This is a genomic window from Streptomyces sp. NPDC050759 (assembly GCF_044456945.1).
Classification (GTDB): Bacteria; Actinomycetota; Actinomycetes; order Streptomycetales; family Streptomycetaceae; genus Streptomyces.
Genome location: NZ_JBITGI010000010.1, coordinates 1 through 224993 on the forward strand (window position 1 = coordinate 1; position 224993 = coordinate 224993).

The window sequence follows — 224993 nt, forward strand, 5'->3', positions numbered from 1 at the left end:
GCCGGGTGTAGCGCACCATCAGGACCTTGAAGGCCGCGAGCAGCACCATGTAGAGCGTCGCCCGCTCCTCCCGCGCCAGCCGCTTCAGGCCGTCGACGACCTCACGCCGCACCGTGAAGAACCGCGTCCCGCCCTGATAGCTCGGCACCGCCGGACGTACCCGGTCCGCGGGCAGCTCCAGCACCGGCGGCATCCCGCTCAGCTGCTCGCGCCAGTACGCCGTGTGCTCGTCGTGCTCGTCCCTGGAGGTGACCCGGTGAGCATCGTGCACGGAAGTCAATGCTCCCCCCGTTCCTGTCCACCGCCGCCGGCATAGAGCGCACGGCATGAATGACTGCTACTCCGGAATAGCCGTCAACGTACCCACGAATACCGCCTCTCACCAGCCCCTACCTCACCCCTCAACCCCCCTATACCGCACCACCATTGGATTCCTTCACCCCCTCCCTTTTAGAAACCTCAAGTTGAGGAACATATGTGGGGTTGACCGCGAACAGAACAGCTTCGAACCTGATTGAAAATACCTTGGGTAGTTCATGAACAGCGATGGGCCGACCATTCAGAACCCCATGGAGGGATCAGGGAATGACAGCTTCGCTCTTGCACCGAATACGTCGCGTCGTGGTTGTCGCCTCGAGTCCGCGGGGCGGTTCATCGCTGCTCGCCGAGCTCCTTCGCACCTGCTCTGAACTGGTCCATTTGCCTGGTGAGACGCCTCCCCTGCTCACCCTCGCCGGCCTGGACCCGGTGCGGCGGAACGGCAGCGAAGCGCTCACCCCGGCAGACGCCGCGGCGTTCCGCGAGCCTTTGGAGGAACAGCTGGCGCAGGAGCTCGGGAATCCCTCCGACAATTGGGACAGGGAAAACCTGGCGAGGTGGCTGCTGCGCCGGCTGTCCATGCAGTGGCCGGACGAGATGTTCGACCTTGACCAGGTTCGCCGATGTCTGGACGCGGCCGCCGAAATCAAGCCGCCGCCCAACCGGTCCAGCGAATTCTCGGCGCTCGAGGACTTCCATCTCGAATTCATCGCCAAGGTGCGCGGCAAGCACCCGTCCATCAACCCTTATTACTACGACATCGCACCCACTACGGTCGCCGGCCGCTTCCCCGGGCTGCCCGTACCACAGGGGCCCCCCGGAGCACGGCTGGTGGAGGTCCCGCCGTTTCTCATCGCCCGCCCGTGGCAGCCGGCCGGGCCGGACGCCGAAGCCCGCACACTGATCATCAAGGCGCCGGGCTGCTCGTACCAGATCCCGTTCTTCGAGGCCCTGTTCCCCAACGCCCGGGTACGCGTGGTGCATCTGACCCGGGCGCCCGGCCCCGCGATCAACGGGCTGATCTCGGCCTGGCATCACCGCGGGTTCTTCTCCCGCCGCGTCAGCACGGAGCTGTCGATCAGCGGCTACAGCGATGTCCACCCGGACTGGGGCACCCACTGGTGGAACTTCGACTGCCCGCCGGGGTGGACGGACATGGTCAAGGAGCCGCTTGCCGCAGTCTGCGCCTTCCAGTGGCACTCCGCCCATCGCGCGGTCATCGACGAGACCGGGTCGTCCGGTCACGACGTGCTCCGGCTGCGGCACGAGGACTTCGTCGGCACACCGGAACAGCGCCGCGCGGCGACCCGGACGCTCGGCGAATGGCTCGGCCTGTCCGGGGGTGCGATCGACTCGCTCACCCGCCAGACCGTGGGTCCCGTCTCGGTGGTGACGAAGCCGGACGAGAACCGCTGGCTGAACAACCGGGACACGATCGGCCCGATGCTGACCGTGCCCGCGGTGCGCGAGGTCTCAACCGCCCTGGGATACGACGGCCAGGCCCTCGCCCCCGCCCACTGATCCACAGCCGCGGTCACCCGCGACAGCACGGCTCACCACCACACCATCCCTGATACGCCGAGGAGTCACCCGATGGCAGAGACCCCGGAGCGCATGCTCAAGCTGGGCACGTCGACCCTGTACGAGGCCGGCCGGCCACTGGATGCCGTACGGGCCATGAGCCCGACACTGCGCCCGGTCTGGTCCGGCGCCACGCTGTGCGGCCCCGCCGTGCCGGTGACGTGCGGCAGCGGGGACAACCTGGCGGTCCACCGGGCCATCGAGCGCAGCCCGGCCGGGAGCGTGCTGGCCGTCAACGGCGGCGGCGCCCTGGTGGGGTACTGGGGTGAGGTGCTGACCGCCGCCGCGCAGTACCAGGGGATCACCGGCGTGATCATCGATGGCGGCGCGCGTGATGTGGACGCCTTGCGCGAGCGGGGATTTCCGGTGTTCTCCCGCGGCGTCGGAATGCCCGGGGCGTACAAGCGGGAGTCGGGATCGGTGGGACTGACGACGGACGTCGGCGGGGTGCCGGTCTCCCCGGGCGACTTCGTGGTGGCCGACGCGGACGGGGTGCTCGTCATCGCGCGGGAACATGTCGAGCAGGTGCTGCTGGATGCCGAGGAGCGGGCGGCCCACGAGACGGAGCTGATGACCAGGATCCAGAACGGGGAGCGGACCATCGACCTCTTCGGGCTGCGCTGCCCCACGGTTCCCTGACGGACGCGGTGGGGCAGCGCGGTTCCTCAGTTGCCGCGGCGGAGCAGCAGCTTGCCCATGGTGCGCTGTGACTCCAGGGCCTCATGTGCGGCGCGGGCGTCCCGCAGCGGGAAGGTGCCGCCCACATGCACCCGCAGCGTCCCTCGCAGCACCTGGTCGAAGAGGACGGTGGCCGCCTGCGTCAGTTCCTCCGGCGTGTGAATGTAGTCCGGGAGCATGGGCACATGGACGCTGAGCGAACCGCGGTATCCGAGCTCGTGCAGGTCCTGCTCCGGCACCGTGCCACTGGACTTGCCGTAGAGCACCAGGTGACCGCGCCGCCCGAGCGCCGCCAGACTGCCCTCGAAGGTGGCACGGCCGATCGAGTCGTACACCACGTCCGCGCCGCGTCCGTCCGTCATGCGGAGGGTTTCCTTGTCGAACTCCGCGTCGGCACGGCAGATCACCTCCTGGGCGCCCATGCTGCGGATCAGAGGGATCTTGTCGGGGTTGGACGCGGTGGCGATGACCTTGCCTCCTCTGTTGCGCACCATCTGGGTGAGCAGCAGCCCGGTGCCGCCGGCCGCGGCGTGCACAACGGCGACATCGCCCGGCTGGACCGGATAGGTGAGCCGGCAGAGGTAGTCGGCGGTCAGCCCCTGCAGCAGGACCGCGGCGGCGGTCTCGAGTGATATCCCGGCGGGTACGGGCACCACGCGCTCGGCCGGGACGGCCACCCGCTCCGCGTAGCCACCGGGGCTCGGGACGTCCGCCGTGGCCACGGGGTCGCCGACCGCGAATCCGGTCACTGCCGCGCCGACCGCGGCGACGGTGCCGGCCAGTTCGCGGCCGGGCACGAAGGGGACCTCGTAGTCGTAGACGCCGGCGCGGTTGTAGATGTCGTGGTAGTTGACGCCGACGGCGCTCACGTCGATGAGCAGGTCGTGATCACCCGGAACGGGTTCCGGGTGATCACGGTACTCCAGCGTCTCCGGACCGCCCTGCCGGGGCACGATGACAGCTTTCATCACAGGATCTTCTCTCGGGTCTAGATCTGGCCCAGGGCATCGACCAGTTCGGGCAGTCGCTCGCCGGAACGCACCCGCGTCAGGGTGGCCGCTTCTCGCTCTTCGATCCCGGCCGCGGCGGTCAGCGTCTCGCCCAGGAGGTCGTGCGGCACCACGGCGGTGCCGTTGCCATCGGTGAAGATCCAGTCCCCGTTCACGATGACCGTGCTGCCCACGAGGCACCGGTCACCGGCGCTCACCACGCGATAGGCGCCCTGCGTGTCCGTGGGGATGAAGTTGCTCGCGACGACGGGAGCCGGGACCTGGGCGACCAGGTCCTGGTCCCGTATGGCCCCGCCCAGCACCATGCCTTCGAAGCCGAGCGTCTCGATGAGATAGGTCGTCGACATGCCTCCGGCCAGCGCCGCCTCGGTCACCAGCGGGCCGGCGCCGGCGACGTAGAAGCGGCCGGAGCCGTCGGTGACCTCCGGCACCAGGAAGTCCCGGACTTCCGACCAGGTGCTGGGCCCGGGGCGAACGATGCTGCTGCCCTTACGGACCGGCGCCCAGCTCACCGGAAACGCGGCGCCGAAGCTCATGGTGCCGCCCTGCGACAGGCACTTGAGGCCGCTGTCGAGCACCGCGTTCGCAACCCCCAGCCCGTCGAGCGCGTCGGCGACGGCGCAGGTGGACACGCCGGTTTCCTTCAGGAACGCGGCCACCTTGGCGTGTGCGGCGATCTCGTCGTCCGCGGGTTCCAGTGCGAACTCGGCGCTCATACCGCCAGGACCTCGGTCTCGTACGGCACATGGATGGAGAAGCCCATGGAAACGGGGCCGAAGTCCTCGATGACCACCAGACCATGGGCCTCGGCGGCCGGCCGGGTCGTGATGCAGGCGTCGCTCTGCCCCTGCGCGCATCCGGCGGCCGCGGCGGCGTTGCTGCTCGCCAGCTCGATGCTGACGTCACGGCCGTCCAGGAGATTGACCGGCGCCGGGTGGGTGAGCACGGTCCTGATCTCGGCCCGCTGTTGCGGGGCGGCGAGGATCATGGGGTGGGTGGGCATCATGAAGCACTCGCGGAGCGCCATGGAGCGGAGATTCTGGAATACGATTTCGTGGAGCTTCGGATACACCACACAGCCGAGAAGAATGCTCCGGGTCGGCTCTTTGAGAACGGCCGGAACTGCCTGTTCCAGAGTGGGGTGCAGAATCACCCGGCCCTTGCCCGAGTGCTGCTCCTTCAGCCAGTACTTGGCCGCGGCCTCGCAATTGGTTCCGCTCGGCCCCAGCGTGTGGACGGCGACTTCGCCCTGCGTCATTTGGCCCCCTCCGTGAGCTTCTTGTAGTCCTCACGTACGGGAATGAACACGTCGATGCCACGGGCGGCCTCGTCGGCGCGCGCCTCGTGCTCGACGCCGCCGGGGATCACCGCGGTCTCCCCGGCGCGTAGGACGATCTCCTCGCCCGGCACGTCCAGGACCAGCGAACCTGCCACACAGTGGGTGATCTGCTCGTGCGGATGGCTGTGGCTCGGCACCCGGGTGCCGGCCTCGAACGACCAGGAGGCGAAGGTCATCTTCTCGGAGTGGATGAACTGGATGGCGCCGCCGGGGAAGAGATCCCGCAGCACGGATTCCTCGGCGGAGCATTTCCTTACTTTTGCGTCAACTACCTCGGCCATGCCGAACCATCCCATTCTCATCGACTTTGCCGGACGGAACGTGACGCAGCCTAGGCTTGGACGACCCCCGATCAACAACCCCTCAGAATGGGCGGGGTAACCCCTACCCACCCGCCGGTGCCCATGGGTCAGCTGGCATCGACGAGACCCAGTTCCACCTTCTCGGACAGCGCTTCCCGCGACTTCACCTTGAGTTTCCGGTATATCCGCGTGAGGTGCTGCTCGACGGTGCTGACGGTGATGTGCAGGTTCCTTGCGATCTCACGGTTGGTGTGCCCCCGCGCAGCCAGCCGTGCGACCCGCTCCTCCGCGTCGCTCAGCGGCGAGTCGGAGTCCTTCCCCTGCCGGAGCTCGACCTCGATCACGTTGCTCTTCGTCTTGCCACGCCCGGAGTTCGGGGTGAGGCTCCGCCGCAGGGGCTCCGCCGCACACTCCTCGGCCAGCAGATACGCGCGCCGGCCGATGACGCGCGCTCTGGTGGTCTCGCCCATCATCTGGTGGGCGTGGCCGAGATCGGCGAGCGCCCGCGCGAGCTCCAGCCGGTCCCCGGACTGCTGCAGGAGGACGACGGACTCGCGCAGCAGCCGGGTCTGGGTGCGCGGATCGCCGGTCGCCCCGAGAATCCGCAGGTAGTGACCCTTCGCCGCATGCTCCTGCGGCCCCAGGCAAGCCAGCTGTTCCTCGATGATCCGCCGTGCCACCAGCGGCTTGCCGAGGGCGAGGTGCGCCTGCGCCACGTCCGCGGGCCAGCAGACCAGGGACGGCAGGTCCAGGCCCCAAGCCGTCATCAGCTCGCCGCACATCTGGAAGTCGGCGAGCGCCGTCTGCGGCTGTCCCGTCGCCAGATGGTGGTGCCCGCGGGCATGCAGGTAGCGAAGGCCCATAGGGGTCCGGAGCGCCGCCGGCGGCAGCGGCCGGCGCAGCACGTCCGCGGCTTCTTCGTATTTTCCCTGGTGGGTGAGCGCCAGGACGAGCGCGGCGATGGGGCCGCCGGCGGCCACCCCCCAGCCGGCCAGGGGCAGCGTCTCCAGGGCGCGCCGCGCGAACCGCTCCGCGTCGTTGAGGTTTCCCAGCCGCACCGCGGCCTCGGCGCGGACGCCGAGGAGAATAGCCCGCCACGTACGCTCGTGCCGCAGCCGCGCCTCCGCGAGCAGCGCGTCGCACTTGGCGGCCGCCTCGACGGGCTTGCCGACGTACAGCATCGCCCGTAGCGCGATCGACTTCGGGCCTACGGAGGTTTCGCCGACGTCATGCCGCTGCAGTATGCGGTCGGCGTTCACCTGCTTCGCGCCCGCCGTGCGCCGCAGCACGGCGGCCAGCAGGCGTGAGGCCTGCAGCCGCAGACTGTCGTCTGCGGAAGCGTCCGGTGCCGCTCCCGCCTCCTGTCCTCCCGGCGCGGGGAACTCCGGGTACCAGCTGGGCAGCCAGATGCGCGCCGCCTGTGCCTCGGCGGCGTACTCGGCTCCTTGTGGGTCCGCGTCGAGCAGTCGGGTGATGCCCGCCATGGCCTCTTCCGGGCGGCCGTGCCACATCAGCAGGTCGATCGGCAGGACCGCCTGACGGCCCTTGAGGAGTCCGCGTTCGGAGAGCTCCAGCAGGTCGGGGAGGTAGCGCAGGGTCGTGGCGGGGTTGGTCCGCCACTTAGCTTCGGTCAGTCGGGCGAGGATCGCCGCCCGGTCCGCCGGGTCGGCGCTCAGCTTGTGTGCGCGCTTGAGATATTCCGTCGCGGCAGCCGGCTCCCCGTCGCCGAGGGCCTGTTCGCCGGCCTCGCGCAGGATGTCGACGCTCCAGGATTCGGCGGTCTGCCCGTCCAGCAGACACCTGGCCACCATCCGCGCCGGCGCCCCCTGTTCGTAGAGGACCTTCGCCGCCTGACCGTAGAACTTGGCGGGATCGGCCACGATGATGTTGTCCCGTATGGCACGGCGGGCCTGGTCGTGCCGCAGCCGGCCGTCCGCGAGGATTCCGGCGTCGGTCAGGGCCGCCGTGATCCGGTTGACCACGTGCATCTCGTGGCCGGAGAGCTGGCTGACCGTCGCGGGTGTGGCCCAGTCGTCGAGCAGGGCGATGGCGAGGGCTACCGCGGGGGTTTTCGGTTCGTGCCGGTACAGGCAGCTGACCACGGCCTCGCCGTAGGAGCTGCCCACGACCGTTCTGAGTTCGTCCTCGGAATGGCCCGCGGAATGCTGGTCGTCCAGCAGTGCCCGTACCAGCATGGGGTTGCCACCGCTGATCCGGTGCACCTCGGAGGTGAGCTGCCGCGCCGCGGGGAGGCCGATGGACTGGGTGAGGACCTGGCGGACGCCGCGCTTGGTGAGCGGGGCCAGGGGGATGGGCTGGCAGTTGGGCTGGCGCAGCATCTCGGCCCGGAACGCCGCATGGGTGGGCTGCACACTGGACAGCTCGTTGAGCACCATCGTGATCCGCGAGGACCGCACCCTGCGCGCGAGGTAGAGCAGCCACTGCATGGACGGCACGTCCACATCCTGCACATCATCGATGCCGATCAGCACGGGCCGCTCGGTGGAGATCTTCAGCAGGCCGATACAGGACTCGTGCACCACACGGGCGGCAGAGATCCCCATGCCGTCCGAGCTGATGTCGATCTCCTGGGAGAAGGGTGCCATTTCGGCTATCTGTGCATTTGCCCACTCGCTGCAACCGGGAATCAGGGCCGCATTTTGAACCAGTTGCCTGAGTACTCCGAGCGGGAGGTTTCGCTCGGCTCGTGAACCGGCCGCCCCCATGAAGACGGCACCTTCTGAGACACATGCTTCGGCGAAAGAGTAGAGGAGTGAGGTCTTTCCACTTGCGGCCGCCCCCGTAATTATTGCAATTGACCCGGATCCGCCTTCGGCTCGTTTTCTCAGCTCCTGCAGTAAGTTGAGTTCGCTCTCACGCCCAACTAGCAGCATGTACCATACCTCCACCGTACCGGCTGTGCCCGATCACCCCGTCACGAGAAGCGGAACGCTCGCCATACTGCCACCGCTGCAAGTCGTGTGCAACAAGAATTCGTGCCGATGCAGTTCGGCCGAAGATCTCCTATCGAACGACCTAATTCAGCCAAGATCAACGGTGATTTTCCGCTCATTCCGCGTACTCCGTCCGCTGCTCGCAGGCGGCGGGCGCGCTCGGCCGGCCAGGGTCGGCGGAGTGCGCCCGCCGGCGGTTGTCGACCAGATACTCATCGGCCAACTCTTGTACGTGTCGCTGCAGTTCACCTGCTACCAGATCCGCCAGGGTGACCTGCTCCAGCACCCTGCGCAGGCTCGCCCGCACCGCGCGCCAGACGTCGACCAGCGGGGCGGCCGGGCCCTCGTAGGTGACTGCCGTGAGCCGCAGGTCGCGTACGTTCGCCAGCGCCCCGTCCACTGACCGAATAATATCGGCCAGGGAAATAGATGCGGCCGGGCGGGCCAACCCATAGCCCCCATCACGCCCCCTGCCGCTCACCACCAACCGATGCTGCTTCAGCTCTCCAAGGATTGTGAGAAGAAAACGGAGGGGTATGTCCTGCCGCACCGCAACGTCTTCCGCCCTAACCTTCTCCCGCCCTTCACCCGTCAGTTCGGCAAGCTCCGCCATGGCCCGAACCGCGTATTCCGCTTTCGCCGACACCCGCACAACATCCCCCTTAGGTCACCGCTCCGCGCTTGCCCTTGCACCCCTACCGCATCGCAGTTGCTGGGGTTGACCCACCCAGCCTAAATACACATTCTTCACCGATGTGGTGGAGTTTTATTCGCCGAATCTCACAGGGTGGACGGTCGCGTCACGACCGTCCACCTGTCCACCGCCTCCTTGTCAGTCCCTGGCCCGCAGAAATGGGCTGAGCTTCTCGCCCAGGTGCGGCACGCCCAGCCGCCGCTGCAGCAGCGCGCTGTGCTCCTGGGTGAGTTGCCGCCGCATGAGCTTGAGCATGTCCCGCGGCGTGCCGCCTGCCGCCTTGTGGGCGCGCATGGCCTCGCAGAACGCGTCCCGGTCCCAGGGAGTGTCCGGCTCCACGGCCACGGTGTCGGCGATGTGCTCGATCTCGGCGTCGGTCAGCGGCCGGGCGATCCCGAGCCTGCCGTTGTACCGGTCGGCGATCAAGACCCCGGCCATGTAGCTGAGCGCCGCGGACGGCTCCCGGGCGGGCCGGGGATCCCGGCCGGCCACCCACGCGGCGACGATCTCCGCGACCAGCCGGGCGGCGAGATGGCTCGGACGGTCCGAGGTGCCCTGGTCACCCAGGTCCCACTGGTTGGTCGAGATGACCAGGGCCACCCGGGGGCCCGGCCAGCCACGCGTGAGCTGGTTCCAGCCCCAGAAGTACTCGCCGCCGTGGCCGACGTATCCCAGCGGCTCGCCGTGCTTGAAGACGTTCCAGGTCAGCCCCACCGACGGGTCCTCACCCGGAATCGCCCCGTCGCCCTGCGGCGTGAGCATGGCCCGGGCGCTCGCCGGAGTCAGGATGCGGCGCGTGCCGAGCGCACCGTCGTTCAGCAGCGCGAGGACGAAGCGCGCGTGATCGGACGGCGTGGTCAGGGCCGATCCCGCCGGGAAGTCCCCGATCTGCACCTGGGGCAGCTCGAACCGGTAGCCGCCCAGCGTCGCGTAGCCGGTCGAGCGCCGCTCCAGCAGGTCCGCCCGCGCGCACTCGGCGTCGTGGGCCGCCGGGAAGCAGGTGGATTCCATGCCCAGGGGCTCGAATACGCGCCTCTCGACCCACTCCGAGAAGTCGACGCCTTCCGGGTTGAGTTTCTGGACCAGCAGCCCCACCAGGGCGATTCCCGTGTTGCTGTACTGGTAGCGCTTGCCGACCGGGCTGGTCCACAAGGGCATGACGGCTCCGCCGTACAAGTCGCTGCGGCCCTCGGCGAAGATCTGCCGCAGATGCTCGTCGAGCGGCTGCGGACGCTCGAGGCCGCAGTAGCCGAGCGTCGGCCCCATCCCGCTGCGGTGCGTCAGGAGATCGCGCAGTGTGATCTCCCGGGCGCCGAGCGGGTTTATCACCTTCCATCCGTCGAGGTGATCGTTCACCGGGTCGTCCAGTCCCAGGAGGCCGGCTTCCACCAGCTGCATGGCGGCGGCCGCCGTGTACGTCTTGGCGTCGGAGCCGGTCGGCCCCACGGTGTCCGCGGTCATCTCCCGCCCCGCCGCCACGTCCGCATATCCGTAGGCCTTGGTCAGAACGACCTCGTCGCCCCGGCCCACGGCGATCGACATCCCCGGCGTCTTGCACAGACGCAGGATCTCGGGGACCAGCTCGTCGAGAGCCTCGGCACACACTGAAACATTCATAGGAAAGGTATCCCTTGCGCAGCGCCACCTTGTCAAGCTGGTCCTTGACATGTCATAGTGCGAGCATGCCACCCCTTCCCGATCTCAATGAACTCTTCGACAACATCGACGGCATAGACGGCCTGGAGACCAGCCTCGACCGGCTCCTGGCGGCCGAAGGTGTCGCGTCGTACCTCAACTGGCTCAGCGACCGGCTCGTCGGCTGCCTGGTCGAGGAGGTCCGCGCCGAGGGATACTCCTGGGCCGACATCGGGGAGCAGCTCGGGATCAGCCGGCAGGGTGCGCAGCAGCGCTATGCGCCGCGGCAGGAGAGCGTGACGCTGCAGGACCTCTTCCATATCGGGGCGCTGAAGCGGCTGACGGTGCGGGCCCGCGAGTCCCTTGACGGCGCCGAGGCCTATGCCGTGCGCTCCGGCGCGGCGGCCGTCACTCCGCAGCATCTGCTCCTGGCCCTGCTGGACGACGAGGACTCCCTCGCGACCCGCGCGCTGCACTCCTGCGAGTTCTCCCTGGCCGCGATACGCCGGGAGCTGGAGGAGGAGCCGGCGTCCGACCGGCCCGCGCCGTCCCGTCCGCCCACGGTGAGCGGGGCGCTGCGGAAATGCTTCGACGCCTCGTTCGCCCAGGCCATGTCCTTGGGCCACAACTACGTCGGCACGGAGCACCTGTTGCTCGGCATTACCCACGAGCGGCGCAATCCGGCGGCCCAGGCGCTGGCATCCGCGGGAGTGACCCCGCAGTCCGCCCGGGACGCCGTCGTATCGGCCATCAGCGACTATCTGCAGTCCCGGCAGAACAGCTGAGCCTCCACCGATGATCGACCGGCAGAGGCTCATCAGCCGTGGGCATGACGGAGCCGGGGGAACTCCGGATCAGTCCGACCGCTGCCCATGCAGCTTCCCGGAGTGCCGTGCTCCACTGAAGCCCCTAATCACCCCTAATAGCCGCGGCCAGTGGCAGCTTGGGGCGTATGCGGAGAATAGGGGTTTTCCCGCACCGGCCCAGTCCCTACCGTTCCCGTTGGCCGAGCAACGTCTACGGTAGGGATTGTCTGTGCAAGAGGTCATCCAGGCTGTTGCATCCGGTGGGCTGACTGCCGAGGATTTCGGGCATCTTCCCGTCCCGGACGAGTATCGAGCCGTAGTCCTCCGCGAGGAGGAAACGGACATCTTCGAGGGCATGGAGTCCGCCGCCAAGGACCCGCGGAAGACCCTCCACCTCGAGCACGTGCCGACCCCCCAACCCGGCCCGGGCGAAGCCCTGGTGGCCGTGATGGCCAGCTCGGTCAACTACAACACCGTATGGTCGGCGATCTTCGAGCCCGTCCCCACCTTCCATTTCCTGCGCCGCTACGGCCGCCTGTCCGAGCTCGCCAAGCGTCATGACCTGCCGTATCACGTCATCGGCTCCGACCTCGCCGGCGTGGTCCTGCGCACCGGGCCGGGCGTGAATGCCTGGAAGCCCGGCGACGAGGTCGTCGCACACTGCCTGTCCGTCGAACTCGAATCGGCCGACGGCCACAACGACACCATGCTCGACCCGGAGCAGCGCATCTGGGGCTTCGAGACCAACTTCGGCGGCCTCGCCGAGATCGCCCTGGTGAAGTCCAACCAGCTGATGCCCAAGCCCAACCACCTCTCCTGGGAGGAGGCCGCGGCCCCCGGCCTGGTCAACTCCACCGCCTACCGGCAGCTGGTCTCCCGGAACGGCGCCGGCATGAAACAGGGCGACAACGTCCTGATCTGGGGCGCCAGCGGCGGACTCGGCTCCTACGCCACCCAGTTCGCCCTCGCCGGCGGCGCCAACCCCATCTGCGTCGTCTCCAGCGAGAAAAAGGCCGACATCTGCCGCGCCATGGGCGCCGACGCCATCATCGACCGCACCGCCGAGGACTACCGGTTCTGGAAGGACGAACACAACCAGGACCCCAAGGAGTGGAAGCGCTTCGGCAAGCGCATCCGCGAACTCACCGGCGGCGAGGACGTCGACATCGTCTTCGAACACCCCGGCCGCGAAACCTTCGGCGCCTCCGTCTACGTCACCCGCAAGGGCGGCACCATCGTCACCTGCGCCTCCACCTCCGGCTACAAGCACGAATACGACAACCGCTACCTGTGGATGTCCCTGAAGCGGATCATCGGCTCGCACTTCGCCAACTACCGCGAGGCCTGGGAGGCCAACCGGCTCATCGCGAAGGGCAAGATCCACCCGACGCTGTCGAAGGTCTACTCCCTGGAGGAGACCGGCCAGGCGGCCTACGACGTGCACCGCAACCTCCACCAGGGCAAGGTCGGCGTCCTCTGCCTCGCCCCCGAAGAAGGCCTGGGCGTCCGCGACGAGGAAAAGCGCGCCACCCACCTCGACGCCATCAACCGCTTCCGCTCACTCGATCACGCCTCGTAACCACAGGGGAAACCACTGTCATGACGGGACAAGACCCGACCGTAGCCGTCCTCGGCCTGGGCAATGTGGGTGAGCCGATGCTGCACGCGGTCGCCGCAGCCGGCATCCCGGCCCTGGGCATCGACCACGATCCCGACGCACTCGCCAGAGCGGAGCGCCGGTACGCCGCCGTGGCCGACGGCTGCGTCCGCCCCGAAGTGACCGGCGACCTGTCCGCGCTCGCCCGTGCCGACGTGGTGATCGAGGCGTTGCCGGATGACTTCTCGACCAAGTCGTCGGTCCTCGACGCCGTGCAGGAAACCGCCCGGCCGAACGCGGTGCTGGCCACCACATCCGTCCGGTCGTCGATCCCCCGCCTGGCCGTGGCCTCCCGGCGCCCGCAGTCGACCCTCGGCCTGCGCCTGCTCACCCCGCCCGCCAAGGGATCCGCCGTCGAGATCGTACGCACCTCGATGACCGACCGCGGCAGCGCCGAAGTCCTCGCTTCGGTCATGGAGCGTGCGGGGCTGAAGCAGGCCCCCATGGGTGCGACCGCGTCCCGCTATGCGACGCGGCTCGTCTTCGCCTATGTGAACCGGGCTGTGGATCTCCTCGCCCAAGGGGATATCCCGCGCGACGCGATCGACACGGCGATGCGGCTGGGCTGCGGGCTGCCGATGGGACCGCTGCAGCTCCTGGACACCGTCGGCATCGATGCCGCCCACACCGCTCTGCGCGCCCTGCTGGACGAGACCGGCCACCCTTCCTTCCAGCCTTCCCCCGTTCTCACCGGCATGCTCGCCGAGGGCCGGCTCGGCCGGAAGAGCAGGCGCGGTTTCTACGACTACGACGAGTCGGGCTGTCCCCTCGTGAACGACCCTCCGCTGCCGGCCGATTCACCCGGCCACGCCATAGCCCGGGTCGGCGTGGTGGGCTCGGGCATCATGGCCCGGGGCATTGCGGAGGTGACCGCCCTGGCCGGCTTCCCCACGGTGCTGATCGCCCGCAGCGACGGGAAGGCGGCTGACGCCAGGGCGGGCATCGAGGGCTCGCTGACCCGGGGAGTGCGCCGGGGACGTATCGCCCCCGACGAGCGGACATCCGCTCTGGCGCGGCTCGAGACCGGTACCGATCCCGAGCTGCTGGCCGACTGCGATCTGGTCGTCGAGGCCGTCGTCGAGGACCTGGACATCAAGCGGGAGCTGTTCACCCGGCTCGGAAAGGTCTGCAAGCCCTCCGCGATACTGGCCACCACCACCTCCAGCCTGCCGTTGTCGGTGTGCGCCCAGGCATCCGCACGGGCCGAGAGGGTGGTGGGCATGCACTTCTTCAATCCGGCTCCCACGATGAAGCTCATGGAGCTGGCGTCCACGGAGACGACGGGCCGGGAGACGGCGGCGGCCGCGGAGGCCTTCTGCCGGGCGCTCGGGAAGCAGGCCGTACGCAGTCCGGACCGCGCCGGCTACATCGTGAACTTTCTCCTGTTCCCGTATCTGGCCGACGCCATCCGCCTGCTGGAGCACCCGGACGCGGACATCGATGCCGTCGATGACGCGATCCGCTCCGGGTACGGCTACCCCATGGGCCCGTTTGCCCTGCTGGACACCATCGGCCTGGACGTATCGCTGGCGATCCTCCAGCAGCTGCACAAGGAATTCTCGCTGCCCGATCTCACCCCGCCCGAGCCGCTCGTGCAGCTCGTGGAACTCGGGGGTGCTCTCGGCCGAAAGGACCGCCGGGGATTTCATCTCTGGCCCTCGCGCTGATCAGAATCGCGCTCATCAAAGCTCATCAAAAATCCGGTGTGCCCCTGGGGCGCCAGGGGCACACCGGACGGACCGACGCGTCAATGCGGTCGCTCAGTCCACGACCCAGCCGCGCTTGCGCACCAGGTCGATGACGCAGGACCGCACTTCCTTGAGCTGATTGACCGTGAGGCTGCCGTCGCTGTTCAGCAGCGCTTCGGTGAGATCGATGCGGAACTCCTCGACGGAGTGCAACTCGACATGCTCGTCCGTGTCATCCGCCGCGTACTGCGTGGGCAGAGACGGAGCGGAGGCGGGAGCGGCGGCCGCGGTTCCGCGTTCGACCGGCTGGCTCGACGAAGATTTCCGGATAAGGCGAATCTCGGATGCCTTCAGCCCTTTATCGCCTTGCTCCATTGAGAACTCGACGTCGCTTCCCGCCTGGTACAGGAACTTCTCATCAAGCAGGTCATTGGCGTGCATGAACACGTCCTCGCCCCCTTCTCTGGGGCGGATGAAACCGTAACCGCGAATCTCGTCGAACCGTACGACCCTTCCCACCATCAACACACCGCACCTCCACGCAACAGCAATCCAGCAATCCAGCAATCCAGGGCAACTCTCATCGAATACCCGGCCGAGATCCTACCCAGCCCCCCTCGTGCGTACGAGACCGTGCCGGCAAAGCTGCGGGCGATCACCGGATTTCAGGGGTGGCACCCCCTCCTGAGCAGGGTAGGTCAGCGTACTGAGTAGGGGGTCACGGACGCACCACTCACGGGGCGGAGCCCTGCCCGCGAGCAGTCGGCGCAAGAACAGCGTGCGGTACTGCTGCGGCGGCCGGCCAGCGCGGACACCGCGAAGCCGTTGCCCAGCGCCTTGCCGAAGGTGGAGAGGTCCGGGACGACGCCGTAAAGGCCCTGCGCGCCCGCCGCCGACCAGCGCAGGCCCGTATCGAGGCCGATGGCCACCCGCGGGCGCCCGGTAACGGCGCGGGCCAGGCGCACCGCGGCAGTGGTGACGTCGGAGCCGTTCTTCGCGAACTTCACCATCCCCGCGGCCGGCACCATGGCCAGGAAGCGCTCCGCGGCCTCGACCTCCAGGATCGACGGCCGGACGAATTTGCTGCCGCGGTCCAACTCCCGGCGCGGCCTCTGGGCAGTGCCCGACATTGAAGGACCGCGGGTTGGCGACACAGCCCCTCAAGCCGGACACTGACTGTGCGGTGCCGGTGTCCCTTGAGGTAGTCCGTGCCGGATAGCGGCTGTTCAGTGCGCGGCACGAGGGCGGGCTTCACTGTCAGGATGAATCGGCCTCTACGCCAGGTTCTGCCCTGTTCAGCCGAGGTGCTGGCTGTCAGACGCCCCAGACTGCAGCTGCACAGCGCACGGATACCGATGCCCCAACCAGAGGGCGCTTCGGTCCCCGGGGAGCCGGACGACGGGCCGGCGTCGTCGGAGCCCTCGGAGCCGCCCCACTCCCCTGCCGGCCGTCGTCAAGGATGTACACCTTGGCGAGGAGAGCCCGTCATCCATGATCACGCGCGGCGCCAAGGTCACCACTCAGTGCTCGCACGTATCCCAGCGCGAGCTCCGGCAGTTGCTCGCAGTACGGCCCCGTCCAGGTGCTGCATCCACGCAATGAGCATCGCGCGCCACGGTGGCCGGTGAGCGTCGGCTGCGGTTGCTGCCCGCGCGAGTGGTGGTGTACTTCACGCTCGCGCTGGTGATGTTCGACCGCGTCTCGTACATGGGAGTGTGGGAGAAGCTCACCGTCGGCCTGGGCAAGGTGGGCACGGCGTGTCCGTGCGCGTCCTCGCTCTCACGTGCCCGTCGCCGGCTGGGCACCGCACCGCTGCGCCGGCTGTTTCAGGTCCTGGCCGGTCCGGTCGCGGCCCCGGCCCAGGGGACTCGTTCTACCGCGGCAGGCGCCTGGTCGCGCTGGACGGCACCACCCAGTGCGTGCCGGACGATCCCCCGGTGACCTGGTACTTCTCCAAGCAAGTCAGCGAGGTGAAGGAGTTCGGCTACCCGCCAATGCGGCTGGTAGCCCTGGTGGAATGCGGCACGCGCGCCCTCATCGACGCCGCCGCGGTTGACTTTCTGAACACGGTGACCGGTCGAGCCGGTGTGGGACCCGGCGGGCGGCGGATACACGGAGGTGACGACCGGGTCGAGCTACATCCAGGCGGTGGGCTGGGACGGCGGCCGCTGCCCGGTGGCCCGCACCCTGCTGACGTACTCCCAGTCCTCGAACCCGAACTCGCCGCACTTCAGCGACCAGACGCGGCTGTTCTCGGCGGAGAGGTGGGTGACGTCCCGGTTCTGCGAGAAGGACATCCTGTCGTCGCCGGCGCTGCGGGTCGTCCGGGTCCGTTCCTGAGGCTCACACCGGTCGCGAGCGTCCCTCCCAGTACGGATCCCTCAGGCGTCGCTTGTACAGCTTGCCGTTGGGATCGCGGGGCATCTCGGTGATGAAGTCGACGCTCTTCGGGCGCTTGTAACCGGCGAGTTGTGCGGCGCAGTGGGCGAGGAGGTCGGCGGCCAGGTCCGGCCCTGGCGTCTGGCCCGGGGCCGGTTCGACCACGGCCTTGACCTCCTCGCCCCAGTCGTCGTGCGGGATGCCGAAGGCGGCGGCGTCGGCGACGGCGGGGTGTTGCAGAAGGACGGACTCGATCTCGGCGGGGTAGATGTTGACCCCTCCGGAGATGATCATGTCGATCTTGCGATCGCGGAGGAAGAGGTAGCCGTCCTCGTCGAGGAGACCCAGGTCGCCGACGGTGAAGAAGTCTCCGATGCGGTTCTTCTTCGTCTTGGCCTCGTCCTTGTGGTAGGCGAAGCCGCCCGTGTTCATCTTCAGGTAAACGGTGCCGAGTTCGCCGGGCGGCAGCCGGTTGCCGTCGTCGTCGAAGATCGCGAGTTCGCTGATGGGCCAGGCCTTGCCGACCGTGCCGGGCTTCTTCAGCCAGTCCTCGGCGGTCGCGAAGGCTCCGCCGCCCTCGCTGGCCGCGTAATACTCCTCCACACAGGGCCCCCACCAGTCGAGCATCGCCCGCTTCACATGGTCCGGGCAGGGGGCGGCCCCGTGGATGGCGTGCCGCATGGACGAGACGTCGTAGCGCGCCCGGACGTCCTCGGGGAGGGCCAGCAGGCGGTGGAACTGGGTGGGGACCATATGGGTGTGGGTGCACCTGTGTGTGTCGATGAGCCGCAGCATCTCCTCGGGGGTCCACTTGTCCATCAGGACCAGCCGGTGTCCGATGTGCAGGGACGCGGCCGCGAACTGGAGGACGGCCGTGTGGTACAGCGGCGAGCAGACCAGGTGGACGTTGTCGCCGAAGGGCCGGATGCCGAAGATGCCGAGGAAGCCGCCGAGGTACGCCTCCTCCGGCCGCTTGCCGGGCAGGGGCCGGCGGATACCGCGCGGGCGGCCCGTCGTGCCCGAGGTGTAGTTCATGACCCAGCCGAGCTCACGGTCCGCGGGCGCCGACTCCGGTTGTCCGTCCAGGAGTTCGGCGTACGGCCGGAAGCCGTCGATCTCGCCGACGGCGTATCGGTGGCTCGCCGCGAGGCCCGCCTCGTCGGCCGCCTGCCGTACCGCCGCGGCGAAGCGTTCGTCGGCGATGAGCACCTTGGCGCCGGAGTCGGCGACGATCCAGGCGATCTCCGGGGCGACGAAGTGGTGGTTGATCGGGACCAGGTAGAAGCCGGCCTGGCTGGCGGCGAGGTGCGCGGTGAAGAACTCCGCGCTGTTGGGCAGGACGACGGCGAAGGCGTCACCGCGTTCGAGTCCCGCGGCGCGCAGGCCGTGGACGAGCCGGTTGGCGGCGGCGTGCAGGCGGCCCGCGGTCCAGGGCGAGCCGTCCGGGGCGATGAGCACCGTACGCGAAGGGTCTTGGGTGGCCTGGGCCCAGAAGCCCGCGGGGGGTGTGCTCGTCACTGGCCGCTCCTTCCGGCGATGCGGTTGATGCGATCGACGGCTTTCTCGAAGCCGCGGGTGAGGTCGTCGAAGACGGCCTGGACGCTGCGTTCGCTGGTCATCCGTCCGACGATCTGGCCGACCGGCGTGCCCAGCAGTGGCTCCACCTCGTACTTCTGGATGCGGGACACCGCATCGGCGACCAGCAGTCCCTGCAGGGGCATCGGCAGGGTGCCGGGTCCGTCGGCGGAGTCCCAGGCGTCGGTCCATTCCGTACGGAGCTGGCGCGCGGGTTTCCCGGTCAGCGCGCGGGAGCGGACGGTGTCGCCGGAGCCGGCCGCGAGCAGCTTCTCGATCAGCTTGGGTGAAGGCAGTTCGGCCTCAGTGGTGGTCAGCCATATGGAGCCCAGCCACACACCCTGAGCGCCGAGTGCCAGCGCGGCCGCCACCTGCTGTCCGCTGCCGATGCCGCCCGCCGCCAGTACGGGCAGCGGGTCCACGGCGTCGACGACCTCGGGCGTGAGGACCATGGAGGCGATGTCCCCGGTGTGGCCGCCGGCCTCGTAGCCCTGGGCGACCACGATGTCGATGCCGCCCTCCTTGTGCTTGACGGCGTGCCGGGCGCTGCCCGCGAGAGCGGCGACGAGGACGTCCTGATCGTGTGCGCGGGCCACCACGTCGGCGGGCGGGGAGCCGAGGGCATTGGCGAGCAGCCGGATCGGATAGTCGAAGGCGACGTCCAGCTGGTTGCGGGCGACCTGCTCCATCCAGCCCGTGATGCGCCACCCCGACACCTCGCCCTCCGCGAGTTCGGGCACGCCGTACTTGGCGAGGGTGTCCTTGACGAACTGCCGGTGCCCCTCGGGGATCATCGCCTCGACATCCGCCTCGGTCACCCCCTCGACCTTCTTGGCCGGCATGACGACGTCCAGGCCGTACGGCTTGCCGTCGACGTGCGCCTCGATCCAGTCGAGGTCGCGTTTGAGTTCGTCGGGGGCCGTGTAGCGGACCGCGCCGAGCACTCCGAAGCCGCCGGCCCGGCTGATGGCCGCGGCGACGGCGGGGAACGGCGTGAAGCCGAAGACGGCGTGCTCGACTCCCAGTTTCTTGCTCAGCTCCGTCTGCATGGCCGCAGGATGCCGCAGACCACCGGACGACGGAAGAGGTTTTCTGATGCTCCGTCAGATTCAGGTCGCCGGATCGGGGCGGACGGGTGAGTGCGTCCTGTTCGACGCGTCACGTCCGGGGACCGGCGGCTCAGCCGGGGACGTCCAGCCGCTGGGTGCCGACGACCGACAGCAGTCGTAGCGCCTCTTCGGACGGGGAACCGGGGGTGGCCGTGTAGATCACGACGTGCTGGTCGCGGTCGGCGATGTCCAGGACGTCGCAGTTGACGGCGACCGGGCCGACGACCGGGTGGTCGAAGGTCTTGCACAGGGTGGGGCGGGACTCGACGTCGTGGGCGGCCCACAGCCGGGCGAACTCCTCGCTTCCGTCGAGGAGTTCCGCCACCAGGCCGGTCAGCTCGCGATCGTCGGGATACCGGGCGGAGGCGGCGCGCAGCTGCTGTACCGAGGACAGCGCGAACTCCTCTCCGTCCGACACCCCGTACAGTCGCCGTCCCTCCGGGTGCGGGCCGAGGAAGGCGCGCCGGACGAGGTTGCGGTCGCGGCGGGAGAGGGCGGAGAAGTCCTCCATGAGCGCCGCGGCCAGGTCGTTCCAGGCGATGACCTCGTAGGTGGCCGAGATGACGATCGCGGCGGCCTGCGGCAGCCGGTGCAGCAGGTCGACGATGCTCTGGCGCACCTCGCGGGAGGGGCCCGGCGGCGGGCCCGGCGGGGTGCCGGCGAGATGGTGGAGGTGGTCGCGTTCGGCGTCCGACAGACGCAGGGCGCGGGCGACCTGGGCCAGGACCTCGAGGGAGGGGCGGGGTGCGCGCGCCTGCTCCAGCCGGGTGTAGTACTCGGTGGAGATGTACGCCAGCTGCGCCACCTCCTCGCGGCGCAGGCCCGGAGTGCGGCGGCGCGGTCCGGCGGGCAGGCCCACGTCGGCGGGGGTGATGCGCTCGCGTCGGCTGCGCAGGAAGTCGGCCAGTTCTTGTCGGTCCACGTTCCCAGTGTGCGGGGGTTCCCGCCCGCCCAGCCAGGTACCACCGGTGCCTGGATAGGGATCGCGGCCGGAGGAAGGCTGGTCGGCATGACCAACACCACGATCACCCCCCTGCTCGCCGACAAGGTCGCTTTCATCACCGGTGCCGGACGTGGCATCGGCGCGGCAGCCGCACGGCTGTTCGCCCGGGAGGGCGCCCGCGTTCTGCTCGCCGCCCGCACCGAGGCCCAGCTCAAGGCCGTGACCGAGGAGATCCGGGCGGCCGGCGGCACCGCCGACTACGTCCTGTGCGACCTGGCCGACCCGATGAGCGTCCAGGCCGCCGTGGACCGGGCCGTCGAGCTGTACGGCAGGCTGGACATCGCCTTCAACAACGGTGCGACGATCCAGCAGCCCGGCCCGATGGACCAGCTGTCCGAGGCCGACTTCGACCACGTCGTCTCCGTCAACCTCAAGGGCCCCTGGCTGGCGATGAACGCCGAGATCGCCGCGATCCGGGCCACCGCGGGCACCGGCGCGATCGTCAACAACTCCAGTGTCGGCAGCCTGATGGCCAACCCCTGGCTGCCCGCGTACGGCGCCGCGAAGCGTGCGGTCAACAGCCTGACCGCGTCGGCCGCCGCCACCTACGGTCCGGAAGGCATCCGCGTCAACGCCATCGCCCCGGGCACCACGCTGACCGAGATGATCGACGAATGGGAGGCGAACTCCCCCGGCATCGTCGAGCAGCTCGTCGCCCAGACACCGCTGGGCCGCGGCGCCGACCCGACCGAGATCGCCGAGGCCGCGGCCTGGCTCCTGAGCGACCGGGCCTCGTACGTCACCGGAGTGGTCCTCCGGGTCGACGGCGGCAGCCAGGCGTGAGGGGTGGGGGCCGCGAGCGGGACACGGCAGCCGGACTGAAGACAGCCGGACGCGAGCGGGACACGGCAGCCGGGCCTGAGGACAAGCGCCCGCGAACGGCCCACAGCAGCCGGGCCTGACGACAAGCACCCGCGAACGGCCCACAGCAGCCGGGCCTGACGACAAGCACCCGCGAACGGCCCACAGCAGCCGGGCCTGAAGACAGCCGCACAGGAGCCGGACTCGGCATCCGGGCCTGAAGGGCCTGAAGGGCCGGAAGGCGGGCCGCGCGGCAGTGCGCGTCAGTCGCCGAGTTCCTCCAGCACGGCCATCGCCGCGTTGTGCCCCGGCACGCCGCTCACCCCGCCGCCGCGCACGGCGCCCGCCCCGCACAGCAGCACGTTCGCGTGGCGGGTCTCCACGCCCCAGCGGCCGGTGCCCTCCTGGGCGTACGGCCAGGACAGTTCCCGGTGGAAGATGTTGCCGCCGGGCAGCCGCAGGTCCCGCTCCAGGTCGAGGGGGGTCTTGGCCTCGATGCAGGGCCGGCCGTCCGCGTCCGTGGCCAGGCAGTCGGCCAGCGGCTCGGCGAGGTGGGCGTCGAGCTGGGCGAGGGTCGACTTGAGGAGTTCCTCGCACACGGCGTCGTTGTCCCGGTCGAAGAGCCGGGCCGGGGTGTGCAGGCCGAACAGGGTGAGGGTCTGGTAGCCCTGCTCGACGAGGTCCGGGCCGAGGATCGTCGGGTCGGTGAGGGAGTGGCAGTAGATCTCGGAGGGCGGGGCGGTGGGGAGCCGGCCGGCGGCGGCCTGGGCGTGGGCGGTGGCCAGCTGCTGGTAGCCCTCGGCGATGTGGAAGGTGCCGGAGAACGCCTCGCGCGGGTCGACCTCGCTGTCGCGCAGCCGCGGCAGGCGCTTGAGCAGCATGTTGACCTTGAGCTGGGCGCCCTCGGCGGGGCTGGGCGGCTGGTCGCCGGTGAGCACGGCGAGTTGCTGCGGGGAGGCGTTGACGAGGACGTGCCGGGCCGCGACGGCACCCTCGCCGTCGGCCGTGCGATAGGTGATCTCCGCCGCGCTGCCGTCCGTGTCGATCCGTACGGCCTCGTGCCCGGTGGCGAGCACCGCGCCCGCGTCCCGAGCCGCCGCGGCCAGGGCGTCGGTGAGGGCGCCCATGCCGCCGACGGGGACGTCCCAGGCGCCGGTCCCGCCGCCGATCACGTGGTAGAGGAAGCAGCGGTTCTGCTTGAGGGAGGGGTCGTGGGCGTCGGCGAAGGTGCCGATGAGCGCGTCCGTCAGGACGACACCCCGGACCAGGTCATCGGCGAAGCGCTCCTCCACGGCCGCACCGATCGGTTCCTCGAACAGGACCCGCCACGCCTCCGCGTCGTCCACCCGCAGGCGCAGTTCGTCCCGGGTCGGCAGGGGCTCGGTGAGGGTGGGGAAGATCCGCTGCGCGACGCGTCCCGTCATGTCGTAGAACCGCTGCCAGGCCTGGTACTCGCGTTCGCCGCCGGTGAGCCGGGCGAAGGCCTCCCTGGTGCGGCGCTCGCCGCCGCCGACGAGCAGACCGGTCGGCCTGCCGTCGCGTTCCACGGGGGTGTACGACGAGACATTGCGCGTACGGACGCGGAAGTCCAGGCCGAGGTCGCGGACAATCTTCCTGGGCAACAGGCTGACCAGGTACGAGTACCGCGACAGCCGGGCGTCCACCCCCGCGAATGGCCGCGTGGAAACCGCCGCGCCCCCGGTGTTCCCGAGCCGCTCGAGCACCAGTACGGATCGTCCGGCCCGGGCCAGATAGGCGGCGGCGACCAGTCCGTTGTGGCCCCCGCCGACGATGACGGCGTCGTAGCTGCGGTGGTGTCCCTCGTGTGCAGGCATGGTTCTTCGTAACACGTGGTGATCTAGGTCTGCCAGAGGGAGGAGGCACCCGGCGGGGGATGGTCACGCGCCCGAGGCCCGCTGCTGCCGCAGCACCGCCACCCGGCGGTACAGCTCCACCGCCTCCGCGCCCCGCCCCAGCTGCTCCAGGCAGTGGGCCTCGTCGTTGCGGCTGGCGAGGGTGTCGGGGTGATCGGCGCCCAGGACGCGTTCGCGGGCGGTGGCCACCTTGCGGTACTCGGTGAGGGCGTCCGCCCAGCGGCCCAGCCAGCCCAGGCCCACGGCGACCTCGCGGCGGCTGACCAGGGTGTCCGGGTGCTCGGCGCCGAGGACACGTTCGCGGATCGCGCACACGTCACGGGACTCGGCGAGTGCTTCCTCCCAGCGGCCGAGGCGGCCGAGGTTGACGCCGAGGCCGTGCCGGGCGCGCAGGGTCTCGGGGTGGGTGGGGCCGTGGATGCGGGTGCGGTCCTCGATCAGGTCGCGGTAGAGCTGGAGTGCGTCGGCGCTGCGGCCGAGGCGCCCGAGGCTGATGCCGACCTCGTAGCGGGCGGCGAGGGTGTCGGGGTGGTCGGGGCCGAGGGCCCGGGCGCGGGCTTCGGCGACCTCGTGGTAGGTCTGCAGGGCCTCCGCCCAGCGCCCCAACTGGCCGAGCGCGTAGGCGACTTCGTAGCGAGTGACCAGCGTGTCGGGGTGCTGGGGGCCCAGTACCCGGGTGCGGGCGGCGGCCACCTCGCAGGCCATGCGGTACGAGTCCTCCAGACGGCCGAGCCTGCTGAGGTTGAAGGCGAGGTTGTGGCGGCAGCGGAGGGTGTCGGGGTGGTCGGGGCCCATAACGCGTTCCCGCGCGGTGAGCACCGAGTTGTAGACCTGGTGGGCGTCGAAGTGGCGGCCCAACTGGCCGAGGACGTACGCCATCTCCTGGCGGGCGGCGAGGGTGTCGGGGTGATCGGCACCCAGGGCGCGGGTCCTGCTCGCGGCCACGTGCTTGTACTCGCGCAGCGCGTCGGCGGCGCGGCCGGTGCGGCTGAGGGTGAAGGCGACCTCGTAGCGGCTGGCGAGGGTGTCGGGGTGGTCGGGGCCGAGCAGGTGCTCGCGCTCGGCGGCGACCGCGCGGTGCACCTCGCCGGCCTCGGCCCAGCGGCCCAGGCGCCCGAGGCTGAGTCCCGCGTTGTGCCGTCCTGCGAGTGCCGCGAGTGCCTGCGCGGAGGGCACGGGCGGCTGGTCCGGCACGGGTTCGTCGGTGCGGCCGCCGGCGGGGCGGGCGATCCACTCGCCGGTGAGCCCGGCCCCGGCGTCCGGGGGTGTGGTGACGAGGCCGGCGCCGGTGGCCTTGTGGCCGGTGGTCATGCCACGGGTCCAGGACGGCAGCCGGGTCTCGCGGGGGCGGGCGGGCTCGGCGGGCTCCTGGGGCCGGAAGTCGGGCCGCGGGGTCACCACGGTGGGCACGTACGCCGGGGTGGTGCGGCCCAGGGTGATCCGGCGGCCCAGCTCACGTGCGTCGCGCGGGCGTTGTTCGGGCTGTTTGGCCAGCAGGTCGAGGATGACCTTCTCGAGGTACTCCGGGAGTTCGGCGCGGTGACTGCGCGGCGGCCGGGGTGGGGTGTCACGGTGGCCGACGAGGATCGCCCACGCGTCCTCCAGGTCGAACGGCGGTGCCCCCGTGGCGATCTCGTACAGCACACACCCCAGGGAGTACAGGTCGCTGCGCTGGTCGACCTCGGAACCCCCTATCTGCTCCGGCGACATGTAGTGCGGGGTGCCCATCGCGATGCCGGTGCCGGTCAGCCGGGAGGTGAAGTCGACGTCGTGGCCGAGGCGGGCGATGCCGAAGTCGCAGATCTTCACCGTGCCGTCGGTGAGCCGGACGATGTTCGCGGGCTTCAGGTCCCGGTGCACGATGCCCTGCTGGTGGGTGTAGGCGAGGGCGGCGGCGACCTGGTCGGCGATCTCGACGACATCGGCGACGGGCAGCGGGTGCTGTTTGTTGTCCTCCAGGAGCTGGCTGAGGTTGCGGCCGTCCAGGAGCTCCATCACCAGATAGAGGACGCCGTCGGACTCGCCGAAGTCATGGACGACCGTGATGCCGCGGTGGCTGAGGGCGGCGGCCACGCGCGCCTCGCGCCGGAACCGCTCCCTCAGGACCCGGGTGAACGTCTGGTCGTGCCCCCCGCCCAGCGGCTTGAGACACTTCACGGCGACATGACGGCCCAGCGACTCGTCGCGCGCCCGCCACACCTCGCCCATGCCCCCGCGCCCGATCAGATCGAGCAGCCGGTACCGCCCCTGGATGAGCCTGCTGTCCCCCATCTCCTGCGACCGCCCCCGTAAAGTTCGCCCCGCCCTCCCCTGGCTCGTCCAGTATGGCGACCTATCGTCCGAGTTTGTACGGGGCAGGGCGGGAGCCCGGCCCGAGGCGGGCCATGGCGCGGAGGATGTGTTTGGGCGGGAGTTGCCAGCGCAGACGTGCGGGAACGCAGCGCAGCAGGGCGCCGGTGGCACGCAACTGGCGGGTGACGGTGGTGGGTTCGGGCGCTTTCCTGCCGTACAGCTCGTGGGCGTACGGCGGCAGGGCGGCGTACGCCAACTGCGCCACGCGCCGCCACAGCACCTCACGCGCCGGGACGAGGAGGGGGTGCGTCGGCGGGCGGAGCAGGAAGTCGTCCACTTCGCGGGCCTCGGGCGTGGCGGCGAGTTCGGGGAGCATCTTCTCGAAGTAGGCGGCCATCTCCGACCGGCTCGCCGGTACGGCGTCGGGATCCAGGCCCACCAGGCGGGCGCTGACCCGGTGTTCGGATATGTAGCGGTCCGCCTGTTCGTCGGTGAGGCGGAAGCCGGAGCGGCGGGCGACCTGGAGGTAGGAGTCGATCTCGGCGCAGTGCACCCACAGCAGGAGCTCGGGTTCGTCGACGCCGTAGCGTTCGCCGGTGTCGGGGTCGGTCGCCCCCAGCATGCTGTGGATCTTCCGCACCCGGGCGCCGGCCTTCTCCGCGGCCTCGGTGGTGCCGTAGGTCGTGGTGCCGACGAAGTTGGCGGTGCGCATCAGCCGGCCCCAGGCTTCGCGCCGGAAGTCGGAGTTCTGCATGACCCCGCGCAGCGCGCGCGGATGCAGGGCCTGGAGGTAGAGCGCGCGGATGCCGGCGACCCACATCATCGGGTCGCCGTGCATCTGCCAGGTCACCGAGTCCGGGGTGAACAGCCCGGGATCGCCGGCCTGGAAGCCCGCTGTGCCTGCCGTACGCCCAGGTGCGACCACAGCCTCCACCTGTCTCCAGAGCATCACGCCGATCCCGAACACGAGGTCACTCCGGATGGTTCCCAGAACGCCGCTGGGTCATTCCCGCCGGGAGGGGTGCGCCCCGCTACATGTTGATCATGTGGCCGGCGAGGCCGTGGACGGCGTCCTGGAGCGCCTCGCCCAGCGTCGGGTGGGCGTGGACGTTGCGGGCGACCTCGTGGACGGTGAGGTCCCACCGCTGGGCCAGGGTCAGCTCGGGGAGCAGTTCGGTGACGTCCGGGCCGATCAGGTGACCGCCGAGGAGCTCGCCGTACTTGCCGTCGCTGATCAGCTTCACGAAGCCGGTCGCGTCGCCCAGACCGTGCGCCTTGGCGTTCGCGGTGAACGGGAACTTGGCGACCTGGACGTCGAAGCCCTTCTCCCGCGCCTGCGCCTCGGTGTAGCCGAAGCTGGCGATCTGCGGCTGGCAGAACGTGGACCGCGGGATCATCACGTAGTCCAGCTCCATGGTCTCCGCGTCCGCGATCGTCTCGGCGGCGACCACGCCCATCGCCTCGGCGGCGTGCGCGAGCATCAGCTTCGCGGTCACGTCGCCGATGGCGTAGATGTGCGGGACGGAGGTGCGGCACCGGCCGTCGACGTCGATCGCGCCGCGCTCGGTGACGCGCACGCCGGTGTTCTCCAGGCCGTAGCCGGTGACGTTCGGGGCGAAGCCGATCGCCTGCAGGACCTTGTCCGTCTCCAGGATCTGCTGGGCGCCGTCCTTGCCGGTGACCGTGACACGGACCTGCGGGCCGGACTCGTCGATCGACTCGACGCGGGTGGACGTGAGGACGTCGATGCCCAACTTCCGGTACTGCTTGGCCAGTTCGGCGGAGACTTCGGCGTCCTCCAACGGGGCGACCCGGTCCAGGAACTCGACGATCGTCACCTTCACGCCGTAGTTGTGCAGCACGTACGCGAACTCGACACCGATCGCGCCGGCACCCGCGATCACGATGGACTGCGGCAGGTCCTCGGCCAGGATCTGCTCCTCGAACGTCACCACGCGCGACGTACGGCGCGTGCCGGGCAGCAGCTTGGGGCTCGCCCCGGCCGCGATGATGCAGTGATCGAAGCCGATGGTCCGGGTGTTGCCGTCGTAGTCGGCCACCTGGAGCGTGTGCGGGTCGAGGAACGTGCCGCGACCGCTGATCTCCGTGATCTTGTTCTTCTTCATCAGGTAGTGGACGCCCTTGACCCGGCCGTCCGCGACCTTCCGGCTGCGGCGGAAGGCCTCCCCGTAGTCGAAGGAGACCTCACCGTCCACCTTGATGCCGAAGGTCTTCGCCTCGCGCGTGAAGAGGTGCGCGAGCTCGGCATTGCGCAGCAGGGCCTTGGTGGGGATACAGCCCACGTTCAGACAGATGCCGCCCCAGTACTTCTCCTCGACGACCGCGACGCGCTTGCCCAGTTGGGCGGCCCGGATGGCGGCTACGTATCCGCCGGGGCCCGCGCCGAGTACGACGACGTCGAAGCGCTCACCCTGCTCGTCCATGGACGGCTTCCTTCCGATCGAACAACCTGGTCATCAACTCGGCAGCGGTGGCATCCGCCACCGCCCGCCGCCGGGGAACCGGTGTACGACGACTGAGGCGACCACATGGCGCACCACCTCGGCAGCGGTTCCCCGGACGTCCGCTTCAGCGCCCCGGCGCCGTGATCCATGCCCGCTCCGCCATCATCGACGGCGGACCCTCGCCCCGTCGACTTCGTGTACTCCTGCCTCGGCGGCATCGAGCCTGAGCGCGTCGGGGCCGAAGGCGGCGACGGGGCCGTGCGCACCGGGCTCGAGGGCGGCATCGGGCCGTGCCGCGCGGGCGGCGCCCGACGCCAGGAGGGGCCCCGTCATCTCGTACGGCCAAGACCGCGCCCGGCGAGGAACATTTCCGTCCGGCATGTTTCACCTCGCCGAGGTGGGACGTACGCACCCCCCTGACGTGCGCCTCCCGTGATGAGGGTCTGCGCGTCGCGCAGAGTGCTCCGGCGGGGCAGCTCGCCCTCGCGACCGGACGCGCCACCTCGGTTCGCCATGGCCTCCCACCACCGACCCGCCTCGGTCGCCATGGCCCGTCGCTACCGAGCCGCCTCGGTCGCCATGGCCCGTCTACCGAGCCGCCTCGTCCTCGATGTCGCGGACCAGGTCGATGGCCCGGCCCAGGGTGACGAGGCGGGCGTCAAGGGTCTCGCCGGCGGGATAGAAACGAACGGTGTCGACACCCGCCTCGCGCCACACGCGCAGCCGCTCGCGCACCATGTCCTCGGTTCCGATCAGTGTGGTCGCCAGCACCATCTCGTCGGTGACCAGGCCGGCCGCGCCGTCCCGGTCTCCGGCCTGCCAGCGGGTCCGGACCTCGGCCGCCACCTCGGCCCAACCCTGGCGGCTGTAGGCGTTGTTGTAGAAGTTCGTGGTCGTGGAGCCCATGCCGCCGAGGCTGAAGGCCAACTCCTTCTTGCGCCCGGCCACCATCCCGCGCAGCACCTCCTCGTCGTCCGCGAAGGCGACCTCGGCACCCTGACAGATGTCGAGGTCGGAGCGGGTGCGACCAGCGGCGGCCAAGCCCTGGTCCAGGTGGTCGAAGTACGCCTCCTTGGCGCCTTCTGGTACGAAACTGGTGCCCAGCCAGCCGTCGGCGATCTCGCCGGTCAGGTGCAGCATCTTCGGCGAGAGGGTGGCCAGGTAGACGGGGAGGTCGTACTCGGCGCGCATGGACAGGCGCATGGGCCTGCCGTCCCCGCCCGGCAGCGGGATCTGGAACTCCCGCCCGTCGTACGAGAGTTTTTCTCCGGCTGCGGCCTGTCGGACGATCTCGACGGTCTCCCGCATGCGCGACAGGGGCCGGGCGAAGGGCACGCCGTGCAGCCCTTCGATCACCTGCGGTCCGGAGGGGCCGAGCCCCAGGAGGAAACGCCCCTGGGAAAGCTGCGACAACGTGATCGCGGCGCGGGCGATGGCCATCGGAGTGCGGGTACCGAGCTGGATGATCCCCGATCCGAGAAGCATGCGCTCGGTCTTCGCGGCGAGGTAGCCCAACGGCGAGGGCGCCTCGGAACCCCATGCCTCCGCGACCCAGCAGATGTCCAGACCGAGTTTCTCCCCCTCGGTGACGTAGTCGACGATCTCCCGCCAGTCGCCCCCGGAGGCCTCGATCGTGGTGGAGGTACGCATCAGAGACCCGCCTCGCCGGACGTCGCGGTTCCCTCGGTGCCCTCGGCACCCTCGGCCAGTTTCTTGATCTTTTCGAGAGTGACGGTCATGTTGGCCTCGAACTCCCGCATCCGTACGAAGACGATCTTCTGCTCCTTCTCCGGCATACGATCAATGGCGAAGGAGAGGCCCGAGCGGCCCGGCCCCATCTGCATCCACTCCCTGAGGAGAGTGCCGCCGTCCTGGGGCGCCAACGAGAACCGCCAGATCGCCGACGGATGCTGCGGATCCTCGACCGCCCAGGCGAGCGTGCTCGACGGCTCGTACTCGACGATGTAGGACGTCGTGGCCCATTCCCCGAACGCCTCATGCTTGCTCCGGCCGATGAACCGGGCTCCCGGCGCAGGGCCGCTCCGGCCGTCCAGCCACTCGACCGACTGGAGCTCGGAGCTCAGTCGCGGCATCAACTCGATGTCGGCGACCAGCCTCCACACCCGCGCCGGCGGAGCGGCGATCCAGGTGTGGACCTCGACCGTCGGCTTGTCCGCATAGCGCGCGCCTGTCCACTCCATACTCCTGCGGCCCTGCCTCTGCCTAGAATCCTCTTCGAGTACCTGACCAGTAAAGTTGCGTAAACGGACTTACTTGTCAAGGCTGAGTACAGGCACCACGGAGCCGGCGACTCAGCCCGCGAACCGCTCCCGTACGTCCGGCCGTTCGGCCACATGGGGTGGATAGCCGGGACCCATCCGCGCGCGGGTGTTGTCCGCGGTCAGGGGCTCGCCGCAGGCGGCGCACACCACCTCGGCATGGGTCTCCCGCCCGCACACATCGTGCAGCATCGTCACCGGCGGACCCGCCTCCCCGGCCAGCCAGCGGTCTCCCCACCGGTTCATCGCCAGCAGTACGCCGTAGAAGTCGCGCCCCTTCTCGGTGAGCACGTAGTCGTACCGAACCGGCTCCGTCTGGTACGGCCGCTTCTCCAGCAGCCCCTCCTCCACCAGTCGGCGCAGCCGGTCCGTCAGCGTGTTGCGGGCGATCCCGAGCGACTCCTGGAACGCGTCGAACCGCCGGATCCCGTAGAACGCCTCACGCAGCACCAACGGCGTCCACCAGTCGCCGAGCAGGTCCATGGTCCGTGCGATCGAGCAGGGCCACTGCGCAAAGGATGTCCGTCTCATGACAGCCAGCATAGGTTCGTCCAGTCGTGAGACCCAGCAGGTGAACCGAGCGGTGACCGGTGCGCAGCCCCTTGTGTTCCGTAAATAACGAAGTTATGTTGCCGCCATGAAACGTGACTTGCTGGGCAGAAGGCTGGTTGTCACCGGAGCGGCACGCGGCATCGGCGAGAAGGTGGCACGCCTCGCCGCCGCCCGAGGTGCTCGTGTGACCGTGATCGGGCTGGAGCCCGACCGCTTGCGCGACCTCGCCGTCGACCTGGGCCCGGCCGCTTCGTGGCGTGAGGCCGATGTGCGCGACGGCGCCGCTCTACGGTCGGCGATCGACGAGGCCGCCGAGGTCATGGGCGGCATCGATCTCGTCGTCGCCAATGCCGGCGTGGTGGCGTACGGGACGGTGCGGCAGACGGACGAGGCGTCGTTCGAGCGGGTGATGGACATCAACCTGAACGGCGTGTTCCGCACCCTCAAGTACGCGACGCCCCATCTGGAGCGCAGCCGGGGCCACGTGCTGGTCGTGGCCTCCGCGCTGTCGTTCATGCCGCTGGCCGCGATGGCCTCCTACGGCGCGAGCAAGGCGGCGGCCGAGCTGCTCGCCCTGACCTACCGCCAGGAGGTGGCACACCTCGGGGTCACGGTCGGCCTGGTGCATCCCTCCTGGATCGACACGGACCTCGTCCGAGGCGCCGAAGCGGACCTCCCGTCCTTCCAGGGACTGCGCAACCGGCTGCCCTACCCGGGCAACGTCACCACGAGCGCCGACCGGGCGGCCGCCGCGATCGTCGACGGGCTCGTGCGGAGACGCAGCCGCGTGTATGTGCCTCGCGCGGTCCTGGTGGCCAACTGGGCGAAGGGAGCGCTGAATTCACCGCTGGCCTGGCCCTGGGCCAGGCGCTTCGCGGCCCGGGCGGTGCCGTCCCTCGAACGGGAGGTGGCAGCGTTGGGGAGGCACGACCAAGTCACGCCGGGCACCGGAGTCCCCGCCGCTGAGACCAGGTCGCCGTAGTCACGCACCGTCGCAACGCCCAACCCTCCGGCGCCTCAGCGGACTTGGACGATCGAGTCGTACAGGCGCGCGCCGGCCTCGTGCGAGGCCTCGGCACGTTCCCGCTCGTCACCCAGCCCGACCGAGAAGTTCACGCCCATCGGCAGGAGCACCTGCGCCACGGCGTCGTCGAACTCGACGAAGTGCTCAGCCAGTTCGAGGGTGATGTAACCGTGCACGAAACTCCACAACTGGGCGGCGATGACCTCGGGTTCCTGCCGCTCGACCCTGCCGGTCCGCACCAGCCGTTCGCACGCCGCGATCACCTGAGCGTGGGCTTCCCGAAAGGCCGGGGAATGCCCGCTCAGGCGAAGGTCCGCATCCGACAGGGGCCGGTACGTCGCCCGAGTCGACAGTCCGAACATCAGGTCGTAGAGGTGAGGGTTCTCGCGGGCCAGCCGACGGCAGGTCAGGGCCATGGCGAAGAGATCCGCGATCGGGTCCTCCGTCACCGGTACCCGGGCGAACGCTCTGCCGAGTTCCCTGAACCCATGGTCGGCAACAGCGCTCATCAGCTCGGGGATGCCACCGAAGTGGCTGTAGACCACCATCGTCGACAGTCCGCTCGCGGAAGCCACCGTGCGCGCTTTCACGGCCGATGGCCCCTGCTCGGCCAGCAGGCCGACGGCCGCCCGCACGAGTCGCTCCGGTGCGTCATCAAGCCTCGCCCGCCCTGCCATGTCCCGCACGCCTCCACCGTTGACACACATGAAATAACTTGGTTATGTAATTTGTCACGGCAATAGTACACATCGCACGTGCCGTGCCGTGCCGTCTCGGATACGGCGTCCGTCCTCGGGCACCTCTTACGCGCTGGTCCAGTCTCCTGCCACCGGTGCGAACCCGATCCTCTCGCTGCGACACGCGGCCACTCCGCGCCTGTCGCCGCACACCTTCCCTCTGAACTCAGCACGGGAGCACATTCATGCCGTACAAAGACAAGGGCCATCTGGAGATCGAAGACCGCGGGGCCGTCCTGGTCGTCCGGGTCGACGGCGGCCCGCATCAGGAGTTCGGCCTCGACATCGCCCAGCAGCTCGACAAGCTGGTGGCCCGGGCCGACCGCGATCCGGGCATCCGTGCCGTCGTCTTCACCGGGGCGCATCCCGAGCGGTTCGTCAGCCATGCCGCGGTGCGGTGGCTGCAGGAAGAGGGCGCCGCGAGCCCTACGGTCGGACGACGCGCTGCCGCCGCCGTCGTACGCGTGGCGAAGCACATGGACCGGTCCCGTGTCCTCGGGGCCGTGATGCGCAGGACCCCGATGCGCGGGGCCCTCCAACTGGAGCGTCTGCACACGACCTTCCTCCGGATGAACGCCAGCGGTGTCCTCTACGTCGCCGCCCTCAACGGTTCGGCTTTGGGCCTCGGCGCCGAGTTCGCCTGGGCGTGCGATCTGCGGGTCATGGCCGACGGCGACTACTTCATCGGCCAGCCGGAAATCCTCCTCGGCATCATCCCGGGCGGAGGAGGCACCCAGCGGCTCACTCGCCTGATCGGCACCCACCGGTCCCTGGCCGCGATCCTCGAGGGCAAGCCGTTCACGCCCGCCGAGGCTCTCGCCAACGGGGCCGTCGACCAGGTCGTTCCGCAGCACAAGGTGCTCGCGCAGGCGGTCGAGCTCGCGGAACGCTTCGGCAAGCGGCCGAAGGGTTCGGTGGCGGCTGCCAAGAGGTCGGTGTACCTCGGCGGTTCGATGCCGCTGGAGGACGGCCTGCACGTCGAACGCGCCGAGTTCTTCACCAGAGTCATGTCGAAGGAGGGGCAGGAACTGATGCTCGACTACATGGAGACGACGGACGCCACCGGGGAGCTCCCCCTCTACCGGCCGGACACCTACGCGCAGGCGCTCGCCTCGGGCAGTGTGCCCGCGCGCCGCTCGCCGAAGACGACGCGGCGGTGATCCGAGGATGACCACCGCGCACTCCTTCACCCGTCACGACATCACGTTCCCCTCCGGCGACAGCACCTGCGCCGGATGGCTCTACCTCCCCACGGGCGTCACCTCCCCGCCCGTCGTCGTCCTCGGGCACGGCCTGGGCGCCACCCGCGAGATGCGCCTGGACGCCTTCGCCGAGCGTTTCGCGCAGGCCGGCATCGCCGCCGTGGCCTTCACCTACCGGCATTTCGGCGACAGCGGCGGCCACCCGCGCCAGCTCCTGTCGATCAAGCGTCAACTCGCCGACTGGGATGCCGCGCTCGCCCACGTCTCATCCCGCCCGGACGTCGACCGCTCCCGTGTCGCGGTGTGGGGCAGTTCCTTCGGCGGCGGCCACGCCATCACCGTCGCCTCCCGCCATCCCGAACTGCGTGCGGCCGTGGCCCAGTGCCCGTTCACCGACGGACTCGCCTCCGCGCTCGCGCTGGGCCCGCTCGCCTCACTCAGGATGACCCCCGTGCTCGCCCGGGATCTGGTGACGAGGGTCCGCGGCAGAGCGCCCGCGATGGTTCCCATCGCCGCCGCCCCCGGTTCACCGGCCCTCATGAACGCCCCTGACGCCCTGCCCGGCTACCAGGCGCTCCAGCCGCCCGGCACGACGTTCCGCAACGAGGTGGCGGCACGGGTGATCCCGACCATCGCCGCCTACCGGCCCGGACGTGCGGCGAAGAAGGTCACCATGCCGATCCTCTTCTGCGTCAGCAACACCGACTCGGTCACGCCGCCCGCCCAGACCCTCCGGTACGCGGGCACCGCGCCCCGGGGAGAGATCAAGAGGTACGACGCCGGCCACTTCGAGTTCTACACCGGCGAGACATTCGAGCAACTGGTCCGCGACCAGACCGAGTTCCTCGCCCGCCGGCTGAACCCGGCACCCGCCGCGCAGACTCCCTGACCGGACCGCATCACACCGAGACAGGTACGCCCGTGATGAACTTCGCTTCCCTGCCCGACCGTCGCGCCGAGCTCGACCCCCATGGGGCCGCGGTCTCCGACGGGCATCAGTCCCTCACCAACACGCAACTGCTGAACCGGGTCCGCATGGCGGCGCGTCAGCTCCAGGACCTCGGCATCGGTCCCGGTGACGTCGTCGCCCTCCAGCTGACGAACCGCGTCGAGTTCGTCGTCCTGCTGTTCGCCGCCTGGCGGCTCGGCGCCACCGTCACACCGGTGAACCCGAGCATGACCGAGGTCGAATTGGTCCGGCAGCTCCAGGACTCCGGTGCGCACCTGCTGGTGGACGAGGACGGCACGGCCGTCATGGCGCACGATGTCGCCGTACTCGCGGTCGGCGAACTGTACGAAGGAACAACAGAGCCGGACCAAGCACCGCTTCTGGACCCGGCGACACTGGCCCTGCTCATCTACACCAGCGGTACGACCGGGGCGCCCAAGGGCGTGATGCTCGACCACGCCAACCTCGACGCCATGGTGGAGATGGGGCGCCGGGCGCTGGAGGTCGGGCCGGCCGACCGGTGCCTGCTGATCCTGCCGCTCTTCCATGTCAACGGCATCGTGGTCAGCGTCCTTCTGCCGCTGCTCGTGGGCGCGAGCGTCGTCATCGCGGGCCGGTTCGATCCCGGTACCTTCTTCGATCTCGTCGAGCAGGAGCGCCCCACCTTCTTCAGCGCGGTGCCGACGATCTACGGCATGCTCGCGGCGCTCCCGGACGACGTCCGGCCCGACACCTCGTCGCTGCGGTTCGGAGTCTGCGGCGCCGCACCGGCCTCCGCCGAGCTGCTGACCCGGTTCGAGGGCCGGTACGGGTTTCCGCTCGTCGAGGGGTACGGCCTGTCCGAAGGGACCTGCGGCTCCACCATCAATCCCGTCGCCGGCCCTCGACGCGCCGGAACCGTGGGGCTCCCCTTCCCCGGCCAGGAGATCCGGATCGTCGACGCCGACGGCAACGAGGTGGCGTCGGGCACGGACGGTGAAGTCGTCGTGCGGGGCCCCAACGTCATGCGTGGGTATCTCGGCCGGCCGGAGGAAACGGCCCGCGTCATCGTCGACGGCCGGCTGCACACGGGCGACGTGGGCCACCTCGACGCCGAGGGCTATCTGACCCTGGTCGGACGCTCGAAAGACATGATCATCCGTGGCGGGGAGAACATCTACCCCAAGGAGATCGAGGACGTGCTCGCAAGCGATCCGGCCGTGCTCGAGGCCGCCGTGATCGGCGTACCCGATGAAAAGTGGGGAGAGGTGGTCGTCGCCTACGTCCAGCCGCGACCGGGGTCGACCGTCGATCCGTCGGCTCTGAAAGCCCTCTGCGCGCGCAGCCTTACCGGCTACAAGCGCCCGACCGCGTTCTTCGTGGTGGAAGCCATCGTGAAGAACGCGGTCGGCAAGATCGACAAGTCCTCGTTGCGTGCCGGCCACGCCGCGCTCTCTGTCCGGTCCTGATCAACCTGGTTCCAGAACGGTCCACAGCGTCCCGAACTTCACCGGTCAGGAGCGAGTTGGCCGCTGACGCTCTCGTCGAAGACCCTGTGGAACCTCTCGGTCACGGGTGCGGACATCCAGCCGGTCGCCGACCTCGCGGACGGAGTCCGGCTGGAGGTCCAGCTCTCCGCTGAACACGAACGCCAGGAACCGTCGGAAAGATGATCGTCAAGCTCTGAGTGCGCCTTTGACCGACCGTGAAGGGGCCTGCCCGCGTAGGGCGGGCCCCTTTTCGCGTCGAGTGCGGGCCGGTCGCGCGCGTGGGGCGAGGCGCGTCCTCTCCGCGCAGAGCGCTTGCGATCACCACCCCTCTCCATTTAGCTTATGATCGTAATTCAATAATCCACTGCACCAGGGACACTCCATGGACCTCTCCACCCACACCGCCCTTGTCACCGGAGCCAACCGGGGATTCGGCCGCGCACTCGCCGCCGAACTGCTCAGCCGCGGCGCCACCGTCTACGCCGGCGCCCGCAACCCCGACCAGGTCGACCTGCCCGGCGCCAAGCCGATCGCGCTCGACATCACCGACCCCGCCTCGGTCGCGGCGGCCGCCGAGGCCACCGGCGATGTCACGGTCCTGGTCAACAACGCGGGTTCGTCCACCGGCGCCGACCTGCTGACCGCCGACCTCGACGCCGTCCGCCTGGAGATGGACACCCACTACCTCGGCACCCTCTCGATGGTCCGCGCCTTCGCGCCCCAGATAGCGGCGGGCGGCGGCGGGGCGATCCTGAACGTCTTGTCCGGCCTGTCCTGGGTCAGCTTCCCGGAGTTCGGCGCCTACTGTGCCGCCAAGTCCGCGGAGTGGTCGCTCACCAACGCCCTGCGCCTCCAGCTCGCCGACCAGCACATCCGCGTGGCCGGCCTGCACGTCGGCTACATGGACACCGACATGGTCCGCACCGTGGACGCGGCCAAGTCCGACCCGGCCGACATCGCGCGGATCGCCGTCGACGGCATCGCCGCCGGCGCCTACGAGATCCTCGCGGACGACATCTCCCGCCAGGCGCAGGCCGCACTGGCCGGAGGCGTCTCCGCGCTCTACCCGCAGCTCCCCTAAAAGGCAGCCGCCCAGCGATCCGTCCCAAACCGGCTCGATGCCGGTGCTCGCTGTCGCTGCCCCGTGCCGTCGCCCGCCGGCCTTCACGTCATCGAAGGGGTGGCCCCGCCGGGTTTCGGCGGGCCGCCCCTCAGCAGCCTGTCCTGCTCCCCAGGCTCGTTCCCCGCGCGGGGGCATCACACCGTGGCCGAGGCCGGACAGTGCGCCCCTCGGGTCGGCACTCGACCGGGCAGAGACACCGCCTCCCTCACCGTGGGACCGAGGGGTGGCTCAGCCGGTTCCGGCGGGACCGCCCCTCGGCCTGTCGTCCGCCCAGGCATGCCCGGTCATTCGGGCACCCGAGGCACCGGGCCACCGGGCCACCGGGCCACCGGGCCACCGGGGCACCGGGGCACCGGGGCATGCTCACCGGCTCGCCTCACCGGCCAGGAAAGGCCGCAGACGCACCAGCAGGGCCTCCGGCCGCTCCTCCGGGAGGAAGTGGCCGCACTCCGGGATCTCGGCACCGGTGACGTCGTCCGCGTAGTCACGCCAGATCTCCAGTGTCGGCAGGCGGGCAGGCAGCCCCGTAGAACCCCACAGCGCCAGCACCGGCATGGTCAGGCGGCGCCCTTCGGCGGCGTCGATGTCGTCGAGAGCGGTGTCCTCCTCCATGGCGCGGTAGTCGTCGAGGCTCGCGCGCAGGGCGCCCGGACGGGAGAACGCACGGACGTAGCCGTCGACCGCGTCCGCCGTGAGTCCGTGCCGGTTGTAGGTCCACCGCTCGAAGAAGTACTCGAGGTACCCGCGGATGTCGCGTCCCACGAGGCGCTCGGGCAGATCGGGCTGCAGGTGGAACAGCCAGTGCCAGTACCCGGAGGCGAGTGAGGCGTCCAGGCGGCGGAACATCTCCCGGGTGGGAACGATGTCGAGCACGGCCAGCCGCTCCACCTGGTCCGGGCGGTCCAGCGCCCAGCGGTGCCCCACGCGAGCGCCGCGGTCGTGGCCCACGACCATGGCCCGCTCGAAGCCGAGTGCCTCGACGAGGCCTGCCATGTCGGCTGCCATCCGCCGCTTGTCGTATCCCGTGGTGGGCTTGTCGCTCAGGCCGTATCCACGCAGGTCCGCTGCAACGACGGTGTAGTCGGCGGCGAGTTCATCCAGTACCGGCCGCCAGCAGTCGGAGGTCTGCGGCCAGCCGTGGAGCAGGACGAGCAGAGGTCCGGCCCCGGCCCGGACGTAGTGCAGGCGGACCCCGTCCACCTGCGTCACTCCGGTCGTGACTGTCGGCTGTCCCATGGGTGCGCCTTCCTGACTGAGCTGTGAACCAACACGAGCTAACCGTCTTAGGCGGTTAAGCTAGCGTGCAGAATGAAGGCGTGGCAACGGACGACATGTGGATCTGGGACGGCGGACGGGTTTGTCTGGACTTCGTCAACACCCTCCGAAGCCGGTGGAGAACCACTCCGGTGGAAACCCTCCGGGAACCGGACGACCTGACGGGCTGGCTCCGGGAAGCCCGTCTGCTCGCACCGGGGACCACCGAGCCCGCCACGGCGGCCGTTCTCATGTCCGCCCGGCGGCTGCGCGAGAGCATCGACCGGGCCGTACTGGCGGTCGCCGACGGCCGACTGCCCACGTCCGGCGACGTGACGCTGCTCAACCGGTCGGCAGCGGCGGCCCCCAGACCCGCCCTGCAACTCGTCATCACCGACGACCGCCTGGAACCCGCCGGCCCCATGGCCCTCGCCGCGGACCCCGCACGCGCCCTGGCGCTCATCGCCCAGGACGCCGTCGACCTGCTCCTGTCCGCCGAGATCCGGCGCATACGCGTCTGTGGAGCCGACCACTGCACTCTGCGTTTCCTGGACCGCTCCCCGGCCCGCAACCGCCGATGGTGCTCCATGTCCCGTTGCGGAAACCGCACCAAGGTCCGCCTCCATCAGGCGCGTTCACGACAGAGCGGCCCGGTGGCGGAAGACTGACCGAGGTGTCCTCAGCTCACTCGGGCGACCTCAGCCGAAAGGCCGGGCCGGGGACGCTCTCGATGTCCTTCGCCTGCACCGGATGGCCGTGTTCGCAGCGGATCTGGACGTCGACGTGCGCACCGCACTCGCGATGCCGTGCCAGGACCGCCGGCCCCTCCGGGTCGGCACGGTAGCGGTCGCCCCACTGCAGCAGCCCCATCACGGCCGGCACCAGGTCCATGCCCTTGGATGTGATCACATACTTCGGGCGGCTCCGCGAGCCCGGCTCCTTGTAGGTCTCGGTGGCCAGGATCCCCTCCTCCACCAGCATCCGAAGCCGTGCCGCGAGCAGGTTACGAGGACAGCCGAGGACCCGCTCGAACTCACTGAAGCGGGACGAGCCGTACCAGACCTCACGCAAAATCAAGATCGTCCACTTTTCCCCGACGACCTCAAGGGTCCGTGCGATCGAGCAGTTCGACGTGTCCCGGTCGAGCCGGGGATCCATGCCGGTGTCTTGGAGAACTTCGGTCCGCGCATCCATGAGAACGATTCTAGCCGTTTGAGTTTACTTTCAGAGACTCAGCCGCCCGGGCATGGGCACCACCTTGGAGCGCAGACGGCATCGACGGCCCGGGCATCTCCACACCGATGGCGGACGCCGGGCTCACCAATGGAGCGTTCTACGCCCGCTTCGCCTCCAAGAACGACCTCGTCGCCAACGTCGTCGCCCTCTTGCAGCCCGTCGACCAGCCGCTTAGAATGATGACCGTAATTCAATCTGTCGGAGCCTGGTGTCGATCACACGGGCATCCACGACGCGCGGTAAGGCCGCCCGACGGTTCCTACCAGCGAGGCCGGCGTCGGACATCGCACCCGGCGCGCCTTGCGCGCGCCCATCACCTGGATTACCGGCTCGCTGTCGCCGGCCATACCGCTCAGAGCATTTTCCGGCGCGGGGAAGCCCGGGACGAACAGCACCCTCGTCCACTTGCTCCACCTACATGAAAGGCCTGGCCATGAGCGCACCGCGAAATTCTCCGTCCCCTTCACGATCGTCGTACAAGAACGCGCCGACCCGCTCCGTGTCCGTCGACGGGGTGGCCTTCGCCTACCGCGAACTCGGCCCCGAGGACGGCGTGCCGCTGGTCCTCCTCATCCACCTGGCCGGAAACCTGGACAACTGGGACCCGGGCATCGTCGACGGACTCGCCACACGGCGTCGGGTGATCACCTTCGGGAACCGCGGGGTGGGCGGGTCGGCATCGGCCGGCCGACGATCACCACGCGGCCCGGCTCGTCCTCGAAGGGCGGGCCGAGAAACTCACGGCACACCAGGTGCGCTATGGCATGAGAGCCCTGCTGGGCGGAATCGCCGACCTCAAGGTCCTGGACGGGGTACTGGACATCAGCCGGCACACCGACCAGATACATCGCCTCGGGAAACGGCCGGTCCCCGACCCGGATCGCGGCAGCCTGGCCACCACCATCGCCATGGTGCGGCGAAACGGGCGCACCTCGTTCCGCGCCAAGCGAGGCGGGTCATGAGCGCAACCAGGCAGACGGACCCGACCAGTGATCACCGTGGCCGCGCGGGACGCGGACCGACGCGGGCCTCCCAGGGGTCGTAGCGCGACCGCAACGACCCGGTGGCCGTCCCTCAGCTGCGGGAACTGCTCCAAGTGCGCGCCCAGTGCGGCCTTCCCCCGCGCACTGAGGACCACCGCGCGACTCCCGCTCCGCCGACGCGGCGATGAGGTCCCCTCACTTGTCCGCCACGATGCGTTCCAAGGTTCGTCGACCCGTCCGGCTCATGACCGGGTTGCTTTTGACGTAGTACCAGACCAACCCCATCGCTTGAACGAAAGCCCACGCCTTGCCTCGGTCCCATTCAAGGTCGTCGCTGCCCAGGTGATCACGGAGCTCCTGCCGCGGCCCGGCCTCGAGCAGATGCCACGCACTCACAAGATCCAGCGAAGGGTCAGCCGGCCCGAAGCCGCCGACGTCGAGAATCCCCGCAAGCCGGCCGGCGGACACGAGCACGTTCCCAGGAATCAGATCGCAATGGGCCATGGCGTCCTCCGCCGCACCTCGCGGCAGATCACGCAGAGTTGCCCAGATACGGCGCAGTCGAGGGACATCGAGGAGTTGCTCACTGTGCCTGAAACAGGTCTCCATCCACGCGTCATGGGACCGCAGGTCGCCTCCTCGACCTGTGCCGGCGAACGTGCGGCCACGCGGGTCGATCGCGCGCAGTTCGCCGATGAGATCGGCCAAGTCACGGGCGAACGCAGACGACTCGCCCGGGTCCTCGTCGGCGGCCACGACGCCGGGCAGCCACGTCTGCACCGACCACGGAAGCGGGTAGCCTGCCCCGGGTTCACCCAGCGCCACTGGCTCGGGCGTGGGGAAACGCGTGCGACCTGCCAGCTCGCGAGCCGCTTCCGCTTCGGACTGCAGCCAGCGCCGCGTCGACTCGACGTCCGCGGACTCAAGAGGGAATCGGGCTGCCAACCGGTCGCCAATGCGGAAGACGGCGTTGACCGTGCCCTGCGCCGCGATGCGCCTGACCGGCAGGCTCCGCCACTCAGGAAACTGCTGCTCCACCACCATGCGCACTGTCTCAGGTGACACGGTCAGCTGGTTGGCGTGCATCTTCATGGGGGAAAGCATTCGCGTGCACGATCTTCAGCTGCAACCCATTTCTGTCGCTCTACGTCGCCGACTGCCTTGCCCGGAGCGGATCAGGGCGCGGGGAGCGGAAAGAGCATGCAGCTGCTGGTGGCGTGGGCGAGCAAGCGGTCCGCCTCGTCGACCAAATCGGCCTGGGCGAGAGCGGTTTGGCGTCCTCTGTTGACGACCGTACCGATGGCGCGGACCTTGCCGGTGTCCGCGGTGATCCGCCGGAGGAACTTCACGGTCAGATCAAGCGAGGTGTAAGCGGTGCCCTGCGGGAGGGTCGACTGGACCGCCCCGCCGGCCGCCGAGTCGAGCAGCGTGGCGTACACCCCTCCGTGCACACTGCCGAGGGAGTTGTAGTGCTCCTCGCCCGGTATCAGCGAGAAGACCACACGGCCCTCCTCCACCTCCTCGAGGGCGAAGTCCAGAGCGGCTACGAGAGGCGGTGGGGGCAGGCGCCCCTCGAGCAGGTCGCGCAGCACCTCCACACCCGAGACGCGTCCTGCGGTTGCTCCCACAATCGCGGGATCCTGCCACTCATACGTACGCGTCCGTCCCACGCCCCTGCCTCTCCACCTGGGTCCGAGAAATGAACCTAGCCCTGGCGTACCTGACTGTCAATGATGAAGCCAGGGTGCCCCGGGCGGAGTGCGTCAGCCAGGCTGCCCGGCGTCCAGCAGGGCGAGGGCGTTGTTCACCCCCTGATCGAGGAGCTCGTTGGCGAGTTGAGTGTCGGTCAGGGCGCGGGAAAGCTGCAGTGTCCCGGCCATCAGGCCGAGGAGGCTGAGCGCCTTCACACGTGCGGAGGACGGGTCCTCGGGTGCCATGCGTTCGGCGATGCCCTCGATGAGGATCAGCACACCGTCGGTGTACGCCTGCCGGGTCGTGTCGTTGCAGCGCCCGATCTCGTCGAGCAGGGCGGCGTTGGGGCAGCCGTCGCCCAGCCGTTCGCGATGCTGGGGCGACAGGTACCCCCGCACGATCTGCTCGAGTCCGGCACGGCCGGGCTCGGCCCGCGCGACGACGTTCTCGGCCTGCGCCTTCAACTGGTCGGCGATCGCCGTGGTGACGAGGTCGTCCTTGGAGGCGAAGTGGGCGTAGAAGGCACCGTTGGTCAGCCCCGCGTCCTTCATGAGGGTCGCGACCCCGGAACCGTCGATACCGTCCTGCTTGAACCGGCGGCCCGCCGTCTCGATGATCCGCCGCCTGGTCTCCGACTTGTGCTCTTTGCCGTACCGCACCACGCCACACGCTCCTTCGCCGGCCGGAAGGACCGGTTGCCCTTCACCGACTCCACCATTCTATGGTATTGCAAACGTAATCCAAAGAGTCAGCAGAGGCGACGCGAGCGAGCGTGTGGGCTTCTCCTTTGGTTGCGCTGTCAGGCGTCTACCAGTGCGAGGGCGTTGTGGATGCCCTGTTCGAGGAGATGGTCGGCGAGTTGCCGGTCGGTCAGGGCGCGGGAGAGTTGCAGGGTGCCGGCCATCATGACCGCGAGCAGGCCGAGGAGGCTGAGTGCCGTCAGGCGTGCCGAGGGCGGGTCGTGGGGGGGGCAGGAGCGGGCGACGAAGCCGTCGATGAGGGTCAGCGCGCCGTCGGTGTAGGCCTGCCGGGTGGTGTCCGTGGAGCGTGCGATCTCGTCGAGGAGGGCGGCGTTGGGGCAGCCGTCCTCGACGGTGTCGCGCTGCTCGGGGGAGAAGTATTTCTGTCGTCCCGGCTGTTCCTCGCCCGCGGACCGAGGGCCCTGCCTCGGCGTCACACCCGAGGGGCGGGTACCGGGAAGAGCAGGCAGCTGCTGGTGGCGTGGGCGAGGAGACGGTCCTTCGCGTCGACCAACTGGGCCTGCGCGAGGGCGGTTTGGCGGCCCTTGTTGACGACCGTGCCGATGGCGCGCACCGGGCCGGTGTCCACGGTGACCCGCCGCAGGAACTTCACCGTCAGGTCGAGCGAGGTGTACGCCATCCCATGCGGGAGAAGCGACTGGACGGCGCAGCCCGCCGCCGAGTCGAGCAGCGTGGCGAAGACGCCGCCGTGCATGCTGCCGATCGGGTTGTAGTGCTCCTCCCCCGGCGTCAGCGAGAAGACCGCTCTGCCGGGCTCCACCTCGTCCAGGGTGAAGTCGACGGTGTGACCGATCGGCGCCGCCGGAAGCCGGCCCCCCTGCACCTCGCGCAGGAAGTCGATGCCGGCCATGCGTCCGGCTGCCTCCGCCGAGATCGCGGGATCGTCCCATTGATACGTACGCGTTCGCCCCACGGTCCAGCGCCCTTCCCTCTGACTGTCAGCTGACTTTCCCAAGCGAAGCTAGACTTTTCCCCACCTGACTGTCAATGGAGAAGCCAGGTCGTCTACGATGGCGGGATGGAGTGGCTTGAGGCGAGCACCGAGAACTGCCCCGTCCAGCGCACGCTCGATGTGATCGGGGAGAAATGGACGCTGCTGATCCTGCGTGACGCCGTCAACGGCGTCCGCCGCTTCGACGACTTCCACCGCCACATCGGCCTCTCGGAAGCCGTGCTCAGCGACCGCCTTCGGAAGCTGACCTCGGCCGGCATCCTGAAGACCGTCCCCTACCGGGAGCCCGGCAGCCGCCCCCGCAACGAATACCGCCTGACCCGCAAGGGCTGGGACCTGTGGCCCGTTCTGATGGCGCTGACCCAGTGGGGCGAGGCATACGCCCTCGGTCCGGAGGGGCCTGTCCTGGACGTCCGTCACACCGACTGCGACGCCCCGGTCCGCGTCGTCGTCGAATGCTCCGCGGACCACTCCGCCCTCACCCCTCGTGACGTCACCGCCCGGCTGGGGAAGGGCGCCCGTCTCCGGACCTGAGCCATCGACCTCGCGGTCGCGGGCCGGACAGCGGTCAGACCGCGCGGGCCCAACATGATCCGGGCTGGGCGGCCGAAGCGTTCGGCCGCCCAGCCGCGAAGCGGCCGACCTGCTCGGGTGCGGCACGTCGGGGCAGGACAGCGCGACCTTGTCCCCCGGCGACCGGTTCGCACCGGATTCCCGCAACGCCACCCGCGTGCACCTGCCGATAGGTGACGCCTTCCGGCTCCCGGGCCCTGAGATGGACGCCCTACGACACGATGCGCATCGCATCCAACTGGGACTCGGGAATCGCCAGCCCGGCCATGAAGTCGCGAACTCGATCGCTTCCGGGCTCAGTTCACCAGCAGTCTGCTCAGACACGTGGGGCCGTTGAGCCATACCGGCCCGCCAGGACCGGTATGGCGGGGTTGGTCAGGCGGTGTGGGTGGGGTAGTCGGTGTAGCCGGCCTCGCCGCCGCCGTAGAAGGTGGCGGGGTCGGGGGTGTTGAGCGGCGCGCCGGTGCGTACGCGCTCGACCAGGTCGGGGTTGGCGAGGGCCATCACACCGACGGTGACGATGTCGGCGAGGCCGTCTTCGATGTCCTTGGCGCGGGTGGCGATGTCGGTGCCGGCCCGGTTGAGGACAAGGGTGTGCGGCCACAGCTTGCGGAGGGTGTGCAGGAGTTCGTCGTCGCCGCCGTGGCCGATGTGCAGGTAGGCGAGGTCGAGCGGGGCGAGGGCGCGCACGAGTGCCGGGTACAGCTCGTGGGTGTCGCTCTCCGCGATGTCGTTGAACGGGTTGCCCGGAGAGATCCGGAAGCCGGTGCGGCCGGCGCCGATCTCCTCGGCCACGGCGGTGGCGACCTCGACGGCGAAGCGGATGCGGTTGTCGATGGAGCCGCCGTACCGGTCGGTGCGCTGGTTGGTGTTGTCGGCGAGGAACTGGTGCACGAGGTAGCCGTTGGCGCCGTGGATCTCCACGCCGTCGGCGCCTGCCGCGACGGCGGCCGCGGCGGCACGGCGGAAGTCGTCGACCGTCGCGGCGACCTCCTCGGTGGACAGCTCGCGCGGTACCGGCATCTCCTGGAGCCCGGACGCGGTGAACATGGTGCCCGCCGGCTGGACCGGGGAGGGGGCGACCGGCTGCCGGTGGTGGAGGGTGTTGTCGGGGTGGGACATACGTCCGGCGTGCATGAGCTGGATGACGATGCGTCCCTCGACGCCGTGCACGGCGTCGGTGACCTTGCGCCACCCGGCGATGTGCTCCTGGGAGTAGATGCCCGGGGTGAGCGGGTAGCCCTGGCCGTCGGCGTTGGGCTGGGTCCCCTCGGTGATGATGAGTGCGTGCGAGGCGCGCTGGGCGTAGTACTCGGCGTTCAGCTCGGTCGGTACGCCTTCCGGGGTGGACCGGTCCCGCGTCATGGGTGCCATCGCCAGTCGGTGCGGCAGGGAGAACTCCCCGGCGACGATCGGGTTCCACAGGGCGTTCAACATGGATGTTTCCTCAGATGGGGGTGGGAGAGCTGCGGGGTGGCGGGCCGCCTGCCTCGCGGGAATCGGTGCGTGTGCGGTGACCGGCTGGATCGCGTGGAGGAGCAGTCGACGCTGCGAGCGGGTGTGCCGCACACCTGACCGCCGCCATGGCGCATCGGTCGTACGCAGGAGCGGCCGTGCCGTAGTCACAAAGGGACTCCCGCAGGGGAGTGGGAGCGGAGGTCAGCCGCGGTAGCGAGCGGCCGGGACCTTCCGGGACAGGTTCGGGACGAGTGCCTGACGTGCCTTCTCGAACGACTCCCAGTCGCTGATCTCCGGCAGGGACGGGATCGTGACGGGCTCCCCGGCGTCGAGGCCGGCGAGCGCCGCGTCCACGGCGTCCTCCACGCTCATGATCCACTCGTCGGGGAAGGTATCGAGGTCGACGCCGGAGCCGTCCCACAGCTCCGTGCGGACAGCACCCGGCAGCACGGCCTGCACGGTGACGGGGCTCTCGGCGAGTTCCTGCTGCAGGGCCTGGGTGAACGTCAGCACGTAGCTCTTGGTGCCGCTGTAGACGGCGCTGACGGGCAGGATGTTGAGAGCCATGGCAGAGGAGATGTTCACGACCGTGCCGTGCCCGCGTGCCGTCAGCCCCGGCAGGACCGCGATGGTCAGCCTGGTCAGCGCTGTCACATTGAGGTTGATCAGCGCCTCGTAGGCCGCCGCGTCGGAGGCAGTCAGCGGCGTGAGCAGCGCACCGCCGGCATTGTTGATCAGTACCTCGATGCTCTCGTCGCTCCGCAGACGCTCCTCGACCACGGAGATCTGCGCCGCGTCGGTGAGGTCGGCGGTGACGACGTCCACCGCGCGGCCCGTGCGGCTGCGGATGTCCGACGCCAGCGTCTCCAGCCGCGCGGTGTTCCGGGCCACCAGGATCAGGTCGTAGCCCCGGTCGGCAAGCCGCTGCGCGTAGGCGGTGCCCAGGCCGGCGGATGCGCCGGTGACGACAGCGGTCTTGTTCTGCGTGGTCATGGGATGGATCTCATTTCTGGGCCGGGGGATGAGTGGGGACCGAGGCGTCGGCCCCGACCCACTTTAGATTACGATAGGTATCTAACCAGATCCCGTCAACGGCCCCGATGTCGTCGGTCACCGCCGACGGCCGGAGAGGGCGCGACACGCATACGGGGCTCCAAGGCGGCCGCCGACCAGGTCCGGATGGAGACTCGTCGGGCGCATGAACGGGAGTCGCGTCAGAGGAAGGGCTCGACGTCGCGGCCGACGGCCCGACGCTGCGCATACGATAGATGCACTTTAGTATCTAACGTGGCAGGTGAGTGATGAGTCGCGTCTCGCAGGCACAAGCGCTCGAGAACCGTCGGCGCGCGGTCGCCGCGGCCTCCCAGCTCTTCCGGGAGCGCGGCGTGAACGGCATCAGCGTCGCCGATCTGATGAAGTCCATCGGGCTGACCACGGGCGGCTTCTACAAGCAGTTCCCCTCCAAGGAGGCCCTGATCGCCGAGGCGGCCCAATCCGCGTTCGGGGACCTCGACGTGCTCCTGGAGTCGTTCGACACGGCCCAGGGCGACCACGGCACCGCGCGCGGCGCCCTCATCGACTACTACCTGTCCCCCGAGCACCGCGACCAGCCCGGCACCGGTTGCCCCACCGCGGGATTCGCAGGGGACACGGCCCGCGAGCCCACAGCCGGGGAGGTGCGCGAAACGTACGCGGCCGGCGTCGAGAAATTCGCCGCGTGGATGTCCACCGAAGCCGACGACGGCCTTGCCGCGGTGGCCACCCTGGTCGGCGCGATCCTGCTCGCCCGTGCCACGGCAGGCACGGAACTGTCGGAGAAGATCCTGGAATCCACCCACGAAGCCCTGACCGCACCACCCGGCGCTTGACCCGGAACCCGGACGCGGGCCATGCGTCCGGGGCCAACACCCCCTGATCAAGCGGTCGTCGGGCCGCGGAAGCCCGACCGTGCACATGCTGCGGATCCGGATGTCCATGTGCGCACCGCACTCGCGGTGCCGAGGCAGGGCCGCCGGCCCCCTCCAGGTCGGCACGGCAACAGTCGCTCCAACGCAGCAGCCCCATCACAGCCGGCACCAACTCCATGCCCTTGGGCGCATCCATGGCGGTGATCCCAGCCTCACCTGAGTTTACTTTTCCATACTCAGGAAGTAGCGTCGCGGTCGGCACACCAACCCGACCGCACGCGAACGGGCGCGCAGGGCGACTTGCGCGAAGAATCACATCGAAACCTGGAAAACCCCCACAGAGAGGCGGCCGGCATGAAGGCATTCGTCGTCGAGAAGTACGGCAAGGACGGCGTACGCGTCGCAGACGTGCCCGAGCCCACGGTCGGGGACCGCGACGTCCTGGTCCGAGTGAGCGCCGCCAGCATCAATCCGCTGGACAAAATGGTCCGCAACGGGGAGTTCAAGCAGCTCCTGAAGTACAAGCCCCCGTTCGTGCTCGGCCACGACGTGGCCGGCGTCGTGACGCGGGTCGGCTCCGCCGTACGCGGCCTCGAAGTCGGCGACGAGGTCTACGCCCGCCCGCGCGACCTGCGGATCGGCGGCTTCGCGGAGTTCATCGCGATCGACATGGACGATGTCGCCCCCAAGCCGGCCTCCCTCACCCTCCAGGAGGCGGCCGCCGTGCCGCTGGTGGCCCTGGCCGCCTGGCAGATCCTCGTCGACCGGGCCCACGTGCAGTCGGGGCAGAAGGTGCTCATCCACGCAGGTGCCGGTGGCCTCGGCTCGACGGCCATCCAGCTCGCCAAGCACCTCGGCGCCACGGTCGCCACCACCACGAGCACCGCCACGGAGAAGCTGGTCAGCAGCCTCGGCGCCGACATCGTCGTCGACTACACCAAGGAAGACTTCTCGAAGATGCTGTCCGGCTACGACCTGGTGCTGGACTCCGTAGGGGGAGCGAACCTCGAGAAGTCGCTGACCGTGCTCAAGCCCGGCGGTCTGGCCATCAGTGTCGTCGGCCCGCCGGACCCCGGCTTCGCCAAGCAGCTGGGCGCCCCCTCCTTCATGGGCCTGGTGATGAGCATGCTCAGCCGCAAGGTCCGCAAGCAGGCGAAGGCGCTGGGCGTGCGCTACCAGTTCTTCTTCATGCAGGCCAACGGCTCCCAGCTGCGCGAGCTCGGCGCCCTCTACGACAGCGGGAAGCTCCAGCCGGTCATCGACAGCACCTTCCCGTTCGACCAGACGCTCGAGGCGATGGCGTACGTCGAGCAGGGCCGCACCAAGGCGGGCAAGGTCGTGGTCTCGATGGTGCCCGACAACGACTGAGACCGTGCCGGCCCCAGACCCTGTGTCCGGCATGGTCCCCGCAACCCGCCCCTCCTGCCCGGCCGGCCCCGGGCGCGAGGCCATGCCCTCCTCATCGTGGGCATGATCAGGATGGCGATGTCCGTCCGCCGAGCGCCACACGCTGCCAGTCGGGGGCACGGTCCTTGTCGACCAGGGCCGCACGGACCCCCTCCAGGAAGTCCGGCGTGCGGATGGTCGTACGCGCGAGGGCGAGTTCAGCGGCGAGGCACTCGCGCAACGTGCGTTGCCTGCCCCGGGACAGCAGGGCGTGAGTGATCTCCAGGCTCTGCGGCGAGGCGGACTCCAAGGCGACCAGTGTGTCTGTCGCCCAGGGGCTGTCGAGGTGACGCAGGCGTTTCTCGATCTCGCCCAGGGTCGCCGCGCCGAACGCCCAGTCCACCTCCCCGCGTACCTCCGCCAGCCTGCTCTCCGCCACCGGGGAACGGCTGCCGAGACGGTTCAGGACCACGTCCACCGGGTCGCCGGGGTTGTCGGCCAGCGCGTCGCCGACCGCCTCGAGCCCGTCCGCGGGGACGAAGTGCGTGGCCAGACCTGTGTACAGGGTGTCGGCCGCGTCGAGCCGGTGCCCCGTCAGTCCCAGGTACATGCCGATCGCGCCGGGCAGCCGCGGCAGAAAGTAGCTGGCCCCGACGTCCGGGAAGAACCCGATCCCGGTCTCGGGCATCGCCAGCACCGCGCGCTCGGTGACGACACGGAAGCCGCCGTGGACGGACAGACCGAGGCCGCCGCCCATGCAGACTCCATCGATGAGCGACACGACCGGCACGGGATATTCGGCGATCCGGGCGTTGAGCCGGTACTCGGAGGCGAAGAACCGCTCACTTGCCTCGGCGTCACCGGCGAGGCTGTGCTCGCGAATGGTGCGGATGTCTCCGCCGGCGCAGAACGCCTTCGTGCTGGTGCTCGCGAGCACCACGGCGGACAGCGGGGTGTCCGCCCACTCGGCGAGCGCGCGGTCGATGGCGGCGACCATGTCCGTGGTCAGGGCGTTGAGCGCCTTGGGCCGGTTCAGCAGGATGCGGCCGACGCCCCGGTGGACGTCGGCGAGAATCTCCGCGGCAGCGGTGTCGGTCATGGTCAGCACCTCGTGGTCCGCGCGGACCTGGCTGTCGTGGCCATCATGTTCCTCTTCCTCGTTCGCCGGGTGTCAGGCGTAGATCTGCGCGTAGAGATCCTGGATCTCGTCCACGGTGGGTACGACGGGGTTGTTGGCGGGCGACCCGGACGCGAGCGCCTGCTCGGCCATGAGGGGCGACAGGCGGAACCACTCGTCCTTGTCGATGCCGTGGGCTCGAGGGGTGGGCACGTCGAGATCCTGACACAGTGATCGCAGTGCCTCTACGAGCTTGTCGGCGGCCAAGGCGTCACTGTCGCCGTCGGCGGCGGCTCCGAGGGCGCGGGCGCAGTCGGCGTACCGGTTCTCGGCGGCCGGCGCGGAGAACGCGGTCACCGCGGGGAAGAGCATCGCGTTCGACAGGCCGTGGGCGACGTGGAAGTGCGCGCCGATCGGGCGGCTCATGCCGTGCACGAGCGCCACGCTGGAGTTGGAGAAGGCGATGCCGGCCTGGGTCGCGGCGAGCATCATCGCCTCGCGAGCCTCGAGGTCCCGCCCGTCCGCGTAGACGCGGCGGAGGTGGCGGCCGATGGTCCGGATCGCGTTCAGGGCGAGGCCGTCGGAGAACGGATTGGCCTTGCGGCTCACATACGCCTCGACGGCATGGGTGAGTGCGTCGACGCCGGTGTCGGCGGTCAGCCGGGCCGGCATCGACAGAGTCAGTTCGAAGTCGACGACGGCGGCGACCGACAGGAACGCGGGGCCCGGACAGAGCATCTTCTCGTCTGTGGCACTGTCGGTGATGATGGTGAACTGAGTGGCCTCCGAGCCACTGCCCGCGGTCGTCGGGACCGCGATCACCGGCAGCGCCGGACCGAGGTTGGTGTGCGGGGCCCGGTAGTCGCGCATCTGCCCTCCCTGGACGCCCAGCAGACCGAGTGCCTTGGCGGTGTCCATCGGGCTGCCGCCACCAAATCCGATCACCGAGTCCGCCCCGTGCTCCCGCAGCACCGTCAGGCCCGCGTCGAGCGAGTCGGTCGTCGGATCCGGGACGGTGCCGGCGAACAGGCGCGGCCGCAGTCCGGCATCCCTGAGCGTCGCCATCAGTCGTTCCGCCGCACCGGTGCCGACGAGGAACGCGTCCGTCACCAGCAGTGGGCGGCGCAGGCCCAGCTCTGCGACGACGTCACCCAGCTCCCCTACGGCACCGCCGCCGACGCGCAGGATCCTCGGCAGGGAAAGGCTGGCGATCATGGCGGCCCTTTCGGCAGGAACGGCGGGGCAGGTGACGCCCACTGCCCTGACTGTGTGGCCCCGCCCCGAGTGCGAACAACGGCCAATAGCGCACAGCCGCTGTGCAGAAATGCAGATACGGTCAGGGCGTGCGCCCCCACTCCCCGGACGACGACCCCGCTCCGCGGCAGGTCGGCTCTCGCTCCGTCGATCCGCGCAAACTCCGCGCGGACGATCTGCGCTACCTGCTCGCGGTGTCCCGGACCGGCCGTCTGGTGACAGCCGCCGACGCACTCGGCGTGGATCACACCACCGTGTCCCGCCGTATCGCCGCACTGGAGAAGAGCCTTGGCCTGCGCCTCATCAAGCGGGGCACGGAGGGATGGACGCTGACGGACATCGGACGCGCCGTCTCGGAGAACGCGCGCGTGATCGAGGAGGCCGTCGACCGCGTCGTCGACACCGTGGCGGGCCAGGACTCACCGTCCCTGCACGGCACGGTACGCGTCAGCGCCCCCGACGGCTTCGGCACCGTCTTCGCCACGCCCGCCCTCGTACGGGTTCGCCGCAGGCACCCCCGGCTCCAGGTCGAACTCATCACCGCGACACGGCAGCTCGCTCTGCGCCCGTCCGGCTTCGATCTCGCTCTCGTCATCGGCGTCCCGGCCAGCAGCCACCTGGTGACCGAGCACCTCACCGACTACACGCTGGGGCTCTACGCCAGTGACGACTACCTCACCCGGTACGGCCGCCCCGAGACGGTGCCCGAGCTGCGCGAGCACCCGCTGATCTTCTACATCGAGTCGATGCTGCAGGTCGGCGACCTCGACATCGAACGCCACCTTCCCGGCATGACCCCGGCGTTCTCCTCGACGAACGTCTTCGCCCAGCTCGAAGCCACCGAGCAGGGGGCCGGCATCGGCGTCCTGCCGGCGTTCCTGGCCCAACGGACGGGACTGCGCCGACTGCTCGCCGACGAGATCGACATCCGGCTCCCCATCACCCTGGCCGTCCGCCGCGAAGCGGTGACGCACCCTGCCGTACGCGTCCTGTGGACTGCCCTACGGCATGAGGTCGCCGAACGGGCCGCTGAACTGCTTCCGGAGTGAACGCCAAGTGGTTCGGGGCCGTGCTTCAGCGAGGCAGCAGGACCTCGATCTGCCTCCGGATGTCCTGCACGAGCTCCTCGACGCTCAAGGCGATGTTCACGCTCGTCGCCAGGCTGAGGAACATCACGGCGGACACGATGTGTGCCAGCGTCGCGGCGTCGCCCGCTGTGACCCGCTCGTCTCGGCGCAGTGCGGCGGCGATGGCCTCCTCGGCCTGCGCGACGATGGCGAGTGCTGCGCTGTGCCGGGGCTCCTCGGGGTCGCCGAAGACCATCTCTCGCAGGTAGGTGCGTCCGTTGTCGATCTGGGTGCGGTTGCACACAACGATCGGCCGGACAATCGCCAGCACAGCGTCCAGCACGCCTGGGATGGTCTCGGCGTCCGCCAGGCCCTCCTCGAGCGCTTCGGTGTACTTGGCGTTCTGCACCAGCAGGAGGAGTTCGCCCTTGGTCTTGGCATAGAGGAACAGGGTCCCGGTGCCGATGTCGGCCTTGTCCGCGATCTGCTGGGTCGTGACCTCGTCCACGCCGCGTTCGGCGAACAGCTCAGTGGCGGCAGCGACAATGCGGTCGAGCTTGTCCTGCTTGTTCCGCTCGCGCCGTCCGACCGACTGCGGGGCGACAGACATGGCGGTGTCCTCCAGGAGTGGGTCCTGACTGCCGTCAATTATGACGTCAGTCACTACCGGGTGGGCTCGAATGTGGTTCCGCTCATTCTCCCACGGCCGGGCGAGGAGTCGAACGAGCTTGTCCCACTTTGCCGCGGTAGTCGAGGAGAGTTGGCCTGGCGGCGTCGAGTCCGCTGCTATGGAGCCAGTCGTCGGGCCAGGTCGGGGATGTCGGTAGCGGTGAGGTCGACCCAGTCCGGCGCCGGTCGGGCCGGATGGCCGGGGCCCCATTCCAGCGGGCGTGGAATGTATGCGGTGCGCAGTCCGGCGTCGGCGGCGGCCCGCAGGTCTTCGAGATGGCAGGCCGTCATCAGCAGCCGCGGCGGTGGGACTTCGAGTAGGTCCGCGGCCATCAGGTACACCTTCGGGTCGGGCTTGTAGCTGTGGATCAGTTCGGCGGACAGGATGGCGTTGAACAGCAGTCCGCCGGCGCGGGCAAGGTGGATGAGCAGCGCGGTGCTGCCGTTGGACAGGGTGGCGGTGATATGGGTCTCGCGCAGCCTGGACAGACCGTCGCGGCTGTCGGGCCATGGGCTCAGCCGGTGCCAGGCGCTGACGAGTTCGGCCCGGTCGGTGTCGGTGAACCCGGTCAGGCCGTGCTCGGTGAGCACGTCGTCGAGCATCATCCGGTGCAGTTCGTCCAGCGACCGCCAAGGCATTTCACCCGACACCACCCGCATCAGTGTCGGCGGGTACCGGCTGCGCCAGGCGGTGGTGAGTTCCAGCCAGTCGGCCTGCACCGCCGCGCGGGTGCCGACGTGCTCGAATTCCCTCGCGACGCCGGTGCGCCAGTCCACCACCGTGCCGAAGACGTCGAACACCACCGCGTCCACAGCAGCGCCGATCCATCGGCCGTTTCCGGTAGTCACGGAGTTTCTCGCCATTGGCCTTCTCCTGATCGGCTCCTGATCGGCTCCAGGTCGGCATGGAGGCGACGACGAACCAGGTGGCCACCCCAGGACAAACGAGCACCGCCGCAACGTCTGCCGCGTCGGTGTTCGTTTCATGATGGGCTGTCAGAGCTGCTGGTTGGCGATGCCGATGTACTGCCCCAGGCGGTACTCGAAGTCGATGCCGGCCTCCTCGACGACGGCCTGTGCGCCGGCGGCGCGGACCAGGAACCCGGGCAGGGTGAGGGAGTGGGCGAACTCGCCGTAGGCGGCGACCAGATCCGCGTCCGGGGGCAGGGATGCCCGGTTGATCTGGGCTTTGGCCGAGGCGAGTGAGGTGCGGTCGAAGGAGGCGAGCCGGCCGACGATCGTGTCGACGAAGGCGTCGAGTTCGCTGTCGGGGAGGGCACGGGTGATCCAGCCCCAGCGTTCCGCGGTGTCGGCGTCGTAGTCGTCGCTGGTGAGGATGGCTTCCAGGGCGCGATCGCGTCCGATGGCGCGGGGGAGGCGTTCGGTGCCGCCACCGCCGGGGAGCAGTCCGCTGCCGACCTCCGGCTGCCCGAAGACCGCCTTCTCCCGGCTGGCATACCGCAGATCGAGGGCGAGGGCGAGTTCGTTCCCGCCGCCGCGGGTACGTCCGCGGATGGCCGCGATGGTGATGTAGGGCGCTTTGGAGAGTGCCAGGACCAGGTTCGTCCAGACGGGCACTTCATTCTCGTCCTCGGGGGCGGGGAAGTCGGCGGCGGCGGCCAGGTCGAAGTGGTTGTAGAAGAAGTCGGGGGTGGCGCTGTCGAAGACCACGACCTGGATGTCCGGGTCGGTGGCCAGTTTCTCGACGATCTCGGTGAGGCGCAGGACGGTCTCGCCGACGATGAGGTTGACGGGCGGGTTGGCGAAGGTGATCTTCGCGATCCGGGGTGAGGTGCGCTCGTAGTGGATGGTGCTCTGCTCGCTCATGGTCTGGCTCCAGATGGTGTGACGTATGCAGGTCGGCGACGGGGCGTCAGTGGGCGGGACGCCTGGGAGATGGACTGCCGAGCAGGCCCGGGCCGGCCGGCGCGCACCCGCAACGGGATCGAGGAGGTCTCAACGGGCCAGGAACTCGACCGCGACCGGGGCGAACTCCTCGTAGTACTGGAAGATCCCGCCGTGACCGGAGTCGGGGTAGATGATCAGCTCACTGCCCTTGATGCGCCGGTGCAGGTCCTCGGAGAGGACCGAGGGAACCATGCGGTCGTTGTCGCCATTGGCGATCAGCGTGGGATGAGTGATCTTCGCCAGGTCGTCGGGAGTGGAGCGCCCCCACTTCTGGATCGCCTTCAGCTGCGTCTGGAACGCCTTGACCTTGATCTTCGCGTCGCGGTCGACGGTGCGCTCCTTGAGCCGGTTGACGAAGGCACGCGCGGCGGCCTTGCCGGTGGAGTTGCGGTTGAAGAACAGGAACTCCTTGGGGTCCGAACGGGTCAGGGTGGCGCGCAGGATGTCCCAGTAGGTGGTGCCGACGACCTTGTCGATGTCCTTGCCGCCCTTGGGCCCGGTGCCGGTGAGGACGAGCTTGCGGATGAGCTCGGGGTGCTTCACCACCAGGGCCTGGGCGACCATGCCGCCGAGGGAGAAGGAAAAGACGTCGATCTTGTCGTACCCGAGCGCCTTGATGAAGGTGTAGGCGTCGTCGGCCATCGCCTCGACGCTGTCCGGCACCTGGCCTGTGGACGCCCCGACACCGCGGTTGTCGAAGGCGATGACGTGACGGCCCTTCGCGACGGGGTCGATGATGCGGGGGTCCCAGTTGTCCAGGGTCGCGGCGAGGTGGACGAAGAAGACGACGGGGATGCCGCCCTTCGGTCCCAGCTCGCGGTAGGCGTAGGTGACGCCACCGGCGCTCACGGTGCGGGCCGGGGCCTTCGCGTAGGCGGTGATGACGGTCTCGTTCGGGGTGCTGCTCATGACGGATTCTCCTCGTGTGTTGTGTGTCGCCCGTCGCGGTTGCGGCGAGTCAGCTGTTGCTGATGACGGCCTTGCCGCGGATGCCACCCCGGGACAGGGACTCCAGCGCCTGCGGGGTCTCGTCGAAGCCGACCACCTTGCCCACGACCGGGCGCACCACGCCCTGGTCGATGAGGGTGGTGATCTGGCGGAGCTGGTCGCCGCTGGAGCGCATGAGCAGGAACTCATACGTCACCCCGAGCTTCTTCGCCTGCTTGCGGATCCTGCGGCTCAGGCCTGCGACCGCCAGGCGCAACAGCGGGTTCAGACCGGCCTCGCGGGCGAACGCGGGTTCCGGGGGACCGGCGATCCCGATGGCTTTGCCGCCCGGCCTGAGCACCCGCAGGGACTTCTCGAGATTCTCACCACCGAGGCTGTCCAACACCAGGTCGTAGCCGGTCAGGAGCTGCTCGAAGTCCTGGCTGCGGTAATCGATCACCGTGTCCGCGCCAAGCGCGCGCACGAAGTGCGTGTTCGAACCGCCGGCGGTCGCGGCGACGCTCGCGCCGAGGTGCGCGGCGAGCTGGATCGCGATCGAACCGACCCCGCCGGCGCCGGCGTGGATGAGAACCTTCTGCCCGGGCCGCACCCTCCCGCGCTCCACCAGCGCCTGCCACGCCGTGAGCGCCACCAGCGGCAGCGAGCCCGCCGCTTCCATGCTGATCGAAGCGGGCTTGAGTGCCAGGTCGCCCTCCGCGACGGCAATGCGCTCGGCGAACGTGCCGATGCGGTCCGGGTCGGGCCGGGCGTAGACCTCATCTCCGGGCTTGAAGCCGCGAACTGCCGACCCGACGTCGATGACGGTGCCCGCGACGTCGTTGCCCAGGATCAGCGGCAGCTTGTAGGGCAGGATCCGCTTGAACTCACCGGCGCGGATCTTCTCGTCCAGCGGGTTCAGGCCGGCGGCCTCCACCCGGACGAGTACGTCGTGCTCCCCCACGGTGGGCTCGGGGACGTCCGCCTCCTGCAGCGGCTCCTTGTACTTGGCGACGACGAACGCTCTCATGGGGCGCCACTCCTTCTCTTCGTCCTATTTATCCAGGTCTGATGCCAGATTGGCTAATTCGGCGTCGACATCTTGATGTCATCCCGCTCCATCAACCCGAGTACACTCAATCATGAGTCCACTCAGAATCATTGTCAAGGGAGGTCACCATGGGACGCGGTCACATGCCGATCGGGCGCCGAGAGCGGGCCAAACAGGCCAAGCGCGAGCGCATCATGACCGCAGCCCGTGAGCTGTTCCTCGAACACGGCGTCAGCGGAGTCACGACACAGCAGATCGCCCACCGGGCCGACGTCGCGATCGGCACCCTCTACCTGTACGCGTCGACGAAGGCCGAGTTGCTGATCATGGTGCAGAACGAGAACTTCGCCGCCGCCATCGACGTCGGCCTCGCCGCCGCGAACGCCGCCGCCGGGCAGGGGGCACTGGAACAAGTCGTCGCTCTCATCCACCCCGTGGTGGAGTGCGTGAGGGAGCACATCGAGAACGGCCGCACATACCTGCAGGAACTGGCCTTCGGGGACCCGGGCGAGCCCTACCGGCAAGCGGGTCTGGCCCTGGCCGCCCGTCTCGAGGACGGCATCACCGGCCTGCTCACCCGCGACGAGCACATCGGTGCCGCCGACGCGGCAACGCTGGCGCGGGTGATCACCGCGATCATCCACATCAGCACCACCGCCAGCGTGCACATGCACCGCAGCGACGAAGTCGTCCTCGCCGACATCCGCGACCAGATCCACGCCACCCTGGCGCCTCACCAGCGCGCAGCATGACCCCATCTAAGTTTACTTTCTTATACTCAGCCAGTAGCGTCATGACCACCGCACCGACCCGGCTGAGAAGGAGCACCACCATGGGAGTAAGCCCCGAGGCCCACGAGTTCGCGGAGTTCCTGGCGAGCGTGAGCGCGAAGTCGGCCACACCCGGCCTGGACCTGGCCGTCATCCGCGACATCGTCGACTCGAACCACAAGGCGTCGACCGAGCCGGAAGGCGTCACCTACGCCGAGGTGGACGCGGGCGGCGTCCCTGCCCTGTGGGCCATCCCGGAAGGCGCCGCCCCCGACCGGGCCCTGCTCCACTTCCACTTCGGCGGATCCGTCACCGCGTCGATGCACTCGGACCGCAAGGCCGCAGGCCATATCGCGAAGGCTGCCGGAGCCCGTTCCCTCGTCGTGGACTTCCGCCTGGCGCCCGAACACCCCTACCCCGCCCAGCTCGACGATGCCGAGACGGCCTACCGGTGGCTGCTCTCGCAGGGCTACGAGCCGCGGAACATCGGCAGCACCGGTCACTCGATCGGCGGCACCCTCGCGGTGATGCTGCCGCTGCGTCTGCTCGCGAAGGGCGAGGCGACGCCCGGCGCGATCGTCAGCGTCTCGCCGTGGACCGACCTCACCCTCCAGAACGCGTCGGTGGACGAGAACGAGGACAACGACAAGATGCTCAGCCGGGGCACGCTGGAACTCTTCCGCGGGGCCTGGCTCCAGGACCCCGCCGTGGACTTCACCTCACCCGAGATCAGCATCGCGAACGCCGACCTCACCGGCCTGCCGCCTACGACCGTCCACTACGGCGAGTACGAGACCCTCGCCGACGACGGCGCCGAGCTCGGCCGCCGGCTCGCGGACTTCAAGGTCACCTCCGAGGTCCACCCGATGCCCGAGGGACAGCACTCGTTCGTCCTGGGCGCGGGCCGGGTACCCGAGGTGGACCAGGCCATCCAGCAGATGGGCCAGTGGCTGCGTGAGCACCTCGGCGCGTGAGCAGCAGCCGCACTGACCGGCCTCCGGCGGGCTGCTCGACCGTACCGGCCGGCATGCGGTACTTGTGTCCGACACCGTTTCGCACGCGGTCCCACCACCGTCCCTCGATGCCACAAAGGAGTGCGCGATGGGAACGTACGAGGATGTCTTCCGCGCCAGTACCGAGGACCCGGAGAGCTTCTGGCTGAAGGCGGCCGAGGGCATCGACTGGGATGTCGCTCCGCAGCGCGCCCTGGATTCCTCGGGCGCACCGTTCTACCGCTGGTTTCCCGACGGGCGGCTCAACGTCTGTTTCAACGCGCTCGACCGGCACGTCGAAGCCGGCCGTGGCGAACAACCCGCACTCATCTACGACTCCCCCGTCACCGACACCCGCCGCACCTACAGCTACGCGCAGTTGAGGGACGAGGTGGCGGCCTTCGCGGGAGGGCTCGCGCAGCTCGGTGTGGGGCACGGCGACCGCGTGGTGATCTACATGCCGATGGTTCCCGAGGCCGCCGTCGCGATGCTGGCCTGCGCGCGTATCGGCGCGGTCCACTCGGTCGTCTTCGGCGGGTTCGCCCCGCGCGAACTCGCCCTCCGTATCGACGACGCGGCCCCCAAGGTGGTCGTCTCCGCCTCCTGCGGCATCGAGGGCAAGCGGGTCATCGCGTACAAGCCCCTGCTCGACCGCGCGATCGAACTCGCGGCCCACAAGCCGGAGAAGAGCGTGATCCTGCAACGCCCGCAGGAACGAGCCGAGTTGGGGTCCGACGATCTCGACTGGGCCGACCTGGTCGCCGCCGCGCCGCCTGCCGACTGCGTTCCCGTCGCCGCGACTGATCCCCTGTACATCCTTTACACGTCCGGAACGACCGGTAAGCCCAAGGGAGTCGTGCGTGACTGCGGCGGCTACGCGGTCGCGCTGCACTGGTCGATGGGCGCCGTCTACGACGTGGGCCCGGGCGAGACGATGTTCACCGGCTCCGACGTCGGCTGGGTCGTCGGCCACTCCTACATCGTCTACGGACCCCTGCTGGCCGGCGCGACAACGGTCCTGTACGAGGGCAAGCCGGTCGGCACCCCGGACGCGGGCCAGTTCTGGCGGGTGGCCGCCGAGTACCGGGTCAAGACCATGTTCACCGCGCCCACCGCATTCCGGGCGATCAGAAAGGAGGACCCGAAGGGGGCGCTCACATCCGACTACGACCTCTCCCGCCTGCGCTATCTCTTCCTCGCCGGCGAGCGTCTCGACCCCGAGACCTATTACTGGGCGAGCGCGCTCCTGGGCGTCCCGGTGATCGACCACTGGTGGCAGACCGAGACCGGCTGGCCCATCGTCGCCAACCCGGTCGGCATCGAAGCCGCCCCCGTCAAGCCCGGCTCCCCCAGCCGCCCCCTGCCCGGCTGGGACGTCCGCGTCCTCGACCCCGCGGGCGAGCCGGTGCCCCCGGGCGTCGACGGCGCGATCGTCGTCAAGCTCCCCCTGCCGCCCGGCGCACTCCCCACCCTCTGGAACGACGACAACCGCTACATCGGCTCCTACCTCTCCGCCTACGACGGCTACTACCTCACCGGCGACAGCGGCCACCTCGACGACGACGGCTACGTCTTCGTCATGGGCCGCACCGACGACGTCATCAACGTCGCCGGACACCGGCTGTCCACCGGCAGCATGGAAGAGGCCCTGGCCGCCCACCCCGACGTCGCCGAATGCGCCGTCATCGGCGTCGCCGACGAACTCAAGGGACAGGTACCGCGCGGCTTCGTCGTCCTCAAGGCAGGCACCGGCCGCGAACCGGGCGAGGTCGAGGCCGAACTCGTCCAGCTCGTGCGCGAGCGCATCGGAGCCGTTGCCTCCCTCAAGGACGTCACGGTCGTGGCCGCACTGCCCAAGACCCGCTCGGGAAAGATCCTGCGCAAGACCATGCGCGGCATCGCCGACGGTCGCGACGAACCCATCCCGTCCACGGTGGACGACCCCGGCGTCATCGAGACCCTGCGCCCGGTCCTCCGCCGGGCCCCGGAGTGACTCGAGGAGACCTGCGAGAACGAGACCGGCCTGACCTGCGGGTCCCTCACCCACGCAAGCCTGGACCTCCCGCAGACCCCTCCGTCCGCTCCATGGCCATCGCCGAGCTCCACCAGCACAGTGTCGACGGCCACCCGGTGTGGAAACGCCGAGCCCTCGGCCAAGGCTGGGCAGCTGGGCTCGACGGCCTCGCTCGCGCCTATGGGGCCAACGTCGAACAACTGCGCAGCGGGTGAGCGTGGCGAAGACGTCCAGTAGCGGCAGCTCCAGCTTCATGTCCGGCGTCGGGACCCCCACCGGCACGACGGTCCCGGCCAGGTCACGGGCGTGGAAGGCCTGCCGGTACGTCTCCGGACGGCCGACGGCATCGATCACCACGTCCGCTCCGTGCCCGCCGGTGAGCTCGCGGATCGCCGTCACCGAGTCGGCGGCGCGGGAGTTTGACGGTGTGTGTGGCGCCGAAGGTCTCGGCCGGGGCCAGCTTCCGGTCGTCGATGTCCACCGCGATGATCCTGGCCGCTCCGCGAGGCGGGCACCGGCGATCGCCGCGTCGCCCACGCCGCCGCAGCCGATCACCGCGACGCTCTCTCGCCTGGTTGCCGGTGCGGTGTTGAGCGCGGCTCCCAGCCCGGCCATGAGTCCGCAGCCGAGGAGGCCGGCCGCTTCGGGCCGGACCTGCGGGACCTTCGTGCACGGGCCGGCGGCCACGAGGGTCTTCTCCGCGAAGGCCCCGATACCGCGGGCGGGCGCCGACTCCGTGCCGTCCTTCAGCGTCATCTTCTGCCGTGCGTTGTCCGTGTCGAAGCGGTACCTGGGCCGGCCGCGCCGACAGGCACGGCACCGCCCGCACACCGCCCGCCAGTTGAGGATGACGAAATCACCGGGGACGACGTCGGTGACGCCCTCACCGACCGCCTCGACGACTCCCGCGGCCTCGTGGCCGAGCAGGGGGTCGGTGACTGGGGCGCCTTTGCTGCGGGCGCTGGAACGTTGAGTGGTGACGCGTCGGCAGGGCTACCGGACGCTCCAGGCGCTGCGGAGATCCCGCCGCAGCCGCCCGAACTCCCTTGGGCTGTCGACCGCGAGCACGTCGTCGACGCCAGGTCGGCCGGCGACTGGAGGTGGCCGCCGTACCAGCAACGATCCGGCTGCGATGAACCGCATGTCCCGCGCGTTGGTCCAGTGCTCGATGCGCAGCCGCCCTCCTGACCGCCCTTGGCATCACGCGATCAAACCTTAGTTTTGAACGCGTTCAACTATGGTCTAGGCTCACCCGTGACGAAGGAGGGGCAGCCGATGAAGATCGTGATTCCTGGGGGCACCGGACAGGTCGGCGCGGTCCTGAAGCGCGCACTCGACGCCGCAGGCCACGAGGTCGTGATGCTCACCAGACGCCCCAGGCGCGAGGGCGAGGTCCAATGGGACGGTCAGACCCTGGGGCCATGGACGGCGGCGGTGGACGGCAGCGATATCGTCATCAATCTGGCCGGACGCACTGTGAGTTGCCGATACACCGCGGCCAATCTGCAGGAAATGATGGACTCCCGGGTCGACTCCACCCGGGTCGTGGGCGCCGCGATCGCGGGCGCCGCCCGACCGCCCCGGGTCTGGCTGCAGATGAGCACCGCCACGGTGTACGCGCACCGCGTCGACGCCCCCAACGACGAGGCCACCGGTGTGATCGGCGGTGCTGAACCGGGCGTGCCGGACTACTGGGCGTACAGCGTCGAGATCGCCAAGGCCTGGGAGCAGGCTCAGCAGCAGGCCGAAACGCCGGCCACGCGCAAGGTCGCTCTGCGCTCGGCCATGGTGATGAGCCCGGACCCCGGCGGGGTCTTCGCCGTCCTGCTGGGCCTGGCCCGCCTGGGTCTCGGCGGCCCGGTCGCCGGTGGGGAACAGTACGTGTCGTGGATCCACGAACACGACTTCGTGCGCGCGGTGGAGTTCCTGATCGACAAGGAAGACATCGCAGGGCCGGTGAACCTGGCGGCTCCCCATCCCCTGCCGCAGCGCGCATTCATGCGTACCCTGCGCTCCGCGTGGGGTGTACCGGTGGGTCTCCCTGCGACCAGGTGGATGGCCGAGGTCGGCGCGTTCGCTCTGCGTTCCGACACCGAACTGCTGCTGAAGAGCCGCCGTGTCGTCCCGGGCCGACTGACCCAGGCAGGCTTCGACTTTCAGTACGCACAGTGGCCACAGGCCGCGAATGAGCTGGTGCGCCGGGTGCGCGAACGAGTCAAAGGCGGTTCCGCGGCACGCCAGTGAGCGGATCCGCGACGGCGGCCGATCTGACCGCCCCGTCGCCCCTGGCCGGCCTCACTAGGCACCCTCGTCACAGCCGGCTACCGCCGTACCCGCGGCATCCCCAGACCGATCCACGAGATGATCTCCCGCTGGATCTCGTTGTTGCCCCCGCCGAAGGTGAAGATCACCGCTGAGCGGTAGCCCCGTTCGAGCTCGCCGTGGAGGACTGCACCCGCCGAGCCCTCCTTCAGTGCGCCGGCCGCCGCGACGATCTCCATGAGCCACGCGTAGGCGTCCCGGCGGGCCTCGGAGCCGTAGACCTTGACCGCGGAGGCGTCCTGCGGGGTGAGGGTGCCGTCCTCCACGGCGCCCACCATCCGCCAGTTCAGGAGCTTGAGCGCGTCGAGGCGGGTGTGGGTCTGGGCGAGGCGGCGGCGCACCCACGGCAGGTCGATCACGCGGCGGCCGTCGGCGAGCTTGGTCTCCATGGCCCAGCGCTGCACGTCCTGCAGGGCGCGGATCGCCATGGTGCCATGGGCGGCGAGGGTGACCCGCTCGTGGTTGAGCTGGTTGGTGATCAGCCGCCAGCCCTGGTTCTCCTCGCCGACCCGGTGCGAGACGGGGACGCGGACGTTCTCGTAGTAGCTGGCCGTGGTGTCGTGCGAGGCGAGGGTGTTGATGACGGTGTACGAGTAGCCGGGGTCGGTGGTCGGCATCAGGAGCATGGTGATGCCCTTGTGCGGCGGGGCCTCCGGGTCGGTGCGCACGGCGAGCCAGACCCAGTCGGCGGTGTCGCCGTTGGTGGTCCAGATCTTGTGCCCGTTGACGACGTACTCGTCACCGTCCCGCACCGCGCGCGTCTTCAGGGAGGCCAGGTCGGTGCCCGCGCCGGGCTCGCTGTAGCCGATCGCGAAGTCGATCTCCCCGGACAGGATGCGCGGCAGGAACCAGGACTTCTGCTCCTCGGTGCCGTACCGCATGATCGTCGGCCCGACGGTGTTGAGGGCCATCAGCGGCAGCGGTACGCCGGCCTGGGCGGCCTCGTCGAAGAAGATGAACTGTTCCATGGCGGTCAGGCCGCGGCCGCCGTACTCCTTGGGCCAGCCGACGCCGAGCCAGCCGTCCGTGCCGAGGCGCCGGATGGTGTCCCGGTAGAAGCGTTTCTGGGCGTCGCGGTCGGTGAAGCGGGCGTGCGCGTTGTCCGGGACGAGCTCGGCGAAGTAGGTGCGCACTTCGGTGCGCAGCCGCTGCTGCTCGGGTGTGTGGTCGAGATGCACGGCGCCTCCAGGCTCCCCTGAACCGGTCCTGACGGCGCACACCGTAGAACGTGTTCCAGAAATTGGGAACGGCCAGGAGGGGTCCGTCGGGCGCGGGGAGGGCCGGGAGAGGGCGCGGGGCGAGCGTCCCGGGCGTGGAAGAGGCTCTTTCCAGGCGAGTTTCAGACAGGCGAGTTTCAGACGAGGGTCGCCATGAAGTCCGTGCACGCCTGGGCGCACTCGCGGCACGCCTTGGCGGCGTCCTCCGCGCCGACATGCCGGTCGAGGACCTGCGCGCACTCCAGGCAGACCGACCGGCACCATTCCAGCTGGACACGGATGCCGGCCTCGTCGAGATGGTTGTCCTCGGACAGCACGCGGCAGGTGGCGTCGCACACCTCGGCGCACATGATGCCCTTGCGTCGTAGTAGCTCCTGCTCCTCGGTCCCGTCCGGATCGACCAGGCTCGCACGCAGCGCACAGGCCCGCGCGCACTCGGTGCACGCCTGGGCGCACGCGAAGCGGTCCTCCAGGAACCGGAAGAGCTCCTGCTGGGAAGTCGAAGTCGTCACACCGGGCGGGTAGCCGCGGTCCGAGCCGCCAAACCCGGTGTTCCCGGGGTTTCCTCCGTCCGCGGGACGAGTCGGTTCGCCCGGGGTGCCAGGGGTACTCGCGGGGCATGAACCAAGCCCTGAACACCGAATGGATGGACATGGCCGCGGGCCGGGGCGCCCTTGCGGCCGGAGTGATCGCGGCGGGTGTGGTGGTCGTGGCGGTGCTGATCGGTGCCTTCTGGCTGGGCGTCCGCGTCAAGCGCCGCGAGTCGCCCCCGCCCGCCCCCGAGGAACAGCCGAGGATGCCGGAGGGCGGGCCGGTCCGTGAGGTCAGGGAGAACCGGGAGCCCGACGAGGTGCCCAGGAGCGACACCCGGCTGACCCCGCACGAGCTTCCGGGCCACGGCAACAGTCCGACCCGGACGGGCCCGGCGCGAGAACGGCCTCGTTGGAACGAGGGCAGCAGCGGCTCGTTCGGCAGTGGCGGGCCGGGGGGCGGCTGACGTCCGCCACGGCCAGGGCGCCCGGCTGACATCTCGCTGACATCTCCACGGCCGTGTCGCGACGGCCGTGTCGCGGGCCGTGTCGCGCGGTCGGCCTCGCGGTCGTCGTCCGGCACAGGTCCGCAACAGCTGGAGGCGGCTGCCCGGCTCACTCACTCACCGAGCCGGGCAGCCGTCTCCAGCAGCACCGCGTGGACGAAGGCCTGCGGGAGGTTGCCGCGCAGCTGGCGCTGGGCGATGTCGAACTCCTCGGCGTAGAGGCCGGACGCCCCGCAGGCGCCGCGGTTGCGTTCGAACCAGCGGAACGCCTCGACGGTCCGGCCCTGCTGGTGTTCAGCGAGCGCCATGACGAACCCGCACAGCAGGAAGGCGCCCTCGGCCTCGTCCAGAGGGCGCTCGTCGTGGCGGAAGCGGTAGAGGAAGTGGTCGTCGGCCAGTTCACGACGGCACGCGGCGACGGTGGCCCGGGTGCGCGGGTCCGCGGCGGGCAGGGCGCCGCGCACGCCGGGCAGCAGCAGGGCGGCGTCCACCGACGGGTCGTCGGGGGTGCGTTGCCAGTGGCCGTCGGGGTGGAGGCAGGTCCGGTCGGCAGCGGCGAGGAGGGTGTCGGCCAGGGCGGTGCAGGTGTCGGCGAGTGGATGGCGGGACGCTGCGGCGGCCACGGCCCGCAGACCGGCGACGCAGATGAGCCTGCTGTGGGTCCAGTGCCGGTCGCTCAACTCCCAGATGCCCGCGTCCGGTTGGCGCCAGCGGTCGGCGATGGCCCGCACGGCGATCTCGACGGCCTTCCAGTGGTCCTCGTCGAGACGCCCGTGGCGTTCGGCGGCCGCGAGCAACAGCAGGGCCTCGCCGAAGCAGTCGAGCTGGAACTGCTCACCGACCTGGTTGCCGACACGGTCGAAGCCGCCTGGGTAACCGGGCAGGTCGAGTTCGCGCTGGGCGGGGACCGGGTTGCCGTGCACGGTGTAGGCGGGCACCAGGCGGGGGCCGTCCGCGTGCAGGCGTGCGGTGACGAAGCCGACGGCGGCGTCGAGGAGGTCGTGGGCTCCTACGGCGGCAGCGGCCTGTCCGGCGTAGCTCTGGTCACGGATCCACACGTACCGGTAGTCGTAGTTGCGACCCTCCTCGGCGCGCTCCGGCAGGCTGGTCGTGGCCGCCGCGACCATGCCGCCGCCCCGCGTGGTGAGGCCGCGCAGGACGGCGTACGCCCGCCGCGCGTCACGGGGTGCGACGGTGTCGTCGAGCGCGGGGACCGTCTCGTGCCAGGCCGCTTCGGTCGCCTCCCAGGCCTGCTCCGGCTTCGGAAGGCCGGCCGGCAGTGGGGATACGGCACACTCCAGGACCAGTTCATGCCGCTCGCCGGGCTTCAGCTCGATGTCGGCGGTGAGGCCCCGCTCCCCGGCGACGGCCTGTGGGGCGCCCTGCCAGCGCAGTCGATGGCTCCCGGTGCGCAGCTCCCACACTCCGTCGTCGTTACGGCGGACGGACTCGACCGGTGCGGTGCCGTACTCGCTGTGCGGATCGAGGACCACGGACAGGCGGGCGGGCCCGGCGACCGCGCGCAGCTGCCGGAGCAGGACCAGCCGGTCCGGGTCGCCGGGGAAGGCCAGCGCCTCACGGCACTCGACGATTCCGTCGTCGGTGACCCAGCGGCTGCGCCAGATGAGCGTGCCCTCTTCGTAGTAGCCGCCGAAGACGTGCCTGCCGGTGGGAGTGACGGCGTATGCGCCCCGCCCCCCGACCAGGTCGCTGAAGACAGCCTCGTCGTGCCAGGTGGGCGCACACAGCCACCCGATGGCGCCATCGGGCCCGATGAGCGCCCCGCGCTCTCCGTCGGCCAGCAGCGCGTAGTCGTGCAGCGCATGGGGCGGGAAGGGGGTGCTCATGGCGTACGGGTACCCAGGGGTGGGGCGGTCAACGGGGGCGGTCAACGATGGTGGGGCGGTCAACGAGGGTGGCGGAAGGTGGGGTGCGCGGGCGCGGGGCCGCGGGGCCGGCGTGCGGGGGGGGGCGGGGCCGCGGGGCCGGCGTGCGGGGGGGCGGGGCCGCGGAGCCGGCGAGCGGGGGGGGCGGGGCCGCAGGGCCGGCTTGCGGGCAGGAGGCCGCAGGCGCGGGGCCGCAGGGCCGGCGTCCAAGCACGGCGCCACACGGCCCGCATGCAGGCACGGCGCCGTCGAGCGGGCACGGGCTTGCGAGTCAGCGGTCGGGGGTGGTCCGGGCCGCGGACCTGAGGCCCCCGGCGCTTCAGACCTCTCCGCGCCCCTGCCTCCCGTCGCTCCCCGACACCGCCGCAGCCACCTCGACGGACGCCACGCCCCCCGCCCCACCCGACGCGGCGACCTGCGTGTGTCCCGCCCCCGTGCTCCGGGGCCGGCGCAGCAGAACGACGGCCATCAGCGCGGCCAGCAGCGTGAGCGACCCCGCGACCGTCAGGCACAGCCGGAGCCCGTCCAGGAAGGCCTCCCCCAGGGCGCCCATGACGCGCCCCGTGTCCGCCCCGAGGTCGAGCCCGGCGACCGCGCCCAGTCCCCCTTGGTCAGCGGCCGTCGCGATCCGCTCCCCCGCCGCCCCGGTCACCCCGGCGTCGGCGAGGTGGGCCGGGAAGCTGTTCAGTGCCCGGGTGGTCAGCAGCGCCCCCAGGATCGCGGGACCGAGTGCACCGCCGAGCTGGCGGAAGGCGTTGTTGCCCGCCGCGGCCATGCCGGCCAGGTGGTGCGGCACGGAGGCCACGGCCGTCGCGGTCATCGGCGTCATGACGGCCCCCATTCCCAGCCCCAGCGGCGCCAGCCGCCAGGCCAGGGAGACGAAAGAGGTGTCCGCGCCGACACCGGTCAGCGAGAAGAGCGAGGCGGAGACGACGACCAGACCGCCCGTGATCAGCACACGTGCGGAGACCCGGTGCATGAGGCGCCCGACGGGCCCGCCGACCAGGATGGCGCAGGCGGTCACCACCAGAATCCGCCAGCCCGCCTGCAGGGTGTCGAGTTGCTGCACCATCCCGAAGTACAGGCTGAGCAGGAAGAAGAAGCCGATCAGCGCGAGAAAGGCGATCATCGCGACGAGCGTGGTCGCGGTGAAGGCCGGGCTGCGGAACAGTGCGAGGTCGAGCATCGGACTGTCGCTGCGCCGCTCCGCGAGCACGAAGGCGACACCGGCCCCGACGGCCACCGCGAGGGCCGTCAGCACCTTCGGGGCGGTGAAGGAGTCGGCGCCGCCCTCGATGACGCCGTAGACCAGGGCGGTGACCGCCAGCGTCGCGGTGATCTGGCCGGGCCAGTCCAGGCGCCGTTCGTAGGGCGCGCGCGAGTCGGTCAGCAGCCGTGCCGCGAAGACGGTCGCGACCAGCGAGACGGGGATCGCCAGCAGGTAGATCCAGCGCCAGGCGAAGTGGTCGAGGATCACCCCGGCGACGATCGGTCCGACGGCCAGCGCCGCCATGAGCGAGGTGGCCCACAGGCCGATGAACTTTCCGCGTTCCCGATGGTCGGGCACCGCGTGGCTGATCAGCGCCAGCGTGGTGGGCAGCAGCGTGGCCGCGCCGAGTCCGGCGAGCGCCTGCCCGATCCACAGCACCTGCACCGACTGCGCGCTGAGCGCGACGGCGGCACCGGCCGCGGAGAACACCAGCCCGGCCTGGAACACCTTCTTGCGCCCGTGAACGTCGCCGACGACACCCGCGGTCAGGATGAACGCGGCCATGGGCAGGACGAACGCGTCCTGGACCCACGACAGTTGGGCGGTCGTCGCGCCGAGCGCCGACTGGATGGCGGGCAGGCTCACGGCGACCGTGGTGACCGGCAGATAGGCGACGAAGACGCCGAGGCAGGCCATGACGAGCGTGGCCGCCCGCCGGTGCGCCGACCCGCTTGCCGGAGTCGTGACATTCACGGGGAACTCTCCTCTACGGCGACGCGCACCGCGTTCGTTCAGTGATTTTCTGGCGCCAGCATTGGTGACAGCGAGCCGGATCCCCAACGTCGCAGCCACAAGTGACCACAAACATCCACCTATGCTCCTCTGGGTGCCAGACTTCCCTCATGCCTGACGAGATCGACAGAAAAATCCTCCGCGCCCTGCACTACTCACCCCGTGCCTCCTTCCGGCTCATCGGCGAGGTCGCCGGGGTCTCGGAGCAGACCGCCGCACGCCGCTACCAGGCCCTGCGGCGCGAGGGCGTGATGCGGGTGGTCGGCCTGATCAACCCGGAGGCGCACGGCCAGGCCCGCTGGATCACCCGCATCCGCTGCCGTCCCGACCGTGTCGCCCCGCTCGCGGACGCCCTCACCCGCCGGCCGGACATCGCCTACGTCGGTCTCGCCTCCGGTGGCTCCGAGATCATCTGCATGATCCACTCACCGGTCGACGCTCCTCGTGACGACATCCTGCTCCGGCAGTTGCCCAAGGCGGCCTCCGTGCTGGACGTCAGCATCGATCTGCTGATCCACCCGTTCGGCACGGTCGGCACCTCCGAATGGTCCGGATACGGCGGCCGTCTCGGCCCCGACCAGGTGGCCCGGCTCACCGCCGACCGGCCGCCCGCGCCCACCGGCGCCCTCCAGCCACCCACCGCCGAGGACTCCCCGCTCCTCGAAGCCCTCTCCGAGGACGGCCGTACCACCCACACCCGGCTCGCCGAACTCACCGGCTGGTCGAAAGTGCGCGTCGCCCGCCGGCTCGACGCCCTGGAGTCCTCGGGTGCCCTCTCCTACGCCGTCGACCTGCTCCCCGAGCGTCTGGGTCACCGCCTCAACGCCACCCTCTGGTTGCGGGTGGCCCCGGCTCATCTCCACCGTGTCGGCGAGGAGTTGGCCGTACACGACGAGGTGGCCTTCGCCGGCGCCATGAGCGGCGACCACAACATCATGGTCGTCGCCAACTGCCGTGACGCGGAGGACTTCTACCGCTACCTCACGACACGCGTGGCGGCCGTCCCCGGCATCGACGCCTACAGCGTCAGCATCCGCGTCCGCCGCCTCAAACAGGCCGCGTCCCTCATCGCCCACGGCAGGCTGGTCCCTGCCGGCCCGGGATGAAGGCACGCCGGAGGTCAGCACCGGCCCGCATCCGACTCTGGCGAGAGGTACGCCGACCCGATCCGGTACACACCCGCCGCTGTGACCGTCAGCCGCGTGAACCCACCCTCCTCGCGCAGGCATCCGCCGTCGACGCGCAGCGATGGCGAATACGCGACCCGCACGGTCGCCGAGCCGGCCGCAGGCATCAGTACGTCGAGTTCCGCGCCCGACGTACGCATCACGCGCCCGGGTGCCGACACCAGCGGTACCGCGTCCCGCACCCGGTACACCCGCCAGTGCGCGTCGCTCCACACCGGCTGCGGCCACGCGGGCCGGCTCTCCACTCGGGCTCGGTGTCCGGAAGGGCCACGAAGCCGACGGCCCAACGGTCCAGGCGTGGTCGCCGCCGCCGTTCGCACGGAAGAAGGCCCACACCAGGTACAGCGGCAGCATGGCCGCGGTGGCGAGAAGCGGGACCCGACGGCGGCGCAGGAACGCCCGCAGTCGCCCTGTCGGCCCCGTCCGGCGCGGTGCGGTCCGCTCCGCCGGGGCGGGGGCCGGCGCGACGGCAGCTGTCATGGGGGCGTCTCCGTTCAGCGATCCGGCGCCCCGCACGGTCGGATGGCGCCACCTGCTGATCGATTCTTGATCGCGTCCCCTCGCGCGGCATCGGCCGTTCGGCCAGGAACCGCCGCCGATGACACGGCGGCCTCTCGGCCGAATGACCGAGGCCGCCCTCGCCGCCGGCTGAGCCCCCTCGCGTGATCACCGCTTCGTCCGAGCGCCAACTGCTGTTCGTACCACAGGCGTTGACCCGTCCCTGGAGCAACAGCAGAATGATCCCGCAACTGTGAGAGCGCTCTCACGGCTCGCTCGCACCTCCCGAGGAGACCCATGACCGGCCGCCCCCGCCCGCCCCTCAGCCGCCGTACGCTCATCGGGACAGGCCTCGGTGTCGCGGTCCTCACCGCGACCGGCACCGGCACGGCCCGCGCCGCGCAGCACACCACCGAGGCCTCCGCACCCCGCCGCGCACAGGCGTTCCTCGCCGCCGCCATGGACGCCTACCCGGACCACGGCACGATCCGGCTCACCCAGAGCTACACGGACCAGGCGGGACTGTTCAGCACGGCGTTCACGTACGACAACGCCCTCGCGATCCTGGCCCATCTCGCCTGCTCCGCCGGGGAGTCGCGGGCCGTGGCCCTCGGTGACGCGCTGCTGTACGCCCAGGCCCACGACCCCGTGCACGACGACGGCCGACTGCGGCAGGCCTACAACGTCGGGCCGTACACCTTCTACGACGGCTCGCCGCAGCCGGACGGGTTCGTCAAGGCGGACGGCACGGCCAACGTCGGTACGCAGTTCGGCTTCACCGGGACCGCCGTGGGCGACATGGCATGGGCCGGTATCGCGCTTAGCGCGCTCGCCGGGCGCACCGGTGAGCGGCGCTTCCTCACCGGTGCGGTGCGGATCGGCGAGTGGATCGAGCGGGTCGGTCGCACCGACGAGCCGCTGGGCGGCTACAAGTTCGGCGTCGACGGGGCGAACCAGAAACTGCCGTTCACCTCGACCGAGCACAACACCGACCTGGTCGGCCTGTTCGGACAGCTCGCCCGGCTGACCGGGGACAAGGTCTGGCGGGAGCGCCGTGCGCGGGCCAGAGCGTTCGTCGAGAAGATGTGGGAACCGTCGGGCGGGTTCTTCTACACCGGCACCAACGACGGCGTGACGATCAACAGGTCCCCGATCCCGGAGGACACCCAGACCTGGACCCACCTCGCCCTCGCCTCCCCGTCCCACTCCCGCTCCCTCGACTGGGCCGCGACCGAGCTGGCCGTGCTGGACACGGCCGACCGCCCCAACAGCACAGTCCCCTCCGGTCAGTCCTACGAGGGCGTCACCTTCAGCTCGGCGAGCCTGCTGGCCGACGAGGGTGCCCCCATCGCCGACGGCCAGCCCAGGCCGGACCGCAACGGTGTCTGGTTCGAGGGCACCGCCCACCTCGCCCTCGCCCTGCGCCACCGGGGGCACAGCGGCGACGAGAAGCGAGCCCGTCGCCTGCTCGGCTCGATCGAGCGCGCCCAGGACCTCCTCGGTGACGCCCAGACCGTCGGTGGCACGGCCCTCCCGGCCCGCTCCGGCGTCGTCTCGGCGAGCAGCCCGCTCGACACCGGTTTCGGGTTCGGCTACTACCCCTACCGGCACACCGGCGCCACCGCCTGGTACCTCCTGGCCGCGGCCCGCGCCAATCCACTGCGGGCCTGACTCCCCGCCCGGTCACCCCAGACAGGATCAACCGGCGGCGGCGCGTCCCTGAGTTCGGCGTCGCGCCGCTTGCCGTCCCCACGGAGTTCGCCGCGACTACGGCATCGTCGCCGACGCGCGGGGTGCCGCGGCCGCCGGCTCCGCCGCGCGCCGGGCGGCATGAAACGGCGGCACAGACCAGCGGTCCTGTGCCGACGGCTGCCGCCGGCTGATCGATCGCTGTGCCCAGCTCTGCCCTGCCGGGGTCAGCGTGGCGGCACCCGCGTCGGTGATCGTGGTCGTCATCGGGCGGCGGTGGTCGCCCAGCCCGAGCCGCGCCCGGCATCCCGATGACGGCGATCTTTGCTGCCCCATTGCGCGGACATGACCGGATAACTGCTGATCCATGACCGGACAGCGGCAGACCCGCACGCATGATGGTCGGCGTAGGTAAGGCGTGCCTTCGCTAACCAGCGACGACGGCGGCCGAGGACAACTGTCAGGAAGGGTCGCCGCAGCCATGTGGGACGACGCGTTTCCGAGCTTTCTCATCGGCCTGAGGGAGGGACTCGAGGCCGGGCTCATCGTCTCCGTACTCATCGCCACGTTGGTGCGCTCCGGTGCCCGGTCGCGGCTGCCGCAGGTGTGGACGGGCGTCCTGGCCGCGATCTCCCTCGCGCTGAGTTTCGGTGCGGTGCTGACCTTCACCGCCGCGTCCCTGTCCGCGACCGCCCAGGAGGCGTTCGGGGGCGCGCTGAGCGTGGTGGCCGTCGGGTTCGTCACCGCGATGGTGTTCTGGATGCGCCGCTCGGCGCGCACCTTCTCCAGTGAGATCCGGGAGAAGGTCACCGGGGCGCTGGGCATGGGCGCGGGCATGCTGATCGTCACCTCGTTCCTGGCGGTGGGCCGCGAGGGGCTGGAGACCGCGCTGTTCCTGTGGACCACGGCCCGCGCGGCCGGCGAGTCCGCGGGCCCGCTGACCGGCGCCGGGATCGGCCTGGTCCTCGCGGCGGCCCTGTGCTGGGGGCTGTACCGCCGCGTCCTGCACATCAACCTGACGAGGTTCTTCACCGCCACCGGTGCCGTCCTCATCGTGATCGCGGCCGGCGTGCTCGGGTACGGGCTGCGCGACCTCCAGGAGGGCAAGGTACTGCCCGGCGGGACGTCGTACGCCGTCGATCTGGGCGGCAGTGTGGACGCGGGGGCCTGGTACAGCACCCTCGTGCAGGGTGTGTTCAACCTGACGCCGACCATGACCTGGCTGCAGGTGGCCGGGTACGCCGGCTATCTCGCGGTCGTGATGACGCTCTTCCTGCGGGGTCCGTCGACCCGGCCCACGGACCCCGCCCCGAAGGCACCGCAGACGAAGTCCGCCGGTTCGGCACCCGCCCGCCGTCGCCCTCCCTGGGTGGCCCCCGTCGCGGTCGTCGCCGCACCCGCCGTACTGGCGGGAGCAGCCGTCGCCCTCGGTGGCTCCCGGCCCGCCGGTGCCCAGACCGTGGCCGTGTCGGCGACGGACTGCGGCAAGGGTTTCACCGCGCCGAAGACCGGGCGGCGGGCCTTCCGGATGCGCAACACCGGTGACAAGACGTCCGAGGTGTACCTCATCGACCCGGGCACGGGCGCGGTCTACGGCGAGGTCGAGGGCCTCGCTCCCGGCACCACCCGTGACCTGGTGGCGACCGTCGCGGGCGGCACGTACGCCTGGCGCTGTGTGCCCAGCAGCGGCAAGGCGGTCACCTCCCGCGCGGTCCGGGTCACGGGTGGCGGTGGGACCACCGCGGTCATGCCCGTCTCCGCCCACGACCTCGCCGCGCCGCTCAAGTCGTACAAGGCATACGTCGACCGCGGTCTGGCCACCCTCGTCACCCAGGCCGACCGGCTCAGCGACGACGTCACGGCCGGCCATCTCGGTGCGGCCCGCACCGACTGGCTGACCGCGCAGCGCACCTACGCCTCCCTCGGTGCCGCCTATGGCACGTTCCAGGACTACGACCAGAAGATCGACGGAAGGCCCGACGGGCTTCCCGGCGGCGTGCACGACAAGGACTTCACCGGCTTCCACCGGATCGAGTACGGCCTGTGGCACGGCCAGACCGCCAGCGAACTGACCGCGCCCGCACGGCAACTCGCCGCCGACGCCGCCGGGCTGCGCAAAGCCTTCCCCACCCAGGACTTCGACCCCGGCGACCTGCCCCTGCGCGCCCACGAGATCCTGGAGAACACCCTCCAGTTCGAACTCACCGGCGACGCCGACCAGGGCAGCGGCACCGAACTCGCCACCGCCGACGCCAACCTCGTCGGCACCCGCGAACTCCTCACCGTGCTGCGGCCGTTGCTGACCACCCGTGCCCCGCACCTGCTCCCCACCGTCGACGCGGATCTCGCCCGGCTGCAGAAGCTGCTGGACTCCGCGCACCACGGCGGGAGGTGGACCCCGGTCGACCGTCTCGAGGCGACCGGCCGGGCGCGGCTGAACGGGGCCACAGGGCAGCTCCTGGAGGACCTCTCGCCGGTGCCGGACCTGCTGGAGATCAGGAAGTCCGCGTGAAGACCCACGATCACGAACGCCCCGAAGGGAACCACCCCATGCCGTCGACCGAAGCATCAGGCTGTCCCGCGGGTGCCGGCCGCCGCTCCTTCGTCAGGACGGCCCTCGGTGCCTCGGCCGCGGGCGCCGCACTGGCCGGCGGCTCCTTCGCGCTGAGCGCGAGCGGCGGCACGGCCGAGGCGCAGGCGGCGGACACCCCCGACACCGCGAACGTGCCCTTCCACGGCGCCCACCAGGCGGGCATCCTCACCCCGGCACCGGCCGCGGCCACCTTCGTCTCCTTCGACGTGATCACCGACGACCGCGCACAACTGGCCGACCTGCTACGGACGTTGACGACGCGCGCCCGCTTCCTCACCTCCGGCGGCACCCCCGCCGACCTCGGCGTCGGCGCCCCGCCCTCCGACAACGGCATCCTCGGCCCGGACGTCCCCGCCGACGCCCTCACCGTCACCGTGGGTGTCGGAGCCTCGCTCTTCGACGACCGCTACGGCCTCGCGAAGGCGAAGCCGCGCCGGCTCACCCCGATGCGGACCTTCCCCAACGACAACCTGGACCCGGCCGCCTGCCACGGCGACCTGTCCCTGCAACTCTGCGCCGCCCGCCAGGACACGGTGCTGCACGCACTGCGCGACATCGCCAAGCACACCCGCGGCGCGATGCAGATCAAGTGGCGCGTCGACGGCTTCCAGAACGTCCCCCGCCCCAGCGGCGCCCAGCGCAACCTCCTCGGCTTCAAGGACGGCATCGCCAACCCGGAGGTGACATCGGCCCGTGAGATGAACCGGCTCGTGTGGGTCGGGGCCGGGCAGGGCGAGCCGGTCTGGGCGACCGGCGGCTCCTACCAGGTCATCCGCGTCATCCGGATGCTCGTCGAGTTCTGGGACCGGGTCTCTCTGACCGAACAGGAGCTGATGTTCGGCCGCCGCAAGGACACCGGCGCCCCGCTCGACGGCGCCAAGGAGACCGACGTGCCGCGCTACGCCAAGGATCCGCACGGCACCGCGATACCCCTCGACGCGCACATCCGCCTCGCCAACCCGCGCACCAGCAGGACGGACAACTCCCGCATCCTGCGCCGGGGTTACAACTACGACCGCGGGATCGACGACGTCGGCAACCTGGACATGGGCCTGGTGTTCTGCTGCTACCAACAGGACGTACAGCGACAGTTCGAGGCCACCCAGACCCGTCTGATCGACGAACCCCTCGTCGACTACATCTCCCCGACCGGCGGCGGCTACTTCTTCGCCCTGCCCGGCGTCCGCGACTCCGCCGACTGGCTGGGCCGGGAACTGCTCATGGTGTGAGGTGCCGCTCGGCCGGGGGTAGGGCTGGGCGGGGGCTACTGGTCACACTGGTTCTGAACTGTTAGAACGCAGACCACGAGCCCATCTGCCATCCTGACCCGGAGGAACCCATGAAGATGCTGATCAACGTCCCGGAAACCGTGGTCGCGGACGCCCTGCGCGGTATGGCGGCCGCCCATCCCGAGTTGACCGTGGATGTCGAGAACCGTGTGATCGTACGGCGGGACGCCCCCGTAGCCGGGCAGGTCGCGCTGATCTCCGGTGGCGGCTCGGGCCACGAGCCGCTGCACGGTGGTTTTGTCGGACCCGGCATGCTGTCCGCGGCCTGCCCGGGCGAGGTGTTCACGTCGCCGGTCCCGGACCAGATGGTGCGGGCGGCGGCCGCCGTGGACAGCGGGGCCGGCGTGCTGTTCATCGTGAAGAACTACACGGGCGACGTGCTGAACTTCGACATGGCGGCGGAACTCGCCGAGGACGAGGGCATTCAGGTGGCGAAAGTCCTGGTCAACGATGACGTGGCGGTGACCGACAGCCTCTACACGGCCGGTCGGCGGGGCACCGGCGCCACACTGTTCGTGGAGAAGATCGCGGGCGCCGCGGCGGCGGAGGGGCAGCCGCTGGAGCGGGTGGAGGCGATCGCCCGGCAGGTCAACGAGAACTCCCGGAGTTTCGGCGTCGCGCTGAGTGCCTGCACCACGCCCGCGAAGGGCAGCCCCACCTTCGATCTGCCGCCCGGCGAGCTGGAACTGGGGGTCGGCATCCACGGCGAGCCCGGCCGGGAGCGGCGGGCGATGATGACCTCGCGGGAGATCGCCGATTTCTCGGTGCACGCGATCCTGGACGACATGAGCCCGCGCAATCCCGTCCTCGTCCTGGTCAACGGCATGGGAGCCACCCCGCTCCTGGAGCTGTATGGCTTCAACGCCGAGGTGCAGCGGGTGCTCACCGACCGCGGGGTCCCCGTCGCCCGCACCCTGGTCGGCAACTACGTCACCTCGCTCGACATGGCCGGTGCCTCGGTCACCCTGTGCCAGGTGGACGAGGAGCTGCTGCGGCTGTGGGACGCGCCGGTGAGGACACCGGGGCTGCGCTGGGGAGTGTGAGCAAGCGATCCACGTACCGACCACGCAAGGAGATCCAGTGCTCGACGCCGACTTCTTCCGCCGTTGGATGACGGCGACCGCCGCCTCAGTCGACCGCGAGGCGGAACGGCTCACCGCTCTCGACTCCCCCATCGGGGACGCCGACCACGGCAGCAACCTTCAGCGCGGGTTCACCGCGGTGGCCGCCACCCTGGAGAAGGAGGCCCCGGACACCCCGGGGGCGGTTCTCACCCTCGCCGGACGGCAGCTCATCTCGACGGTCGGCGGCGCTTCGGGGCCCCTGTACGGGACCCTGCTGCGCCGGACCGGCAAGGCACTCGGCGACGCCGGCGAGGTCAGTGAGGAACAGCTCGCCGAGGCGCTGCGGGCGGGGGTGGAGGCGGTCATGACGCTGGGCGGGGCCGCCCCGGGCGACAAGACCATGATCGACACGCTGGTGCCGGCCGTGGACGCGCTCGGTACCGGCTTCGCCGCGGCCCGGACGGCCGCCGAGCAGGGGGCCCTGGCCACCACGCCGCTGCAGGCCCGCAAGGGCAGGGCGAGCTATCTCGGCGAGCGCAGCATCGGGCACCAGGACCCGGGCGCGACCTCGGCCGCCCTGCTGATCGCCGCGCTCGCGGAGGCCGCAGGTGAGTGACGGAAAGCTGGTCGGAATCGTGCTGGTGTCGCACAGCGCGGAGGTCGCCGCGTCCGTCGCGGAGCTGGCAAAGGGGCTCGCGGGCGGTGGCGTGGAGGTGCCCGTCGCGGCGGCCGGGGGCACCGAGGGCGGCGGACTCGGTACGAGTGCGGAGCTGATCGCCGGCGCCGCCGCGGCCGTGGACCGGGGGGCCGGGATCGCCGTGCTGGCCGACCTCGGCAGCGCGGTGCTCACGGTCAAGGCGCTGCTGGCGGAGGGTGACGAACTCCCGGACGGCACCCGCCTGGTGGACGCCCCGTTCGTCGAGGGGGCGGTGGCCGCGGTCGTCACGGCGGCCACCGGAGCGGACCTCGCGGCGGTGGAGGCGGCCGCCGCGGAGGCGTACAGCTACCGGAAGGTCTGACGGCCCCCGCCAAAGGCCCTGCCCGACCCATAGCCCCTGGCCGCCCCCCCCAGCCACTATCCGACCCCTCCCGCCGCGACGGCGAGGGCCGAGCGCAGGGTCTCCATCAGCTCGGTCTCCGCCGTCGCACGATCGGTGCCCGTGCCGGCGGTGCGCCATGCGTGGTGCTCGACCGCCGCACGCAGAGCCGCGTTGAACATGGCCGCCTGGATCGTCGGTCCGAGTCCGTCGGCGGGGAGCCGGGCGCGCTCGGCCAGGGCGCGGGCGAACGCCGGCTCCGCCTCGTCGTACGTCTGGAGCCAGACGGCGCGCAGGCCCGGCTCGGTGCGGGTCAGGCGCACCAGGTCGCGGACGGTGGCCCGGTCGAGACCGCCGATGACACCGATCCCGGGCGCCGGGGTCCGGTCGAAGAGCCGCTCCAGGGGCTCGTCCGGCGCCCACTCCCGCAGCAGGGCCGCGATCAGCTCGATGCCCTCCGAGAACAGCGGGCTCACGCAGCTCTCCTTGCTGGGGAAGTAACGCCACACGGTCCGTGCGGAGACGCCGACCGCCTGTCCGATCTGTTCACCGGTGGTGGCAGCCACTCCCTGGGTGACGAACAGCTCCACGGCGGCCCGGGCGATCTCCAGCCGTATCTCGGCCCTGCGCTCCTCGGTGAGGGGCGGTCGTCCCGTGCGTCCGCGCGCTGCGGTCATCAGTTCCTCCGGCTCCGGTGATCACGGTGATCGCGTGTCCGTGCTGCCGGAAATTCTCCCCCACGACTTTATGTCACTCACCGACATTAAGTCGTATGGTGGCGACAGCGGTGGGCGCGACGCCCGCGCGGGACCAGGCACTGACCGACGGGAGCACCCCATGGCGGGAGAATTCGAGGGACGCAGCGTCGTCGTCACGGGAGCGGGTGCGGGCATCGGGCGCGCGACAGCCCTGGCCTTCGCCGCCCGGGGCGCCCGAGTCCTGGTCGCGGACCTCAACGCCGTGGCCGCGGAGACCGTCGTCAAGGAGATCGACGAGGCGGGCGGCACCGCGGTCGCCGTCACGGGCGACCTCAGCGAGCAGACCGTGGTGGACCAGGTGACGCGAACCGCCGTGGAGCGCTTCGGCGGCGTGGACGTCCTGGTGAACAACGCCGGGATCATGGACCGGATGTCGGCGCTCGCGGACGTGAGCGACGCGGAGTGGGAGCGGGTCCTACGGGTCAACCTGACCGCGCCCTTCCTGCTCACCCGGGCCGTGCTCCCGCACATGCTGGCGGCGGGCAAGGGCGCGATCGTGAACACCGCCTCGGAGGCGGGCCTGCGCGGCAGCACGGCGGGTGCCGCCTACACGGCCTCCAAGCACGGCGTGGTGGGTTTGACGAAGAACCTCGCGGTGATGTACCGCAAGCAGGGGATCCGCGCGAACGCCATCGCCCCGGGCGGTACCGCCACCTCCATCGTCGTGGACGCCGACCAGGAGGCCCACGGCCCGGCGGCGCTCGGCCCGCACTTCGTCAATGCCGGCCGCTTGGCCGAGCCCGAGGAGCAGGCCGCCGCGATCGTGTTCCTCGCCTCGGACGCGGCGAGCAACATCAACGGCGTGGTCCTGCCCGTGGACGACGGCTGGTCGGCGGTCTGACGGATTCGCCCCGCGTCACTTCGCCCCGACGAACAGTCTCGCCAGCCGCTCCCCCGTCGCGACGGCGGCGGCATGGTCCTCGATCGGCTTCACCTGCGCGTCCTTGAAGACGATGTAGGTGACGCCGGAGGGCGCTCCGCCGCCGCGCGGATCGGGACGGATCCCGAGGGCCTTCGCGGTGGCGTAGGACGCCTCGCCGATGATGGGGCCCGGGCCCACGTCCCCGACGACGGCGTACTGCACCCGGTCCCGGTACACGACGGCCGCGACCGCGCCGCCGCGCACCCCGTGCTCGCGGTAGTCCCAGATCCCGCTCGCGGCCGGCACCACGATGTACGGCAGCCTTTCGGCGCTCAGGTAGCGGCCGTCGGACTGCTGGTAGGCGGTGGCGTCGGAGAACAGCGGGTCAGCGCGGCGGTTGCAGTGGCTGCCGGGCCGGCCGTCGCAGTCGATGTCCAGGTCTGCCTTCCAGAAGACCGCCTGACGGGTGCCGCAGACCGGGATGGTCGCGGCCGTGCCGTCGTCACTGCGGTAGCGGCCGCGTGAGACGGGAGCGCACTCCCGCACCCTGGCCAGAAGGTCGGCGGCCTCGACATCGCCCTCGCGCCGCACCGCCGGCTCCGTCCGGGCGGCGGCGAGCTCCGTGGCGGGGGACGTCGTCGGGGCGAGCAGAGCGGCACTTGCCGCGGCCAGCGTCAGCGACTGGACACGCACGATAGGGGACCCTCTCCTGGGAGGCATCGACGAGCCCAATCTGATCCGGCCTCAGCCATGCGGCCACCGCAGGGCGTCCGGACGGGGCAGGGACCGGGGGCCCGAGCCCTCGACGAACCCGGGCCTCCCGGCCACCCGTACGGCGCGGGAACAGCGACGACAGCGGCCCGCGCCACCAGCACGAACACCCTTTTCCTCAGGGAGAGTTCGGCCGTGAAGACCCTCAGCATACGTAACCCTCCGAGCTCGACCCACACGGTCCGCCCTCTTGATGCGAACACACAGCGGCGCCATATTGGTCCGGACCATTGCAGTGATGCCCTCACCGGGGAGGCAGCGACGTGCCCGTTCCCCTCCGACGTTCCGCGCCGCTCTGCGCACTGCTCGCGCTGCTCACCTCCTGCGCGTGGGGTGGGGCCGACGACGGCGAGAGCGGCCGGCTGCCCGACGCGCCCGTGAGTGTCACCGCCGCCGCGGGCAGCGCGACCAGCGTGCACGTGATGTGGAACGCCGTGTCCTCCGCCGTGGGCATCCATGGCTACGAGATATATCGCGGCACCACGAAAGTCGAGGATGTGCCGGGTTCTCAGCACATGGTGGATGTCACCAGGCTCAGGCCCGCCACCCCGTATGTCTTCAGCGTGCGGGCCCGCGACACGGAGGGACGCCTCGGCCCACCCAGCCGGGAGGTGCGGGCGACGACTCCGGTGGCCACGGCGGCGGACCGTTCCGCCCCGACACGCCCCGCGAGCTGCGGGGCCGGACGGCGGGCAGCCGGGCCGTCCAGCTGATGTGGGCCGCCTCGGCGGACGACCGGGACGTGGTGTCGTACGACATCTATCAGGGCGACACGAAGATCCACAGTGTCGGCGGCAATCAGACGGCGGCCGTGCTCACCGGGCTGCGTCCTGGCACCCGCTACTCCTTCACCGTCCGGGCCCGGGACGCGGCCGACAACCTCTCGCAGGGGGACAGCGTCCGTCTGACCACGCCGGGCAGCGACGACGGCCGCGGCACCGCGCCGAAGGACTTCCGCGCGACCACGCGGCGGGGAGCCGACGGTGCGTACTACCTCGACCTGGTCTGGGAGCCGCCCGAGACGGACGGTGTCGTCACGGAGTACCAGGTCCACCTCGACGGCAAGGCGGCCACCTCGCTCGTGTTCGGCGGGACGCCTCCGCGCGGGAGGGTGACGTACAGCTTCTACCTGGGGCGCGAGGCCGGCGAGAGCCACCGGGTGCGAATCCGGGCGCGGCTGCCCGACGGCACCTGGGGCGGACTGTCGGCCGAGAGGACGGTGACGACGGGCCCTGCCAGTGAGGGGTGAGGCTCCTCACGCGTGCGCCGGACGGGGGAACCCGTCACCTGCCCGGCGGCGCTCCGCATGCGGGCCGGCCCGTGTGCGCGTTGGCTCTCCCTGAGGCAGCACGGCCCTTCCCCCACCTCGGCGGCGCCACGGATGTACCGCCAACCGTGCCGCCGGAGGGCAGTCCATGCGCACTACTCAGCTTCTTCTCCGCTCCGGCCTGACCGTCGCGGCCGTCGCCGCGCTGCCGCTCGCCCTGACCGCCGGGCCGGCCGCAGCCGCGTCGGGCATCTCCGTGAGCACCTCCGGATCCACGGTGTCCGTCACGACCACGGCATGCTCACGCACCGCGCCCACTGGCGGCTGGGGCACCGCCTCGCTTCTCACCAGCAGCCAGGCGAACTTCAGCCAGGGCCGCCAGGTGGCCCTGTCGGGCACCACTTCGCTGCAGTCCGCGGCCTGGTCGAGCGTGAGTCCCGGGACGTACACCGTCATCGTGAGGTGCGCCTTCAACAACAGCACCGCGGGCACCCAGTCGATCATCGTCTCGGGGTCCGCGACGCCCACGGTCTCGGCGACGGCCACGGCCTCCCCGTCCCGCGGTGTCATGGGCGGCCTGGGCGGCGCCACCAAGGACTACGGCACCCTGACGCTGGCGGTCGGCGGCGGCCTGGTGACGGTCGGCGGGCTGGCGGCGGCCTGGTTCCTGCGCCGCCGGTCGCGGCCGTACCGCCTCTGAAGGCGTTCGGTCGCGGCCGTTCTGCAAGCCGTCAGCTGTCCGGGAGGCCGGCGAACTCCTCCAGGGCCTCGGTGAGCCACTGCGTCCAGAAGGTCTCCAGCTCGATGCCCGCGCGCAGGACCAGGTGCTGAAGCCTGGCCTGCGCGCTGTCGTTCCCGGGCGGGAAGTCGCGCTTCTCGATCTCCTCGTACTCGGCCAACTGCCGTCGGTGCAGGTCGAGATGGCGGCACAGGTCGGCTTCGAGGCCCTCCGTGCCGACGACGGCGGCCGCGCGTAGCCGCAGCAGCAGGGTGTCCCGGTGCGGCTTGGGGTCCTGCGCCGCGGCCGTCCAGCGTTCGAGTTCGGCGCGGCCCGCGGGCAGGACCTCGTAGCTCTTCTTCTGCCCGCGGGTCGGCTGGGCCGCGGGCAGGGCCCGGATAAGGCCCTCGGCCTCGAGTTTTCCCAGCTCGCGATAGATCTGCTGGTGCGAGGCCGACCAGAAGTAGCCGATCGACCTGTCGAACCGGCGGGTCAGGTCCAGCCCCGCCGACGGCCTTTCGAGCAGAGCGGTGAGGATCGCGTGCGGGAGTGACATGGGGTCATCCTAGGGACGGCGCCCGTAAGGGCCTCAGAGGGCGGCCGCGACCTCCGTGCCCTGCTTGATGGCCCGCTTGGCGTCCAGTTCCGCGGCCACGTCGGCTCCGCCGATCAGGTGCGCGCTGCGGCCCGCGGCGACGAGCTCCTCGTACAGGTCCCGGCGGGGATCCTGCCCGGTGCACAGCACGACGGTGTCGACCTCCAGGACCGTGCTCTCCTCGCCGACGGTGACATGCAGTCCCGCGTCGTCGATACGGTCGTAGCGCACACCCGGGACCATGGTGACGCCCCGGTGCTTGAGCTCGGTGCGGTGGATCCAGCCGGTGGTCTTGCCGAGCCCGGCGCCGACCTTGCTGGTCTTGCGCTGCAGGAGGTGCACGGAACGCGGCGGGGCGGGGCGTTCGGGGGCGGCGAGTCCGCCGGGTGCCGTGTAGTCCATGTCGACACCCCACTGGCGGAAGTACGTCTCGGGATTCTCGTGCGCCTTGTCGCCGCCGTCGGTGAGGAACTCGGCGACGTCGAAGCCGATGCCCCCGGCGCCCAGGATCGCCACCCGGTCGCCGACGGGGGCGCCGTCGCGCAGGACGTCGAGGTAGCCGACCACGCTGGGGTGGTCGACGCCCGGGATGTCGGGGGTGCGCGGGGTGACGCCGGTGGCGACGACGACCTCGTCGTAGGCGTCCAAGTCACCCGAGGACACGGGGGCGTTCAGCCGTACGTCCACGCCGTGGGCGTCGAGCTGGTGGCGGAAGTAGCGGATCGTCTCGTCGAACTCCTGCTTGCCGGGGACCTTGCGGGCGACGTTGAGCTGGCCGCCGATCTCGCTCGCGGCGTCGAAGAGCGTGACGTCATGGCCGCGTTCGGCGGCGGAGACCGCGCAGGCGAGTCCCGCCGGGCCGGCTCCGACGACCGCCACGCGCTTGCGCAGCCGCGTCGGGGCCAGCACCAGCTCGGTCTCGTGGCAGGCGCGCGGGTTGACCAGGCAGGAGGTGATCTTCCCGCTGAAGGTGTGGTCGAGACAGGCCTGGTTGCAGCCGATGCAGGTGTTGATGGCCTCGGGACGGCCCTCGGCCGCCTTGTTCACGAACTCCGGGTCGGCGAGCATCGGGCGGGCCATCGACACCATGTCCGCGTACCCGTCGGCGAGCAACTCCTCGGCCAGTTCGGGGGTGTTGATGCGGTTGGTGGTGACGAGCGGGATCGACACCTCGCCCATGAGGCGCTTCGTCACCCACGTGTAGGCGCCGCGCGGCACCGAGGTCGCGATGGTGGGGATGCGGGCCTCGTGCCAGCCGATGCCGGTGTTGATGATCGTGGCCCCGGCGGTCTCGACGGCCTTGGCGAGCGTGATCACCTCGTCCAGCGTCGAGCCGCCCGGGACGAGGTCCAGCATGGACAGCCGGTAGACGATGATGAAGTCCTCGCCGACGGCCTCGCGCACCCGCCGCACGATCTCCACGGGGAAGCGCACGCGGTTCTCGTACGAGCCGCCCCAGCGGTCGGTGCGGTGGTTGGTCTGCGCGGCGATGAACTCGTTGATGAGGTAGCCCTCGGAGCCCATGATCTCCACGCCGTCGTAGCCGGCCTGCCGGGCGAGGCGGGCCGCGCGGACGTAGTCGCCGATGGTCCGCTCGACCTCGGCGTCGGTGAGTTCGCGGGGCGGGAAGGGGCTGATCGGCGCCTGGAGGGGGCTGGGGGCGACGAGATCCTGGTGATAGGCGTACCTGCCGAAGTGCAGGATCTGCATCGCGATCCGGCCGCCCTCGCGGTGCACGGCCTGGGTGATGGCCCGGTGCTGCTCGGCCTCCGCGTCGGTGGTGAGCTTGGCGCCGCCCTCGTACGGCCGTCCCTCGTCGTTGGGCGCGATACCGCCGGTGACGATGAGGCCCACTCCCCCGCGCGCTCGCTCCGCGTAGAAGGCGGCCATGCGCTCGAAGCCGCGCTCGGCCTCTTCCAGGCCGACGTGCATGGAGCCCATCAGGACGCGGTTGGGCAGCGTGGTGAAGCCCAGGTCGAGCGGGTTCAGCAGGTGCGGGTAACGGCTCATGGGGCCCCTCCGTCGCGGTCTCGTGCCTCTCTGTTGTAGAGGACCGCGACATCTTTATGCAACTAGTTGCACAACCGGGGAGGGGTGATACGAACCACGTCGGTGATCGGAACCACGTCGGTGCCCTCAGGTGTACGTGTCCTTGTCGGCGGCCTCGTCGGAGTGGGCCGCGTCCGCGGCGAGACTCCCCAGCAGGGAGAGCGCCTGCTCGGACGGGCTGCCCGGATCGGCCTGGTAGACGACCAGTTGCTGGCCCGGGGCGCTGTTGACGGTCAACGACTCGTAGTCCAGGGTCAGTTCGCCGACCAGCGGATGCCGGAAGCGTTTGCTCTCGCGGGTCTTGCGGCGGATGTCGTGGCGGGCCCAGAGCCTGCGGAACTCCTCGCTGCGCAGCGACAGTTCGCCGACCGTGGCGAACAGCCGCGGGTCCTCGTCACCAGGTCCGGCGGCGGCCCGCAGCCCGGCCACGGTGTTCACCGCCACGGACTCCCAGTCCGGGTAGAACTCCCGGGCGTCCGGGTCGAGGAAGACCAGCCGCAGCAGGTCCCCGCTGTGGGTGTGCCCGGCGAACAGCGCGCCGCCGAGGACGTTGTGGGCCAGCACGGTCAGGCAATGATCCAGGACCACTGCCGGAGTGCGGTGCCAGCCCTCCATCATCCGCAGCAGGGCGGGGCTGACCGCCTGGGGGTGCGAACGCTCCTGGGTACGGCCAGCGACGGGGCGGGCCAGCCGGTGCAGGTGGTCCAGGGCGTCCTCCTCCAGGCCGAGGACGCGTGCCAGCGCCTCGATCACCTGCGCCGAGGGGTTCCGCTCACGTCCCTGCTCCAGGCGGACGTAGTAGTCGGTGCTGACCCCGGCCAGCACCGCGACCTCTTCCCGGCGCAGACCCGCCACCCGGCGCCGGCTCCCGGCCGGCAGCCCCGCGTCCTCGGGCCGGACGAGGGCACGGCGGGCGCGCAGGAAGAGGCCGAGCCGGTTGTCACTGTCCATACCTTCGACCCTAGGTCCGGTGACGGCCCCACGGGAGTCCGCAAGGTGGCCGCGGTACTCCTACGATCCGCTCCCCTCGGGGTGATACGGCTGGTCCCCGGCCAGGGCTCGTCCCACCGTTGACGGCATGACACACACCTGGAACCTCAACCACCGCGTCGCGGTCGTCACCGGTGCCACCAGCGGGATCGGCGCCGCCACCGCGAGGCGCCTCGCCGCAGGCGGAGCGAACATAGCGCTGCTGGGCCGCCGCGAGGACCGCCTCAAGGCACTCGCCGACGAGTTGCGCGCCACGGCCACCGGATCGGTCCTGCCCCTCGCCCTGGACCTGACCGACGCCGCGGCCGTCAGGGAGGCGGCCGGAGCCGTCACCGGAGCGCTCGGTGCCGTCGACCTGGTCGTCGCCAACGCCGGCGTCATGCTCGGCGCCCCCTTCGAGCGGGCCGACACCGACGAGTGGGATCGCATGATCGACGTCAACCTCCGCGGTCTGCTGCACACGTCCCGCGCCTTCACGGACGACCTCCTGGCAGCGGCCTCGCGCGGCGGCCCGGCGGACCTCGTCCACGTCGGCTCCGTGGGCGGACATCTCCTCTTCCCCGACTGGTCCGTCTACTGCGCCACCAAGGCGGCCGTCGCCCACCTCACGCGCAATCTGCGCGCCGAACTCGGGCCGCGTGGTGTCCGCGTGAAGAACATCGAGCCCGGAGTCACCACCACCGAACTGGGCGCGGACATGCGGGACGCCGAGACACGCGCGTCCTTGTCCCGCATGCGCACCGACCTCGATCCCCTGACCGCGCCGGACATCGCCGAGGCCATCGCCTTCTCGGTCGCGGCCCCGCCGAACGTCAACGTCGCCGAGATGGCGGTGGTGCCGGTGCGGCAGGGCTGATGACAGGGTGGCCGGTCGCGCCCGCGGGGCGTGCGGAGGGCGCGACCGGCCACCGGGTGCCGTGGAAAACCAACAACCCGTCAACGACTCTCGAGCCGCACATGCAGCTCCCGCTCCTGATCCCCCGACGCGGACGCGAGGTCCCGCACCGTGAACATCGAGTCCAACGTCGTCCGAAGCCTCTCGATGGCCCAGTAACCTCCCTGCGCATCGGCCTCGACCGAGGACGACAACGGCGCCGGCGGCGGACATGAACGCGCTTCCGTCACTTCGAACGTCCCCAGCCACACCATCGGCCGCGACTCATGAAGCTGCTGCGGCACCTCGTCGGCTCCCCGGTCGGACTCGAAGCACGCCGCCAGCGTGTCGAAGACGATCCGGGCGTCCTCTTTGCTGCAACCGCTGATCTCCAGGGAGACGGACTCCTCGTGCGCTCGCTCACGATCCATCGTGATCGCTCCTCTCGTGGCGATGACCGGACCGCCGGGTTCCCCGCGAACCGCGCCACACCCTCAGAAAAGCACCACCTTTCGCGGAGCACTACCGGCGACGGGTCAGCGAGGCGGGCGATCGCGGTGCGGGTCGAACAAGGGGACGGCGATACCGGCGAGCACCAGGCCCGCGGCCACGAGAATGCCCTCGGGCAGAGCCATCCCCGCGACGAGAAGACTCACGGCGACGCCGAGGCTCCCCCAGGCGCGGGTGCGCCGGTACTCGCGGGGCCGGGCGGGGCGGCCCGACCCCAGGGCGCGGGCGAACCGTGGGTCGTCACGCTCCAGCCGTGCCGCGAGATCGACCAGGTGTTCGTCGTCGGGTTGGCGCATGACTCCCCCTTCGCACGGGCCCTACCGTTCGGCGTCAGCCCCCACCGCGACCGGGACCGGCTCCGGTGTGACGTCGTCCCCCTGTTCCCGGGCACGACGTGACCCCAGCATCCGGGCCAGCAGATGGGCCCGCCCCGCGGCCACCGGGCCGAGAACGGCCAGGACAAGGACATACCCGGCGATGAACGGCGCCAGACGTGCGTCGAGTCCCGCGCTGGCCGCCATCGCGCCGAGGATCAGGGCGAACTCGCCCCGGGCCACGAGGGTGGTGGCGACGTCGGCGGCGGGGTGGGCGCCGTAGCCGTAGAGACGGGCGACGAGCAGGCCGGCGACGACGTTCATCACGACGGTCACGGCCGCCGCGGCGGCGACGGGTCCGGCGACGGACGTGACGACTGAGGGGTCGATGGACAGCCCGAAGGCGAAGAAGAAGATCGCGGCGAAGGCGTCGCGCAGCGGGTGCACCAGCCGGCGGATGCGGGGTCCGGAGGGCGTGCCGGCCAGGATCAGGCCCACCATGAAGGCGCCGATGGCGTCGGCGACGCCGAGGACTTCGGACACTCCGGCGACGAGGACCGCGGCGCCGAGGAAGCTGATGACCAGGAGTTCGTTGTCCCGGACGTGGATCAGCCGGCCGATCCAGCGCGTCCCGTACCGGGCGGCGACGGCCAGCACCAGCAGGAAACCGAAGGCCTTGCCCGCCTGCAGGAGCACCTCCAGCGGCCCACGTGCGCCGCTGACGACCGGCTGGAGCGCGGCGAGGTAGAGCGCGAGGAAGATGTCCTCGACCACGATCACGCCGAGGATCAGCCGGGTCTCGGGGCGGCCGATCCGTCCCAGGTCGATGAGGACCTTGGTGACGATCGCGGACGAGGAGATTCCGAGGACCCCGGCGAGCACCAGCGCCTCCCGGGTCCCCCAGCCCAGGGCGAATCCGAAGCCGAGACCGGCGCCGACGTTCGCCAGGAGGTAGATGCCGCCCGCGGCGAGCAGGCGTCTGCCGCCGGTGCGCAGGTCGTCGACGTGGAACTCCAGGCCCAGGTAGAACAGCAGCAGCACCAGGCCGAGCGCGGAGAGCATCTCGAAGTCGTGCGCGTCCTCGACGAGGACGAGGCCAGGGGTGTGCGGGCCGAGCAGGATGCCGGCGAGCATGAACAGCGGGATGGTCGGCAGTCCGATCCGGCCGCCGAGGCGGGCGAGGAACGCGGCGGCCAGGAAGGCGCCGCCCATGGCGAGCAGGGTGTCAGCGTGTCCCATGGTTCACCTCCCGCGAGGGCGCGGAAGGGCGTGCGGGCCGTGCTTCACGGGGGTGGATGCGGGATCTCCCTCTGTCGGTCGGGGGTGTTCCTGTCATCCACCGTCACATCCGGCCGCAGGGCCCCGCCATCGGTGCCGACCCTCATTTCCGCGAGGGCCGGCACCGCCCGTGAAGGGCTCAACTCCTGGTGAAGCGGTACGTCTTGCTGTCCGTCAGCACACAGAAGCCCGGCGAGACGACGATCACACGCAGGGTTCCGGTACGGCGGTCGTAGTCGATGCCCTCCGCCTCGAACTCGCCCGAGCAGGAGCTCCTGAGGGGCAGTTGGAGAAGTGCCGTGACATGGCCGGTGACGTTCGCCGAGCCGGTCGGGGCGGCGGACAGGTCGATCTGGAGGAGCGGCTTGGTGTAACCGAAGAGCGCGCCCGCCGGGTCGTCGGAGGAGCACAGCAGCTGGGTGGCGCTCAGGAAGTCGCAGCCCTGTACGTCGCGGACGGCGTGGTCGAGGGTGACGGTGGCCGCCTGCGGAAGGTTCGCCGAGGGCGAGGTGCTCGCGTTGACGCCGGGCGTGGGGAACACCAGGAAGCGGGTCATGGTGCCCCACTCACCGGAGAGCATCCACTGTCCGTCAGGTGAGACCGCGACCCAGGAGTTGTTGAGCGCCTCGCCGGAGCTGAGCGTGTGGACGTACTCGGCCCAGGTCCCGTCCGGCGCCTGCACGCGGTACATCTTCGCGGTGCCGGAGTCGGCCTGGTAGGGCTCGATGTAGTGGCCGTCGTAGGAGGCGTCCGGGTCGCCCACGTGATTCCAGCCGCGGCTGGAGACGCCGATGGGGATGGTGCCGATACCGGTGTACCGGTTGGCGGATCCGGCGGGGACCTCGACCGATGCCAGGCCCTGGCTCTCGGTGAGCGGGTTGGCCCGGTCGGAACCGGCCTCCGTCCAGGTGTCGGCGGCGGAGGCCGGCGGGGCGGCGGCCAGGAGGGCCGTCGCGGTGAGGGTGACAAGGCTGGCGAGGAGCGCGTGACAACGCTGTCCGGCGCGCAGGGGCATGGAGGACTCCTGAGGCTCCTGGAGCGGGGGTGGGATGGGTCGGCGGACAGTCTGGCGCCCCCACGGCAGTCATGTACAGGCCAATCGAATGAACAAGCGGCTTTCGTCACCCCGTCGGACTTCACCGGACGCGCGCCCCCGTGTTGAGGGATGGTGGAAGAACACGACCGCGTGGTCACGGAGACGGTTGAGCGCGGTAGAACAAGGGGAGTCGGCACGGGGGTACGGCGTGCCGCGAGGACGGTCTAAGGCGGTTCGTGCAATGGGTGCAGCCGGAATACCCGCGGCCGAGGGCGCAGAGCCCCCGCGCGGGGCGGTACGGCCGAGCGGGCTGCTCGACGAGTTGGGCATGGCCTCGGTGGTGCTGGACGCCGAGGGGCGCATCGTGCTGTGGAGCCCGCAGGCCGAGGAGCTCTTCGGCTACAGCGCGCGGGAGGCGCTGGGGCAGTACGCGGCCCATCTGATGATCCACGAGCAGCATGCCGACCTGGTCGTCAAGCTGTTCGCCGACGTCATGGAGACCGGGCAGAGCTGGGCAGGCGCCTTCCCCGTCCGGCACAAGGACGGCGGCACCAAGCTGGTCGAGTTCCGCAACATGCGGCTCCTGGACGACCACGGAGACGTCTACGCGCTGGGGCTGTGCGCCGACCAGCAGACCGTGCGCCGGCTGGAGCGGGACGTGGCGCTCTCGACACGCATGATCTCGCAGTCCCCGATCGGACTGGCCGTGCTGGACACCGAACTGCGGTACGTCTCGGTGAATCCGGCCCTGGAGCAGCTGAACGGTGTGCCGGCCGAGGAACACGTCGGGCGGAAGATCGGCGAGGTCCTGCCGCATCTCGACGTGGCCGCCTTCGAGGCCGCCGCCCTCGAGGTGCTGCGCACCGGCACACCGCTCGTCGACCAGCACACGGTCGGTTACACGCCCGCGGACCCGGACAGGGAGCACGCCTGGTCGGTCTCGCTGTACCGCCTCGAGGACGCGCTGGGGACCGTGCTGGGAGTGGCGGGCTCGGTGCTGGACGTCACCGAGCAGCACCTGGCGACCGTGGAGGCCGAGACGGCCCGGCGCCGCCTCGCGCTCGTCGCGGACGCCTCCGCCCGTATCGGCACCACCCTCGACCTGGACCGCACCGCCCGTGAGCTGGCCGACGTGGCCGTGCCGGAGCTCGCGGACGTGGCGGCCGTGGACCTGCTGGAGGCGGTGGTGCAGGGCAGACCCAGCACCCTCGGCCCCACCGAACCCGCCGTGATGCGTCCCCTGGCCGTCGACGCGGCCGGTGCCCCGGAGGTCCTGAGCGCGGCCGATCCGCCCGGACAGGTCGCCCGCTACGCCCCCGAGCGCCTGGTCACCGAGTGCGTCCGCACGGGACACCCGGTCCTGGTGGCGCAGGTCGGGCCCGACGACCTCGCCCGTATCGCCCGCTCACCGGAGGCGGCCGCGCTGCTGGCCAAGGCCGGCGTGCACTCCTACCTGGCCGTGCCGTTGATCGCGCGCGGCGAGGTGCTCGGCGCCCTCGACCTCAAGCGCATCCATCATCCGGAGCCGTTCGGCGAGGACGACCTGCTGCTCGCGCGGGAGCTGGCGGCCCGCGCGGCGGTGCAGATCGACAACGCCCGCTGGTACCAGGACGCCCGCAACACCGCTCTCACCCTGCAGCGCAGTCTGCTGCCCAGCCACCCCTCCGTGACCGGCGGTCTGGAGGTCGCCTCCCGCTACCAGCCCGCGGGCGCCACCGCCGAGGTCGGCGGCGACTGGTTCGACGTGATCCCGCTGGGCGAGGGCAAGACCGCCCTCGTCGTGGGTGACGTGATGGGCAGCGGCATCACCGCCGCCGCGACGATGGGCCGGCTGCGCACCGCGACGAACACCCTGGCCTCCCTCGACCTCGACCCGGCCAAGCTCCTCGAACACCTCGACCGGATCACCGAGGACCTGGACCACTCCATCGCCACCTGCGTCTACGCCGTGCACGACCCGCGGCTCGGCCAGTGCCGGATCGCCAACGCCGGGCACCTGCCTCCGGTACGGCTGCGCCCCGGCCGTCCGCCCGAGCTGCTCGAACTGCCCACGGGGGCGCCGCTGGGCGTGGGCGGTGTCGCCTTCTCCACGACCACCGTCGACCTCGCACCCGGTGACCGGCTCGTCCTGTACACGGACGGTCTCGTCGAGACACGGCAACATCCGCTCGACGAGCGCCTGGACGCACTCCTCGACCTGCTCGACAGCCCCGACGGTCCGCTGGAGGAGGTCTGCGACCTGCTGCTGCGCACACTGCACCAGCCGGACAACTCCGACGACGTGGCGCTGCTGATCGCCCGGGTGCAGACGCCTGTGACCTGACGGGTCTGCCGTCACCAGTACGGACAGGCGTCCTGACCGCCGGCGGCCAGGACGCCTGTCGCCGGGGCCTGCGACGGTACGACTCCGGCGGCGTCGTCCTCGTCCAAGTCACCGGACGGCAGGGGACCGCGGTTCAGCGGTCGCCGTCGAGGAGATCGACGCGACCGGGTCACCGTGAAGCGCGACACCAGGGTGGTCCGCGGCGGCACCTCCGGCGCGGGAGGGGCGACGCGCTCGAGAAGGGCTACACGGTGGGACCGGCAGGCCCACCGCGCTGACACCAGGACCGCCGCCCAGGTCTATGACCGGCAGCTGGGAGATCGCCCCGCCCCGGCGGGCCTCCGGGCCACGGCCAGGGAGGCCCGCGTCACGGCGACCCGGCGGAAGAGGGCAGGGCGTCCTTGCTCCCCTCGGGCACGGAGTCGGGCCGTCGGGGCAGCAGGAGCGGGCTGGCCAGCAGCAGCAGACCGGCCAGCGCAATCGCCTCACGGGTTCCGGTGAACGTGGCCAGCAGGCCCCACAGGGCGGTCAGGGCCGCGGTGGTCAGCTTGCCGGTGACCGACCAGGCGGAGAGGGTGCGGACCACCCGGTCCGTCGGCGTCATCTCCAGCCGGAAGGTGGAGAACACCGGATTGAAGACCGCGCAGGAGGTGATCACCCCGAGCTCGACGGCCATCACGAGCAGCAGCCCGGCGGTGCCGGGGCCGACGAAGGCCAGGCCGAGCGGCCAGCACGCGCGCAGGACGCCCGAGGTGAGCAGGACGCGGTGCCGTCCGAACCGGGCGACCAGGGGGCGCGCGATCCGTGAGCCGAGCAGGCCCCCGAGACAGGGCACCGAGAAGGCGAGGGCGTACTGCCAGGGGGCGAAGCCCAGCGGGCCGAGCATGAGGACCGTCAGCAGCGGCACCGGCACCATGATCAGGGCGTTGACCAGCACCGTGTTGAAGAACAGCGGGCGCAGGACGGGACTGGCCAGGATGTACCGCCAGCCCTCCAGCAGAGACCCTTTCGCCGCCCCGGTGGGCACGGGCCGTGGCTCGCCGCCGCCGATCGCCCGGATCCCCAGCGCCGAGAGCAGATAACTGACGGCGTCGGCCAGCAGGGTCGTCACAGGACCGAAGAGCCCGATGGCGGCACCGCCGAGGGGCGGCCCGATCACGATGGTCGTCCAGTTCGTGGCCTCGAACCGCCCGTTGGCGATCAACAGGTCGTCCCCGCCGACGAGGGACTTGAGGAAGGCTCCCGAGGCGGCGCTGAAGGTGATGTCGGCCGCCGCCACGACCACCGACACGGCCAGCAGCTGCACGAACCCGAGCACACCGAGCGCGTACGCCGCGGGCACGCTCAGCAGGGCCGCGAACCGGACGAGGTCCATCGCGACCATCACCGGTCTCTTGCGGCGGAACTCCACCCAGGGGCCGAGCGGCACCGCCACCGCGGCCCCGACCGCGAGCCCCACGGCCGCCAGCGCGGACACCGCGGCGGGGCCGGCGTGCAGCACCAGGACGGCGATCAGCGGGAAAGCGCCGAACGACAGCGAGGTGCCGAACGCACTGACCGCGTAGGCCGCCCACAGCCACCCGAACCGCCGCCCCAGCGACCGCCTCCCGCCCACGCCCGAACCCCCCTCGTCGACAACCTCACGTTGACCGACGCCATCCAACCGAGTGCCGGGCCCGCAGATCAAACAACCATGGCACCGACGACCCACAACCCAGGGTTGTGCCATTGCGCTCTAGGCTTCCGGCATGGATCTCGACGCCGTACGCACCTTCGTCGCCGTGGCGGACGCGGGGCGGTTCCAGGAGGCCGCCGACGGGCTGGCGGTCACCCAGCAGGCCGTGTCGAAGCGGGTCGCCGCACTGGAGAAGGACCTCGGGGCGCGGCTGTTCACCCGGACCCCGCGCGGTGCCCGGCTCACCATCGACGGACAGGCGTTCCTGCCCCACGCCCGCGAGCTGCTCCGGGCCGCGGAACGGGCGGCCGCTTCGGTGCGGCCGGGCAGCCGGGCCCTGCGCGTCGACGTGATCGGCCGCCGCCTCGCGCCGGCCGAACTGCTGCGCGCCTTCCACCGCACGCACCCGGACATCGAGCTCGACGTCGTCACCCTCTTCGACGCCGACGCGGCCGTCGCCGCACTCCGGGCCGGCACGATCGACGCCACCTTCCGCGCGGTCCCGCATTCCGCGGGGCAGTCGACCGACGGCATCGAGTCCGTACGGGTCTACGACGAGCCGGTCCAACTGCTCACCGGCCCCGACCACGCGCTCGCGGGAGCCCGCTCGGTGGAACTCCCCCGCCTGGCCGGGCGCCGCATCTGGATGCCCGGCCTGGTCACCGGAACCGAGTGGGGCACGTACTACGACGACCTCGCCGCCGCCTTCGGCCTCACCATCGAGGTCACCGGCCCCGACTTCGGCACCGACCCTCTTCTCGACACCATCGCCGACTCCCCGGCCCTGGCGACCCTCGTCGGCGAGCTGACCCGTCTGGTCTGGCCGTCCGACCAGGACCTGCGCCGCATCCCGGTGCGCGGGCCCACGCCGGTCTACCCCCACTCCCTGATCTGGCGGGCCGACAACCCCCACCCGGCACTCGCCGCCCTCCGGGCACATCTGCACGCCACCCGGCCCGAGCCGCCGGGCGTGGGCACGTGGGCGCCTGGCTGGGCTTAGTTGTTCGTGCCGATCACGACGTGGGCGTAGAGCTCCTCGGAGACCGCGAGGCGGGGTGTCAGGCCGCTGCGGGTGAAGGCGTCGACGGCGGCGGTGGCCTGGCGTTCGCTGGTCTCGACGAGGAGGCAGCCGCCGGGGGCGAGCCAGTGTGGGGCCTCGGTGGCGACGCGGCACAGGATGTCGAGGCCGTCCGCGCCGCCGTCGAGGGCGACCAGGGGCTCGTGGTCGCGGGCCTCGGTGGGGAGGAGGGCGACGTCGTCGGTGGGGACGTAGGGGACGTTGGCCGCGAGGATGTCCACACGGCCGCGCAGGGCGGCGGGGAGGGCGTCGAAGAGGTCGCCGGTGTGGACCCGGCCGCCCGCGTCGGCGGTGTTGCGGCGGGCGCACTCCACCGCCGCCGGGTCGATGTCGGCGGCGTGCAGCTCGACCGGGCCCAGCGCGGCGGCGAGCGCGGCGCCGACCGCACCCGAGCCACAGCACAGGTCCACGACGACCGAGGCGTCCGGCGCCTGGACGAGGGCCTGTTCGACGAGGAACTCGGTGCGACGGCGGGGCACGAAGACCCCGGGGCCCACGGTGATGCGCAGTCCGCGGAACTCCGCCCAGCCGACGACGAGTTCGAGGGGGTGGCCGGTGACGCGGCGGTCCACCATGCCGGCGAGTTCGTCGGGGGTGCGGGCGGCGGCGAGGATCAGCCGGGCCTCGTCCTCGGCGAAGACACAGCCCGCGGTGCGGAGTGCGGCGACGACGGAGTCGGCAGAGGTGAAGCGGGGAGAGAGTGAAGGCATGGAAGCCGAGAGCCTTTCGGGAGCCGAAGGGCGCTCCCGCGGTCACCTACAGGCGGTGATCCGCGCCGATTCGAGGAGAGAGCACCCGATCTGACACAACGTCGATGGGTCTCACCTCCTTCGTCCCGCACGGCTGGGACCGCCCTCAGCCGGAGCGCCACCCTACCCCAGAACGGCACGAGTTGTACTCTACAACCAGTACTGCGAGGGAGGTCAGATGGAAGCAGCAACGGCCGTGGAGACGATCCAGCGCGAGATGACGGTCTTCGCACGACGGGCCCGGGCCTCGGCGGGCCGTCTGCATCCCGAGCTGTCACTGGTGTCGTACACGCTCCTCGGGCATCTGGAGGAGCGCGACGGCTGCCGCGCCACCGACCTGGCCGCCCATTACGCCCTGGACAAGTCCACGGTGAGCCGCCAGGTCGCCGCCCTGGAGCGGGCCGGTCTGGTCGAGCGGCGCCAGGACCCGGAGGACCACCGTGTCCTGGTGCTGCATCTGACCGAGGCGGGCCGGCACATCCTGAGCCAGGTCACCGTCAGCCGCCGCGCGGCCGTCGGTGAGCGGCTCGCGGACTGGTCGCAGGAGGACCTGGAGCGGTTCGCCGGGTACCTGGTGCGGTACAACGCCTGGCCGCGGTCCGGCTGACGGTGACTAGGACACCGCCTCCGGCAACCGCTCGGGCACCCGTGCGGCGAGGAAGGCGGTGGTGCGCCGGAGCCGGAAGCCGAGGGACTCGTAGAGCCGGATGGCACCGGTGTTCCTGGCGCCGGTATGCAGGAACGGGGTCTCGCCGCGCTCGCGTATGCCGTGCGCCACGGCGAGGACCAGCCGGGTCGCGAGGCCCTGGCCGCGGACGGCGGGGTCGGTGCAGACCGCGCTGATCTCGGTCCAGCCCGGCGGGTGCAGCCGCTCCCCCGCCATCGCGACGAGGGCACCGCCCCGGCGTATGCCCAGGTAGGTGCCCATCTCTATGGTGCGGGGCAGAAAGGGTCCCGGCCGGGTCCGTTCGATCAGGTCGAGGATCTCGGGGACGTCGGCCGGGCCGAGGCGGGCCACCTCCGGGTCGGGAGCGGTGGTGAGGCCGTCGTCGACCAGCTGTACGCCCTCGACGTTGAACGTGATCTCCCAGCCCTCCGGGAGCTGGCCCGCGTAAGCCGTCAGTGGTACCTCGGCGCCGGGGCCCGCGAGTGCCGCGAGGTCGGCCCAGTCGCCGGCGTCGGGCGCGTCGGGCATGGCCAGCCACGGCGAGACGTCGACGGGGTAACGGAGGACCCGGCCGCGCTTCTCGGCGAAGTGGGCGTGCGGGCCGGTCAGGGAGGCGAGGGCGGGGTTGTCGAGGACGTGCGGGGCGCCGGCGGTCATCGGGCGACCTCGATGACCGTCCTGCGGCGGGCGTGGCCGGTCTCCGGTCCGCCGTACCGCGTGAAGACGTACGCCTTGGGCATCTGCTTTCCTCACTCTCCTCGCGCTGACACCGGGACACCGGCCCGGCACTCCAGCGCCAAGGAGCGGTGCGCGACGGCTATTCCCGGCCCCGCGCAGTGTTCATACGGCCGCAATGATCGGGGCACTGACCTGGGACGGAGCTCGCGCGGCGACAGCGTACGGTGTAAGGCATGAACGTCACCCGAGGCTTCACCGGACGCCCCCGCGTCCAGAACACCGGGCTCCCGCCGGGCCAGTACGACGCGGGCGACGACTGGCCCGTGCTCTCCGCCGAGGTCACGCCGGACCTCTCGCCCGCCGACTGGACGTTCCGGGTGGACGGACTGGTCGAAGAGCCGCGCACCTGGGACTGGGACGAGGCGCACACGCTGCCCGCGTCGGCCTACGACGGTGACATCCACTGCGTGACGAGCTGGTCGAAGTTCGGGGTGCGGTTCGCGGGTGTGTCGCTGGACGCGTTCCTGGCTGTGGCGCGGCCCCATGGGTCCGCCACCCATGCCGTCGCGTACTCACACACCGGGTACACCACGAACCTGCCGCTCGCGGACCTGACCGGCGGACGGGCCTGGATCGCGTGGGAGTACGACGGGAAGCCGCTGCCCGCCGAACACGGCGGGCCGGCACGGCTGCTGGTGCCGCACCTGTACTTCTGGAAGAGCGCCAAGTGGGTCGCGGGGCTGACGCTGCTGGATCACGACGAGCCGGGTTTCTGGGAGCAGAACGGCTATCACGCGCGGGGCAACCCGTGGGAGGAGCAGCGGTACTCCGGTGACTGAGACCTTCGCCCCCGTCACGCGGTTCGCCGTGCCAGGACGTATCGCCGTGAGCAGTCGCGCCGCCGCCGAGTGGCAGACCGCCACGCTCACCGAGGTCCGCCGCGAGACCCCGTACGCCGCCACGTTCCGTTTCGCGGTGCCCGCCTGGCAGGGGCATCTGCCCGGCCAGCATCTGATGCTGAGGCTGACCGCCGAGGACGGCTACACGGCCCAGCGCCACTACTCGATCGCGTCCCCGCCGGAGGACTCCGGGCACATCGAGCTGACCTTGGACCATGTGGAGGGCGGTGAGGTCTCGGGGTGGTTCCACACGGTCGCGAGGCACGGTGACGAGGTCGAGGTGCGCGGTCCGCTCAGCGGGTTCTTCGCCTGGCCCGGTGACCGGCCCGCGCTGCTGATCGGGGCCGGCTCCGGCGTCGTACCGCTGATGTCGATGGTGCGGCACCACCGGGCGCGCGGGCTGTCCGTGCCACTGCGGCTGCTGGTGTCGGCGCGCAGCCCCGAGGAGCTCATCTACGCGCGGGAGCTCGGCGCCGAGACGACCCCGGTGTTCACACGGAGCGCCCCCCAGGGCGTGCCGGTGGGACGTATGGCGGCCGCACATGTGGCGCCGCTCCTGGCTGCGCAGCCCGAAGGTGGGTGGGAGGCTTATGTGTGTGGATCCAACGCCTTCGCCGAGCATGCCTCGCGGCTGCTGGTGGAGGCCGGTCAGCCGGTGGACCGTATCCGTATCGAGCGCTTCGGCTGACCATGGGTGCCTATGTGCGCTCCCCCACAAGTGAACGACGCGGATGGAGGGGTACTACATCTGTGTGGCCACTCGCAGGTGGGCGTGGTGCGGAGGTCGACATGCGAACCCGGGTGCGCGGCTGGCGCTGGCGGCGTAATCCGCTCAGGCGCCGGTCGGACGTCGTCGAGGCGTGGACGGCGCTGGTCGTCGCCGCTCTGATGCTGCTGGGCGCCCCGCTGGTGGGCGCGGTGGTGGGCTGGTGGGCGCATGACGACGCCCGCGCGGTGGCGGCCGCGCAGCGCTCCGAACGCCACCGGGTCCGCGCGGAGGTCGTCGGCAGGGTCCCGGACTCGCTGCCCACGGTCCAGGGCGGCCGGGAGCGCTCCTACCGGGTGACCGTGCGCTGGACGGAAGCCGGCGGCGCCGCGAAGACGGCCACCGCCCGGGTCCCGTCGGGTACCGACCAGGGCGAGAAGGTCGACGTGTGGTTCGACTCCCGGGGCCGGAGCGTGGCCCCGCCGCCGGACGAGACCGCGATCTGGCAGCACACGGTGACGATGGGTGCCTGTGGCGCGGGCGCCACGATCGCCGTGATCCTTCTCGGCCACTCACTCGTCCGCGGTGCGGCGGCCCGCCACCGGCTCGCCGAGTGGGAACGGGACTGGGCTCTCACCGAACCGCAGTGGACCCGCCGCCGGGCCTGAGAGAGATGTCCCTGAGAGGGATGTCTCCACAGGCAGGTGCGCCTACGCCACCTGCTGCATCCGGCGCGCGATCGTCCTGTGCGTACGCAGTGCGTCCGTCAGCCCCGGCAGCACGGGTTCGCCCCGGTCCACGAGGATGCGCCCGCCGACCACCGTGGTCCAGGCGCGGGCCGGACCGCAGCGCAGCCACGCCTCCACCGGGTCGGTGAGGGCACCCGCGAGCGCCACCTCGTGCAGGTCCCAGACGACCAGGTCGGCGCAGGCCCCCGGGCGCAGATGACCGATCTCGTCCGCGCGGCCCAGACAGCGGGCCGAGCCCCTGGTCGCGAGATCGAGCGCGTCACGTGCGGTCATCGCGCCGGGTCCGCCCCGGTATCGGCCGAGCAGCAGCGCTCCCCTGGTCTCCATCCAGAGCGAGGCGTGGTCGGTGGAGGCCGAACCGTCGCAGCCGATGCCGACCGGCATCCCGAGCTCGCGCATCTCCGCCACCCGCGCGGTCCCCCCGCCGATGAGCATGTTGGAGCTCGGACAGTGGGCCACGCCGACGCCGGCGGCCGCGAGGCGGCGCAGTTCGGCGTCGTTGGGGTAGATGCAGTGCGCGACCCAGGTGCGGTCGCTCATCCAGCCGGTCTCCTCGAAGTACTCGACGGGCCGGCAGCCGTAGGTCTCGAGGCAGTAGGTGTCCTCGTCGCGGTCCTCGGCGAGGTGGGTGTGCAGCCGGACGTCGTGGCGCTCCGCGAGTTCGGCGGTCGCCGTCATCAGTTCCTTGGTGACGGAGAACGGGGAGCAGGGAGCGAGGGCGACCCTGACGAGCGCGCCCGGCGAGGCGTCGTGGTGCGCCTTGATGAGTCGCTCGCTGTCGGCGAGAACCTCCTCCTCGCTCTGGGTGACGCTCCGCGGCGGGAGTCCGCCGTCCTCCACCGAGCGGGTCATCGAACCCCGCGTCGCGTGGAAGCGGAAGCCGATGTCCCGGGCGGCGCGGATCTCCGCGTCGACGAGGCGGGGGCGCGGATGGACGTAGAGATGGTCCGAGGACGTCGTGCAGCCGCCCATGAGCAGCTCGGCCATGCCGACGTACGCCGAGACGTAGGCGGCCTCCTCGTCGAGAGCCGCCCACAGGGGGTAGAGGGTGGTCAGCCAGTCGAAGAGGGAGCCTCCCACGGCGGGGGCGTAGGAGCGGGTGAGGTTCTGGTAGATGTGGTGGTGCGTGTTGACCAGGCCCGGGGTGACGAGGCGGCCGGCCGCCGAGAGGGTTGTCCGGGCCTCGGGTTCGGTGCCCGCGGTACCGACGGCGGTGACCCGACCATTCGTGACGGCCAGCCAGCCGCCGGCGATCTCCCGCTCGCCGTCCACGACCAGCAGTCCGGCGTCCTTGACCAGCAGATCCACGGCTGTCGACATGGCGTCATGGTAGCCAGCCGGTAGCACAAAGGCCTGGCGAGTCGTCCGACCACGCACGTACGGTGTGATCATCCGGCACTGTCCCTTTCGCAAAGGCGGTCCTACATGGCCCTGTTCGACCTCCCCATCGACGAGCTGCGTGAGTACCGCAGCGAGTCCACCGAGCCCGAGGACTTCGACGCGTTCTGGTCCAAGACCCTTCAGGAGGCCCGCGAGTTCGACCTGAACGCCCGCTTCGACCTCGTCGACACGGGCCTGACCACGGTCAAGGTGTACGACGTGACGTTCGCCGGGTTCGGCGGCCACCCGGTCAAGGGCTGGTTCACGATCCCCGCCGAGGTCTCCGCCCCGGTGCCGGTGGTCGTGGAGTTCATCGGGTACGGCGGCGGGCGCGGACTGCCGCACGAGCATCTGCTGTGGGCGTCGACGGGCCGGGCGCACTTCGTGATGGACACCCGCGGTCAGGGCAGTGCCTGGGGCGGCGGTGGCGGCACCGCGGACCCGGTGGCCGGCGCGCCCGCGTACCCCGGGTTCATGACGCGGGGCATCGACGCGCCCGAGAACTACTACTACCGCCGGGTGTTCACGGACGCGGTGCGGGCGGTGGAGGCGGCCCGTTCGCACCCGCTGACCGACCCGGCGCGCACGGTCGTGCTCGGCGGCAGCCAGGGCGGCGGCATCTCGATCGCGGTCGGCGGCCTGGTCCCGGACCTGGCGGCGGTCGCCCCGGACGTGCCGTTCCTGTGCGACTTCCCGCGCGCGGCGACCGTGACGGACCGTCACCCGTACCGGGAGATCGGCCTCTACCTCAAGACGCACCGCGGCCGCTTCGAGGACGTCCTCGGCACCCTCGCCTACTTCGACGGCGTGCACTTCGCGAGCCGCGGCCGTACGCCGGCGCTCTTCTCGGCGGCCCTGGAGGACCAGACCTGCCCGCCCTCCACCGTCTTCGCGGCCTTCAACGCCTGGGGCCACGACGACAAGGCCATCGAGGTCTACGACTTCAACGACCACGAGGGCGGCGGCCCCTACCAGGAGGCGGCGAAGCTGGGCTGGCTGCGCTCGTACGCCTGAGTCCTGTCTGAAGTCCCGTGTGAGACCTTCCCTCCAGTCCGACCAGTCGGTATGTTCGGCAGACCCGGATCGCAGTGTCGCGGTCCGGGCTTCCGGCGATGACGGAGGGCCCATGTCCGAGCACCAGCCACCTGTCCACGGCCACTGCGACGAGCGCTTCACCGCGGTACGCACGGCGTTCGAGGAGAACTTCCGGGACCGTGCCGAGCTGGGCGCCGCGGTGAGCGTCATGGTCGGCGGTGAGACGGTCGTGGACCTGTGGGGCGGCTGGGCCGACGCGGCCCGCACCCGCGCCTGGGAGCGCGACACGCTGGTCAACGTGTGGTCGACGACGAAGGGCCCGACGGCCCTGTGCGCCCACATCCTCGCCGACCGGGGCCTGCTCGACTTCGACGCCCTGGTGGCCGCGTACTGGCCGGAGTTCGCCGCCGCGGGCAAGGAGAAGGTCCTGGTACGGCACCTGCTGTCGCACCGGGCCGGGCTGTCCGGGCTGCGCGAGCCCCACTCGCTCGCCGAGCTCTTCGACTGGGAGCTGACGACGGAGCGGCTCGCGGCGATGGAGCCCTGGTGGGAGCCGGGCACGGTGTCCGGGTACCACGCGTTCACGTACGGCTTTCTGGTCGGGGAGGTCGTCCGGCGGGTCTCGGGGCTGCTGCCGGGCGCTTTCCTGGAGCGGGAGGTGACGGGGCCGCTCGGCATCGACTTCACCATCGGGCTGCCGGAGAAGGAGGCCGGACGGGCCGCCGAGCTGGTGCATCCGCCGGCCGCGTCGGCAAGCGAACAGGCCGCGATCTTCGCCCAGTTGGCGCCCGCGGCGATCGCCGCCCTGGCCAACCCCATGGCGGGGGCCGGTGAGGCGAACACACCTGAGTGGCGAGCCGCGGAGATCCCCGCCGCGAACGGCCACGGCACCGCCCGGGCCGTCACCGCGCTCTACGGGATCTTCGCGGGCCGCGGTGCCCACGACGGCCACCGGGTCCTGTCCTCCGAGGCCGCCGAGCGGGTCCGCGAGAGCCAGGGCAGGTGCCGCGACCTGGTGCTGGGCGCGGGACTCGACAGCGAGACGGAGCTCGGGCTCGGCCTGTGGCTCAGCGGGCCGAACGGCTCGTACGGGCCGAATCCGCGGGCCTTCGGACACGACGGCTTCGGCGGATCGTGCGGCCTGGCCGATCCGGAGGCGGCGGTCTCACTGGGTTACGTGATGAACCGGATGGGTCCTCATATCGCTGACGATCCCCGGAAGATGGCGCTGATCGACGCCTTGTACAGCGTGCTGTGACGGCGGGACATCCGCGAGGGGTCACGACGGCCCGGACAGGAGGGCCGTCCGGGCCGCCCGGACCGGACGCCTGGCCGCGACCATCCGGACCCGTGGGCTGCCGTCCCGGCGCACGCCGAACTCGGGCAGGGCGTACAGCTCCACCCGAAGGCCGACCCCTTCCAGTTCCCGTCGTACGTCCGCGAGCCGGAAGGCCCGGTAGTACATGACGAACGGCGGCCGCCAGAGGGCGTTGCGCACCCGCATAGCGGCGTCGAAACCGAGGAGCATCCAGTAGGCGGGGGACGAGGGGCGGGGTGGGGCGACGACCGGGAAGGCGAACGTGCCGCCCGGCCGGAGCACCTCGCGGGTCTGGGCGAACAGGCCGGGCAGTTCGGCCGGCAGGAAGTGGCCGAAGGCCCCGAAGCTCACGACGAGGTCGAAGGAGGCGGGGGCGAACGGCAGGGCGCGCGCGTCACCCCGTACCCAGGACACGCGCGGTCCCCCGGACCGCGTCCGCTTCCGGGCCACGTCGAGCATCCCGGCGCTGAAGTCGACCCCGGTCACGCTCTCCCGGCAGACCGGCGTCAGCACCCGGGCTCCGGCGCCGGTACCGCAGCACAGGTCGAGCCCGGCGTCGAAGGGGCCCATGCGGCGGAGCGCGGACGCGACCGCGTCCAGCACCGGATCCGGCGTACGGAAGGGGGTGTGGTCGAACTTGGGGGCGAGCAGGTCGTAGCCGCGCTCGACGGACGACAGCGCCTGCACGGCGAGTTCACGGAGACTGGGGCCTTCTGGGCTGAACATCCGCGTCAGCTTAGGGGAGCGCGGCGTTTCAGAATGGCAAGAGCGCGCTCGCACCAGCGGATGACGTCCGTTTCGAGGGTGATTCCGCCCAGGAGCGTGACGTAGGGGCCGATCCGCTCGGCCTCCGCGAGATAGCGCTCTTCGGTGCGGCCGTCCAGGAGCCTCTCCTGCAGGCGCTCGTAGCGGGCGAGTTTTCCGCTCGCCCAGGAGATGCGCTCCTCGATCAGCGCCCGGGTGGCCTCGGGGTCGACGCCGTCCATGGCCTGGATCTTGATCAGGAACTCGTCACGGAGAGCGGCCGGTTTGCGGGGCGGTTCGGCGGCGAACGCGCTCAGCTGGCGTCGGCCGGTCTCGGTGAGAGTGAACAGCCGCTTGTTGGGCCTGCGTTCCTGCTGCACCACGCGGGCCTCGATCAGCCCGTCCTGCGCCAGTCTTTCCAGCTCGCGGTAGAGCTGCTGCGGTGTCGCGGGCCAGAAGTTGGCCAGCGAGACGTCGAAGGACTTCGACAGTTCGTAGCCCGAGGCCTCGCCCTCCAGCAGGGCCGCCAGCACGGCGTACTTGAGCGACATGTGGACAGGCTAGCAGCAGGTGATTAATCTACTCTGCACCTACTCAACAAATTGGTTATGGAGGCCTGGATGCGAGCGTTCCGAGAAGCGGTGGAAGCGGGTGACCTCGACGCCGTGGAGGCCCTGCTGGCCGAGGACGTGGTCTTCACGAGTCCGGTGGTGTTCAAGCCGTACGAGGGCAAGGCCATCACGGCGGCGATCCTGGGCACCGTCGTCAAGGTCTTCGAGGACTTCCGCTATGTGAGCGAGCTGAGCAGCGAGGACGGCCGCGAGCACGCGCTGGTGTTCGCGACCCGGGTCGGCGAACGGGCGCTCGACGGTTGCGACTTCATCCACCTCGACGAGAACGGCCTGATCGACCGGCTGATGGTGATGGTCCGTCCGCTGTCGGGCGCGCAGGCCCTGGCGGCGGCCATGGGGGCGCGGTTCGAGCAGATCGCGAAGGAGGCGGAGGCGCGGGCCGCGTCCGCCACCTGAGCTCAGGGCTCCTGCGCTCCCGCGACGGTCAGGGTGAGGGCACCCGTGCGGGTGGTGTCGGCGGTGAGGGGGTCTCGACCCCGTCGACCGTCAGCGCCTCGACTACCGGGCCACGCTCGTGAGCGAGTTGGACGTCGTGCACGGCCTCGTCAGCAACGTCCACCCCGGTTGCATCGAGACCCCGCTGATGGCCTCCGCGAACCCGGTCCTCGTGCGGGCGCACCTAGCGATGAAACCGTCGACGAGGTGGCGCCTCACGAACGCACTCGACGGCGCGTGACCACGGCCTTCGGCAGGGGCTCCGCAGTCCGGCCCTTCGGCGCGCGCAGCAGCACCAGCGCGCAGCCGATGCCGGCCACCGCGAGCGCGACACACGCGGTGAACGCCGCCTGATATCCCGCCGTCAGGGCCGTGAGCCGCTCGGTGCCGACGGTGTGCGACACGCTCGCGGAGGTGACGACAGCCACCCCGAAGGCCCCGCCGATCTGGAACGCGGCCGTCTGGATGCCGGAAGCGACTCCCGAGTCCCGCTCGCCGACGCCGGTCAGAGCGGCGATGGACCCCGCGACCGCGCAGGCCCCGACGCCCGGTCCGAAGAGCAGCAGCGCGGGGAGCAGGTCGCGCAGGAAGCCGCCGTCCACCGGCACCCCGGCCAGCAGCAGGGCGGCGAGTGCGGACAGCGTCAGTCCGCCCACGGCGACCGGGCGGGCGCCGAGCCGGGTGACCAGGGCCTGTCCGGCGTACGACCCGGCGACCGCGCCCAGCGGCATCACGACGTTGGCGAGGCCGAAGCGCAGCGGCGACCAGCCGAGGACGCCCTGGCCGTACTGGGACAGGGTGTACGACATCCCGAAGGCGGTGGCGCCGAGCAGGAACACGACCAGGTTGGCGCCGCTCACCGTCCGGGAACGCAGCAGGCGCAGGGGGACGAGCGGGGCCGCGGTCCTGGACTCGGTGCGCAGGAAGACGAGGGCGAGGACGACGGCGAGGGCCAGCAGGCCGGTCGTCCGCGGCGACAGCCATCCGGCGCGGGGTGCCTCGACGACGGCGTACACACAGGCGACCAGGGCTCCGGTGGCGGTGAGGGCGCCGATCGGGTCGAAGGAGCGGGTGCGCGCCTCGGTGCGGCTCTCGCGCAGCAGCAGCGGGCTCAGGACCAGCAGGGCCAGGGCGACGGGTACGTTGAGGAAGAAGACCCACTGCCAGCCCAGTACGTCGGTGAGGGGGCCGCCGATCAGCAGGGCGGCGGTGGCGCCGAAGCCTCCGCTGCCGGACCACAGGGCGAGGGCCTTGTTGCGCTCGGGGCCCTCCTCGAAGGTGTTCAGCAGGATCGACAGGGCGGTGGGCGCCATGACAGCGGCCGAGACGCCCTGCACGGCACGCGCGGCGACCAGCACGGCCGCCGTACCGGCGAACCCGCACAGCAGCGAGGAGAGCCCGAACAGCAGCGTGCCGGTCATGAAGACCCGGCGGCTGCCCACCAGGTCCGCGACGCGGCCGCCGAGCAGCAGCAGTCCCCCGAAGCTGAGCAGGTAGGCGCTCATCACCCATTGAGCGCCGCTCGCGGAGAGGCCGAGGCCGTCGGCGATCGACGGCAGGGCCAGGACGACGATCTGCGCGTCCAGGATCACCATGAAACCGGCGACACAGAGCAGACAAAGGGCGTACCAGCGGCGGGAGTCGGTGGCGGTCATGGAGACCTCCGTGTCTCGGGGTTGCCTTCACCCCACCGACGAACGGCCGCTAAGCGGATCGACACTCCCCGAGACGTTTTTCGAGGAAGCGCCGTTCGGCGTCGTTCTCCACCAGCTCCAGGGCCCGCTCGTACGCCCGCGCCGCCTCGGTGGTACGGCCGCTGCGGCGCAGCAGGTCGGCGCGCGTGGCCGGAAGCAGGTGGTAGCCGCTCAGCTCGCCCTCCTGCTCCAGTTCCGTGACCAGCGCCAGTCCCGCGTCCGTGCCCTGCGCCATGCCGACGGCCACCGCACGGTTGAGGCGGACCACGGCCGAGGGCACGAAGCGGACCAGCTCGCCGTAGAGAGCGGCGATGTCGGCCCAGTCGGTGTCCTTCGCCGTGGCGGCGGTGGTGTGACAGGCGGCGATGGCGGCCTGGATCTGGTACGGCCCGGGGCGGCCGCGGCGCAGCGCGGTCTCCAGCAGGGCGGCGCCCTCGTCGACCTCGGCGTGGTCCCACGCGGTGCGGTCCTGGTCCTCCAGGGTGACCAGTTCGCCGTCCGCGTCCACCCGGGTCTCGCGGCGGGCGTCGTGCAGGAGCAGCAGCGCGAGCAGACCGAGGGCCTCGGGTTCGTCGGGCATCAACCGGGCCAGCACGCGGGCCAGCCGGATCGCCTCCGCGCACAGGTTCCGGCGTACGAGATCGGCTCCCGAGGTGGCCGCGTACCCCTCGTTGAACAGCAGATAGATCACGCCGAGCACGCCGGTCGTGCGCTCGGGCAGGAGGTGGGCGGGCGGCACGCGGTAGGGGATGCCGGCGTTGCGGATCTTCTTCTTGGCGCGCACCAGGCGCTGTGCCATCGTCGCCTCGGGGACGAGGAAGGCGCGGGCGATCTCCGGTGTGGTCAGGCCCGCGAGGGTGCGCAGGGTCAGGGCGACCCGGGCCTCGTTGTGCAGCGCGGGGTGGCAGCAGGTGAAGATCAGCCGCAGCCGGTCGTCCTGGACACCGCTGTCGTCGTACGGCTCCTCGGGTGCCGTGAGCATCGCCGCCTCCCGTAGTTTCCGTGCCCCGACCGCCTCCCGGCGCAGGACGTCCATGGCCCGGTGCCGGGCGGTCGTGGTGAGCCAGGCGCCGGGGCGGCGCGGGACGCCGTCGCGCCGCCACCGGTCGAGGGCCTGGGCGAAGGCGTCCTGCGCGCACTCCTCGGCGAGGTCCCAGTCGCCGGTCACCCGGATCAGGGTGGCGACGACCTGGCCCCACTCCTCCTGGAAGGCGGCTGCGACCGCCTCTTCGGGTGTCACTCCCACACTGGCCGTACTTCCACCGAGCCACCTCCGAGCGCCGCCGGATGCCGGGACGCGAGGGAGATCGCCTCGTCCAGGTCGGCGACCTCGATGATGTCGATTCCGGCGATGTACTCCTTGGACTCGATGAACGGGCCGTCGGTGAGCAGGACCTCGTCGCCCTGGACGCGCACGGTGGTGGCGTCGGAGGCGGGGCGCAGACGGGCGCCGCCCTTGACGAGGTCGCGCCCGCGGACCTCCTCGATGTAGGAGGTGAAGCGGGGGTCCTCGGCGATCTCGGCGGGGCTGAGTTCCTCGCCCGCGACGGGGGTGCAGATCAGCAGGGCGTACTTCATGACAGGTCCTCCTCGATTCCGGCGTCGAACGCGACGGACGTGTGCTGGTGGGCGATCAGCCACCGGTCGGCGGGCAGCCGGTAGCCGGTGGTCACCCGCAGGGTGCTGTCCAGGCGTTCCCCCGTGGTCAGCGTGGCCCGCATCCGCACCAGCGCGTGGCTGAACGCGACGCTCTCGTCGACCCGGAGCCGGAACTCCAGCACCTCGCGGTCCACGGGCCCGGTGACGGTCGAGAACCACCACTCCTGGGCCTTGCGGAAGGCGTCGATCCCGCGCTGCTCAAGGCCGGTCATGGGATGGAACACCTCGACGTCCGGGGCGTAGCAGGCGAGCATCCCGGTGAGGTCGCGGTCCCGGACGGCCCGGGTGAGTTCCGCGTCGAGGCGGCGGATCTCCCCCTCGGCGTCCTCGTCCTCCCAGAACGGGCGCACCTCCATGGCACCGATCGTGGCCACGGGGTGCTTCGCGGCCGCCTCGATGGCCTCCTCCAGGGTGTCGCACTCCAGGATGTCGAAGCCGGCGACGTACTCCTTTGTTTCCGCGAACGGCCCGTCGGTGCGCAGCACTTCACCGCCGCGCACCCGCACGGTGACCGCGTCGGCGGGCAGCGCGAGCCGGTGCCCGTGCTGCCGTACGCCACGGTCGCCCAGGTCCTCGACCCAGGGCTCGACGGGGGCCATGCCCGAGGCGTCGTTGGTGTCGTCGCCGCAGACGAGCAGCATGTACTTCATGGATCCTCCCGGTCCTCATGAGCTTCCTACACCCGCCCGACGAACAGGACCGACCCGAATCGACACCCGACGCGCACGAAAAAACGAGGGGCCTGCGTACGGCTGGTTGGATGGTGGCATGACGTCCGACGAGCACGCGCGGCTGATGCGGGCCAACCAGGCCAACTGGGACGCCCGCACCCCCGTCCACCTCGCCAGCCGGTTCTACGGCCTCGACCAGGACCTCGATCCCGAACGCTGGTTCGCCGCCTTCGAGTGGGAGGACCTCGGCGACCTCACCGGCCGTGACGTGCTCCACCTCCAGTGCCATCTCGGCACGGAGACGCTCGCCCTGGCCCGCCGGGGCGCCCGCGCGGTGGGGCTCGACTTCTCGGAGGCGTCCGTGGCGGCCGCGGCCGGCATCGCGGCGCGGTCGGGTGTGGCCGTCGAGTACGTAAAGGCGAACGTCTACGACGCCGTCGAGGCGTTGGGCGGGCGGCGCTTCGACGTCGTCTACACCGGCAAGGGCGCCCTGTGTTACCTCCCCGACCTCGAGCGATGGGCCGACGTGATCGCCCAACTGCTGCGTCCGGGCGGCCTGTTGTACATCGTCGAGTTCCATCCGATGCTCAACTCGCTGGGCCCGAAGCCCGCACCGGGCGAGGGACCAGAGCTGCTGCTGCGCCACGACTACCTGGGTGGCGAGGGGCCCGTGCACCGGGACGCAACCCGCACCTACACCGACGGCCCGCCCGTCGAGGGGGCCACCGAGAGCTACGAGTGGATGCACGGAATAGGTGAGGTCCTGGGCGCGTTGACGGGGTCGGGACTGAGCGTCCGGCGACTCCGGGAGAGCGAGGAGCTGCCGTGGCCGCGCTGGCCGCACATGCACCGCACGCCGTCCGGCTGGTGGCGGCTCCCCGAGCCACGGATCCCGCTTCTCTACGGACTTCTGGCCCATCGCTGACCGTCGCGTGCTAGTCTGCCAACAGCACTTGTGTACGCCCTGTTGTGGGCGCCGGTGCCAGTTCCTCCTCAGTTCGCCGGTCGCTGTACCGGCTTCTCCTCACCACCTCGTGATCAGTGGCCGTGCCATATCCGAGGTGCTGTTTCCCGCCGCCGAAGGCGCTGTCCGCCTTCCCTCTCGCGGCTTCCCCCCTTCCTTCCGCATGTTCCATGCCTTCCGTCCTCGAAAGGACAGACCACCATGACCACCACTCTCGAACACCCTCCAGTCCAGCAGCAGCCCCCGGTCCGGGCCGTCACCGGCGTCCTCGACATCGACGCGAGCGGGAAGGGCCACCTGCGCGCCGCCGGCCTGCTGCCCTCGCCCACCGACCTCCAGGTCTCCCCCGCGCTGATCCGCAGGTTCGGCCTGCGCAAGGGGGACGTCGTCGACGGCGTGCGCGGCACCCAGCGCGCCCTCACCGAGGTCGCCCGGGTCAACGGGCGTACGCCCGACACCAACCGTCGTCACTTCCGTGACCTCACCCCGCTGCACCCCCGCGAGCGGATCCGTCTCGAACACCCGGCGTCCGGCCTGACCGGGCGGGTCGCCGACCTGATCGCACCCGTCGGCAAGGGCCAGCGGGGGCTGATCGTGGCCCCGCCCAAGACCGGAAAGACCGTACTGCTCCAGCAGGTCGCGGCCGCCGTCGCCGGCAACCACCCCGAGTGCCGCCTGATGGTGGTGCTGCTCGACGAACGCCCCGAGGAAGTCACCGACATGCGGCGCTCCGTGCGCGGCGAGGTGTACGCCTCGACGTTCGACCGCACGCCCAAGGAGCACATCGCGCTCGCCGAGCTGGTGATCGAACGGGCCAAGCGGCTCGTCGAGGCCGGCGAGGACGTTGTGATCCTGCTCGACTCCCTGACCCGGCTGTGCCGGGCCCACAACAACGCGGCCCCCGGCAACGGCCGCACCCTCAGCGGGGGCGTCGACGCCACCGCGCTGATCGGGCCGAAGAAGTTCTTCGGCGCCGCCCGGCTCGCCGAGGAGGGCGGCTCGCTGACCATCCTCGCCACCGCCCTGGTGGAGACCGGCTCGCGCGCCGACGACTTCTACTTCGAGGAGCTCAAGAGCACCGGCAACATGGAGCTCCGGCTGGACCGCGAGCTCGCCTCCCGGCGCGTCTTCCCGGCCGTCGCCATCAACCCCTCCGGCACTCGCCGCGAGGAACTCCTCCTCCCCCCGGCCGAGTTGGCGACCATGCACGGTCTGCGCCGGGCACTGCAGAGCCGGGACGGCCAGGCCAACCTGGAGACCCTCCTGGAGCGCATGCGCGAGACCCCGGACAACGCGACCTTCCTGCGCCGCATCCAGCCGACGCTGCCCGCGGGCTAGACCGCGCGCTCCGCGACACGCCGGACGGTGTGCGGCATCCGGGTGTTCGCGCCCGCCCCACGGCCCGGCCAGCGCGATGCAGGGGCGGTCCGTTCCTAGCTTTGCGGTATGACTATCGGATTTCCCTCCCGGTTTGCCGTCTCGGCCTGCGCACTGTGCATGACGGGACTTCTGGTGTGCGCCCCCGCGACGGCGGCCGCGCACACGGGCTCCGACCCCGCCGCGCCCGGCGGACCGCTGGCCGCGGCCGCTTCGCCCGACCTGCTGTACCACTCCGGCACCCAGGTCCGGCCGCACCGGGGCGCGCCCCGGGTCCCGGACGTGTCCGCGCTGTCGTGGGTGGTGGCCGACGCCCACAGCGGGGAGGTCCTCGCGGCGCACGACGCCCACCGCAGGCTGCCGCCGGCCAGCACGCTCAAGACCCTGTTCGCCCTGACCGTCCTGCCGGTGCTGCCCGGCGGCCTCCGGCACACGGTCGGCGCGGAGGACCTCGCGGGCATCGGCCCCGGCAGCAGTCTCGTCGGGGTCGCCCAGGGACGGACCTACCAGGTGGCCGACCTGTGGCGCGGGGTCTTCCTGAACTCCGGGAACGACGCCGTGCACGTCCTGGCCCGGCTCAGCGGCGGCTGGCGTACGACGGCCACCCGGATGCAGGCCAAGGCGCGCGCCCTGGGCGCCCGTGACACGCACGTCCGCTCCCCCGACGGCTACGACACCCCCGGCCAGGTCTCCTCCGCGTACGACCTCGCGGTCTTCGGCCGGGCGGGGCTGCGCAACGAGGACTTCGCGCGGTACTGCGGCACGGCCGAGGCGATGTTCCCCGGCCCGGGCGGATGGCCGTACGGGATCCGGAACACCAACCGGCTGCTGACCGGCGCCGACGGGGTGGAGCCCTACGACGGGCTGATCGGGATCAAGAACGGCTATACGAGTCATGCCGGCAACACGCTCGTCGCCGCCGCCCGGCGGGGCGGCCGGACGCTGGTCGTGACGGTGATGAACCCTCAGTCGGGCGGTGGCTTCGCGGTCTACGAGGAGGCGCGCCGGCTGCTCGACTGGGGGTTCGGCGCGGCCGGGCGGGTGGATCCGGTGGGCTCCCTGGACGCGCTGCGGGCGAGACCGCGGCCGGGGCCCGACGCCGTGCCGGTCGCCGCGGCGGCCGCACCGGACGACGACGGGCCGGACTGGCTGGAGACCTGGGCCATCCTGGGCGCCGCCGGACTCGGTGCGGGGTCGATGGCCCTGGCGCTGCGGTCCCGGCTCGGGCCTGCCGCTCGCGACTGACCCACAGGCAGCCACAGCAGCAGACCGAGGGTGATCCAGGTGTAGATGTTGCTGCCGAGGAAGCCGTCGATACCCGACGCGTCGTCGAACCACAGCCACACCACGCTGGTGCACAGGACGGCGTACAGGGCCCCCGCGATCCGTGGGTGCCCGCTACGCACGAGGACGGCGAAGGAGGGCAGCAGCCACACCAGGTGGTGCACCCAGGTGATCGGGCTCACCAGACACGCGGTCAGCCCGGTCAGCGCGAACGCGGCCGCCCAGTCGCCCGCCACCACGGCCCGCCGGCCCCGTACGGCCCAGACGCCGAGGGTCAGCGCCACGGCCACCGCCCAGACCGCCCGGTCCGGTTCGCCGAGCCGCGCCAGGATGCCCTGCAGCGACTGGTTGGAGACGTAGTCGAGGCGGCCCACCCTGGTCGTGTCCCACAGGGCGTCGGTCCAGTAGAAACGCGAGGCGTCCGGGGCCACGACGGCCGCGAACCCCGTCGCCGCCAGGGCCACGACCGTGGCGACCGCCGCCGCGCGCCAGCGCCGGGCGACCAGGAGCAGGCCGATGAAGAGGGCCGGCGTGAGCTTCACCGCGGCGGCCAGACCGATTCCGACACCGGCCCGGCGTTCCCGGCCCGTCGCGAGCAGCCACGCGTCGACCAGGACGAGCGCCAGCAGCAGGAGGTTGACCTGGCCGAAACTGAAGGTGTCGCGCAGCGGTTCGAACAGCGCGAGCGCGCAGGCGCCGAGAGCGCAGCCGTACCAGCCGTGCCGCCGCCAGGCCCGGCCGGTGAGGAGGCGCACGACCACGGCCAGTGCCGCCAGGTTGAGCAGCACGCCCACGGCGATCGCGGTGCGCAGGTCGAACAGGGCCATCGGGAGCATGGCGACGGCCGCGAACGGCGGGTAGGTGAAGCCGTACGTCGTCCCCGGCACCCGGTAGTCGTAGAGCCGTCCGCCGTGGTGGACCCAGGTGTCGACCGCTCCGTGGTAGACGCGCAGGTCGAACCAGTCGCGCAGGAGCGGCACGGTCGCCGTGAAGGCGGTGACGGCGGCGACGGCGGCGAGGACCAGCAGCAGCCGGCCGCGATCCGTGGTCGGCGCCTTCATGCCGTACGTCCTCATGCCGTATGTCCCGTCACCGGGGCCTGGGCCGTCTGGTGGGCCTGGACGAGCACGACCAGGGCGAGGACACCTCCGGAGACGGCGAGGACGAGTTGTCCGGCGTCGGCCGGGCCGCCGTTGGGCAGGGTGGCGAGCGCGAGCACGCCCGTCACGGCGGCCACCCGGTGCCGCACCGAGGCGCTCGGCGCGGCAGCCGCTATCAGGAACAGTCCCCACAGGGCGTACCAGGGACGGATCGCCGGGCCGAGGGCGGCGACGGTGGCGAGGCTCAGGCCCAGGGCGTAGACGGGGCGCGGGCGAAGGCGCAGCCATATGTGGCCGATGACAACGACGGCGGTCACGACACCGAGGGCGTGCCAGGCCGGGACGGCCAGCGGGGCCAGGTCGCTGCCGAGACGTTCCAGCAGGGCTCCGGTGGCGCGGCCGAGGAGGCTGGTGAGGGCCCAGTTCCCGGACGACACGGGGGTGTTGAGGGCGCCGATCCAGCCGTAGCCGGTGCCCGCGACGGCCGTGGCGGCGACCGTGGTCGCGGCTGCCGAGACGGCGGCTGTCAGGACGGCCCTCGCCGGGTGGTCACCGGACCGGATCCGCAGCACGACGATCGCCGCCAGCCCCAGGACGGCGGGCGCCTTCACCAGCGCGGCAAGCGTCACGAGGACCGCGCCCAGGACCGGCCACCGGCCCAGGGCGGCGACCAGCCCGAGGCCGAGCAGGCCGAGCATGACGGCGTCGTTGTGGGCACCCGCGACCAGGTGGAGCAGCACGAGCGGGTTGAGGGCGCCGAGCCAGAGCGCGGCGGCCGGATCCGCGCCGCTGTGGCGGGCCAGGCGCGGCAGGACGGCCGCCATGAGAGCCACGCCGAGCAGGGCGACGAGCCGCATCCCGAGCAGCCCGGCCGGGAGTTCGCCGTGGGACGCCTTGGCCAGCGCGGAGGCCACGCCCAGAAACACGGGGCCGTACGGGGCGGTCGTGTTGCGCCACATCGGGGCGACCTCGTCCGCGAGGGGACCGCCGAGCAGGGCGGGGCCATGGCTGTAGACGTCCATGTGGGCGTCGGCCATGGCGCCTTGGGCGAGGTAGCTGTAGACGTCCCGACTGAACAGGGGCGGGGCGAGCAGCAGCGGGAGGGACCAGATGACGAGGACGGCCATGAGCTCGCGCGTGCTGGGCCGCTGCTCGGGGCTGCGCACGAGGCGGCCGAGGAGGAGCCAGGCCGCGATCAGCAGGACGACGCCGAAGTAGGCACCGACCAGGCCGAGTGCCGCCTGGGGCGAGGCCGGGGTGAGGAGTTCGCGGACGGGCAGCGCTCCTGAGGTCTCACCACCCGCGGCGAGAAAGGCGGTGCCGACCAGACCGAGGATCTGGCAGCGACGGAGATCTACGGGAACCTTGGCCAACACATCGGCAGCGTGTCAGTTTCGGGTGGCTGGAAGGCGACGAGGTGACGACCGGGGTGTGACCGGTGCGTGGTCGGGCGCGGGACGCGCTCACCCCCTCTCAGAACACGGAGAGACCCGTCAGCGTCGTGAACCTGTCCAAGGCCGCCACCCCCGCCACCGAGTTGCCCCGCTCGTCCAGACCCGGGCTCCATACGCACAGGGTGCAGCGGCCCGGGACCACCGCGATGATGCCGCCGCCCACACCGCTCTTGCCGGGCAGGCCCACGCGGTAGGCGAAGTCACCCGCCGCGTCGTACGTGCCGCAGGTCAGCATGATGGCGTTGATCTGTTTGGCCTGGCTGAGGGTGAGGAGGCGGGTGCCGTCGGCGCGGATGCCGTGGCGGGCCAGGAAGGTGGTGGCCAGGGCGAGGTCGGCGCAGGACGCCCTGATCGAGCACTGGCGGAAGTACTGGTCGAGCAGGACCGGGATGTCGTTGTCGATGTTGTCGTACGCGGCCATGAAGTGGGCCAGGGCGGCGTTGCGGTCGCCATGCGCGGACTCGGAGGCGGCCACCTCCTCGTCGAAGTCCAGGGCGGGGTTGCCGCTCTCCGCGCGCAGGAACGACAACAACTCGCCCGCCGCGTCTCCGGTACGGCTGTGGAGGCGGTCGGTGACCACCAGCGCGCCCGCGTTGATGAACGGGTTGCGCGGGATGCCGTTCTCGTACTCCAGCTGCACCAGGGAGTTGAACGGGTTGCCGGAGGGCTCGCGGCCCACGTGCTCCCAGAGTTGGTCGCCCTCGCGGGCCAGGTCGAGCGCAAGGGTGAAGACCTTGGTGATGGACTGCGTCGAGAACGGCTCCCGCCAGTCGCCCACCCCGTACACCGTGCCGTCCAGCTCCGCGACGGCCATGCCGAAACTGCGCGGGTCGCAGGCGGCGAGCGCCGGGATGTAGTCGGCGGCGCGGCCCCGGCCCGGGGTCCGTTCGATCTCCTCGGCGATGCGTTCCAGGACCGGCTGGAAGGCGAGCGACGACGTCGTGGTCATGATCACTATTGTGCCTCCCGGCCGGTCCTGGTGCGTGTCACGGTAGGTCGGGTGCCGTCAGGCCCCTGGGGAGCCGCTGCCCGCGAGGACTTCCGGCCGCAGCAGGTCGGCGAGTGTCTCGGCGGGCAACAGGCCCTTTTCCAGGACGAGTTCGGCCACTCCCCGGCCGCTGACGAGGGCCTCCTTGGCGATGTCGGTGGCGGCCGTGTACCCGATGTGCGGGTTGAGGGCGGTGACCAGGCCGATGGAGTTCTCGACCGTCCGGCGCAGCTCCTCGGTGTTGGCGGTGATGCCCTCCACGCAGCGTTCGGCGAGGGTGAGGCAGGCGGCGCGCAGGTGGGTGATGGACTCCGACAGCGAGTGCAGGATGATGGGCTCGAACGCGTTGAGCTGGAGCTGTCCCGCCTCCGCGGCCATCGTGATGGTCACGTCGTTGCCGATCACCTCGAAGGCCACCTGGTTGACGACCTCGGGGATCACCGGGTTGACCTTCCCCGGCATGATCGACGAACCCGCCTGCACCGGCGGCAGGTTGATCTCACCCAGCCCCGCGCGCGGCCCGGAGGACAGCAGCCGCAGGTCGTTGCAGCTCTTGGACAGCTTGACCGCGACCCGCTTGAGCACGCCGGACATCTGCACGAACGCACCGCAGTCCTGCGTGGCCTCGACCAGATTGGCGGCGGTGACCAGCGGCAGGCCGGTGATCTCGGCGAGGTGGCGGCGGGCGGACTCGGCGTACCCTGCGGGCGCATTGAGCCCTGTGCCGATGGCCGTGGCGCCCAGGTTGATCTCATGGATCAACTGGACGGCCTCGTCAAGACGGTGGCGGTCCTCGTCCATCATGACGGCATAGGCCGAGAACTCTTGACCGAGCGTCATGGGCACCGCGTCCTGCAACTGTGTACGGCCCATCTTGAGCACGTCATGGAACTCGACGGCCTTACGGGCGAACGCGTCCTGCAGTACAGCCATCGCCTCGAGCAGTCCACGTACCGCGAAGACCGTCGCGATCTTGACGGCGGTCGGGTAGACGTCATTGGTCGACTGGCCCAGGTTGACGTCCTCGTTGGGGTGCAGGAAGGAGTACTGCCCCTTCTCGTGCCCCAACAGCTCCAACGCCCGGTTGGCGACGACCTCGTTGGCGTTCATGTTGGTCGAGGTGCCGGCCCCGCCCTGGATCACGTCGACCACGAACTGGTCGTGCAGCTTCCCGTCCCGGATCTCCCGGCAGGCCTCGACGATCGCGGCGGCCTTCCTGGGCTCCAGCAGCCCGAGCTCCTCATTGGCGAGCGCGGCGGCCTCCTTGACGGCGGCAAGCGCGTCGATGAGGTGCGGGTAGGCGGAGATCGGTGTCCCGGTGATGGGGAAGTTCTCGGTGGCCCGCAGGGTGTGGACACCCCAGTAGGCGTCGGCGGGGACGTCGCGGTCGCCGAGGAGGTCGTGCTCGCTGCGGATGACGACGGTCATGAGGGTACGGGTCCTTGTCTGAAGGGGGTCAGGTGAGTTTGTTCAGGGGCGCGGGGCTGTATCGATCTGCGGCTCCGCCGCGCGGGCGCGACCAGCCACAGCCGACCCGCAGCCGCACGACGACGTGTCGGACCGAGCCCTTAGGCGCACGCCGAGGCAACAACCGGCTCCAGCGAACGAACGGGCCGCACACACCCGACCTCAAGGCCACCTCCAAGAAGCGCCTCCCCCTGGAACTCGGTGAGCAGCGAGGGATCGACCCCGGCCCACGCCAACGCCGCCGCGGCAACCGGCACCCGCGCCCGACTCGCCCCGTCGGAGATCTTCACGGCGACAGCGCGCCCATCCGGAAGCGCGGCGACCTGAACGCCCTCGAAGCCGTCCTTCGCGAGCAGCCCGGGCACGGCCTTCATCAGCGCGGCCACGTCCCGTCCCGCCCCGGACGCCATCTCGGCATGCGCCCGCATCGCGTCGGCGACCCGGGCCTCAGGGGTACCGGGAGCCGCCGAGGTGATCCGTGCGGCGGCCCGGGCAAGGCCGTGCAGCGACACGGAGAACAAAGGCGCACCGCAGCCGTCGACGGTCACCCGTGCGATCCGCTGCCCGGTCAGGTCCTCGACGATCTCGGCGATCGCCTGCTGGAGCGGATGCGAGGGGTCGAGGTAGCCCTCGAGAGGCCAGTCGTTGAGCACGCACGTGTACAGCATCGCCGCGTGCTTGCCGGAGCAGTTCTGCGCGAGCCGCGAGGGCCCGCGGCCCTCCCGGATCCACTCGTCCCGGACGGCCGGGTCGAACGGCATGTCCGGGACGTTGCGCAGGTCGTCCTCGGACACACCCGCGAGCTCCAGGATCCGCCGGGTCCCGGCCAGGTGGCGTTCCTCGCCGGAGTGGCTGGCCGCGGTGAGCGAGAGGAGCTCGCCGTCGAGCGGCAGCCCGGCCCGGACCATGGCGACGGCCTGAACCGGCTTGAGCGCGGACCGCGGATAGAACGCGGCCTCGATGTCGCCGAGTTGGAAACGGACGTCCCCGTCGCCGTCGAGGACGACGACGGAACCGTAGTGGGTGCCCTCGATCAGCCCACCGCGGATGAGGTGGGCGACGGGAGCGTGGAGGGGTTCACGGACCAGGGGTGCGGCCGCGACGGGACTGCTGTGCATCACTTCCTGCTTCTCCGGGAACGTCACGCGGGTCACGCGTGCGTGCCGGTCGGTTCGGGCTCGGTAGGCGCGCGAGCGCTCACGCGCCGGTGGATTCGCTCTCGGTGGAGGTAAGGGAGGCCCTGCGCCGGACGGCGAACCAGCCGGCGACCAGTGCCGCGACGATCAGCGGGAGGCACAGCACGGTGGTGCGGCCGGCGCCGCCGTCGGCGTACATGAGGACCAGGACGGAGGCGAGGAAGGCCAGCGTCACGAGTTCGGTCCAGGGAGATCCCGGCAGTCGGTAGCCGGGGCGGGTGAGGTCGCCCTTCTCGGTCTTCTGCCAGAAGAGCAGGTGACAGACCATGATCATGCCCCAGGTGGCGAGGATGCCGATGGCGGCGAAGTTCAGCACGATCTCGAACGCGTCGGCGGGGACCACGTAGTTGAGGCCGACACCGAGGACGCAGATGCCGCTGGTGAGCAGGATGCCGCCGTAGGGGACCTGGCTGCGGCTCATCACGCCGGTGAACTTCGGGGCGGATCCGGACATCGCCATGGAGCGCAGGATGCGCCCGGTGCTGTACAGGCCGGAGTTGAGCGAGGACATGGCCGCGGTGAGGACGACGAGGTTCATCACGCCGCCGGCCGCCGGGATGCCGATGTTGGACAGGACGGTCACGAAGGGGCTCTCGGCCGCGCTGTACTTGTTCCAGGGCAGCAGCATCGAGAGCAGGAGGACCGAGCCGACGTAGAAGACGCCGACGCGCCACATGATCGAGTTGATCGCCTTGGGCATGATCTTCTCGGGGTTCTCGGTCTCGCCCGCGGCGACGCCGACCAGTTCGACCGAGGCGTAGGCGAAGACGACACCCTGGATGATCAGGAGCATGGGCAGCAGGCCGCTGGGGAAGACGCCGCCGTTGTCGGTGATCAGGGACGGGCCGGGGTGGTGGCCGTCGATCGGGTGCCGGGTGGCCAGCAGGAAGACGCCGATCAGCATGAACGCCACGAGCGCGCCCACCTTGATGATGGCGAACCAGAACTCCAGCTCGCCGAACATCCGCACCGAGATGAGGTTGACGGTGAGGACGACCGCGAGCGCGATGAGGGCGATCACCCACTGCGGGATGTCGGAGAACATGCCCCAGTAGTGGGTGTAGAGGGCGACGGCGGTGATGTCGGCGATGCCCGTGGTGGCCCAGTTCAGGAAGTACATCCAGCCGGCGACGTAGGCGCCCTTCTCGCCGAGGAACTCCCGGGCGTACGACACGAAGGCGCCGGAGGAGGGCCGGTACAGGACGAGTTCGCCGAGGGCGCGCACGACGAGGAAGGCGAAGACGCCGCAGACCGCGTAGGCGATGAACAGGGAGGGCCCGGCGTCGGCGAGGCGGCCGCCGGCGCCCAGGAAGAGGCCGGTGCCGATCGCGCCGCCGATGGCGATCATGTTGACGTGTCGTGACTTGAGGGACTTGCTGTATCCCTCGTCTCCGGCGTCGACATGGCCGGAACGTTTCTGCACGCCGTCGTGCAGGGACTGCTCGCTCACGCCTGGGACTCGCCTTCCGTGGGGGTGTTCGTACCCGTGTTCGGGGAACGCACGATGTCGGTGAGGGTGGTCTCGACGCGGTCGAGGTGGTGGGACATGGCCTCCACCGCGTCGTGCTCGGAACCGTCGATCAGCGCCTCGACGATCGCGCGGTGCTCGCGGTTGGACTGCTCCCGGCGGCCGCCCAGCTCGTTGAGGAACGCCGACTGACGCGCCAGTGCGTCCCGGATCTCCTCGATGACCCGGCGGAAGACCGGGTTCTGAGCGGCCTCGGCCACGGCCAGGTGGAAGAGGGTGTCCATCGCGACCCACGCCGTGGTGTCGGTCTCCCGTTCCATCCGGTCCAGCAGGTGTGCCAGGTGGTCCAGGTTCTCCGGAGTGCGGCGCCGGGCCGCGTACCCGGCGACCGGGATCTCGACATGGCGGCGCACCTCCAGGAGGTCGCTGGCCGCGTAGTCGCCGAAGGTGGGGTCCTCCACCGCGTTGGCCACGACGAAGGTGCCCTTGCCGGTCTTGGAGACGGTCAGGCCCATGGTCTGCAGGGCCCTGAGGGCCTCGCGCAGGACGGGCCGACTGATCTCCAGGGTGCGGCAGAGCTCCGCCTCGGAGGGGAGCTTGTCGCCGATGGCGTACTCCCCGCGCTCGATGGCGTCACGCAGATGCGCCAGCACCGCCTCCATGGCGCTGATGCGCCGCGGAGGCTGACTGGCTGTCCGGCTGTCTGACAGGTTCACGGGAGAGATACTCCGGGCGGCGAGAGGGTGCTGTCAAGGGGCCGGGCGCATGGGGTGCCAGGAGGGAGAGCCTGCCCGGGGTGCGAGAAGAGACACCGGGGTGCGAGAAGGGAGAGCCGCCTCACACCCCCGTGGCGGTCAGCTTCCGAGGGTCCCCGTGGCCAGCAGGCCGAAGAGCAGCAGGCCCACGACGATCCGGTAGACCACGAAGGCGTTGAAGGAGTGCTTGGCCACGAACTTCAGCAGCCAGGCGATGGAGCCGTAGGCGACGACGAAGGAGACCCCGGTCCCGACGGCGAGCGGAGCCGCCCCCACGCCCGCACCGAGGGCGTCCTTGAGCTCGTAGATGCCGGCGCCGGTGAGGGCGGGGATGCCGAGGAAGAACGACAGGCGGGTGGCGGCCACCCGGTTCAGGTCGAGCATCAGAGCCGTGGACATGGTCGCGCCGGAGCGGGAGAAGCCGGGGAAGAGCAGCGCGAGGATCTGCGAGCTGCCGACCAGCATCGCGTCCTTGAACGAGGTGTCGTCCTCACCGCGCTTGTGCCGCCCCATCTGGTCCGCCGCCCACATCACACCGCTGCCGACGATCAGGGAGCCCGCGACCACCCACAGGGACGCGAGCGCTCCCTCGATGAGCGGCTTGGCGGCCAGGCCGACGATGACGATCGGGATGGTCGCGGCGATCACCCACCAGGCGAACTTGTAGTCGTGGTGGTAGCGCTCCTCCTTGTGGACCAGCCCCCTCCCCCACGCGGACACGATCCGCACGATGTCCTTGAAGAAGTACACGAGCACGGCGGCGATCGCGCCGACCTGGATGACGGCCGAGAACCCGACGACGGCGTCGTCGTCGACGGGGATGTTCATCAAGCCCTCGACGATCTTCAGATGGCCGGTGGAGGAGACGGGCAGGAACTCGGTCACCCCCTCGACGGCTCCGAGGACGACGGCCTGACCGACGCTGATGACGCTCATGGGATCCAGTTCTTCTCAGGGGAAGCGGGTGCGGAGGGCACAGTTGGGGCGGGCACAGTCTTACTACACGCGGGCAAGCGTCGAGGTCTACGCCCAGACGGCCTGTGCCAGCGCCACCCCCGCGAAGGCCGCCCCGAGACCGGCCACCACGCTCGCGGCCACATTGGCCGCGGCGTACAAGCGTGCCCCGGTCTCGCTGAGCCGGAGCGTCTCGTAGGAGAAGGTCGAGTACGTCGTCAGGGCCCCGCACAGACCGGTGCCCAGGAGGAGCTGGACGTGGGATCCGGCGGCCCCCTCGGCCACGGCCCCGGTGAGCAGGCCGAGGACCAGACAGCCCGTGACATTGACGGCGAAGGTGCCCCAGGGGAAGAGCGAGTCGTGCCGGGACTGCACCGCGCGGTCGGTGAGATAGCGGAGCGGCGCACCGACCATGGCACCCGTGACGACCAGCAGCCAGTTCACAACGACTTCTTACCCTTCATGCCCGTTCTGCCCCGGCTTGCGTCCTCGGTCCCGTCGCGGCCGACGTACCGGATGACCTCGCAGTCGTCGAGGGTCACCAGGCCCTCGGTGATGAGTTCGTCGAGCTGCGGCAGGAACTCCCGTACGCGCGTCTCGGTGTCGACGATCACGACGGCCACCGGAAGGTCCTCGCTGAGGGACAGCAGCCGGGAGGTGTGGATCAGGGAGGAGGCACCGAAACCCTCGATGCCGCGGAAGACGCTGGCCCCGGCGAGCCCCGCCGCATGGGCGCGGTGCACGATCTCGGTGTAGAGGGGCTTGTGGTGCCAGGTGTCGTTCTCGCCGATGTAGACGGTCACGCGCAGGGCGCTGCCGGTCAGCCTCGTCATGGCTGCCTCCACGTCAGGAAGCGGCGGGCCGCTGTGGACGCGAGCCACACCGCGGTGAGGGCCGCGAGCAGCGTCGCGGCGAGATAGGCCAGGCCGGTGGCGGGCCGGCCGTGATCGACGAGTTTCTGGATGTCGACCGCGTAGGTCGAGAAGGTGGTGAAACCGCCGAGGACACCGGTGCCGAAAAAGGGGCGGACGAGGCGGTGGGCGGCCCACACGTCGGTGATGACGACCATGAACACGCCGATGACGGCACAGCCGACGACGTTGGTCCAGAAGGTCGCCCAGGGAAATCCGCCGGGCGGCGCGGGCCAGTGGAGCGAGAGGGCGTACCGGGCGGCGGCCCCGAGGGCGCCGCCCAGCGCGACCACCGCGACGACCGGCGCCTGACCGTCCCGGAGCGACGGGCGGCGCGCGGGTCCGGCAGGGGCGCGGAGGCTCTCCGGGGCTGTCATGGTCGTGTCTCTCCTACTCGCCGGGGCCCGGGCACACGGGCGCGCTCCATCGCAAGTAGGGACCGTTGGCGGCGCCTTCGCCGCGGTTCGGGTACGGCGGGCCCCACCGCCGCGCCGCGAGGGTGATCGCGACCGAGGACCAGGGTAACGCCGGGGCGCTGCCGGGGTCACTTCGCGGCGGGCGGCTCGCACAGCGCGATGCCGCGCTCCCAGAGGCTGCCGAGGACCAGGTGGCCGGAGGCCTCGCAGACGCTGGTGACCATGCGGAAGCGGGACCGGTTGCGGGCGAGGTGGTGGACGATCTCGCCGGTGTCGTCGACCGCCAGGACGCCGATGCCGCCGGTGGGGCGGTAGGGGGCCCGTACGGCGATCCGGGCGGCGGCTCGGCGGACCGGTGGGGCGGCGCGGTGCAGCAGGTCGAGCGGGGGGATGCGGGGCCCGGCGAGCGAGACCCAGATCGGGCCGTCGGGTCCACCGCGCCAGATGTTGTCGGGCATGCCGGGCAGGTTCTCGGCGAGGGGTTCGGCGCGTCCGGCCTGTGGTCCGTCGAGCCAGTAGCGGGTGAGTCGGCGGGCCCCGGTCTCGGCGACGACCAGGAAGGACTCGTCGCCGCTCGCGGCCAGGCCGTTGGCGAACTGCAGTCCCTCCAGCAGGACTTCGGGAGTGTCGTCGCCGGGCGCCAGGCGCAGGAGGCGGCCGGTACCCGTGTGCTCGACGATGTCGCCGATCCACTGCTCCAGGGGGTAACGGCGGCTGGAGACCGTGAAGTACACGCTGCCGTCGGACAGGGCGACCACGTTGCTGGCGAACCGCAGCCGCTCCCCCTCCACCTCGTCGGCGACGACGCGTACGGTGCCGTCGGCGAGGTCGACGCCCAGCAGTCCGCGTTCGGCGTCGCACACCAACAGGGCACCGTCCGGGAGGAGTTCGAGGCCGAGCGGCCTGCCGCCGGTCTCGGCGAGCACCTCGACGCGGGCGGCGAGCGGTTCCGTCAGTCCGTCGATGCGCAGGATCCGGCCGTCCGCCACTCCGGTGAGGACCCGGCCGCGGGCGTCGGCGACGACGTCCTCGGGACCGTGCCCGCCGATCGCGACGTAGTGGCGGGGAGTCAGTGCGGTGGAACGGTCCATCAGGTGCCTGCCCTTCCGGTGCGGGTCTTCCGGTGCGGTCGCTACCAGCCCTTCTCGAACATGCGCGCCACCTCGGCGATGCGCATCTCGTCGCGACGGTAGTACGTGCGCCACCGGATCCTCCTGGTGCGCAGCAGGCCGATGTCCACGAGCAGGCCGAGGTGGGTCTCGGCGATGGAACGGGACACGCCGAGCTTGCGTGCGATGGCGCCGGCGGTGACTCCGTCCCGGGCGGGGTCGCCGTGCCGCTGCGGCGGGAAGTGCGCGGCCGGGTCCTTCAGCCACTCCAGGATGTCCAGACGCCACTGGCCGGCCGGGATCCTCAGCATCTCGTCCCCTCCGCCCCTCCTTCTGGGTGCGTCCACTGTCCCGCAGCCGAAGCCGCCCTGTCCCGGAGTGAGCGAGCTTGTCCGAGATCGAACTCCTCTGGGGTGGAAGGGCTGTTGGGGCGCACGGCGTTCGAGGAGGGAAGGGCGGATGCGTCCGGAGGGCTGGGCCGGGACCCGGGGCTTGTCCGGGGTTTCGGGCTGGTCCGGGTTTGGGGCCGGTCCGGGGTTTGGGCTGCTGCTGGGTTTGGGGCTGGTGCGGGGGGTTTGGGGTTGGTATGAAGTTGGTCCGTGGTTTGGGGCTTGTTCCGGGACCCGGGGCCGGTCGGGCCGTGAGGCCAATCCGCGGGCTTACGGCCGACGCGGACCGCGAGGCCGAGCCGGGACACGGGGCCGAGCCGGGCTGCGGGCGGATGCAGGCCGCCGGCGGATTCGGGCCCCGAGACCGGTCCGCGGGCGTGCCCCCATGGGGTGATGCCCCTCCGGACCGCAAGGCAGATCTGTACCGCGAGCCGATCCGAGACCCGGGGCCGAGCCGGACCGCGAGGCCGAGCCGGGACCCGGGGCGGATTCAGTCCGCCGGCGGATTCCGGCCCCTGAGACCGGTCCGCGGGCGTGCCCCCATCGGGTGAGGCCGCTCCGGACCACAAGGCCGATCTGCATCGCGAGGCAGAGCCGGGCCGTGAGGCCAATCCGCGGGCTTATGGCCGATCCGGACCGCGAGACCGATCCGGGACCCGGGGCCGAGCCGGGCCATGAGGGCAATCCGGACCGCAGGCGGATCAGGGCCGTGGGCGGATTCGGGCCCGTGAGGCCGATCCGGACCGCGGGTGGGTTCGGGGTCTTGAGGCCGATCCGGACCGCGGGCGGATTCGGGCCCTTGAAGCCGATCCGCGAGCTTGCGCTCCTGGAAGTGAGGCCCCCTCCGCCCGCGGCTCGTGGTCTCGCGGGCGGAGGGGAGTCGGATCAGGCGTCGAAGCGGACGACGCGGACTGCGCCCGCCGGGACGGCGAGGCGGCCCGCGGCGCGTTCGCCGGTCAGCAGTTCGGTGCCCGCCCCGTCCAGGGGCACCTTGGCCTCCGACACGGTGTGGTTGATCACGAAGACGTAGGAACCGGTCTCTCCGTTCCGCCGTACCACCTCGACATCGTGGGGCAGGTCGGCGCGGGAGGGGAGTTGGGCGTCCTCGGCGGCCCAGCCGAGCAGCGCGTCCAGACCCTGGGCGGCCAGGCGCGTGGAGACGTACCAGGCCGTGCCCTCGCCGTGGCGGTGCCGGGTGACGGCGGGGTGACCGGCGGCCAGGCCGTCGGCGTACGTCCACACCGTCTCGGCGCCGCGCGGCACGACGAACTCGGTCCACACGTCGCCGGTGAGCTCGGAGCCGTCGGGTCCGGTGATCCGCACCAGCTGGTCCGGCAGGAGCGGCGAGAACTCCTCGACGGTCAGGCCCAGGACGTCCCGCAGCGCGCCCGGATGCGCACCCGCGTGGACGGCGTCGTGCTCGTCGACGATGCCGGAGAAGTACGACACGACGAGGGTGCCGCCGTTCTCGACGTACGCCTTGAGGTTGTTCCCGGCGGCCTCCGTCATCAGGTACAGGGCGGGGACGACGACAAGGGGATAAGCCGACAAGTCGGCTTCCGGGTGGGCGAAGTCGACTGTGAGGTGGCGGTCGTAGAGGGCCTCGTAGAAGGCGTCGGCACGCTCGCGCGCGTCGTGGTCCTCGCTGGGCCGCCAGTCGAGGTTCTGCGCCCACCAGGAGTGCCAGTCCCACAGGACGGCCACGTCCGCCCGGGTGCGGGTGCCGCGGATCGTGCTCAGCGAGTCCAGAGCGGCGCCCAGTTCGACGACCTCGCGCCACACGCGTGTGTCGGTGCCGCCGTGCGGGACCATCGCCGAGTGGAACTTCTCGGCGCCGCGCCGGGACTGACGCCACTGGAAGAACATGGCGCCCTCGGAGCCGCGGGCCACGTGGGCCAGGGAATTGCGGGCCATCTGGCCGGGGGCCTTGGCGGGATTCCGCGGCTGCCAGTTGACGCCCGAGGTGGAGTGCTCGAGCAGGATCCACGGAGCACCGCCCGCGACCGAGCGGGTGAGGTCGGCGGCCATGGCGAGGTTGACGTGGGTGCGGCGCCCGTCGGTCATGAGGTAGTGGTCGTTGGTGACGATGTCGACCTCGCGGCCCCAGGCCCAGTAGTCGACGGAGTCGCACTGGCTGAGCGCGGTCATGAAGTTGGTGGTGACGGGGACGCCCGGGGAGAGCCGGTGCAGGATGTCCCGCTCGGTCACGAAGTTCTCGCGCATGGTGGCGTCGGCGAACCGCTTGTAGTCCAGCGCCTGGCCGGGGTTGCCGACGGTGGCCGCGGTGCGCGGCGGGTCGATCTGCTCGACGCTGGTGTAGTGCTGGCCCCAGAAGGCGGTGCCCCAGGCCTTGTTGACGCCGTCGACGCCGCCGTACGTCGCTTGGAGCCAGCGGCGGAAGTGGGCGGCGCAGGAGTCGCAGTAACAGGCGGAGACGGGGACGCCGTACTCGTTGTGCACGTGCCACATCGCGAGGGCCGGGTGGTCGGCGTAGCGCTCGGCGAGCCGGGTGGTGATGTCCGCGGCGGCCGCGCGGTAGGCACGGTTGCTGTGGCAGATGGCGCCGCGCGAGCCGAACGCGAGGCGGGTGCCGTCGGCCGTGACCGGCAGCGCGTCGGGGTGGGCGCGGTAGAACCAGGCGGGCGGGACGACGGTGGGCGTGCCGAGGTCGACGCGGACGCCGTTCTCGTGCAGCAGGCCGAGGATCCGGTCCAACCAGCCGAAGTCGTACACGCCCGGTTCCGGCTCCAGGAGCGCCCAGGAGAAGATCCCTACGCTGACCATGGTGACCCCGGCCTCGCGCATCAGCCGGACGTCCTCGTCCCAGACGCTCTCGGGCCACTGCTCCGGGTTGTAGTCCCCGCCGAAGGCAAGCCTGGTGAGGCCCCTGGGGGTGGTCTCCGGCATGGTCTCTCCCGTTTCGAGTCGTTGGGAACGTGCACACACGGCTCCAGAAGTGTGCGGCCCAAGATAACCGTACAGGTGCAACCCTTGCCAAGTGCCTTACAGCACACTTTTCTGTGCACGATCCCAGTTCGGTCGCATCCGGCCCGTACCGTCCCGCCGCTCGAGCACCCTCGTGCCGCCCACCGGGGCTTAGAGTCTTGACCATGAACAATGCGGGGGGCCGGCGCAGACCACCGACGATCCACGACGTGGCCCGCGAGGCCGGGGTCTCACGGGGCACCGTCTCACGCGTCCTCAACGGCGGACACTACGTCAGCCCGCCCGCCCTGGAGGCCGTCAACGCCGCCATCCGCAAAACGGGTTACGTCGTCAACCGGCACGCCCGCTCGCTGATCACCGGCCGCTCCGACTCGGTCGGCTTCCTCCTCACGGAGCCCCAGGAGCGGTTCTTCGAGGACCCCAACTTCAACGTGCTGCTGCGCGGCTGCACCCAGGCGCTGGCCGCGCACGACATCCCCCTGCTGCTGATGCTGGCGGGCACCGAGGACGAGCGGCGCCGGATCAAGCGGTTCATCACCGCGGGCCACCTCGACGGGGTGCTGCTGGTGACCAGCCACTCCGCCGACCCGGTGGCCGAGGAGCTGCACAAGGCGGGCGTGCCCGTCGTCCAGTGCGGCAAGCCCATGCGGCCCGGCTCGAAGGTGAGCTACGTGGCCGCGGACGACCGCGACGGCGCCCGTGACATGGTGCGCCATCTGCTGTCCCTGGGCCGCCGCCGGATCGGCATCGTGACCGGCCCGCTGGACTCGCCGGGCGGTGTGGACCGTCTCGCCGGCTACAAGGAGGTGCTGACGGAGGCGGGCGTCGCGATCGACGAGCGGCTCATCACCTCCGGCGACTACAGCCGGGCCGCCGGGGAGGCGGGCACCGAACGGCTGCTGGCGCAGGCTCCGGACCTGGACGCCGTGTTCGTCGCCTCCGACCTCATGGCCCTGGGCGCCCTGACGGCACTGCGTCATGCGGGCCGCCGGGTCCCCGAGGACGTCTCGGTGGGCGGCTTCGACGACTCCATCGCCGCGACGGAGGCCACCCCTCCCCTCACCACGATCCGCCAGCCCTACGACCGCATCAGCGCCGAGATGGTGCGGGTGCTGCTGGCCCAGCTGGGTGGGGAGGATCCGGCAGCGGTGATCCTCCCCACGGAGCTGGTGCGGCGGGAGTCGGCCTGAGACAGGGGCTTCGGGACCGGCTTTGGGGCCGTCGCTCCGGCCCGGTCCGGACGCCCGCTACACCGGCCGGTGCTCAAGTCGTCCTGGAGGGGCGGCCGTCGCCTCCGCCAGGGCGCGGGTGTATTCGAGGTCCCAGACCAGGCTGAAGGCCGCCAGCGACGGCCGGTCGGCGCGCAGGGCGTGGAGCAGGCATCCTGTTCCGATCGCGCCGGTGACAGCGCACCGGTGAGCCGCAGGCACCCGGCCTGCCCGACGGGCCAGGCGGAGCAGCCGGTGCCGCCGACTCAGGTCCCCGCGCACCGAGGACAGCCGTTCCGAATCGGGCACGAGCTGATCGATGAGCACGTCGAAACGCGCGCTGAGGGCGGGGATGCGGGTCCAGGTCCGCAGGGTGCGGTCGCTGTCGTGCCAGACGACGGCGTCAGGATCGAACGCGAACCGGCAGCCCAGCCGGGAGAGCCGGAAGCCGAGTTCAATGTCCTCCTGTCTGGCCAGCCGCTCCTCGAACCCGCCGATGGCACGGAAGTCCGCGCGACGGACCGCGAGATTGCCGGTGTAGCAGTGGGTCCACACCGGGGCGCTCTCGCCACGGCCCAGCCGGGCGTATTCCCGTCCCAGACGATCGGCGTCCCAGTGCGTCCAGGGCGGCAGGCGCCGCCCCGGCGGGGCGAGGATCGGACCGAGGGACACCGCGGGTCCGGCGGCACCGCCCAGCGCGGCGTGGTGCCGGGCGACCAGCTCGGGATGGGAGATGCAGTCGTCGTCGATGAACAGCACGTACGGCGCGTCCGACAGGGCCACGCCCTTGTTCCGGCTCGCGGCGGGGCCGATCGACTCCTCGTTGCGGATGACCCGGACCGGGCGGGTGGGGCGGGAGGCACCGACGCGAGGCGCCACCGGGTCCCGGCCGCCGTCGTCGACCATGATCACACCGAAGTGCTCGAACGTCTGGTGCCGGAGCGCGTCGAGGCAGGCCGCCAGCTTGGGGGCCGGGCGGTCACGGGTCGCGATGACGACGTCCAGCTCGGTGTCTCGTCCTGATCCCTGTATGTCCGCCATCACGTCCACCTTCTCGGGGTGCGCGTGGTCAGCGGTCGTCCACGACCGCATCGCCGCGCCACCTGTCGTGCTCGGGGGGTATGTAGTGGGAGAACCAGACAGTGCGGTGCGCGTCTCCGGCGGCGAGCAGGTCCGACACAGTGATGTTGTGCAGCCCGCGCCGCGCCAGCCCGCCGATGAGAAGTTCCGCCATCCTGGCGCGGTCGAACGGAGGCTCGGTACCGCATCCCTCGTCGATGTCCGCCCCGCCGTCGTGCGCGAGGACGATGGCGCCCTCGTCGGCCCGGGTGACGACGCCGTCCGCGACGTCCTGCTCGTCTCCGCCGCACCAGTCGTAGGTGTCCAGGTCCCAGACGACACAGTCGAGGCCGACGTCCCGTACGCCGAGATAGCTCCGCACTGTTTGCGCTCCGAACGGGGGCCGGAACAGCTTGACGGGGGTTCCGGCGATCGCGGCGAGTTCCGACGCCGCCGATTCGAGGCGCGCCCGCACCGCCTGGCGTGACAGGTGGACGAGGCTTCGGTGATCGGCTCCGTGCAGTGCGACCTCGTGCCCCTCGGCGACCACACGGCGCACGAGTTCGGGGTTCGGCCGGGCGTTGTTCAGCAGCATGAAGAACGTCGCCTGACACGCCCGGTCGGCGAGGACGTCGAGCACCTGTGGGGTCCACACCGGGTCGGGTCCGTCGTCGAATGCCACGGCGACGTACGGGAGGTCCGTCCGTACGCGCCGGATCGATCCGAGCCAGGGGCCGGCGAGTGCATCGACGGCCTGCCGTGCCGTTCGGCTGCCCCGCGGTCCCATGATCCTGCGCATCGACTCGATCACACCCGTGCCGTCGCTCATCGTGTCCTGTCGCATGACGCACCTCCCCTGCAGCGCGCTGTCGGCGGACCCGCTTCGGGGGCGAGTCCGCGGCAGCGTTTCCTGACGTTCATGTCGAAATCTCCGAAAATGCGGATGGAGCCGCTGGAGTGACGCACGCTGCGCTCGCTCGCGCCGCCGAGGAGGTCCAGCAGCGGCGCACCACCCGCTCGGCGGCCTTCCCGCGCGGCGTGAAGTCGAGCGCGTCGTCGCGGCCGCCGCGTGGCGTCACGGTCCAGCCCCACCAGAACACTCCGGCCCACCAGGACTGGTCTTCGAAGCTCGCGAGCAGCGCCTGATAGCCGGCCGCCTGCTCCGCCTGGTCCGGCGTCGTGCTGATGGTCCAGGAGTACGGGGCGGTGGTGGCCCCACGCTGGCTGACATAGCCGGCTTCGGTGAACAGGATCCGGCGACCGCGTTCGGCGGCGAACGCCTCGAGGTTCTCCCGGATGGGCCGCCAGGTGCGTTCCAGTGCCCGCACATCGTGGGTGGGCCGTGTGCTCAGGGGCCAGTAGGCGTCGACGCCGATCAGGTCGACCGCGTCCCAGAAGGCGACCCGGGCGTATTCGTCGTAGTTGGCGGCGTACACCAACGGCCCCTGATAGCGGGCGCGTACGGCCCGGATGATGCCCAGCCACTCGCTCCTGTCCCCCGAGACCCCCTTCAGTTCGGTCCCGACGGCGAACTGGTCCGCTCCGGCCCGTGCGGCCAGACCCGCGTAGTGGGTGATGAAGGCGGTGTAGGAGGCGAACCACGTCGCGTGGTCGCGGGGCCGGATGTGGCCGCGGCTCTCGTTGCCCGGCAGGTCGACATGGGGTTTGAGCAGGACCTTCAATCCGCGCTCGTGGGCCAGGGCGACCACCCTGCGTACCCCGGCGTCGTCGGGCGTCTGCCAGGTCGCGCCGGCGGGCGCCCGGGTGATCTCGTCGGCATCCGGACTGTTCTGGAACCACGTGGGGGTGATCTGGACCCATTCCGCGCCGACGCCGGCGATCTGGCGGAGACAGCGTTCGAGCACCTCCGTATCGCCGTAGCTGTCACGGGAGTACGCGGCCAGGGCGAACCCGTGTTGCCGCTGCTGCCCCGGGCCGGGTTCGGGGTCGCCGGAGCATCCGGACATGGCGGTGGCGACCAGCACGCTGCTCAGCACGGCGCCGGCCAGGCACCGGGCGTGGTGTGTCCACGCACCGTGCGGGCCTGGGCCCTTGTCACGAGAACATCCGGTGGCCGGCATGAGGGCATCGTCTCCTCACCTCGGCCGCACACGCGGCCGGGCCTGTTCCGGCGTACCGCCGCGGGGTGGCAGCGGTCTCGCCGGGGCGAGGTCGTCATCGCCGGAGAAGCAGACGGCGACCAGCAGGCCCATCACCGCGGTGATGCCCAGAACGTCGAACACGGAGAAGGTCACATTGGCGAGGAGAAGGGCGAGCAGGGCCGCTCGGCTGCCGATCCGGAGGGTGTGGCGCCGCCACTCCTCCGCGGCCGTCCCCCGCCGCACGACCGCCGCCGCGACCACGAGCACGAGGAAGGCCGCCGCCGGTATCCCGATCTTCCACGCCAGCCAGAGGTACCCGTTGTGGGAGAAGGGCGTCGTCAGGGTCTGGAACGTGTCGTGCTTGCTCCAGGTGATCGTGGCGCCGAAGCCCGATCCGGTCAGAGGCCGCCCTTTGATCTGCTCCCCGACGATCCGCGATTCGAACACCCGGTACTCGTACGACTTGTCGACCTGGAGGTGAGTGACCGAGACCAGGCGTTCCACGGCCGTACGGACCTCGCCGGGGGCGAGCACGGCGAGAGACACGAACAGCGACACCACGCTGATCGGCGCCCACTTCGCCGCGATCCGGCGCGCATGGGCCCCCGACACCATCACCACGAAAGCGCAGGCCAGCACCGTGGCCACCCAGAAGCTCCGCTCGTACGTGAGCCAGAGGCAGATCACGTTCACACACACGATCGCCGCCAACAGCCACCGCAGCGGGATCGACCGCACGCGGCCGGACACCAGCGCGGCCGAGGCCAGCGCCACGGCGACCGGGTACGCGTACAGCCCGCCCTGAAGTGAACCGCGGCCCGAGGACGTGAGGTCCACACCGTGGCGTACGCCGACATCGGCGGAGCTGGTGTAGCCGATGGAGAACCCCCACTGGAGCAGCCCCCAAGCGCCCAAGGCCAGGCCGAGTGCGATGAGGGTCCGGTAGAGACGTCGTCGGGCCGCCTGGTCATGGACCAGCGGCCATGCCAGCACGAACGCACCCACCCCGAGCATCACCCGACGGGCTTCGTGGCCCGCCTCGCTCACGGCGGCTCCGTGTGCGATTCCCCAGGCCAGGGCGCCCGTGAGCAGCAGGGCGAGGGCCGCGGCGGCGAGAAGCGGCGCGTCGAACCTGATCCTGCGCGACAGGATCAGCCATGCGACCCGGCACAGCCCGAGGACGAGCAGGACGTCGACGAGCAGGAGCCCGGGGCGGCCCGATCCGCCGACGACGGAGAACTCGTCCTGTACCTCGAAGGGCACCAGCACGGTGACCGCGATCAGCACGGACAGGGCGGCGACCGGGGCCCCGAACGCCAGCGGGATCGCCAGGACGGCGGCGACGGCCATCATCGGGGAGCCGGGGAGGAGGAGGCCGAACACGAGCGCTGACAGCACGGCGGCACACGCCGTGCCCAGAGCGCGTCGGCCCGATGGGTACGTGAGCGGCGGTGATGGCGCCGCGTTGTGTCCGGCCACTGCCGAGGTCACTGTGATCGTCTCCCCACGAAGGGTCGGAGCAGCAAGAATGCCGAGACCGCCAGTCCGGCGGCGACCGCGGCGCAGACGGAGACGCCGCCGGACGTCCCCCCGGCCCTCAGGGCTGCGAGCGCGGCCACCGTCACCGCCACCTGGCATGCCACCGCGGCCACGACGGGGCGCAGAGCGTGCCAGAGCTCTCCGGGTGCGGCTCCGGCGAGCCGTGCGCCGAAGATGGCGTACACCGCCGCGTACGGCACGAAGACCGTGAGGTGCGCCAGCGCGGCCCCACGGATGCCGTCGATCGACACGAGGACCCACAGGGCGACGATGGTGGCGCCGCAGCGGACGGCCATGACCTTCGCGCGGAAGTCGATGTGTCCCGTCCCGGAGAGCGCCTCTCCTATGCAGTTGTCGATGGCGAAGCCGATGCCGGCGACCCACAGCACCTGGAAGGCGGCCACCATGCCCACCCATTCGGGCCCCAGGACCGCCGGAAGCAGCACCGGTGCCAGCAGGATGCCGACCGGCACCAACGGCAGCAGGAGCGTCGACATCAGGCGCACGGACTGCACCGTCCGCACCCCGCTGGTCTCGGGACTGGACGCGGCGGCGGCGAAGAGCACCTTTCCGACCTGCTCCGAGAACTGCGTCGAGGGCGCCATGGCGATCGTGAACGCCAGCGCGTACAGGCCGACGAGGCTGGCGTCGCTGGAGAGGCCGACCACCAGGTAGTCGATGTTCGCGGCCAGCATCATGGTCACGCCGAACAGGAAGAACCAGCGATCGCCGCTGTGCTCGTGTCCATGGACGCCGGAAGGGTTCGGCACCGCCGAGCGGTGGCGCAGTGTGGGGCGGCAGAGCACGGTGGTGAGCACGGCCAGCAGGGCGAACAGCGCCACCTGGCGCGCCACCAGCGACCAGACGCCCGCGCCGGCCAGGACCGCGACCACAGCCATCGACGCGGACCCGACGTTGGCGACGGCCGTCGCGCCGGCGAGCCGCCGGAACCGCATCGACTTGTGCAGCAGGGCGGTGGGGACGATGCCGATCGCGTGCAGCGGCAGGCAGACCGCGAGCAGGGCGACGGCGGGCGCGTCTCCGCCGTCCGCGAAGGTGCCCACCAGGGGCCCGGCGGACGCCGCCATCACCGCGCCGAGTACCACGCCGATGAGGAAGCAGCGCCAGAAGGCGCGTACGAGATAGGACCGGGTGGGACGCGGGTGCACCATGATGGCGCCGTACGTGCCGTGGTCCACCAGCAGGGTCGTGATGTAGACGACGGCCGTACCGACGGCCACGGTCCCGAAGCTGGCGGGCGGCAGGCGTCGCGCGAGGAAGATGAGCGATCCGTAGGCGAAGGCCTGGGCGATCAGATGGCTTCCGGTCATCCACGACGCGGAGGTGATCAGACCGCGCCCCGTCAGCTCGCGCGGCCTGGTGACCATCTCGCTGCCGACGCTCACGGCAGTGCCGCGCTGCCGGCCGACGTCGACTCGTCGCGCCGCCACCCCGCACGCAGGGCGTCGACGGCCAGGCGAGCTGCGGTGGGGATCCCGTGGAGCAAGTAGCGGCGCCAGAGCCAGGGCTGCCTCATGAGCCGCCAGGCCCACTCCAGGCAGAGCCGTTGCACGAATTCGGGGGGACGGGTGCGATCGCCGTTGATGAAGTCGAAGCTGGAGCCCACGCCCACGAACCAGGTGCCCGGCAGGGCGGCGCGCAGATCGGTCATGACCGACACCTGGCTCGCGAAGGGCAGACCGAGGAACACGATGTCCGGGGACGAGGCGATCAGTGTGCGCGAGAGGGCCGCCAGCTCCGCGGCCATGGTGTCGGGCCGGACGTAGCACGAGTGGGTTTCGGCGCGCAGCCCCGGGTTCACCCGCGTGAGGCGGTCGGCGGCCCGCTGTGCCTCGCCGGAACGCCCCCCGGCGAGCAGGATCGAGCGCCCGCGCGCGCCCGCTCCCGCGGCCAGTGCCCGGAGCATGTCCGTGCCCGTGATCTGCTGGGGCACCGGGGTCCGCCGGATTCGCAGCGCGACCACCAGCGGCATTCCGTCGGTGACGACGAGCTCGGTGTGTTCGAACACCCGCTGGAGCTCCGGCGAGCGCCGGTACTGCCGCACGATGTCGATGTTCGGCGTCAGCACGGTCCCACCCCGGCCGACCGCCAAGCTGTCGAACACCTGGGCGACAGCCTGGTCCAGCGTCACCGCGTGGATGGGCATGCCCAGGAGGCGTGGGGTCCGCCGGGGCGGCGCCGATACGGGAGCAGGGAACGGCATCGGACTCACTTCCCCAGGGTTGCCGGTGCGGACACCGGGGCCTCGTGTTCGGCGGCCACAGCGGCTTCGTACCGCGCGCGGCGCCTGTGGCGCTCGATCCCGATGGCCGGGAGAACACCCAGGAACATCCCTCCGACCGCCGCCATGCCGATCATCACCGCTTCGGGCATCTCCTTGACGCGCACCGGCGGGCTGATCGAGTCGATGCTCAGGGTGGGGTCGGCGCCGCTCTGGCGGACGTAGGTGAGGAGTTGCAGCCTTCGGGACTCGTCCCCGGCGTTCGGATCGGCGGGGGTGTTCTTGTCCGCGAAGGCGATACGGCGGTCCAGTTGGGCGGAGATCGTCCGCCACCGGTCCTTCAGAGCGGTCTGTGCGAACGTCGTTGCCACGCGGGCCGCCTGGCCCGGTTCGGCCGCTCGGGCCTTGATCTCGATCACGTTCGTCTCGCCGACCTTGACGTCGACGGCGGAGCGCACGGACGCGGTGGTCCAGTGACCTCCGAGGGACTGGGCAGTCTGGGCCGCGACGCGCTGGGAGTCCAGCAGTCGCGCCACCGTCGCGGAGGTGCGGTTGGCGTCGCCCGCATCACGGATGAGGCTGGTTCCGAGGAACGTCTCGTCCGACTGTGCGAGCGGCGTGACCGGCATTCTCGCGGTCGCACTGTAGGAGGGGGCCCGTTGCCCCAGGGCCACCAGGGTCGCCACGACGGCGGCGAGTGTGGTGAGCACCACGAGTGGCCACCAGCGCACGACGTCCTGGACCCGGACGGGGCCCGCACCCGTGTCACGGGCCTGTGGCGCGGTGGGCCGTGTGCCGTCCGATGCCGCGGAGGTCTTGAGGACATGCCGATCCAGATCCGTTGTCATGTCAAGCAACCCCGTACGCGAGTAGGTGTTCTCTGACCGCCAGGTTCTCGTCGAGAGCCGGGTCGGGTGCCACGGCGCAGGCCAGCTGCGCGTCGATGGCACGGTTGAGATCGTGCGCATCGCCCGCCTCGAACGTCTGCGAGGCCAGCTCCCGCAGGCCGCCGACGTTCGCCGCGACGGTCGGGGTGCCCAGCTGACGGGCGACCGCGAGCACCCCGCTCTGGCTCGCCTTGTCGTAGGGCAGGACGACGAGATCCGCCGCGGAGATCGCCGCCGCGAACCGGGCGAGCTCGATGAACTCCACGTGTGCGGCGACGTCGACGCCGTAGGTCTTCGCGAGTTCCGCGCAGTGGGGCCACCCACCGCGGTCCTCGCCGACGACGGCCAGGCGCCGATTCCGAGGCCAGTGGCGAGCAATCTCGACGAGCACGTCGAGCCGCTTCTCGGGTCGGATGCATCCGGCGAACAGGACGACGGACACGTCCGAACCGGCCCGCCACGCGTCGCGCCACTGGAGCCGCTCGTCGTCCGAGGGTTCGGGCACGAGTTGGACCAGCGGAGAACAGTACGCGTCGAGACCGCGGCGGCGAAGCACCTCGACGTCCGCACGGGAGTAGACCATGATCGCGTGCGGGACTCGAAGGGCGAGCCGCAGCAACGCGCCGTCCACGCGCCCCCGTCGCGAGAACGTGTCGTGCGGTGAGTAGATCACCTGGCGATCCCGGAGCCGCGCGACGCTCAGCGCGAGAAGTGTCAGCGCGCCCGCCGCGGCGATGCCCTCTACATGGAGGACCGCTCCGCGTGGCACCGCGGTGTGAAGGTGCGGCAGGGTACGGCTGACGAACCTGCGGGCGATGGCGCCGGAGTGGTGAGCGCCGTCACCGCGACGTGGCCACCAGGAGCACGGGCACAGCTCGACGCCCTCGATCCGCACGTCCTCGTGTTCGTGCCCGGTGTGGAGCACCACGCGCCGACCGGACCGGCCGAGGAGCTGACCGAGGCGGCATGCGTGCTGGAAGACTCCGGCGTATCCCGAGGGTTCGAACAGGTGGATCTCAGGGACGGCGGACGGTCGGCGAGCTCTCTCCGTCGCGTCTGGGGTCGTTTCGTCCAGTTTGGGGCGCATACCAGAAGTCTGTGGTGCCGCCCAGGTGGGTTCATCGGTGACCGGACCCAGTTTTTCGCGGCGGGATACCCAGATACGCCGAGCGACGACGTTGTTACGTGAGGCTGGTCGCCGACGTCCAGCGCCTTGGGGCCAGAAGGCGCTCGCGCCCGAAGATCCTTAGACTGGAAGGCGTACAGGTACACGTAGGACTGGAACACGTACGGGTATGCGTACGCTCCACGCTGGAGACAGCCGTGACCGATCTTCTCGAACGCGGCGCCGTACTGCGGGATCTCGCGGACTGCCTGGAACAGGCCGAACACGGCGACGGACAGCTGGTGCTGCTGCGCGGTGAGGGAGGTATCGGCAAGACCTCGGTCGTACGGCGCTTCGCGGAGCAGCTCAGCGGTACCGGGCGCGCCCGGGTGCTGCTCGGAGCCTGCGACCCCCTGTCCACGCCGCGCCCGCTGGGTCCCTTGATGGACATCGCCACGCTGCTCGGCCCGCCGGCCTCTCCGGCCCTGCGCGCGGGGCTGCGCAGGCGCACCGACCCGGGCGGAATCTTCAGCGGCGTACTCACCGCGCTCAGCAGCCGGGCCGGCGGGCAGCCGACACTGCTGGTGATCGAGGACCTGAACTGGGCCGATCAGGCCACCCTGGACCTGGTGCGTTTCCTGGCCCGCCGGATCGACCAACTCCCCCTGCTGCTCGTGGCCACCTACCGCGACGACGAGGTCGGGCCCGCGCACCCCCTGGCGGCACTGGTGGGCGACCTCGCCGCTCTCACCACGGTCCACCGCTGCACGCTGCCCCCGCTGAGCCGCCGAGCGGTCGCCGATCTGACGGCCGCGGCCGGGCACCCCGTGGACGCGGACGAGCTCTTCAGCAACACTCACGGAAACCCGTTCTACGTCACGGAAGTCCTGGCGGCCCGTACCCACGGTGTCCCCACCACCGTGCGCGAAGCGGTGCTGGGCCGCATGGCGCGGCTGCCTGAGCGGGCCAGGGAGGTGGCGCGGACGGTGGCCGTCATCGGGCCCCGTGCCACCGAACCGCTGATCACCGCCGTGACACCGGACGCCGCCCCGGGACTGGCGGACTGTCTGACCGCGGGGGTGCTGCGCCCGGACGGGCCGGTGCTGTACTTCCGCAACGAGCTGGCGCGCCGGGCCGTCTGGGAGTCCCTCCCCGTCTACCGACGCGCCCTGCTGCACGGCCGTGTCCTGGCGACCCTGCGCTCCGACCCGGTCGACCCGGCCGATCTCGCGCAGCTCGCCTTCCACGCCGAGCAGGCCGGCGACGAAGCGGCCCTGGCCGAGTACGCCCCGAGGGCCGCCGCCTACGCCGCGGCGCTCGGCTCGCACCGGGAGGCCGCCGACCTCTACCGGCGCGCCCTGCGCAACCCGGCCGCCACATCACCCGCACAGCGCGGCGACCTGCTGGAGGCCCAGGCCTACGAGAGCTACATGACCGGGAACCTTACGGAAGCGATCGACTCCTGGGACGCAGCGGCCCGGCTGCGCCACGAGCAGGGTGACCGGCTCCACGAGGCGACGGACCTGTGCCGGCTTTCCCAGATGCACTGGCTGACGGTGCACGTGCCGGACGCCTGGCGATCGGGCCTGGACGCCGTGCGCGTACTGGAAGGCGCGGGCCCGACCCGCGAACTCGCCTGGGCCTACGCCAACCTCGCCCAACTGGCCTGCCTCGGCCACGACCCCGCGACGACCGCCGACTACGCGCGCAAGGGCGCCGAGCTGGGACTGCGCCTGGACGAACCCGCGCTGACGCTCCGCTCCCGTCTCTACGAGGCCCTGGTCGACGTCGCCTGCCACGGGCGGGGCTGGCAGGACTTCGAGGACGCCTGGCAGGCGGCCATCGCCGAGGACGACGCCATGGCGGACGACGCCTGCAAGATCGGGGCGGTGGCCTGCTGGACCGCCGCACTCCACCACGACCTTCCGCGTCTCGATCGCCTCACCGACCGCACCTACGCGTACTGCCGCGAACACGACCTCCCGATGTTCCTCGTGCCCGCCCTGGGAGCGGCCGGACTCGGCATGCTGCACCGCGGCCAGTGGACACAGGCCGCCCAGACGGCGGGCGACATGCTCGACCGGAACCCCCAACCCCTGCACCGGCTACTCCCCTTGGTGACGTCGGCGCTGGTCAGGGCCCGCCGAGGCGAACCGGGGGCATGGCTGCTGTTGGACGAGGCACTCTCATACGTCGAAGAGGCCGACCTCTTCCTGGCGGGCCCGGTGTGGGCCGCCCGCGCCGAGGCCGCCTGGCTCGAAGGTGACGAGAACCTCGCCGTGGCGGAGGCCGAACACGGCCTGAAGGCGGTCACCATCGACAGCGACCCCTGGCTCGTCGGCGGAATGCTGCGCTGGTCCCGGCTGGCGGGCGGCGACCCCCCGCAGACGCGCGCGGCAGAGCCGTACGCCCTGGAACTGACCGGGCGGTGGAGCGAGGCGGTGCGCGTCTGGGAGGAACTCGACTGCCCGTACGACGCGGCGCTGGCCGGCCTCGGCGGTGACGTACCCGCCCTGCGGCAGGCCCTGGAGACCTTCCGCTCCCTGGGGGCCCGGCCCGCCGCGGACCGCGCCCGGGAACGTCTGCGGGCGGCGGGGGTACGGCGCACCCCGTACGGCAAGCGGGCCTCGACGTCCGCCAACCCGTACGGCCTGACCAAGCGGGAGCGGGAGGTCCAGCGCCTGCTGTGCGAAGAACTCACCAACAGCGAGATCGCGGCCCGGCTGTACATCACCCCCAAGACCGCGGAACACCATGTGGCCACCGTGCTCGCGAAACTCGGCGTCCACACACGTAAAGAGGCCGCGATACCGCTCGACGACGAGCGCACACGATGAGCCGGGGGACGGCGCCGAGCCTCTGAGTGCCGTCATGGCCGCCCGCGGTATCTGGGTATCCCACCGCGAAAATTTGGGTCCGATCACCGATGAACCAGTTCCGGCACCACCGCAGACTGGCTGCACCGCGAATCCGTCGACCACCGGTCGGCGGTAGCGCTGACGCCGATATCCCTGACCGGCTACGCCCGGAGGTTGTCATGGTCCAGTTTGTCCGGCCTGAGGAGGGGCTCGTCCCTCACGCGCGCGTGGCAGATACGGAGAACAGGCGATGACTACGACGTTCTCCACCACCGGCACCGGGTCGTCCACCGAGACAGCGGAGGCTGCCCGGCGCATCGAGCGATGGCTGCTGCGGAGCGGGGTCCAGATCGAGGAGGGCGCCCAGTGCGGAGCGGTCGCCGGGTGGCTGGACGGGAAAGGGCAACTGGAGTTCGTCTACCTCGAGATCACCGGCTACTACCTGAACGCGATGGCCTGGCTGGCGTCGGGCGCGGCGAGTTCTCCGCAAGGTGCCGCGGACGCACTCGAGCACGGCCGGCAGGCGTTGGACTGGATCACCCGCACTTCGTCGGAACGGGGAGTTCCGCCGACGCGGCTGTATCTGTCGACCGGTCGCTCCGACTGGCGGAACGCCGGCGTGTTCACGTTCGACCTGGCGATGGCGGCGCGGGGAGTCGCGTGTTTCGGGGACGTCGACCGGCATGATGCGGGGGATGCGTGGGAGAAGCCTGCCGTCGGCCTCTGCGACATGATCGAAAGCATGTCCTCGGGAGCCGCCGTCCTCCAGTCCCACGACAAGGTCGACGGCGCGCCGCTTCCCGACCGCTGGTCGACGCAACCGGGTCCGCACCATCTGAAAGCGGCCGCGGGCCTGCTCCGGATCCCTGACGGCGTCCTCGGAACACCTCTCAGGCGGATCTGTCACCGGACCTGCGAGCACTGGGAGGCAATGCTGCGGGAAGCGTGGCCGTGCCGCGAACTGCACCCGCTCCTCTACGGGATCGAGGGCCTGCTCATCGGGGCGTCCGCCACGGACGACGACGGAGCGCTGGAGGTCGTCGAGCGGCTCTACACCCGCCTCATGGGACTCCAGGCCGTTGACGGAACCCTTGCGGAGACCAGGGCAGGGGGGATCGTACGTTCCGACGTTCTCGCCCAGGCCTTGCGTATCGGACTTCTGCTGCGCGGCCATGGATACCTGCGGGGTGACGACTGGGCCGGACGTCTGGAGGGGCTGACGCGGGCGCTGCTCGGCTTCGTGCGAGCGGACGGAGGAGTGCTCTTCTCCGGCGATCAGGACATCGCGAACGTCTGGTGTGCGATGTTCGCCCATCAGGCGCTGGTTCTGCATTCCTGGGGTGGGGAAGAGGCTGATCTGACGGCGGCCGCCATGAAGTTGTTGGTGTGAGCGGCTCAGATCTCAGTAGGCGCCTCGGCGTTCGAGCACGGCCGGTACCGTCCGGGCCAGGAGCTTGACGTCCATGACGAGGTTCCAGTTGGCGATGTAGTCCAGATCCATCCGCACCTGTTCAGTGAACTCGATGTCGGAGCGGCCGCTGACTTGCCAGATGCAGGTGAGACCGGGCTTCACGAGCAATCGCTGCCGTTCGCGTGGGCCATAACGTTCGCACTCGTCCGGCAGCGGGGGGCGGGGGCCGACGAGGCTCATCTCGCCGTGTATGACGTTCAGCAGCTGTGGCAGCTCGTCGATACTCCACTTGCGAAGGACGCGTCCCACCGCGGTGACCCTCGGATCGTGACGAATCTTGAAATTGGGACCGGTGCATTCATTCAGGTCGCGATACGCCGACCGCTGACGCTCCGCGTCCATGCACATCGAACGGAACTTGAACATCCTGAAGGGCTTCGCGTCGCGGCCGACTCGCTCCTGTCGATAAAGGACCGGCCCCGCGGAAGACAACTTGATCGCGGCTGCCGTCACCAGAAGGACCGGCGACAGCAGGATCAGTGCCAGCAGGGCGAGAACAATGTCCATGACGCGCTTACCGAGCAGTTGGCGGCTGCTTGCGGCAAGAAGGCCGCGGTAGGGAATCCCGGCTCGCACAGCGCTTCTCTTCGGGACGGCGACATCACCGATCACAGCCGTGCGACTGGGCGGGCCATCTGGGGTGTTTTGACCTTGTTTGGGATGCACGCATGCAGTCTGTGTTGGCGTGCGAGAGGGGTTCATCGGTAAAGGGGCCCAAAGTTTTTGTCACGGGATACCCAGATACGCCGAGCTACGAGGCCGCTACTTGGAGCGTCGGCTGCTGGGCGGTGTTCCGGGGCCCACAGACAGCGCCTCGGCCACCGCCTCGCTTGGCTGTTCGGTCGTGGGCGTCGACGTGGGTGCCGAGGCCGGCGGCACCGGCCTGGTTGGGGGCCGCGTCATCTCCCCTGAGCAGGCGACGCGAGCACGTAGCCGGCCCCACGCTCTTGCGGCGCGGACCGCGGATTCGGATTGTCACCGTGGACCTCGTCACCTGCGTCGCGAGTGAACGCCGGCGTCTACGGTCGCAGCGCGACCTCGGCGACCTGGCGGTTGCGGGTGGTGACCAGGTCACCGGGCAGGAAGCCGTTCGTCACAAGCCACTCGCACTGATCGTCGAGTTCCGCCACCAGCGCGGTGATACTCCGGCCGGCCTGGCCGGCGCCAGGGCCATCGCCTTGACCTCGGCGTCGATGCGCGCCCGATCAGCGTCCGCCTTCAGGAACACCTCGCCGACGCGCAGGGTCGCGCGCTCGGAATGGGCGACGACGCAGCTTCGGGCACGACTCCCGCCGGAGCCCGCCGGGCGGTGACCGGTCAGGATCGGAGAAGCGGCCCGCCGCTCCCGGGCCTAGCGTGAAACCACTGACCAACCACTGACGACAACCGTCGCGGACATCTCACCGAGGAGTACGCCATGACTGCCGGCCTCAAGACGATCATCTACCCCGTCAAGGACCTGCCCGCGGCGAAGGCCCTGTTCAGCGCACTGCTGGGGGTGGAGCCGTATGCGGACGAGCCGTACTACGTCGGATTCAAGGACGCGGGACAGGACGTCGGCCTCGACCCGAACGGGCACGCCCGGGGCATGACCGGCCCGGTGCCGTACTGGCACGTCGACGACATCCGGGCGACGCTCGCGGCGCTGGTGGCGGCCGGGGCCGAGACGCTGCAGGACGTCCAGGACGTCGGCGGCGGCAAGCTGATCGCCTTCGTCAAGGACGCGGACGGCAACCTGGTCGGGATCACCCAGGATCCGCAGGCCTGACGCCTTTCCTTGCGCATGCACTAGTTGCACAGACAACAAACGGCCGCATCGGTGTTACCGTGCATGTATGGCGGTGAACACGGTCGCGACCGGCCTCGAGGAACGGTGGCGGGACATCCTGGCGGTGCACGCGCGCACGATGTGCGAGATCGACCGTGTGCTGCACCCGCACGGACTCGGAGCGAGCGATTTCGAGGTGCTCGACATCCTCGCCACCGAGTCGCCCCGGGAGGGCGACCAGTGCAGGGTGCAGAACCTCGTCGGGCGGGTGCATCTGAGCCAGAGCGCGCTGTCCCGGCTGATCGGCCGCCTGGAGAAGGACGGTCTGGTGGAGCGGTCCATGTGCGTGGAGGACCGGCGGGGCGTGTGGGTGTCCCTCACCCGCAAGGGCCGTGACCTGCACTCCGAGGTGCTGCCGCTGCAGCGCGCGGTGCTGGCGAAAATGCTCGACGGCTAGGGACGCCTGCGTGGTGATCGAGGACGCGGACCCCACGCGTGTGAGCGAGTCGGAGATCGTCGAGCACGAGGTGACGGCTCCCTGGGAAGGCGTCCTGCTGGAGCCGGCCGCGGGCAGCGACGCCGGGGTCCTGGTCCTGGCGGGGTCGAGCGGTCGTGTCGACCGGGGGCGCGCGCGACTTCTGGCTCAGCAGGGCCTTGTCGCCCTGGCCATTCGCTGGTTCGGCGGGCCCGGTCAGGCGGCCGGCATCTGCGAGATCCCGCTGGAGACATTCGTCGCGGGAGTGGCCCTGTTGCGGTCTCGCGGGGTGGAGCGCGTCGGCGTGCTCGGCGTGTCCAAGGGCGCCGAGGCCGCCCTGCTCACGGCGGTGCACGAGCCGCTCGTGGACGTGGTCGTCGGCGTGTCGCCGACCGCACTGGTCTGGTGCAACGTCGGACCCGGTGTTGACGGCCGCCGGCATCCGTATCGCTCCTCCTGGACCTGGCGGGGGCGGCCGTTGCCTTTCGTGCCCATGGACGACGCCTGGCGTCCGGCGGAGCGGGCCGACGGCCCGGTGGCCATCGGCGGGTGGTACGACCTCAGCGAGCGGACCTTCGCCACGCACGTGCCCGCCGCCGCGATTCCGGTGGAGCGGGCCCGCGCCGACGTGCTGATCATCGCCGGTGGTGACGACGCCATGTGGCCCTCCCTGCGGTATGCCGAACAGCTGGCCGCACGACGCCGCGCGGCGGGAGGCTCGGTTCGCCTGATCAGCCATGACGACGCAGGACACCGGCCGCGGTTCCCCGGCGAGGGCCCCGCCGAGTCCTCGAAGACATTCCGCTACGGCGGGACACCGCACGCCGACGCCTCACTCGGTGAGACCGCTTGGGCGCCCGTCATCGACGCGCTCCGCGCCCCGGGGACCGCTTCCGTCTCCGTCAGTGGCTGACCCGCCCTACGCCAACAGCTCCCGTACCGCGGCGAAGGCGGCCTCGACGGTTGCCGGGTCCGCGCCCGGGCGGGCGAGCGCGCTCATGGGGATCGGGGTGACCTCGGGCAGACCCTCGTAGGGAGTCAGTCCGTCGGGGGCGGGGCCGACCGCCGCCAGCAGCGCCACCCCCTGCCCCGTACGTGCGATGTCCAGGACGCCCGCCAGATAGCCGGCGTCCCCGACGACCGTGGCGGGCACTCCTCGCGCGGCCAGGGTCGCGATGGCCCGGCGGCGGATCGCGCACGGGTCCTCGATGGCCACCAGCGGCACCGGAGCGGGCGCCGGCGGCGGCTCCCAGCCGGGCACGGCGTGCCAGGTCAGCGGCAGGCCGCCGACGCGGGTGCCCTCGGTCGCGGCGGCCTCGGTGACGTACACCGCGACATCCACGCTCCCGCGCTCCACGGCCTCCACGAGCCGTGCGGAGCGGTCGATGCGGAAGCGGACCCGGCAGCCGGGCCGTACCGCCTCGACCGCGGCGGTCAGCCGGGGCAGGAACTGGTCGGCGGCGTGCTCGGTGGAACCGATCGTGACGGTGTCACCGTCGGCACCGAGGAGTGTGCGTACGGCCTCGTCGTGGACGGCGATGATCCGGCGGGCCTGTTCGAGCAGCAGGCGCCCCTCGGCGGTGAAGCGGGTGCCGCGCCCCTCGCGCTCCACGACGGGCCGCCCCAGGATCTTCTCCAGTTTGCGCACGTGCTGGCTGACGGCGGACTGGCTCAGGGTGAGAGCCAGGGCGGCACGGTGGAAGCCGCCGCAGTCGGCTATCGCGGTCAGGCTGCGCAGGGCCACGATGTCCAGGACGGGTTGGGGCATGCCGTGACCCTAGCCGCTCGGCGCGATCGATCGCGATCCCTGATCGGTTTCGATGCGGAATCGTCGTTGGACGCGGTGCGTCACGGCCGGTCATGATGAACGCATGTTGCACGCGACAGCTACCGCTGCCCTTCTGACGCAGCGCCGAGTCATCGACTTCGGCGTGGCGTGCAGCGCGCGCTGTCGCTGATCCTCCGCAACCTCTCCTCGCGGTCCGAGTCGACCGCGCTCTCTTCCCGCTGACACGTGACAGCCGTCTCCGGCTGCTCCTTTCCGTACGGATGCCCCCTGCCCTGAAACGGGAGCTGACCCCCTCATGCCCTCATCCTCCTCCTGGGACGAACCCGAAGGTCTCGCCGCGCGCGGCACCCTGATCGTGCTGGCCGGCCGTGGCGAACACGGCGGTGTCTACGAGCGTTTCGGCCGCCGGCTCGCCTTCGACGCCTACCGGGTACGCGCCCTCGGCGACGCGTCCGCCGATCCGGCCGTGCTCGACGAGGCCGCCAAGCTCCTCGCCGACGAGTCGCTGCCCGGCCCGAAGGTGCTGGTCGGCTCCGACACCGGCGCGCTGTACGCCGCCCGGCTGGCCGCCGAGCGGACGCCCGGCATCGACGCCCTGATCCTCGTCGGTCTACCCACCGTCCCCTGGGCATCGGGGAGTTGGGAGGCCGAGGTCGAGGCCCGTACCGGCTGCCCCACCCACCAGGGGCGCCTCGCGAACGACCCGCACTTCCGGCGGGGCGCGCTCGACACGGTCCCCGAACTGCCCGGACTCCACCTCGACCGCGTTCAGGTCCCCGTCCTGGCGCTGCACGGCAAGGACGACACGGTGAGCCCGGTCGACGAGGCGCTCGCCGCGTACGCGGGCGTCCGGACGGTCCTGTTCAACGGTGGTCGGCACGACGTCCTCAACGACGCCCTGCACCGCACCGCCGCCGCGACGGTCGTCCTCTTCCTGGAGCGGCTGCGCCTGTCCCCCGAGCTGCCGCTGATCGCCGAGGAGCGGGCATGACCGTCACGACCACCATCGCCGAGCTCCGCGAGCAGCTCGCCTCCGCCACTCCCCCGACCCTGCTGGACGTCCGCTGGGCGCTGGGCGATCCACACGGCCGCGAGCACTACGTGGAGGGACACATCCCGGGCGCGGTCTACGTCGACCTGGACACGGAACTCGCCTCCGCCCCGAGCCCCGAGGGCGGCCGGCATCCGCTGCCCGCGATCGGGGACCTTCAGGAGGCGGCGCGCGCCTGGGGCGTCCGCGAGGGCCGACCGGTCGTCGTCTACGACGACTTGGGCAACACGGCCGCCGCCCGGGCCTGGTGGCTCCTGCGGCACGCGGGGCTCGACCGGGTGACGCTGCTCGACGGCGCACTCAGTGCCTGGCGGGCCGCCGGACTGCCCCTGGAATCAGGGCTTCCGGCGGATCCGTCGCCGGGTGACGTCGTCCTGCGCGCGGACGCGCTCCCCGTTCTCGATGCGGAGGAGGCCGCCGAACTCCCCCTTTGGGGACTGCTCTTGGACGCACGGGCGGGCGAGCGGTACCGCGGTGAGGTGGAGCCGGTCGACCCACGCGCGGGTCACATCCCGGGCGCCGTGTCCGCACCGACCGGGGAGAACCTCGCCGCGGACGGCACCTTCCTGCCGGCCGGGGAGCTGCGGAAGCGGTTCGAGGAGCTGGGTGCCGCTACGGCCGACCGGATCGGCGTGTACTGCGGCTCGGGCGTCACCGCCGCCCACCAGATCGCGGCGCTGGAGATCGCCGGGTTCGAGGCGGCCCTCTTCCCCGGTTCCTGGTCCGCCTGGTCCGCCGACCCGGACCGCCCGGCCACGAAGGGAAGCCGGCCATGACGACGCATTCGCCGGCACTGCCGACCACCTTGGACAAGCCCGCCCGGATCACCATCCGCGGGACCACGAAGACGGGCGGCCGTGTCACGGTGCCCCGTTCCGTGCGCAGGGCCGCCGGCCCCGTGGGTCTCGTCCTGCTCTGGTTCCTCACCTCGGCCACCGGGGTACTCCCGGAGTCCGTCCTGGCCTCGCCGGTCGACGTGCTGAACCAGGCTGTGGAGCTGACCAGGAACGGCGAACTCCCCAGCGCCATAGCCGCGTCGGGCCGCCGCGCCGCGACCGGCTTCCTCATCGGTGCGACGATCGCGCTGAGCCTGTCCCTGCTCGCCGGGCTGTTCCGGCTCGGCGAGGACGTCATCGACTCCTCGATGGGCATGCTCCGGGCGATCCCCTGGGTGGGTCTGATCCCCCTGTTCATCGTCTGGTTCGGCATCGACGAGACCCCGAAGATCGCGCTCGTTTCGCTCGGCGTGACGTACCCGCTGTACTTCAACATCTACGGCGGCATCCGCTCCACCGACTCCCAACTCGTCGAGGCGGCACGGATGATGGGGCTCGGCCGACTCGGGCTGATCAAGTACGTGATCCTGCCGAGCGCGCTGCCCGGGGCACTCGTGGGCCTCCGGTACGCACTGTCGACCGCGTGGCTGGCGCTGGTCTTCGCCGAGCAGGTCAACGCGGACGCGGGGCTCGGCTATCTGATGAGCAACGCCCAGCAGTACTTCCGCACCGACGTCATCGTGCTGTGCCTCGTCGTGTACGCGCTGCTGGGACTCGCCTGCGACTTCGCCGTACGGATCCTTTCGCGCCGCCTGCTGACCTGGCGGGCCAACTTCGAGGGCGAGGCGTAGACATGGCCGACAGCGTGGAGATACGCGGGCTTTCGCGGGCCTTTGACGGCAACACCGTGCTGCACGCGCTCGATCTCGACATCCGCGAGGGCGAGTTCGTGGCCCTGCTCGGCCACAGCGGCTGCGGGAAGTCGACGCTGCTCAGGATCCTCGCCGGGCTCGACGAGGAGATCGGCGGCGAGGTCACCGTGCCCGCCCGCCGCAGTGCCGCCTTCCAGTCGCCGAGGCTGCTGCCGTGGCTGAAGGTGTGGCGCAACGTCGTCCTCGGGCTGCCCGGGCGTCCGGACCGTGCCCTGGCCGAACGGGCCCTCGCCGAGGTCGGCATCGCCGACCGCGCCTGTGTGTGGCCCAAGACGCTCTCCGGGGGCCAGGCCCAGCGCGTCTCCCTGGCCCGCGCTCTGGTCCGCGAGCCCGAACTGCTGCTCCTGGACGAGCCGTTCGGCGCCCTGGACGCCCTCACCCGGGGCCGGGTGCAGCAGCTGGTGGCCGAGCTGTGGCAGCGGCACGGCTGCGCGATCCTCCTGGTCACCCATGACGTGGAGGAGGCGCTGCTGCTCGCCGACCGGGTCTTGGTGATGGACGAGGGCCGTATCGCCCACGAGCTCACCGTCGACCTGCCCCGCCCCCGTGATCTGACCGCCCCCGAGTTCGTCTCCCTGCGCGCCCGCCTCCTGAACTGGCTCGGCGTGACCCGTACGTTGGAAGGAACCCCGTCGTGATCCGCAGAATCGCAGCCGCCGCCCTGAGCTTCTCCGCATTGCTGGCGCTGACCGGCTGCGGCGCGGACTCCTCGGCGGACGCCTCGTCGAAGGACGGCACCCTCGTCATCGGCGACCAGGCCAAGACCCTCCAGACCATCGTCGCCGCCTCCGGTGCCCTCAAGGGCGCCAAGTACAAGGTGAAGTGGGCCGAGTTCGAGGGCGCCGCCCCGCTCTACCAGGCCGTGCAGGCGGGCGCCGCCGACACGACGTACTCCGCGGATCTCCCCGCCCTCCAGGCCCTCAGCGGTGGGGTGAAGTTCAAGAACGTGGCCGCCCTGAAGAACGACGGCCGGCATGTCGGCATCGTCGTGGGCAAGGACTCCGGCATCGACAGCGTCAAGGACCTCAAGGGCCAGAAGGTCGTGGTGTCCTCCGCGAAGGGCAGCATCGCCGAGTACCTGCTGGCCAATGCGCTGAAGCAGAACGGGCTCAGCTACTCGGACGTGAAAGTGCAGTACCTGCTGCCGACCGACGCGCAGGCCGCCTTCGCCTCCGGGAAGATCAAGGCCTGGGCGACCTTCGGCGTCTACCAGGCCGTCGGCCTGGAGCAGGGCGGCAAGCTGCTGGTGGACGGCGCCGACGGCCGGGTCAGCGGTTACGGCTTCGTCGGCGCCTCCGACCAGGTCCTCGCCGACCCTTCGAAGAAGGCCGCGCTCGCCGACTTCCTCAGGCGGCTCGGTACAGCCCTGGAATGGACCAGCACCCACCAGGACGCCTACGCCAAGGCCATCGAGACCCGCAACGGCGCCGACGCCTCCGTCGCGACGACGCTGGCCTCGGCGGCGTACAGCAAGGTCCTGCCGATCACCGACGACGTGAACAAGACCGTCCAGGACGTGGCCGACCTCATGAACGGCATCGGGGTCCTGGAGCCGAACGTCGACGTGGCGAAGTCGGCCGACACGTCCCTTCTCCACTAGGAGCCCTCATGCCTGTCGAGTTCATCAGTGCCGTCCACACCGACTCCGGAGCCTCCGGTCCCGCCGCCGCGAGCCGCACCGGCTTCGACCGCGACCACCTGCGCAGGTACGCTCGCGCCCTGGACGACGGCGGCTTCGACCACACCCTGGTCGCCTATCACTCGGCGTCGCCGGACGCCTTCCAGGTCGCCCAGTTCGTCGCGACCCACACCGAACGCATCCGCCCGATCCTGGCCCACCGGCCGGGCGTCGTCTTCCCCACGCACGCGTCCCGTGCCCTCGCGACTCTGGACCGGATCAGCGACGGGCGGCTGAGCGTCCACATCATCTCCGGCGGCAGCGACGAGGAACAGCGCAGGGAGGGCGACTACCTCAACAAGGCCGAGCGGTACGAGCGTTCCGACGAGTACATCCAGATCCTGAGGAAGGTGTGGCAGTCCGACGGGCCGGTCTCGCACGAGGGCAAACACTTCCGGTTCGAGGGCTACTACTCGGACGTGAAGCCGGTGAACGGGCTGATTCCCATCTCCGTCGGCGGCTCCTCGCCGGACGCGTACCGGGTCGGCGGACAGCAGGGCGACATCTTCGGCCTGTGGGGCGAACCGCTGAAGGAGACCGGCGAACAGATCGCCGCCGTGAACGCGGTCGCCGATGCCGCGGGGCGCCCCCACCCCCGTATCTGGGTGTCGTTCCGCCCGATCATCGCGCCCACCGACGAACTGGCCTGGGAGAAGGCGCACCGCACGCTCGGTGTCCTCAAGGACCAGGCGCGCAACACCGAGTTGCTGCGGCACTACCGCACCGCCGGGCGCCCGGCCAACGTCGGCTCGCAGCGCCTCCTCGACATCGCCGAGCGGGGTGAGGTCCACGACCGCTGCCTGTGGACCGCCCCGGCGGTCGCCACCAACGCGGCCGGGGCGTCCACCGCCCTGGTCGGCTCTCCGGAGACCGTGGCGCAGGCCCTGCTCGACTACGTCGACATCGGCTGCGACCTGCTGTCGATCCGCGGCTACGACCCGCTCAACGACGCCATCGACTACGCCCGTCACGTCCTGCCGCTGGTGCGGCAGGAACTCGCCCACCGCGCCGCCACCGGCCAGGCCGCCTGATGGAGAGTAGGACTTCTCTTTGCTCGCGACCGGAACCAGGGCGCTGAACCCATGACGGCAACACAGGACACCACCGTGTCGGCCCGTTTCCTGGGGCTGCTGGCCCGCGATCTGCCGCCCGACAGGCTGAGCACGGACCCGGGCGTGCTCGCCGCCCACGCCACCGACCGCTCGGGCACCCGGCCCACCGGCGAGCCGCTGGCCGTGGTGCATGCCCGGCGCACCGAGGACGTGACCGTCACGCTGCGGCACGCCCACGAACTGCGCGTCCCGGTCGTCCCCCGGGGCGCGGGCACCGGCCTGTCGGGCGGGGCGACGGCGGACGAGGGCGCCCTGGTGCTGGATCTCTCCGGGATGAACCGCATCCTCGAACTCTCGGCCGACGACCAGCTCACCGTCGTCGAACCAGGCGTGATCACCGCCGAGTTGGACCGGGCCGCGGGCGCGCACGGACTGCGGTACGCGCCCGATCCGGCGAGTGCGGCCCTGTCCACGATCGGCGGGAACATCGCGACCAACGCGGGCGGCCTGCGGTGCGCGAAGTACGGGGTGACCCGGGACAGCGTGCTCGGTCTGGAGGCCGTCCTCGCCGACGGGACGGTGATCGGCACCGGCCGTCGTACGGTCAAGGGGGTCACCGGCTATGACCTCACCGCGCTGCTGACCGGCTCGGAGGGCACCCTCGCGGTGATCACCTCGGCGACGCTCCGGCTCAGGCCGGTTCCCGTGGCGACGGCCACGCTCGCCGCGTACTTCCCGTCCTTCGAGGCGGCGGCCGAGGCGTCGTACGCGATCGCGAGGGCAGGGGTCGAGCCCGCGCTGGCCGAGCTCGTCGACGGGCCCGTGCTGCACGCCATCGACCCGGCGCTGCGGGAGCGGGGGGCCGCGCTGCTGGTGGTGCAGTGCGACGGGGCGGGTGCGGCGGCCGAGACGGCAGCCGTCGCCCGGCTGCTCGGGCCCCTCGCCTCAACGGTGGAGACGACGGAGGATCCGGTCGAGGCCGAAGCGCTGCTGGCCGCCCGCCGACTCGCCCTGCCCGCTCTGGAGCGATTGGGCCGGCCGCTGATCGAGGACATCGCGGTGCCGCGCTCCCGGCTCGCCCGGGCCGTGCGGGAGATCCGGGCGATCTCGGCCCGGCACGACGTTCCCGTGTTCACCATCGCGCACGCGGCGGACGGCAACCTGCACCCGATCATCGTCGTCGACCCGGACCTGGACCGGCTGCCGGACGCCGCGTGGGAGGCGGCCGGAGAGATCTTCGCGCTGGCGCTCAGGCTCGGGGGCACACTGACCGGCGAACACGGGGTGGGGGTGCTCAAGCGGCAGTGGGTGGCCGAGGAACTCGGGCCCGCCGCACACGCGTTGCAGCGCCGCATCAAGGAGGTGTTCGATCCGCGGGGCATTCTCAATCCCGGTAAGGCGCTGTGAAACCCGCGTCCGCTCCTGCCCGGCATGACCGCCCGTCCGCGGGTCATGTTGAACAAGCAGACGCCGAGCGGGGAAGGGGGTGGACGCCTTGGCCGTGGGAGAGGACCGGGCGGCCGAGTTCCACAGCTACGCGACGAACTCCCTGGAGGAGGCGCACGACGCGATCGCGGCCCACTACTACGATCTGCGTCTCGAAGTCGTCGGCCGGGCAACGGAGTTCGAGACCAGGCTCAGTGTCGTCGACCTCGGCGCGCTCACGGTGGGCGACGTCCGCTTCGGCACCGAGATGCGGATGAGTTTCGGCGAGCCGGGCGTGTACCACGTCGCCGTGCCCTTCGGCGGCTGCTTCAGCATCCGGGAGGGGCACGGGGTCACGGATTACGCGACCGAGCGGCGGGCGCTGGTCTTCGATCCGGCGCGGGACATCCGCATCGACACCTGGTCCGCCGACTGCCAGGCTCTCACCGTCAAGATCGACAAGGCGGCCGTGCTCAGGCAGCTGGAGGTGCTCCTTGGCCGGCCGGTGCGGCACCCGCCGCGCTTCGGGCCGTACATGGACGTCTCACGGGGACCGGGCCTGAGCTGGATGCGCCTGGCGATGTGGAACCTGCTCGAGCGGAACGTCCCGCTCGGACTGCTGAGCCATCCGATGATCCGCGGCCGTCTCGAACAGACCCTCCTGGAGGGAATGCTGCTGGCCACCGACCACACCTTCCGCGACGCGCTGGAGGCCCCTCCCCCACCGATGCGCCCGGCGTCGGTGAAGCGGGTCATGGACGCCGTACAGGAACTGCCCGCCGAGCCGTACGACGCGAACCGGCTCGCGGCCATCGCCCAGGTCAGTCTGCGCACCCTGCAAGAAGCGTTCCGCAGCAATGTCGGCATGTCGCCCATGGCGTACGTCCACGAGGTACGGCTCCAGCGGGTCCACCAGCAGCTGCGGGCGGCGGCGCCGGGCACCACGACCGTGACGCAAGTGGCTCACGCGTGGGGGTTCGTCCATCTGGGCCGGTTCGCACGGCGGTACCGGGAGCGCTACGGCGAGTCACCCTCGCAGACACTGCGCGCCCCGTGAGCCGTCGCGCCCGCCGATCCGCCGCGCTTAGCGGACATGCGCCACGTATTCCGGAGCGACGGCCCGCCGGATCGGTCCTATGGTCGGGTCACGGCGATCGCACGGCGCACCGGGGATGAGCAGGGTCGGCGCCGCTCATCTCTGTTTCCGCAGGCGAGAACCGGGGTGCGGCGGCGGGAGCAGTCCGCACCCCTCTGCGGGCCCGGCCGCTCCCCCTCCGTCGCGTGTGGTGGCCGGGCCCCACCGTGCGACCAGCCCTACGGCCGGGCCAGCAGGGTGCGCACGCCCTCGGACGTCAGCGTCAGCGGATGCGAGGAACTGGCGTCGATCGAGAGCGACAGATCGCCGTCCGGCCACTGCGCGGCGAGCGCACCCAGCGGCACCAGACGGTAGCGGGACACGAACGGAAGCAGTTCGGCCATCTCCGTCTCCGAGGTGAACACGGGCACCACGGGAGCGCCGTCCTGCTGTTCCAGCACGGGCAGCGCCACGGTCGTGTCCTCGTCCGCGGCGTCGTCGGGCACCGGAATGAGCACGTCACTGGTGGCGAGCGTGTCCAGCGCCGTCGCGTCCTCGGTGTTCTGCGTCAGCGCGTCCAGCGCCCGCTGGGCCGGTGTGGCGGTGTTGTCGTTTGCGGGTGTGTCCATGGCAGATCCCCTGGTAGCGGCGGTCGTGCGGCCCCGCCCGGGGGCATGATCGCCCGGGGCGCGGTGCTGCTCGCGTACCCGAGCGTGCCGAGAGCATGCGTTCGGGACGTCAGGGAATCAGCGCGATGTGCTCCGAGGGCAGACCGAGGGTGTCGCATCCGACCCGCCGCACGAGAGGCTCGTACATGCTGGGTCCCACGTGGGTCCAGTACGTGGCCGCGTCCCGGAAGTAGCGCTGCATCCGTTCGCCGTCGCGCGCGTGGCGGGAGCCGGCCGTGCGGAACAGGATGCCCTGGAGGACGTCCCAGGCCATCCGCCCCGCGTTCAGGAACGTCAGGGCGAGCCGGTTGTCCTCGACCACGGTGAAGGGTGCCTCGCCGCTGACGTTGCGGCGGCAGGCCTCCATCCAGTCCTCGGCACTCTGCCTGAGGGCCGCCTCGGCCAGGTGGATCATGCCGAGGGCCTCGCCGAGGTGGCGCTGGTAGTCGTGCAGGTCGGCGCGGGTGCGGTCGGGCTCCAGGAGCAGGGGGCGGGCGGCGACGATCCGGGCGTACTCGTCGGCGGCGGCGTACGCGGTGCCGATCATGACGGCGGCCAGCTCGCCGTGGAAGAAGCTGGGCGCGCGTCCCGCGTACATCGGGTTGCCGTGCAGCTTGGAGCCGACGCTGCCGCCCTCCACCGGCAGGTCCAGCAGGCTCGTCTCGCACGTGAAGTGCGCGGGGACACGGGCCTGGTCCATGCGGATGCTGTTGGATCCGGTGCCGCGCAGACCGAGGGCGCCCCGCCAGTCGTCGAGGACCGTCCACACCGAGCGCGGGGCGACGAACAGCACGGGTGGGCCGGGTGGGCTGCCCGCGCGCAGGGTCTGGCCGAGGTAGTGCGTGGAGTAGGGGGCGCCCGAGGAGTAGGGCCAGGTGCCGTCGAGGATCACGTGGTCGGGGCCGTCGGGCTGGGCGACGCCCACCGGCGCGACGGTGGAGGCGGCCCGGAAGTCGCCGTCGGGGCCGAAGAGTTCGTCCTGGGCCTTCTCGTCGAAGACCGTGCAGGCCTGCAGGACATGGGCGGCGGTCAGGGACAGGGCCCAGCCGGTGGAGGGGCAGCCGCGGGCGATCTCGACGACCACCCGGTAGAACACGGGCAGGCCGAACTCGTGGCCGCCGTAGCGGCGCGGCTGCAGGATCCGGTAGAAGCCGGCCCTCAGGAAGTCGTCGTGGGTGGTCTCGGGGTAGTGCGTGAGCCGTTCGGTCTCCGCCTGGCGTGCGAGCAGCGCGGGCCTGAGGGCCACGGCCCGTTCGATGATCTCCCGCTCGGTGAGGCCGGTCTCGGGTGCGGCGGTCACGATGCCTCCTGGCGTGTGGGAGCCGTCCGTTCGTGATGCGCTACGAGCGATTCAACACGGCAGAGCGCTGCCCGGTACCGACCGGATATCGCCAAGTGCCGTCAGGCTCCGATCAGTTGATCCACGGTGACGACCCGGATCAGCGGCCCGTACAGCTCCATCACGTCCAGCGCCTTGGCGTGGGAGTCGTCGTCGACGCCGGCGCAGGCGTCGGACACCACGAGGGTCTCGACGCCCGCGTCGGCTGCGGCGAGGGCCGTGGACAGGACGCAGCAGTCGGTGCTGACACCGGCCAGGACCAGGCGGCCCTCGGGGCCCACCCGGGCGGCGAGTTCGGGGGTCCACTTGCCGAAGGTGGTCGCGTCCATGAGGTGCGGTGCCCGGTCGGCGAACTCGTCGGTGAGCCGCCACAGCGGGGCGTCCGGCGGCTGCAAGGCGAAGGGCCATCGCGCGTAGTACGCCCGCCAGGCGCCGGTGGGCTCGGCGGGCGCGACGAAGCGGGTGAACGTGACCCGTTCCGCGAAGGCCGGCAGCAGCCGCCGTACGCCTGCCGCCGCCTCGGCGAAACGAGGGGTGGCCCACGGACTGCCCGGCTCGGCGAAGACGCGCTGCATGTCGATGACGGCGAGCAACCCGGTCGTCATACGACGCCCTCCTGCGCGCGGACCCGCCCGCGGCCGAAGGCCAGCGTGCCGAGGAAGCCGAGCGCCAGGGCGGCCAGCACCCCGAGGTTGGCGTACGCCCAGGCGCCGGACGTGCCGCCGAGCCCGAAGGGGTCGAGGAGATAGCCCTGCCAGTCCAGCCAGCTCGCGGCCGAGTTGGTGACCAGGCCCCAGCCGAGGGCGGTGGCGAGAACCGTCAGGATCAGCGGGGTGGGCGGTACGTCGCCGTAGCGGCCGCTCGGGCGGTAGAGGTCGGCGTCGTCGTAGTCACGGCGGCGCAGCGAGAGGTCGGCGAGCATGATGCCGCACCAGGCGGCGATGGGGACGCCGAGGGTGGTGAGGAAGCCCATGAACTGGCCGAGGAAGTCGTCGGCGAAGAACACAATGTAGACGGCGCCCGCGATCATCAGGACGCCGTCGACCAGCGCCGCCAGCGGACGCGGGATCCTGAGGCCCGCCGAGAGCAGGGCGAGGCCCGAGGAGTAGATGTCGAGGACCGCGCCGCCGACCAGGCCGAGAACGGCGACCACGGCGAAGGGCACCAGGAACCAGGTGGGCAGGAGGGTGGTGAGCGCGCCGATCGGGTCGGCGGCGACGGCGTCGCTGAGCTTGGTGGACGATCCGGCCAGCAGCAGTCCGAAGACCAGCAGGAGCAGCGGGGCCACGGAGGCGCCGAAGGTGGTCCAGCCGACCACGCCCCGGCTCGACGAAGTGCGGGGCAGATAGCGGGAGTAGTCGGCGGCGGCGTTGACCCAGCCGAGACCGAAGCCGGTCATCATGAAGACCAGCGCGCCGATGAAGTCCTGGGCGGAGCCCGCCGGGAGGGCGCTGACGGTGCTCCAGTGGATGTGGTCGGCGACCAGCCCGACGTAGAGGACGGTCAGGACGCCCGTCACCACGGTGATCACGGTCTGGAGCCGCATGATCAGGTCGAAGCCCATCACCCCGCCGACGACGGTGAGCCCCGCGACGACGATCAGGGCGATCACCTGGGTCCCGGTGCCGCCGCCCCAGCCGAGCCGTCCGAAGACGGTCGCCGTGGCCAGGGTGGCGAGGGCGCACAGCACGGTCTCCCAGCCGACGGTGAGCACCCAGGAGACGACCGACGGCAGGCGGTTGCCACGCACCCCGTAGGCGGCACGACTGAGAACCATCGTCGGCGCGGAACCCCGCTTGCCGGCGACCGCGACGAAACCGCACAGCAGGAACGAGAAGACGATCCCGATCACGCCGGCCACCAGCGCCTGCCAGAAGGAGATCCCGAAGCCCAGCGCGAACGAGCCGTAACTCAGGCCGAGGATGGACACGTTGGCGCCGAACCACGGCCAGAACAGCGTCCGCGGGGTGCCCTTGCGTTCGGCGTCGCCGATCACGTCCAGCCCGTGGGTCTCCACCTGGAGCTGCCGGGCGGTGGATCTGTTGTCGGGGGATCCCGAGGAGTCTGTCATCGTCGACCTGCCTGTTCAGATGTGTGGGGGCGACGGTAGGCAGGGGGCGCGGGGGCGTCAATCACGCAACGCCCGCACGACCCGCCCCCTGACCACCAGCGGGCGGCCGTCGCGGGAGCGGCGACCGGAGCGGCCGGGGCCCGTACCGCGGTTCGTCCGCGCCCAGGACGATCCGCTGAAGGCCGACAGCCCCGGCGAGCTGCGCCGTGCCTGGCAGCGCCGGGCCGTGGGCTCGCTCCACGGGAAGCGACCGCCCTGCAACAGCGGTTCGCCGTGACCGAGGGGCGGTGCGCGCGGGCAGCGAGGGTGGGGGCGGGCAGGGTACCGGCGGGCCCACCAGGGCGGTCAGCCGCAGGAGTTCAGCGGTGCTTGACGCCGGACTGGGCGCCGGGGGCGAGGGTGGGTTCGGTGACGGGGACGTCGCCGAGGGCCTCGTCGACCGCGGTCAGCAGGTCGTCGGACACTTCCACGCCGGAAGCGGCGGCGTTGGCGTGGACCTGGTCGGGGCGGGAGGCACCGGTGATCGCGGAGGCGACCTCGCCACGGCGCAGGACCCACGCGAGCGCCAGGGTGGCCATGCTCATCCCGGCCTCCTCCGCGATCGGGACGAGACGCTGGACCGCTTCGAGGATGGCGTCGCTGTACACGAGGTCCTGGGAGACCGCCATGTCCGCGGAGGCGAACCGGCTTCCCTCGGGGACGGGTTGTCCGGGCTTGTACTTGCCGGTGAGTACCCCCTGGGCCAGCGGCGACCAGACGATCTGGGAGATGCCGTGGGCGGCGCACAGGCCGAACACCTCGGCCTCGGGTGCCTGCCAGAGCATGGAGTACTGCGGCTGGGAGGAGACGAACAGATCGGGTCCTGCGAGGTCGATCGCTGCCTGGATCTGCTCGGGAGTCCACTCGCTGAAGCCGATGTAGCGGGCCTTGCCCTGCTCGACCACCTTCTGGAACGCCTCGACGGTGTCCTCGATCGGCACGCCGGAGTCGAAGCGGTGCGCCTGGTACAGGTCGACGTGGTCGGTCCTGAGGCGGGTGAGGGAGGCGTCGATCTGCTGGGCGATGTGGGCGGGGGACAGTCCGCGGTCGGCCGGGTCGTCCGACATCGGGAAATAGACCTTGGTGGCCAGGATGTAGGAGTCACGGGGGTGGGCGGACAGGATCTCGCCCCAGGCCGTCTCCGCGGCTCCCCGCCCGTAGGCGTTGGCGGTGTCGAAGAAGTTGATGCCCGCGTCGAAGGCCGCCTCGGTGCAGGCGCGGGTCGCGTCCGCCTCGACGCCGCCGGAGTAGGTGAGCCAGGACCCGAGCGAGATCTCCGAGACGTTCAGGTCCGAGCTGCCGAGTGTGCGGTACCGCATGGTTGTCGCTCCTTGTGTCGGGTGGGCCGCCGGCTCCGGGGCAGGCTTACGAGGCTGCTGTCCACTGCACTGATGACCATGCCACGCTCTCGTCGGCACCGCCGTCAGCGGTCGGTGTCACTCGGCGTCGAGCTGGTGGTCGGCCCAGACGTAGCTCTCGGGCAGCAGGTCGGTGATGCGCACGCTCCGGATACGGGCCTCTTCGCCGACGATGACCTCGAGGTCGGGGAAGTAGTCGAGAAGGACCTGCCGGCACCGCCCGCACGGCGGAACGACCCCTCGGTCGCGGTCCCCCACGGCGACGATCGTCTCCAGTTCGTAGGCGCCCTGGGCGGCCGCCGCGCCGATGAGGACCAGCTCGGCGCAGGGTCCTCCCGTGAAGTGGTAGGCGTTCACGGCGGTGATGATCCGCCCGTCCCGGGCACGGGCCGCGGCCGCCATGGTGTGGTTGTCGCCTCGGCAACGCGTGCGAGCGACGTGCGCCGCGGCGTGGACGAGTTCGTGATCGACGGGGTGGGTCTGCGTGGTCAACTTCGCTGCCTTGGTCGATGGTTCAGGCGACGTCGACAGTATCGGCGATGGGTCGGCTCGGGGAGTCACGCGCGCTCGAAAAGGATCCTGCTCGTCCACTGCGACAGAAGTGATCGCCCCACCGGTTCACACACGATCACCGCCCCCTACGCTTCCTCTGTTCGAAACACCTACGAACACAGCGGCAAGGCGGGGGAAACTACATGACATACCGGCGCGCGGTGTTACCAGCCCTGGTCGGGGGCCTGCTGTTCACGCTGTTGCTGTGGTGGGCGGGGGCGAGCGCGCAGGCACTGCAACTGCGCGGCAGCACCAGTGTGTTCGACGTGGACTCCGTGAACGAACTCCGGCGATGGCTCATGCCCTGGTCGTACGACTCCTCGGTGGCCCTGCCGTCCGACGGATCCGTCGACGCAGCCACGGGCGGAGCCACCCGGTACGCCAATCTGTACAGCACCGCGATGCAGATCAGATTCGTGGCCGTCTTCGTTTTCTTCCTGGCCGGCACATTGCTCCTGCTCCGCAGGATCCCGCCGACGCGGGGCCGTACACCGGCCGCGCTGTTCGCGCTGTGGGCCTGGGGACCGGTGTCCGCGACCTTGGCCGTGACGGTCTCCGCGCCCTGGCTGATCGCGTCCCGGGGGCACGGCAGCTACCGGGTCCTGCCGCAACTGGCGGGGGTGATCGCGTCGAGCGGACCGGTCCCGGTGTTCGCGGGACTGTTGACCGCACTGCTCACGGTTCTCGTGGCCCGCGTCTCCGGCAAGGGCGCGGAACCACTGCCCCGGCGCGATGTGCCGGCGCGCCCCGCCCGCCTGGCGGCGAGCGCCGGAACCGCGGTGGTCGCGCTGTCCCTGGTGGTCCTGTCGTACCAGTCGGTGGCGGCCCGGATGCAGACCTCGTTCAGCGGCGCGGGCCTGCTGTCCGAGCCCGGTGACCTGCTGCGCCAGTGGCTGCTGCTCGGCGCCTGGACGGGTCCGTCGACCACGTCCCTCGGACACTGGCTGCTGTACCGGGCCGCCGACGTGCTCCTGTTGGCCGTGGTGTGGTGGTCACTGCGACTGCTGCCCGGCCTGCTCACCCGGACCACCGTGCCGGCGATGGCGGTGGGCGCGGTCTGCGCGACCGTACTGGGGCTGCTCGCGAGCCAGGTCCTGCACATGGCGATCGACGACACCGCCGCCGTATGGGGTCCCGTGCACATGTTCTCCGCTCTCGGCACAGGCGTCCCCGCCGCCCTCACCTTCGGCGTCACGGCGGGACTGGCCACCCTCGCGACGCTGCGGCTGGCCGGGGACCGTGACCCCCTGCCGTCATCTGTTGTCCCCGCTTGAATCCCTGGCATGCGGTTGAATCTTTGGCAGCATGCGGTGATGCGTATCAACACCTCCTACGAGGGGGCCCTCGCCGACTACTTCGCCGACAACGCGACCGACGGCCCCTACAACGCCCACACCGACCGGCCCGCCATGTTCGCCCTGGCCGGTGACGTCACCGGGCTGCGCGTCCTGGACATCGGCTGCGGCGCCGGGCACTACATAACGGAACTGCGGGCCCGAGGCGCGGCCGAGGTGGTCGGCGTCGAGGGCAGCGCGACGCTGCTGGGCCATGCCCGCGACCGTATAGGCGACGACGACGCCGTCACCCTGCACCACCACGACCTGGAGGAACCACTCGACTTCCTGCCGGACGACTCGTTCGACCTGGTGGTCGTGGCCCTGGTGCACCATCACCTGGAGGCGCGTCGGCAACTGCTGACCGAACTGCACCGCGTGCTGCGTCCCGGCGGAACCCTGCTGGTCTCCACGGTCCACCCGACCGCCGACTGGATCTGGCACGGCGGCTCCTACTTCGACGAGGACCGTGTCGAGACGCGTTTCGGCGACAGCGGCACGACGAACTCCCACCGCCGTATGACGATGCAGACCTTCCTGGGCGAACTCCTCGACGCCGGCTTCGCGTTGGAGCGGTTCGTGGAGCCGCGGGCCACGGAGGCCGCCCGCCAGGTCGACGAGGTCCGCTACCTCAAGACGCTTCGAACGCCGTTCTTCGTCGCCGTCCGCATGCGGAAGAACTAGTACCCCGGCGTTCACCCGTCGCGACGCCCGGCACGCTCCCCCAGAGGGGTGCCCCCACTCGCCGCACCGGACGCCGCTCCTTGACGGGCACACCTTCCCTGCCGGGGCACCAGACAGGCCCGGCAGGTCGTGATCGCCGACTCCGCGTCCGTGACCGGTCCGCGGCCGGGTCCGGTCGGCCTGACCGGTGACCCGGCGATATGGAGCCACGTCTTCAGCGTCGGCTCGGGCGCGCCGGCATCTTCCTGACCTGCTCAGCGGCGACCGCACCCTCCGATACGCCATCCCGGCGGGAAGCGGCGCATGACGCCGACCGCTCCGGGGCTCAGGCGGATCCACGGTGCCTGGGCCCCCGCAGGTCTTGACCCAGCTCCCCCGGCCCGTACAACATCTCCAGTAGAAAACGTTTACTCACTACGAGAGGCCGCGTCCCATGGGAACCACACAGGACCGGGAAGAGCCCGCGCGGGACAGAGCCGGCAGGGCGGGGGCGCTGTCCCGTCGGGGTGTCCTGAAGGGCACGGCCGTCACCGTCGGTCTGGCCGCGACGGGCGTGGGCACCGCGCAGCCGGGCTACGCGGCCGAAGGAGCGGCCGACACGGGGCAGTCGGACTGCGCGACCGCGCGCATGGGCGGCAACGCCATCACGATGTCGGTGGTGGACGGAGCGCTCCGGTGGTCCGTCCACCACCACGGCAGGACGGTCGTCGACACGTCCGTCCTGGGCCTCGAGCTGAGCGACGGAACCGTCCTCGGCAGCGACGTGACGGTGACCGGCAACCAGTACGGGACCGCCCGCACCACCTGGAACCCGGTGTACGGGCGCAACGCCACCGTCACCGACCACTACCAGGAGCAGCGGTGGAACCTGCGGGACACCGCCACGGGGGCCCGCTTCGGCGTCCAGATCCGCGCCTACAGGACCGGTGTCGCACTGCGCTACCTCCTGCTCGACGAAGGCACCGCCACCATCGCGGGCGAACTGACCACGTTCACCTTCCCCGACGACACCACCGTCTACAGCGCCCGCGACGAGAACGCCTACCTCCCGGTGGCGCCGGGCTCCATCCCGGTCACCGGCACCTCCACCACGGACAACGGCCCCCTCACCGACCTGCCGCTCACCGCCACTCTCGCGGATGGCCTCATCGCGTGCGTCTGCGAGTCGGCCCGGCTCGGCTTCCCGCGCCTGATGCTCGGTTCGACCGACGGACAGCCCGGCACCCTGTCCGCCTTCCTGATGGAACACACCGCCCGTGGCACCGGCCCGGTCGAGCCGACCAGCACGGTCACGACCCCGTTCGCCACACCGTGGCGCGCCGCAGTAATCGGTTCCACCCATGCCGAACTGGTCGACAACGCCGAGCTGATCCTCAACCTGGCCCCGCCCAACGCCCTGGCCGACACCTCGTGGATCAAGCCGGGCAAGGTCTTCCGCTGCGAGCTCAGCACCGCCGCGGGCCTGGCAGGCGTCGACTTCGCCGTGGCCCGCGGCCTTGAGTACGTCGAGTACGACGCCGGCTGGTACGGACCCGAGTTCACGACCACCGACGCGACCAAACCGATAACGGCCATCGATCTCCCGTCCGTCATCTCGTACGCCACGAGCAAGGGCATCGGCGTCTTCCTCTACGTCAACCGGCTCGCGCTGACCGACGCGGACTCCCTCTTCGGCCTCTACAAGGGCTGGGGCGTCGCGGGCATCAAGCTGGGCTTCATCAACGACGGTACGCGGACGATGACCGACCAGATCACCGACTGGGCGAGGACAGCCGCCACGTACCGGTTGCTGATCGACATGCACGACGACGTCCGGCCGTTCGGCTACGAACGCACTTACCCCAACTGGATCAGCCTGGAGGGCGTCCGGGGCAACGAGCAGTTCCCGACCGCCACGCACAACGTGACGCTGCCCTTCGCCCGCAACATCGGCGGCCCGATGGACTACACGATCTGCTACGGCCAGTCACGGGACAAGACGACCAACAGCCACCAGATGGCCATGGCCGCGGTGTACTACCAGCCCCTCAACTTCCTCTTCTGGTACGACAAGCCGTCCAAGTACGGCACCCCTGCGAACTGGCCGGGGCTGCCCTGGTTCACGGCCGTTCCCACGACCTGGGACGAGAGCCGGACCCTGGCCGGGTCGATCGGCGAGTACGTGGCGGTGGCCCGTCGGAGCGGCGACACCTGGTACCTCGGGGCCATGACCAACGAGACCTCCCGGGTCCTGGCGATCCCGTTGTCGTTCCTGGGCGGCGGCACCTACACGGCAACCGTCTACGCCGACGGAACCCCCGGGGCCGCCCCGTACCAGACCCCGGTCGTGGTCAGCACCCGCTCCGTCACCGCGCAGAGCACACTGAGCGTGGCCATGGCCCCGGCGGGCGGCCAGGCGGTCGTCCTGAAGCCGAGCTGAAGAGGAAACGTTTACTGGACACGCTGAGCCGGTGCAGTAACGTCGGAGCCGTGACGGATCAGGAAGAAGCGCTCTCCGGTGCCCAGGAGGCGAAGCGGGCGAAGCGGAAGCGGGTGCCCGCCGACAGGCCCAGCACGATCCGCGACGTCGCCGCGAAGGCAGGCGTTTCCGTAGCAACCGTTTCCCGGACGCTGGCGGGCAACTACCCGGTGTCCGCGGAGACCAGGGAGCGGGTCATGGCCGCCGTCGACTCCCTCCACTACGTCGTGAACGTCCACGCCAAGGCGCTGTCCGGCCGGGTCGCCGGGCCCGTCGCCCTCGTCCTGCGTGACATCACCGGCCCCTCCCTCGCCCACGTGGCGGCGGGGGTGGAGGAGGAGGCCGGCCGCCGGGGCCGCCTCAGTCTGGTCTGCTCGACCAAGGGCGACACCGAGCGCGAGGACGACCTGGTCCAGCTGATGCGGGAACAGCACGCGGCGGCGGTCCTCCTGGTGGGTGGCACCGTGACGGACGACGCCTATCACCGTCGTATGGCCGGCTATGCCAGGGCTCTGGACTCCGCGGGGTCCCGGCTGGTGCTGTGCGGCAGGCCGCCGCTGCCCGCGGGTGTGCCGGCCACGGTCGTGGACTACGACAACCGCGGCGGCGCCTTCCAGGCCACCGCGCACCTGCTGACGGCCGGCCACCGGCGCGTCCTCTTCCTCGGCGGCGCGCCGGGCTTCAGCAGCGCGGTGGAGCGCCGCCTCGGCTACCGGGACGCGCTGCGCGCCCATGGCGTGCCGTACGCCGATGAGTTGGACACGAGCGGCGACTACACCCGCGCCTCGGGTTACCTGCGCACCCGGGAAGCGCTGAGCGCGGGCGTCGCGTTCACGGCGGTGTTCGCGGGGTCCGACGTGGTCGCGCTGGGCGCGCTGGCCGCCCTGCGCGAGGCCGGTCTCAGCGTCCCGCGCGAGGTCTCCGTGGTCGGCTTCGACGACGTCCCGTTCGCCGCCGACCTGACCCCGGCCCTGACCACGGTCCGGGTCCCGTACGAGGAACTGGGCCGTACCGCCGTACGCCTCGCCCTGGACCGCGAGGTGGGGTTCGCCTCCGACAACCATGTCGTGCTGAGCACGCAGCTCGTGATCCGGGATTCGGTGCGTCCACCTGTCGGCTGAGAGAGCTGTAGAGCCGGGCCGCGGTTGCCGCGGCCACCGACAGGTGCCTCCTTCGAGGGTTCCGACCGGCGCCGGGCAGATTTCGCCGGCGCCGTCGACGAAGGCGTGTCAGTGGTGGTGACCGCGTCGGCCGAGGGTCTGCGCCGGGGTCGCGCCGGGGCGGGTCCACTGCGGTACGGGGCGGCCGGTCGGGCCCCAGGTGGGGTTGCCCTCCGCGTCCGCGCGCCAGGTCCAGCACGCACCGCGCCCCTTGGGCCAGCCCTCGGGGTTGTCCTCCCATGTCTCACCGCGGCCGTAGGGGGTCATGTCGAGCAGGCCGAGGGACCCGTTGACCCGCTCGTTGCCGCGGCCCGTCGTGGAGTAGGTGAGGAACGTGCGATCGCCGTCGCGCAGGAAGCAGGTGAGGTACCCCATGTCCCCGCCGGCCGGCCCGTCCACGCCCCGCACCGAGTACCAGGGCTGGGTGTAACCCATGAACTCGACGTACGGGGCCACCTCGTCCCACAGCCCCGTGGTCACGATGGCGAACGAGACCCCGCGCGCGTTGAGGTAGACGGCGTCCTTCAGATGCCAGGCGGTGGTGGTGCAGCCCTCGCACTGCCCCTGGTGCGGAGCGCCGTCGTACCACATGTGCTTGTAGACCACGAGCTCGTCACGCCCCTGGAACAGGTCCAGGAACGGCACCGGTCCGTCGGGGCCGACGACCTCGACCGTCCCGTCGAACTCCACCATGGGCAGCCGGCGGCGGGCCGCGGCGATGGCGTCGCCCTCGCGGGTGTGGGCCTTCTCGCGGACCAGAAGCTCGTCACGGGCGCTCTGCCACGTGGCCAGGTCGACGACGGGCGGGCGGCCGGGCAGCGCGGTGCTCGGATCGTCAGGGGTGATGGTCATGGGTCCTCCGTGAAGTGGCGTACGGCAGCGTCGTACGGCTTTCTACGACGCTCCCCGGAACAGACTCCCGACCCGGCCGGAACTCATCGCTGCGCACACAACTCCACCGAGCCCCTCGTCTCAGCACGGGGTTCATGGTGGCGCCGTAGTCGTGCGCGGCCGGCTTAGCCAGGCTGCCGGCGCCCAGGAAGTCGCCGTGGATGACGTAGTACCGGGCGTCCGGACGGGGTGCGCCGGCGTCGGCGGCGGCGCATTCGACGACCCGGCCGGACAGGGAGTCGAGGCCGTACGCCCGCTCCGCGACGCGCTCGAGACCCGCGTTGTCCGTCTCACCTGAACCAACCGAACCGGGCCCCCGAGCCGCTCGCCGAACCAGCCCCGCCTCCACGAGCGGACCCGTCCTGCCACGGGGTACTCACACGGCCCGGCCAGGCAACGGACGCCTTCGAGCCCGGGCCACCCCCGGACCGCACCCCTCCCCGACTTGAAGCCCTGCTCAACGGCTCACGCCGGATCCGTGGCCCCGGTATCAGCCGCCCTGCCGGGCCCCCTGGATGTGGAAGTTGAAGTCGCCGTGGCCGAGCGTGCCGTACAGGTGCAGCCAGATCGGCAGGAGCATCTCGGCGCCGCGGGCGGTGGTGATGTCACCCAGGTCGATGACGCTCGCTTCGGGCCAGCCGAAGGAGCCCAGCAGTGCCGTGACGGCCTTCTTCGCCCCGGTGTCATCACCGCTGACGAACACGTTGTGCTCCCCTGCCACGCGGGTCGGTTCCACCATGACGAAACAGTTCATGGTGTTGAGGGTCTTGACGACCTTCGCGTCGGGGAAGGCCCGCTGGATGCGCTCGCCGAGGCTGTCGGTGCTTGCCGGGTCAAACGTCGGCCTCCCGGCGGAGAAGTCCAGCGGGTTGGCGACATCGATGAGGACCTTGCCGCTCAGCTGGGGTGCGCCGGCCGCTTGCAGGGCATCGAGGCTCCGCTCGCCCGCGGTGGTGTTGAGGACCGTCTCGCCGAAGGCCGCCGCCTCCTCGAAGGTCTCCAGGCGCACCTGGCCGTGGTCGGCGTGCCACTGGGCGAACGGCGGGTTGCCCATGCCGTCGGGTTCGGTGCGGGCGAGAGTGGCCCCGGGATCGCGGGTGCCGATGACTACGTCGTGACCGAGGGAGACGAGCTTTCCGGCCAGCGTCCGGCCGACGATGCCGGTACCGAGGACTGCGTAACGCATTCGAGTGGGTCCTTCCGGGACTCGGGCGGTCGGCCGGGGGCCGCGCCCGTGAGAAACCAACCTGGTCGTTCGCTGTCGCGTGATGACGTTAGCTGTCGAGGCGGCGGCACGTTCCCCTCTATCGTGGAAAATCACATCATGATGGCTCGTGTCGAGGCAGGCTGCACATGAGGAAACCGCAGATCGATTACGCGGCGGTCTTCCGGGCTCTGCCCGGCATGGTGGCGTTGCTGACGCCCGAGCTGGTGTACGTCGACGTCAACGACGACTTCCTACGGCTGACCGGTCGCGCCCGCGAGCAGTTGCTGGGCCACTACATCTTCGACGTCTTCCCCGAGAACCCCAATGACTCGGCCGCGGCCGGGATGCGGGAGACGCGGGAGTCGATGCTGCGTGCGGTGGCCACCGGGGAGCGCGACACGATGGCGGTTCTCCGCTACGACATCGAGGATGCCCAGCGGCCCGGCCACTGGCAGCAACACTTCTGGAGCCCGGTCAACGCGCCCGTCCTCGGCACCGACGGGAAGGTGAAACTGCTCGTGCACCGGGTGGAGGAGGTCACCGAACTCATTCGCGCCCGCGGCGGACCGGGCGGTGACAGCCGGGCCCGCGTGCTGGAGGCCGAGCTGTACACCCGCGCCCGGGAACTCCAGGAGGTCAACGAACGCCTGCGCACGGCACACGCCCGCGAACGCGAGGTCGCCCTGGCTCTGCAGGAGGCCCTGCTGCCCGCCCCCGGCCCCCTCGGCCACCAACAGGCGGCCGTGCGCTACCGGCCCGCCGTCGGCTCCCTGAACGTGTGCGGTGACTGGTACGACCTCGTCGACCTGCCCGACGGCTGTCTCGCGGTGGCCGTCGGTGACGTCGTCGGCCACGGCCTGTCGGCCGCCTGCGTCATGGGCCAGCTGCGCAGCGCGCTGAGCGCCGCCACCCGCGTGGCCGACGGCCCTGCCCGGGCTCTGGAGGCGCTCGGGCTGTACGCCCGTTCCGTCGACGGAGCCGAGTCGACGACGGCGGCGACGGCGTTCATCGACTGGGGCGACCACACCCTCACGTACAGCAGCGCGGGCCACCTCCCGCCCGCCCTGCTCCGGCCCGATGGCACGGTCACCTTCCTGGACCGGGCCACCGACCCGCCGCTCGGTGCCAGCCTCGAACACACCATCCGTCCGGAGGCCGTCACGCCCTTCGACGAGGGCGCCACGCTGGTCCTCTACACCGACGGTCTGATCGAGCGCCGCACCGAGGACATCGACGCCGGCCTGGCGCGCCTCGCCGACGCGCTGACCCGCCACCGCGACGCCGCCCCCGAGGACCTGGCCGACGCGCTCCTGGCCGATCTACTCCCTCCGATCGGCAACGCCGACGACACCGCTCTCGTCGTCATCCGCCTGTGAGACGAGCCGGTAGCGGCGCATCAGCGCTGTACGAGCCCCCCATCCTCGGGGAAGGCGCTCAGCCCTCCGCGGGCATGACGCGGGTCACCTCGTTGCTCAGGCAGACAGCCATGCCGAGGGGGTGTCGAAGGGCCTCTTCCAGAAGCTTGGGCACCTTGTCCCAGTTGAAGCAGGCTCGTGGTCGTCGTGTCCTTCGACTGCTGGACGGCCGGTGAGACGGTCGACTCGGGGGCCGAGGTGGGCGAGGTCCCGGTCGGGCGGGCGGACCTCCTTGACCGCGACCATCTTGTGCAGCACCAGGTCCCTGGCCCGCCAGACCGTCGCGCAGGTCGGCCACGGCGGACTCGCTGCGCGCGCTCTACCCCCGCGCGTCGTCGGACCCGGCCGGGGAGGCCGTACGGGAGCTCAGTGGGCCGGGTTGCTCTCGGCCGTCCGAGGCGCCGCCGTGGTGTCGGCGGGCGCGGACTGACCGACCTGCGGGGCAGACTCGGCCGGGGCGGCGGAGGAGTGCGCGGTGCCGTCCTCCTTCATCGCCTTGGCCTCGCTCCTGAGGATGCGCATCGACTTGCCGAGCCCGCGGGCGGCCTCGGGCAGCTTCTTCGAGCCGAACAGCAAGATGATCATGATCGCCACGATCAGCAGGTGCCAGGGCTCCAGTCCGTTGCGCAGCATGCCCCACGTCCCTTCTCCACACTCATGGTTGCCAGCTTGCGCAACTGTACAACCGCAGGCCCCGTCCCCGCCTCACTCGTCGGAGTCCTTCTTGTGGGGCGCTGCCGCGTACGCCTGCTCCGGTGTCATCGCGACCCCGTTGAGGGAGACCGTCTTGTAGGGGCTGACCTTGGCGCAGGTCTTGGCCTCGTCGGCGGTCTGGGCGTGTGCGTTGGAGACCGCGGCCTTCGTGTCGGCGGGTGCCGGCGAGGACGAACCGCCCGGATACGTGGTGCCGCTCGTCCAGTCGCTGCCGATCACCAGGGTCAGACCGGTACCGGTGCCCTCCACGAGGTGCGAGGTGGACAGCCCGAGCGCCTTGGCGGCCGTCTGGGCCTCGGCCTTCCGACCGGTGCCGTAGGTGAGGGTGGTGGTGGTCGCCTGGCTCGGCGCGTTGGCGGTGGTCGTCGCGGAGCTGAAGCCCTGGCCGGTGAGCGCGTTCGCGATCGCGGAGGCGCGGCCGGTGATCTCGGTGCCGTTCTCGACGGTCACGGCGATCTGGGAGGCGGGTACCGCCGAGGCCGAGGCCGTCGCGGAGGCCGCCACGGACTTCTTGCCGGAGCCGGTGGTCAGGGGCTGGTCGTCGGCGATGCTGGAGAAGAGGGCCTTGGCACCCGCGCCCACCACGACCCGGTTGGTGTCGTTCGGATCGGCGGCGGTCTGCATCGTGGTAAAGGTCATCCGCTTGGTGGGGACCTTGTTCACGTCGGCCGCGAGCCCGATCAGCTTCTTGACGCTGCCGAGGCCGTCGTCCACGGTGAGCGCCTTGGTGGCGGCGTCGGCGAGGTCGTAGACCGCGGTGGGATCCGTGAGCGTGCCCGCGCTCTTGAACTTCCGGATCATCGCGCTGAGGAAGATGTGCTGGGAGACCGTGCGGCCGAGGTCGCTGCCGTCCCCGAAGCCGTGGCGGGAGCGAACGAACTCCAGGGCCGCCTCACCCTTGAGGGTGTGGCTGCCCTTGGACAGTTTCAGGTGCGAGTAGGTGTCGTACACATTGTGGTCGACGCACACGGAGACACCGCCGACCGCGTCGGACATCTTGACCACGCCGGAGAAGTCGAGCTTGACGAAGTGGTCGATGGGGATGCCGGTGAGTTCGTGGATGGTGGCCACCTGGCAGGCGGGACCGTACTGGAGGGCGCTGTTGATCTGGCCGTAGTAGCCGGACGTGGACTGGCCACTCTCACTGTCCTTGCAGGCGGGGACGTCGACCATGGTGTCGCGGGGGATGCTCATGACGGTGGCGTTGGAGCGGTCCGCGGATATGTGCACCACCATCTGTACGTCCGCGTTGCCGTTCCCGGTCTGCACGCCGGTCTGGGAGCAGCCGCCGCCCAGCTTGCAGTCCGCCTTGCTGGTCCGGCCGTCCGAGCCCATGACCAGGATGTTGATCGGGGTGCGGCCGAACGCGTCGGCCTTCTCCGCACCGCCCTTGCCGTCGAGCGAGACGCTGTTGATGTTGCCGTTGAGGTGCTGGTAGAACCACCATCCGGCACCGGCCGTGGCCAGGACGAGGAGCGCCAGACACATCCCGACGATCTTCAGCACCCGCCTGCCGCGCCGTACCGGACGGGCCCGGCGACGCGAGCGCTTGCCACCGTGCGAGCGGGCCGCAGCCCGCGCCGCGGCCCGGCCTCCGGGCCGATGCGCTCCGCCGGGCCCGTCCGTCCGCTGCTCCGGCACCCGGCCGGTGCGGCTGCGCGTGGCCTGACCGCCCGGGCCGTCCCACGGGTCGCTCATCTACCACTCCCAGGAAACGGTCGGGCCTCTCAGGCCGGGCCATGGGGTGGGCGGCCGGGCGAGCGCGGCGGTGTACAGGCAGGCCAAGCGGGAACTCGCCTGGGTTGCGTAGTTGCGCAATCTAACAAACCCCTGGCCCGGCCAGCACGGAGCCCGCCGCATTTCACAGGTGAGAGATCTCATGGAGGAACGCGGCAACCTGGCGGACACATTCGCCTTCGCCCAGGGCGCTTTCCGCGCCCACGACGGCACCTGGCGCAGGAGGCGGATCAATGCCTGCGTGAGACGGTACCGCGCGCCGCGGCCGGGGCTGTACGGGCCGTGAGCTGGCCGACCATGACGCGGACCACGGTCACGATGTCGGGGTCGTCGACGTAGTAGACCTGCCGGCGGCCCTCACGGCGGGAGCGGACGAGCCCGGCGAGTTTCAGTTTCGCCAGATGCTGGCTGACCGCGGGCAGCGCACCGCCGACCCGGTCGGCGAGGTGGGTGACATCGCTCTCGCCCTGGGACAGCGCCCACATGATGTGCAGCCGGGCGGCGGAGGCAAGGAGTCCGAACGCGGCGGCCGCCTCCGTCAGTACGTCGGCGGACGGGTCCTCCGAACCACCGGCGAGTGTCATCACGGTCCCCTCCCGTCCCGCCCCGTCCCGGTCACTGTCGACGCACGCGCGCTGTCTCAGTGTAAGGGCGGCGGGGCGCTGTCCACGAGGACGTCTCCAGTTCGTTGATTGCGCAATGTAATAAGTGTGTGAAAGAACATCGACGACTTGTCACCAGGCACGGCAGGGCCCGTTCGTCTCTCGTCTCAGTCCCTAGGATTGCGCAATCAAGCAATTCAAAGGGTCGGCGCCCGGTGGACTTTCCCCGGCCCCGACCCGACTGGAGGACTACAACGTGGGCATCATCGGCTGGATCGTCCTGGGTCTGCTCGCCGGAGCCATCGCCAAGATCCTGCTGCCGGGACGGGACCCGGGCGGCCTGATCGGCACCACCCTCATCGGGGTCGCCGGGGCGTTCGTCGGCGGCTGGCTCTCCTCTCGCTTCCTCGACCGTCCGGTGGAGGGTCACTTCTTCGACCTCTACACCTGGGGAGCGGCCATCGGGGGCTCCCTGGTGCTGCTGATCGGCTATCGCCTGCTGTTCGGGAACTCGCGGAACTGATCCGAGGGCGCGGCCCGCAGGTCGGGGATTCGGGCAGCCGACGGCGCAGGTACGGCAGCACGCCCCGCTTCAGGAGAGACACCGACGCCGAAGCCCGTGGTGAGGACCGCGGGAGCGGGGTCATCCAACCGGCGTTGGCCACCGCCGCTCCGAACTCCGCGGCCGGGGCGGCGAAGCGCCGTCCGTATCCGATGAGCAGGAGAAGGGCCGCCGCCGCAGCCGACATTCGCGGCGCGACTACGGTGCCGACGCCGGTGGGAATTCTCGTGTGCTGAGTCTGCCCCCGTTGCCGGGCAGACCGCCCGCCAGACCCGGGACTTCGGCGCCGCCCGCCTGATTCACCACGCGGATGAGCGCGTTGCGCACCCTGGCCGAAGCTCCGGTCAGCCCCGAAGCCTCTTTGCTCAGCGAGACGTTGCCAAAGCAATGGCCAAGGCTGTGGAGTGTGCGCCCTTTCGGCGGGCACTCGTGCGTCACCAACTACAGATGGGGTGACACCGCATGGAGATCTCAGGCGTGATCAGCGCGATTGTCATCGGCATCGTGATCGGTGTCCTCGGCCGGCTCGTGGTCCCCGGGCGCCAGCACATCGGCATGCTGTGGACGATCCTGATCGGCATCGTCGCCGCCTTCATCGGCACGGGCATCGCGGCAGGCCTCGATGTCGCCGACACCAAGGGCGTCGACTGGGTCGAGTGGCTGATCCAGATCGCCGTGGCCGCGCTCGGGGTGGCCGCGCTCAGCAAGGTGAAGGTGCGCCACTGACGGGCCGGTGCGTCCAGAAGGCGTGCAGATCAACTCGAGGTCGCCCGCCGGATCGAGCCGACCAGCCCGATCCGGCGGGCGACGACCACTGCCCGGGTGCGGTCGCACAGGCGGTCGGACCCAGCCCGTTCACCCCTCGAGCGCCGCATCGCCCTTGAGTTGACGCCTCTCTCGGAGCAGGACGGCGACCGGCACCCGGATGCCGTAGCCCACGGCGCGTCTCGTGACGGACGTACCGGTGCTCTCGACGCGGGCCAACTGGTGCTCGGCCAGTTCGAGCAGAGCACGCTGCAACGGCCGGAAGCCCGGCACGGTGGAGTCCAGGAGGGCTCGCGAGTCGGTCATCGACGTTCTGGTCCTACGGCAGGTCAGGGCCACCAACTCCCGTACCCCCGGGGTGTCCTGGCCCTGCTCGAGGTCGGCACGGGTGACACCCGAGCGGTCCAGGTCCTCCTGCGGAAGGTAGAGGCGTCCTTCGGCCAGGTCGTCGGTGAGATCGGTCAGGAAGTCCAGGCGTTGCAGACCTTCGGCGAACGACCGGCAACGGGACCGGAAGACCTCGTCGCCGCCGCCCTCGTACTGCAGGTCCTCGATCAGCATCAGGGCCGGCAGGGCGAGGTTGTCGACGTAGCGCTGGAAGTCGGCTTCGGTGGCGTGACCGGTGAAGTGCAGTTCCTCGGTGGTGGCCTTGAGGTAGGTGTGCACCCAGTGATGGGGCAGCCGCCGCGCGGCCACGGTGTGCAGAAAGGCCCGCAGGACCGGGTCGTCGGCGCCCCCGGACTCCATCCCACGGTGACCTGTTCGGCCCAGGCCCGCCAGCGAGGCAGACGTTCGTGCAGCGGCCCCTGGTCGGCGAGGTCGTCGGTACGGGCCAGGAAGGCGTAGGCGGCGACCACGTGCGGGTGCAGTGCCGGAGCCACCAGCGGACGTACGGCGGCGTAGTGGGCGAGGATTCTGCGGGCGAAGACCCGAGCAGCCGTCGAACAGTCCGCGCGCAGGCCACGGTCCTCCACACCGGCGGCCGTCAGCCTGCGATCCCAACTCGGCACGTCGTACCGCCCTCTCTTCTCCGACTCGGCCCGCCGGATCACAGAAAGAGCGGTCGTGGTGACCTTAGCCCCCTCCCAACTGCGGGCGTACACCGATGACTTCTCGGTGAGTGGAGAGTTCGACGAGGTGCCGGGCCGTGCCTGCGGGATCGACGATCTGGTGGAGGTGTGCGCCGGGCAAGTGGGCTACCCGCCAGCCGCGTCGGCACGCCTCGTCGGCAAGTCCGTCGTACGGCGGGCCGAACAGCAGGTAGGAGCAGGGGTGGTCGTCCCAGCCGTCGGGGACCCGGATGTGCTGCTCGTAGTAGGACAGGGGCAGAGCGGGCTGCTCCTCCACGACCTCCTGTCGCATCTGCGGATCGGAGAACATGGGGGCGACGTCCGCCTCGTCCCACCAGTCGGTCCAGCGCGGCAGCCTGCCGTTCACGGCCTTCGGGCGGAGGAACTCCAGCAACTCGGGCGGGGCGACAGGGGTGGGCCCGATCCGGGCCGGCAGTGCGGCGTCGACAAAGACCGACGCGATCACCGCATGATCGAGGCCCGAGCGGACCACCGGGAGAAACAGGCCGGCGTTGCTGTGGGCGACCAGCACGAGGGGACGACCGGCCGGGACCTCGCGGAGGTCGTCGCGGACGGCGTCGACCACGCGGGGCCAGAAGGGCGCAGGGCCGGCGCCCACGTGCAGAAGGGACGGCACCCGTGCCTGATGTCCCGCCGCCACCAGGTGTTCGGCGACGGGGTGCCAGGTCGAGGGACCTACGGACGGGCTGTGCACGAGAACGAAGACCGGCTGCATGGGACGATCCTGTCGCCCACGCTGTCGGAGCCGCGACCGGCTCGGCCGACAGCAGAACGCGCACATGTGGAGCTTCCGCATAGCCCACCCCAGAACTATGTTGCGCCGCCACATGTGCCCGTGAATTGCGCCTTCCTACGGTGTCATACCTACCCGTCCCCACCGCACACGAGGAAGTGGCGCACATGGCCTCCGCAGCATCCGCTCCCCCGACGCCGACCAACTTGAGGCGCATCGTCGCCGCCAGCCTCATCGGCACCACCATCGAGTGGTACGACTTCTTCCTCTACGGCTCCGCGGCCGCGCTGGTCTTCAACAAGCTGTTCTTCCCCGACTCCGACCCGCTCGTCGGCACGCTGCTGTCCTTCCTCACGTACGCCGTCGGATTCGCCGCCCGTCCGCTCGGTGCCCTGGTGTTCGGGCATTACGGCGACCGGCTCGGGCGCAAGAAGCTCCTGGTCCTGAGCCTGCTGCTGATGGGCGGGGCGACCTTCGCGATCGGGCTGCTGCCCACCCACGCGACCGTCGGCACGGCCGCTCCCGTGCTGCTGACCGTGCTGCGCCTGGTCCAGGGCTTCGCGCTCGGCGGAGAGTGGGGCGGAGCCGTACTCCTCGTGTCCGAGCACGGGGACGCTCGACGGCGCGGCTTCTGGGCCTCGTGGCCGCAGACCGGCGCGCCGGCCGGACAACTCCTCGCCACGGGTGTGCTGTCGCTGCTGACCGCCGTACTGTCGGACGCCGCGTTCGGCAGCTGGGGCTGGCGGATTCCCTTCCTGCTCTCCGGCGTTCTGGTGATCGTCGGCCTGTGGATCCGGCTGTCCGTCGACGAATCCCCCGTGTTCAAGCAGGCGTTGGCGCAGGCGGAGGCCCGCAAGGCGGCGCGGGACGGCGCGGCCGAGAAGCTGCCGATCGTCTCCGTGCTGCGACACCACTGGCGCGACGTGCTGGTCGCGATGGGCGCCCGCATGGCGGAGAACATCAGCTACTACGTCATCACCGCGTTCATCCTCGTCTACGCCACCACCTCGGCCGGAGTCTCCAAGCAGACCGCCCTCAACTCGGTGCTGATCGCCTCGGCCGTGCACTTCGCGGTGATCCCCGCCTGGGGAGCCCTGTCGGACCGCGTCGGCCGGCGCCCCGTGTACCTGCTCGGCGCGGTCGGCGTGGGGCTGTGGATGTTCCCCTTCTTCTGGCTCATCGACACCGGCGGCTTCGGCAACATGATCCTCGCAGTGACCGTGGGACTCGTCATGCACGGCGCCATGTACGCGCCCCAGGCGGCCTTCTTCTCGGAGATGTTCGCGACCCGGATGCGCTACTCCGGTGCCTCCATCGGCGCCCAGTTCGCCTCCGTCGCGGCAGGTGCCCCGGCACCGCTCATCGCCACCGCGCTCCTCTCCGACTACGGCAGCTCCACTCCGATCGCCCTGTATGTCATCGCCGCGGCCGTCCTGACGGTCGTCGCCGTGGGTGTCGCCAAGGAGACGCGCCACCGGGACCTGGCCGACGCCGAGCCGACCACCGAGCCGGAGCCCGCGGCCAAGTCCCCCGCCGCGGACGCCCGGACCGCCTGAATCTGGGCGGTGCCCGACCCCACCGGCCCCCGTACGCGGCGTGCGTGCGGGGGTCAGTGGCGCGTCGGCGCGGACAACCGGTGCAGCCTCAGCGCGAGTTGGATCTCCAACGCGCGGGCGGGGTTCTGCCAGTCCTCACCGAGCAGGCGGCCCACGCGCTCCAGGCGCTGGGCGACGGTGTTCACATGGACGTGCAGCTCGTCCTTGGTGCGGGCCGGGCTCATCCCGCACGCGAAGTAGGCGTCGAGGGTGCGCAGCAGATCGGTGCCCCGCCGGTCGTCGTACGCGACGACCTGACCGATGGTCCGGTCGACGAAGCCCGCGATGTCCCGGTCACCGGCGAGGAGCAGTCCGAGGAATCCGAAGTCCTCGGCGGCGGCGCCGTCCCCCGAGCGGCCCAGGAGGCGCAGCGCGTCGAGGCAGCGGCGGCCCTCCTCGTAGGCGGCGGCCACGGCGTCCGGGTGGACGGCGAGATCACTGACCGGGGCCGAGGCACCTACGGTCACCGCCTCGTGGACGGCTGTTCCGAGGTGTCCGGCGGTGCGGCGGGCCAGTTCGGTGGCCGTGTCCCCGGCGGTGAGGGGCAGCAGCAGGACGGTGCCGCCGTCGCGGGCGGCGGCCAGGCCGTGCCGGGTGGCAGCGAGGTGGGAGGCCGCGGACCACAGGCGTCTGCGGGCGGCCGCCTCCTGGTCGGCGTCGGCCGCGGCGCCGTCGAGACGGGCGGCCAGCACGATGTGGGTGGCGTCCAGGTCGGCGTCCAGCCGGGCGGCGCGCTCGCGCAGCAGACGGGGATCGCGGTCGCGCGCGTCCAGCAGGTCGTCCAGGAGCTCGCCGCGCACCCGCTGTTCGGCCTCGGCGGCGGAACGCCTGGCCAGCAGGAGCAGCGAGGTGACCATCGCGGCGCGCTCCAGGGTGCGCTGGTCGACGGGGTCGAGTCCGGGGTGGCCGCGCAGCACGAGGGCACCCAGGAGTTCTCCACCGGCGGCGACCGCGGCGATCCAGTCGTCCTTGTGCCGCACGGCGTGGGCTTCGGCCCGGGAGGCCTCCAACGCCTCGGTGGGCGCGGCCTCGGAGAACTCGACCGTGCCGTCGAGGATTTCGGAGACGGCCGCGGCCACGTCGTGCACGCCACCACCACGCAGCACCAGCTCGGCGAGCCGGTCGTGGACGTCGGAGGCGCGCTCGATGACGCCGCTGTGATCCCGGATGATCTCGTTGGCCCGCTCCAGCTCGGTCAGGGCCGAGCGGGTCTCGGTGAGCAGGTTCGCGGTGTCGATGGCGGCCGCGGCCAGCGCGGCGAAGGAGCCGAGGAGCGCGATCTGCTCCCGCTCGAAGACCCGGGCACGCCGGTCCGCCGCGAACAGCACGCCGATGACGTGGTGCCCCAGCGTCAGCGGCACGCCGAGGATGGCGACCAGGCCCTCGTCCCGTACGCCCGCGTCGATGGTGAGGGTGTGCTGGAAGCGGTCGTCCTTGAAGTAGTCGTCGGTGACATAGGGACGGGCGGTCTGGGCGACCAGTCCGCCGAGCCCCTCGCCCATCCCGAGCCGCAACTGCTGGAAGCGGGCCGCGACGGAGCCCTCGGTGACGCGCATGTAGGTGTCGCCCCGCGCCGGGTCGTTCAGGCTGAGGTAGGCCACGTCCGTGCCGAGCAGGGACCGGGCCCGCTGCACGATGGCCCGCAGCACGGCGTCCAGGTCTCTGAGCCCGGCCAGGTCGTGGGCGGTCTCGAACAGGGCGGACAGCTCGGCCTCCCGCCGGCGTCGGCCCTCCAGCTCGGAGCGCACCCGCAGGGCGACCGCCTTGGCCTCTTCGAGCGCGGCGATCCGCTCGGGCGGCCTTCCCTCGGCGCGGGCGATCAGCACCGGCTGCTCGTAGGCGTCGGCGGACGCGCCCCTGGCGAGCAGCTCGAGGAAGGGTGCCTCGGCACTGCCCACGGGGCGCTCGGCGGACTGCAGGTGATCGCTGGACATGCCCACAGGATTGCTCATCGCACGCTCACCCCGTCAGGCCTGTGGAAAACTCCGGGCGGGGTGACGTGCGGCCGGATGCCGGTCAGTGCGCGGTCCAGCCGCCGTCGAGGACGAGCGATGTTCCGGTGACGAAGGACGCCTGCGGACCGCACAGGTACGCCACGGCCTCGGCGACCTCCTCCGGCTCGATGAGCCGCTTGAGCGCGCTGTCCTGGAGCAGCACCTCGGACACCACCCGCTCCTCGGGGATGCCGTGCGCAAGGGCCTGGTCGGTGATCTGCCGCTCAACCAGTGGGGTGCGCACATAAGCGGGGTTCACACAGTTCGAGGTCACTCCGTGGGGGGCGCCTTCGAGGGCGGCCGTCTTGGACAGGCCCTCCAGACCGTGTTTGGCGGCCACATAGGCCGCCTTGTAGGCCGAGGCGCGCAGGCCGTGGACCGAGGACACGTTGACGATCCGCCCCCACCCCTGCCCGTACATGTGCGGCAGGGCACCGCGGATCAGGCGGAACGGCGCCTCCAGCATCACGGTGAGCACCGTGTGGAACACCTCGGGCGGGAACTCCTCGATGGGGCGTACCAGTTGGAGGCCGGCGTTGTTGACGAGGACATCGGTGCCCGCGGCGGCGTGCTCGGCGGCGTCCAGGTCGGTGAGGTCGAGGACCAGTGGGTCCACGGTGCCCGCCAGCCCGGCGGAGCGCTCGGCGAGCGCGTCCAGACCGGCCGCGTCCCGGTCGACCGCTCTCACCTTGGCCCCGGCCGCCGCGAGCCGCAGTGCACAGGCGCGGCCGATGCCGCCGGCGGCGCCCGTGACGAGGGCGGTGCGGCCGCCGAGGTCGAGCGTGGGGGCGTGGGTGCCCGGGAGGGCGCTGCTAGCGGTCATGCCCCGATCCTAGGGAGCGCCCGACCCCCGCCACATGTGGTCACACCCCATACCTCACTCGGAATTCGTAGAGTCGAACCATGTGGGTGCGTCGGTCAGTGCCTGCTTGATCCGCTGCAGCCCGAACTCGTTCAGTTCCGGGAGGGCGTCCACCGCGAACCACCCCACCTCCAGCGACTCGTCGTCGTTGACCCGCGCCTCGCCGCCGACGGCCCGGCAGCGGAACGCGATGTCCATGTACTGGCAGATGTCGCCGTTGACGTACGTCACGGGCTTGAGCGCCTGGACGACGATCACCCGTTCGACGACGCAGTGCACTCCCGTCTCCTCCTCGACTTCCCGCACGGCACAGGCCGCGGGCTGCTCCCCCGGTTCCGGGATGCCACCGATCAGCGACCACTTGCCGGTGTCCGAGCGGCGGTGGAGCAGCACTCTGCCGTCGTCGTCGAGGACGACGGCGCTGACGCCGGGGAGCCAGAGCAGGTCATGACCTATGGACCCGCGCAGGGTGCGGATGAAATCAGGAGTAGCCATGTCCTCGACCCTAACCGCGGCGCCCTCGCACTCCGGCGCCGATCGCCCAGCCGAGCCCGCCCGCGGCGACCAGCACCAGGGCCATTTCGGGCAGGATGCCCAGCCGGGTCGCCGGGGTCTGCGTCGACCGCAGCGGCACCTTCTGCACCAGGGAGTCGGCCACGAACATCCCGGTCCTCTGAGTGATCTTCCCGTCCGGCATGATGATCGCGCTGACGCCGCTGGTCACCGGCACGGTGACGGTCCGGCTGTGCTCCACGGCACGCACCCGGGACATGGCGAGCTGCTGGTAGGTCATCTCGCTGCGGTCGAAGGTCGCGTTGTTGCTCGGCACGGAGATCAGCTGCGCGCCGTCGGTGACCTCGGAGCGCACGGCCCAGTCGAACGCGGCCTCGTAGCAGGTGACCAGGCCGACCTTGGCGTTGGCCATCTGGAACACGCCCGGCTTGGTCCCCCGGCTGAAGTCCTGGTGGACCATGGAGGTCCAGTTCTTGTTGATCGCGCCGACGAGGGAGCGCAGCGGAAGGTACTCGCCGAACGGCTGGATCTGCCGCTTGTCGTAGGTGTCGGTGGGGCCCTTGACCGGGTCCCACAGGATCTGCTCGTTGTAGAGCTTGCCGTCCCGTTCGACCACGCCGCCGACGGAGATCGGCGCGTCGATGGCCTTGGCCGCCTGCTCGATGACCACGGCCGCGTCCGCGTCGGTGAAGGGGTCGACGTCGGAGGAGTTCTCCGGCCACAGCACGATGTCGGGCTTCTCGACCTTGCCGGCCTTCACCTCGGCGGCCAGCCGCTGGGTCTCCCGCGCGTGGTAGTCGAGCACGGCCCGCCGCTGGGCGTTGAACTCAAGGCCCGCGCGCGGCACGTTGCCCTGGATGGCCGCGACGGTCACGGTGCCGTCCTCGGCCTTGTCGCTCACCAGCGTCCGGGCCGCGAGCGCCCCGACCACCGGCACGGCCACGCTCAGCAGGGCCACGGCCGCGGCCGGACGTCGTACGGCACCGGTCCCCCGCCGCTCCACGACCAGCCGAACGATCTCGTACAGGCCGAACCCGCACAGCACGACGGCGAAGCCCAGGACGGGCGTGCCGCCCACCGCGGCGAGCGGCAGGAAGACGCCGTCCGCCTGTCCGAACGCGATCTTGCCCCAGGGAAAGCCATGGAACGGGGCACGCGCGCGTGCCGCTTCCGCGGCGATCCACACGGCGGCCGCCCACACCGGCGAGCCCGGCAGCTTCGACACCGCGGCGACGCCGACGCCGACCAGCGCGATGAAGATCGCCTCGATCGCCACCAGAGCGAGCCAGGGCCCGGGGCCGACCTCGACGCCGGTCCACACCAGCAACGGCAGCAGGAAGCCCAGGCCGAAGAGATAGCCGAGACCGAAGGCCGCCTTCCAGCCGCGGCCGCGCAGCACCCAGCCGAAGACGGCGAAGGCGGGCACGGCCAGCCACCACAGGGTGCGGGGCGGGAAACTGACGTACAGCAGCACTCCGGAGAGCGCCGCGGCGGCGGCCGGGACGAGACGGCGGAGCCGGGCGGCCCAGCGGGAGGCGGGCGCGGACTGCGGTTCCAGCTGGTCCGACTCGTCCACGGAAGTTGCGGTGACGGTCACTCCGGGAGTGTACGGCCGTTGACCTTGGCGTCGACAGCGCGGTCCGCCTGGTGACCGCGACCCGTGGCCGGGCACCTGAACCGTGATGCGGCCGGGCAACCCCGCGCAACTCGTCCACAAATCACCCATCAGCCGTTACGGTGTGCCGGAGTCCCTGTCGTACGGCCCTTGCGTGCGGGCGGCGAGGACCACAGGTCGGGGGACCGGGGTTTCGGGGGGCGGGGTGGGTTCCACGGGGATGACGTCTGTGGCCGGTTCTGCGGAGGACGGCGACAGACGAAACGTTTCCGACGCGGTGGGCGTGCTGGTACTCGGAGCCAGTGCCACCTGGTCGCTGATCACCGCCGCCGCACACGACGGCCGTCCGGAGGGCGTCCTGCTCGCCTTGCTGGCCGTGGCCGCGGGGTATGCCGCCGGCCGGATCTCGGGGGCGCTGCTGCCGGTCGCCGCCCCGTGCGCCGCCGCGCTGACCGGACTGGGCCTGGCGGTGGGGCTCCCCCACCTCGCACCGGGCCCCGAGATCGCCGCACCGCTCGGTCACGCGGGCGCCACGGCCGCCCTGCTCACGCTCGCCACCGGCGCCGCCTGCTGCGCCGCCTGGACCACCGGATCGCCCGCCCTGCGGCTCGTCCTGCGCCTGATGGCCGTCGGCATCGCGGTGGCCTCGGCCGCCCTGGGATCGGTCTCCGGGCTGGTCACCTGTACGGCGGTGCTGCTGTGCTCCCTCGCGGCGGGCCAGATGCGCCACCGCGGTCCGGGCATCGCGGGTCTCACCCTCGCCGCGACCGCGGTGACCGGCCTGACCTGGGCGGTGGCCGGGAACGCGGTACCGGAAGGACTCGCCGAGTCGCTGCGCGGCCGGCTCACCCCGCACCGCATCGGCCTGTGGCACGACGCCCTGGGCCTGGCCCGCGAGGACACCGCCCTCGGGGTGGGCCCGGGCCGCTTCGGTGAGCTCAGCACGACGGCGGCCCAGTCACTGCTGCCCGACGGGAAACCACACTCGGCACCGCTTCAGATGGCCGCCGAGCAGGGGCTGGTCGGGGCACTTCTGCTGGGGGCGGCCTTTTGCTGGCTGCTGTACGCGCTGTGGCGCTCTCCCCGCCCCACGCCCGTCGTCCTCACCGCGGGCGCGGCCCTGACGGCGCTGGCGGCGATCGCCGCGGTCGGCAACGCGCTGAGCTTCACGATGGTGTCGGTGGGAGCGGGGCTCCTGGCGGGTCTGGCGACGGCCCACCCGCTCACCGAGGAACCGGCCCCGAAGTGACCGATCGGCCCGGTCTCAGTGTCGCGGACCCGTGACGCCGGGCCGCAGCCGGTCGCGGATGACGCGTACGGCGGACTCCGCGTCGTCCACGGTGATCGTGAACGTATGCCCGTCCCACAGTTGGAGGACCACACCCTCACCACGGCGTACGACCACCGCGGTGCCCTTCTCGGGGCGCCACCGGTACCCCCAGCCGCCCCACTGGCGCGGGTTGACGTGGGGGGTGAACTCGGCACCGGCGACGTGCGCCAGCGGGATCCGCCGACGCGGTACGCCGATGTGGCCGCAGCGCACCTCCAGGCACTCCATGTCGACCTTGAGGGCGACATGGACGAAGCCGAGCGTGAGGAAGAGGACGAGCAGCCCGGCCGCGATGCAGCCGACCACGGACATGACCAGCGGGGCGACGCCCGAGGTCCACGCCGAGTCGACGGCGAGCTCTACGCCGAGCGCCACGATCGCGGCGCCGCAGAGCGCCAGCAGCCACTGGACCCGGTTGGAGGCCCGACCGGTCCAGACGTCGGTGTGGTGCGAGGTCTGCTCGCCGTGGGGGTGGTCCCTCATGCCTACGAGGTTACTCAGGTTTCGCCGTGCTGGTAGCTCGTCGCGGAGAGTGACTGCTCCGGGTGGGGCTCTCCGGCCACCCGCGGCGGTCAGCGCGCGGGGGTGGCCGTGCGCAGAAGCCGGCCTTCCGCGTAGGCCAGGGCGGGCGCGGGCAGGGCGCTTCCCTGGCGTCCGCTCAGCAACACCGTGAGGGTGCCGGTGGCCGCGGCCTCGCGCGCGGGCCTCTCGCCGATCCGGCGCAGCGCCTGGGCGGCGACCGCTCCGGCGGAGCCGTGCAGGACGAGTGGCGGACGGCCGGGACGCTGTACGGCCGCGCGGATGCGCTCGGCGACCAGTTCGTAGTGGGTGCAGCCCAGCACGACGGTGGTCACGTCCTCGGGGGTCAGGGCGGCGGCCGCGGTGACGGCGGCGTCGATGGCGGCCTCGTCGGCGTGCTCCACCGCCTCAGCCAGGCCGTGGCAGGGCACCTCGGTGGCCGGTACCCCGTCGGCGAACTCCTCGAGGAGACCGCGCTGGTAGGGGCTGCCGGTGGTGGCGGGCGTCGCCCAGATGGCGAAGGGGCCGCCGCCGGACGCCGCGGGCTTGATCGCGGGGACGGTGCCGATGACCGGCAGACCCGGTTCGAGGCGGGCGCGCAGGGCGGTCAGGGCGTGCACGGTGGCGGTGTTGCAGCCGATGATCAGGGCTTCGGGACCATGGGCGGCGGCGGCCTCGGCGAGGTTCAGAGCGCGCCCGATGATGTCGTCCGGAGTCCGGGGGCCCCACGGCATGCCGTCGGGGTCGAGGGAGAGCACGAGATCGGCGTCGGGGCGCAGTCGCCGTACCGCGGCGGTGGCCGCCAGCAGGCCGATTCCGGAGTCCAGGAGCGCGATCTTCACCCGGCCACGATAGACGATGTGCCCTTGAACGCCGGTCCGGTGGGGCAGACTGCGCGCGTGAGCGCCATCGCGTGGACCGCCGCCGTATCCCTCGCCGCCTGGCTGTGGCTGCTGCTCTGCCAGGGCTTCTTCTGGCGCACGGATGTGAGACTCCCGCCGGAGCGGGATCCGCGGGCCTGGCCCTCGGTGGGTGTGGTGGTGCCGGCTCGCGACGAGGCCGAGGTGCTGCCCGCGAGTCTTCCCTCTCTCCTGGCCCAGGACTATCCGGGCCGGGCGGAGGTCTTCCTCGTCGACGACGGCAGCACGGACGGCACCGGGGAGCTGGCCCGCGAGCTGGCGCGCCTGCGGGGCGGGCTGCCGTTGACCGTGTCCTCGCCGGGCGAGCCGCCGGCGGGGTGGACGGGCAAGCTCTGGGCGGTGCGCCACGGCATCGGCCTGGCACGCGCGCGTGGCCCCGAGTACCTGCTGCTGACGGACGCCGACATCGCCCACGAGCCGGACAGCCTGCGGCGGCTGGTGGCCGCCGCGCACGCCGGTGGCTTCGACGTCGTCTCGCAGATGGCCCGCTTGCGGGTGGAGAGCCTGTGGGAGCGGCTCGTGGTGCCGGCTTTCGTCTACTTCTTCGCGCAGCTGTATCCGTTCCGCCGGATCGGCAGGAAGGGGGCTCGTACGGCGGCCGCGGCCGGCGGCTGTGTCCTGCTGCGCGCCGAGACCGCCGAGCGGGCGCGGATCCCGGACGCCATCCGGCAGGCGGTCATCGACGACGTGGCCCTCGCGCGGGCGGTCAAGGGCGGTGGCGGCCACATCTGGCTGGGCCTCGCCGAGCGGGTGGACAGCGTGCGCCCCTATCCCCGGCTGCACGACCTGTGGCGGATGGTGTCGCGCAGCGCCTACGCCCAGCTCCGCCACAACCCCCTGGTACTGCTCGGCACGGTGGCCGGGCTCGCGCTGGTCTACCTGGTGCCGCCGGTCGCCGTCGTCACCGGCCTGGCCGCGGGGAGTACGGCGACCGTGGTGCCCGGTGCTCTCGCGTGGCTGGTCATGACGGGGACGTACGTCCCGATGCTCCGCTATTACCGGCAGCCGCTGTGGCTCGCGCCCCTGCTGCCGTGCACCGCGTTCCTCTATCTCCTGATGACGGTCGACTCGGCGGTGCAGCACTACCGGGGGCGTGGCGCGGCATGGAAGGGCCGCACCTACGCGCGCCCGGACGCCGTTGCCGGCGAGGAGGGGTGAGGCCTCACTTGCGGCCCGGTGTCCAGTTCATGCCCCAGCCGTAGACCTGGTCCACCGTCCGCTGCGGGCTCACTCCACGGTCGGGCACCAGATAGCGGGCCTCGCGCTGGACGACCAGGTCGTCGCCGGTGTTGGTGATCAGGGCCAGCGCGCACACCGTCGAGGGCACCGTGCACTCGTCGAGGGAGAAGTCGATCGCGGCGCCGTGCTGCGGCTGGAGGGTGACCGTGGCGTGCAGGTCGGCGAAGGACCGCGCCCCCTCGTAGATGGTCACGAAGACCAGGATGCGCCGGAAGTCCCGCTGGTGGTCGAGATTCACGGTGAGGTTCTCGCCGCTCGCGAGGGCACCGGTGCGGTCGTCGCCGTCGAGGTGGATGTACGGCGGCTGGTGCAGGGCTCCATAGGCGTTGCCCAGCGCCTGCACGACCCCCTTGCGGCCGTCGGCGAGCTCGTAGAGGGCGCACAGATCGAGGTCGAGGTCGGCGTGCATGGGCACCGCGCGACCGCGCTTGCTGCCCCAGCCCGAGAACTGTTTGCGTACCTGCCAGTTGAGGTTCACGCGCATCGCGCCCGAGGTGCCGCCCTGTTTGGCGAGGGAGACCGAAGGCGCCGACTTGGTCAGCGTGACCTTGGCGAGGCGGACCGGTTGCGCAGGTGGGGCGGGCGGCGGGGCCATGGGTGCTGTCTGCTGGGGTTCGTCGACGGTAATGCCGAAGTCCGTTGCGAGACCTTCCAGTCCGCTGTCGTAGCCCTGCCCGACGGCACGGAATTTCCAGGCGCCCTGACGACGATAGAACTCCCCGAGAACGAAAGCGGTTTCTACTGTCGCGCCCGTGCTGTCGAACCGTGCCGCCACGGTGCCCCGCCCGGCATCCCGTACTTCGATGTAGAGATCCGGGATCTGGGCGAAGGTCCCGCCGTCCGCGGAGGCCGCGAGTACGACGGTCTCCACCGACGGCTCCACGCGCGCGAGGTCGACGAGCAGGGTGTCGGTCACCCGGCCGCCGTCGGTCCGTTTGCCCTCGTGGCGCACGGCTCCGGAGGAGTGCTGCGGCTGGTTGTAGAAGACGAAGTCGGCGTCGGAACGGACCTTTCCGCCGACGAGCAGCAGGGCCGAGGCATCCGCGTCGGGGACTCCCGGTCCCGAGCGCCAGCCCAATTCGACACGCAGTGCCGTCGTGGGCACCGGAGCGTTCGACCCTTTCGGCATTGACATGTCCGCCCCCATCAGATGTCGGCAGTCCAGGACTCGCCCCGGCGGCCCTTCGAGTTCTACCCGCTCAACCTATTCCCCCGGCACAGCGAACTCCCATCCCGCGGACAGGAAGATCGCCGGTCAACCGTCGGTAACCCGCTGGGAACTCGGCCTTTACACGGATGGGACCTGGATTGGCGTCCCTTTTTGCCGAGTTCGCTCGGATTGGGGATCCCGCGTCACTGCCGACACGGAAAACAACCCTCTTATCGGTCTCCCCAACCAGCACATCGTGGGCTTAACTTATGTGCCATGACCTCCCCCCGCTCCACTTATGGCGGCGGCTACTACTCCGCCTCCTTCCCGGACACTCCGATCTACGACTCGCTCGTGGCCGAGCGGGGCACCCCGCAGATCGCCCCGATCCGGGTCCCTGCCGCGTACGACGTCCCGGCAAGCAACCTGCCCGCGCTTCCGTCCGGCCTGCCCGCTCTTCCCGCGGGTCCCTCCTACTCCTCCTACGGCTACCCGCAGGCGCAGCAGCCCTCTCCGCTGCAGCAGGCGCCCGGGGCGTACATCCCGCAGCAGGCGGCCGCGCCTCGCGGTTATCCCGGGCCGCAACAGCATCAGCAGCAGCCGCGTCCGGCCGGCCCCGGCATGGGCACGGGCTACGAGGCGATGCGCCCCGCGGCTCCCCGGCCCGCTCCGGCGGCTCCCTACCAGGACCCGTACAACAACCAGCAGTACCGCGGGTACTGATTCCCCTGCCGGGCTGTCGGTGCCGGCTGGCACGATGGCCTCATGGGGAATGCGCAGCTGCTGTCGATCCACGTCCATCCGGTCAAGGCGTTCCGGGGTCTGGCACCCCGGGAGGCCGAAGTGGAGCCCTGGGGGCTGGCCGGAGACCGGCGCTGGGCGCTGGTCGACGACGGGGGAAAGGTCGTCACACAACGCCAGCAGCCGCGCCTCGCGCCGGCCGCCGCCGAGCTGTTGCCAGGCGGCGGCGTCGTTCTGTCCGCGCCCGGCATGGATCCGCTGACCGTGCCGGTCCCCGAGCCGGCCGAGACCATCACGCTGGACATCTTCGGGGACAAGGTCGAAGGGGTACCCGCCGCCGACGCTGCCGCGCACGCGTGGTGCAGCGAGTACCTCGGCGCCCGGACCCGCCTCGTCCACATGGACGACCCCGCCACCCGCCGCCCGGTCGAACCCGAGTACGCGCGGCCGGGCGAGACCGTCACCTTCGCCGACGGATACCCGCTGCTGCTCGCCTCCGCGGCCTCCCTCGACGCCCTCAACTCCCTGATCTCCGAAGGCCGGCACGCGGCCGAGGGCCCCCTGCCCATGAACCGTTTCCGGCCGAACGTCGTGGTGGGCGGCACCGACCCCTGGGCCGAGGACGACTGGAAGCTCCTCGCGATCGGGGACGTGACCTTCCGGGTGGCCAAGATGTGCGGGCGATGCGTGGTGACCACCACCGACCAGGCCGCCGCCGTCCGCGGCAAGGAGCCCCTGCACACCCTGGGCCGGCACCGCCGCTTCGGCAGCAAGCTCGTCTTCGGACAGAATCTGGTGCCCCGGTCCCGCGGCACGATCCGGGTCGGTGACCCGGTGACGATTCTCGAATAGGGAAGCGAGCACGGGGTGGCGCGGCGGCCGGCTGACAAAGTTCCGCCAAAGATCCACCCGGGCCCGGACCACGGGAACACCGTTCGAGGGCCCGCCGTTGGGACTTTCATGAGGAGTTCATGAGAGGACCCGGCCGCAGGTGATTTTGCTCTCTCTTCGGCCGGTCCCGCACGTGAACGACTCCGCCGGGGTTATCACGGAGCGGGAAGGGGGTGCGGACGGTGCGAGCGATCAGCGGACTCTGGCGTTGGCGGGGCAACCCGCTGCGCCGCGGGACCGACCTGGCCGAGGCCTGGCTGGGTCTGTTGGCCCTGCTGCTGATCCTGGTCGTCGGACCGGTGATCGGGTCCGTCACCGGGGGTGTGGCCCAGGACGCGCTGCAGCGGTCGGTCCGTGAGCAGCAGGAATCCCGTCGGCTGGTCACAGCGACCGTGATCCGCAAACTGGACCGCTCGCCGCTGGAGGCCGACCCCGAGGCCGCCTCCGGGCGGGATGTGCGCAGCCGTGTGGTGGCCGACTGGACCGCACCGGACGGCACCACGCACAAGGGCACGGTGATGGCCGCCCTCCAGACCCCGCACCGCGGCGACCACTTCAGCATGTGGACCGACCTCCACGGACGCATAGCGGCCCGGCCGCTGGACTCCGCGACCGCCACCACCCATGCCGTCCTCGCGGGCACAGGAGCGGCACTGCTGACCGCGGGCCTGATCGAGGGCGGCAGGCGGCTCGCCGTCTGGCGCATGGTCCGTCGCCGGTACGCCCGTTGGGACCAGGCATGGGACCGCGCGGGCCCGGACTGGGGCCGGGCCGGCACCGGCAGCTGACGGCCTTACGGCTCTGGTCAAGCCACCACCCGCGCGCACGCTACGGTGGACCGGCCGAGGTTCTTCGGCAGCACAAACCCGCGTACGTCGAGGTGGGGGCACAGCAACGCCATGGCACAGGGCACGGTCCAGGTGACGCACACCGGTACATCGCGGTGGCGGCGCCGCACGGGTGAGTACGCGTCCCTCGCCGCTGCCCTGGAGGCCGCGGCCGACGGCGACGTGCTCACGGTCGCGCCCGGCACCTACCGGGAGAACCTCGTCGTGCAGCGGGCGGTGACCCTGCGCGGCCCCGAAGGCTCGCCCGGCTCCGTGCGCATCGCGCCCCTGGACGGGGTGCCGTTGACGGTGCGCGCCTCCGCCGTGGTGCAGGATCTGCACGTGGAGGGCCAGGACGCCGCAGCGCCCGCCCTGCTCGTCGAGGAGGGCACCCCGGAACTCGCCGACATCCGGGTCGTCACCCGGTCCGCGGCCGGCATCGAGGTCCGCGGCGGAGCCCGCCCGACCGTGCGGCGCTGCACCGTCGACAACCCGGCCGGCATCGGCATCGCCGTACTGGACGGCGCGGGCGGGGTCTTCGAGGAGTGCGAGATCGTGGCGGCCGGCCAGTCCGGCATCGCGGTGCGCGGCGGCGCCCACCCCCGCCTGGAGCGCTGCCGGGTCCATCACACCTCCGGCGCGGGACTGGCGGCCACCGGCGAGAACTCCGGGCTGGAGGCCGTGGGTTGCGAGGTCTACGAGGTCCGCGGCAGCGGCGTGCAGATCACCGGCCGGGCCACCGCCCACCTCACCGACTGCGATGTGCACCGCACCACCGCCGACGGCGTCACGCTCGACACCGACGCGGTGCTGACCCTCGCCGACTGCCGTATCCACGACATCCCGGAGAACGCGGTCGACCTGCGCTCTCGCTCGGTGCTCACCCTGACCCGCACGACGGTCCGTCAGTTCGGGCGCAACGGCCTGTCGGTGTGGGATCCGGGCACGCGCGTGGACGCCAACCAGTGCGAGATCTTCGACAGCACCGGCGACTACCCGGCCGTCTGGGTCAGCGACGGCGCCACCGCCGTACTGGACTCCTGCCGGGTGCGCGACGTGCCGGACGCCCTGTTCGTCCTCGACCGCGGCTCCCGCGCGGACGTCGTCGACAGCGACATCTCGCAGGTCCGCAACACGGCCGTGTCGGTGAGCGACGGCGCCACGGCGCAGCTCGACGACTGCCGGATCCGGGACGCGGCGACCGGCGCCTGGTTCCGCGACCACGGCAGCGGCGGCACCCTCAACAACTGCACCGTGGACGCCACCCAGACCGGCGTGATCGTCACCAAGGGCGCCGACCCGACGATCGAGCGCTGCACGGTCGACTCCCCCGCCGAGGCGGGCTTCTACGTGTCGGCGGGCGGCCGCGGCAGCTTCCTGAACTGCCGGGTGACGGGCAGCGGCGGGTACGGCTTCCACGTGATAGACGGCTGCCGTACCACGCTCAAGAAGTGCCGCACCGAGCGCTGCGCGCGCGGTGGTTACGAGTTCGCGGACGCCCCGGACGCTGCGGCCGGAGCGGGTCCCGTCGTCGAGGACTGCACCAGTGACGAGAGCGGGGGCCTGACCCCGCCCGCGGCCCGGGAGCCCGCCGTACAGACCGAGTCCCGCTCGACCGGTCTGCTGGGTGCGATCCCGGGGCAGCGGATCACCGAGCAGGAGCCGCTGGTCGTCCCCGCGGAGCCGGAGAAGCCCTCGCGCACCTCGAAGGCCGTTCTCGGCGAACTCGACGCGCTGGTGGGCCTGGACAGCGTCAAGCGCGAGGTACGGGCGCTCACCGACATGATCGAGGTGGGCCGGCGGCGCCGGCAGGCGGGCCTCAAGGCGGCGTCCGTCAAGCGCCACCTGGTCTTCACGGGCTCCCCCGGCACCGGCAAGACGACGGTCGCCCGGCTCTACGGCGAGATCCTCGCCTCCCTCGGTGTCCTGGAGAAGGGCCATCTCGTCGAGGTGTCCCGCGTCGACCTGGTCGGCGAGCACATTGGTTCCACCGCGATCCGCACCCAGGAGGCCTTCGACAAGGCGCGCGGCGGAGTGCTGTTCGTCGACGAGGCGTACGCGCTGTCGCCGGAGGACTCGGGCCGGGACTTCGGCAAGGAGGCCATCGACACGCTGGTGAAGCTGATGGAGGACCACCGGGACGCGGTCGTGGTGATCGTCGCGGGCTACACCGCCGAGATGGAGCGGTTCCTGTCGGTCAACCCGGGTGTGGCGTCCCGTTTCTCACGGACCATCACCTTCAGCGACTACAGCCCCGAGGAACTCCTCAGCATCGTGGAGCAGCAGGCCGAGGAGCACGAGTACCGGCTGGCACCGGGCGCCGCTCAGGCTCTGCTGAAGTACTTCACGGTGCTGCCCAAGGGTCCGGCCTTCGGCAACGGCCGTACCGCGCGCCAGACCTTCGAGGCGATGGTGGAGCGGCACGCGAGCCGGGTCGCCCAGGTGGACGACCCGACCACGGACGACCTGACCCTGCTCTACGCCGAGGATCTGCCCGAGTCGTCCTGAGACCGCGGACCCGGCACGTCCGGCTGCAGCCGGCCCAGGAGCTTCGCCCGCTCCTCGGCGAAGACGGGGTCGGCCTGGTAGTCGGAGTGGCCCAGGATCTGCGCGGGCAGCGGGTGCAGTTCGGTACGGCCGTAGGCGAGCGGGTCCTTCAGGGGTTCCCGGTCCACCTCGGGGCCGCAGTCGCCGGGGAGCCGGACCGGGCCGCCGATGGGGTCGGTGAGCCGGTAGAGGTTGCGCCAGCAGTCCACGTCGTGGTGCAGCGCGGTGAGCGCGGCCGGACCGAAGTGGGCCGGGAACCAGCGGCCGTAGAGGCGCTCCAGCGGGGAGCCGTAGGTCAGCAGGGCGACTCGCTTGCGGACCGCCGGCTCCAGCTGCCAGGCCGCGGCGGCCGCGAGTACGCTTCCCTGGGAGTGGCCTGAGATGACCAGTCGGCCGTGTGTGGCCCGGGTCCAGGTGGCGATCCGCCAGGTCAGGTCCGGTACGGCGCGTTCGGCGTAGCAGGGCGGGGCGAAGGGGTGGGCGGCGCGCGGCCAGAACGTGCCGACATCCCAGAGGATGCCGATGGTCCGGCGCGCGGAGGGGTCCTTGTAGGCGCGACGGCCCCAGGTGACGAACAGGATGAAGCCGAGGCCGATCAGCCAGGAGCCGAGGGCTTGGGCGGTCTCCGCGGCGCTCTCGACGAAGGCGTACGCCCCGTCGGCGGCCTTGCCGGGTGTCTTGTGGGAGGTCAGGGCGCCCACCAGCGCTCCGGCGCCGAGGAGCAGGGTGCTCGCCGACGTCACCCCGATCAGACGGGGCCCCCGGTCCGTCAGCGCCGCCATCGCGCGGGTGCGGGCGATACGGCGGGTCCGTGCCGCGTCCTTGGGCTCCGCGGGGTACTCACTCTCCACCGTGCCCAGTTGGTCCCGGCCGGAGCGCCAGGTGCGCCGGCCGAGCCAGGCGCAGTGCCCCAGCAGCACGAGAAGGACCAGCGGGATCACGGACGCCTGCCAGGTCAGCAGGACCGGCGGGCCGAGGATGGTGGTGCCGGTGCCGTCCAGCCAGTCCGCCATGCGCTGCGAGACGCCGCCGGACATCACACCGCCCAGGGCGCAGGCCAGCGTCGCCACGGCGGGTCCGGCCAGGCCGCGCATCGCGGCGCGCGGGTCGGGATGCGTGCGGTACAGCAGGTGGGCGACCACGGCCAGGGCGACCACCAGCAGTCCCTGCGCCGAGGCGATGCCGCCGAAGGTGGCGTCCCCCGCCAGCCGGCCCTGCGACTCCCATCCCGGCCGCTCCCACCCGGCGTACACGGCGGCCAGAGCGAGCAGGAGGAGTGCGGTGAGCGGCAGACGCCGTACGAGATGCTCGTCGAGCCGGCGGTCGAGATGCCTCTCGGTGCGGCCTCGGCGGCACACCACCCAGACGACGGCGATTCCGGCGCCGACGAGACCGGCCTCCAGGATCCGGCCGAGGGTGTCGAGCAGTGCGGGGCCGCCCGGCTCGCGGTCGAAGCGGGCCGCCGTCGAGCTGACCGCCGCGGCGATCGTCAGCAGGCCCGCGGCGGTGTGCGCGGCCCGCAGGCGGGCGACCAGGCGGCGGCCGTACCAGAACCCGGGCCGGCCGAGGGCGGTGCGGCCGTCGTCCTCCTCCGGATCGCCCTCGCGCGACATGGGCTGTTGGGACTCGTAGGCGCTCCAGGTGCGGTGGGACAGATACCAGAGGAGGGCGGTGAGCGCGGCCGGGACAAGGGCAGCGAGGGCGAGGCGGCGGCCCGGCCTGCTCCACCAGCCGCCGTCCGACAGGTCGGGCGAAAGGAAGCCCAGCCAGGAGTGCGACTCGGCACACGCGCGGGTGCCCGCGCACTGCCAGGCCACGAGGTCCAGGGCGACCTCGCAGGCGGCGGCGACCAGCAGAACGGTCAGGGTCAGACCGGCGAGTCGTACCAGGAGGCCGTAGAGGCGCACGGTCCTTTTGCGGCCGCGTGCGGTGGGGCGCATCCAATGGGCGAGGTTGACCACCATGAACGGCAGCAACAGCAGCCACAGGGCGCGGGTGCCGTTGCCGGAGGTGAGGTTGCACCAGACGTACGCCTCGGGCACCGGGCCGGTGCGGGCGTCGCGCTGTCCCTTCTCGGCGTCGACGTCGTCGGCGCGGCGGAAGACGGCCGCGATGTCGTCGCCGGTGATCCGGACCGTGCGCGGATCGTCGAGCATCTTCTCCGGCGTGGTGCCGCCCACTCCGTGGACCAGGAGCTCCAGGGCGGTTCCGGATTCTTCTGGCCGGGCGGCCGAGCCGTCCCCGCCCATGGTCGTGACACGTTCCACTGTTGTCGCACTTCCCCCGTGACGCGCTGTCGGCATCTGTCCGTGCGGGCACAAGGATCTCCGGTCTGCGCGGTGCGCACACCCCTCGTCACGGAATCTCCCCGATCCGGGTGACAGCCGGAACCCGGGTGTCATCCCGGTGACCGGAGCGCGACGGGGCGGTCGGTGGCACTCCCCGCCGGGGCCCGTGCGAGTATGGGACGTCCCGCGCACCAGGGTCGGGCAAAATGTGCTTGTGGGAGAGGGTGCGCAGGGCATGTCGGACGGCCCCAGGCGAAAGGACCGGAGCGTACGTGAGTGAGAATCAGAACCTCCTCGCGGAGCAGCGCCGCGCCCTGATCCTGGACGAGGTCCGGCGCCGCGGCGGGGTGCGCGTCAACGAGCTGACCCGCAAGCTCGGCGTGTCGGACATGACGGTGCGGCGCGATCTGGACGCGCTGGCCCGCCAGGGTGTGCTGGAGAAGGTGCACGGCGGCGCCGTCCCGTTGGTCGAGGCGAGCACGCACGAGCCGGGCTTCGAGGCGAAGTCGGGTCTGGAGCTGACCGCCAAGGAGGACATCGCGCGGTCGGCGGCGGAGCTGGTCGCTCCGGGCACCGCGATCGCGCTGTCGGGCGGTACGACGACGTACGCGCTGGCCCATCATCTGCTCGATGTGCCCGATCTGACCGTCGTCACGAACTCGGTGCGGGTCGCCGACGTGTTCCACGCGGCGCAGCGCACCACGGGCCCCCGTCAGGGGGCGGCCACCGTCGTGCTGACCGGCGGTGTGCGCACCCCGTCCGACTCTCTGGTGGGCCCGGTGGCCGACCAGGCGATCGGGGCGCTCCACTTCGACGTGCTCTTCCTCGGTGTGCACGGCATATCGGTCGAGGCCGGACTGTCGACGCCGAACCTCGCGGAGGCCGAGACCAACCGGCGTCTCGTGCAGTCGGCACGGCGGGTCGTGGTGGTCGCCGACCACACCAAGTGGGGCACGGTGGGCCTGAGTTCGTTCGCCTCCCTGGAGCAGGTCGACACGCTGGTGACGGACGCGGGGCTGCCGGCGTCGGCGCGCGCGGAGATCTCGGAGCATCTGCGGCGGCTGGTCGTGGCGGGCGAGTCCGTTGACGGTACAGACATCTGACTGGGCGTCAGCTAGGGTGACCCTTCCCGTTCATGACTGGGGGTTGTCCATGGCTCACCAACTGCGCGAGGTGGGGCTCGACTTCATCGCGACCGCACCCGTACGGCTGGTGTTCGTCCAGCAGATGTCGGCTCCGCCGGAGGCGGTCCACCGGGCGCTCGCCGAGGACGTACCGGGCTGGGAGGAATGGTTCTCCGCGGTGACGCTGGCCCGTTCGACCGGGGACGGCTCGACCCGGGAGATCCACCTCAAGGGCGGCGGGCGCTTCCAGGAGACGGTCCTCGCGGCGAAGGCCCCCGAGCTGTACGCCTACCGCGTCGACGTGGCCAACGCTCCCGGCGCCCGCGCCATCGCCGAGGAGTGGCGGCTCACTCCCGCCGGGGCGGGCACCCACGTGCGCTGGACGTTCGCCGTGGACGGCACGGCGGCCTTCCGCGTCGTCGCCAAGCTGGGACGCGCCGGGCTGGGGCGGGCCTTCCGGGACGCGGTCCGGACACTGGACCGGCGGCTTGCGGTGCGGGGGTCCTAGCCGGGGCACCCTGGGCGATCGGAGCGGGGGTGCCCCGTGAGGGCTCACCGCTCGTCCGGCCGCCTACCGGGCCCGACCGACAGATAGCAGTACGCCCAGGCCCCCTGGGCGATCGGAGCAGGCCCCCGTGAAGGCTCACCGCTCGTCCGGCCGCCTACCGGGCCCGACCGACAGAAGCAGTACGCCTAGGCCCCCTGGGCGATCGGAGCAGGGCCCCGTGAAGGCTCACCGCTCGTCCGGCCGCCTACCGAGCCCGACCGACAGAAGCAGTACGCCGATGGGCCCGTGTGGTCCGCTCGAGGCGGACGTATCCGCTAGTGGCTGCCCGGAAAGACCTGGCCGGGCCAGACCCCCGTCTCCAGCAGTGCGGCGATCGCCGCCGTGTACGGCTCGATGTCCAGGCCCTGCTCGGTCAGCCACGTGTCCGAGTAGTACTTGTCGAGGTACCGGTCGCCGGGGTCGCAGAGCAGGGTGACGACGCTCCCCCGGCGTCCTTCGGCCACCATCTCGGCGATGATCTTCAGCGCGCTCCACAGTCCGGTGCCGGTGGAGCCGCCCGCCCTGCGGCCGATGGTCCGCTCCAGGGCGCGGACGGCGGCCACGCTGGCCGCGTCCGGGACCTTCATCATGCGGTCGATCGCCCCGGGCACGAAGCTCGGCTCCATGCGTGGCCGGCCGATGCCCTCGATGCGCGAGCCGCAGTCGCATGTGACGTCCGGATCGCCGGTGGTCCAGCCCTCGAAGAAACAGGAGTTCTCCGGATCGGCCACACAGATGCGGGTGTCGTGCTGCATGTAGTGGACGTACCGGGCGATGGTCGCCGAGGTGCCTCCGGTGCCCGCCGTGGCGACGATCCACGCGGGTTCCGGGAAGCGCTCCAACTCCAGCTGGCGGAAGATGGATTCGGCGATGTTGTTGTTGCCGCGCCAGTCCGTGGCGCGTTCCGCGTAGGTGAACTGGTCCATGTAGTGGCCGCCGGTCTCCACCGCGAGGCGTGCGGACTCCTCGTACATCGAGCGCGGGTCGTCGACGAAGTGGCACCGGCCGCCGTGGAACTCGATGAGGCGGATCTTCTCGGCGCTCGTCGTGCGCGGCATGACCGCGATGAAGGGCACGCCGATCAGCTTCGCGAAGTACGCCTCGGACACGGCCGTGGAGCCGCTGGACGCCTCGATCACCGGGCGGCCCGGCCGGATCCAGCCATTGCACAGGCCGTAGAGGAAGAGCGAACGGGCGAGCCGGTGCTTGAGGCTGCCGGTCGGGTGGGTCGACTCGTCCTTGAGGTACAGGTCGACGCCCCACGTCTCCGGGAGCGGGAAGCGCAGAAGGTGCGTGTCGGCCGAGCGGTTGGCGTCGGCCTGGACCTTGCGGACGGCTTCTTTCAGCCAGCCGCGATAGGCGGGGTCGCTGCGGTCGACATCGAGGGTGTCGCCGGTCCGGGTCTGCTGAGGGGTGCTCACGGCGGGGCTCCTAACACTGCGCGCCGACGGCGCGTCGCGCGGCCGATGACCCGATCATAGACACCTTCCGAACGCTTCTCACCTGCATAAACACACCTTTGGGGGCCTCAAAGACACCCCTGGGGTCACCACGGAACGCGACCACGGGGGCGCATTCGACCGAGTGCTCCGGGCGCCCCCGGCGAGATGTCATGCGCACTGGTGCGCGACGCCTGTGGCGGGCAGACTGCACCGGACGGGACGGATGTCTCGCACGGGGGCGCACACTGGATCACGACAGGAGCCGGCTCTCGGCCCACGCGGGAGCGACGGGCCGGCACACCGACGCGCACAAGGGGGCGGGGCGGCATGGCGGAGCCGGAGTTCACGGCTACGGGCGTGCGGATCGGGAAGAGGTTGCGCTCGCTCACGCGGGCCGGTCAGGTCCGGATCAACGACGGCCGACTGGAACTGCTCACCAGTTACGGCAGCGAGATAGACAGCGCGCCCGTGCAGGCGGTGCGCGCCTCCAAGCCCTGGTTCGCGGCGGACGACCGGGCCCTCGCGGACCTCAACGGCAACCGGTATCTGCTGACCCTGGGCGAGCACGACCCCGCTCCGGGCGAGCCGGGGCCGCCCGCAGCACGCCGGTTCATCGAGGCCGTACGCAGGGCTGCGGGGCGTAACGGCTGAGTCACCGCGAGTTGCGGTATCTCACCTCCTGAGTCACGCTGATCTCACATCACTCTGGGTTAACCGGCGATCACGCTGTGAACCAGCCCGCCGGGCACGACAGCAGGCGGCCGTTTTCACGCAGGCACCTGCTGGATCGATCCGAACTCCGTGTTCTTCCGGACCTCACGTCGGGGAGTCGCAGCCGTGATCAGTTATCCAAGCAGGCACTGCACGGTGGAGCTTCAAGCCCTGCCGTCGCGGATCGGCCAGGTCCGCAGAATCCTTTCCGCGCAGTTGCGCTACTGGCATATGGATCCCCTCATAGACCGGGCCGTGCTCGGTGTGACGGAGCTTTTGACCAACGTCCACCGCCATGCCCAGCCCGACAAGACGTGCACCGTGGAGATCGAGCTGCTGCTCGACCGGCTCACGGTCTCGGTGCACGACCACGACCCGCGTCTGCCGGTCGTGGCCGACATCAAGGACACCGAGCCGCTCGCCACGTGCGGGCGGGGGCTCGCGATGGTCGCCGCGGTCAGCGAGAGCTGGGGCGTGCGGCCGGAGGGCGAGTCGGGGAAGGCCGTGTGGTTCACACTGCCGACACCCTCTGCCGCGCGGCCACAGCGGCGCACCGTCCTTGACAAGACCCCGCTCAGGTATGCCGAGGTGCGGGTCGACGGCCTTAGGCCCGAACACGCTCCCGCCCGGTCCGCCGTTGCCGGCTGACCGGGCGGTGACGACTCCCCTTCTCACGCGTTCGCCCGCGGGGCGCTTTCAGCCGGTGCCGGGTCGACGACCGTGCTCGGCCCTTCGGGCCCGCACGCGTCCGTCGTCCCGGCACCGGCGTGCGCCTCCGGCTCACTCGCGGACGCCGCGCCGACTCAGTAAGCGTGGCTGGGCCCTTGCCGTCACTCGGGAATCGCCCGCAATACGTCCACCGGGCTGGGCGCGAGCCTCCGGGCCCGCGCGCGGCCGTCGTCCCCGCGCCGGCGCAGTGGGCGTGACCGAGCTCCTGCCCCTCACTCGGTGGCGATCGCCCGCAGTACGTCCAGACGGGCCGCGCGCCGGGCCGGGCGTAGGCCCGCGAGGGCTCCCGCGGCGAGGCCCACCAGGGCCACCACCGCGAGTTGCAGGGGTGGCACCGCGAAGGCGAAGGCGCTGTCGCTCGCGCCGTCCGAGGCCTCGACCAGGACCCAGCCGAGGAAGGCGCCGAGGGCGAGTCCGCCGACCGTGCCGAAGGCGGCGACCAGGACCGACTCCCAACGGACCATGGCGCGGAGCTGGGACCGGGTCTGGCCCACGGCCCTCAGCAGGCCCAGTTCCCGGGTGCGCTCGTGGATCGCCAGGGTCAGCGTGTTGGCGATGCCCAGCAGGGCGATGAGGACCGCGAGGGCGAGCAGCGCGTAGACCAGGGTGAGCATCATGTCGATGCCGCCGGCCGAGGACTGCGCGTACTCGTCGCGGGTCTGCACCTCGGGATCGCCGTATCGCGCCGCCACCTTCTCCACCGCCGCCTTGCCCGCGCCGGTGCTCACACCGTCCTTGAAGGAGACCGCGACGAGCGTGTCGGAGTCCTGCGTGCGGTGCGGGGCCCAGGCCGCGCGGGTGATGACGTAGTCCCCCGCCAGCTCGGACTGCCCGTAGACCGCGCGGACCGTGAAGGTGTCCTTCGCGCCGTCGGTGAAGGTGAGCCGGGCCTTGTCGCCGGTCGTGAGGCCCTGCTTCTCCGCTTCCTTCTCGGTGACGGCGATGCCGTCGGTGCCGAGGTCGCTCAGGGAGCCCCGCACCGTGCCGAGGTCGAAGGTGCGCTCCAGTGCGAGCGGATCGGTGACGGTCAACGCCCGCCCCTTGCCGTCGACTTCGGCGACGCCGCGACCGAGGCCCACGGCCGTGTCCACCTCGGGCAGTTGCTGGACCGCTCCGGCGAGCCGCGGGCTGAGGCCGCTGCCGCCCGCGCCGAACGAGGGGGTGCTGACGGCGACATCGCCCGCGAAGGACCGGGACACGGTCTGGTCCATGGTGGCCTTCAGAGACGCTCCGAACACCGTGAACAGGGAGACCACGGCCACGCCGATCATCAGCGCGCTCGCGGTGGCGGCCGTTCGCCTGGGGCTGCGCAGGGCGTTGCGCCGGGCGAGGGAGCCGGTGACTCCGCGGAGCCGGTCGAGGGGGCCACCGATGACCCGTACGGCTGTCGTGGAGGCGACCGGGCCGAGGACCACGAACGCGGCCAGGGCCGTCACGGAACCGGCTCCCGCTAGCCAGAGGGACGGCGAGACCAGGACGCCGGTGAGCGTCACGGCCACCGCGAGTGCCGCCAGTCCCCCGCCGATGACCGCTCGGACCCGGGATGCGCCCGACTGGTCGACGGCCGTCTCGCGCAGTGCGGCCAGCGGTGCGGTGCGGCCCGCGCGTACGGCGGGCAGCAGCGCGGAGCCCAGGCAGACGATGATGCCGACCGCCAGCGGCAGCGTCATCGACAGCACACTGACCACCAAGTCGCCCTCGGGGAAGGGGAATCCGATCGCCGGGAACAGCGCTTGGAGTCCGGCGGCGATGCCGATGCCGCCCGCGAGGCCCGCGGCCGACGCGGTCACCGCGACCACGCTCGCCTCGGTCAGGGTGGATGCCGTGACCTGACGGCGGGAGGCACCGAGAGCACGCAACAGGGCGTTCTCACGGGTGCGTTGGGCCACGACGATCGCGAAGGTGTTGTGGATGGAGAAGGTGGCGACCAGGAGGGCCACGCCCGAGAAGACCAACAGGAAGGTCGTGAAGATGTCCAGGAACTGGCTGGAGATCATATCGGTGTTCTCTTCGGTCGACTCCTGACCGGTGATCGCTTCAACACCCTTGGGCAGCACGGGGGTCAACCGGTCGACGAGCTCCTGCTGACCGACGCCCGGACCCGCGCGCACCTGGATGCTCGACGCCTCCCCGGGCTCCGCCGTGAGGTACTTCTCGGCGTCGGACACCGTCATGCCGGTGAAGGTCACCTGGGCCATTCCGTCCTCGCCGCCGAAGGTCGCGAGGCCGACGATCGTCACCTCGACGGGGTCGGGCGTACGCAGGACCGTCGTGTCGCCGATCCTCAGATGGCCCCGGTCGGCGGTGCCGCGGTTGACGACGACCTCGCCGGACTTCTTCGGTGCACGGCCTTCGGCGAGTCGGTACGGGTTGAGCTCGGGGTCGTCGATCCAGTTGCCGGCCACGGTGGGCGGGCCCTGGCCGCCGATGGGCTTGCCGTCGGCGCCGATCAGCTGGCCCGCCCCCTGGATGTCGGGGGCGGCGGCCGCGACACCGGGGACCTGCTCGACAGTCCTGACCAGGTCGGTGTCGACCGGCTCGCGCACCCCCTGGCTCTCCCCCGGCGTGGTGATGGCCTCGGCACTGCGGACCACGGCGTCGGTGCCGCTGGTCGCGTTGCCGAACATGGTGTCGAAGCCGGCGCGGAGCGTGTCGCCCATGACGAGCGTCCCGGCGAGGAACGCCACGCCGAGGAACACCGCGAGGAAGGTCCCGGCGAAGCGCCGCTTGTGGGCGCGCAGGGAGGACATGCTCAGCCGTACGGAGGCGTTCATGATGGCACCTCGAAGGCCTTCAGGCGGTCCAGCACCCGGTCCGCTGTGGGGGATTCCATACGGTCCACCAGGCGCCCGTCGGCGAGGAAGACGACCTCGTCGGCGTGGGCGGCGGCGACCGGGTCGTGGGTGACCATGACGACCGTGCGGGCCGTTTGGCGCACGGTCCTGCCGAGGAGGCCCAGGACCTCGCCGCCGGAGCGGGAGTCGAGGTTCCCGGTGGGCTCGTCGGCGAAGACGACGTCCGGTCGGCCGGCGAACGCCCGCGCCACGGCGACGCGTTGCTGCTGCCCGCCGGACAGCTCGGCCGGCCGGTGCCGGAGCCGGTCGCGCAGGCCGACGACCTCGATCAGCGCGTCGATCCACTCCGGGTCGCCCTTGCCTCCCGCGAGGTCCAGCGGCAGCCTGATGTTCTCCTCGACGGTCAGTGTCGGCACCAGGTTGAACGCCTGGAAGACGAAGCCGACGCGGTCCCGGCGCAGCAGGGTCAGACGGCGGTCGTCGAGCGAGCCGAGGTCGGTGTCGCCGATGTAGGAGGCGCCCTCGGTGAGCGTGTCCAGGCCCGCCGCGCAGTGCATGAGGGTGGACTTGCCGGAGCCCGAGGGCCCCATGATCGCGGTGAAGCGGCCGGCCGGAAAGTCGACACTCACCCCGTCCAGGGCCCGCACCCCGGTGTCGCCGCTGCCGTACACCTTCACGGCGTCGACCACCCGGGCGGCCGGCAGCGTCCTCGTCGAGGCGGTCGAAGCGGTCGTGGCGGTCATGCCGCACCGCCCTTGCCCGCCGCACGGCCGAACTGCTCGTCCAGGACGGACAGCCGGCGCCAGTACTCGTCCTCGTCGATCTCGCCCGAGGCGAAGCGGCGGCCGAGCATGGCGATCGGTGAGTCGCCGGAGGGGCCGGCGTCGGCCATGGCGCGCCACGGTCCGCGGCGGCCGCGCCAGACGGTGCGGCGCAGGACGGTGACGACGCCGAGCACGACGGCCGCCCAGATCAGCGGGAAGAAGAGGATCCACGGGCCGGGGCCGCCGTCCCAGTGCGCGAGTGTCTGCATCTCGAGTCATCTCCTTGGTGGGTCTTGTCCTTGGTGGGTCTTTGTCCTGATGACTCGAGACTGGCTCCGGAGAGGGAGCCGGGTCGTCATACGGGCAGCGGCACTGCGGATACCTCCCGGGGAGTACGAGAAGGGCTCGACTTCTGTAACTACTAGTATGTACAGTGAGCGCATGAGCACCTCGGACCGACTGATCGAGTCCACCCGTGAGCTCCTGTGGGAGCGCGGCTATGTGGGGACCAGCCCCAAGGCGATCCTGGAGCGCGCGGGGGCCGGACAGGGCAGCATGTACCACCACTTCAAGGGCAAGCCCGACCTCGCGCTGGCCGCGATCCGGCGGACCGCCGAGGACTTGCGGGCTACCGCGGAGGGAGTACTCGGCGGGTCCGGCACTCCGTACGAGCGCATCGAGGCGTATCTGCGGCGCGAGCGGGACGTGCTGCGTGGTTGCCCGATCGGCCGGCTCACGATGGACCCGGACGTCATCGCCAGCGATGCACTGCGCGCGCCCGTCGACGAGACGATCGAGTGGATCCGTGAGCGCATCGCCGGGATCGTCGAAGAGGGCAAGGAACAGGGCCAGTTCGCGTCCTCGCTGGACGGCGAGGAGATCGCGGCGACCGTTCTCGCGACGGTCCAGGGGGGATATGTTCTCGCCCGCGCGTCCGGCTCGCCCGCCGCGTTCGACACGGGCGTGCGGGGACTGCTCTCCCTGCTCGCCCCACCATCGTCGTAAGGGAGTCGACCCACGTGCCGGTGCCACCCGCCGAGGACGGCACGACCGCCGACGAGGATGCGCACGTCGCCATCGAGGACCACTCCGCCTGAGGAGGCATCCGATGCACGCCATGCAGTACGAGCTCACTTTGCCCGCGGACTACGACATGAACGTCATCCGCGCCCGGGTGGCGCGGATCGGGCATCTGCTGGACGACTGGGAGGGGCTCGGCTTCAAGTCGTATCTGATGCGCGAGCGCGGGGTGAACGGCTCGCCCGTCAACCAGTACGCCCCCTTCTACCTCTGGAACACCGTGGAGGGCATGAACGCTTTCCTCTGGGGAGGCGCCTTCCAGGGGCTCAGCAACGATTTCGGGCGGCCGTCGGTGCGGCAGTGGACAGGTCTGTCGTACGAGGAGGGCGGCGCCGTCGGCTCCCCCGCCAGGTCGGCGGTCCGCAGGCGTCAACCGGTGCCGGAGGGCACGGAGTTGGCAGAGGTGATGGGGGAAGCGGTGGAGGAGACGGGGCGGCTGGCCGGGGAGGACGGGGCGGTGTTCGCGGCAGCCGCCGTGGACACGGCCCGCTGGGACCTCGTGCACTTCTCTCTGTGGGCGCACGAAGCGCCGAAGGCGGACGGTGATCTGTTCGAGGTACTGCATGTGTCGGCGCCGGGACGGGAGCGGCTGCCGTGGGGGCGTCAGTGGTGAGCGCGGTCCGTACGGTGGCCGGGGACGTCCCCGCCGAGGAGCTCGGCGTGTGCGACGCGCACGACCACCTGTTCTTCGGCAGCCCCCGACTGCCGGGACAGGAGCTGCGGAGCGTCTCGGCGGCGCGGGCCGAGCTGACGGCGTTCGCCGCGCAGGGCGGTGGCGCCGTGGTGCAGTGGACGCCGTACGGGCTGGGGCGGCGGGCCGACGAGCTGCCGATGCTGTCACGGGAGACGGGGGTGCGGATCGTCGCCGCGACCGGGCTGCACCAGGCCGTCCACTACGACGACGCCACGCTCGCCGGGCTGCGCGGCCGGCTGGCCGACGTGTTCGTCACCGAACTGACCGAGGGAATCGGGCCGTTGGGGGTCCGCGCGGGGCTGATCAAGGTGGCGGGCGGCTTCCACGCGCTGGACGCGCACGCCCGCTGGACGATGACCGCGGCGGCCGAGGCCCATCACGCGACGGGGGCGCCGATCGCCGTCCATCTGGAGCTGGGGACCGGTGCGCTGGACGTACTGGACCTCCTGTGCGGGGAGTTGGGGGTGCCGCCGCGGCGAGTGATCCTCGGGCATCTCAACCGCTCCCCCGACTTCACAGTGCACCGCCAGGCCGCGGCGTCGGGCTGCTGTCTCGCCTTCGACGGGCCCTCGCGCGCCAACCACGCCACGGACTGGCGCATGCCCGACGCGGTGCGGGAGCTCGCGGACGCCGGGCACGGCGACCGGCTGCTGCTCGGCGGCGACACCACGACCGCGGCGGCCCGCTCGGTCAACGGCGGCCCGGGGATGCCGTATCTGCTGCGCCGGGTGCGGCCGCGGCTCGCGGCCGACCTGGGTGAGGACCTGGTGCGGCGCATCCTCACCGACAACCCTGGTCGAGCTCTGGCCGTGGAGTGGAGCCGGCCATGACGCCGCTCACCGGCAGAGCGCGTCGATGTCCTCGGAGAACGTCGGGAACTCCGCCTGGGCGGTGGTGACGATGTCCCGGGTGGTGCGGCGCGGGGTGGTCGCGTGGCGTTCGGCGAGCGAGGTCAGCGTCTCGCTCGGACGGCCCTCGTACTGCTCGAAATCCACGACCTCCAAAGGTCCGAGGCCGTCGGCGAGCACCCACAGGAAGTCGGACAGGTTCGCCGCCACCACACCGCGCTCGCCCTCCGAGCCCAGGAACACCACGGGCTGCTCGACGAGGGGCCGCCCCGGCCGCACGCACCACAGGGCGGCGAGGCCACCGGTGCCGTCCTGTCCGAAGACCCGGTAGGCGTCGCCGTCCAGTTGGTGGTTGCCGGTCCAGTGGCGCAGCCAGTCGGTGGTCTCCTCGGCGGAGTCGAAGGCGTCGTACGGCTCGAAGTCGACGCCCTCGCCGTCGTCGTAGTCGAACTCCACGCGGGCCACGTCGGCCAGGGCGGGCGGAAAGGCGCGGTCGCCCTCAGTTGTCTCGATCATGCCCGGCAGGCTAATCGCCGCCACTGACAACGGCCCTACGCCACCGAGATGTCCACGGAGGGCCGCAGTTTCGCCGCCGCGGCCAGTGCCTCGTGGGCGGGGTGGCTCACGAAGGCCGCCACCAGGCTGTCGTCCGCCGGGAGTTCGGTGGCCGGGTAGGTGATCTGCTCGTAGGCGGCCTGGAAGCGCGGGCCCCAGCGGCGGGCGCCGAGGCGGGCCGTACGGGAGCAGTTGTCGACCATGTGGGCCACGTCGCGGGCGTGCATGTAGGGCAGGAGGGAGTCGACGGCCTCGATGACGGACTCGTTGACGATCTCGGACCAGGGGTGGCCGCGCTCGGCGAACTCGTCGATCTGGGCGACCATGGTGGCGACGAAGACGCCCGCGGTGAACGGCTCGACGGGCAGCTCGCGTTCGCCCCGCCGCGCCCGCACCCTCTCACCGGCGCCCCACATGGGCGAGCCGCCGATCTCACTCATCGGCCGCGCCCCGAGCCGGCGTTCGGCCAGGATCACGCTGCGCAGCTCGGTGCCGTCGGCCACCTCGTCGTAGATCTCCGCGACGATCTCGCGAGCGGGCCCGTAGGTCGCCGTGTACGCCCGGTCGAAGACCTCCCGCCCGGACGGGGCGAGGCCGTCACGGACCGCCCGCAGGCCCGAGTGCGAGATGGTGCGGGCGATCGGCCCGGTGACGTTCTCGCAGGACCTCTCGTACGCCGTCACCTCGTCGTCCCCGGCCAGGCGGTACCGCGTGTACAGCGTCTCGACGATGCCGTGCACGGCGCCGAGCAGGATCGCGCGCTCACCGACGATGTCCGAGAGGTACTCGCTGTGCAGCGTGGTCCGGAAGGTGTACGGCGATCCGAGCGCCACCGACCAGCCGAGCGCGAGGTCGACCGCCCGGCCGTCGGGGTCGGCGTGCACGGCGAAACTGCTGTTGATCCCGGCGCCGTTGACGTCGGCGCCCTGCTGGTAGAGACGGCGCACGGAGTCGCCCATGCCCTTGGGGCACACGGCGATCACGGGGTGCCCGGCCGGGAACTCGCCGCCGGTCTCCCGGAGATGGCCGAGCAGGAAGCCGTGCGAGAGTCCGATGGCCGCGCCGGGCTTCAGCACCGCGAAGATCTCCTGATGGTGGGCGGCGAGCGCCGCGTCCGCGATCAGCAGCACGACCAGGTCGCTGTCGGCGGCGACCGCGAGCCAGTCGCCGAGCGTGCCGTCCGCCTCGGTGAAACCGTGGGCGCGCGCGTCGGCGGCCGAGCGGGAGCCGGGGCGCAGGCCCACGGCCACCCGGATGTCGGTGCCGGCGAGGGAGTCGCGCAGGTTGAGCGCCTGGGCCCGGCCCTGCGGTCCCCAGCCGAGCACACCGATGCGGCGGACCCCGGCGAAGGCCCGGGGCAGCAGGGGGAACAGATGCCGGCCGCCGCGCAGCACGGTCTCCGTGCCGCCGGGGACGTCCATGGTTTCGAGGGTGAAGACGCCGGAGGTGTACGTGGTGGAGGTCATGCTGGAGTTGTAGGCTCCGGCCGAGCATTGCAGCAAGCGCAACTTTCGCAGCGCACCGTTGCGCGAACTGAAAGACCGAGGTCAGATGGACGATCACCGGGAGCTGCGTCTCTTCCTGCACCTCGCGCAGACGCTGAACTTCGGCCGGACGAGCCTCGACTGCCATGTCAGTCCGGCCACGCTGACGAGGACCGTGCAGCGGCTGGAGGCGGGTCTCGGGCATCGGCTGTTCGACCGCGGCCCGCGCGGGGTGTCGCTCACCGCGCAGGGTCACCGCTTCCGCGCATACGCCGTCCAGGCACTGGAGTTGTGGCGTGCCTACCGCGAGGAGCACCCCGACCCGACCGAACTGACCGGCCGCCTCGCGGTGTTCGCGACGGTGACCGCCTGCCAGGCCCTGCTGCCCGACCTGTTGGCGCCGTTCCGCGCGGCCCATCCCCAGGTACGGCTGGATCTGCGCACGGGTGACGCGGCGGCCGCCCTGGCCCGCCTTGACGAAGGCGAGGTGGACGTGGCCGTGGCCGGGATCCCGGCCCGGCTGCCGGAAGGGCTGGTGAGCCGGACGGTCGCGGTGACCGACCTGGTCCTCGTCACCGCGCGGGACCGTCCGGACCCGGACCTGGACGGGCCGTTCGTCCTCCCGCACCGCGGGCTCGTCCGCGAGGCGGCCGACCGCTGGTACCGCGCCCGGGGCACGGTCCCCGACGTGGCCTGCGAGCCCGACGGCCACGAGGGACTGCTCACGCTGGTCGCTCTGGGCTGCGGCACGGGCGTGGTCCCCCGCCTCGTACTGGAACACAGCGCGGTGCGCGAACGGCTGACGGAAGTACCCGCCGATCCGCGGCCCGAACCCTTCGCGATCGGCCTGTGCGTGCGGCGGTCCGATCTGCGCAGACCGCTGGTGGCGGCGCTGTGGAGCCTGACGGTGCCGCCGGCTACTCCTGCCTGACATCCTCAGGGCCTATCGCGAGGCTCCCGAGTGGCAGCGGGTCCGCCAGGTCGTCGCCGACCGGCAGCAGGAGGGCGGCGAGGGCACCTTCGGTGACCGGGTGGCCTATCTGGCACCGGACGCCGTGATCGACCTGGTCTGCTTCACCCTGGAAGCGGCCACCGCACTGGTCGAGCGGCTGTGTGGCGAGATCGGGCACCTGCTGCACCGCGGCACCGGGGAGCTGAGGGTGGCCGGTCCGCTCAGCGTCTGACCGGACGCGCGCTTCTAGGCCCGGTCGGCGTCCAGGCGTCCCACCCGGGCCACGTTCTCCCGGTCCTCGGCGTCCTCGCTCGCCTCGGCGGTGAACCAGGCGTCGAGGATCTCCTTCAGGAGTGGCTCGGAGGTGAGGCGGAGGCTGAGGGCCAGGACGTTGGCGTCGTTCCAGCGGCGGGCGCCGTCCGCCGTGTAGGCGTCCGTGCACAGGGCGGCCCGTACGCCCGGAACCTTGTTCGCGGCGATGGAGGCGCCGGTGCCGGTCCAGCAGCACACGACGGCCTGGTCGGCCGTCCCCGCGGCCACCTCACGGGCCGCGGCCTCCGAGCAGACGGCCCACTGCGGGTCCGCGCCGGGGCTCAGGGCGCCGTAGGCGACCACGTCGTGGCCCCGTGCGCGTAGTTCGTCGACGAGGGTGCGCGCGACTGGTTCGTCCATGTCCGAGGAGACGGAGATCCGCATGTCACGAGCCTACTCGGCGGCTCGCCCAACGGACGACGGGATCCAGGTAGCCCACGTGCGGACCGGCGAGGTCCGCCAGTTCGGCCGCTGAGCCGACGAGAGCGAGCCGGTCGAACTCCGACACGCGTCCCCGTGCCGTCTCCGCGGCCACCAACGCCGTGAAGCTTTCCCGCAGGAAGGATGCGGGCAGCGGCGGGGCCAGGTAGTGGACACCGACCTGTCCGTCCTCGCCGTGCGTGACCAGGCACCGGGTGAGATCGGCTGCCGGGACGTCGACGCCCGTCTCCTCGGCCAGCTCCACGGCCGCGTGGCGGCGCAGTGCGGGCTCGTCCAGGGGCTCGTCGCCGGTGGGCGGTTCCACCGATCCGCCGGGGAACTGCCATCGGCCGGGCGCCGCGGTGGACGAGGACATACGGCCCACCAGTACGCGTCCGTCGTCCGCCGGCTGCATCACGCTGACGAAGAGGGACGCCGGGGCGGTGGCGCCCGGGACGAAGCGCAGGGCGAGGTACCGATAGGTCACCCGGGACCAGGAGACGAGCAGGTCGTCCGGGGCCTCCCGGGAGAGACCCGCGCACACCGCCACCGGACCGTCGAAGAGGGCCGGGTTGGCCAGGACGGCCTCGCCCCACGCGCGGTCCATGGCGGTCCGCAGCTCGGCCGGGATCACCGGGGGCGCCACCTCGACCAGGCGGAGTTTCTCGGCCTCCAGCAGGTCAGCCACGGGTCAGCGCCCCCAGCGGATCGTCAAGGACCGGCTGCCACGCCAACTCGGCCGCCCCGACCAGGCTGTTGTGGTCGAGGGTGCAGGCCAGGATGGGGACGCCGCCGCTCTGCCCCCACAGGCTGCGGTCGGCGACGACGGCCCGCAGGCGCGCGGGGTCGGCGTCCAGCAGGGTGCGGTGGAGGCCGCCGAGGATGATCCGGTCCGGGTTGAGGATGTTCACCAGGCCGGCGAGACCGAGGCCCAGGCGGTCGATGAGGGCCTCGGCGGCGGTACGGACGGCGGGATCGTCGTAGTGGTGCCGGACGAGGTCGTTGGCCTGCTGGAGCAGGGAGGGCTCGGGGCCGGGGGCGAGTCCCGCCGCCGTGAGGAAGGCCAGCGGGTCCGCCTCGACGTCCAGACAGCCCCGGCTGCCGCAGTGGCAGGGGCGGCCCTCGGGGTTCACGGTGAGGTGGCCGACTTCCAGGGCCAGGCCCGAACTCCCCGTGTGCAGACGCCCGTCGAGCACCAGCGCGCCGCCCACGCCCCGGTGTCCGGTCGCCACGCACAGCAGGTCCCGGGCACCGCGGCCCGCGCCGTGCCGGTGCTCGGCGAGCGCGGCGAGGTTGACGTCGTTGGCCGCGAAGGCCGGTCCGGTGATGCCCGCGGCACGCACGCACTCGTCGAAGATGCGGCGGACGGGGGCGCCCGCGGGCCAGGCGAGATGCAGGGGGTTGAGGGCGAGGCCCTCGGGTTCGGCGACCGCGGACGGCACGGCGAGTCCGGCGCCGACGCAGCGTCTGCCGGTGGTCCGCAGCAGGTCGGCGCCCGCCTCGACGACGGAGCCGAGGACCTTCGCCGGATCGGCGTCGATCGTCTCGCAGCCGGGGGCGGTGGCGACAATACGACCGCCCAGACCGACCAGGGCGGCCCGGAAACCGTCGGCGTGGACCTGCGCGGCCAGCACGACGGGGCCGTCCTCGGCGACCGCGAGGCGGTGCGAGGGCCGGCCCTGCGAACCGGCGGCCGCGGTGGGCCGGGCGTCGACGCGGATCAGCCCGAGCGCCTCCAGCTCGGCGGCGACCGCGCCGGCCGTCGCCCGCGTCACCCCGAGTTCGGCGGTGAGCACGGCCCGGGTGGGCGCGCGCCCGGTGTGCACGAGCTCCAACGCGGGCCCGAGCGCACCGCGCCCCCGGTCCAGCCGCGTCCTCGAGGTGGTTCCTTCCCCCGCCGGCCGGGGGTCCGCCTTGCCGCTCATGAGGGCGAGTCTCCCATGATCCGTTCGCGAGGGAGCTCAGAGCCCGCTGACCCGCAGCGTGATGTTCAGCCGTCCCGTCAGCCCCAACTCGGGCGGCGCGGTGCCCGGATGCACGCGGGGGACCCCGTGGTACGCGAGTCTCGACGGACCGCCGAACACGAACAGGTCACCACTGCGCAGTTCGACGTCGGTGTAGGGCCGGGTCCGGGTCTCGGGGTTGCCGAAGCGGAAGACGCAGGTGTCGCCGAGGCTCAGGGAGACGACGGGCGCGTCCGACTTCTCGTCGCTGTCGCGGTGCATGCCCATGCGGGCGTCGCCGTCATACAAGTTGATCAGCGCGATGTCGTACGGCGCCTCCTGCGGACCGAGCGCGTCGCGCACCGCTTCCCGGCCCAGCTCGCCCAGCCAGTGCGGGAACGGCTTCACCGGTGCCCCGTCGCCGTCGACGACCGTACGGGCGTAGGCGTACGGGTACCAGTGCCGGCCCAGGCAGACCTGGCGCGCGGTCATCGTGCCGCCGCCCGGGGTGCGGACCGTGCGCAGTCCGGCGGGCGGGCGCGCCCACTCCCGGCAGGCCTCCAGCAGGTCGCGCTGCCGCCCCGGCTCCAGCCAGTCCGGGACGTGCACCGCACCCGGCGCGACCTCCGTGCGGGGTCGGGGGAACAGCTCGGCATCCATGGGTTCCATCCTGCCCGAGCGGGCCTGAGCTGCGACTCCGATAGCCTGGACGCACGATGGACGACCGTATGACGACCCCCTGGGGCGAGCTCGCGCTCACCCGTTTCCCCGAGGACCCGCGTGACCGGCTGCGCGCCTGGGACGCCTCCGACGAGTATCTGCTGAGGCATCTCGCGGCGGAGGGCGTGCCCCTGTCCGGCACGGTCGTGGTGGTCGGAGACCGCTGGGGGGCACTGGTCACCGCGCTGGCCGCGCACCGGCCGGTCCAGATCACCGACTCCTTCCTCAGCCAGGAGGCGACCCGCGCCAACCTCGAACGCGCCGGTGTCGAGCCCGGCACCGTCCGGCTGCTCACCACACAGGACCCGCCGCCCGGCCGCGTCGACGTCCTGCTGGTGCGGGTGCCGAAGAGCCTGGCCCTGCTGGAGGACCAGCTGCTGCGGCTGGCGCCCGCGGTGCATGAGGGCACGCTCGTCGTCGGCACCGGCATGGTGAAGGAGATCCACACCTCGACGCTCCAGCTGTTCGAGCGGATCCTCGGGCCGACCCGTACCTCGCTGGCCGAGAAGAAGGCCCGGCTCATCTTCTGCACACCGCAGCCGTCGCTCGAACGGCCCGCCAACCCCTGGCCGTACGGCTACACCCTCCCGGACGGCATCGGTGCCGCCTCCGGGCGTGCCGTCGTCAATCACGCGGGCGTCTTCTGCGCGGACCGGCTCGACATCGGCACCCGGTTCTTCCTCCAGCACCTCCCGAAGAGCCGGGGTTCCCAGCGGATCGTGGACCTGGGCTGCGGCAACGGCGTCGTCGGTACGGCACTCGCCCTGGCCAACCCGGAGGCCGAGGTGCTGTTCGTCGACGAGTCCTTCCAGGCCGTGGCCTCGGCGGAGGGGACGTACAAGGCGAACGGCGTGCCGGGGCACGCGGAGTTCCGGGTCGGGGACGGGCTGGCGGGGGTCCCGGCGGGCAGCGTCGACCTCGTCCTGAACAACCCGCCCTTCCACTCCCACCAGGCGACGACCGACGCGACGGCCTGGCGGATGTTCACCGGAGCCCGCAGGGCGCTACGGCCCGGCGGCGAACTGTGGGTGGTCGGGAACCGTCATCTCGGCTATCACGTGAAGCTGCGGAAGCTGTTCGGCAACAGTGAACTCGTCGCCGGCGGGCCGAAGTTCGTGGTGCTCAAGGCGGTGAAGGAGTCGGGTGTCTGATCCCTCGGTGCGGGCCTTCTACGACGCGCTGGCGCCGGACTACCACCGGATCTTCGCGGACTGGGATGTGAGCATGGCGCGTCAGGCGGCGGCACTCGGCGCCCTCCTGGGGCCGGGTCCGCACCGGGTGCTGGACTGCTCCTGCGGGATCGGGACCCAGGCGATCGGGCTGGCGCTGGCCGGACACCAGGTCGTCGGCAGCGATCTCAGTCCCGTCGCGGCCACGCGCGCCGGAGCGGAGGCAGCGGCGCGCGGCGCCCGGCTGCCGACGGCCGCCGCGGACATGCGCCGACTGCCCTTCGCATCGTCCGTCTTCGACGTCGTCGTCTGCGCCGACAACTCACTGGCGCATCTGCTGACGGCCCCGGACGTGGAGGCCGCGCTCGCGGGCATGCGCAGAGTTCTCCGGGACGGCGGTCTGCTGGTGCTCACCCTTCGGGACTACGACGAGATCCGGCGGACCAGGCCCGGCGCCCCGCCTCCGCAGGTTTCCGAGGAATCCCGCGGCCGGCTGATCACCTTCCAGCTGTGGCAGTGGCACGAGGACGGCGAGCGCTACGACCTGGAGCACTTCCAGCTCACGGACCGCGGCGGGGACGACTGGGCCGTCCGCGTCCGCCGTACGACCTCCTGGGCCCTGACCCGTTCCCAGGTGGCGGAGTTCGTGACCGCGGCCGGTTTCACCGACGTGCGCTGGCACGATCCGGCCGCCGGCGGGTTCTACCAGCCCGTCCTCACCGCCCGAGCAGCTGGATGATCCGCCGGGCCGCCCCGGCCATGGCGTCCCGCCCGACACTCAGATACGTGCGGGAGTCCACCGCCTCGGGGTGAGCCGCCAGGAACTCCCGGATCGCGCCGGTCATGGCGATGTTCAGCGCGGTGCCGACGTTGACCTTGGCGATGCCGCCCGCGACGGCCGCGGCGAGTTCGTCGTCGCGGACTCCCGAGGAGCCGTGCAGGACGAGGGGGACGTCCACGGTGGTGGCGAGGCGTTTCAGCAGGTCGTGGTCGAGGGTGGCGGTGCGTTCGGTCATCGCGTGGGCGCTGCCGATGGCCACGGCGAGGGCGTCCACGCCTGAGTCGGTGACGAAGGCGCGGGCCTCGGCGGGGTCGGTGCGGGCGCCGGGGGCGTGGGCGTCCAGCGGGGGCCGGCCCTGCTTCCCGCCCACTTCCCCCAACTCGGCCTCGATCCACAACCCTTGGGAGTGCGCCCAGTCGGCCGCCGCCCGGGTGGCGGCGAGGTTCTCGGCGTAGGGCAGGTGGGCCGCGTCGTACATCACGGACCCGAAGCCGGCGTCGGCCGCCTGGCGCAGCAGGTCGTCGCTCTGGACGTGGTCGAGGTGCAACGCGACGGGTACGGCGGCGCGTTCGGCCGCGGAGACAGCGGCGCGCGCGAGCGGGAGGAGACGGCCGTGGCGAAACTTGACGGCGTTCTCGCTGACCTGGAGGACGACGGGCGCGTCCAAGGACTCGGCGCCGGTGATGACGGCCTCGACGTGTTCCAGGGTGATGATGTTGAAGGCGGCGACGGCGGAGCGGGTGGTGGCGGCGCGGGCGACGAGCTCGCCGGTGGTGACCAGGGGCACGACGTCTCCTAGGGGCGGGCGAGGATCACCGAGCGGGTGAGGTGGCGGGGCTGGTCCGGGTCGAGACCGCGGGCCCCGGCGACGGCGACCGCGAGGCGCTGCACGCGGACCAGTTCGGCGAGGGGGTCGAGGGTGCCCGGCACCCACAGTCCGCCGGTCTCCCGGACCTGTTCGGCCAGTCCCTCGGGTGCCGCGCCGAGCATCCAGGTGGCGGTGCCCCGGGTGGTGATGCTGATGGGGCCGTGCCGGTACTCCATCGCCGGGTAGGCCTCGGTCCAGGCGAGGGAGGCCTCGCGCATCTTCAGCCCGGCCTCGTTGGCCAGCCCCACCGTCCAGCCCCGGCCGAGGAAGGTGAACTGCGTGCACTCGACGATGCCTGCGGGCAAGGGAGCCGCGAGTGCGGTGCGGGCGTCGGCGACGACGGCGTCGGTGTGCAGGCCGAGGTGGGCGCGGAGCAGGGTGAGGGCGGTGGTCGCGAACCTCGTCTGGACGACGGAGCGTTCGTCGGCGAAGTCGAGGACGACGACCTCGTCTGCTGCGGCCATGACGGGGGTGGCGGGGTCGGCGGTGAGGGCGGTCGTGCGGGTGCTCCCCTTCAACTGCCCGAGCAGGTCGAGGACTTCGGTCGTGGTGCCGGAGCGGGTGAGGGCGACGACACGGTCGTACGAGCGGCCCCGCGGGAACTCCGACGCGGCGAAGGCGTCGGTCTCGCCCTGGCCCGAGCCCCCCCGCAGCGCCGCCACGGCCTGTGCCATGAAGTACGACGTGCCGCATCCGACGATCGCGACCCGCTCCCCGGCCGCCGGAAGCACGCGGGCGTGCCCCGCGGCCTCCGCCGCCGCCCGGGTCCAGCACTCGGGCTGGCTGGTCAGCTCGTCCTCGACATGAGTCATGCCGTACCTCTCTGTCACTTTGATTGCTCTTGCAAGATATAGCCATCTTTCGAGCACAATCAAGCATACGCGGGCAGTAGTGGCGCGCACCGCGATGCGAGGGCCGTTTCCGTGACACCCGCGGCCGATCCTGCATAGGCTGATCGGCAGGAGGCTGCGATGAGCGGATCACCCAGGGATCACACGGGCTACCTGCCGATCGCCGAGCACGGTCTGATCGGCGACCTGCGCAGCGTGGCACTCGTCGGGACCGACGGCACCATCGACTGGTACTGCTGCCCGTCCTTCGACGCGCCGAGCGTCTTCGCGTCGATCCTGGACGCGGAGCGGGGCGGCTGCTTCGAGCTCGCGGCGACCGTGCCGGCGCGGACCAAGCAGTTCTACTTCCCCGACACCAACGTCCTGATCACCCGGTTCTACACCGAGGACGGCGTGGGCGAGGTCCAGGACTTCATGCCGGTCGACGGCGACACGGTGGAGACCGAGCGGCACCGGCTGATCCGGCGGGTGGTGTGCGTGCGCGGCTCGATTCCGTTCCGGACACGCGTGGCCCCGCGTTTCGACTACGGCGCCCAGCCGCACACGCTCCGCATGGTCGGGGACGTCGCGGTCTTCGAGACCCCCAAGCTGTCGCTGGGCCTGACCGCGACCGTGCCGCTGGAGACCGAAGGCCCTGACGCACGGGCCGACTTCAAGCTCTCCGAGGGCGAGTCGGCGGTGTTCGCGCTGGACCAGGTCGGCGGCGAGGTGACCCCGCGCCGGTGTGCGCGCACCGAGGCCGAGGAGCAGTTCACCAGCACGGTCGCCTACTGGCGGCACTGGCTGTCCGCCTCCAAGTACCGGGGCCGCTGGCGGGAGATGGTGCACCGCTCCGCCCTCACCCTCAAGCTGCTCACCTACGCGCCCACCGGCGCCATCGTGGCCGCGCCGACGACGAGCCTGCCCGAACAGCTCGGCGGCGAGCGCAACTGGGACTACCGGTACGTGTGGGTGCGCGACGCCGCTTTCTGTGTGTACGCCCTCCTGCGGCTCGGTTTCACCAGCGAGGCCGAGGCGTTCATGGACTTCCTCATCCGGCATGTCGGTCCGGACGGCCACGGCCCCTCCGGTCCACTCCAGATCATGTACGGCATCGACGGCCGTACCGATCTGACGGAGCGTGAACTCGCCCATCTGGAAGGGCATCGGGGTTCCGCGCCGGTCCGAGTCGGCAACGCCGCCGCCGGCCAGCTCCAACTCGACATCTACGGCGCCCTGATCGACTCGGTCTACCTCTACGACAAGTGGGCCAAGCCGATCTCCAGCGACCAGTGGGACGACGTCTCCGCGCTGGTGGACTGGGTGTGCGAGCACTGGGACCAGCCCGACGAGGGGATCTGGGAGACCCGCGGCGGCCGCAAGAACTTCCTGTACTCGCGGCTGATGTGCTGGGTGGCGATCGAGCGGGCGATCCGCATGGCCAACCGGCGCGGGCTGCCCGCCGACCTGAACCGCTGGCGGGAGTGCCGCGACACGATCTACCGGCGGATCATGAAACGCGGCTGGTCGGAGACCCGGCAGGCGTTCGTCCAGCACGAGGACGGCGATGTGCTCGACGCGGCCGTACTGATGATGCCGCTGACCAAGTTCATCGCGCCGACCGACCCGAAGTGGCTGTCCACGCTGGACGCGCTGACCGAGGAGCTGGTGTCGGACTCCCTCGTCTACCGCTACGACCCGACGGCGAGCCCCGACGGGCTGCGCGGGGACGAGGGCACCTTCTCCATCTGCTCGTTCTGGTACGTCGAGGCGATGGTGCACGCCGGTCGGATCGACGAAGCACGGCTGGCCTTCGAGAAGATGCTCACCTACGCCAACCATCTGGGCCTGTACGCCGAGGAGATCAGCAACACCGGCGAGCAACAGGGCAACTTCCCGCAGGCGTTCACCCATCTCGCCCTGATCAGCGCGGCCTTCAACCTGGACCGGGCCCTCGGCTGAGGAATAGCCGTCGGCCGGTCCCACGTTGCCGTCGGCATGACGACGAACGCGCCGCGGCCCGAGGTCCTGCGATACACCGCCTTCTCCAGCACTCCCGAGGGCGGCAACCCCGCCGGCATCGTCCTGGACGCCACCACCCTGGACGACGGCGACATGCTGGCCATCGCCGCCGAGCTCGGGTACTCGGAGTCGGCGTTTCTGACCGCGCCCCCGGAGGGGCTGGATGGACCGGAGGGACGGACGTTCACCATCCGTTACTTCAGCCCCAAGGCCGAGGTGCCGTTCTGCGGGCACGCCACCGTCGCGACCGCCGTCGCGCTGGCCGAGCGGATCGGCCCGGGTGAGCTGGTGTTCGCCACGCCCGCCGGCACCGTACCCGTGTCAGTGACCGAGGAGGGCGGAACGGTCCGGGCCACGCTCACCAGTGTCGAGCCGCACGTCGAGGAGGTCGACGAGGCCGACCTCACGGAGGCGCTGGCCGCGCTCGACTGGCCGGCCGGCGATCTGGACCCGGCGATTCCGCCCCGGATCGCGTTCGCCGGCGCCCGCCATCTCGTCCTCGCGGCGGCGACGCGCGCACGCCTCGCGGATCTGGCGTACGACTTCCCGCGCCTCGAAACCCTGATGCACCGACTGGACCTGACCACCGTCCAGCTGGTGTGGCGGGAGTCGGCCACCGTGTTCCACGCCCGTGACCCGTTCCCGGTCGGCGGCGTGGTCGAGGACCCCGCGACCGGCGCCGCGGCCGCCGCGTTCGGTGCGTACGCCCGGGACCTCGGCCTGGTCCCGGAGGACGCCGTCCTCACCCTGCACCAGGGCGAGGACCTGGGCCGCCCCGGCGAGCTCACGGTGACCCTGCGCGCGGGCGACCCCCGCGTCCGGGTCGGGGGAGCCGGGGCCCTCATCGGCCGGTGAGCCGCGGGGCGGGCCCGTACCTGAGCGTCAGTGACCGTGCTCGCCCGACGACTCATGGGGGGCCTCTTCGGAGGCCCCTTCCGCTTCCCCCGTCACTGCTCCGCCCGCCCGGACCGTGAACGCGGCGGTGTGCACCTTGTCCTCGTGCTTGAAGTCGAGGAAGAGCCGGTAGGTGCCGCTGCTGGGCGCCGTGGCCGTGAAGGAGATCTCCGGGCCGGGCTCGGTCGAGCCGTCGCCGGGTTCGCCGCCCGGGTGGACGTGGAGGTAGGCGAGGTCGCCGGAACGCAGGGCGACCAGGTGGCCGTAGGCGCCGAGATAGGGCTGGAGATCGGTGACGGGCCTGCCGTTGCGGGAGACCGTCAGCGTCAGCTCGCGGGCGGCGCCGGGGCGCAGGGCGCCGCCCAGCTTCACCTCGTAGCCCTCGGTCGTGGCGGTGTTGTCCGGCGCCGGCAGGTTCCGCGGCGCGTAGGTGCCCGACACGGCCAGATCCGCGCCGAGGGTGAGGTTCTCGGCGCCCTTCTTCTCCGGGGTGAAGTCGGCGAAGACCCGGTAGCCGCCCGCGCGGGGCAGCGACACGGGGATGCTCCAGGTGCCGTCGGCGGCCCGGGTGGGGTGCAGATGGCGGTAGGTGTTCAGGTCGCGTGAGGCGACGATGAGGTGGAGTTCCTTGTCGTGCTCCCGGCGGAAGGCGGTGACCGCGCGGCCGTCCTCGCCCCGGATGGCGAAGCGGAGATCGGCGGTGCGTCCGGCCGCGAGGCGGGGGGTCCGCAGGTCGAGGGTGTAGCCGTTCTCGGAGATCTGGAGTCCGCCGGCCGGGGGCGACTCGTGGCCCGAATGCCCTGACTCACCGCCTTCCGTGTGTGCGTCATGGCGGGCGGGCGTCTCGTCGTCGGTCAGGGGGCCGACGCTTTGGCCCACGCCGTAGGCGGTGCCGAACGTCGCGGCCAGTGCGGCGGCGAATGCGGTGATCCTCAGTCCAGCGTTCATGGCCGTCTCCTCCGGGTCGGTATGCGGCTCTCAATGCACCTCACCATACCCCTGGGGGGTACCAAGTCAACCCGTGGGAACAGCTTGCCTCAGATACCCACCGGGGGTATACAGGAGTCGCGACCCACGACGAGGAGCAGCCATGACCACCACCGCAGCAGCCGAGACCGAGCTGGCCATCGGCGGCATGACCTGCGCCTCGTGCGCGGCACGCATCGAGAAAAAGCTCAACCGGATGGACGGCGTCACCGCCACCGTCAACTACGCCACCGAGAAGGCCAAGGTCACCCACGCCGTCGGCGTCTCGGTCCAGGACCTGATAGGGACCGTCGAGAAGACCGGGTACACGGCCCGGGAACCGGCACCACCCGAGCCGTCCGCACCCGACGAGGAAGAGCCCGACGAACTGCGGTCCCTGCGCGAGCGGTTGGTGACCGCCGTACTGCTGGCGGTGCCCGTCGTCGCGATGGCGATGATCCCGGCGCTGCAGTTCGAGTACTGGCAGTGGCTGTCCCTGACGTTGGCGGCGCCCGTGGTGACGTACGCCGGGTGGCCCTTCCACAAGGCGGCGTTCACCAATGCCCGGCACGGCGCGGCCACCATGGACACGCTGATCTCGGTCGGCACGACGGCCGCCTTCGGGTGGTCGCTGTGGGCGCTGTTCTTCGGGACCGCGGGCACGCCGGGCATGAAGCACCCCTTCGAGCTGACGATCGCCCGCGGCGACGGCACCGGGAACTTGTATCTGGAGGCCGCGGCCGGGGTCACCGCGTTCATCCTGGCCGGGCGGTACTTCGAGGCCCGGTCCAAGCGCAAGGCGGGCGCGGCCCTGAAGGCGCTGCTGGAACTGGGCGCGAAGAGCGTCACCGTGCTGCACGCGGGCGGGCACGAACAGACCGTGCCCGTCGCGGAGTTGAAGGTCGGGGACCGCTTCCTCGTCCGTCCGGGCGAGAAGATCGCGACCGACGGGACCGTCGTCGAGGGCTCCTCCGCCGTGGACGCGTCGATGCTCACGGGTGAGTCCGTGCCGGTGGAGGTCACTCCCGGAGACTCCGTCACCGGCGCCACTCTCAACGCGGGCGGACGGCTCGTCGTCGAGGCGACCCGGGTCGGCTCCGACACCCAACTGGCCAGGATGGCCAAGCTGGTCGAGGACGCCCAGAACGGCAAGGCGGCCGCTCAGCGGCTCGCGGACCGGATCTCCGCGGTGTTCGTGCCGGTCGTCATCGCGCTCGCCCTCGGCACCCTGGGCTTCTGGCTCGGCAACGGCGCCGATGCGGCCGCCGCGTTCACCGCCGCCGTCGCCGTACTGATCATCGCCTGCCCGTGCGCCCTCGGACTCGCCACACCGACCGCTCTGCTGGTCGGGACCGGGCGCGGCGCCCAACTCGGCATTCTCATCAAGGGTCCTGAGGTCCTGGAGTCCACACGCAAGGTCGACACCGTCGTCCTGGACAAGACCGGCACCGTCACGACGGGCCGGATGACCCTGCTGGCCGTGCACCCGGCGGACGGCACCGACGAAGCCGAAGTGCTGCGGCTTGCGGGCGCTCTGGAGCACGCGTCGGAGCATCCGGTCGCCCGCGCGGTCGCCGACGGGGCGACGGAGAAGCTGGGTTCACTTCCCACGCCGGAGGACTTCGCGAACGTGCCGGGGCTCGGGGTGCAGGGCATCGTCGACGGTCATGCCGTGCTCGTCGGCCGCGAGCGCCTGCTCGCCGACTGGTCCCTGGAGCTGCCCGAGGAGCTGCGACGGGTCAAGTCGGAGGCGGAAGCCCTCGGTCGTACGGCGATCGCGGTCGCCTGGGACGGCGAGGCGCGGGCCGTGCTCGAAGTCGCCGACGCGGTCAAGGACACCAGCCGTGAGGCGATCGTCCGTCTGCGCGCGCTGGGCCTCACGCCGGTCCTGCTGACCGGTGACAACCGGGCCGTGGCCGAGTCCGTGGCCCGGGAGGTCGGCATCGACCCGGAGCAGGTGATCGCCGAGGTGCTGCCGCAGGACAAGGTGGACGTCGTCAAGCGGCTTCAGGCAGAGGGCCGTTCGGTCGCGATGGTCGGCGACGGCGTCAACGACGCGGCCGCGCTGGCGCAGGCCGACCTGGGCCTGGCGATGGGCACCGGCACGGACGCCGCGATCGAGGCGGGCGATCTGACCCTCGTCCGGGGCGACCTGCGGGCCGCGGCGGACGCCATCCGCCTCGCCCGCCGCACCCTGGGGACGATCCGGTCCAACCTCTTCTGGGCCTTCGCCTACAACGTGGCCGCGCTGCCGCTGGCGGCGGCCGGACTGCTCAACCCGATGCTCGCCGGGGCGGCGATGGCGTTCTCGTCGGTGTTCGTGGTCGGCAACTCGCTGCGGCTGCGGTCGTTCCGAGCCGCCTCACCCGGCCGGCCGGGCGGGCAGGGACTCCGAGACCGGGAGCCCCTGCCCGCCAGACCGCGAGCCGAACATGCACAGCAGTGAGCGCGAACGCCAAACGGTCCAGGCACACCGCACCTCCCTGCGGCCGCCGTCCTTCCGAGCCGCCTCACCCGGCCGGGCGGGCGGGGACTCCGAGACCGGGAGCCCCTGCCCGCCCGCCACTCAACCGAACGCCTTCACCGCCCGGCCGCGAGCCGGACATGTACGGCGGTGAGCGCGAGCGCCAGCGGTCCGGGCACCAGGAAGGCCAGCGGCACCAGCATCCAGGCACACAGGGCCGCCGTGGCCACGGCGAGCAGCACCAGGGCGCTGCCGCCGACATCCCGTACGGCGTCCCGGGCGGCCTCCCGCACGGCGGCCGGCCAGTCGGTGAGCGACTCGGGGCGGGCGCAGGCCCGCAGGCCCACCACCAGGGCGACCGCACCGATACCGGCGGCCACCACCGCGAACAGCGGCGCCCCCGGCAGTCCGGCCCCGGCGAGCGCCAGGTCCGCCAGGAACAGCAGCGCGCCGGCCAGGGCGACGGCGCCCGCCGCCAGGTCGCCGGCGCGCAACCGACGCCGTAGCGCCGCGAAGTACCGTCCGGCGGTGGCCGGTTGCCCCTCCCCCGCATCGCGCAGGACGGCGCACGCGGTGGACAGCGCGGCCGGGGCCGTCACCACGGGCAGACAGACCAGGGCCGTTGCCAGGCCGACGCTCAGCATGTCGGCGAACAAGGTCATCCTGGGCCCGAAGACCTCGCCCGGTTCACGAGCACGCATCCCGCTCATCCCTTGAGTCCCGAGTTCGCCATGCCCTCCACCAGGAACCGCTGGAAGGCGAGGAAGAACAGCACGATCGGCAGCAGCGCGATCACCGACATCGCGAACATCGGGCCGAACGCCGACTGGCTGGAGGCGTCCACGAACGACCTGAGGGCGAGCGTGAGCGTGAACTTGTCCGGGTCGAAGAGGTAGATGAGCTGGGTGAAGAAGTCGTTCCAGGTCCAGATGAAGGTGAAGATCGCCGTGGTGATCAGCGCGGGCCTGGTCAGCGGCAGCACGATCTGGAAGAAGCTGCGGAAGGGCCCGCAGCCGTCGATACGGGCGGCCTCCTCCAGCTCACGCGGCAGGCCGCGCATGAACTGCACGATGAGGAAGACGAAGAACGCCTCCGTGGCCAGGAACTTGGGCAGGATCAGCGGCCAGTAGGTGTTCACCATGCCGAGCTTGTTGAAGATGATGTATTGCGGGATCAGGATCGCGTGGTGCGGCAGCATGATCGTGGCGATCATGAAGGCGAACATCGGGCCACGGAAACGGAAGCGCAGCCGGGCGAAGGCATAGGCGGCGAGCGAGCAGCTGATCACGTTGCCGAGGACCGCGCCCCCCGCGATCAGCAGCGAGTTGGACAGCAGCCGCCAGATGGAGACGTCGTTGACGCCCTCGAAGGCGGTCTCGTAGTTCGACCACTCCAGGTGGCGGGGCAGCAGGTCGAGGCTGGCGATCACCTCGTCGGCCGGCTTGAGCGAGGTGGCGAGCAGCCAGGCCAGCGGGTACAGCATCACGAGCAGGGCGGTCAGACAGCCGAGGTGCAGGGCGACCCGTCCCCAGCGAACGGGCTTGCGGGCGGCGGCGGTTGATACGGAGGTCATCGGTCCCCCTCGGACGCGTAGAAGACCCAGGAACGCGAGGTGCGGAACAGCACCGCCGTGACGACGCCGATGACAAGGAGCAGCACCCAGGCCATGGCGGAGGCGTAGCCCATGTGGGAGGCGACGAAGCCGCGGTCGTAGAGGTACATCGTGTAGACGAGCGTGGAGTCGGCGGGGCCGCCCTTGCCCGCGCTCACCGCGAAGGCGGGCGTGAAGACCTGGAAGGCC

General features: G+C 71.1%; 209 protein-coding genes and 7 pseudogenes (1 of these 216 running past the window's edge). 92 read left to right on the plus strand and 124 right to left on the minus strand.

Features of this window, described 5'->3' with window-relative positions; all coding sequences use genetic code 11:
• Positions 1-271: condensation domain-containing protein (locus ACIBJB_RS27340; protein ID WP_398934051.1), on the minus strand; the 271-nt coding region annotated here is incomplete at its 3' end.
• Between the two features lie 428 nt (positions 272-699).
• On the opposite strand from ACIBJB_RS27340, the gene ACIBJB_RS27345 reads away from it, so the two are divergent.
• On the plus strand, positions 700-1839 hold the full coding sequence (locus ACIBJB_RS27345; protein ID WP_398934053.1) for a hypothetical protein: 1140 nt from the start codon (positions 700-702) through the stop codon (positions 1837-1839).
• Positions 1840-1911: 72 nt separating this feature from the next.
• Positions 1912-2538 (plus strand): RraA family protein, encoded by a 627-nt coding sequence (locus tag ACIBJB_RS27350; RefSeq protein ID WP_398934055.1) that lies wholly within the window; start codon positions 1912-1914, stop codon positions 2536-2538.
• A 26-nt stretch (positions 2539-2564) separates the two neighbouring features.
• Here the strand turns inward: ACIBJB_RS27350 and ACIBJB_RS27355 are convergent, their stop codons facing one another.
• From ACIBJB_RS27355 to ACIBJB_RS27385, 7 genes are all read right to left on the minus strand, one after another.
• Positions 2565-3545 carry a quinone oxidoreductase family protein gene (locus ACIBJB_RS27355; protein ID WP_398934057.1) on the minus strand — a complete coding sequence of 327 codons (981 nt, stop codon included), beginning with the start codon at positions 3543-3545 and terminating at the stop codon, positions 2565-2567.
• A gap of 20 nt (positions 3546-3565) precedes the next feature.
• Complete coding sequence (locus tag ACIBJB_RS27360; RefSeq protein ID WP_398934059.1) at positions 3566-4303, minus strand: hypothetical protein; 738 nt, start codon at positions 4301-4303, stop codon at positions 3566-3568.
• Entirely contained in the window at positions 4300-4845 is a 546-nt protein-coding gene (locus ACIBJB_RS27365) for a prephenate dehydratase domain-containing protein (protein WP_398934061.1), read from the minus strand. The genes ACIBJB_RS27360 and ACIBJB_RS27365 overlap by 4 nt, the downstream gene beginning before the upstream one ends.
• On the minus strand, positions 4842-5207 hold the full coding sequence (locus ACIBJB_RS27370; RefSeq protein WP_398934063.1) for a cupin domain-containing protein: 366 nt from the start codon (positions 5205-5207) through the stop codon (positions 4842-4844). Before ACIBJB_RS27370 ends, ACIBJB_RS27365 begins: the two co-directional genes overlap by 4 nt.
• 128 nt (positions 5208-5335) lie before the next feature.
• The gene (locus ACIBJB_RS27375) at positions 5336-8122 is read right to left on the minus strand and encodes an AAA family ATPase (RefSeq protein ID WP_398934064.1); all 2787 of its coding nucleotides are present in this window, start codon (positions 8120-8122) and stop codon (positions 5336-5338) included.
• Positions 8123-8297: 175 nt separating this feature from the next.
• Positions 8298-8834: an RrF2 family transcriptional regulator gene (locus ACIBJB_RS27380; protein ID WP_398934066.1), complete on the minus strand. Its 537-nt coding sequence runs from the start codon at positions 8832-8834 to the stop codon at positions 8298-8300.
• A gap of 180 nt (positions 8835-9014) precedes the next feature.
• A complete protein-coding gene (locus ACIBJB_RS27385) occupies positions 9015-10493 on the minus strand; it encodes a serine hydrolase domain-containing protein (protein ID WP_398934068.1) in 1479 nt (492 codons plus the stop codon).
• 65 nt (positions 10494-10558) lie between these two features.
• Here ACIBJB_RS27385 and ACIBJB_RS27390 point away from each other — a divergent pair, with 65 nt between their 5' ends.
• The 3 genes from ACIBJB_RS27390 (at position 10559) to ACIBJB_RS27400 (ending at position 14641) form a co-directional block, all read left to right on the plus strand.
• A complete protein-coding gene (locus ACIBJB_RS27390; RefSeq protein WP_398934070.1) occupies positions 10559-11296 on the plus strand; it encodes a Clp protease N-terminal domain-containing protein in 738 nt (245 codons plus the stop codon).
• A 250-nt stretch (positions 11297-11546) separates the two neighbouring features.
• Positions 11547-12896: a crotonyl-CoA carboxylase/reductase gene (gene ccrA / locus ACIBJB_RS27395; protein ID WP_398934072.1), complete on the plus strand. Its 1350-nt coding sequence runs from the start codon at positions 11547-11549 to the stop codon at positions 12894-12896.
• A 20-nt stretch (positions 12897-12916) separates the two neighbouring features.
• The gene (locus ACIBJB_RS27400; protein ID WP_398934074.1) at positions 12917-14641 is read left to right on the plus strand and encodes a 3-hydroxyacyl-CoA dehydrogenase family protein; all 1725 of its coding nucleotides are present in this window, start codon (positions 12917-12919) and stop codon (positions 14639-14641) included.
• 93 nt (positions 14642-14734) lie between these two features.
• On the opposite strand, the gene ACIBJB_RS27405 is transcribed toward ACIBJB_RS27400, so the two are convergent.
• Together ACIBJB_RS27405 and ACIBJB_RS27410 are read right to left on the minus strand one after the other, a co-directional pair.
• On the minus strand, positions 14735-15184 hold the full coding sequence (locus ACIBJB_RS27405; protein ID WP_398934642.1) for a cold-shock protein: 450 nt from the start codon (positions 15182-15184) through the stop codon (positions 14735-14737).
• Positions 15185-15438: 254 nt separating this feature from the next.
• Positions 15439-15822 (minus strand): annotated as a pseudogene (locus ACIBJB_RS27410) (hypothetical protein); the annotation flags it as partial.
• Positions 15823-16279: 457 nt separating this feature from the next.
• Between ACIBJB_RS27410 and ACIBJB_RS27415 the strand changes: the two are divergent.
• Positions 16280-16603 (plus strand): transposase domain-containing protein, encoded by a 324-nt coding sequence (locus ACIBJB_RS27415; protein ID WP_398934076.1) that lies wholly within the window; start codon positions 16280-16282, stop codon positions 16601-16603.
• A gap of 135 nt (positions 16604-16738) precedes the next feature.
• A pseudogene (locus ACIBJB_RS27420) lies at positions 16739-17002 on the plus strand (penicillin acylase family protein); the annotation flags it as partial.
• Positions 17003-17005: 3 nt separating this feature from the next.
• On the opposite strand, the gene ACIBJB_RS27425 reads toward ACIBJB_RS27420, so the two are convergent.
• The 3 genes from ACIBJB_RS27425 to ACIBJB_RS27435 form a co-directional block, all read right to left on the minus strand.
• Positions 17006-18559 (minus strand): acyl-CoA synthetase, encoded by a 1554-nt coding sequence (locus ACIBJB_RS27425; protein WP_398934078.1) that lies wholly within the window; start codon positions 18557-18559, stop codon positions 17006-17008.
• A complete protein-coding gene (locus ACIBJB_RS27430; protein WP_398934080.1) occupies positions 18556-19665 on the minus strand; it encodes a nitronate monooxygenase in 1110 nt (369 codons plus the stop codon). The genes ACIBJB_RS27425 and ACIBJB_RS27430 overlap by 4 nt, the downstream gene beginning before the upstream one ends.
• A 130-nt stretch (positions 19666-19795) precedes the next feature.
• Positions 19796-20647 (minus strand): helix-turn-helix transcriptional regulator, encoded by an 852-nt coding sequence (locus ACIBJB_RS27435; RefSeq protein ID WP_392771020.1) that lies wholly within the window; start codon positions 20645-20647, stop codon positions 19796-19798.
• 87 nt (positions 20648-20734) lie between these two features.
• Here ACIBJB_RS27435 and ACIBJB_RS27440 point away from each other — a divergent pair, with 87 nt between their 5' ends.
• Positions 20735-21511 (plus strand): SDR family NAD(P)-dependent oxidoreductase, encoded by a 777-nt coding sequence (locus tag ACIBJB_RS27440; protein WP_398934082.1) that lies wholly within the window; start codon positions 20735-20737, stop codon positions 21509-21511.
• Positions 21512-21792: 281 nt separating this feature from the next.
• Here the strand turns inward: ACIBJB_RS27440 and ACIBJB_RS27445 are convergent, their stop codons facing one another.
• From ACIBJB_RS27445 to ACIBJB_RS27475, 7 genes are all read right to left on the minus strand, one after another.
• Entirely contained in the window at positions 21793-23364 is a 1572-nt protein-coding gene (locus ACIBJB_RS27445) for a phytoene desaturase family protein (protein WP_398934084.1), read from the minus strand.
• Positions 23365-23427: 63 nt separating this feature from the next.
• On the minus strand, positions 23428-25674 hold the full coding sequence (locus tag ACIBJB_RS27450) for a tetratricopeptide repeat protein (RefSeq protein ID WP_398934086.1): 2247 nt from the start codon (positions 25672-25674) through the stop codon (positions 23428-23430).
• A gap of 61 nt (positions 25675-25735) precedes the next feature.
• Positions 25736-26533 carry an oxygenase MpaB family protein gene (locus ACIBJB_RS27455; protein ID WP_398934644.1) on the minus strand — a complete coding sequence of 266 codons (798 nt, stop codon included), beginning with the start codon at positions 26531-26533 and terminating at the stop codon, positions 25736-25738.
• A 193-nt stretch (positions 26534-26726) separates the two neighbouring features.
• A complete protein-coding gene (lpdA, locus tag ACIBJB_RS27460) occupies positions 26727-28139 on the minus strand; it encodes a dihydrolipoyl dehydrogenase (RefSeq protein ID WP_398934088.1) in 1413 nt (470 codons plus the stop codon).
• Between the two features lie 609 nt (positions 28140-28748).
• Entirely contained in the window at positions 28749-29810 is a 1062-nt protein-coding gene (locus ACIBJB_RS27465) for an LLM class flavin-dependent oxidoreductase (protein ID WP_398934090.1), read from the minus strand.
• A complete protein-coding gene (locus tag ACIBJB_RS27470; RefSeq protein ID WP_398934092.1) occupies positions 29810-30361 on the minus strand; it encodes an SRPBCC family protein in 552 nt (183 codons plus the stop codon). Before ACIBJB_RS27470 ends, ACIBJB_RS27465 begins: the two co-directional genes overlap by 1 nt.
• Before the next feature lie 111 nt (positions 30362-30472).
• Entirely contained in the window at positions 30473-30970 is a 498-nt protein-coding gene (locus ACIBJB_RS27475; RefSeq protein WP_398934094.1) for a winged helix-turn-helix transcriptional regulator, read from the minus strand.
• A 106-nt stretch (positions 30971-31076) separates the two neighbouring features.
• Between ACIBJB_RS27475 and ACIBJB_RS27480 the strand changes: the two genes are divergently transcribed.
• Entirely contained in the window at positions 31077-31973 is an 897-nt protein-coding gene (locus ACIBJB_RS27480) for a short-chain dehydrogenase/reductase (protein ID WP_398934096.1), read from the plus strand.
• A gap of 35 nt (positions 31974-32008) precedes the next feature.
• Here the strand turns inward: ACIBJB_RS27480 and ACIBJB_RS27485 are convergent, their stop codons facing one another.
• Positions 32009-32692 carry a TetR/AcrR family transcriptional regulator gene (locus ACIBJB_RS27485; RefSeq protein WP_398934098.1) on the minus strand — a complete coding sequence of 228 codons (684 nt, stop codon included), beginning with the start codon at positions 32690-32692 and terminating at the stop codon, positions 32009-32011.
• A gap of 245 nt (positions 32693-32937) precedes the next feature.
• Between ACIBJB_RS27485 and ACIBJB_RS27490 the strand changes: the two genes are divergently transcribed.
• The 4 genes from ACIBJB_RS27490 (at position 32938) to ACIBJB_RS27505 (ending at position 37453) form a co-directional block, all read left to right on the plus strand.
• On the plus strand, positions 32938-33912 hold the full coding sequence (locus ACIBJB_RS27490) for an enoyl-CoA hydratase/isomerase family protein (protein ID WP_398934100.1): 975 nt from the start codon (positions 32938-32940) through the stop codon (positions 33910-33912).
• 7 nt (positions 33913-33919) lie between these two features.
• On the plus strand, positions 33920-34843 hold the full coding sequence (locus tag ACIBJB_RS27495) for an alpha/beta hydrolase (protein WP_398934102.1): 924 nt from the start codon (positions 33920-33922) through the stop codon (positions 34841-34843).
• Positions 34844-34878: 35 nt separating this feature from the next.
• On the plus strand, positions 34879-36351 hold the full coding sequence (locus tag ACIBJB_RS27500; protein WP_398934104.1) for a class I adenylate-forming enzyme family protein: 1473 nt from the start codon (positions 34879-34881) through the stop codon (positions 36349-36351).
• 403 nt (positions 36352-36754) lie between these two features.
• Entirely contained in the window at positions 36755-37453 is a 699-nt protein-coding gene (locus ACIBJB_RS27505) for an SDR family oxidoreductase (protein ID WP_398934106.1), read from the plus strand.
• Positions 37454-37858: 405 nt separating this feature from the next.
• Here the strand turns inward: ACIBJB_RS27505 and ACIBJB_RS27510 are convergent, their stop codons facing one another.
• Positions 37859-38731 carry an alpha/beta fold hydrolase gene (locus ACIBJB_RS27510; RefSeq protein ID WP_398934108.1) on the minus strand — a complete coding sequence of 291 codons (873 nt, stop codon included), beginning with the start codon at positions 38729-38731 and terminating at the stop codon, positions 37859-37861.
• A gap of 80 nt (positions 38732-38811) precedes the next feature.
• On the opposite strand from ACIBJB_RS27510, the gene ACIBJB_RS27515 reads away from it, so the two are divergent.
• Entirely contained in the window at positions 38812-39417 is a 606-nt protein-coding gene (locus tag ACIBJB_RS27515; protein ID WP_398934110.1) for a CGNR zinc finger domain-containing protein, read from the plus strand.
• A gap of 16 nt (positions 39418-39433) precedes the next feature.
• On the opposite strand, the gene ACIBJB_RS27520 is transcribed toward ACIBJB_RS27515, so the two are convergent.
• Positions 39434-39907, minus strand: a complete 474-nt coding sequence (locus ACIBJB_RS27520; RefSeq protein WP_398934646.1) for a winged helix-turn-helix transcriptional regulator — start codon at positions 39905-39907, stop codon at positions 39434-39436.
• A 110-nt stretch (positions 39908-40017) separates the two neighbouring features.
• Between ACIBJB_RS27520 and ACIBJB_RS27525 the strand changes: the two are divergent.
• Positions 40018-40131, plus strand: a pseudogene (locus ACIBJB_RS27525) (TetR/AcrR family transcriptional regulator); the annotation flags it as partial.
• A 618-nt stretch (positions 40132-40749) separates the two neighbouring features.
• Positions 40750-40947, plus strand: coding sequence for a hypothetical protein (locus tag ACIBJB_RS27530; protein ID WP_398934112.1), 198 nt, complete (start codon positions 40750-40752; stop codon positions 40945-40947).
• A gap of 216 nt (positions 40948-41163) precedes the next feature.
• On the opposite strand, the gene ACIBJB_RS27535 is transcribed toward ACIBJB_RS27530, so the two are convergent.
• The 5 genes from ACIBJB_RS27535 to ACIBJB_RS27555 all read right to left on the minus strand — a co-directional run bounded on the left by ACIBJB_RS27535 (position 41164) and on the right by ACIBJB_RS27555 (position 44334).
• A complete protein-coding gene (locus ACIBJB_RS27535; RefSeq protein WP_398934114.1) occupies positions 41164-42060 on the minus strand; it encodes an aminoglycoside phosphotransferase family protein in 897 nt (298 codons plus the stop codon).
• A gap of 83 nt (positions 42061-42143) precedes the next feature.
• Positions 42144-42638, minus strand: a complete 495-nt coding sequence (locus ACIBJB_RS27540; RefSeq protein ID WP_398934116.1) for a PaaI family thioesterase — start codon at positions 42636-42638, stop codon at positions 42144-42146.
• A gap of 93 nt (positions 42639-42731) precedes the next feature.
• On the minus strand, positions 42732-43322 hold the full coding sequence (locus ACIBJB_RS27545) for a TetR/AcrR family transcriptional regulator (RefSeq protein ID WP_398934118.1): 591 nt from the start codon (positions 43320-43322) through the stop codon (positions 42732-42734).
• 137 nt (positions 43323-43459) lie between these two features.
• Entirely contained in the window at positions 43460-43837 is a 378-nt protein-coding gene (locus ACIBJB_RS27550) for a TetR/AcrR family transcriptional regulator (RefSeq protein ID WP_398934120.1), read from the minus strand.
• Entirely contained in the window at positions 43834-44334 is a 501-nt protein-coding gene (locus tag ACIBJB_RS27555) for a PaaI family thioesterase (protein ID WP_398934122.1), read from the minus strand. Before ACIBJB_RS27555 ends, ACIBJB_RS27550 begins: the two co-directional genes overlap by 4 nt.
• A 105-nt stretch (positions 44335-44439) precedes the next feature.
• Here ACIBJB_RS27555 and ACIBJB_RS27560 point away from each other — a divergent pair, with 105 nt between their 5' ends.
• Entirely contained in the window at positions 44440-44907 is a 468-nt protein-coding gene (locus ACIBJB_RS27560) for a winged helix-turn-helix transcriptional regulator (protein WP_398934124.1), read from the plus strand.
• A 414-nt stretch (positions 44908-45321) separates the two neighbouring features.
• Here the strand turns inward: ACIBJB_RS27560 and ACIBJB_RS27565 are convergent, their stop codons facing one another.
• Entirely contained in the window at positions 45322-46383 is a 1062-nt protein-coding gene (locus ACIBJB_RS27565) for an alkene reductase (protein ID WP_398934126.1), read from the minus strand.
• A 222-nt stretch (positions 46384-46605) separates the two neighbouring features.
• Positions 46606-47397, minus strand: a complete 792-nt coding sequence (locus tag ACIBJB_RS27570) for an SDR family NAD(P)-dependent oxidoreductase (RefSeq protein ID WP_398934128.1) — start codon at positions 47395-47397, stop codon at positions 46606-46608.
• Positions 47398-47705: 308 nt separating this feature from the next.
• Here ACIBJB_RS27570 and ACIBJB_RS27575 point away from each other — a divergent pair, with 308 nt between their 5' ends.
• Together ACIBJB_RS27575 and ACIBJB_RS27580 are read left to right on the plus strand one after the other, a co-directional pair.
• The gene (locus ACIBJB_RS27575) at positions 47706-48272 is read left to right on the plus strand and encodes a TetR/AcrR family transcriptional regulator (RefSeq protein WP_398934130.1); all 567 of its coding nucleotides are present in this window, start codon (positions 47706-47708) and stop codon (positions 48270-48272) included.
• Positions 48273-48665: 393 nt separating this feature from the next.
• Positions 48666-49679 carry an NADP-dependent oxidoreductase gene (locus ACIBJB_RS27580; RefSeq protein WP_398934132.1) on the plus strand — a complete coding sequence of 338 codons (1014 nt, stop codon included), beginning with the start codon at positions 48666-48668 and terminating at the stop codon, positions 49677-49679.
• A gap of 106 nt (positions 49680-49785) precedes the next feature.
• Here ACIBJB_RS27580 and ACIBJB_RS27585 read toward each other — a convergent pair whose 3' ends face one another.
• Both ACIBJB_RS27585 and ACIBJB_RS27590 read right to left on the minus strand, forming a co-directional pair.
• Complete coding sequence (locus ACIBJB_RS27585) at positions 49786-50796, minus strand: enoyl-CoA hydratase/isomerase family protein (RefSeq protein WP_398934134.1); 1011 nt, start codon at positions 50794-50796, stop codon at positions 49786-49788.
• Between the two features lie 72 nt (positions 50797-50868).
• Complete coding sequence (locus ACIBJB_RS27590; RefSeq protein ID WP_398934136.1) at positions 50869-52029, minus strand: iron-containing alcohol dehydrogenase; 1161 nt, start codon at positions 52027-52029, stop codon at positions 50869-50871.
• Positions 52030-52157: 128 nt separating this feature from the next.
• Between ACIBJB_RS27590 and ACIBJB_RS27595 the strand changes: the two genes are divergently transcribed.
• On the plus strand, positions 52158-53117 hold the full coding sequence (locus ACIBJB_RS27595; protein ID WP_398934138.1) for a LysR family transcriptional regulator: 960 nt from the start codon (positions 52158-52160) through the stop codon (positions 53115-53117).
• Positions 53118-53142: 25 nt separating this feature from the next.
• Here the strand turns inward: ACIBJB_RS27595 and ACIBJB_RS27600 are convergent, their stop codons facing one another.
• The 5 genes from ACIBJB_RS27600 to ACIBJB_RS27620 all read right to left on the minus strand — a co-directional run bounded on the left by ACIBJB_RS27600 (position 53143) and on the right by ACIBJB_RS27620 (position 57666).
• Positions 53143-53745 (minus strand): TetR/AcrR family transcriptional regulator, encoded by a 603-nt coding sequence (locus ACIBJB_RS27600; RefSeq protein ID WP_398934140.1) that lies wholly within the window; start codon positions 53743-53745, stop codon positions 53143-53145.
• A gap of 176 nt (positions 53746-53921) precedes the next feature.
• Entirely contained in the window at positions 53922-54668 is a 747-nt protein-coding gene (locus ACIBJB_RS27605; protein ID WP_398934142.1) for a haloacid dehalogenase type II, read from the minus strand.
• Positions 54669-54800: 132 nt separating this feature from the next.
• Positions 54801-55631, minus strand: coding sequence for an enoyl-CoA hydratase/isomerase family protein (locus ACIBJB_RS27610; protein ID WP_398934144.1), 831 nt, complete (start codon positions 55629-55631; stop codon positions 54801-54803).
• Positions 55632-55760: 129 nt separating this feature from the next.
• Complete coding sequence (locus tag ACIBJB_RS27615; protein ID WP_398934146.1) at positions 55761-56621, minus strand: alpha/beta fold hydrolase; 861 nt, start codon at positions 56619-56621, stop codon at positions 55761-55763.
• A gap of 49 nt (positions 56622-56670) precedes the next feature.
• Positions 56671-57666, minus strand: coding sequence for an NADP-dependent oxidoreductase (locus ACIBJB_RS27620; RefSeq protein ID WP_398934148.1), 996 nt, complete (start codon positions 57664-57666; stop codon positions 56671-56673).
• A 149-nt stretch (positions 57667-57815) separates the two neighbouring features.
• On the opposite strand from ACIBJB_RS27620, the gene ACIBJB_RS27625 reads away from it, so the two are divergent.
• From ACIBJB_RS27625 to ACIBJB_RS27635, 3 genes are all read left to right on the plus strand, one after another.
• Positions 57816-58439 (plus strand): TetR/AcrR family transcriptional regulator, encoded by a 624-nt coding sequence (locus ACIBJB_RS27625; protein ID WP_398934150.1) that lies wholly within the window; start codon positions 57816-57818, stop codon positions 58437-58439.
• 80 nt (positions 58440-58519) lie between these two features.
• Positions 58520-59431: an alpha/beta hydrolase gene (locus tag ACIBJB_RS27630; RefSeq protein ID WP_398934152.1), complete on the plus strand. Its 912-nt coding sequence runs from the start codon at positions 58520-58522 to the stop codon at positions 59429-59431.
• A 127-nt stretch (positions 59432-59558) separates the two neighbouring features.
• Entirely contained in the window at positions 59559-61442 is a 1884-nt protein-coding gene (locus ACIBJB_RS27635) for a propionyl-CoA synthetase (protein ID WP_398934154.1), read from the plus strand.
• A gap of 243 nt (positions 61443-61685) precedes the next feature.
• Here ACIBJB_RS27635 and ACIBJB_RS27640 read toward each other — a convergent pair.
• A pseudogene (locus ACIBJB_RS27640) lies at positions 61686-62390 on the minus strand (zinc-binding dehydrogenase); the annotation flags it as partial.
• A gap of 348 nt (positions 62391-62738) precedes the next feature.
• On the opposite strand from ACIBJB_RS27640, the gene ACIBJB_RS27645 reads away from it, so the two are divergent.
• Positions 62739-63707 carry a TIGR01777 family oxidoreductase gene (locus ACIBJB_RS27645; protein WP_398934648.1) on the plus strand — a complete coding sequence of 323 codons (969 nt, stop codon included), beginning with the start codon at positions 62739-62741 and terminating at the stop codon, positions 63705-63707.
• A gap of 77 nt (positions 63708-63784) precedes the next feature.
• Here the strand turns inward: ACIBJB_RS27645 and ACIBJB_RS27650 are convergent, their stop codons facing one another.
• Together ACIBJB_RS27650 and ACIBJB_RS27655 are read right to left on the minus strand one after the other, a co-directional pair.
• Positions 63785-64963 carry an acyl-CoA dehydrogenase family protein gene (locus ACIBJB_RS27650; RefSeq protein ID WP_398934156.1) on the minus strand — a complete coding sequence of 393 codons (1179 nt, stop codon included), beginning with the start codon at positions 64961-64963 and terminating at the stop codon, positions 63785-63787.
• A 176-nt stretch (positions 64964-65139) separates the two neighbouring features.
• A complete protein-coding gene (locus ACIBJB_RS27655) occupies positions 65140-65514 on the minus strand; it encodes a ferredoxin (RefSeq protein ID WP_398934158.1) in 375 nt (124 codons plus the stop codon).
• 107 nt (positions 65515-65621) lie between these two features.
• Between ACIBJB_RS27655 and ACIBJB_RS27660 the strand changes: the two genes are divergently transcribed.
• On the plus strand, positions 65622-65999 hold the full coding sequence (locus ACIBJB_RS27660; protein WP_398934160.1) for a DUF6479 family protein: 378 nt from the start codon (positions 65622-65624) through the stop codon (positions 65997-65999).
• A 152-nt stretch (positions 66000-66151) separates the two neighbouring features.
• Here ACIBJB_RS27660 and ACIBJB_RS27665 read toward each other — a convergent pair whose 3' ends face one another.
• Both ACIBJB_RS27665 and ACIBJB_RS27670 read right to left on the minus strand, forming a co-directional pair.
• Complete coding sequence (locus ACIBJB_RS27665; RefSeq protein WP_398934162.1) at positions 66152-67885, minus strand: glycoside hydrolase family 15 protein; 1734 nt, start codon at positions 67883-67885, stop codon at positions 66152-66154.
• 358 nt (positions 67886-68243) lie between these two features.
• The gene (locus ACIBJB_RS27670; protein WP_398934164.1) at positions 68244-69887 is read right to left on the minus strand and encodes a DHA2 family efflux MFS transporter permease subunit; all 1644 of its coding nucleotides are present in this window, start codon (positions 69885-69887) and stop codon (positions 68244-68246) included.
• 149 nt (positions 69888-70036) lie between these two features.
• On the opposite strand from ACIBJB_RS27670, the gene ACIBJB_RS27675 reads away from it, so the two are divergent.
• Positions 70037-71032, plus strand: a complete 996-nt coding sequence (locus ACIBJB_RS27675; protein ID WP_398934166.1) for an Lrp/AsnC family transcriptional regulator — start codon at positions 70037-70039, stop codon at positions 71030-71032.
• Between the two features lie 14 nt (positions 71033-71046).
• On the opposite strand, the gene ACIBJB_RS27680 is transcribed toward ACIBJB_RS27675, so the two are convergent.
• Positions 71047-71358, minus strand: coding sequence for a hypothetical protein (locus ACIBJB_RS27680; RefSeq protein ID WP_398934168.1), 312 nt, complete (start codon positions 71356-71358; stop codon positions 71047-71049).
• Positions 71359-71908: 550 nt separating this feature from the next.
• On the opposite strand from ACIBJB_RS27680, the gene ACIBJB_RS27685 reads away from it, so the two are divergent.
• The 6 genes from ACIBJB_RS27685 to ACIBJB_RS27710 all read left to right on the plus strand — a co-directional run bounded on the left by ACIBJB_RS27685 (position 71909) and on the right by ACIBJB_RS27710 (position 79265).
• A complete protein-coding gene (locus ACIBJB_RS27685; protein ID WP_398934170.1) occupies positions 71909-73282 on the plus strand; it encodes a Tat pathway signal sequence domain protein in 1374 nt (457 codons plus the stop codon).
• A gap of 499 nt (positions 73283-73781) precedes the next feature.
• Complete coding sequence (gene efeU / locus ACIBJB_RS27690; protein WP_398934172.1) at positions 73782-75812, plus strand: iron uptake transporter permease EfeU; 2031 nt, start codon at positions 73782-73784, stop codon at positions 75810-75812.
• Between the two features lie 38 nt (positions 75813-75850).
• The gene (efeB, locus tag ACIBJB_RS27695) at positions 75851-77122 is read left to right on the plus strand and encodes an iron uptake transporter deferrochelatase/peroxidase subunit (RefSeq protein ID WP_398934650.1); all 1272 of its coding nucleotides are present in this window, start codon (positions 75851-75853) and stop codon (positions 77120-77122) included.
• 110 nt (positions 77123-77232) lie between these two features.
• The gene (dhaK, locus tag ACIBJB_RS27700; protein WP_398934174.1) at positions 77233-78225 is read left to right on the plus strand and encodes a dihydroxyacetone kinase subunit DhaK; all 993 of its coding nucleotides are present in this window, start codon (positions 77233-77235) and stop codon (positions 78223-78225) included.
• Positions 78226-78262: 37 nt separating this feature from the next.
• The gene (gene dhaL / locus ACIBJB_RS27705) at positions 78263-78862 is read left to right on the plus strand and encodes a dihydroxyacetone kinase subunit DhaL (RefSeq protein WP_398934176.1); all 600 of its coding nucleotides are present in this window, start codon (positions 78263-78265) and stop codon (positions 78860-78862) included.
• Entirely contained in the window at positions 78855-79265 is a 411-nt protein-coding gene (locus tag ACIBJB_RS27710; RefSeq protein WP_398934178.1) for a PTS-dependent dihydroxyacetone kinase phosphotransferase subunit DhaM, read from the plus strand. Before dhaL ends, ACIBJB_RS27710 begins: the two co-directional genes overlap by 8 nt.
• A 56-nt stretch (positions 79266-79321) precedes the next feature.
• On the opposite strand, the gene ACIBJB_RS27715 is transcribed toward ACIBJB_RS27710, so the two are convergent.
• Positions 79322-79960, minus strand: a complete 639-nt coding sequence (locus tag ACIBJB_RS27715) for a TetR/AcrR family transcriptional regulator (protein ID WP_398934180.1) — start codon at positions 79958-79960, stop codon at positions 79322-79324.
• 160 nt (positions 79961-80120) lie between these two features.
• On the opposite strand from ACIBJB_RS27715, the gene ACIBJB_RS27720 reads away from it, so the two are divergent.
• Positions 80121-80882 carry an SDR family NAD(P)-dependent oxidoreductase gene (locus tag ACIBJB_RS27720; protein WP_398934182.1) on the plus strand — a complete coding sequence of 254 codons (762 nt, stop codon included), beginning with the start codon at positions 80121-80123 and terminating at the stop codon, positions 80880-80882.
• A gap of 15 nt (positions 80883-80897) precedes the next feature.
• On the opposite strand, the gene ACIBJB_RS27725 is transcribed toward ACIBJB_RS27720, so the two are convergent.
• The gene (locus ACIBJB_RS27725) at positions 80898-81596 is read right to left on the minus strand and encodes a glycoside hydrolase family 75 protein (RefSeq protein ID WP_398934184.1); all 699 of its coding nucleotides are present in this window, start codon (positions 81594-81596) and stop codon (positions 80898-80900) included.
• 500 nt (positions 81597-82096) lie between these two features.
• Here ACIBJB_RS27725 and ACIBJB_RS27730 point away from each other — a divergent pair.
• Both ACIBJB_RS27730 and ACIBJB_RS27735 read left to right on the plus strand, forming a co-directional pair.
• Positions 82097-82923 (plus strand): annotated as a pseudogene (locus ACIBJB_RS27730) (fibronectin type III domain-containing protein).
• 166 nt (positions 82924-83089) lie between these two features.
• Positions 83090-83641, plus strand: coding sequence for a hypothetical protein (locus ACIBJB_RS27735; RefSeq protein ID WP_398934185.1), 552 nt, complete (start codon positions 83090-83092; stop codon positions 83639-83641).
• Positions 83642-83672: 31 nt separating this feature from the next.
• On the opposite strand, the gene ACIBJB_RS27740 is transcribed toward ACIBJB_RS27735, so the two are convergent.
• The 3 genes from ACIBJB_RS27740 to ACIBJB_RS27750 form a co-directional block, all read right to left on the minus strand.
• Positions 83673-84215 (minus strand): PadR family transcriptional regulator, encoded by a 543-nt coding sequence (locus ACIBJB_RS27740; RefSeq protein ID WP_398934186.1) that lies wholly within the window; start codon positions 84213-84215, stop codon positions 83673-83675.
• A 33-nt stretch (positions 84216-84248) separates the two neighbouring features.
• Positions 84249-86264: an FAD-dependent oxidoreductase gene (locus ACIBJB_RS27745; protein WP_398934187.1), complete on the minus strand. Its 2016-nt coding sequence runs from the start codon at positions 86262-86264 to the stop codon at positions 84249-84251.
• Positions 86265-86390: 126 nt separating this feature from the next.
• The gene (locus tag ACIBJB_RS27750) at positions 86391-87254 is read right to left on the minus strand and encodes a helix-turn-helix domain-containing protein (RefSeq protein WP_398934188.1); all 864 of its coding nucleotides are present in this window, start codon (positions 87252-87254) and stop codon (positions 86391-86393) included.
• A 127-nt stretch (positions 87255-87381) separates the two neighbouring features.
• Between ACIBJB_RS27750 and ACIBJB_RS27755 the strand changes: the two genes are divergently transcribed.
• Complete coding sequence (locus tag ACIBJB_RS27755; protein WP_398934190.1) at positions 87382-88149, plus strand: SDR family oxidoreductase; 768 nt, start codon at positions 87382-87384, stop codon at positions 88147-88149.
• Between the two features lie 80 nt (positions 88150-88229).
• On the opposite strand, the gene ACIBJB_RS27760 is transcribed toward ACIBJB_RS27755, so the two are convergent.
• The 4 genes from ACIBJB_RS27760 to ACIBJB_RS27775 all read right to left on the minus strand — a co-directional run bounded on the left by ACIBJB_RS27760 (position 88230) and on the right by ACIBJB_RS27775 (position 91284).
• The gene (locus tag ACIBJB_RS27760; RefSeq protein WP_057617678.1) at positions 88230-88598 is read right to left on the minus strand and encodes a hypothetical protein; all 369 of its coding nucleotides are present in this window, start codon (positions 88596-88598) and stop codon (positions 88230-88232) included.
• 105 nt (positions 88599-88703) lie between these two features.
• Positions 88704-88973: a DUF3040 domain-containing protein gene (locus tag ACIBJB_RS27765; protein WP_398934192.1), complete on the minus strand. Its 270-nt coding sequence runs from the start codon at positions 88971-88973 to the stop codon at positions 88704-88706.
• A 21-nt stretch (positions 88974-88994) separates the two neighbouring features.
• Complete coding sequence (locus ACIBJB_RS27770) at positions 88995-90230, minus strand: cation:proton antiporter (RefSeq protein ID WP_398934194.1); 1236 nt, start codon at positions 90228-90230, stop codon at positions 88995-88997.
• A gap of 178 nt (positions 90231-90408) precedes the next feature.
• Positions 90409-91284, minus strand: coding sequence for a hypothetical protein (locus tag ACIBJB_RS27775; protein WP_398934196.1), 876 nt, complete (start codon positions 91282-91284; stop codon positions 90409-90411).
• Positions 91285-91546: 262 nt separating this feature from the next.
• Here ACIBJB_RS27775 and ACIBJB_RS27780 point away from each other — a divergent pair, with 262 nt between their 5' ends.
• Positions 91547-93628 carry a SpoIIE family protein phosphatase gene (locus ACIBJB_RS27780; RefSeq protein WP_398934198.1) on the plus strand — a complete coding sequence of 694 codons (2082 nt, stop codon included), beginning with the start codon at positions 91547-91549 and terminating at the stop codon, positions 93626-93628.
• A gap of 367 nt (positions 93629-93995) precedes the next feature.
• Here the strand turns inward: ACIBJB_RS27780 and ACIBJB_RS27785 are convergent, their stop codons facing one another.
• Positions 93996-95243, minus strand: a complete 1248-nt coding sequence (locus tag ACIBJB_RS27785) for an MFS transporter (RefSeq protein ID WP_398934200.1) — start codon at positions 95241-95243, stop codon at positions 93996-93998.
• A gap of 133 nt (positions 95244-95376) precedes the next feature.
• Here ACIBJB_RS27785 and ACIBJB_RS27790 point away from each other — a divergent pair, with 133 nt between their 5' ends.
• On the plus strand, positions 95377-96303 hold the full coding sequence (locus ACIBJB_RS27790; RefSeq protein ID WP_398934202.1) for a LysR family transcriptional regulator: 927 nt from the start codon (positions 95377-95379) through the stop codon (positions 96301-96303).
• On the opposite strand, the gene ACIBJB_RS27795 is transcribed toward ACIBJB_RS27790, so the two are convergent.
• Complete coding sequence (locus ACIBJB_RS27795) at positions 96300-97091, minus strand: putative protein N(5)-glutamine methyltransferase (protein WP_398934203.1); 792 nt, start codon at positions 97089-97091, stop codon at positions 96300-96302. The two genes, ACIBJB_RS27790 and ACIBJB_RS27795, sit on opposite strands and share 4 nt — an antisense overlap.
• Positions 97092-97308: 217 nt before the next feature.
• Here ACIBJB_RS27795 and ACIBJB_RS27800 point away from each other — a divergent pair, with 217 nt between their 5' ends.
• Positions 97309-97737: a MarR family winged helix-turn-helix transcriptional regulator gene (locus ACIBJB_RS27800; protein ID WP_398934206.1), complete on the plus strand. Its 429-nt coding sequence runs from the start codon at positions 97309-97311 to the stop codon at positions 97735-97737.
• Between the two features lie 6 nt (positions 97738-97743).
• Here the strand turns inward: ACIBJB_RS27800 and ACIBJB_RS27805 are convergent, their stop codons facing one another.
• Positions 97744-98454, minus strand: coding sequence for a GNAT family N-acetyltransferase (locus tag ACIBJB_RS27805; protein WP_398934208.1), 711 nt, complete (start codon positions 98452-98454; stop codon positions 97744-97746).
• 254 nt (positions 98455-98708) lie between these two features.
• Between ACIBJB_RS27805 and ACIBJB_RS27810 the strand changes: the two genes are divergently transcribed.
• From ACIBJB_RS27810 to ACIBJB_RS27820, 3 genes are all read left to right on the plus strand, one after another.
• Positions 98709-99314, plus strand: coding sequence for a sulfite oxidase-like oxidoreductase (locus ACIBJB_RS27810; protein WP_398934210.1), 606 nt, complete (start codon positions 98709-98711; stop codon positions 99312-99314).
• A complete protein-coding gene (locus ACIBJB_RS27815) occupies positions 99307-100062 on the plus strand; it encodes a ferredoxin reductase (protein WP_398934212.1) in 756 nt (251 codons plus the stop codon). Before ACIBJB_RS27810 ends, ACIBJB_RS27815 begins: the two co-directional genes overlap by 8 nt.
• Positions 100063-100163: 101 nt before the next feature.
• Positions 100164-100748, plus strand: coding sequence for a DUF3592 domain-containing protein (locus ACIBJB_RS27820; protein WP_398934214.1), 585 nt, complete (start codon positions 100164-100166; stop codon positions 100746-100748).
• Positions 100749-100790: 42 nt separating this feature from the next.
• Here ACIBJB_RS27820 and ACIBJB_RS27825 read toward each other — a convergent pair whose 3' ends face one another.
• On the minus strand, positions 100791-102149 hold the full coding sequence (locus ACIBJB_RS27825; RefSeq protein WP_398934216.1) for an 8-oxoguanine deaminase: 1359 nt from the start codon (positions 102147-102149) through the stop codon (positions 100791-100793).
• A gap of 105 nt (positions 102150-102254) precedes the next feature.
• On the opposite strand from ACIBJB_RS27825, the gene ACIBJB_RS27830 reads away from it, so the two are divergent.
• Both ACIBJB_RS27830 and ACIBJB_RS27835 read left to right on the plus strand, forming a co-directional pair.
• Entirely contained in the window at positions 102255-103223 is a 969-nt protein-coding gene (locus ACIBJB_RS27830) for an acetylxylan esterase (RefSeq protein WP_398934218.1), read from the plus strand.
• Between the two features lie 112 nt (positions 103224-103335).
• Positions 103336-104502: a serine hydrolase domain-containing protein gene (locus tag ACIBJB_RS27835; protein ID WP_398934220.1), complete on the plus strand. Its 1167-nt coding sequence runs from the start codon at positions 103336-103338 to the stop codon at positions 104500-104502.
• A 21-nt stretch (positions 104503-104523) separates the two neighbouring features.
• On the opposite strand, the gene ACIBJB_RS27840 is transcribed toward ACIBJB_RS27835, so the two are convergent.
• Positions 104524-105288 carry a class I SAM-dependent methyltransferase gene (locus tag ACIBJB_RS27840; RefSeq protein WP_398934222.1) on the minus strand — a complete coding sequence of 255 codons (765 nt, stop codon included), beginning with the start codon at positions 105286-105288 and terminating at the stop codon, positions 104524-104526.
• 5 nt (positions 105289-105293) lie between these two features.
• A complete protein-coding gene (locus ACIBJB_RS27845) occupies positions 105294-105857 on the minus strand; it encodes a PadR family transcriptional regulator (RefSeq protein WP_398934223.1) in 564 nt (187 codons plus the stop codon).
• Positions 105858-105926: 69 nt separating this feature from the next.
• Here ACIBJB_RS27845 and ACIBJB_RS27850 point away from each other — a divergent pair, with 69 nt between their 5' ends.
• On the plus strand, positions 105927-106334 hold the full coding sequence (locus ACIBJB_RS27850; protein WP_398934225.1) for a nuclear transport factor 2 family protein: 408 nt from the start codon (positions 105927-105929) through the stop codon (positions 106332-106334).
• Positions 106335-106452: 118 nt separating this feature from the next.
• Complete coding sequence (locus tag ACIBJB_RS27855; protein WP_398934227.1) at positions 106453-106614, plus strand: hypothetical protein; 162 nt, start codon at positions 106453-106455, stop codon at positions 106612-106614.
• On the opposite strand, the gene ACIBJB_RS27860 is transcribed toward ACIBJB_RS27855, so the two are convergent.
• Genes ACIBJB_RS27860 through ACIBJB_RS27875 form a run of 4 tightly spaced genes read right to left on the minus strand, consistent with a single transcriptional unit; the run spans position 106589 to position 110376 of the window.
• Positions 106589-108028: an MFS transporter gene (locus ACIBJB_RS27860; RefSeq protein ID WP_398934229.1), complete on the minus strand. Its 1440-nt coding sequence runs from the start codon at positions 108026-108028 to the stop codon at positions 106589-106591. The genes ACIBJB_RS27855 and ACIBJB_RS27860 overlap by 26 nt on opposite strands.
• Positions 108029-108077: 49 nt before the next feature.
• Positions 108078-109307, minus strand: coding sequence for an RNA polymerase sigma factor (locus ACIBJB_RS27865; RefSeq protein ID WP_398934652.1), 1230 nt, complete (start codon positions 109305-109307; stop codon positions 108078-108080).
• On the minus strand, positions 109304-109645 hold the full coding sequence (locus ACIBJB_RS27870) for a YciI family protein (RefSeq protein WP_398934231.1): 342 nt from the start codon (positions 109643-109645) through the stop codon (positions 109304-109306). Before ACIBJB_RS27870 ends, ACIBJB_RS27865 begins: the two co-directional genes overlap by 4 nt.
• Positions 109642-110376: an SgcJ/EcaC family oxidoreductase gene (locus tag ACIBJB_RS27875; RefSeq protein ID WP_398934233.1), complete on the minus strand. Its 735-nt coding sequence runs from the start codon at positions 110374-110376 to the stop codon at positions 109642-109644. The genes ACIBJB_RS27870 and ACIBJB_RS27875 overlap by 4 nt, the downstream gene beginning before the upstream one ends.
• A 118-nt stretch (positions 110377-110494) precedes the next feature.
• Here ACIBJB_RS27875 and ACIBJB_RS27880 point away from each other — a divergent pair, with 118 nt between their 5' ends.
• The 3 genes and pseudogenes from ACIBJB_RS27880 to ACIBJB_RS27890 all read left to right on the plus strand — a co-directional run.
• On the plus strand, positions 110495-111322 hold the full coding sequence (locus ACIBJB_RS27880) for a class I SAM-dependent methyltransferase (protein WP_398934235.1): 828 nt from the start codon (positions 110495-110497) through the stop codon (positions 111320-111322).
• A 240-nt stretch (positions 111323-111562) separates the two neighbouring features.
• Positions 111563-112699 (plus strand): transcription termination factor Rho, encoded by a 1137-nt coding sequence (gene rho, locus ACIBJB_RS27885; RefSeq protein WP_398934237.1) that lies wholly within the window; start codon positions 111563-111565, stop codon positions 112697-112699.
• Between the two features lie 159 nt (positions 112700-112858).
• Positions 112859-113644 (plus strand): annotated as a pseudogene (locus ACIBJB_RS27890) (D-alanyl-D-alanine carboxypeptidase family protein); the annotation flags it as partial.
• Positions 113645-113727: 83 nt separating this feature from the next.
• Here the strand turns inward: ACIBJB_RS27890 and ACIBJB_RS27895 are convergent.
• The 14 genes from ACIBJB_RS27895 to ACIBJB_RS27960 all read right to left on the minus strand — a co-directional run bounded on the left by ACIBJB_RS27895 (position 113728) and on the right by ACIBJB_RS27960 (position 129136).
• A complete protein-coding gene (locus ACIBJB_RS27895; RefSeq protein ID WP_398934239.1) occupies positions 113728-115083 on the minus strand; it encodes a glycosyltransferase 87 family protein in 1356 nt (451 codons plus the stop codon).
• Between the two features lie 11 nt (positions 115084-115094).
• Positions 115095-116498: a polyprenol phosphomannose-dependent alpha 1,6 mannosyltransferase MptB gene (gene mptB / locus ACIBJB_RS27900; protein WP_398934241.1), complete on the minus strand. Its 1404-nt coding sequence runs from the start codon at positions 116496-116498 to the stop codon at positions 115095-115097.
• A 97-nt stretch (positions 116499-116595) separates the two neighbouring features.
• Entirely contained in the window at positions 116596-117525 is a 930-nt protein-coding gene (locus ACIBJB_RS27905; protein ID WP_398934243.1) for a glutaminase, read from the minus strand.
• 57 nt (positions 117526-117582) lie between these two features.
• Positions 117583-118992 carry an aspartate ammonia-lyase gene (aspA, locus tag ACIBJB_RS27910; RefSeq protein ID WP_398934245.1) on the minus strand — a complete coding sequence of 470 codons (1410 nt, stop codon included), beginning with the start codon at positions 118990-118992 and terminating at the stop codon, positions 117583-117585.
• A 140-nt stretch (positions 118993-119132) separates the two neighbouring features.
• Positions 119133-120149, minus strand: a complete 1017-nt coding sequence (locus ACIBJB_RS27915) for an asparaginase (RefSeq protein ID WP_398934247.1) — start codon at positions 120147-120149, stop codon at positions 119133-119135.
• A 79-nt stretch (positions 120150-120228) separates the two neighbouring features.
• Positions 120229-121677, minus strand: coding sequence for an amino acid permease (locus tag ACIBJB_RS27920; RefSeq protein ID WP_398934249.1), 1449 nt, complete (start codon positions 121675-121677; stop codon positions 120229-120231).
• Positions 121674-122357, minus strand: coding sequence for a FadR/GntR family transcriptional regulator (locus ACIBJB_RS27925; protein ID WP_057617710.1), 684 nt, complete (start codon positions 122355-122357; stop codon positions 121674-121676). Before ACIBJB_RS27925 ends, ACIBJB_RS27920 begins: the two co-directional genes overlap by 4 nt.
• A 192-nt stretch (positions 122358-122549) precedes the next feature.
• Positions 122550-123386 carry an undecaprenyl-diphosphate phosphatase gene (locus ACIBJB_RS27930; protein WP_398934251.1) on the minus strand — a complete coding sequence of 279 codons (837 nt, stop codon included), beginning with the start codon at positions 123384-123386 and terminating at the stop codon, positions 122550-122552.
• A gap of 87 nt (positions 123387-123473) precedes the next feature.
• Complete coding sequence (gene crcB, locus ACIBJB_RS27935) at positions 123474-123848, minus strand: fluoride efflux transporter CrcB (protein ID WP_398934253.1); 375 nt, start codon at positions 123846-123848, stop codon at positions 123474-123476.
• Positions 123845-124237 carry a DUF190 domain-containing protein gene (locus tag ACIBJB_RS27940; protein WP_398934255.1) on the minus strand — a complete coding sequence of 131 codons (393 nt, stop codon included), beginning with the start codon at positions 124235-124237 and terminating at the stop codon, positions 123845-123847. Before ACIBJB_RS27940 ends, crcB (ACIBJB_RS27935) begins: the two co-directional genes overlap by 4 nt.
• A complete protein-coding gene (gene crcB, locus ACIBJB_RS27945; RefSeq protein WP_398934257.1) occupies positions 124234-124692 on the minus strand; it encodes a fluoride efflux transporter CrcB in 459 nt (152 codons plus the stop codon). Before crcB (ACIBJB_RS27945) ends, ACIBJB_RS27940 begins: the two co-directional genes overlap by 4 nt.
• Before the next feature lie 167 nt (positions 124693-124859).
• Entirely contained in the window at positions 124860-125822 is a 963-nt protein-coding gene (locus ACIBJB_RS27950) for an SMP-30/gluconolactonase/LRE family protein (protein WP_398934259.1), read from the minus strand.
• A gap of 41 nt (positions 125823-125863) precedes the next feature.
• Positions 125864-126151 (minus strand): ArsR/SmtB family transcription factor, encoded by a 288-nt coding sequence (locus tag ACIBJB_RS27955; RefSeq protein WP_398934261.1) that lies wholly within the window; start codon positions 126149-126151, stop codon positions 125864-125866.
• A 963-nt stretch (positions 126152-127114) separates the two neighbouring features.
• Positions 127115-129136 carry a beta-galactosidase gene (locus tag ACIBJB_RS27960; protein ID WP_398934263.1) on the minus strand — a complete coding sequence of 674 codons (2022 nt, stop codon included), beginning with the start codon at positions 129134-129136 and terminating at the stop codon, positions 127115-127117.
• Positions 129137-129333: 197 nt separating this feature from the next.
• On the opposite strand from ACIBJB_RS27960, the gene ACIBJB_RS27965 reads away from it, so the two are divergent.
• Entirely contained in the window at positions 129334-130365 is a 1032-nt protein-coding gene (locus tag ACIBJB_RS27965) for a LacI family DNA-binding transcriptional regulator (RefSeq protein WP_398934265.1), read from the plus strand.
• A 57-nt stretch (positions 130366-130422) separates the two neighbouring features.
• On the opposite strand, the gene ACIBJB_RS27970 is transcribed toward ACIBJB_RS27965, so the two are convergent.
• The 8 genes from ACIBJB_RS27970 to ACIBJB_RS28005 form a co-directional block, all read right to left on the minus strand.
• On the minus strand, positions 130423-131424 hold the full coding sequence (locus ACIBJB_RS27970; protein ID WP_398934267.1) for a glycosyltransferase family 2 protein: 1002 nt from the start codon (positions 131422-131424) through the stop codon (positions 130423-130425).
• A gap of 28 nt (positions 131425-131452) precedes the next feature.
• Positions 131453-132286, minus strand: coding sequence for a polysaccharide deacetylase family protein (locus tag ACIBJB_RS27975; RefSeq protein ID WP_398934269.1), 834 nt, complete (start codon positions 132284-132286; stop codon positions 131453-131455).
• A 73-nt stretch (positions 132287-132359) separates the two neighbouring features.
• A complete protein-coding gene (locus ACIBJB_RS27980; RefSeq protein ID WP_398934271.1) occupies positions 132360-133523 on the minus strand; it encodes a glycoside hydrolase family 113 in 1164 nt (387 codons plus the stop codon).
• A 15-nt stretch (positions 133524-133538) separates the two neighbouring features.
• Positions 133539-134942 (minus strand): O-antigen ligase family protein, encoded by a 1404-nt coding sequence (locus ACIBJB_RS27985; protein WP_398934273.1) that lies wholly within the window; start codon positions 134940-134942, stop codon positions 133539-133541.
• An 89-nt stretch (positions 134943-135031) separates the two neighbouring features.
• Positions 135032-136489: an oligosaccharide flippase family protein gene (locus tag ACIBJB_RS27990; RefSeq protein WP_398934275.1), complete on the minus strand. Its 1458-nt coding sequence runs from the start codon at positions 136487-136489 to the stop codon at positions 135032-135034.
• Complete coding sequence (locus ACIBJB_RS27995; RefSeq protein ID WP_398934277.1) at positions 136486-137250, minus strand: WecB/TagA/CpsF family glycosyltransferase; 765 nt, start codon at positions 137248-137250, stop codon at positions 136486-136488. The genes ACIBJB_RS27990 and ACIBJB_RS27995 overlap by 4 nt, the downstream gene beginning before the upstream one ends.
• Positions 137251-137312: 62 nt before the next feature.
• On the minus strand, positions 137313-138173 hold the full coding sequence (locus tag ACIBJB_RS28000; RefSeq protein ID WP_398934279.1) for a hypothetical protein: 861 nt from the start codon (positions 138171-138173) through the stop codon (positions 137313-137315).
• A gap of 1 nt (position 138174) precedes the next feature.
• Positions 138175-139140, minus strand: coding sequence for a glycosyltransferase (locus tag ACIBJB_RS28005; protein ID WP_398934281.1), 966 nt, complete (start codon positions 139138-139140; stop codon positions 138175-138177).
• A gap of 395 nt (positions 139141-139535) precedes the next feature.
• Here ACIBJB_RS28005 and ACIBJB_RS28010 point away from each other — a divergent pair, with 395 nt between their 5' ends.
• Positions 139536-142154 (plus strand): ATP-binding protein, encoded by a 2619-nt coding sequence (locus ACIBJB_RS28010; protein WP_398934283.1) that lies wholly within the window; start codon positions 139536-139538, stop codon positions 142152-142154.
• A 271-nt stretch (positions 142155-142425) separates the two neighbouring features.
• The gene (locus ACIBJB_RS28015) at positions 142426-143565 is read left to right on the plus strand and encodes a hypothetical protein (RefSeq protein ID WP_398934285.1); all 1140 of its coding nucleotides are present in this window, start codon (positions 142426-142428) and stop codon (positions 143563-143565) included.
• Positions 143566-143577: 12 nt separating this feature from the next.
• On the opposite strand, the gene ACIBJB_RS28020 is transcribed toward ACIBJB_RS28015, so the two are convergent.
• Both ACIBJB_RS28020 and ACIBJB_RS28025 read right to left on the minus strand, forming a co-directional pair.
• Positions 143578-144312: a sugar transferase gene (locus ACIBJB_RS28020; RefSeq protein ID WP_398934287.1), complete on the minus strand. Its 735-nt coding sequence runs from the start codon at positions 144310-144312 to the stop codon at positions 143578-143580.
• A gap of 356 nt (positions 144313-144668) precedes the next feature.
• A pseudogene (locus tag ACIBJB_RS28025) lies at positions 144669-144967 on the minus strand (hypothetical protein); the annotation flags it as partial.
• Positions 144968-145063: 96 nt separating this feature from the next.
• Between ACIBJB_RS28025 and ACIBJB_RS28030 the strand changes: the two are divergent.
• From ACIBJB_RS28030 to ACIBJB_RS28040, 3 genes are all read left to right on the plus strand, one after another.
• Entirely contained in the window at positions 145064-145414 is a 351-nt protein-coding gene (locus ACIBJB_RS28030) for a VOC family protein (RefSeq protein WP_359382519.1), read from the plus strand.
• Between the two features lie 67 nt (positions 145415-145481).
• Positions 145482-145871, plus strand: a complete 390-nt coding sequence (locus tag ACIBJB_RS28035) for a MarR family winged helix-turn-helix transcriptional regulator (RefSeq protein WP_398934289.1) — start codon at positions 145482-145484, stop codon at positions 145869-145871.
• Between the two features lie 10 nt (positions 145872-145881).
• Positions 145882-146802, plus strand: coding sequence for an acyl-CoA thioester hydrolase/BAAT C-terminal domain-containing protein (locus ACIBJB_RS28040; protein ID WP_398934291.1), 921 nt, complete (start codon positions 145882-145884; stop codon positions 146800-146802).
• A 6-nt stretch (positions 146803-146808) separates the two neighbouring features.
• On the opposite strand, the gene ACIBJB_RS28045 is transcribed toward ACIBJB_RS28040, so the two are convergent.
• Positions 146809-147657: a LysR family transcriptional regulator gene (locus tag ACIBJB_RS28045; protein ID WP_398934293.1), complete on the minus strand. Its 849-nt coding sequence runs from the start codon at positions 147655-147657 to the stop codon at positions 146809-146811.
• A 316-nt stretch (positions 147658-147973) separates the two neighbouring features.
• On the opposite strand from ACIBJB_RS28045, the gene ACIBJB_RS28050 reads away from it, so the two are divergent.
• From ACIBJB_RS28050 to ACIBJB_RS28085, 8 genes are all read left to right on the plus strand, one after another.
• Positions 147974-148669, plus strand: a complete 696-nt coding sequence (locus tag ACIBJB_RS28050) for an alpha/beta hydrolase (protein ID WP_398934295.1) — start codon at positions 147974-147976, stop codon at positions 148667-148669.
• A complete protein-coding gene (locus tag ACIBJB_RS28055) occupies positions 148666-149505 on the plus strand; it encodes a sulfurtransferase (protein ID WP_398934297.1) in 840 nt (279 codons plus the stop codon). The genes ACIBJB_RS28050 and ACIBJB_RS28055 overlap by 4 nt, the downstream gene beginning before the upstream one ends.
• A complete protein-coding gene (locus ACIBJB_RS28060) occupies positions 149502-150356 on the plus strand; it encodes an ABC transporter permease (protein WP_398934299.1) in 855 nt (284 codons plus the stop codon). Before ACIBJB_RS28055 ends, ACIBJB_RS28060 begins: the two co-directional genes overlap by 4 nt.
• Before the next feature lie 2 nt (positions 150357-150358).
• The gene (locus ACIBJB_RS28065) at positions 150359-151075 is read left to right on the plus strand and encodes an ABC transporter ATP-binding protein (RefSeq protein ID WP_398934301.1); all 717 of its coding nucleotides are present in this window, start codon (positions 150359-150361) and stop codon (positions 151073-151075) included.
• Positions 151072-152037, plus strand: coding sequence for an ABC transporter substrate-binding protein (locus ACIBJB_RS28070; protein WP_398934303.1), 966 nt, complete (start codon positions 151072-151074; stop codon positions 152035-152037). Before ACIBJB_RS28065 ends, ACIBJB_RS28070 begins: the two co-directional genes overlap by 4 nt.
• An 8-nt stretch (positions 152038-152045) precedes the next feature.
• On the plus strand, positions 152046-153146 hold the full coding sequence (locus ACIBJB_RS28075; RefSeq protein ID WP_398934305.1) for an LLM class flavin-dependent oxidoreductase: 1101 nt from the start codon (positions 152046-152048) through the stop codon (positions 153144-153146).
• 51 nt (positions 153147-153197) lie between these two features.
• Entirely contained in the window at positions 153198-154574 is a 1377-nt protein-coding gene (locus ACIBJB_RS28080) for an FAD-binding oxidoreductase (protein WP_398934307.1), read from the plus strand.
• Positions 154575-154668: 94 nt separating this feature from the next.
• Positions 154669-155649, plus strand: a complete 981-nt coding sequence (locus ACIBJB_RS28085; protein ID WP_398934655.1) for an AraC family transcriptional regulator — start codon at positions 154669-154671, stop codon at positions 155647-155649.
• Between the two features lie 257 nt (positions 155650-155906).
• On the opposite strand, the gene ACIBJB_RS28090 is transcribed toward ACIBJB_RS28085, so the two are convergent.
• The 6 genes from ACIBJB_RS28090 to ACIBJB_RS28115 form a co-directional block, all read right to left on the minus strand.
• Entirely contained in the window at positions 155907-156296 is a 390-nt protein-coding gene (locus ACIBJB_RS28090) for an SseB family protein (RefSeq protein WP_069758727.1), read from the minus strand.
• Between the two features lie 109 nt (positions 156297-156405).
• Positions 156406-157635, minus strand: coding sequence for an acyl-CoA dehydrogenase family protein (locus ACIBJB_RS28095; protein ID WP_398934310.1), 1230 nt, complete (start codon positions 157633-157635; stop codon positions 156406-156408).
• Positions 157636-157736: 101 nt separating this feature from the next.
• Entirely contained in the window at positions 157737-158279 is a 543-nt protein-coding gene (locus ACIBJB_RS28100) for a cysteine hydrolase family protein (RefSeq protein WP_398934312.1), read from the minus strand.
• Positions 158276-159745 carry a purine-cytosine permease family protein gene (locus ACIBJB_RS28105; protein ID WP_398934314.1) on the minus strand — a complete coding sequence of 490 codons (1470 nt, stop codon included), beginning with the start codon at positions 159743-159745 and terminating at the stop codon, positions 158276-158278. The genes ACIBJB_RS28100 and ACIBJB_RS28105 overlap by 4 nt, the downstream gene beginning before the upstream one ends.
• A 359-nt stretch (positions 159746-160104) precedes the next feature.
• Positions 160105-161103 (minus strand): aldo/keto reductase family protein, encoded by a 999-nt coding sequence (locus tag ACIBJB_RS28110; protein ID WP_398934316.1) that lies wholly within the window; start codon positions 161101-161103, stop codon positions 160105-160107.
• Between the two features lie 117 nt (positions 161104-161220).
• The gene (locus ACIBJB_RS28115; RefSeq protein WP_398934318.1) at positions 161221-161634 is read right to left on the minus strand and encodes a cytidine deaminase family protein; all 414 of its coding nucleotides are present in this window, start codon (positions 161632-161634) and stop codon (positions 161221-161223) included.
• A 203-nt stretch (positions 161635-161837) separates the two neighbouring features.
• Here ACIBJB_RS28115 and ACIBJB_RS28120 point away from each other — a divergent pair, with 203 nt between their 5' ends.
• From ACIBJB_RS28120 to ACIBJB_RS28135, 4 genes are all read left to right on the plus strand, one after another.
• Positions 161838-162968 (plus strand): hypothetical protein, encoded by a 1131-nt coding sequence (locus ACIBJB_RS28120; RefSeq protein WP_398934320.1) that lies wholly within the window; start codon positions 161838-161840, stop codon positions 162966-162968.
• 39 nt (positions 162969-163007) lie between these two features.
• The gene (locus tag ACIBJB_RS28125) at positions 163008-163712 is read left to right on the plus strand and encodes a class I SAM-dependent methyltransferase (protein ID WP_398934322.1); all 705 of its coding nucleotides are present in this window, start codon (positions 163008-163010) and stop codon (positions 163710-163712) included.
• 433 nt (positions 163713-164145) lie between these two features.
• Positions 164146-166131 (plus strand): glycoside hydrolase family 97 catalytic domain-containing protein, encoded by a 1986-nt coding sequence (locus ACIBJB_RS28130; protein WP_398934324.1) that lies wholly within the window; start codon positions 164146-164148, stop codon positions 166129-166131.
• Between the two features lie 191 nt (positions 166132-166322).
• Complete coding sequence (locus ACIBJB_RS28135) at positions 166323-167291, plus strand: LacI family DNA-binding transcriptional regulator (protein ID WP_398934657.1); 969 nt, start codon at positions 166323-166325, stop codon at positions 167289-167291.
• A 108-nt stretch (positions 167292-167399) separates the two neighbouring features.
• Here ACIBJB_RS28135 and ACIBJB_RS28140 read toward each other — a convergent pair whose 3' ends face one another.
• Positions 167400-168182, minus strand: a complete 783-nt coding sequence (locus ACIBJB_RS28140; protein ID WP_398934326.1) for a DUF899 domain-containing protein — start codon at positions 168180-168182, stop codon at positions 167400-167402.
• 196 nt (positions 168183-168378) lie between these two features.
• On the opposite strand from ACIBJB_RS28140, the gene ACIBJB_RS28145 reads away from it, so the two are divergent.
• On the plus strand, positions 168379-168519 hold the full coding sequence (locus tag ACIBJB_RS28145; RefSeq protein WP_398934328.1) for a hypothetical protein: 141 nt from the start codon (positions 168379-168381) through the stop codon (positions 168517-168519).
• Between the two features lie 192 nt (positions 168520-168711).
• Here the strand turns inward: ACIBJB_RS28145 and ACIBJB_RS28150 are convergent, their stop codons facing one another.
• Positions 168712-169407 carry an NADPH-dependent F420 reductase gene (locus ACIBJB_RS28150; RefSeq protein ID WP_398934330.1) on the minus strand — a complete coding sequence of 232 codons (696 nt, stop codon included), beginning with the start codon at positions 169405-169407 and terminating at the stop codon, positions 168712-168714.
• Positions 169408-169574: 167 nt separating this feature from the next.
• Here ACIBJB_RS28150 and ACIBJB_RS28155 point away from each other — a divergent pair, with 167 nt between their 5' ends.
• On the plus strand, positions 169575-170804 hold the full coding sequence (locus ACIBJB_RS28155) for a PP2C family protein-serine/threonine phosphatase (RefSeq protein WP_398934332.1): 1230 nt from the start codon (positions 169575-169577) through the stop codon (positions 170802-170804).
• Between the two features lie 405 nt (positions 170805-171209).
• Here ACIBJB_RS28155 and tatA read toward each other — a convergent pair whose 3' ends face one another.
• The 3 genes from tatA to ACIBJB_RS28170 all read right to left on the minus strand — a co-directional run bounded on the left by tatA (position 171210) and on the right by ACIBJB_RS28170 (position 173878).
• Positions 171210-171476 carry a Sec-independent protein translocase subunit TatA gene (tatA, locus tag ACIBJB_RS28160; protein WP_398934334.1) on the minus strand — a complete coding sequence of 89 codons (267 nt, stop codon included), beginning with the start codon at positions 171474-171476 and terminating at the stop codon, positions 171210-171212.
• A gap of 72 nt (positions 171477-171548) precedes the next feature.
• Positions 171549-173255, minus strand: a complete 1707-nt coding sequence (locus ACIBJB_RS28165; RefSeq protein ID WP_398934336.1) for an LCP family protein — start codon at positions 173253-173255, stop codon at positions 171549-171551.
• Between the two features lie 269 nt (positions 173256-173524).
• The gene (locus tag ACIBJB_RS28170) at positions 173525-173878 is read right to left on the minus strand and encodes an ArsR/SmtB family transcription factor (protein WP_398934338.1); all 354 of its coding nucleotides are present in this window, start codon (positions 173876-173878) and stop codon (positions 173525-173527) included.
• Positions 173879-174152: 274 nt separating this feature from the next.
• Between ACIBJB_RS28170 and ACIBJB_RS28175 the strand changes: the two genes are divergently transcribed.
• Positions 174153-174419, plus strand: coding sequence for a GlsB/YeaQ/YmgE family stress response membrane protein (locus ACIBJB_RS28175; protein WP_398934340.1), 267 nt, complete (start codon positions 174153-174155; stop codon positions 174417-174419).
• A 501-nt stretch (positions 174420-174920) separates the two neighbouring features.
• The gene (locus tag ACIBJB_RS28180) at positions 174921-175184 is read left to right on the plus strand and encodes a GlsB/YeaQ/YmgE family stress response membrane protein (protein ID WP_069758748.1); all 264 of its coding nucleotides are present in this window, start codon (positions 174921-174923) and stop codon (positions 175182-175184) included.
• A 129-nt stretch (positions 175185-175313) separates the two neighbouring features.
• Here the strand turns inward: ACIBJB_RS28180 and ACIBJB_RS28185 are convergent, their stop codons facing one another.
• Both ACIBJB_RS28185 and ACIBJB_RS28190 read right to left on the minus strand, forming a co-directional pair.
• On the minus strand, positions 175314-175970 hold the full coding sequence (locus tag ACIBJB_RS28185) for a squalene/phytoene synthase family protein (protein WP_398934342.1): 657 nt from the start codon (positions 175968-175970) through the stop codon (positions 175314-175316).
• A 327-nt stretch (positions 175971-176297) separates the two neighbouring features.
• Positions 176298-177029 carry an alpha/beta hydrolase gene (locus ACIBJB_RS28190; RefSeq protein WP_398934344.1) on the minus strand — a complete coding sequence of 244 codons (732 nt, stop codon included), beginning with the start codon at positions 177027-177029 and terminating at the stop codon, positions 176298-176300.
• Between the two features lie 185 nt (positions 177030-177214).
• Between ACIBJB_RS28190 and ACIBJB_RS28195 the strand changes: the two genes are divergently transcribed.
• The gene (locus tag ACIBJB_RS28195; protein ID WP_398934346.1) at positions 177215-178603 is read left to right on the plus strand and encodes an MFS transporter; all 1389 of its coding nucleotides are present in this window, start codon (positions 177215-177217) and stop codon (positions 178601-178603) included.
• A 53-nt stretch (positions 178604-178656) separates the two neighbouring features.
• Here the strand turns inward: ACIBJB_RS28195 and ACIBJB_RS28200 are convergent, their stop codons facing one another.
• From ACIBJB_RS28200 to lnt, 4 genes are all read right to left on the minus strand, one after another.
• Positions 178657-180576, minus strand: coding sequence for a helix-turn-helix domain-containing protein (locus tag ACIBJB_RS28200; protein WP_398934348.1), 1920 nt, complete (start codon positions 180574-180576; stop codon positions 178657-178659).
• An 82-nt stretch (positions 180577-180658) separates the two neighbouring features.
• Positions 180659-181459, minus strand: a complete 801-nt coding sequence (locus tag ACIBJB_RS28205; protein WP_398934350.1) for a 3-hydroxybutyrate dehydrogenase — start codon at positions 181457-181459, stop codon at positions 180659-180661.
• A 54-nt stretch (positions 181460-181513) separates the two neighbouring features.
• Positions 181514-181993, minus strand: coding sequence for an NUDIX hydrolase (locus ACIBJB_RS28210; protein WP_398934352.1), 480 nt, complete (start codon positions 181991-181993; stop codon positions 181514-181516).
• Positions 181994-182003: 10 nt separating this feature from the next.
• Positions 182004-183608 carry an apolipoprotein N-acyltransferase gene (gene lnt, locus ACIBJB_RS28215; protein ID WP_398934354.1) on the minus strand — a complete coding sequence of 535 codons (1605 nt, stop codon included), beginning with the start codon at positions 183606-183608 and terminating at the stop codon, positions 182004-182006.
• Between the two features lie 238 nt (positions 183609-183846).
• Here lnt and ACIBJB_RS28220 point away from each other — a divergent pair, with 238 nt between their 5' ends.
• Positions 183847-184875 (plus strand): O-antigen ligase family protein, encoded by a 1029-nt coding sequence (locus ACIBJB_RS28220; RefSeq protein WP_398934356.1) that lies wholly within the window; start codon positions 183847-183849, stop codon positions 184873-184875.
• A 15-nt stretch (positions 184876-184890) separates the two neighbouring features.
• Here ACIBJB_RS28220 and ACIBJB_RS28225 read toward each other — a convergent pair whose 3' ends face one another.
• Together ACIBJB_RS28225 and ACIBJB_RS28230 are read right to left on the minus strand one after the other, a co-directional pair.
• Positions 184891-185439, minus strand: a complete 549-nt coding sequence (locus ACIBJB_RS28225) for a hypothetical protein (RefSeq protein ID WP_398934358.1) — start codon at positions 185437-185439, stop codon at positions 184891-184893.
• An 89-nt stretch (positions 185440-185528) separates the two neighbouring features.
• Positions 185529-186317, minus strand: coding sequence for a glutamate racemase (locus tag ACIBJB_RS28230; RefSeq protein ID WP_398934360.1), 789 nt, complete (start codon positions 186315-186317; stop codon positions 185529-185531).
• 57 nt (positions 186318-186374) lie between these two features.
• Here ACIBJB_RS28230 and ACIBJB_RS28235 point away from each other — a divergent pair, with 57 nt between their 5' ends.
• Entirely contained in the window at positions 186375-187553 is a 1179-nt protein-coding gene (locus tag ACIBJB_RS28235; protein WP_398934362.1) for a glycosyltransferase, read from the plus strand.
• 4 nt (positions 187554-187557) lie between these two features.
• On the opposite strand, the gene ACIBJB_RS28240 is transcribed toward ACIBJB_RS28235, so the two are convergent.
• A complete protein-coding gene (locus tag ACIBJB_RS28240; RefSeq protein WP_398934658.1) occupies positions 187558-188763 on the minus strand; it encodes a TerD family protein in 1206 nt (401 codons plus the stop codon).
• A gap of 297 nt (positions 188764-189060) precedes the next feature.
• On the opposite strand from ACIBJB_RS28240, the gene ACIBJB_RS28245 reads away from it, so the two are divergent.
• The 4 genes from ACIBJB_RS28245 (at position 189061) to ACIBJB_RS28260 (ending at position 193751) form a co-directional block, all read left to right on the plus strand.
• Entirely contained in the window at positions 189061-189507 is a 447-nt protein-coding gene (locus ACIBJB_RS28245; protein WP_398934364.1) for a DUF6643 family protein, read from the plus strand.
• Between the two features lie 42 nt (positions 189508-189549).
• Entirely contained in the window at positions 189550-190377 is an 828-nt protein-coding gene (locus tag ACIBJB_RS28250; RefSeq protein ID WP_398934366.1) for an MOSC domain-containing protein, read from the plus strand.
• Between the two features lie 221 nt (positions 190378-190598).
• Complete coding sequence (locus tag ACIBJB_RS28255; RefSeq protein ID WP_398934368.1) at positions 190599-191204, plus strand: hypothetical protein; 606 nt, start codon at positions 190599-190601, stop codon at positions 191202-191204.
• 111 nt (positions 191205-191315) lie between these two features.
• Positions 191316-193751, plus strand: coding sequence for a right-handed parallel beta-helix repeat-containing protein (locus tag ACIBJB_RS28260; protein ID WP_398934370.1), 2436 nt, complete (start codon positions 191316-191318; stop codon positions 193749-193751).
• Here the strand turns inward: ACIBJB_RS28260 and ACIBJB_RS28265 are convergent.
• Entirely contained in the window at positions 193721-196039 is a 2319-nt protein-coding gene (locus ACIBJB_RS28265) for a hypothetical protein (RefSeq protein ID WP_398934660.1), read from the minus strand. The two genes, ACIBJB_RS28260 and ACIBJB_RS28265, sit on opposite strands and share 31 nt — an antisense overlap.
• A gap of 311 nt (positions 196040-196350) precedes the next feature.
• Here ACIBJB_RS28265 and ACIBJB_RS28270 point away from each other — a divergent pair, with 311 nt between their 5' ends.
• Positions 196351-197181 (plus strand): DeoR/GlpR family DNA-binding transcription regulator, encoded by an 831-nt coding sequence (locus ACIBJB_RS28270; RefSeq protein WP_398934372.1) that lies wholly within the window; start codon positions 196351-196353, stop codon positions 197179-197181.
• A gap of 49 nt (positions 197182-197230) precedes the next feature.
• Positions 197231-197710: an SRPBCC family protein gene (locus ACIBJB_RS28275; RefSeq protein ID WP_398934374.1), complete on the plus strand. Its 480-nt coding sequence runs from the start codon at positions 197231-197233 to the stop codon at positions 197708-197710.
• Positions 197711-198024: 314 nt separating this feature from the next.
• Here the strand turns inward: ACIBJB_RS28275 and ACIBJB_RS28280 are convergent, their stop codons facing one another.
• Positions 198025-199170: a PLP-dependent cysteine synthase family protein gene (locus ACIBJB_RS28280; protein WP_398934376.1), complete on the minus strand. Its 1146-nt coding sequence runs from the start codon at positions 199168-199170 to the stop codon at positions 198025-198027.
• A 348-nt stretch (positions 199171-199518) separates the two neighbouring features.
• Between ACIBJB_RS28280 and ACIBJB_RS28285 the strand changes: the two genes are divergently transcribed.
• Positions 199519-199842, plus strand: coding sequence for a hypothetical protein (locus ACIBJB_RS28285; protein ID WP_398934378.1), 324 nt, complete (start codon positions 199519-199521; stop codon positions 199840-199842).
• Positions 199843-200028: 186 nt separating this feature from the next.
• Positions 200029-200550, plus strand: a complete 522-nt coding sequence (locus ACIBJB_RS28290) for an ATP-binding protein (RefSeq protein ID WP_398934380.1) — start codon at positions 200029-200031, stop codon at positions 200548-200550.
• Between the two features lie 293 nt (positions 200551-200843).
• Here ACIBJB_RS28290 and ACIBJB_RS28295 read toward each other — a convergent pair whose 3' ends face one another.
• From ACIBJB_RS28295 to ACIBJB_RS28305, 3 genes are read right to left on the minus strand one after another with little or no spacing between them, the layout of a single operon-like run.
• Positions 200844-203405 carry an ABC transporter permease gene (locus tag ACIBJB_RS28295; RefSeq protein ID WP_398934382.1) on the minus strand — a complete coding sequence of 854 codons (2562 nt, stop codon included), beginning with the start codon at positions 203403-203405 and terminating at the stop codon, positions 200844-200846.
• Positions 203402-204169, minus strand: coding sequence for an ABC transporter ATP-binding protein (locus ACIBJB_RS28300; protein WP_398934384.1), 768 nt, complete (start codon positions 204167-204169; stop codon positions 203402-203404). Before ACIBJB_RS28300 ends, ACIBJB_RS28295 begins: the two co-directional genes overlap by 4 nt.
• Positions 204166-204459 carry an SHOCT domain-containing protein gene (locus tag ACIBJB_RS28305; protein WP_398934386.1) on the minus strand — a complete coding sequence of 98 codons (294 nt, stop codon included), beginning with the start codon at positions 204457-204459 and terminating at the stop codon, positions 204166-204168. Before ACIBJB_RS28305 ends, ACIBJB_RS28300 begins: the two co-directional genes overlap by 4 nt.
• Positions 204460-204616: 157 nt before the next feature.
• Between ACIBJB_RS28305 and ACIBJB_RS28310 the strand changes: the two genes are divergently transcribed.
• From ACIBJB_RS28310 to ACIBJB_RS28320, 3 genes are all read left to right on the plus strand, one after another.
• A complete protein-coding gene (locus ACIBJB_RS28310) occupies positions 204617-205195 on the plus strand; it encodes a TetR/AcrR family transcriptional regulator (RefSeq protein ID WP_398934388.1) in 579 nt (192 codons plus the stop codon).
• A 103-nt stretch (positions 205196-205298) separates the two neighbouring features.
• Positions 205299-205883, plus strand: coding sequence for a DUF4865 family protein (locus ACIBJB_RS28315; RefSeq protein WP_398934390.1), 585 nt, complete (start codon positions 205299-205301; stop codon positions 205881-205883).
• A complete protein-coding gene (locus tag ACIBJB_RS28320) occupies positions 205880-206794 on the plus strand; it encodes a phosphotriesterase (RefSeq protein WP_398934662.1) in 915 nt (304 codons plus the stop codon). The genes ACIBJB_RS28315 and ACIBJB_RS28320 overlap by 4 nt, the downstream gene beginning before the upstream one ends.
• 6 nt (positions 206795-206800) lie before the next feature.
• Here ACIBJB_RS28320 and ACIBJB_RS28325 read toward each other — a convergent pair whose 3' ends face one another.
• Positions 206801-207328: an SMI1/KNR4 family protein gene (locus tag ACIBJB_RS28325; protein WP_398934392.1), complete on the minus strand. Its 528-nt coding sequence runs from the start codon at positions 207326-207328 to the stop codon at positions 206801-206803.
• Positions 207329-207363: 35 nt separating this feature from the next.
• The gene (locus ACIBJB_RS28330) at positions 207364-208833 is read right to left on the minus strand and encodes a ketol-acid reductoisomerase (protein WP_398934394.1); all 1470 of its coding nucleotides are present in this window, start codon (positions 208831-208833) and stop codon (positions 207364-207366) included.
• Positions 208834-208918: 85 nt separating this feature from the next.
• Here ACIBJB_RS28330 and ilvY point away from each other — a divergent pair, with 85 nt between their 5' ends.
• Together ilvY and ACIBJB_RS28340 are read left to right on the plus strand one after the other, a co-directional pair.
• Positions 208919-209782 carry an HTH-type transcriptional activator IlvY gene (gene ilvY / locus ACIBJB_RS28335; RefSeq protein WP_398934396.1) on the plus strand — a complete coding sequence of 288 codons (864 nt, stop codon included), beginning with the start codon at positions 208919-208921 and terminating at the stop codon, positions 209780-209782.
• Between the two features lie 100 nt (positions 209783-209882).
• Positions 209883-210035 carry a hypothetical protein gene (locus ACIBJB_RS28340; RefSeq protein WP_398934398.1) on the plus strand — a complete coding sequence of 51 codons (153 nt, stop codon included), beginning with the start codon at positions 209883-209885 and terminating at the stop codon, positions 210033-210035.
• 14 nt (positions 210036-210049) lie between these two features.
• Here ACIBJB_RS28340 and ACIBJB_RS28345 read toward each other — a convergent pair whose 3' ends face one another.
• From ACIBJB_RS28345 to ACIBJB_RS28360, 4 genes are read right to left on the minus strand one after another with little or no spacing between them, the layout of a single operon-like run.
• Positions 210050-210499 carry an RpiB/LacA/LacB family sugar-phosphate isomerase gene (locus ACIBJB_RS28345; RefSeq protein ID WP_398934400.1) on the minus strand — a complete coding sequence of 150 codons (450 nt, stop codon included), beginning with the start codon at positions 210497-210499 and terminating at the stop codon, positions 210050-210052.
• A 1-nt stretch (position 210500) separates the two neighbouring features.
• Positions 210501-211223: an NUDIX hydrolase gene (locus ACIBJB_RS28350; RefSeq protein WP_398934402.1), complete on the minus strand. Its 723-nt coding sequence runs from the start codon at positions 211221-211223 to the stop codon at positions 210501-210503.
• Positions 211216-212460 carry an ROK family protein gene (locus tag ACIBJB_RS28355; protein ID WP_398934404.1) on the minus strand — a complete coding sequence of 415 codons (1245 nt, stop codon included), beginning with the start codon at positions 212458-212460 and terminating at the stop codon, positions 211216-211218. The genes ACIBJB_RS28350 and ACIBJB_RS28355 overlap by 8 nt, the downstream gene beginning before the upstream one ends.
• A 36-nt stretch (positions 212461-212496) precedes the next feature.
• On the minus strand, positions 212497-213138 hold the full coding sequence (locus tag ACIBJB_RS28360) for an alpha-ketoglutarate-dependent dioxygenase AlkB family protein (protein WP_398934406.1): 642 nt from the start codon (positions 213136-213138) through the stop codon (positions 212497-212499).
• Between the two features lie 68 nt (positions 213139-213206).
• Between ACIBJB_RS28360 and ACIBJB_RS28365 the strand changes: the two genes are divergently transcribed.
• Together ACIBJB_RS28365 and ACIBJB_RS28370 are read left to right on the plus strand one after the other, a co-directional pair.
• Positions 213207-214349: a methyltransferase gene (locus ACIBJB_RS28365; protein ID WP_398934408.1), complete on the plus strand. Its 1143-nt coding sequence runs from the start codon at positions 213207-213209 to the stop codon at positions 214347-214349.
• Positions 214342-215106, plus strand: a complete 765-nt coding sequence (locus ACIBJB_RS28370) for a class I SAM-dependent methyltransferase (protein ID WP_398934410.1) — start codon at positions 214342-214344, stop codon at positions 215104-215106. The genes ACIBJB_RS28365 and ACIBJB_RS28370 overlap by 8 nt, the downstream gene beginning before the upstream one ends.
• Here ACIBJB_RS28370 and ACIBJB_RS28375 read toward each other — a convergent pair.
• Both ACIBJB_RS28375 and ACIBJB_RS28380 read right to left on the minus strand, forming a co-directional pair.
• Positions 215084-215935 carry a ketose-bisphosphate aldolase gene (locus ACIBJB_RS28375; protein ID WP_398934412.1) on the minus strand — a complete coding sequence of 284 codons (852 nt, stop codon included), beginning with the start codon at positions 215933-215935 and terminating at the stop codon, positions 215084-215086. The genes ACIBJB_RS28370 and ACIBJB_RS28375 overlap by 23 nt on opposite strands.
• 8 nt (positions 215936-215943) lie before the next feature.
• Entirely contained in the window at positions 215944-216828 is an 885-nt protein-coding gene (locus ACIBJB_RS28380; RefSeq protein WP_398934414.1) for an SIS domain-containing protein, read from the minus strand.
• A gap of 159 nt (positions 216829-216987) precedes the next feature.
• Between ACIBJB_RS28380 and ACIBJB_RS28385 the strand changes: the two genes are divergently transcribed.
• Positions 216988-218808 carry a glycoside hydrolase family 15 protein gene (locus tag ACIBJB_RS28385; RefSeq protein ID WP_398934416.1) on the plus strand — a complete coding sequence of 607 codons (1821 nt, stop codon included), beginning with the start codon at positions 216988-216990 and terminating at the stop codon, positions 218806-218808.
• Between the two features lie 36 nt (positions 218809-218844).
• Positions 218845-219723: a PhzF family phenazine biosynthesis isomerase gene (locus ACIBJB_RS28390; RefSeq protein ID WP_398934418.1), complete on the plus strand. Its 879-nt coding sequence runs from the start codon at positions 218845-218847 to the stop codon at positions 219721-219723.
• A 27-nt stretch (positions 219724-219750) separates the two neighbouring features.
• On the opposite strand, the gene ACIBJB_RS28395 is transcribed toward ACIBJB_RS28390, so the two are convergent.
• Positions 219751-220710, minus strand: coding sequence for a hypothetical protein (locus ACIBJB_RS28395; protein ID WP_398934420.1), 960 nt, complete (start codon positions 220708-220710; stop codon positions 219751-219753).
• 142 nt (positions 220711-220852) lie between these two features.
• On the opposite strand from ACIBJB_RS28395, the gene ACIBJB_RS28400 reads away from it, so the two are divergent.
• Entirely contained in the window at positions 220853-223174 is a 2322-nt protein-coding gene (locus ACIBJB_RS28400; RefSeq protein WP_398934422.1) for a heavy metal translocating P-type ATPase, read from the plus strand.
• A 134-nt stretch (positions 223175-223308) separates the two neighbouring features.
• On the opposite strand, the gene ACIBJB_RS28405 is transcribed toward ACIBJB_RS28400, so the two are convergent.
• The 3 genes in view from ACIBJB_RS28405 to ACIBJB_RS28415 are tightly spaced (each overlapping or abutting the next) and all read right to left on the minus strand, a layout consistent with a single transcriptional unit that may run on beyond the window.
• Positions 223309-223902 (minus strand): hypothetical protein, encoded by a 594-nt coding sequence (locus ACIBJB_RS28405; RefSeq protein ID WP_398934424.1) that lies wholly within the window; start codon positions 223900-223902, stop codon positions 223309-223311.
• Positions 223899-224765 (minus strand): carbohydrate ABC transporter permease, encoded by an 867-nt coding sequence (locus ACIBJB_RS28410; protein WP_398934426.1) that lies wholly within the window; start codon positions 224763-224765, stop codon positions 223899-223901. The genes ACIBJB_RS28405 and ACIBJB_RS28410 overlap by 4 nt, the downstream gene beginning before the upstream one ends.
• Positions 224762-224993, minus strand: the 3' end of a protein-coding gene (locus ACIBJB_RS28415; protein ID WP_398934428.1) for a carbohydrate ABC transporter permease. The gene runs 707 nt beyond the window's last position; 232 of the gene's 939 nt are visible here — the last part of the coding sequence; its start codon lies beyond the right edge, outside the window; the stop codon is at positions 224762-224764. Before ACIBJB_RS28415 ends, ACIBJB_RS28410 begins: the two co-directional genes overlap by 4 nt.

Bases quoted from the DNA above. Each gene is read 5' to 3' on its own strand.
- ACIBJB_RS27350 (WP_398934055.1), top strand. From the start codon at position 1,912: ATGGCAGAGACCCCGGAGCGCATGCTCAAGCTGGGCACGTCGACCCTG.
- ACIBJB_RS27355 (WP_398934057.1), bottom strand. From the start codon at position 3,545: ATGAAAGCTGTCATCGTGCCCCGGCAGGGCGGTCCGGAGACGCTGGAG.
- ACIBJB_RS27360 (WP_398934059.1), bottom strand. From the start codon at position 4,303: ATGAGCGCCGAGTTCGCACTGGAACCCGCGGACGACGAGATCGCCGCA.
- ACIBJB_RS27365 (WP_398934061.1), bottom strand. From the start codon at position 4,845: ATGACGCAGGGCGAAGTCGCCGTCCACACGCTGGGGCCGAGCGGAACC.
- ACIBJB_RS27370 (WP_398934063.1), bottom strand. From the start codon at position 5,207: ATGGCCGAGGTAGTTGACGCAAAAGTAAGGAAATGCTCCGCCGAGGAA.
- ACIBJB_RS27375 (WP_398934064.1), bottom strand. From the start codon at position 8,122: ATGCTGCTAGTTGGGCGTGAGAGCGAACTCAACTTACTGCAGGAGCTG.
- ACIBJB_RS27385 (WP_398934068.1), bottom strand. From the start codon at position 10,493: ATGAATGTTTCAGTGTGTGCCGAGGCTCTCGACGAGCTGGTCCCCGAG.
- ACIBJB_RS27390 (WP_398934070.1), top strand. From the start codon at position 10,559: ATGCCACCCCTTCCCGATCTCAATGAACTCTTCGACAACATCGACGGC.
- ACIBJB_RS27400 (WP_398934074.1), top strand. From the start codon at position 12,917: ATGACGGGACAAGACCCGACCGTAGCCGTCCTCGGCCTGGGCAATGTG.
- ACIBJB_RS27405 (WP_398934642.1), bottom strand. From the start codon at position 15,184: ATGGTGGGAAGGGTCGTACGGTTCGACGAGATTCGCGGTTACGGTTTC.
- ACIBJB_RS27430 (WP_398934080.1), bottom strand. From the start codon at position 19,665: ATGCAGACGGAGCTGAGCAAGAAACTGGGAGTCGAGCACGCCGTCTTC.
- ACIBJB_RS27440 (WP_398934082.1), top strand. From the start codon at position 20,735: ATGACCAACACCACGATCACCCCCCTGCTCGCCGACAAGGTCGCTTTC.
- ACIBJB_RS27445 (WP_398934084.1), bottom strand. From the start codon at position 23,364: ATGCCTGCACACGAGGGACACCACCGCAGCTACGACGCCGTCATCGTC.
- ACIBJB_RS27450 (WP_398934086.1), bottom strand. From the start codon at position 25,674: ATGGGGGACAGCAGGCTCATCCAGGGGCGGTACCGGCTGCTCGATCTG.
- ACIBJB_RS27455 (WP_398934644.1), bottom strand. From the start codon at position 26,533: ATGCACGGCGACCCGATGATGTGGGTCGCCGGCATCCGCGCGCTCTAC.
- lpdA (WP_398934088.1), bottom strand. From the start codon at position 28,139: ATGGACGAGCAGGGTGAGCGCTTCGACGTCGTCGTACTCGGCGCGGGC.
- ACIBJB_RS27465 (WP_398934090.1), bottom strand. From the start codon at position 29,810: ATGCGTACCTCCACCACGATCGAGGCCTCCGGGGGCGACTGGCGGGAG.
- ACIBJB_RS27470 (WP_398934092.1), bottom strand. From the start codon at position 30,361: ATGGAGTGGACAGGCGCGCGCTATGCGGACAAGCCGACGGTCGAGGTC.
- ACIBJB_RS27475 (WP_398934094.1), bottom strand. From the start codon at position 30,970: ATGAGACGGACATCCTTTGCGCAGTGGCCCTGCTCGATCGCACGGACC.
- ACIBJB_RS27480 (WP_398934096.1), top strand. From the start codon at position 31,077: ATGAAACGTGACTTGCTGGGCAGAAGGCTGGTTGTCACCGGAGCGGCA.
- ACIBJB_RS27485 (WP_398934098.1), bottom strand. From the start codon at position 32,692: ATGGCAGGGCGGGCGAGGCTTGATGACGCACCGGAGCGACTCGTGCGG.
- ACIBJB_RS27490 (WP_398934100.1), top strand. From the start codon at position 32,938: ATGCCGTACAAAGACAAGGGCCATCTGGAGATCGAAGACCGCGGGGCC.
- ACIBJB_RS27495 (WP_398934102.1), top strand. From the start codon at position 33,920: ATGACCACCGCGCACTCCTTCACCCGTCACGACATCACGTTCCCCTCC.
- ACIBJB_RS27500 (WP_398934104.1), top strand. From the start codon at position 34,879: ATGAACTTCGCTTCCCTGCCCGACCGTCGCGCCGAGCTCGACCCCCAT.
- ACIBJB_RS27505 (WP_398934106.1), top strand. From the start codon at position 36,755: ATGGACCTCTCCACCCACACCGCCCTTGTCACCGGAGCCAACCGGGGA.
- ACIBJB_RS27510 (WP_398934108.1), bottom strand. From the start codon at position 38,731: ATGGGACAGCCGACAGTCACGACCGGAGTGACGCAGGTGGACGGGGTC.
- ACIBJB_RS27520 (WP_398934646.1), bottom strand. From the start codon at position 39,907: ATGGATCCCCGGCTCGACCGGGACACGTCGAACTGCTCGATCGCACGG.
- ACIBJB_RS27530 (WP_398934112.1), top strand. From the start codon at position 40,750: ATGAGAGCCCTGCTGGGCGGAATCGCCGACCTCAAGGTCCTGGACGGG.
- ACIBJB_RS27535 (WP_398934114.1), bottom strand. From the start codon at position 42,060: ATGAAGATGCACGCCAACCAGCTGACCGTGTCACCTGAGACAGTGCGC.
- ACIBJB_RS27560 (WP_398934124.1), top strand. From the start codon at position 44,440: ATGGAGTGGCTTGAGGCGAGCACCGAGAACTGCCCCGTCCAGCGCACG.
- ACIBJB_RS27565 (WP_398934126.1), bottom strand. From the start codon at position 46,383: ATGTTGAACGCCCTGTGGAACCCGATCGTCGCCGGGGAGTTCTCCCTG.
- ACIBJB_RS27570 (WP_398934128.1), bottom strand. From the start codon at position 47,397: ATGACCACGCAGAACAAGACCGCTGTCGTCACCGGCGCATCCGCCGGC.
- ACIBJB_RS27575 (WP_398934130.1), top strand. From the start codon at position 47,706: ATGAGTCGCGTCTCGCAGGCACAAGCGCTCGAGAACCGTCGGCGCGCG.
- ACIBJB_RS27580 (WP_398934132.1), top strand. From the start codon at position 48,666: ATGAAGGCATTCGTCGTCGAGAAGTACGGCAAGGACGGCGTACGCGTC.
- ACIBJB_RS27585 (WP_398934134.1), bottom strand. From the start codon at position 50,796: ATGACCGACACCGCTGCCGCGGAGATTCTCGCCGACGTCCACCGGGGC.
- ACIBJB_RS27590 (WP_398934136.1), bottom strand. From the start codon at position 52,029: ATGATCGCCAGCCTTTCCCTGCCGAGGATCCTGCGCGTCGGCGGCGGT.
- ACIBJB_RS27600 (WP_398934140.1), bottom strand. From the start codon at position 53,745: ATGTCTGTCGCCCCGCAGTCGGTCGGACGGCGCGAGCGGAACAAGCAG.
- ACIBJB_RS27605 (WP_398934142.1), bottom strand. From the start codon at position 54,668: ATGGCGAGAAACTCCGTGACTACCGGAAACGGCCGATGGATCGGCGCT.
- ACIBJB_RS27610 (WP_398934144.1), bottom strand. From the start codon at position 55,631: ATGAGCGAGCAGAGCACCATCCACTACGAGCGCACCTCACCCCGGATC.
- ACIBJB_RS27615 (WP_398934146.1), bottom strand. From the start codon at position 56,621: ATGAGCAGCACCCCGAACGAGACCGTCATCACCGCCTACGCGAAGGCC.
- ACIBJB_RS27620 (WP_398934148.1), bottom strand. From the start codon at position 57,666: ATGAGAGCGTTCGTCGTCGCCAAGTACAAGGAGCCGCTGCAGGAGGCG.
- ACIBJB_RS27625 (WP_398934150.1), top strand. From the start codon at position 57,816: ATGGGACGCGGTCACATGCCGATCGGGCGCCGAGAGCGGGCCAAACAG.
- ACIBJB_RS27630 (WP_398934152.1), top strand. From the start codon at position 58,520: ATGGGAGTAAGCCCCGAGGCCCACGAGTTCGCGGAGTTCCTGGCGAGC.
- ACIBJB_RS27635 (WP_398934154.1), top strand. From the start codon at position 59,559: ATGGGAACGTACGAGGATGTCTTCCGCGCCAGTACCGAGGACCCGGAG.
- ACIBJB_RS27645 (WP_398934648.1), top strand. From the start codon at position 62,739: ATGAAGATCGTGATTCCTGGGGGCACCGGACAGGTCGGCGCGGTCCTG.
- ACIBJB_RS27660 (WP_398934160.1), top strand. From the start codon at position 65,622: ATGAACCAAGCCCTGAACACCGAATGGATGGACATGGCCGCGGGCCGG.
- ACIBJB_RS27665 (WP_398934162.1), bottom strand. From the start codon at position 67,885: ATGAGCACCCCCTTCCCGCCCCATGCGCTGCACGACTACGCGCTGCTG.
- ACIBJB_RS27675 (WP_398934166.1), top strand. From the start codon at position 70,037: ATGCCTGACGAGATCGACAGAAAAATCCTCCGCGCCCTGCACTACTCA.
- ACIBJB_RS27685 (WP_398934170.1), top strand. From the start codon at position 71,909: ATGACCGGCCGCCCCCGCCCGCCCCTCAGCCGCCGTACGCTCATCGGG.
- efeU (WP_398934172.1), top strand. From the start codon at position 73,782: ATGTGGGACGACGCGTTTCCGAGCTTTCTCATCGGCCTGAGGGAGGGA.
- efeB (WP_398934650.1), top strand. From the start codon at position 75,851: ATGCCGTCGACCGAAGCATCAGGCTGTCCCGCGGGTGCCGGCCGCCGC.
- dhaK (WP_398934174.1), top strand. From the start codon at position 77,233: ATGAAGATGCTGATCAACGTCCCGGAAACCGTGGTCGCGGACGCCCTG.
- ACIBJB_RS27715 (WP_398934180.1), bottom strand. From the start codon at position 79,960: ATGACCGCAGCGCGCGGACGCACGGGACGACCGCCCCTCACCGAGGAG.
- ACIBJB_RS27720 (WP_398934182.1), top strand. From the start codon at position 80,121: ATGGCGGGAGAATTCGAGGGACGCAGCGTCGTCGTCACGGGAGCGGGT.
- ACIBJB_RS27735 (WP_398934185.1), top strand. From the start codon at position 83,090: ATGCGCACTACTCAGCTTCTTCTCCGCTCCGGCCTGACCGTCGCGGCC.
- ACIBJB_RS27740 (WP_398934186.1), bottom strand. From the start codon at position 84,215: ATGTCACTCCCGCACGCGATCCTCACCGCTCTGCTCGAAAGGCCGTCG.
- ACIBJB_RS27745 (WP_398934187.1), bottom strand. From the start codon at position 86,264: ATGAGCCGTTACCCGCACCTGCTGAACCCGCTCGACCTGGGCTTCACC.
- ACIBJB_RS27750 (WP_398934188.1), bottom strand. From the start codon at position 87,254: ATGGACAGTGACAACCGGCTCGGCCTCTTCCTGCGCGCCCGCCGTGCC.
- ACIBJB_RS27755 (WP_398934190.1), top strand. From the start codon at position 87,382: ATGACACACACCTGGAACCTCAACCACCGCGTCGCGGTCGTCACCGGT.
- ACIBJB_RS27760 (WP_057617678.1), bottom strand. From the start codon at position 88,598: ATGGATCGTGAGCGAGCGCACGAGGAGTCCGTCTCCCTGGAGATCAGC.
- ACIBJB_RS27765 (WP_398934192.1), bottom strand. From the start codon at position 88,973: ATGCGCCAACCCGACGACGAACACCTGGTCGATCTCGCGGCACGGCTG.
- ACIBJB_RS27770 (WP_398934194.1), bottom strand. From the start codon at position 90,230: ATGGGACACGCTGACACCCTGCTCGCCATGGGCGGCGCCTTCCTGGCC.
- ACIBJB_RS27775 (WP_398934196.1), bottom strand. From the start codon at position 91,284: ATGCCCCTGCGCGCCGGACAGCGTTGTCACGCGCTCCTCGCCAGCCTT.
- ACIBJB_RS27780 (WP_398934198.1), top strand. From the start codon at position 91,547: ATGGGTGCAGCCGGAATACCCGCGGCCGAGGGCGCAGAGCCCCCGCGC.
- ACIBJB_RS27790 (WP_398934202.1), top strand. From the start codon at position 95,377: ATGGATCTCGACGCCGTACGCACCTTCGTCGCCGTGGCGGACGCGGGG.
- ACIBJB_RS27795 (WP_398934203.1), bottom strand. From the start codon at position 97,091: ATGCCTTCACTCTCTCCCCGCTTCACCTCTGCCGACTCCGTCGTCGCC.
- ACIBJB_RS27800 (WP_398934206.1), top strand. From the start codon at position 97,309: ATGGAAGCAGCAACGGCCGTGGAGACGATCCAGCGCGAGATGACGGTC.
- ACIBJB_RS27805 (WP_398934208.1), bottom strand. From the start codon at position 98,454: ATGACCGCCGGCGCCCCGCACGTCCTCGACAACCCCGCCCTCGCCTCC.
- ACIBJB_RS27810 (WP_398934210.1), top strand. From the start codon at position 98,709: ATGAACGTCACCCGAGGCTTCACCGGACGCCCCCGCGTCCAGAACACC.
- ACIBJB_RS27820 (WP_398934214.1), top strand. From the start codon at position 100,164: ATGCGAACCCGGGTGCGCGGCTGGCGCTGGCGGCGTAATCCGCTCAGG.
- ACIBJB_RS27825 (WP_398934216.1), bottom strand. From the start codon at position 102,149: ATGTCGACAGCCGTGGATCTGCTGGTCAAGGACGCCGGACTGCTGGTC.
- ACIBJB_RS27830 (WP_398934218.1), top strand. From the start codon at position 102,255: ATGGCCCTGTTCGACCTCCCCATCGACGAGCTGCGTGAGTACCGCAGC.
- ACIBJB_RS27835 (WP_398934220.1), top strand. From the start codon at position 103,336: ATGTCCGAGCACCAGCCACCTGTCCACGGCCACTGCGACGAGCGCTTC.
- ACIBJB_RS27840 (WP_398934222.1), bottom strand. From the start codon at position 105,288: ATGTTCAGCCCAGAAGGCCCCAGTCTCCGTGAACTCGCCGTGCAGGCG.
- ACIBJB_RS27845 (WP_398934223.1), bottom strand. From the start codon at position 105,857: ATGTCGCTCAAGTACGCCGTGCTGGCGGCCCTGCTGGAGGGCGAGGCC.
- ACIBJB_RS27850 (WP_398934225.1), top strand. From the start codon at position 105,927: ATGCGAGCGTTCCGAGAAGCGGTGGAAGCGGGTGACCTCGACGCCGTG.
- ACIBJB_RS27860 (WP_398934229.1), bottom strand. From the start codon at position 108,028: ATGACCGCCACCGACTCCCGCCGCTGGTACGCCCTTTGTCTGCTCTGT.
- ACIBJB_RS27870 (WP_398934231.1), bottom strand. From the start codon at position 109,645: ATGAAGTACGCCCTGCTGATCTGCACCCCCGTCGCGGGCGAGGAACTC.
- ACIBJB_RS27875 (WP_398934233.1), bottom strand. From the start codon at position 110,376: ATGAAGTACATGCTGCTCGTCTGCGGCGACGACACCAACGACGCCTCG.
- ACIBJB_RS27880 (WP_398934235.1), top strand. From the start codon at position 110,495: ATGACGTCCGACGAGCACGCGCGGCTGATGCGGGCCAACCAGGCCAAC.
- rho (WP_398934237.1), top strand. From the start codon at position 111,563: ATGACCACCACTCTCGAACACCCTCCAGTCCAGCAGCAGCCCCCGGTC.
- ACIBJB_RS27895 (WP_398934239.1), bottom strand. From the start codon at position 115,083: ATGAAGGCGCCGACCACGGATCGCGGCCGGCTGCTGCTGGTCCTCGCC.
- ACIBJB_RS27905 (WP_398934243.1), bottom strand. From the start codon at position 117,525: ATGACCACGACGTCGTCGCTCGCCTTCCAGCCGGTCCTGGAACGCATC.
- aspA (WP_398934245.1), bottom strand. From the start codon at position 118,992: ATGACCGTCGTCATCCGCAGCGAGCACGACCTCCTCGGCGACCGCGAC.
- ACIBJB_RS27915 (WP_398934247.1), bottom strand. From the start codon at position 120,149: ATGCACAGCAGTCCCGTCGCGGCCGCACCCCTGGTCCGTGAACCCCTC.
- ACIBJB_RS27925 (WP_057617710.1), bottom strand. From the start codon at position 122,357: ATGGAGGCGGTGCTGGCGCATCTGCGTGACGCCATCGAGCGCGGGGAG.
- ACIBJB_RS27930 (WP_398934251.1), bottom strand. From the start codon at position 123,386: ATGAGCGTCATCAGCGTCGGTCAGGCCGTCGTCCTCGGAGCCGTCGAG.
- ACIBJB_RS27940 (WP_398934255.1), bottom strand. From the start codon at position 124,237: ATGACGAGGCTGACCGGCAGCGCCCTGCGCGTGACCGTCTACATCGGC.
- crcB (WP_398934257.1), bottom strand. From the start codon at position 124,692: ATGACAGCCCCGGAGAGCCTCCGCGCCCCTGCCGGACCCGCGCGCCGC.
- ACIBJB_RS27950 (WP_398934259.1), bottom strand. From the start codon at position 125,822: ATGGACCGTTCCACCGCACTGACTCCCCGCCACTACGTCGCGATCGGC.
- ACIBJB_RS27955 (WP_398934261.1), bottom strand. From the start codon at position 126,151: ATGCTGAGGATCCCGGCCGGCCAGTGGCGTCTGGACATCCTGGAGTGG.
- ACIBJB_RS27960 (WP_398934263.1), bottom strand. From the start codon at position 129,136: ATGCCGGAGACCACCCCCAGGGGCCTCACCAGGCTTGCCTTCGGCGGG.
- ACIBJB_RS27970 (WP_398934267.1), bottom strand. From the start codon at position 131,424: ATGGCGGACATACAGGGATCAGGACGAGACACCGAGCTGGACGTCGTC.
- ACIBJB_RS27975 (WP_398934269.1), bottom strand. From the start codon at position 132,286: ATGCGACAGGACACGATGAGCGACGGCACGGGTGTGATCGAGTCGATG.
- ACIBJB_RS27980 (WP_398934271.1), bottom strand. From the start codon at position 133,523: ATGCCGGCCACCGGATGTTCTCGTGACAAGGGCCCAGGCCCGCACGGT.
- ACIBJB_RS27995 (WP_398934277.1), bottom strand. From the start codon at position 137,250: ATGCCCATCCACGCGGTGACGCTGGACCAGGCTGTCGCCCAGGTGTTC.
- ACIBJB_RS28000 (WP_398934279.1), bottom strand. From the start codon at position 138,173: ATGACAACGGATCTGGATCGGCATGTCCTCAAGACCTCCGCGGCATCG.
- ACIBJB_RS28015 (WP_398934285.1), top strand. From the start codon at position 142,426: ATGACTACGACGTTCTCCACCACCGGCACCGGGTCGTCCACCGAGACA.
- ACIBJB_RS28030 (WP_359382519.1), top strand. From the start codon at position 145,064: ATGACTGCCGGCCTCAAGACGATCATCTACCCCGTCAAGGACCTGCCC.
- ACIBJB_RS28035 (WP_398934289.1), top strand. From the start codon at position 145,482: ATGGCGGTGAACACGGTCGCGACCGGCCTCGAGGAACGGTGGCGGGAC.
- ACIBJB_RS28045 (WP_398934293.1), bottom strand. From the start codon at position 147,657: ATGCCCCAACCCGTCCTGGACATCGTGGCCCTGCGCAGCCTGACCGCG.
- ACIBJB_RS28050 (WP_398934295.1), top strand. From the start codon at position 147,974: ATGCCCTCATCCTCCTCCTGGGACGAACCCGAAGGTCTCGCCGCGCGC.
- ACIBJB_RS28055 (WP_398934297.1), top strand. From the start codon at position 148,666: ATGACCGTCACGACCACCATCGCCGAGCTCCGCGAGCAGCTCGCCTCC.
- ACIBJB_RS28060 (WP_398934299.1), top strand. From the start codon at position 149,502: ATGACGACGCATTCGCCGGCACTGCCGACCACCTTGGACAAGCCCGCC.
- ACIBJB_RS28065 (WP_398934301.1), top strand. From the start codon at position 150,359: ATGGCCGACAGCGTGGAGATACGCGGGCTTTCGCGGGCCTTTGACGGC.
- ACIBJB_RS28075 (WP_398934305.1), top strand. From the start codon at position 152,046: ATGCCTGTCGAGTTCATCAGTGCCGTCCACACCGACTCCGGAGCCTCC.
- ACIBJB_RS28080 (WP_398934307.1), top strand. From the start codon at position 153,198: ATGACGGCAACACAGGACACCACCGTGTCGGCCCGTTTCCTGGGGCTG.
- ACIBJB_RS28090 (WP_069758727.1), bottom strand. From the start codon at position 156,296: ATGGACACACCCGCAAACGACAACACCGCCACACCGGCCCAGCGGGCG.
- ACIBJB_RS28100 (WP_398934312.1), bottom strand. From the start codon at position 158,279: ATGACGACCGGGTTGCTCGCCGTCATCGACATGCAGCGCGTCTTCGCC.
- ACIBJB_RS28105 (WP_398934314.1), bottom strand. From the start codon at position 159,745: ATGACAGACTCCTCGGGATCCCCCGACAACAGATCCACCGCCCGGCAG.
- ACIBJB_RS28110 (WP_398934316.1), bottom strand. From the start codon at position 161,103: ATGCGGTACCGCACACTCGGCAGCTCGGACCTGAACGTCTCGGAGATC.
- ACIBJB_RS28120 (WP_398934320.1), top strand. From the start codon at position 161,838: ATGACATACCGGCGCGCGGTGTTACCAGCCCTGGTCGGGGGCCTGCTG.
- ACIBJB_RS28125 (WP_398934322.1), top strand. From the start codon at position 163,008: ATGCGTATCAACACCTCCTACGAGGGGGCCCTCGCCGACTACTTCGCC.
- ACIBJB_RS28130 (WP_398934324.1), top strand. From the start codon at position 164,146: ATGGGAACCACACAGGACCGGGAAGAGCCCGCGCGGGACAGAGCCGGC.
- ACIBJB_RS28140 (WP_398934326.1), bottom strand. From the start codon at position 168,182: ATGACCATCACCCCTGACGATCCGAGCACCGCGCTGCCCGGCCGCCCG.
- ACIBJB_RS28150 (WP_398934330.1), bottom strand. From the start codon at position 169,407: ATGCGTTACGCAGTCCTCGGTACCGGCATCGTCGGCCGGACGCTGGCC.
- ACIBJB_RS28155 (WP_398934332.1), top strand. From the start codon at position 169,575: ATGAGGAAACCGCAGATCGATTACGCGGCGGTCTTCCGGGCTCTGCCC.
- tatA (WP_398934334.1), bottom strand. From the start codon at position 171,476: ATGCTGCGCAACGGACTGGAGCCCTGGCACCTGCTGATCGTGGCGATC.
- ACIBJB_RS28165 (WP_398934336.1), bottom strand. From the start codon at position 173,255: ATGAGCGACCCGTGGGACGGCCCGGGCGGTCAGGCCACGCGCAGCCGC.
- ACIBJB_RS28170 (WP_398934338.1), bottom strand. From the start codon at position 173,878: ATGACACTCGCCGGTGGTTCGGAGGACCCGTCCGCCGACGTACTGACG.
- ACIBJB_RS28180 (WP_069758748.1), top strand. From the start codon at position 174,921: ATGGAGATCTCAGGCGTGATCAGCGCGATTGTCATCGGCATCGTGATC.
- ACIBJB_RS28185 (WP_398934342.1), bottom strand. From the start codon at position 175,970: ATGGAGTCCGGGGGCGCCGACGACCCGGTCCTGCGGGCCTTTCTGCAC.
- ACIBJB_RS28190 (WP_398934344.1), bottom strand. From the start codon at position 177,029: ATGCAGCCGGTCTTCGTTCTCGTGCACAGCCCGTCCGTAGGTCCCTCG.
- ACIBJB_RS28195 (WP_398934346.1), top strand. From the start codon at position 177,215: ATGGCCTCCGCAGCATCCGCTCCCCCGACGCCGACCAACTTGAGGCGC.
- ACIBJB_RS28200 (WP_398934348.1), bottom strand. From the start codon at position 180,576: ATGTCCAGCGATCACCTGCAGTCCGCCGAGCGCCCCGTGGGCAGTGCC.
- ACIBJB_RS28205 (WP_398934350.1), bottom strand. From the start codon at position 181,459: ATGACCGCTAGCAGCGCCCTCCCGGGCACCCACGCCCCCACGCTCGAC.
- ACIBJB_RS28210 (WP_398934352.1), bottom strand. From the start codon at position 181,993: ATGGCTACTCCTGATTTCATCCGCACCCTGCGCGGGTCCATAGGTCAT.
- ACIBJB_RS28220 (WP_398934356.1), top strand. From the start codon at position 183,847: ATGACGTCTGTGGCCGGTTCTGCGGAGGACGGCGACAGACGAAACGTT.
- ACIBJB_RS28225 (WP_398934358.1), bottom strand. From the start codon at position 185,439: ATGAGGGACCACCCCCACGGCGAGCAGACCTCGCACCACACCGACGTC.
- ACIBJB_RS28240 (WP_398934658.1), bottom strand. From the start codon at position 188,763: ATGCCGAAAGGGTCGAACGCTCCGGTGCCCACGACGGCACTGCGTGTC.
- ACIBJB_RS28245 (WP_398934364.1), top strand. From the start codon at position 189,061: ATGACCTCCCCCCGCTCCACTTATGGCGGCGGCTACTACTCCGCCTCC.
- ACIBJB_RS28250 (WP_398934366.1), top strand. From the start codon at position 189,550: ATGGGGAATGCGCAGCTGCTGTCGATCCACGTCCATCCGGTCAAGGCG.
- ACIBJB_RS28260 (WP_398934370.1), top strand. From the start codon at position 191,316: ATGGCACAGGGCACGGTCCAGGTGACGCACACCGGTACATCGCGGTGG.
- ACIBJB_RS28265 (WP_398934660.1), bottom strand. From the start codon at position 196,039: ATGGGCGGGGACGGCTCGGCCGCCCGGCCAGAAGAATCCGGAACCGCC.
- ACIBJB_RS28275 (WP_398934374.1), top strand. From the start codon at position 197,231: ATGGCTCACCAACTGCGCGAGGTGGGGCTCGACTTCATCGCGACCGCA.
- ACIBJB_RS28285 (WP_398934378.1), top strand. From the start codon at position 199,519: ATGGCGGAGCCGGAGTTCACGGCTACGGGCGTGCGGATCGGGAAGAGG.
- ACIBJB_RS28295 (WP_398934382.1), bottom strand. From the start codon at position 203,405: ATGAACGCCTCCGTACGGCTGAGCATGTCCTCCCTGCGCGCCCACAAG.
- ACIBJB_RS28300 (WP_398934384.1), bottom strand. From the start codon at position 204,169: ATGACCGCCACGACCGCTTCGACCGCCTCGACGAGGACGCTGCCGGCC.
- ACIBJB_RS28305 (WP_398934386.1), bottom strand. From the start codon at position 204,459: ATGCAGACACTCGCGCACTGGGACGGCGGCCCCGGCCCGTGGATCCTC.
- ACIBJB_RS28310 (WP_398934388.1), top strand. From the start codon at position 204,617: ATGTACAGTGAGCGCATGAGCACCTCGGACCGACTGATCGAGTCCACC.
- ACIBJB_RS28315 (WP_398934390.1), top strand. From the start codon at position 205,299: ATGCACGCCATGCAGTACGAGCTCACTTTGCCCGCGGACTACGACATG.
- ACIBJB_RS28325 (WP_398934392.1), bottom strand. From the start codon at position 207,328: ATGATCGAGACAACTGAGGGCGACCGCGCCTTTCCGCCCGCCCTGGCC.
- ACIBJB_RS28330 (WP_398934394.1), bottom strand. From the start codon at position 208,833: ATGACCTCCACCACGTACACCTCCGGCGTCTTCACCCTCGAAACCATG.
- ilvY (WP_398934396.1), top strand. From the start codon at position 208,919: ATGGACGATCACCGGGAGCTGCGTCTCTTCCTGCACCTCGCGCAGACG.
- ACIBJB_RS28345 (WP_398934400.1), bottom strand. From the start codon at position 210,499: ATGCGGATCTCCGTCTCCTCGGACATGGACGAACCAGTCGCGCGCACC.
- ACIBJB_RS28355 (WP_398934404.1), bottom strand. From the start codon at position 212,460: ATGAGCGGCAAGGCGGACCCCCGGCCGGCGGGGGAAGGAACCACCTCG.
- ACIBJB_RS28360 (WP_398934406.1), bottom strand. From the start codon at position 213,138: ATGGATGCCGAGCTGTTCCCCCGACCCCGCACGGAGGTCGCGCCGGGT.
- ACIBJB_RS28365 (WP_398934408.1), top strand. From the start codon at position 213,207: ATGACGACCCCCTGGGGCGAGCTCGCGCTCACCCGTTTCCCCGAGGAC.
- ACIBJB_RS28380 (WP_398934414.1), bottom strand. From the start codon at position 216,828: ATGACTCATGTCGAGGACGAGCTGACCAGCCAGCCCGAGTGCTGGACC.
- ACIBJB_RS28385 (WP_398934416.1), top strand. From the start codon at position 216,988: ATGAGCGGATCACCCAGGGATCACACGGGCTACCTGCCGATCGCCGAG.
- ACIBJB_RS28390 (WP_398934418.1), top strand. From the start codon at position 218,845: ATGACGACGAACGCGCCGCGGCCCGAGGTCCTGCGATACACCGCCTTC.
- ACIBJB_RS28395 (WP_398934420.1), bottom strand. From the start codon at position 220,710: ATGAACGCTGGACTGAGGATCACCGCATTCGCCGCCGCACTGGCCGCG.
- ACIBJB_RS28400 (WP_398934422.1), top strand. From the start codon at position 220,853: ATGACCACCACCGCAGCAGCCGAGACCGAGCTGGCCATCGGCGGCATG.
- ACIBJB_RS28405 (WP_398934424.1), bottom strand. From the start codon at position 223,902: ATGAGCGGGATGCGTGCTCGTGAACCGGGCGAGGTCTTCGGGCCCAGG.
- ACIBJB_RS28410 (WP_398934426.1), bottom strand. From the start codon at position 224,765: ATGACCTCCGTATCAACCGCCGCCGCCCGCAAGCCCGTTCGCTGGGGA.